The sequence below is a fragment of the Lysinibacillus sp. CD3-6 genome, from assembly GCF_006351725.2.
Taxonomy (GTDB): Bacteria; Bacillota; Bacilli; order Bacillales_A; family Planococcaceae; genus Lysinibacillus.
The window spans coordinates 1,787,812-2,018,497 of sequence record NZ_CP085880.1 but is presented as its reverse complement, the minus strand read 5'-3'; the positions used below and the strand labels follow the sequence as shown (position 1 = coordinate 2,018,497).

The 230,686-nt window shown below is 36.7% G+C and carries 236 protein-coding genes, 1 other RNA gene and 1 pseudogene (1 of these 238 cut by a window edge); 50 read left to right on the top strand and 188 right to left on the bottom strand.

What is annotated here, in order from left to right; translation table 11 throughout:
- Positions 1-153: 153 nt before the first annotated feature.
- The 4 genes from FH508_RS09720 to FH508_RS09705 all read left to right on the top strand — a co-directional run bounded on the left by FH508_RS09720 (position 154) and on the right by FH508_RS09705 (position 3,605).
- On the top strand, positions 154-462 hold the full coding sequence (locus FH508_RS09720) for a hypothetical protein (protein WP_172771135.1): 309 nt from the start codon (positions 154-156) through the stop codon (positions 460-462).
- Positions 456-1,130 (top strand): hypothetical protein, encoded by a 675-nt coding sequence (locus FH508_RS09715; protein ID WP_172771134.1) that lies wholly within the window; start codon positions 456-458, stop codon positions 1,128-1,130. The genes FH508_RS09720 and FH508_RS09715 overlap by 7 nt, the downstream gene beginning before the upstream one ends.
- 295 nt (positions 1,131-1,425) lie before the next feature.
- On the top strand, positions 1,426-1,956 hold the full coding sequence (locus tag FH508_RS09710) for a hypothetical protein (protein ID WP_172771133.1): 531 nt from the start codon (positions 1,426-1,428) through the stop codon (positions 1,954-1,956).
- A gap of 467 nt (positions 1,957-2,423) precedes the next feature.
- Positions 2,424-3,605, top strand: coding sequence for a M20 metallopeptidase family protein (locus FH508_RS09705; RefSeq protein ID WP_228134469.1), 1,182 nt, complete (start codon positions 2,424-2,426; stop codon positions 3,603-3,605).
- Positions 3,606-3,770: 165 nt separating this feature from the next.
- On the opposite strand, the gene opp4C is transcribed toward FH508_RS09705, so the two are convergent.
- The 14 genes from opp4C to FH508_RS09635 all read right to left on the bottom strand — a co-directional run bounded on the left by opp4C (position 3,771) and on the right by FH508_RS09635 (position 18,220).
- A complete protein-coding gene (gene opp4C / locus FH508_RS09700; RefSeq protein ID WP_172771132.1) occupies positions 3,771-4,694 on the bottom strand; it encodes an oligopeptide ABC transporter permease in 924 nt (307 codons plus the stop codon).
- Positions 4,691-5,665 carry an ABC transporter permease gene (locus FH508_RS09695; RefSeq protein WP_172771131.1) on the bottom strand — a complete coding sequence of 325 codons (975 nt, stop codon included), beginning with the start codon at positions 5,663-5,665 and terminating at the stop codon, positions 4,691-4,693. The genes opp4C and FH508_RS09695 overlap by 4 nt, the downstream gene beginning before the upstream one ends.
- Entirely contained in the window at positions 5,659-6,513 is an 855-nt protein-coding gene (locus FH508_RS09690; protein WP_172771130.1) for an ABC transporter ATP-binding protein, read from the bottom strand. Before FH508_RS09690 ends, FH508_RS09695 begins: the two co-directional genes overlap by 7 nt.
- A complete protein-coding gene (locus tag FH508_RS09685) occupies positions 6,510-7,499 on the bottom strand; it encodes an ABC transporter ATP-binding protein (RefSeq protein WP_172771129.1) in 990 nt (329 codons plus the stop codon). The genes FH508_RS09690 and FH508_RS09685 overlap by 4 nt, the downstream gene beginning before the upstream one ends.
- Before the next feature lie 23 nt (positions 7,500-7,522).
- Positions 7,523-9,133 carry an ABC transporter substrate-binding protein gene (locus FH508_RS09680; RefSeq protein ID WP_172771128.1) on the bottom strand — a complete coding sequence of 537 codons (1,611 nt, stop codon included), beginning with the start codon at positions 9,131-9,133 and terminating at the stop codon, positions 7,523-7,525.
- A gap of 36 nt (positions 9,134-9,169) precedes the next feature.
- Positions 9,170-9,946, bottom strand: a complete 777-nt coding sequence (locus tag FH508_RS09675; RefSeq protein ID WP_172771127.1) for a DUF1684 domain-containing protein — start codon at positions 9,944-9,946, stop codon at positions 9,170-9,172.
- 6 nt (positions 9,947-9,952) lie between these two features.
- A complete protein-coding gene (locus tag FH508_RS09670; protein ID WP_172771126.1) occupies positions 9,953-10,810 on the bottom strand; it encodes an alpha/beta fold hydrolase in 858 nt (285 codons plus the stop codon).
- Positions 10,811-11,170: 360 nt separating this feature from the next.
- Positions 11,171-12,160 (bottom strand): Rpn family recombination-promoting nuclease/putative transposase, encoded by a 990-nt coding sequence (locus FH508_RS09665; RefSeq protein ID WP_172771125.1) that lies wholly within the window; start codon positions 12,158-12,160, stop codon positions 11,171-11,173.
- 505 nt (positions 12,161-12,665) lie between these two features.
- Entirely contained in the window at positions 12,666-13,850 is a 1,185-nt protein-coding gene (locus FH508_RS09660; protein ID WP_172771124.1) for a thiolase family protein, read from the bottom strand.
- A gap of 13 nt (positions 13,851-13,863) precedes the next feature.
- Complete coding sequence (locus FH508_RS09655; protein WP_172771123.1) at positions 13,864-14,610, bottom strand: 3-hydroxybutyrate dehydrogenase; 747 nt, start codon at positions 14,608-14,610, stop codon at positions 13,864-13,866.
- The gene (locus FH508_RS09650) at positions 14,603-15,559 is read right to left on the bottom strand and encodes a 3-hydroxyacyl-CoA dehydrogenase family protein (RefSeq protein ID WP_172771122.1); all 957 of its coding nucleotides are present in this window, start codon (positions 15,557-15,559) and stop codon (positions 14,603-14,605) included. The genes FH508_RS09655 and FH508_RS09650 overlap by 8 nt, the downstream gene beginning before the upstream one ends.
- A 19-nt stretch (positions 15,560-15,578) precedes the next feature.
- Positions 15,579-16,889, bottom strand: a complete 1,311-nt coding sequence (locus tag FH508_RS09645) for a GntP family permease (RefSeq protein ID WP_172771121.1) — start codon at positions 16,887-16,889, stop codon at positions 15,579-15,581.
- 16 nt (positions 16,890-16,905) lie between these two features.
- The gene (locus FH508_RS09640; protein ID WP_172771120.1) at positions 16,906-17,550 is read right to left on the bottom strand and encodes a 3-oxoacid CoA-transferase subunit B; all 645 of its coding nucleotides are present in this window, start codon (positions 17,548-17,550) and stop codon (positions 16,906-16,908) included.
- Positions 17,534-18,220 carry a CoA transferase subunit A gene (locus FH508_RS09635; protein ID WP_255639716.1) on the bottom strand — a complete coding sequence of 229 codons (687 nt, stop codon included), beginning with the start codon at positions 18,218-18,220 and terminating at the stop codon, positions 17,534-17,536. The genes FH508_RS09640 and FH508_RS09635 overlap by 17 nt, the downstream gene beginning before the upstream one ends.
- Before the next feature lie 105 nt (positions 18,221-18,325).
- Here FH508_RS09635 and FH508_RS09630 point away from each other — a divergent pair, with 105 nt between their 5' ends.
- Entirely contained in the window at positions 18,326-18,925 is a 600-nt protein-coding gene (locus tag FH508_RS09630) for a TetR/AcrR family transcriptional regulator (protein ID WP_172771119.1), read from the top strand.
- A 194-nt stretch (positions 18,926-19,119) separates the two neighbouring features.
- Here FH508_RS09630 and FH508_RS09625 read toward each other — a convergent pair whose 3' ends face one another.
- The 8 genes from FH508_RS09625 to FH508_RS09590 form a co-directional block, all read right to left on the bottom strand.
- A complete protein-coding gene (locus FH508_RS09625) occupies positions 19,120-19,818 on the bottom strand; it encodes a YczE/YyaS/YitT family protein (protein WP_172771118.1) in 699 nt (232 codons plus the stop codon).
- Positions 19,819-20,007: 189 nt separating this feature from the next.
- Complete coding sequence (locus FH508_RS09620) at positions 20,008-21,735, bottom strand: amidohydrolase family protein (protein WP_172771117.1); 1,728 nt, start codon at positions 21,733-21,735, stop codon at positions 20,008-20,010.
- Positions 21,736-22,025: 290 nt separating this feature from the next.
- Complete coding sequence (locus FH508_RS09615) at positions 22,026-23,006, bottom strand: LacI family DNA-binding transcriptional regulator (RefSeq protein ID WP_172771116.1); 981 nt, start codon at positions 23,004-23,006, stop codon at positions 22,026-22,028.
- Between the two features lie 204 nt (positions 23,007-23,210).
- On the bottom strand, positions 23,211-24,380 hold the full coding sequence (locus tag FH508_RS09610) for a toxic anion resistance protein (protein WP_172771115.1): 1,170 nt from the start codon (positions 24,378-24,380) through the stop codon (positions 23,211-23,213).
- A 278-nt stretch (positions 24,381-24,658) separates the two neighbouring features.
- Positions 24,659-25,909 carry an ABC transporter permease gene (locus FH508_RS09605; protein ID WP_228134468.1) on the bottom strand — a complete coding sequence of 417 codons (1,251 nt, stop codon included), beginning with the start codon at positions 25,907-25,909 and terminating at the stop codon, positions 24,659-24,661.
- The gene (locus tag FH508_RS09600) at positions 25,887-26,792 is read right to left on the bottom strand and encodes an ABC transporter ATP-binding protein (protein ID WP_172771113.1); all 906 of its coding nucleotides are present in this window, start codon (positions 26,790-26,792) and stop codon (positions 25,887-25,889) included. Before FH508_RS09600 ends, FH508_RS09605 begins: the two co-directional genes overlap by 23 nt.
- A gap of 12 nt (positions 26,793-26,804) precedes the next feature.
- A complete protein-coding gene (locus tag FH508_RS09595; RefSeq protein ID WP_172771112.1) occupies positions 26,805-27,335 on the bottom strand; it encodes a DUF2812 domain-containing protein in 531 nt (176 codons plus the stop codon).
- 27 nt (positions 27,336-27,362) lie between these two features.
- A complete protein-coding gene (locus FH508_RS09590) occupies positions 27,363-27,683 on the bottom strand; it encodes a PadR family transcriptional regulator (protein WP_172771111.1) in 321 nt (106 codons plus the stop codon).
- Between the two features lie 179 nt (positions 27,684-27,862).
- On the opposite strand from FH508_RS09590, the gene FH508_RS09585 reads away from it, so the two are divergent.
- Entirely contained in the window at positions 27,863-28,444 is a 582-nt protein-coding gene (locus tag FH508_RS09585) for a TetR/AcrR family transcriptional regulator (protein ID WP_172771110.1), read from the top strand.
- A gap of 52 nt (positions 28,445-28,496) precedes the next feature.
- Complete coding sequence (locus FH508_RS09580; RefSeq protein ID WP_172771109.1) at positions 28,497-29,699, top strand: YhgE/Pip domain-containing protein; 1,203 nt, start codon at positions 28,497-28,499, stop codon at positions 29,697-29,699.
- Between the two features lie 136 nt (positions 29,700-29,835).
- Here the strand turns inward: FH508_RS09580 and FH508_RS09575 are convergent, their stop codons facing one another.
- Positions 29,836-30,402, bottom strand: coding sequence for a TetR/AcrR family transcriptional regulator (locus FH508_RS09575; RefSeq protein ID WP_172771108.1), 567 nt, complete (start codon positions 30,400-30,402; stop codon positions 29,836-29,838).
- Positions 30,403-30,631: 229 nt separating this feature from the next.
- Here FH508_RS09575 and FH508_RS09570 point away from each other — a divergent pair, with 229 nt between their 5' ends.
- Positions 30,632-31,390, top strand: coding sequence for an SDR family oxidoreductase (locus FH508_RS09570; protein WP_172771107.1), 759 nt, complete (start codon positions 30,632-30,634; stop codon positions 31,388-31,390).
- A gap of 59 nt (positions 31,391-31,449) precedes the next feature.
- Here the strand turns inward: FH508_RS09570 and FH508_RS09565 are convergent, their stop codons facing one another.
- The 3 genes from FH508_RS09565 to FH508_RS09555 all read right to left on the bottom strand — a co-directional run bounded on the left by FH508_RS09565 (position 31,450) and on the right by FH508_RS09555 (position 34,664).
- Positions 31,450-32,082: a LysE family translocator gene (locus FH508_RS09565; RefSeq protein ID WP_172771106.1), complete on the bottom strand. Its 633-nt coding sequence runs from the start codon at positions 32,080-32,082 to the stop codon at positions 31,450-31,452.
- A 126-nt stretch (positions 32,083-32,208) separates the two neighbouring features.
- The gene (gene brnQ, locus FH508_RS09560) at positions 32,209-33,558 is read right to left on the bottom strand and encodes a branched-chain amino acid transport system II carrier protein (RefSeq protein WP_139860524.1); all 1,350 of its coding nucleotides are present in this window, start codon (positions 33,556-33,558) and stop codon (positions 32,209-32,211) included.
- 353 nt (positions 33,559-33,911) lie between these two features.
- Positions 33,912-34,664, bottom strand: coding sequence for an alpha/beta hydrolase (locus FH508_RS09555; protein WP_172771105.1), 753 nt, complete (start codon positions 34,662-34,664; stop codon positions 33,912-33,914).
- A 300-nt stretch (positions 34,665-34,964) separates the two neighbouring features.
- On the opposite strand from FH508_RS09555, the gene FH508_RS09550 reads away from it, so the two are divergent.
- Positions 34,965-35,867, top strand: coding sequence for a LysR family transcriptional regulator (locus FH508_RS09550; protein WP_172771104.1), 903 nt, complete (start codon positions 34,965-34,967; stop codon positions 35,865-35,867).
- A 73-nt stretch (positions 35,868-35,940) separates the two neighbouring features.
- Here FH508_RS09550 and FH508_RS09545 read toward each other — a convergent pair whose 3' ends face one another.
- Together FH508_RS09545 and FH508_RS09540 are read right to left on the bottom strand one after the other, a co-directional pair.
- A complete protein-coding gene (locus tag FH508_RS09545; RefSeq protein ID WP_172771103.1) occupies positions 35,941-36,738 on the bottom strand; it encodes a DUF1835 domain-containing protein in 798 nt (265 codons plus the stop codon).
- A 14-nt stretch (positions 36,739-36,752) separates the two neighbouring features.
- Complete coding sequence (locus tag FH508_RS09540; RefSeq protein WP_172771102.1) at positions 36,753-37,376, bottom strand: LysE family translocator; 624 nt, start codon at positions 37,374-37,376, stop codon at positions 36,753-36,755.
- 242 nt (positions 37,377-37,618) lie between these two features.
- On the opposite strand from FH508_RS09540, the gene FH508_RS09535 reads away from it, so the two are divergent.
- The 5 genes from FH508_RS09535 to FH508_RS09515 all read left to right on the top strand — a co-directional run bounded on the left by FH508_RS09535 (position 37,619) and on the right by FH508_RS09515 (position 42,807).
- Positions 37,619-38,002, top strand: a complete 384-nt coding sequence (locus FH508_RS09535) for a sodium:proton antiporter (protein ID WP_172771101.1) — start codon at positions 37,619-37,621, stop codon at positions 38,000-38,002.
- A gap of 491 nt (positions 38,003-38,493) precedes the next feature.
- Positions 38,494-39,588, top strand: coding sequence for a glutamate 5-kinase (proB, locus tag FH508_RS09530; RefSeq protein ID WP_172771100.1), 1,095 nt, complete (start codon positions 38,494-38,496; stop codon positions 39,586-39,588).
- A 12-nt stretch (positions 39,589-39,600) separates the two neighbouring features.
- Positions 39,601-40,851, top strand: coding sequence for a glutamate-5-semialdehyde dehydrogenase (locus FH508_RS09525; protein WP_172771099.1), 1,251 nt, complete (start codon positions 39,601-39,603; stop codon positions 40,849-40,851).
- A gap of 113 nt (positions 40,852-40,964) precedes the next feature.
- Positions 40,965-41,840, top strand: a complete 876-nt coding sequence (locus tag FH508_RS09520; RefSeq protein ID WP_172771098.1) for a DMT family transporter — start codon at positions 40,965-40,967, stop codon at positions 41,838-41,840.
- 13 nt (positions 41,841-41,853) lie between these two features.
- On the top strand, positions 41,854-42,807 hold the full coding sequence (locus FH508_RS09515; RefSeq protein WP_172771097.1) for a carbohydrate kinase family protein: 954 nt from the start codon (positions 41,854-41,856) through the stop codon (positions 42,805-42,807).
- Between the two features lie 55 nt (positions 42,808-42,862).
- Here the strand turns inward: FH508_RS09515 and FH508_RS09510 are convergent, their stop codons facing one another.
- Positions 42,863-43,165: a Dabb family protein gene (locus FH508_RS09510; protein WP_172771096.1), complete on the bottom strand. Its 303-nt coding sequence runs from the start codon at positions 43,163-43,165 to the stop codon at positions 42,863-42,865.
- 152 nt (positions 43,166-43,317) lie between these two features.
- On the opposite strand from FH508_RS09510, the gene FH508_RS09505 reads away from it, so the two are divergent.
- Together FH508_RS09505 and FH508_RS09500 are read left to right on the top strand one after the other, a co-directional pair.
- The gene (locus FH508_RS09505) at positions 43,318-43,815 is read left to right on the top strand and encodes a sigma-70 family RNA polymerase sigma factor (protein WP_172771095.1); all 498 of its coding nucleotides are present in this window, start codon (positions 43,318-43,320) and stop codon (positions 43,813-43,815) included.
- Positions 43,808-44,977: a hypothetical protein gene (locus FH508_RS09500; protein ID WP_172771094.1), complete on the top strand. Its 1,170-nt coding sequence runs from the start codon at positions 43,808-43,810 to the stop codon at positions 44,975-44,977. Before FH508_RS09505 ends, FH508_RS09500 begins: the two co-directional genes overlap by 8 nt.
- 71 nt (positions 44,978-45,048) lie before the next feature.
- Here the strand turns inward: FH508_RS09500 and FH508_RS09495 are convergent, their stop codons facing one another.
- From FH508_RS09495 to FH508_RS09430, 14 genes are all read right to left on the bottom strand, one after another.
- Complete coding sequence (locus tag FH508_RS09495; protein ID WP_172771093.1) at positions 45,049-45,489, bottom strand: GNAT family N-acetyltransferase; 441 nt, start codon at positions 45,487-45,489, stop codon at positions 45,049-45,051.
- 79 nt (positions 45,490-45,568) lie between these two features.
- Entirely contained in the window at positions 45,569-46,396 is an 828-nt protein-coding gene (locus FH508_RS09490) for an ABC transporter permease (RefSeq protein WP_172771092.1), read from the bottom strand.
- Between the two features lie 12 nt (positions 46,397-46,408).
- Complete coding sequence (locus FH508_RS09485) at positions 46,409-47,350, bottom strand: ABC transporter permease (RefSeq protein ID WP_172771091.1); 942 nt, start codon at positions 47,348-47,350, stop codon at positions 46,409-46,411.
- A gap of 16 nt (positions 47,351-47,366) precedes the next feature.
- Entirely contained in the window at positions 47,367-48,896 is a 1,530-nt protein-coding gene (locus tag FH508_RS09480; protein ID WP_228134510.1) for an ABC transporter substrate-binding protein, read from the bottom strand.
- Positions 48,897-48,912: 16 nt separating this feature from the next.
- Positions 48,913-49,917 carry a P1 family peptidase gene (locus FH508_RS09475; protein ID WP_172771089.1) on the bottom strand — a complete coding sequence of 335 codons (1,005 nt, stop codon included), beginning with the start codon at positions 49,915-49,917 and terminating at the stop codon, positions 48,913-48,915.
- 43 nt (positions 49,918-49,960) lie between these two features.
- Positions 49,961-50,935 (bottom strand): ABC transporter ATP-binding protein, encoded by a 975-nt coding sequence (locus tag FH508_RS09470; protein WP_172771088.1) that lies wholly within the window; start codon positions 50,933-50,935, stop codon positions 49,961-49,963.
- The gene (locus FH508_RS09465) at positions 50,910-51,938 is read right to left on the bottom strand and encodes an ABC transporter ATP-binding protein (RefSeq protein ID WP_172771087.1); all 1,029 of its coding nucleotides are present in this window, start codon (positions 51,936-51,938) and stop codon (positions 50,910-50,912) included. The genes FH508_RS09470 and FH508_RS09465 overlap by 26 nt, the downstream gene beginning before the upstream one ends.
- 11 nt (positions 51,939-51,949) lie before the next feature.
- Positions 51,950-53,410 carry an aldehyde dehydrogenase family protein gene (locus FH508_RS09460; RefSeq protein WP_172771086.1) on the bottom strand — a complete coding sequence of 487 codons (1,461 nt, stop codon included), beginning with the start codon at positions 53,408-53,410 and terminating at the stop codon, positions 51,950-51,952.
- A 10-nt stretch (positions 53,411-53,420) separates the two neighbouring features.
- Complete coding sequence (locus FH508_RS09455) at positions 53,421-54,167, bottom strand: SDR family NAD(P)-dependent oxidoreductase (RefSeq protein WP_172771085.1); 747 nt, start codon at positions 54,165-54,167, stop codon at positions 53,421-53,423.
- 1 nt (position 54,168) lies between these two features.
- Positions 54,169-55,251 (bottom strand): tartrate dehydrogenase, encoded by a 1,083-nt coding sequence (locus FH508_RS09450; RefSeq protein WP_172771084.1) that lies wholly within the window; start codon positions 55,249-55,251, stop codon positions 54,169-54,171.
- Positions 55,251-56,480: a M20 family metallopeptidase gene (locus FH508_RS09445; protein ID WP_172771083.1), complete on the bottom strand. Its 1,230-nt coding sequence runs from the start codon at positions 56,478-56,480 to the stop codon at positions 55,251-55,253. Before FH508_RS09445 ends, FH508_RS09450 begins: the two co-directional genes overlap by 1 nt.
- Before the next feature lie 187 nt (positions 56,481-56,667).
- Entirely contained in the window at positions 56,668-57,441 is a 774-nt protein-coding gene (locus FH508_RS09440; RefSeq protein WP_172771082.1) for a DUF7683 domain-containing protein, read from the bottom strand.
- A gap of 49 nt (positions 57,442-57,490) precedes the next feature.
- A complete protein-coding gene (locus FH508_RS09435; protein WP_172771081.1) occupies positions 57,491-58,255 on the bottom strand; it encodes an SAR2788 family putative toxin in 765 nt (254 codons plus the stop codon).
- A 16-nt stretch (positions 58,256-58,271) separates the two neighbouring features.
- Entirely contained in the window at positions 58,272-58,970 is a 699-nt protein-coding gene (locus FH508_RS09430) for a S8 family serine peptidase (RefSeq protein ID WP_255639712.1), read from the bottom strand.
- A gap of 308 nt (positions 58,971-59,278) precedes the next feature.
- On the opposite strand from FH508_RS09430, the gene FH508_RS09425 reads away from it, so the two are divergent.
- A complete protein-coding gene (locus FH508_RS09425; protein ID WP_172771079.1) occupies positions 59,279-59,746 on the top strand; it encodes a helix-turn-helix transcriptional regulator in 468 nt (155 codons plus the stop codon).
- Position 59,747: 1 nt separating this feature from the next.
- Here the strand turns inward: FH508_RS09425 and FH508_RS09420 are convergent, their stop codons facing one another.
- Positions 59,748-60,209 carry a DUF5626 family protein gene (locus FH508_RS09420; RefSeq protein WP_172771078.1) on the bottom strand — a complete coding sequence of 154 codons (462 nt, stop codon included), beginning with the start codon at positions 60,207-60,209 and terminating at the stop codon, positions 59,748-59,750.
- Between the two features lie 299 nt (positions 60,210-60,508).
- On the bottom strand, positions 60,509-60,925 hold the full coding sequence (locus FH508_RS09415; RefSeq protein WP_172771077.1) for an RrF2 family transcriptional regulator: 417 nt from the start codon (positions 60,923-60,925) through the stop codon (positions 60,509-60,511).
- Between the two features lie 132 nt (positions 60,926-61,057).
- Here FH508_RS09415 and FH508_RS09410 point away from each other — a divergent pair, with 132 nt between their 5' ends.
- Entirely contained in the window at positions 61,058-62,017 is a 960-nt protein-coding gene (locus FH508_RS09410; RefSeq protein ID WP_172771076.1) for an alpha/beta hydrolase, read from the top strand.
- Here the strand turns inward: FH508_RS09410 and FH508_RS09405 are convergent, their stop codons facing one another.
- The 10 genes from FH508_RS09405 to FH508_RS09360 form a co-directional block, all read right to left on the bottom strand.
- Positions 62,018-62,170 carry a hypothetical protein gene (locus tag FH508_RS09405; RefSeq protein WP_172771075.1) on the bottom strand — a complete coding sequence of 51 codons (153 nt, stop codon included), beginning with the start codon at positions 62,168-62,170 and terminating at the stop codon, positions 62,018-62,020.
- A gap of 177 nt (positions 62,171-62,347) precedes the next feature.
- Positions 62,348-63,472 (bottom strand): conserved virulence factor C family protein, encoded by a 1,125-nt coding sequence (locus tag FH508_RS09400; RefSeq protein ID WP_172771074.1) that lies wholly within the window; start codon positions 63,470-63,472, stop codon positions 62,348-62,350.
- A gap of 12 nt (positions 63,473-63,484) precedes the next feature.
- A complete protein-coding gene (locus FH508_RS09395; protein ID WP_172771073.1) occupies positions 63,485-65,371 on the bottom strand; it encodes an ABC-F family ATP-binding cassette domain-containing protein in 1,887 nt (628 codons plus the stop codon).
- Positions 65,371-65,991: an HD domain-containing protein gene (locus tag FH508_RS09390; protein ID WP_172771072.1), complete on the bottom strand. Its 621-nt coding sequence runs from the start codon at positions 65,989-65,991 to the stop codon at positions 65,371-65,373. Before FH508_RS09390 ends, FH508_RS09395 begins: the two co-directional genes overlap by 1 nt.
- 732 nt (positions 65,992-66,723) lie before the next feature.
- Positions 66,724-67,767: an S-methyl thiohydantoin desulfurase domain-containing protein gene (locus FH508_RS09385; RefSeq protein WP_172771071.1), complete on the bottom strand. Its 1,044-nt coding sequence runs from the start codon at positions 67,765-67,767 to the stop codon at positions 66,724-66,726.
- Between the two features lie 16 nt (positions 67,768-67,783).
- Positions 67,784-69,358 carry an OPT/YSL family transporter gene (locus FH508_RS09380; RefSeq protein ID WP_172771070.1) on the bottom strand — a complete coding sequence of 525 codons (1,575 nt, stop codon included), beginning with the start codon at positions 69,356-69,358 and terminating at the stop codon, positions 67,784-67,786.
- Positions 69,359-69,380: 22 nt separating this feature from the next.
- Complete coding sequence (locus FH508_RS09375) at positions 69,381-70,133, bottom strand: IclR family transcriptional regulator (RefSeq protein ID WP_172771069.1); 753 nt, start codon at positions 70,131-70,133, stop codon at positions 69,381-69,383.
- Between the two features lie 16 nt (positions 70,134-70,149).
- On the bottom strand, positions 70,150-71,829 hold the full coding sequence (locus FH508_RS09370) for a hydantoinase B/oxoprolinase family protein (RefSeq protein WP_172771068.1): 1,680 nt from the start codon (positions 71,827-71,829) through the stop codon (positions 70,150-70,152).
- A 3-nt stretch (positions 71,830-71,832) separates the two neighbouring features.
- Positions 71,833-73,869: a hydantoinase/oxoprolinase family protein gene (locus FH508_RS09365; protein ID WP_172771067.1), complete on the bottom strand. Its 2,037-nt coding sequence runs from the start codon at positions 73,867-73,869 to the stop codon at positions 71,833-71,835.
- A gap of 358 nt (positions 73,870-74,227) precedes the next feature.
- Positions 74,228-75,907 (bottom strand): formate--tetrahydrofolate ligase, encoded by a 1,680-nt coding sequence (locus FH508_RS09360; RefSeq protein WP_172771066.1) that lies wholly within the window; start codon positions 75,905-75,907, stop codon positions 74,228-74,230.
- 213 nt (positions 75,908-76,120) lie between these two features.
- Between FH508_RS09360 and FH508_RS09355 the strand changes: the two genes are divergently transcribed.
- Complete coding sequence (locus tag FH508_RS09355; protein WP_004269397.1) at positions 76,121-76,321, top strand: cold-shock protein; 201 nt, start codon at positions 76,121-76,123, stop codon at positions 76,319-76,321.
- A 48-nt stretch (positions 76,322-76,369) separates the two neighbouring features.
- On the opposite strand, the gene FH508_RS09350 is transcribed toward FH508_RS09355, so the two are convergent.
- Both FH508_RS09350 and FH508_RS09345 read right to left on the bottom strand, forming a co-directional pair.
- Positions 76,370-77,155: a VOC family protein gene (locus tag FH508_RS09350; RefSeq protein WP_172771065.1), complete on the bottom strand. Its 786-nt coding sequence runs from the start codon at positions 77,153-77,155 to the stop codon at positions 76,370-76,372.
- A 143-nt stretch (positions 77,156-77,298) separates the two neighbouring features.
- Positions 77,299-77,745: a hypothetical protein gene (locus FH508_RS09345; protein WP_172771064.1), complete on the bottom strand. Its 447-nt coding sequence runs from the start codon at positions 77,743-77,745 to the stop codon at positions 77,299-77,301.
- Positions 77,746-78,219: 474 nt separating this feature from the next.
- On the opposite strand from FH508_RS09345, the gene FH508_RS09340 reads away from it, so the two are divergent.
- Entirely contained in the window at positions 78,220-80,196 is a 1,977-nt protein-coding gene (locus tag FH508_RS09340) for an alkaline phosphatase family protein (protein ID WP_228134466.1), read from the top strand.
- A gap of 166 nt (positions 80,197-80,362) precedes the next feature.
- On the opposite strand, the gene FH508_RS09335 is transcribed toward FH508_RS09340, so the two are convergent.
- The 9 genes from FH508_RS09335 to FH508_RS09295 form a co-directional block, all read right to left on the bottom strand.
- Positions 80,363-81,508: a cyclically-permuted mutarotase family protein gene (locus FH508_RS09335; protein WP_172771062.1), complete on the bottom strand. Its 1,146-nt coding sequence runs from the start codon at positions 81,506-81,508 to the stop codon at positions 80,363-80,365.
- A 428-nt stretch (positions 81,509-81,936) separates the two neighbouring features.
- The gene (gene nagA, locus FH508_RS09330; RefSeq protein ID WP_172771061.1) at positions 81,937-83,130 is read right to left on the bottom strand and encodes an N-acetylglucosamine-6-phosphate deacetylase; all 1,194 of its coding nucleotides are present in this window, start codon (positions 83,128-83,130) and stop codon (positions 81,937-81,939) included.
- Between the two features lie 74 nt (positions 83,131-83,204).
- The gene (locus tag FH508_RS09325) at positions 83,205-84,059 is read right to left on the bottom strand and encodes a MurR/RpiR family transcriptional regulator (RefSeq protein WP_172771060.1); all 855 of its coding nucleotides are present in this window, start codon (positions 84,057-84,059) and stop codon (positions 83,205-83,207) included.
- Positions 84,060-84,075: 16 nt separating this feature from the next.
- Positions 84,076-84,960: an ROK family protein gene (locus FH508_RS09320; RefSeq protein ID WP_172771914.1), complete on the bottom strand. Its 885-nt coding sequence runs from the start codon at positions 84,958-84,960 to the stop codon at positions 84,076-84,078.
- A gap of 42 nt (positions 84,961-85,002) precedes the next feature.
- Entirely contained in the window at positions 85,003-85,692 is a 690-nt protein-coding gene (locus FH508_RS09315) for an N-acetylmannosamine-6-phosphate 2-epimerase (protein WP_172771059.1), read from the bottom strand.
- Positions 85,693-85,719: 27 nt separating this feature from the next.
- Positions 85,720-86,559, bottom strand: a complete 840-nt coding sequence (locus FH508_RS09310) for a carbohydrate ABC transporter permease (protein ID WP_172771058.1) — start codon at positions 86,557-86,559, stop codon at positions 85,720-85,722.
- Positions 86,560-86,571: 12 nt separating this feature from the next.
- Positions 86,572-87,444, bottom strand: coding sequence for a carbohydrate ABC transporter permease (locus FH508_RS09305; RefSeq protein ID WP_172771057.1), 873 nt, complete (start codon positions 87,442-87,444; stop codon positions 86,572-86,574).
- 78 nt (positions 87,445-87,522) lie between these two features.
- The gene (locus FH508_RS09300) at positions 87,523-88,914 is read right to left on the bottom strand and encodes an ABC transporter substrate-binding protein (protein WP_172771056.1); all 1,392 of its coding nucleotides are present in this window, start codon (positions 88,912-88,914) and stop codon (positions 87,523-87,525) included.
- Between the two features lie 145 nt (positions 88,915-89,059).
- Positions 89,060-89,971, bottom strand: a complete 912-nt coding sequence (locus FH508_RS09295) for a dihydrodipicolinate synthase family protein (protein ID WP_172771055.1) — start codon at positions 89,969-89,971, stop codon at positions 89,060-89,062.
- Between the two features lie 351 nt (positions 89,972-90,322).
- Here FH508_RS09295 and FH508_RS09290 point away from each other — a divergent pair, with 351 nt between their 5' ends.
- Positions 90,323-91,225, top strand: coding sequence for a PucR family transcriptional regulator (locus FH508_RS09290; protein ID WP_172771054.1), 903 nt, complete (start codon positions 90,323-90,325; stop codon positions 91,223-91,225).
- 104 nt (positions 91,226-91,329) lie between these two features.
- Positions 91,330-92,487 carry an ABC transporter ATP-binding protein gene (locus FH508_RS09285; protein WP_172771053.1) on the top strand — a complete coding sequence of 386 codons (1,158 nt, stop codon included), beginning with the start codon at positions 91,330-91,332 and terminating at the stop codon, positions 92,485-92,487.
- 213 nt (positions 92,488-92,700) lie between these two features.
- Here FH508_RS09285 and FH508_RS09280 read toward each other — a convergent pair whose 3' ends face one another.
- Positions 92,701-93,225: a hypothetical protein gene (locus FH508_RS09280; protein WP_228134465.1), complete on the bottom strand. Its 525-nt coding sequence runs from the start codon at positions 93,223-93,225 to the stop codon at positions 92,701-92,703.
- A 638-nt stretch (positions 93,226-93,863) separates the two neighbouring features.
- On the opposite strand from FH508_RS09280, the gene FH508_RS09275 reads away from it, so the two are divergent.
- Positions 93,864-94,352, top strand: a complete 489-nt coding sequence (locus FH508_RS09275) for a flavin reductase family protein (RefSeq protein WP_172771051.1) — start codon at positions 93,864-93,866, stop codon at positions 94,350-94,352.
- Between the two features lie 182 nt (positions 94,353-94,534).
- On the opposite strand, the gene FH508_RS09270 is transcribed toward FH508_RS09275, so the two are convergent.
- The 3 genes from FH508_RS09270 to FH508_RS09260 all read right to left on the bottom strand — a co-directional run bounded on the left by FH508_RS09270 (position 94,535) and on the right by FH508_RS09260 (position 96,719).
- Positions 94,535-94,690 carry a YezD family protein gene (locus FH508_RS09270; RefSeq protein ID WP_080653350.1) on the bottom strand — a complete coding sequence of 52 codons (156 nt, stop codon included), beginning with the start codon at positions 94,688-94,690 and terminating at the stop codon, positions 94,535-94,537.
- Positions 94,691-95,084: 394 nt separating this feature from the next.
- Positions 95,085-95,759, bottom strand: coding sequence for a phosphopantothenoylcysteine decarboxylase domain-containing protein (locus tag FH508_RS09265; protein WP_172771050.1), 675 nt, complete (start codon positions 95,757-95,759; stop codon positions 95,085-95,087).
- Positions 95,760-95,843: 84 nt separating this feature from the next.
- Positions 95,844-96,719, bottom strand: coding sequence for a LysR family transcriptional regulator (locus FH508_RS09260; RefSeq protein ID WP_172771049.1), 876 nt, complete (start codon positions 96,717-96,719; stop codon positions 95,844-95,846).
- A 134-nt stretch (positions 96,720-96,853) separates the two neighbouring features.
- Here FH508_RS09260 and FH508_RS09255 point away from each other — a divergent pair, with 134 nt between their 5' ends.
- Positions 96,854-97,753 (top strand): DMT family transporter, encoded by a 900-nt coding sequence (locus FH508_RS09255; RefSeq protein WP_172771048.1) that lies wholly within the window; start codon positions 96,854-96,856, stop codon positions 97,751-97,753.
- Between the two features lie 148 nt (positions 97,754-97,901).
- Here the strand turns inward: FH508_RS09255 and FH508_RS09250 are convergent, their stop codons facing one another.
- The 9 genes from FH508_RS09250 to FH508_RS09210 all read right to left on the bottom strand — a co-directional run bounded on the left by FH508_RS09250 (position 97,902) and on the right by FH508_RS09210 (position 103,930).
- Entirely contained in the window at positions 97,902-98,408 is a 507-nt protein-coding gene (locus tag FH508_RS09250; RefSeq protein WP_172771047.1) for a general stress protein, read from the bottom strand.
- A 199-nt stretch (positions 98,409-98,607) separates the two neighbouring features.
- Positions 98,608-99,057: a Dps family protein gene (locus FH508_RS09245; protein WP_172771046.1), complete on the bottom strand. Its 450-nt coding sequence runs from the start codon at positions 99,055-99,057 to the stop codon at positions 98,608-98,610.
- Between the two features lie 409 nt (positions 99,058-99,466).
- Positions 99,467-99,961 carry a DUF7878 domain-containing protein gene (locus tag FH508_RS09240; RefSeq protein WP_172771045.1) on the bottom strand — a complete coding sequence of 165 codons (495 nt, stop codon included), beginning with the start codon at positions 99,959-99,961 and terminating at the stop codon, positions 99,467-99,469.
- Positions 99,937-100,812 carry an SAR2788 family putative toxin gene (locus tag FH508_RS09235; RefSeq protein ID WP_172771044.1) on the bottom strand — a complete coding sequence of 292 codons (876 nt, stop codon included), beginning with the start codon at positions 100,810-100,812 and terminating at the stop codon, positions 99,937-99,939. The genes FH508_RS09240 and FH508_RS09235 overlap by 25 nt, the downstream gene beginning before the upstream one ends.
- The gene (locus tag FH508_RS09230) at positions 100,809-101,717 is read right to left on the bottom strand and encodes a S8 family peptidase (RefSeq protein WP_172771043.1); all 909 of its coding nucleotides are present in this window, start codon (positions 101,715-101,717) and stop codon (positions 100,809-100,811) included. The genes FH508_RS09235 and FH508_RS09230 overlap by 4 nt, the downstream gene beginning before the upstream one ends.
- A 324-nt stretch (positions 101,718-102,041) precedes the next feature.
- On the bottom strand, positions 102,042-102,392 hold the full coding sequence (locus tag FH508_RS09225; RefSeq protein ID WP_172771042.1) for an IS3 family transposase: 351 nt from the start codon (positions 102,390-102,392) through the stop codon (positions 102,042-102,044).
- 11 nt (positions 102,393-102,403) lie between these two features.
- On the bottom strand, positions 102,404-102,727 hold the full coding sequence (locus FH508_RS09220) for a helix-turn-helix domain-containing protein (RefSeq protein WP_172771041.1): 324 nt from the start codon (positions 102,725-102,727) through the stop codon (positions 102,404-102,406).
- 128 nt (positions 102,728-102,855) lie between these two features.
- Positions 102,856-103,383, bottom strand: coding sequence for a general stress protein (locus FH508_RS09215; RefSeq protein WP_172771040.1), 528 nt, complete (start codon positions 103,381-103,383; stop codon positions 102,856-102,858).
- Between the two features lie 106 nt (positions 103,384-103,489).
- Positions 103,490-103,930 (bottom strand): Dps family protein, encoded by a 441-nt coding sequence (locus tag FH508_RS09210; RefSeq protein ID WP_172771039.1) that lies wholly within the window; start codon positions 103,928-103,930, stop codon positions 103,490-103,492.
- Positions 103,931-104,182: 252 nt separating this feature from the next.
- On the opposite strand from FH508_RS09210, the gene pepF reads away from it, so the two are divergent.
- Positions 104,183-105,988, top strand: a complete 1,806-nt coding sequence (pepF, locus tag FH508_RS09205) for an oligoendopeptidase F (RefSeq protein ID WP_172771038.1) — start codon at positions 104,183-104,185, stop codon at positions 105,986-105,988.
- A gap of 254 nt (positions 105,989-106,242) precedes the next feature.
- On the top strand, positions 106,243-107,226 hold the full coding sequence (locus tag FH508_RS09200) for an SEC-C domain-containing protein (protein ID WP_172771037.1): 984 nt from the start codon (positions 106,243-106,245) through the stop codon (positions 107,224-107,226).
- A 414-nt stretch (positions 107,227-107,640) separates the two neighbouring features.
- Here the strand turns inward: FH508_RS09200 and FH508_RS09195 are convergent, their stop codons facing one another.
- Entirely contained in the window at positions 107,641-107,832 is a 192-nt protein-coding gene (locus FH508_RS09195) for a zinc-finger domain-containing protein (protein ID WP_172771035.1), read from the bottom strand.
- Positions 107,833-108,014: 182 nt separating this feature from the next.
- On the opposite strand from FH508_RS09195, the gene FH508_RS09190 reads away from it, so the two are divergent.
- Positions 108,015-108,407 (top strand): ribonuclease HI family protein, encoded by a 393-nt coding sequence (locus FH508_RS09190; protein WP_172771034.1) that lies wholly within the window; start codon positions 108,015-108,017, stop codon positions 108,405-108,407.
- A gap of 199 nt (positions 108,408-108,606) precedes the next feature.
- On the opposite strand, the gene FH508_RS09185 is transcribed toward FH508_RS09190, so the two are convergent.
- The 15 genes from FH508_RS09185 to FH508_RS09115 all read right to left on the bottom strand — a co-directional run bounded on the left by FH508_RS09185 (position 108,607) and on the right by FH508_RS09115 (position 121,997).
- A complete protein-coding gene (locus FH508_RS09185; RefSeq protein WP_172771033.1) occupies positions 108,607-108,894 on the bottom strand; it encodes a hypothetical protein in 288 nt (95 codons plus the stop codon).
- A gap of 97 nt (positions 108,895-108,991) precedes the next feature.
- Positions 108,992-109,516: a hypothetical protein gene (locus FH508_RS09180; protein WP_172771032.1), complete on the bottom strand. Its 525-nt coding sequence runs from the start codon at positions 109,514-109,516 to the stop codon at positions 108,992-108,994.
- A 98-nt stretch (positions 109,517-109,614) separates the two neighbouring features.
- The gene (locus tag FH508_RS09175) at positions 109,615-110,139 is read right to left on the bottom strand and encodes a hypothetical protein (RefSeq protein WP_172771031.1); all 525 of its coding nucleotides are present in this window, start codon (positions 110,137-110,139) and stop codon (positions 109,615-109,617) included.
- Between the two features lie 108 nt (positions 110,140-110,247).
- The gene (locus FH508_RS09170) at positions 110,248-110,766 is read right to left on the bottom strand and encodes a hypothetical protein (RefSeq protein ID WP_172771030.1); all 519 of its coding nucleotides are present in this window, start codon (positions 110,764-110,766) and stop codon (positions 110,248-110,250) included.
- Positions 110,767-110,787: 21 nt separating this feature from the next.
- Positions 110,788-111,741 carry an SAR2788 family putative toxin gene (locus FH508_RS09165; protein WP_172771029.1) on the bottom strand — a complete coding sequence of 318 codons (954 nt, stop codon included), beginning with the start codon at positions 111,739-111,741 and terminating at the stop codon, positions 110,788-110,790.
- A gap of 18 nt (positions 111,742-111,759) precedes the next feature.
- Positions 111,760-112,554 carry a S8 family peptidase gene (locus tag FH508_RS09160; protein WP_172771028.1) on the bottom strand — a complete coding sequence of 265 codons (795 nt, stop codon included), beginning with the start codon at positions 112,552-112,554 and terminating at the stop codon, positions 111,760-111,762.
- A 677-nt stretch (positions 112,555-113,231) separates the two neighbouring features.
- Positions 113,232-113,978: an amino acid ABC transporter ATP-binding protein gene (locus FH508_RS09155; RefSeq protein ID WP_305068713.1), complete on the bottom strand. Its 747-nt coding sequence runs from the start codon at positions 113,976-113,978 to the stop codon at positions 113,232-113,234.
- Positions 113,979-113,989: 11 nt separating this feature from the next.
- Positions 113,990-114,646 (bottom strand): amino acid ABC transporter permease, encoded by a 657-nt coding sequence (locus tag FH508_RS09150; RefSeq protein ID WP_172771027.1) that lies wholly within the window; start codon positions 114,644-114,646, stop codon positions 113,990-113,992.
- 142 nt (positions 114,647-114,788) lie between these two features.
- On the bottom strand, positions 114,789-115,595 hold the full coding sequence (locus FH508_RS09145) for an amino acid ABC transporter substrate-binding protein (RefSeq protein WP_172771026.1): 807 nt from the start codon (positions 115,593-115,595) through the stop codon (positions 114,789-114,791).
- 199 nt (positions 115,596-115,794) lie between these two features.
- Positions 115,795-117,015, bottom strand: coding sequence for a M20 metallopeptidase family protein (locus FH508_RS09140; RefSeq protein WP_172771025.1), 1,221 nt, complete (start codon positions 117,013-117,015; stop codon positions 115,795-115,797).
- Positions 117,016-117,082: 67 nt separating this feature from the next.
- The gene (locus FH508_RS09135; protein WP_172771024.1) at positions 117,083-118,495 is read right to left on the bottom strand and encodes a YfcC family protein; all 1,413 of its coding nucleotides are present in this window, start codon (positions 118,493-118,495) and stop codon (positions 117,083-117,085) included.
- Between the two features lie 29 nt (positions 118,496-118,524).
- A complete protein-coding gene (locus FH508_RS09130) occupies positions 118,525-119,637 on the bottom strand; it encodes a M20 metallopeptidase family protein (RefSeq protein ID WP_172771023.1) in 1,113 nt (370 codons plus the stop codon).
- A gap of 203 nt (positions 119,638-119,840) precedes the next feature.
- Entirely contained in the window at positions 119,841-120,488 is a 648-nt protein-coding gene (locus tag FH508_RS09125; protein ID WP_172771022.1) for a GntR family transcriptional regulator, read from the bottom strand.
- Positions 120,489-120,859: 371 nt separating this feature from the next.
- A complete protein-coding gene (locus FH508_RS09120) occupies positions 120,860-121,579 on the bottom strand; it encodes a metallophosphoesterase family protein (protein ID WP_172771021.1) in 720 nt (239 codons plus the stop codon).
- A 214-nt stretch (positions 121,580-121,793) separates the two neighbouring features.
- Positions 121,794-121,997, bottom strand: coding sequence for a transcription initiation factor TFIIIB (locus FH508_RS09115; RefSeq protein ID WP_172771020.1), 204 nt, complete (start codon positions 121,995-121,997; stop codon positions 121,794-121,796).
- Between the two features lie 1,105 nt (positions 121,998-123,102).
- Between FH508_RS09115 and hmpA the strand changes: the two genes are divergently transcribed.
- Complete coding sequence (gene hmpA, locus FH508_RS09110) at positions 123,103-124,311, top strand: NO-inducible flavohemoprotein (RefSeq protein ID WP_172771019.1); 1,209 nt, start codon at positions 123,103-123,105, stop codon at positions 124,309-124,311.
- 193 nt (positions 124,312-124,504) lie between these two features.
- Positions 124,505-125,131, top strand: coding sequence for a C40 family peptidase (locus FH508_RS09105; RefSeq protein ID WP_172771018.1), 627 nt, complete (start codon positions 124,505-124,507; stop codon positions 125,129-125,131).
- A 211-nt stretch (positions 125,132-125,342) separates the two neighbouring features.
- Here FH508_RS09105 and FH508_RS09100 read toward each other — a convergent pair whose 3' ends face one another.
- Both FH508_RS09100 and FH508_RS09095 read right to left on the bottom strand, forming a co-directional pair.
- Positions 125,343-126,533, bottom strand: coding sequence for an MFS transporter (locus FH508_RS09100; protein ID WP_370635717.1), 1,191 nt, complete (start codon positions 126,531-126,533; stop codon positions 125,343-125,345).
- Between the two features lie 5 nt (positions 126,534-126,538).
- Complete coding sequence (locus FH508_RS09095; protein WP_172771017.1) at positions 126,539-126,937, bottom strand: MarR family winged helix-turn-helix transcriptional regulator; 399 nt, start codon at positions 126,935-126,937, stop codon at positions 126,539-126,541.
- A 261-nt stretch (positions 126,938-127,198) separates the two neighbouring features.
- On the opposite strand from FH508_RS09095, the gene FH508_RS09090 reads away from it, so the two are divergent.
- Positions 127,199-127,753: a DJ-1/PfpI family protein gene (locus tag FH508_RS09090; RefSeq protein WP_172771016.1), complete on the top strand. Its 555-nt coding sequence runs from the start codon at positions 127,199-127,201 to the stop codon at positions 127,751-127,753.
- 29 nt (positions 127,754-127,782) lie between these two features.
- On the opposite strand, the gene FH508_RS09085 is transcribed toward FH508_RS09090, so the two are convergent.
- From FH508_RS09085 to FH508_RS09065, 5 genes are all read right to left on the bottom strand, one after another.
- On the bottom strand, positions 127,783-128,106 hold the full coding sequence (locus tag FH508_RS09085) for a DUF3889 domain-containing protein (RefSeq protein WP_172771015.1): 324 nt from the start codon (positions 128,104-128,106) through the stop codon (positions 127,783-127,785).
- 169 nt (positions 128,107-128,275) lie between these two features.
- Positions 128,276-128,416 (bottom strand): hypothetical protein, encoded by a 141-nt coding sequence (locus tag FH508_RS09080; RefSeq protein ID WP_172771014.1) that lies wholly within the window; start codon positions 128,414-128,416, stop codon positions 128,276-128,278.
- A 17-nt stretch (positions 128,417-128,433) separates the two neighbouring features.
- Complete coding sequence (locus tag FH508_RS09075) at positions 128,434-128,658, bottom strand: hypothetical protein (protein WP_172771013.1); 225 nt, start codon at positions 128,656-128,658, stop codon at positions 128,434-128,436.
- Positions 128,659-128,862: 204 nt separating this feature from the next.
- A complete protein-coding gene (gene coaW, locus FH508_RS09070) occupies positions 128,863-129,699 on the bottom strand; it encodes a type II pantothenate kinase (protein ID WP_172771012.1) in 837 nt (278 codons plus the stop codon).
- Positions 129,700-130,135: 436 nt separating this feature from the next.
- A complete protein-coding gene (locus FH508_RS09065) occupies positions 130,136-130,870 on the bottom strand; it encodes an SDR family NAD(P)-dependent oxidoreductase (protein WP_172771011.1) in 735 nt (244 codons plus the stop codon).
- Positions 130,871-131,137: 267 nt separating this feature from the next.
- Between FH508_RS09065 and FH508_RS09060 the strand changes: the two genes are divergently transcribed.
- Positions 131,138-131,959, top strand: coding sequence for a squalene/phytoene synthase family protein (locus tag FH508_RS09060; protein WP_172771010.1), 822 nt, complete (start codon positions 131,138-131,140; stop codon positions 131,957-131,959).
- A 98-nt stretch (positions 131,960-132,057) separates the two neighbouring features.
- Here the strand turns inward: FH508_RS09060 and FH508_RS09055 are convergent, their stop codons facing one another.
- Complete coding sequence (locus FH508_RS09055; protein WP_172771009.1) at positions 132,058-132,546, bottom strand: metal-dependent hydrolase; 489 nt, start codon at positions 132,544-132,546, stop codon at positions 132,058-132,060.
- Positions 132,547-132,728: 182 nt separating this feature from the next.
- On the opposite strand from FH508_RS09055, the gene FH508_RS09050 reads away from it, so the two are divergent.
- Positions 132,729-133,973 (top strand): ferredoxin reductase family protein, encoded by a 1,245-nt coding sequence (locus FH508_RS09050; RefSeq protein ID WP_172771008.1) that lies wholly within the window; start codon positions 132,729-132,731, stop codon positions 133,971-133,973.
- A gap of 70 nt (positions 133,974-134,043) precedes the next feature.
- Here the strand turns inward: FH508_RS09050 and FH508_RS09045 are convergent, their stop codons facing one another.
- Together FH508_RS09045 and FH508_RS09040 are read right to left on the bottom strand one after the other, a co-directional pair.
- Complete coding sequence (locus FH508_RS09045) at positions 134,044-135,237, bottom strand: MFS transporter (RefSeq protein WP_172771007.1); 1,194 nt, start codon at positions 135,235-135,237, stop codon at positions 134,044-134,046.
- 260 nt (positions 135,238-135,497) lie between these two features.
- Positions 135,498-136,196 carry a nuclease-related domain-containing protein gene (locus tag FH508_RS09040; protein ID WP_172771006.1) on the bottom strand — a complete coding sequence of 233 codons (699 nt, stop codon included), beginning with the start codon at positions 136,194-136,196 and terminating at the stop codon, positions 135,498-135,500.
- Positions 136,197-136,488: 292 nt separating this feature from the next.
- On the opposite strand from FH508_RS09040, the gene FH508_RS09035 reads away from it, so the two are divergent.
- Together FH508_RS09035 and FH508_RS09030 are read left to right on the top strand one after the other, a co-directional pair.
- The gene (locus FH508_RS09035; RefSeq protein WP_172771005.1) at positions 136,489-136,977 is read left to right on the top strand and encodes a hypothetical protein; all 489 of its coding nucleotides are present in this window, start codon (positions 136,489-136,491) and stop codon (positions 136,975-136,977) included.
- Positions 136,978-137,208: 231 nt separating this feature from the next.
- Positions 137,209-138,366 carry a pyridoxal-phosphate-dependent aminotransferase family protein gene (locus FH508_RS09030; protein WP_172771004.1) on the top strand — a complete coding sequence of 386 codons (1,158 nt, stop codon included), beginning with the start codon at positions 137,209-137,211 and terminating at the stop codon, positions 138,364-138,366.
- Between the two features lie 70 nt (positions 138,367-138,436).
- Here the strand turns inward: FH508_RS09030 and FH508_RS09025 are convergent, their stop codons facing one another.
- Entirely contained in the window at positions 138,437-139,756 is a 1,320-nt protein-coding gene (locus tag FH508_RS09025; RefSeq protein WP_172771003.1) for a D-serine ammonia-lyase, read from the bottom strand.
- Positions 139,746-140,219 carry a YaiI/YqxD family protein gene (locus tag FH508_RS09020; RefSeq protein ID WP_172771002.1) on the bottom strand — a complete coding sequence of 158 codons (474 nt, stop codon included), beginning with the start codon at positions 140,217-140,219 and terminating at the stop codon, positions 139,746-139,748. Before FH508_RS09020 ends, FH508_RS09025 begins: the two co-directional genes overlap by 11 nt.
- A gap of 186 nt (positions 140,220-140,405) precedes the next feature.
- Here FH508_RS09020 and gdhA point away from each other — a divergent pair, with 186 nt between their 5' ends.
- The 3 genes from gdhA to FH508_RS09005 all read left to right on the top strand — a co-directional run bounded on the left by gdhA (position 140,406) and on the right by FH508_RS09005 (position 143,589).
- Positions 140,406-141,779, top strand: coding sequence for an NADP-specific glutamate dehydrogenase (gdhA, locus tag FH508_RS09015; protein ID WP_172771001.1), 1,374 nt, complete (start codon positions 140,406-140,408; stop codon positions 141,777-141,779).
- 231 nt (positions 141,780-142,010) lie between these two features.
- On the top strand, positions 142,011-142,697 hold the full coding sequence (locus FH508_RS09010; protein WP_172771000.1) for a phosphoribosylaminoimidazolesuccinocarboxamide synthase: 687 nt from the start codon (positions 142,011-142,013) through the stop codon (positions 142,695-142,697).
- A gap of 238 nt (positions 142,698-142,935) precedes the next feature.
- Complete coding sequence (locus FH508_RS09005) at positions 142,936-143,589, top strand: Yip1 family protein (RefSeq protein ID WP_172770999.1); 654 nt, start codon at positions 142,936-142,938, stop codon at positions 143,587-143,589.
- 63 nt (positions 143,590-143,652) lie between these two features.
- Here the strand turns inward: FH508_RS09005 and FH508_RS09000 are convergent, their stop codons facing one another.
- The 4 genes from FH508_RS09000 to FH508_RS08985 all read right to left on the bottom strand — a co-directional run bounded on the left by FH508_RS09000 (position 143,653) and on the right by FH508_RS08985 (position 151,272).
- Positions 143,653-144,855, bottom strand: a complete 1,203-nt coding sequence (locus FH508_RS09000) for an NAD(P)-dependent malic enzyme (protein ID WP_172770998.1) — start codon at positions 144,853-144,855, stop codon at positions 143,653-143,655.
- A gap of 446 nt (positions 144,856-145,301) precedes the next feature.
- A complete protein-coding gene (locus FH508_RS08995; protein WP_172770997.1) occupies positions 145,302-146,132 on the bottom strand; it encodes an MBL fold metallo-hydrolase in 831 nt (276 codons plus the stop codon).
- Between the two features lie 708 nt (positions 146,133-146,840).
- The gene (locus FH508_RS08990; RefSeq protein WP_172770996.1) at positions 146,841-147,650 is read right to left on the bottom strand and encodes a sulfurtransferase; all 810 of its coding nucleotides are present in this window, start codon (positions 147,648-147,650) and stop codon (positions 146,841-146,843) included.
- Positions 147,651-147,660: 10 nt separating this feature from the next.
- Positions 147,661-151,272 (bottom strand): dynamin family protein, encoded by a 3,612-nt coding sequence (locus tag FH508_RS08985; protein ID WP_172770995.1) that lies wholly within the window; start codon positions 151,270-151,272, stop codon positions 147,661-147,663.
- 383 nt (positions 151,273-151,655) lie between these two features.
- On the opposite strand from FH508_RS08985, the gene FH508_RS08980 reads away from it, so the two are divergent.
- Both FH508_RS08980 and FH508_RS08975 read left to right on the top strand, forming a co-directional pair.
- Positions 151,656-152,081 (top strand): DUF4183 domain-containing protein, encoded by a 426-nt coding sequence (locus tag FH508_RS08980; protein WP_172771911.1) that lies wholly within the window; start codon positions 151,656-151,658, stop codon positions 152,079-152,081.
- Positions 152,082-152,106: 25 nt separating this feature from the next.
- Positions 152,107-152,427, top strand: a complete 321-nt coding sequence (locus FH508_RS08975) for a DUF4183 domain-containing protein (protein WP_172770994.1) — start codon at positions 152,107-152,109, stop codon at positions 152,425-152,427.
- Positions 152,428-152,568: 141 nt separating this feature from the next.
- On the opposite strand, the gene FH508_RS08970 is transcribed toward FH508_RS08975, so the two are convergent.
- From FH508_RS08970 to FH508_RS08945, 6 genes are all read right to left on the bottom strand, one after another.
- A complete protein-coding gene (locus FH508_RS08970) occupies positions 152,569-153,303 on the bottom strand; it encodes a 5-oxoprolinase subunit PxpA (RefSeq protein ID WP_172770993.1) in 735 nt (244 codons plus the stop codon).
- A 4-nt stretch (positions 153,304-153,307) separates the two neighbouring features.
- The gene (locus FH508_RS08965) at positions 153,308-154,165 is read right to left on the bottom strand and encodes a 5-oxoprolinase subunit C family protein (protein ID WP_172770992.1); all 858 of its coding nucleotides are present in this window, start codon (positions 154,163-154,165) and stop codon (positions 153,308-153,310) included.
- Between the two features lie 3 nt (positions 154,166-154,168).
- Positions 154,169-154,855 carry a 5-oxoprolinase subunit PxpB gene (pxpB, locus tag FH508_RS08960; RefSeq protein WP_228134509.1) on the bottom strand — a complete coding sequence of 229 codons (687 nt, stop codon included), beginning with the start codon at positions 154,853-154,855 and terminating at the stop codon, positions 154,169-154,171.
- Positions 154,848-155,462, bottom strand: coding sequence for a pyroglutamyl-peptidase I (locus FH508_RS08955; RefSeq protein ID WP_172770990.1), 615 nt, complete (start codon positions 155,460-155,462; stop codon positions 154,848-154,850). The genes pxpB and FH508_RS08955 overlap by 8 nt, the downstream gene beginning before the upstream one ends.
- A gap of 355 nt (positions 155,463-155,817) precedes the next feature.
- A complete protein-coding gene (locus FH508_RS08950; RefSeq protein WP_172770989.1) occupies positions 155,818-156,306 on the bottom strand; it encodes a hypothetical protein in 489 nt (162 codons plus the stop codon).
- 11 nt (positions 156,307-156,317) lie between these two features.
- Positions 156,318-156,632, bottom strand: coding sequence for a hypothetical protein (locus FH508_RS08945; RefSeq protein ID WP_172770988.1), 315 nt, complete (start codon positions 156,630-156,632; stop codon positions 156,318-156,320).
- A gap of 400 nt (positions 156,633-157,032) precedes the next feature.
- Between FH508_RS08945 and FH508_RS08940 the strand changes: the two genes are divergently transcribed.
- The 4 genes from FH508_RS08940 to FH508_RS08930 all read left to right on the top strand — a co-directional run bounded on the left by FH508_RS08940 (position 157,033) and on the right by FH508_RS08930 (position 160,070).
- Entirely contained in the window at positions 157,033-157,500 is a 468-nt protein-coding gene (locus tag FH508_RS08940; protein ID WP_172770987.1) for a chemotaxis protein CheX, read from the top strand.
- A gap of 244 nt (positions 157,501-157,744) precedes the next feature.
- Entirely contained in the window at positions 157,745-157,867 is a 123-nt protein-coding gene (locus tag FH508_RS23930; protein ID WP_255639709.1) for a hypothetical protein, read from the top strand.
- A 69-nt stretch (positions 157,868-157,936) separates the two neighbouring features.
- Positions 157,937-158,428, top strand: coding sequence for a cupredoxin domain-containing protein (locus tag FH508_RS08935; protein WP_172770986.1), 492 nt, complete (start codon positions 157,937-157,939; stop codon positions 158,426-158,428).
- A complete protein-coding gene (locus tag FH508_RS08930; RefSeq protein WP_172770985.1) occupies positions 158,415-160,070 on the top strand; it encodes a b(o/a)3-type cytochrome-c oxidase subunit 1 in 1,656 nt (551 codons plus the stop codon). The genes FH508_RS08935 and FH508_RS08930 overlap by 14 nt, the downstream gene beginning before the upstream one ends.
- A gap of 133 nt (positions 160,071-160,203) precedes the next feature.
- Here the strand turns inward: FH508_RS08930 and FH508_RS08925 are convergent, their stop codons facing one another.
- A complete protein-coding gene (locus tag FH508_RS08925) occupies positions 160,204-160,917 on the bottom strand; it encodes an MraY family glycosyltransferase (RefSeq protein WP_172770984.1) in 714 nt (237 codons plus the stop codon).
- Positions 160,918-161,442: 525 nt separating this feature from the next.
- Here FH508_RS08925 and FH508_RS08920 point away from each other — a divergent pair.
- A complete protein-coding gene (locus FH508_RS08920; protein WP_172770983.1) occupies positions 161,443-161,931 on the top strand; it encodes a magnesium transporter in 489 nt (162 codons plus the stop codon).
- Positions 161,932-162,375: 444 nt separating this feature from the next.
- Here the strand turns inward: FH508_RS08920 and FH508_RS08915 are convergent, their stop codons facing one another.
- The gene (locus FH508_RS08915; RefSeq protein ID WP_167395904.1) at positions 162,376-162,534 is read right to left on the bottom strand and encodes a hypothetical protein; all 159 of its coding nucleotides are present in this window, start codon (positions 162,532-162,534) and stop codon (positions 162,376-162,378) included.
- Between the two features lie 224 nt (positions 162,535-162,758).
- Positions 162,759-163,139, bottom strand: a complete 381-nt coding sequence (locus tag FH508_RS08910; protein WP_172770982.1) for an iron chaperone — start codon at positions 163,137-163,139, stop codon at positions 162,759-162,761.
- Between the two features lie 346 nt (positions 163,140-163,485).
- Here FH508_RS08910 and FH508_RS08905 point away from each other — a divergent pair, with 346 nt between their 5' ends.
- The 3 genes from FH508_RS08905 to FH508_RS24100 all read left to right on the top strand — a co-directional run bounded on the left by FH508_RS08905 (position 163,486) and on the right by FH508_RS24100 (position 165,522).
- Positions 163,486-164,448 (top strand): S8 family peptidase, encoded by a 963-nt coding sequence (locus tag FH508_RS08905; RefSeq protein ID WP_172770981.1) that lies wholly within the window; start codon positions 163,486-163,488, stop codon positions 164,446-164,448.
- Entirely contained in the window at positions 164,448-165,257 is an 810-nt protein-coding gene (locus FH508_RS08900; RefSeq protein WP_139860725.1) for an endonuclease I family protein, read from the top strand. The genes FH508_RS08905 and FH508_RS08900 overlap by 1 nt, the downstream gene beginning before the upstream one ends.
- A gap of 160 nt (positions 165,258-165,417) precedes the next feature.
- Positions 165,418-165,522, top strand: coding sequence for a putative holin-like toxin (locus tag FH508_RS24100; RefSeq protein WP_370635715.1), 105 nt, complete (start codon positions 165,418-165,420; stop codon positions 165,520-165,522).
- A gap of 434 nt (positions 165,523-165,956) precedes the next feature.
- On the opposite strand, the gene FH508_RS08895 is transcribed toward FH508_RS24100, so the two are convergent.
- From FH508_RS08895 to FH508_RS08780, 24 genes and pseudogenes are all read right to left on the bottom strand, one after another.
- Positions 165,957-167,453 carry a carboxypeptidase M32 gene (locus FH508_RS08895; RefSeq protein WP_305068712.1) on the bottom strand — a complete coding sequence of 499 codons (1,497 nt, stop codon included), beginning with the start codon at positions 167,451-167,453 and terminating at the stop codon, positions 165,957-165,959.
- Positions 167,454-168,164: 711 nt separating this feature from the next.
- The gene (mdh, locus tag FH508_RS08890) at positions 168,165-169,109 is read right to left on the bottom strand and encodes a malate dehydrogenase (protein WP_139860179.1); all 945 of its coding nucleotides are present in this window, start codon (positions 169,107-169,109) and stop codon (positions 168,165-168,167) included.
- 11 nt (positions 169,110-169,120) lie between these two features.
- Complete coding sequence (locus tag FH508_RS08885) at positions 169,121-169,462, bottom strand: BMC domain-containing protein (RefSeq protein WP_139860181.1); 342 nt, start codon at positions 169,460-169,462, stop codon at positions 169,121-169,123.
- Entirely contained in the window at positions 169,455-169,739 is a 285-nt protein-coding gene (locus FH508_RS08880; RefSeq protein ID WP_139860183.1) for a EutN/CcmL family microcompartment protein, read from the bottom strand. Before FH508_RS08880 ends, FH508_RS08885 begins: the two co-directional genes overlap by 8 nt.
- Before the next feature lie 36 nt (positions 169,740-169,775).
- On the bottom strand, positions 169,776-170,645 hold the full coding sequence (locus FH508_RS08875; RefSeq protein WP_139860184.1) for a phosphate propanoyltransferase: 870 nt from the start codon (positions 170,643-170,645) through the stop codon (positions 169,776-169,778).
- Between the two features lie 12 nt (positions 170,646-170,657).
- Entirely contained in the window at positions 170,658-171,299 is a 642-nt protein-coding gene (locus FH508_RS08870) for a phosphate propanoyltransferase (RefSeq protein ID WP_172770979.1), read from the bottom strand.
- A 6-nt stretch (positions 171,300-171,305) separates the two neighbouring features.
- Complete coding sequence (locus FH508_RS08865) at positions 171,306-171,584, bottom strand: BMC domain-containing protein (RefSeq protein ID WP_024363388.1); 279 nt, start codon at positions 171,582-171,584, stop codon at positions 171,306-171,308.
- A gap of 16 nt (positions 171,585-171,600) precedes the next feature.
- Positions 171,601-173,091, bottom strand: coding sequence for an aldehyde dehydrogenase family protein (locus FH508_RS08860; protein ID WP_172770978.1), 1,491 nt, complete (start codon positions 173,089-173,091; stop codon positions 171,601-171,603).
- Between the two features lie 15 nt (positions 173,092-173,106).
- A complete protein-coding gene (gene eutL / locus FH508_RS08855) occupies positions 173,107-173,757 on the bottom strand; it encodes an ethanolamine utilization microcompartment protein EutL (RefSeq protein WP_172770977.1) in 651 nt (216 codons plus the stop codon).
- A 10-nt stretch (positions 173,758-173,767) separates the two neighbouring features.
- A complete protein-coding gene (eutC, locus tag FH508_RS08850; RefSeq protein ID WP_228134463.1) occupies positions 173,768-174,781 on the bottom strand; it encodes an ethanolamine ammonia-lyase subunit EutC in 1,014 nt (337 codons plus the stop codon).
- A 9-nt stretch (positions 174,782-174,790) separates the two neighbouring features.
- Complete coding sequence (locus FH508_RS08845) at positions 174,791-176,161, bottom strand: ethanolamine ammonia-lyase subunit EutB (protein ID WP_172770976.1); 1,371 nt, start codon at positions 176,159-176,161, stop codon at positions 174,791-174,793.
- 5 nt (positions 176,162-176,166) lie between these two features.
- Complete coding sequence (locus FH508_RS08840; protein WP_172770975.1) at positions 176,167-177,591, bottom strand: ethanolamine ammonia-lyase reactivating factor EutA; 1,425 nt, start codon at positions 177,589-177,591, stop codon at positions 176,167-176,169.
- A gap of 21 nt (positions 177,592-177,612) precedes the next feature.
- On the bottom strand, positions 177,613-178,110 hold the full coding sequence (locus FH508_RS08835; protein WP_172770974.1) for a EutP/PduV family microcompartment system protein: 498 nt from the start codon (positions 178,108-178,110) through the stop codon (positions 177,613-177,615).
- Positions 178,111-178,120: 10 nt separating this feature from the next.
- Positions 178,121-178,462 carry an ethanolamine utilization microcompartment protein EutS gene (eutS, locus tag FH508_RS08830; RefSeq protein WP_172770973.1) on the bottom strand — a complete coding sequence of 114 codons (342 nt, stop codon included), beginning with the start codon at positions 178,460-178,462 and terminating at the stop codon, positions 178,121-178,123.
- Between the two features lie 19 nt (positions 178,463-178,481).
- On the bottom strand, positions 178,482-179,726 hold the full coding sequence (gene eutH, locus FH508_RS08825) for an ethanolamine utilization protein EutH (protein ID WP_172770972.1): 1,245 nt from the start codon (positions 179,724-179,726) through the stop codon (positions 178,482-178,484).
- 78 nt (positions 179,727-179,804) lie between these two features.
- Positions 179,805-180,383: an ANTAR domain-containing response regulator gene (locus tag FH508_RS08820; RefSeq protein ID WP_228134462.1), complete on the bottom strand. Its 579-nt coding sequence runs from the start codon at positions 180,381-180,383 to the stop codon at positions 179,805-179,807.
- A complete protein-coding gene (locus tag FH508_RS08815; RefSeq protein WP_228134461.1) occupies positions 180,376-181,806 on the bottom strand; it encodes a sensor histidine kinase in 1,431 nt (476 codons plus the stop codon). Before FH508_RS08815 ends, FH508_RS08820 begins: the two co-directional genes overlap by 8 nt.
- Before the next feature lie 255 nt (positions 181,807-182,061).
- Positions 182,062-183,969 carry an ATP-dependent DNA helicase gene (locus FH508_RS08810; RefSeq protein ID WP_172770971.1) on the bottom strand — a complete coding sequence of 636 codons (1,908 nt, stop codon included), beginning with the start codon at positions 183,967-183,969 and terminating at the stop codon, positions 182,062-182,064.
- Positions 183,970-184,053: 84 nt separating this feature from the next.
- Positions 184,054-185,190, bottom strand: a complete 1,137-nt coding sequence (locus FH508_RS08805) for a THUMP domain-containing class I SAM-dependent RNA methyltransferase (protein ID WP_172770970.1) — start codon at positions 185,188-185,190, stop codon at positions 184,054-184,056.
- A gap of 3 nt (positions 185,191-185,193) precedes the next feature.
- Complete coding sequence (locus tag FH508_RS08800; protein WP_172770969.1) at positions 185,194-186,933, bottom strand: sensor domain-containing protein; 1,740 nt, start codon at positions 186,931-186,933, stop codon at positions 185,194-185,196.
- Positions 186,934-187,215: 282 nt separating this feature from the next.
- Positions 187,216-187,594: RNase P RNA component class B (gene rnpB, locus FH508_RS08795), an RNA gene on the bottom strand.
- Positions 187,595-187,653: 59 nt separating this feature from the next.
- On the bottom strand, positions 187,654-187,953 hold the full coding sequence (gene gpsB, locus FH508_RS08790) for a cell division regulator GpsB (RefSeq protein WP_172770968.1): 300 nt from the start codon (positions 187,951-187,953) through the stop codon (positions 187,654-187,656).
- A gap of 121 nt (positions 187,954-188,074) precedes the next feature.
- Positions 188,075-189,322, bottom strand: coding sequence for a ribonuclease H-like domain-containing protein (locus FH508_RS08785; protein ID WP_172770967.1), 1,248 nt, complete (start codon positions 189,320-189,322; stop codon positions 188,075-188,077).
- 748 nt (positions 189,323-190,070) lie between these two features.
- Positions 190,071-190,529, bottom strand: a pseudogene (locus FH508_RS08780) (Zn-binding domain-containing protein); the annotation flags it as partial.
- Positions 190,530-190,958: 429 nt separating this feature from the next.
- Between FH508_RS08780 and FH508_RS08775 the strand changes: the two are divergent.
- Entirely contained in the window at positions 190,959-191,906 is a 948-nt protein-coding gene (locus tag FH508_RS08775; RefSeq protein ID WP_139859517.1) for an SHOCT domain-containing protein, read from the top strand.
- A 24-nt stretch (positions 191,907-191,930) separates the two neighbouring features.
- Here the strand turns inward: FH508_RS08775 and FH508_RS08770 are convergent, their stop codons facing one another.
- The 7 genes from FH508_RS08770 to FH508_RS08740 all read right to left on the bottom strand — a co-directional run bounded on the left by FH508_RS08770 (position 191,931) and on the right by FH508_RS08740 (position 197,103).
- Positions 191,931-194,438: a type IV secretory system conjugative DNA transfer family protein gene (locus FH508_RS08770; RefSeq protein WP_139859528.1), complete on the bottom strand. Its 2,508-nt coding sequence runs from the start codon at positions 194,436-194,438 to the stop codon at positions 191,931-191,933.
- A gap of 7 nt (positions 194,439-194,445) precedes the next feature.
- A complete protein-coding gene (locus FH508_RS08765; protein WP_139859518.1) occupies positions 194,446-194,712 on the bottom strand; it encodes a hypothetical protein in 267 nt (88 codons plus the stop codon).
- 13 nt (positions 194,713-194,725) lie between these two features.
- Positions 194,726-195,106, bottom strand: a complete 381-nt coding sequence (locus FH508_RS08760) for a glycosyltransferase (protein ID WP_228134460.1) — start codon at positions 195,104-195,106, stop codon at positions 194,726-194,728.
- A gap of 92 nt (positions 195,107-195,198) precedes the next feature.
- Positions 195,199-195,489 carry a hypothetical protein gene (locus FH508_RS08755; protein ID WP_139859520.1) on the bottom strand — a complete coding sequence of 97 codons (291 nt, stop codon included), beginning with the start codon at positions 195,487-195,489 and terminating at the stop codon, positions 195,199-195,201.
- Between the two features lie 303 nt (positions 195,490-195,792).
- Positions 195,793-196,437, bottom strand: coding sequence for a HEPN domain-containing protein (locus FH508_RS08750; RefSeq protein WP_139859522.1), 645 nt, complete (start codon positions 196,435-196,437; stop codon positions 195,793-195,795).
- A 91-nt stretch (positions 196,438-196,528) separates the two neighbouring features.
- Positions 196,529-196,834 carry a YhjD family protein gene (locus FH508_RS08745; protein ID WP_139859532.1) on the bottom strand — a complete coding sequence of 102 codons (306 nt, stop codon included), beginning with the start codon at positions 196,832-196,834 and terminating at the stop codon, positions 196,529-196,531.
- Between the two features lie 47 nt (positions 196,835-196,881).
- Entirely contained in the window at positions 196,882-197,103 is a 222-nt protein-coding gene (locus FH508_RS08740; RefSeq protein WP_139859524.1) for a transcriptional regulator, read from the bottom strand.
- Positions 197,104-197,284: 181 nt separating this feature from the next.
- On the opposite strand from FH508_RS08740, the gene FH508_RS08735 reads away from it, so the two are divergent.
- Positions 197,285-198,775 carry an ATP-binding protein gene (locus tag FH508_RS08735; protein WP_228134458.1) on the top strand — a complete coding sequence of 497 codons (1,491 nt, stop codon included), beginning with the start codon at positions 197,285-197,287 and terminating at the stop codon, positions 198,773-198,775.
- A 47-nt stretch (positions 198,776-198,822) separates the two neighbouring features.
- Here FH508_RS08735 and FH508_RS08730 read toward each other — a convergent pair whose 3' ends face one another.
- The 31 genes from FH508_RS08730 to FH508_RS08580 all read right to left on the bottom strand — a co-directional run bounded on the left by FH508_RS08730 (position 198,823) and on the right by FH508_RS08580 (position 226,437).
- Positions 198,823-199,566: a peptidoglycan recognition protein family protein gene (locus tag FH508_RS08730; RefSeq protein WP_139859460.1), complete on the bottom strand. Its 744-nt coding sequence runs from the start codon at positions 199,564-199,566 to the stop codon at positions 198,823-198,825.
- Positions 199,563-199,979 carry a phage holin family protein gene (locus FH508_RS08725; protein ID WP_139859461.1) on the bottom strand — a complete coding sequence of 139 codons (417 nt, stop codon included), beginning with the start codon at positions 199,977-199,979 and terminating at the stop codon, positions 199,563-199,565. Before FH508_RS08725 ends, FH508_RS08730 begins: the two co-directional genes overlap by 4 nt.
- 50 nt (positions 199,980-200,029) lie before the next feature.
- Positions 200,030-200,275 carry a hypothetical protein gene (locus tag FH508_RS08720; RefSeq protein ID WP_139859463.1) on the bottom strand — a complete coding sequence of 82 codons (246 nt, stop codon included), beginning with the start codon at positions 200,273-200,275 and terminating at the stop codon, positions 200,030-200,032.
- Positions 200,276-200,338: 63 nt separating this feature from the next.
- A complete protein-coding gene (locus tag FH508_RS08715; protein WP_228134457.1) occupies positions 200,339-201,505 on the bottom strand; it encodes a siphovirus ReqiPepy6 Gp37-like family protein in 1,167 nt (388 codons plus the stop codon).
- 82 nt (positions 201,506-201,587) lie between these two features.
- Positions 201,588-202,034 (bottom strand): hypothetical protein, encoded by a 447-nt coding sequence (locus FH508_RS08710; RefSeq protein ID WP_139859465.1) that lies wholly within the window; start codon positions 202,032-202,034, stop codon positions 201,588-201,590.
- An 82-nt stretch (positions 202,035-202,116) separates the two neighbouring features.
- Entirely contained in the window at positions 202,117-202,284 is a 168-nt protein-coding gene (locus FH508_RS08705) for a hypothetical protein (protein ID WP_228134456.1), read from the bottom strand.
- Positions 202,285-202,333: 49 nt separating this feature from the next.
- Entirely contained in the window at positions 202,334-202,699 is a 366-nt protein-coding gene (locus tag FH508_RS08700) for a hypothetical protein (protein WP_139859467.1), read from the bottom strand.
- A gap of 2 nt (positions 202,700-202,701) precedes the next feature.
- Positions 202,702-204,918 carry a hypothetical protein gene (locus tag FH508_RS08695; protein WP_228134455.1) on the bottom strand — a complete coding sequence of 739 codons (2,217 nt, stop codon included), beginning with the start codon at positions 204,916-204,918 and terminating at the stop codon, positions 202,702-202,704.
- 15 nt (positions 204,919-204,933) lie between these two features.
- Complete coding sequence (locus FH508_RS08690; protein WP_139859471.1) at positions 204,934-205,794, bottom strand: phage tail family protein; 861 nt, start codon at positions 205,792-205,794, stop codon at positions 204,934-204,936.
- Positions 205,795-205,808: 14 nt separating this feature from the next.
- A complete protein-coding gene (locus FH508_RS08685) occupies positions 205,809-210,350 on the bottom strand; it encodes a hypothetical protein (protein ID WP_228134454.1) in 4,542 nt (1,513 codons plus the stop codon).
- A gap of 5 nt (positions 210,351-210,355) precedes the next feature.
- Complete coding sequence (locus tag FH508_RS08680) at positions 210,356-210,640, bottom strand: hypothetical protein (protein WP_228134453.1); 285 nt, start codon at positions 210,638-210,640, stop codon at positions 210,356-210,358.
- A 44-nt stretch (positions 210,641-210,684) separates the two neighbouring features.
- Positions 210,685-211,158, bottom strand: a complete 474-nt coding sequence (locus tag FH508_RS08675; protein ID WP_228134452.1) for a tail assembly chaperone — start codon at positions 211,156-211,158, stop codon at positions 210,685-210,687.
- A gap of 68 nt (positions 211,159-211,226) precedes the next feature.
- Positions 211,227-211,997 (bottom strand): phage major tail protein, TP901-1 family, encoded by a 771-nt coding sequence (locus FH508_RS08670; protein ID WP_228134451.1) that lies wholly within the window; start codon positions 211,995-211,997, stop codon positions 211,227-211,229.
- A gap of 43 nt (positions 211,998-212,040) precedes the next feature.
- On the bottom strand, positions 212,041-212,484 hold the full coding sequence (locus FH508_RS08665; RefSeq protein ID WP_139859934.1) for a DUF3168 domain-containing protein: 444 nt from the start codon (positions 212,482-212,484) through the stop codon (positions 212,041-212,043).
- Positions 212,481-212,897 carry an HK97-gp10 family putative phage morphogenesis protein gene (locus tag FH508_RS08660; RefSeq protein ID WP_370635713.1) on the bottom strand — a complete coding sequence of 139 codons (417 nt, stop codon included), beginning with the start codon at positions 212,895-212,897 and terminating at the stop codon, positions 212,481-212,483. The genes FH508_RS08665 and FH508_RS08660 overlap by 4 nt, the downstream gene beginning before the upstream one ends.
- Positions 212,897-213,220, bottom strand: a complete 324-nt coding sequence (locus FH508_RS08655) for a phage head closure protein (RefSeq protein WP_139859936.1) — start codon at positions 213,218-213,220, stop codon at positions 212,897-212,899. Before FH508_RS08655 ends, FH508_RS08660 begins: the two co-directional genes overlap by 1 nt.
- Positions 213,207-213,533, bottom strand: coding sequence for a head-tail connector protein (locus tag FH508_RS08650; protein ID WP_139859937.1), 327 nt, complete (start codon positions 213,531-213,533; stop codon positions 213,207-213,209). Before FH508_RS08650 ends, FH508_RS08655 begins: the two co-directional genes overlap by 14 nt.
- A gap of 9 nt (positions 213,534-213,542) precedes the next feature.
- Complete coding sequence (locus FH508_RS08645) at positions 213,543-213,695, bottom strand: DUF7302 family protein (RefSeq protein ID WP_228134450.1); 153 nt, start codon at positions 213,693-213,695, stop codon at positions 213,543-213,545.
- Between the two features lie 13 nt (positions 213,696-213,708).
- On the bottom strand, positions 213,709-214,572 hold the full coding sequence (locus tag FH508_RS08640; RefSeq protein WP_139859939.1) for a phage major capsid protein: 864 nt from the start codon (positions 214,570-214,572) through the stop codon (positions 213,709-213,711).
- Positions 214,573-214,600: 28 nt separating this feature from the next.
- Positions 214,601-215,266 carry a DUF4355 domain-containing protein gene (locus FH508_RS08635; RefSeq protein WP_139859940.1) on the bottom strand — a complete coding sequence of 222 codons (666 nt, stop codon included), beginning with the start codon at positions 215,264-215,266 and terminating at the stop codon, positions 214,601-214,603.
- Positions 215,267-215,370: 104 nt separating this feature from the next.
- Entirely contained in the window at positions 215,371-215,595 is a 225-nt protein-coding gene (locus FH508_RS08630) for a hypothetical protein (RefSeq protein WP_139859941.1), read from the bottom strand.
- Between the two features lie 495 nt (positions 215,596-216,090).
- Positions 216,091-216,321 carry a hypothetical protein gene (locus FH508_RS08625; RefSeq protein ID WP_139859822.1) on the bottom strand — a complete coding sequence of 77 codons (231 nt, stop codon included), beginning with the start codon at positions 216,319-216,321 and terminating at the stop codon, positions 216,091-216,093.
- Positions 216,322-216,357: 36 nt separating this feature from the next.
- Entirely contained in the window at positions 216,358-216,597 is a 240-nt protein-coding gene (locus FH508_RS08620) for a hypothetical protein (RefSeq protein WP_139859820.1), read from the bottom strand.
- A 3-nt stretch (positions 216,598-216,600) separates the two neighbouring features.
- Positions 216,601-217,620, bottom strand: a complete 1,020-nt coding sequence (locus FH508_RS08615; RefSeq protein ID WP_139859818.1) for a phage head morphogenesis protein — start codon at positions 217,618-217,620, stop codon at positions 216,601-216,603.
- The gene (locus FH508_RS08610) at positions 217,617-219,026 is read right to left on the bottom strand and encodes a phage portal protein (protein WP_139859816.1); all 1,410 of its coding nucleotides are present in this window, start codon (positions 219,024-219,026) and stop codon (positions 217,617-217,619) included. The genes FH508_RS08615 and FH508_RS08610 overlap by 4 nt, the downstream gene beginning before the upstream one ends.
- Positions 219,027-219,038: 12 nt before the next feature.
- Positions 219,039-220,334 (bottom strand): PBSX family phage terminase large subunit, encoded by a 1,296-nt coding sequence (locus tag FH508_RS08605; protein WP_228134449.1) that lies wholly within the window; start codon positions 220,332-220,334, stop codon positions 219,039-219,041.
- Between the two features lie 212 nt (positions 220,335-220,546).
- Positions 220,547-221,284, bottom strand: a complete 738-nt coding sequence (gene terS, locus FH508_RS08600; RefSeq protein ID WP_228134448.1) for a phage terminase small subunit — start codon at positions 221,282-221,284, stop codon at positions 220,547-220,549.
- A gap of 171 nt (positions 221,285-221,455) precedes the next feature.
- Positions 221,456-221,929: a sigma factor-like helix-turn-helix DNA-binding protein gene (locus tag FH508_RS08595; RefSeq protein WP_228134447.1), complete on the bottom strand. Its 474-nt coding sequence runs from the start codon at positions 221,927-221,929 to the stop codon at positions 221,456-221,458.
- A complete protein-coding gene (locus FH508_RS08590) occupies positions 221,922-223,289 on the bottom strand; it encodes a DEAD/DEAH box helicase (protein ID WP_228134446.1) in 1,368 nt (455 codons plus the stop codon). The genes FH508_RS08595 and FH508_RS08590 overlap by 8 nt, the downstream gene beginning before the upstream one ends.
- Positions 223,286-223,573: a PDDEXK family nuclease gene (locus tag FH508_RS08585; protein ID WP_139859413.1), complete on the bottom strand. Its 288-nt coding sequence runs from the start codon at positions 223,571-223,573 to the stop codon at positions 223,286-223,288. Before FH508_RS08585 ends, FH508_RS08590 begins: the two co-directional genes overlap by 4 nt.
- A 359-nt stretch (positions 223,574-223,932) precedes the next feature.
- Positions 223,933-226,437: a virulence-associated E family protein gene (locus FH508_RS08580; protein WP_139859416.1), complete on the bottom strand. Its 2,505-nt coding sequence runs from the start codon at positions 226,435-226,437 to the stop codon at positions 223,933-223,935.
- A 90-nt stretch (positions 226,438-226,527) separates the two neighbouring features.
- On the opposite strand from FH508_RS08580, the gene FH508_RS08575 reads away from it, so the two are divergent.
- A complete protein-coding gene (locus FH508_RS08575; protein ID WP_139859418.1) occupies positions 226,528-227,337 on the top strand; it encodes a short-chain dehydrogenase in 810 nt (269 codons plus the stop codon).
- A gap of 395 nt (positions 227,338-227,732) precedes the next feature.
- Here FH508_RS08575 and FH508_RS08570 read toward each other — a convergent pair whose 3' ends face one another.
- The 6 genes in view from FH508_RS08570 to FH508_RS08545 are tightly spaced (at most 51 nt apart) and all read right to left on the bottom strand, a layout consistent with a single transcriptional unit that may run on beyond the window.
- Positions 227,733-227,957, bottom strand: coding sequence for a hypothetical protein (locus tag FH508_RS08570; protein ID WP_139859420.1), 225 nt, complete (start codon positions 227,955-227,957; stop codon positions 227,733-227,735).
- Between the two features lie 5 nt (positions 227,958-227,962).
- A complete protein-coding gene (gene thyX, locus FH508_RS08565) occupies positions 227,963-228,694 on the bottom strand; it encodes an FAD-dependent thymidylate synthase (RefSeq protein WP_139859428.1) in 732 nt (243 codons plus the stop codon).
- Between the two features lie 14 nt (positions 228,695-228,708).
- Positions 228,709-229,077 (bottom strand): hypothetical protein, encoded by a 369-nt coding sequence (locus FH508_RS08560; RefSeq protein ID WP_139859422.1) that lies wholly within the window; start codon positions 229,075-229,077, stop codon positions 228,709-228,711.
- A gap of 1 nt (position 229,078) precedes the next feature.
- Positions 229,079-229,441: a hypothetical protein gene (locus FH508_RS08555; RefSeq protein ID WP_139859424.1), complete on the bottom strand. Its 363-nt coding sequence runs from the start codon at positions 229,439-229,441 to the stop codon at positions 229,079-229,081.
- A gap of 51 nt (positions 229,442-229,492) precedes the next feature.
- Positions 229,493-230,551 (bottom strand): dUTP diphosphatase, encoded by a 1,059-nt coding sequence (locus tag FH508_RS08550; protein ID WP_139859425.1) that lies wholly within the window; start codon positions 230,549-230,551, stop codon positions 229,493-229,495.
- A 14-nt stretch (positions 230,552-230,565) separates the two neighbouring features.
- On the bottom strand, positions 230,566-230,686 hold the 3' portion of the coding sequence (locus tag FH508_RS08545) for a hypothetical protein (protein WP_139859426.1). It continues 395 nt past the right edge of the window; 121 of the gene's 516 nt are visible here — the last part of the coding sequence; its start codon lies beyond the right edge, outside the window — the gene reads right to left on this strand; the stop codon is at positions 230,566-230,568.

The window sequence follows — 230,686 nt, the reverse complement described above, 5'->3', positions numbered from 1 at the left end:
TATACTTATTTGAATTTTCTGAGTGAAAAGATATTTGTGAAATTTTCTCCCTTCCGAAGAAATATCTTTTAATAAAAATCTACAGGTATCTATAAGAAATTTAATTTTCCCTCTTTATTATAAGTACATATATTTTTTATAGGAGTGATGTTTATGGCAAGTTGGTCAACTAGTATCAATAATGCTTTAAAACAAACGGTAAAAGATCAAATTTGGCCAGTTTTTACTGTAGGTGCTGCTATAACAGGTGCTAAAGATGGTTATAAAGTCGGTGTTGAAGCCTATAATAATAACAAAGCAAACGCACATAAAGCTGCCGTCGGAGTAGGTGCTTCACAAGCAAAACAATCCGTTGTTAAAGCTGCTATATCAACAGCTGCTAAAACAACTGGGGTAGGTGCTGTAATTTCTTTCGGTACAAATTTCGTATATCGCTTAGGACAAGAACGAGGCGTATGGTAAATAGAAAATTTCAAATTAATTTATCTCCTTTTGTCAAAAAGCTAGAAATGAAGTATTTAGAAGGAAATGAATTAATCAATGTACCTCTTTATTACAATAGAATTTCGTGTCAATGGGAAATCGATAATTTGGTATTAATTCAAAACTGTTTGTATTATTATTGTTTAAATGATTCTAACTTTTTTTTGGATCCTTTAAACCTAAATATTTATAAAGATAAAAACACTATGATATATTCGGTTTATGATCAGCATCTAATTAATACAGAAATATATGAGGATTTTATATTGTCTGTTCAATCTTTTAAAATTCAAAATTCCAATCCGGACACTTATTTGTTTACTAAAAATTTCTTTTTAACAGATGAGGTGATTGGTCTTTTAGTGAATATTAATAGAACAATTATTGACACAATTAAGTATAGTATTATCGTAACTTTTGAATGGATAGGACCAGAAGGAACATATTATATTACTGATAAATATTTACCTGTAGATTTTTTTCAAGGTTCATCTACTATAAAGCATGGGCTTAGAATTGATTCAAATACCATGCAAACAGGAAAATGGATTGTAAGAATACTTGTTAATAACATATTAAACTTTCAATTTAATTTTTATATTCAAAGTGTCACATATAAAAACCCATATAACTCGAAAGGGTATTAAAATTTTATTTTGTTCATCTAGTAAAGTAAAAAATTTTTAGAGTAAACAGTGAAGACGAAACAATAAATACTATTCGCGCCTAACCTACTGTGCTTAACAGGCCAAACAAGACTGTACTCTTTTGCAAAATCCAGTGATATGGGCGTAAGCGCGAATAGTACATCACTAATTACTTGTATAACTCTAATTGTTAAATACCTCCATATAATAGCATCGCATAATATAAAACCCTATTCAAAAAGTTTTTATCAACATAAGTTAATAAATTCAAAATACAATGTACGGGGGATATATCTTGAAAAACTATATAATAATTATTTCTATTCTTCTTATATTTACTGTATTTTTAATTATACAAAGAACTTATTCTATTGAATCGAACGAGAGTGCAATGACTACTAGTATTCAACAACAATTAGAGGCCGATATAGAGATTTCATCGATAGAAGAATATGACATTTCAAAATCTAATTCAAAGATTGTTTTATTTGAGTATGGTAATGAAAAGGGATATGCAGTTTTCAAAGTGAATTATGTTAACAAAAAATTAAAAATTATTTTTGTAAAATCTAATATTTTAGATAAGAATATCAATATCATACATACAAATCGAGGTAATTATATTCTTTTAAGTGGTAACTATAATGAGAAAATAAATTATATAGTTGTAAATGAAGGCAATACTAAGCACTTATTTGAAGTTGCACTTATTAACGAAAACTTTAGAAATTTATATATTACTCTCGAAACTATTCCACGTAGTTTAACTGACACGATGCTAAATGATGTATTAGTATACAATAAGGATAATAAGCTAGTATATTAGAATCACTGCCAATATCTTCAACTCCATCAAGGACTATGCCCTCCCCTTTTTATAAAATAGAATTTATCTACCTGCGTGTTTAAATGATTAAAACCGAGATGGTAACTCCTGTAGAAACACAAAGTATATAAATGCAACAAGGGGCACATTAGCGAGGGTTGCAGTTTTCGATGCACCTGAGGAAGCGTCTGCATGGAGCGAGAATCAAATGCTAGAATGCTTGTTTAACGTAAATAAGTATTCCTTTTCAACAAAATCAGTTAAAATCGTCCTTTTTTTATCCTTTATCTTCTTGTGCTTATCTAAGAATGTTTTTTCGCAAGATCCCACTTACATTAAAAAACAAGAGCGATTGGATTGGACCTAAGAAAACTTTTTCATAAAGCGTTTATATTTTTATATCATACTTGACAACTTGGTTTAATCAACGTATTATCATTTTCATACATTTAGATAGAGGTGATCTTGTGAGTTTTCAAAATCAAGTAGAACAATTACATACACTTTTCGATGAAATTGTAGCTAATCGTCGTTATATGCATATGCACCCTGAATTATCATTTGAAGAAGAAAAAACATCCATTTTTATTGCAAATACATTAAAAGAATATGGTATCCCATTCCGCGAACGCGTTGGCAAAAATGGAGTCGTTGCTAACATTGATGGCGCTTTACCAGGAAAAACACTCGCGTTCCGTGCCGATTTCGATGCCCTGCCAATCAATGATGAAAAAGACGTACCCTATAAATCGACAGTACCTGGCGTTATGCACGCTTGTGGTCATGATGGACATACTGCTGCACTACTTGCATTTGCAAAAATTGTACAGCAAAATAAAGATCAATTAAGAGGCTCTATCCGTTTAATTTTCCAACCTGCAGAAGAAAAACCACCAGGTGGAGCAAAATTTATGATTGAGGATGGCGCGCTTGATGGTGTTGATTTTGTATTTGGAGCTCATTTAGCTTCCGATTTACCTTTAGGAAAAATTTCAACTGCAGCTGGTCCAATAATGGCCTCTGTTGACGCATTTACGATTAAATTATTCGGTAAAGGTGGACATGGAGCTTACCCACATACGACGAAAGATTCGATCATTGCAGCGACTCAGCTTATTCAAAATTTCCAGCAAATCGTTAGCCGTAGAGTAAATCCAACTGAGGCAGCGGTTGTAACAGTTGGTAGTTTACATGCAGGAAATGCCTTTAATGTTATTGCAGACACTGCTACATTAGAAGGTACTGTTCGTACATTAAATCAAAATGTACGTAATCAAATTGAAAAAGAAATTTTCGCTATTTTAGATGGCTTAAAAGTTTCAAATTATGTAGACTATGAAATCGATTATTTAAAAGGCTATCCTGTTTTAATTAATACAGAAAAGGAATCTGTTATTGTTGAACAATTAATTAAAGAACAATTCACAGAAGAAGCTTTCGAAATTAAAACTGCAGTCTTGGGTGCCGAAGATTTTGCCTATTACTTACAACATGTACCAGGAAACTTTATTCACGTTGGCTCTGCCAATGAACATGCAAATACACAATTCCCTCACCACCATCCGAAATTCGATTTTGATGAGCGTGCATTGCTAAATATCGCAACAATATTCTTAAAAATTATTGATTATTACGGTAAAGTCGAATAAATAAAACGGATTTGGAAAACGTGTAATTTTCCAAATCCGTTTTTGTCTTTTCTAGGAAAATGTAAGCACAAAATTACATTCGTTTAATTTCAATCGCTAGAGTATGATCCAAAATCAAAAAAGCCAAATCCGAAAGTAATGTTTTTTTCGGATTTGCCCCTTTTGCTACTTTGAATTGTGTGGGTCAAGTGCGTCTCGCAATGCATCCCCAATATAGTTAATTGATAAAACTGTACATAATATTAAAATACCTGGTGGAATCCAAAGCCACGGTTGATCCGTTAAAATCGAAATCGATTGGGCATTTGAAAGCATATTCCCCCAACTTGCATCTGGCGGCTGTACACCTAAGCCTAAAAAGCTTAATGCTGCTTCATCTAATATTGCCCCTGCAACACCAGAAGTAGCGAAAATCAAAATAGGTGCAATGGTATTCGGTAAAATATGCTTAAACAAAATACGTGGCGTCCTATATCCTAAAGCAATACTTGCTTTCACATAGTCCGATTGCTTAATCGCTAAAACATTGCCGCGCACAAGTCGTGCTATACCTGGCCAGCCTAACACCCCTAAAATAAGAATGATATTCGTTAACCCTGGTCCTACAATACTAGCAACAACTAAAATAAACAAAATATATGGAAATGACATAAACATATCTGTAATACGCATAATCATCCCATCTATAATGCCACCAAAATAACCAGAAATTAATCCTAATACAGTACCAATAATCGCCGAAATTGCCACCGCACCAATACCTACAGCTAACGAAACACGTGCCGCATAAATGACGCGACTAAACACGTCTCGTCCTACTTGATCTGTACCTAGTAAGTGCTGCCATGAAGGTGGAGCACTAAATTCGCTTGTAATTTCAGCTGGATCAAAAGGTGCAATAAACGGTGCAAAAATGGACGCAATCGTTACAATCGCTAAAAACCATAGTCCAATTACAGCTAATTTATGCTTTTTGAATCTTTTCCAAAATAAGCTCTTCGTATTTGCTACAGCAAATTCTTCATTCCAAGTGACCGTGTGTTCTGTATCATACTGTTTTTTATTAAAATACCGTTTAAATAAACTCATCGTTTGCCACCCCCAACATAGCTTTGGCGAATACGTGGGTCGACAAATGCGTATACAATATCCGTTAAAATATTTGAAGCAATAACAATGAATGCAGCTACTAAGTTTAATCCCATAATGGTAGAGTAATCACGGCTCATAATGGAAGAAAGCGTAAGCTGACCAATACCTGGCCAGGAGAAAATTTGCTCAATTACAACTGCTCCACCAAATAAAATCGAAATCTCTAATCCGATAATTGTTACAATTGGAATTAAAGCATTTCGCATCGCATGTTTATTCACAACGAAAAATTCTTTTACTCCTTTTGCACGAGCTGTACGTAAAAAATCTTGTCCCATAATTTCAAGCATGCCCGAACGCACATAACGGATGTTTCTCCCAGCAACGCTTGCGACAAGCACTGTCACTGGTAAAATCATATGCCATAAAAGTGATCCGAAGCTTCCTTCAGCACCTAATTCTTTCATACCGCCTGAAGGTAACCAATTTAATTGAATTGAGAAAATATATACTAATAATAAAGCCAAGAAGAAGTTTGGAATGGAAACTCCTAAAAATGAACCCGTTACAAATGTATAATCAAGTTTCGAATATTGCTTCGTTGCACTATAAATGCCAATTGGAATCGCAATAATTAACCCTAATATTAACGCTGTTCCCATTAAAATAATTGTCGGACCCATTCGGCTCGCAATTAACTCGGTTACAGGCTCATACGTAATCATGGAATAGCCTAAATCGCCATGCAACACTAAGTTTTTTAACCAATTCCAATATTGAATGTAGGCTGGATCATTTAGTCCTAATTCTATCATTTTAGCCTGTCTTGCGGCCTCTGGTAACTTAGGGCTCACGAGCATATCGACAGGATTACCCGGTGCCATTCGCATAATAATGAAGTTAATAACCGATACACCAAATAAAACGGGGACGGCGATTAATAATCGTCTTAAAATATATCCTAGCATGCATCTGTCCCCTTTTCACGGCGAATAATACTTCGTTTTGTCGGATCTGGCTTCGGATAAGCATTTAATAATTTTTTTGTATAATCATGTTGAGGGTTTAAGAAAATTTGTTCTGTTTTACCCATCTCCACAATTTTGCCCTCATACATTACTGCAATACGATCACTAATATATTTCATTGCACCTAAACCGTGCGCAATGAATAAGTATGTTAACCCTAATTCATTTTGAAGCTGTTTAAACAAGTTTAAAATTTGCGCTTGAATCGAAACATCTAATGCCGATACAGGCTCATCACAAATTAATAATCTTGGTCGTAATGATAACGCACGAGCAATGCCGACACGTTGGCGTTGACCACCCGAAAACTCGTGTGGGTAACGGTCTTTTGCTGTCGTTGGTAGCCCCACTAACGCAAGTAATCGGTCTACTTCCTGCGCTATCTCATTCGTCGGGACTATTTTATGTACGCGTAGCGGTTCTGCAAGTAATGATCCGATTGTTTGTCTTGGATTTAAAGAAGAATATGGATCTTGGAAAACAATTTGGATTTGTTGACTTAAGCTAACGCGGTCTGTTCGATAATCCATTTGTTGACCATTAAATAGAATACGGCCCCCTGTTTTCGGTTCTAGACCGATAATCGTGCGCCCTAACGTTGATTTCCCACAGCCAGATTCTCCTACGAGCCCAACTGTTTCCCCTTCGTAAATTTCGAATGAAACACCATCTACTGCTTTCACATAATCGGTTTTTAAATTCATAAAGCCTGTTTTAAACGGATAGTACGTTTTAACATCTTCTAATACAAGTAACGGAGAGTTGTTTTGCTCTGTTTCCTTTTTCATTTCTGCTCTCCTCCTTGTGCGACCTTTTGCCATTCAAAACATCTCGTTTTATGCCCTTTTTCAACTTCAATTAATGGTGGTTGCTGTTTTTTACAATGCTCTGTTGCAAATGCGCAACGGTTTGCAAAACGACAGCCAACAATATTTTGATAACGTCCTGGTATCGTACCTGGTATTGCCTTTAATTGTTTTCCGTCAAAATCCATTGATGGAATTGAATCCATTAGGCCCATTGTATATGGATGTAATGGTCGTTCAAACAACGTAAAAACATCTGCTTCTTCGACAACTTGCCCTGCATACATAACGATGACACGATCTGCCATTTCTGCAACGACACCTAAATCATGTGTAATAAGTAAAACAGAAGTCTGCAGCTCATAACACAATTCATTCATTAAGCGCATGATTTGTGCTTGTACCGTTACATCAAGTGCCGTTGTCGGTTCGTCCGCAATTAATAGCTTTGGTTTACATACTAAAGCTATTGCAATCATGACACGTTGTCGCATTCCACCTGATAAAGAGAATGGAAATTGCTTCATCACACGTTTAGCATTAGGTATACCAACTTTATCTAACATATTTTGAGCAATTGCTTTTGCTTCCTTTTTATCGACATCTGTATGGAGTAAAATGGCCTCTACTAGCTGATGGCCAATTGTAAAAACAGGATTTAACGCGGTCATTGGCTCTTGAAAAATCATTGAAATTTCTTTCCCTCGTAACGATTGAAATTCCTTATTAGAAAGAGCTGTTAAGTTTTTATCTTCTAATGTAATCTCACCTTGCTCAATTGAACCGCGTTTCCCTAATAGACGCATAATAGAGAGTGCTGTTACGCTTTTCCCGCTTCCCGACTCACCAACAATCCCCAATGTTTCACCTTTTTTTACATCAAAGCTAACATCGTCGACACTGACTACTTTTCCATATTCAGTTTCGAATGCCGTTTTCAGCTGTTTTACGCTTAGCAAACTCTCCATTAAAACACGTCCTATCTCTCTCTTTATTTAACAGTCCACTCGTGTACGTTAATGAACATACCGAAGTCGCTTGGTGTAGCGCCTTGAACTCGTTTATTAACTGCGCCTAATGCTGTTGTAGCATAAATTGATGGCATTGGTACTTCTTGTTGTGTTATTTCTTGTAATTCACCGTATAACGATTTAATTTTCACTTCATCTACTTCAGTCGCTAATGCAGCTAAAATTTCATTGACACGCTTATTGCTATAAGCGTTTGGATTACCTTCTCCTAAGAAGTAAGCAATATCCGGAAGTGGGTTAATTGGTGTAATGGATACGGTTAAAATCGCTAAATCATACTTCTGGCTTACAATTTCATCGATAATTGTACCGAAATCCATCATTTGGATTTCAGCTGTAATACCTGCCTCCCGTAGGTTTTCTACGATGATGTTTGCAGCTTGCTCTAACGTTGCATCACCTGATAATACAGCTAATTTCAACTTTTTGCTTGAATCCCATCTAGACTCAGCTAATAATTGTTTTGCTTTTTCTAGGTCATACTTAACTGGTTTCATACCTTCTTTTAAGTACGGGCTATTGCTTGGGAAGAAGCCATCTGTTACTTCACCAGCACCTTTTAATAAATTATCAATAATTAACTGACGGTTTATAGCATATGAAATCGCTTGACGTTGCTTCACATCTGGCACAACGTTTTCATTAATATACATATATTGTGTAGCTAATGGCTCACCATAAGCCGTGTTTAATGTATCTAAACCTTGCACATTTGCATAATCTGAAACGGGAATAACACCTGCTGAAGGGATATTCATATCAATTTCACCGCTCTTTAATTGAGCAGCAATTTGATTCCCTTGTAATACTTTAAAGTTTAATTGATCTAATGTAGAAGCACCTTTGAAGTAATCTTTATTTGGTACCATTTCTACAAAATGTGCACGATCCATTTTTGAAATGATAAATGGACCAGAAGTTACTGTTGGATTTTGCATGAAATCACTTGCATTTAGCTCTTCAACTGCAATTGTTTCAAGTTGTGCCTTCGGTAATGTTAATAAATAACGACCTACTGTATCTTGGAAGATGGATAATGTCGTTGGTTTTTTAGTTTTAATTTGAATTGTATCTTCATCTACTTTTGTAACGCCTGAAATAGAAGTGGAACCTTGTGGTAAGTAACCACTATCATCTAAGCCTTCAACAATTGCAAACATATAAGCATAGTTTGACGCCACAACAGGGTTTGCCATTAATTTCAATGTAAAGATTACGTCATCCGTTGTAATATCTGTGCCATCTGTCCATTTAGCTTCTTTGTTTAAATTAATTGTAAATGTTTGATTATTTTCTGTTGTAATTGAATCAGCTAGCATTGGCTGATAGTTTAATTTTGAATCTAAATCAACTAATGGTAAAAATAATAAATTTGAAACATAAGTAGAAACTAATCCACTAGGTTGTAATGGATTAATGTTGCTAGCTGGATACGTAACACCGATATTAATAACATTTTTATCGCTGCTCTTCCCTTCAGAAGAAGATTTATCGTTACCACAAGCTGCTAAAACAACTAGTACTACCATTGTTAATAACGCTAACATAACCTTTTTTGAGTTTTTGAACATTGCTATTTCTCCTATTTCTCTAATTTAGATGCTTTATTATGAATCCAATGAAATGATTTGCTTTTCGCCTGCCTTCACTTTACTTTCAATGCGATTGCTCATAGGTGGCATCGGACAGTTAAAGTAAGGTGAAAATGCGCATGGCGGTAAAAAGGCTTTATTAAAATCAAGAAGCACTGTATCATCGTCTAATAGTTCGATGATTAACATACGACCCATACCGTATGTTTCGTTACCACTTGTTGCATCTTGGAAAATAATAATTGAGTGTAGTCCAGATTGAAAAGGTCGTAATCTATATAGCGCTCCGCCAATTTCCACTTCAATAACACCTATTGATTCATGACTACGCGCTGCACGATTGTCATCTCCCGTGTGAGAAAACTCAATCATCGCATCATCTTTTATAAGCTTTCCATTATAAATTGCTTGTTCGTTTAATTCGTACGAATCAATATGACTAAACGTTTGAAGTGCAGAGCTGTTTTCATCCCAAATGGCTAGTAAATGCATAGAGCCTGGCTGACTTGTGGCCATTGCAGAAATGCCGTTAGTAGTTTGAACGATAGTTTTATCCGCAATAATATTCACCATACCTTCCACTAGCACACCGTTTATAAATAATTGGTCTTCAGCTAATGCCGTTATGGTAAGACCTGGTACAGATAGGTTTGTCGGCTTCCAACTTCCAGCAATTTGTTTAACTGTTGTTTCACTCGTTAACTCATGCATTGCGATTAAACTTAAATCGCCTTGTGCTCCCGTTACTTCTAAATGACGTTGTTTATGCCAGGCTTGTAATGTGGTATGCATCTTGAATCAGTCCTTTAATAAAAATTCTCGTACTACGATTAAGAAGTCTTCATGCTCTTCGATGAATGGCATATGCCCACTCTCTTCAAATACAGTTAATTGCGAATTTTTAATTAATGAATGCATTACTTCTGACTGTGTTAACGGTGTAATCCAATCGTGACGGCCCGCTACAATTAATGTAGGCACTTCAAGGTTGGCAATTTGTGAGCGTACATCGTATTGTGGCATTAAATGTTTGAACGTATAGTTTGTAATTTCTAAGGAACCGATTGGACGACTTCCTGTATCGCCACCTAGTTCTTCCTGATAGTTGTACCAGTATAAATCCCAGCAAATATCCCACCATTGAATTAAATGATCGTCGTCATGGATGTTACCTTCAAATAACTCTGGAATAGTTTGAATTTGTTTTTCCGTTCCAATTCGTTGTGCAAACTCTTTAGCTTCCTTATAGAATTCATAGCTTGGTGCAGTATTAATTAATAAGAGCTTACTCACTGATTGCGGGTAGCGCGTAGCAAATACTTGGGCAATCATCCCACCGAAAGAATGGCCTAGCACAGCAACTTTTTCTAAGCCTAAATAATTGCGTAACGCTTCGATATCATCTGCTAACTGATCAAATGTTGCTGTCGTTACATCTACACGCTCTGATTGACCATTGCATCTTTGATCTAAATAAACAATCTGATAGAATTCTGATAGTGGCGTTAACCATGGCTTAAAATCAGAGTGATCACTACCTGGTCCACCATGTACGGCAATAAGTACTGGTTTTTTCACCATTTTTGGTCCTACTGGAATATACCCTGAACCTTCTACGTCAAAATAAATTTTCGTTCCATTTATCGCAGCAAACATTATTTTCCCCACTTTATCAAATAAATTTTATTTATATAATTATTAAAACTACTTTGTTATTATCTTAATTCCTATTTGTTTAGTCAAGTTTTTTGTTAAGAGAAATACTATTACAAATAATAGAGTAAAAGTGAATAAAATTATAGTTATTTTTTCATAAATTACTACTGATTATGCTCATATAACATATTTTCACTTAGGTGAAATTAGTTTTACACTCGTTGGTAACAATTCGAAGGGTAAAACATGAGATTAAAAGATATTATCTAAAGATAAAATAATTTAACTGCAAAATATGAAGATTTTCAAAAAAATATAAAAAAGCTCAAATAACTAGTAAGTTATTTGAGCTTAATCTATCTATCTTTCTACATCCTGTCTTAACACTTGAATTTCTTCAAACGTTAAACTTGTTAACTCCATAATCTCTTCATTGCTATTTCCTTTTACTATCATTTTTCTTGCAATGGCTTTTATACCTTCTTGAATGCCTTCTTGAATGCCTTTTTGCATACCTTCTTGAATGCCTTTTTCAATCCCTACTTGTTCTGCATGGTATTTTGCATCTTCTAATGTTGCCACTTCATCAATCATAAATTTGACTCGTGATTCGTACGCTATAATGGATTCTGGATCTTGACTTAGTTCTTCCCACGCTTCAAACGCTTCACGTAAGTTTCTGTCTTTCATCGCTAATTCCTCCAATACTTTATAAATATCTTCATATACTTTCTGCTTGCGACCATCTACCATAACAAGCAATAGCAACCATTTTACGATTATATCTTCAATAGGATTTAGTTCTTCCATTAGCCAAGCCTTTAAAAATTTATTCATTTCTATAAAATGAATTTCTAAAACATCATCTGATTTTTGTACACGCTGTAAAGTCTTATCTTCATATAAATGATACGTACTATGATAATGAGCAATATCTTTGAACAATGTAAAATCACAAATATTTATAGTAATGGTTGGATTCAGTGTATAATAACCTTTTCCTTTTTGTAACTGCAAATTATACAGCCTTGACCAATAAAATAAAGTTCGTTTGAACATGTCATTTTTATTCGCTAATTGTATTTCTATATTAATTATATCTTCTTTTTCTGTTTTTACGACAATATCTAAGCGGGATTGTTTATCCTCTTTATACTCCCCACCTACTTCATGGTTGATAAACGTTATTTCTTTTATTTTGTTGCTACCTGTCCAGTTTAATATAGCATTCAGAAAAACAATTGTTAGTTGTTTATTTCGTTCACTACCAAAAAGATGCTTAAAAGCAAAATCAATCTTTAAATCCATTAGGTTTTTTAGTGGTATTCGACTAAGAACTTGATACTTCATTACTCATCAACTCCTGTCCTAAATATTATATCCTGCTTCTAATACTATTTTTATTAGTCTATTTAGTTTTGTTTAACTGTGACATCCGTCAATTTTTTTATTGTACATCGTTCTTCTCATTCACAAACGAGTAAAAAATTGCTCACATCACTAATTGCTTTGTTTAAAATCTTCACCTTGTTATGTGATAATCATTCTCATTTATTATATCGTAATGAGAAAATCCATTCTTGTCAAAATAAAAAACACCCTGTTTATTTGCAAGGAGCACTAGCTTAAATACACCACTAAATTTCAATAGTACTATATTGGGAATATACTGTTATCGCGATTCTATTATCAAAAATATCTACAAAAAAATCATCTTATCTCTTAGAATGCTAAGAGATAAGATGATTTTTAAACAAACTTTCCTGTAAAATAAAATCTTTTTACTTCTATTAATACGCACTATAAGTTTTTAGATGTTAGAAACCCCCAAGCAGTGTGAATTCATATTGCCCTACTACACTGTTGGATTTTCTAGTAAAATAGCAATGCCTTGTCCGCCGCCAATGCATAGGCTTGCTACGCCGTATCTAACACCTCGTTTTTGCATTTCTAATGCAAGCGAGTAAGTAATACGTGCTCCACTTGCACCGACTGGATGCCCAAGTGCAACTGCTCCGCCATTGACATTCACTTTTTCTTGATTAATACCTAACTCCTTTAAAACTGCTAATGACTGTGCAGCGAATGCTTCATTTAGTTCAAACAATCCGATATCCTCTAATGTTAAATTTACTTTTTTCAATAATTTACGAATCGCTGGAGCTGGGCCAATTCCCATCATTGTTGGATCAACACCTGCTGTTGCGGAAGTGACGATTTTTGCTAATGGCTTTAACTGATGCTCCTGTAAGTAAGCTTCCGATACAAGAACGATTGCTGCGGCACCGTCATTAATACCACTTGCATTCCCTGCTGATACCGAGCCGTCTTTTTTGAATGCTGGTTTCAGTTTTGCTAAAGCTTCCATCGAAATTTCTTCGCGTATATGTTCATCCTCAGTTATCTCAATCATACCTTTACGTGTCTTTACTAATACTGGTGCAATTTCCTCCGCAAAACGACCTGAATGACGAGCTTCCGCTGCACGTTTATGTGAGTTGTAGGAGAATGCATCCTGTTCTTCACGTGATATTTCATATTTCTCCGCTAAGTTTTCAGCCGTCATCCCCATACCACATCCTGCAACCTCATCATATAAAGTCGCCCATAACATATCCTCTACGATTGGTGCTTTATTTGGCGATCCAAAACGTGTACCTCGTAAAACTTGGGGTGCTTGACTCATATTTTCTGTACCCCCTGCAATTGCAGCTTGAATATTCCCAAGTTCAATTTCCTGCGATGCAGTCACAATTGCTTGTAAACCCGACCCGCATAAACGGTTAACCGTAAGTGCAGTACTGTCCTCCGTTAAACCACTTTTTAATCCGATGTGTCGAGCTAGATATGCCGCTGAACTTGTTGTTTGAATGATATTGCCAAAGACGATTTCTTCTATCTGATTTGCCTTTAGCCCTGAACGATGTAATGCTTCTTTCACAACGACAACACCTAGATCAATATCAGTTGTATTAGCAAAGACACCGCCAAAAGAACCAAATGCTGTTCTACTACCATTTACAATATATACTGACATCATTACTCCCCCTTTTTTACATTCCACCTGAAACATTAAGCGCTTCGCCAGTTATAGCCGTTGCATCCTTTGAAGAAATGAAATATACACTATCTGCAATTTCTTCAGCTGTAATAAAACGTTGCATTGCTTGTTTCGGATACACAATTTCGTTTAATGCCTCGGCTTCAGTCATACCTCTACTTTCTTCAAGATCTTTTAATTGTTTCACCAGTAAAGGTGTTTTCACTGGTCCTGGTAAAATGGCATTTACTGTAATCCCATATGCAGCACCTTCAAGTGATGCTACTCGTGTTAAACCAATAACACCGTGCTTCGCAGCGACATATGCCACTTTTTCTGGTGTTGCCAGCTCACCATGTACGGAAGAAATATTAACTATACGGCCATGTTTTTGCTTTTTCATATACGGAAAAACATATTTCGTCATTAAAAACGGGCCTTTTAGCATGACATTTTGAAGTAAATCCCACTTTTCTTCTGGAAAATCTTCAATTCTAGCACGGTATTGTAGGCCTGCATTATTCACCAATACATGAAGTTCATGATTTTCACAAATACTATTTATTACATGTTGGATTGAACTGGCATTTGAAACATCTAGTTCAACCGCTTCAACCTTTCCAGGATATAAGTCTGCCACTGCTTGTGCAGCTTCTATCTTTAAATCTGCAGCAAAGACATAATCGCCTTCTGTTACAAACTTTTTCACCATTGCTGAGCCTAGACCTCCACCTGCACCAGTCACTAAAATATTACGCATGTTCCATCCCCCTTTGAATAGTAGTAAATGTTTTTAGCTGTTGAATTAACGAACGATCACGCTCGATTACATATTCATCTAGACCTTTTCCAGGATAATCAAAGAAACCTTTAGAAGACTTTACACCAAGGTAGCCTTGTTCAGTTTTATCATTAATCACACTATACGAACGAACTTTTGATTCAATTGCAGGCTGTAATTGATCTAATACTATTCCCCAGACGTCCAATCCACCAAAATCAATAATCTTCAATAATCCACTAGATGCAAATCGGAAACCTGGGCCTGCGAAGATTGCTTTTTCTAAATCCTGTTCAGAAACTACACCGTCTTCTAACAATGCTAATGCTTCACGTGCTAATGCTACTTGAATACGATTGGCTACTAGCCCTGGTACCTCAACTTGAACTTTAATGGTCACTTTGCCCACTTGTTGCATTAATGCGTCAACTTCATCATACGTCTCTTGTTTTGTATCAGGACCTTTTAGTAGCTCCACAAGCGGTACAATATGAGCAGGGTTAAAGAAATGTGTTAACATCACTTTATCTTTCCGCTTCTCTACATAACGAACAATTTCTGAAAGTTTTAGGCTGGAAGTATTTGAGGTTAATATTGTATGTTCAGCACAAACCTCATCAAGTCTTTTAAAAATTTCCTGCTTGAGCTCTAGATTTTCCGTGGCAGATTCTATGACCAAATCACAAGTAGCAAGCTCTTCGATTTTTGTAGTAAAGGTTAAACGATCCGTAATGGTATGATCCGAATCTGCGAACACTGTCCCCTCCTCCCTGAAAATCGTCAAATAGGTTTTCAGTTTTTCACTAGCTAATTGTAGAGATTCTTCGTTAATATCTTGTAAAATAACAGGCATTCCATTTGTGATAAATTGAAAAGCAATACCAAACCCCATTGTTCCTGAACCTATAATTCCTATTTTTTGAATCATCTTTCTTCCCCCTTAAGAATTAATATAATAAAATTGCTGCTATTAGCATTGGAATACTTGCAATTAATGGCGCAATAACCGAAACGACAAAGATATGTTTATAAGCATCTTTATGGGTTAACTTTGAAGCTACTAAAATTGTAATAACAGCTCCATTATGTGGTAGCGAGTCTAGACCGCCCGAGGCAATTGCGGCTACTCTATGCATAGCATCAGGATTTAACCCCATTTTCAAGTAAGTTGATGAAAGGGCTTCCATTGCAATTCCTAGTCCACCACTTGAAGACCCCGTGATGCCAGCAAGCGCCGTTGTTGCTAGGAAAAGTGATATAAGCGGACTACCTGGAATTTGTGCCATCGCTTCATTAAAAATACTAAAACCTGTCGTAATCGCTATTACTGAACCATAGCCAACATCCGCACTCGTATTAATAATAGGTAGCACTGCTGATACAGCACCTTCGTTAAGCGAATTTTTCTTCACTTCAATATATTTCCAAAATAAGACGGTTGTTAATAATACAACACCCATTAGTGTGTAAATGATTTCAACCTTGAAGATATTCAGCGCGACTAACAAGGCAATTGGCGGAACTAAACTAAGAATTGCATTTGGTAATGTACGCCCCTCATAAATATCTTTAATACCTTCCTTACCATTATGATCAGGGTTTGTCATCCCCGCATAAGTTTCCTTGCGCTGTTCTGAACGTTTTAATGCAAATTTCATATACCATAGGTTTATCGCAATAACGAAAACTGCTGCGATAATCCCTAATAATGGAGCTGCCGTAACCGTTGTACCAAGATAGTTTGTCGGGATAATATTTTGTACAGAAGGTGTTCCTGGTAACATCGTCATTGTAAAGGTTCCGATACCTGTAAAAAATGCTGCCATAAATAGATGCCACGGAATATCTAACTCTTTAAATAACGGCTTCGCAATTGGTAATACTGCAAAAATAACTACGAATAAACTTATGCCGCCATACGTTAAGAACGCACAGATAACCATAATTGCTACTAACACTTTATATTTACTATCTTTTCCGATAATTCGAAGTAGTAGATTAGCGATTTGACGAGCTGCACCACTATCATCCATTAGCTTACCGAACATCGCCGCAAATAAGAAAATTAGAAAATAATTTCGAACGTAATTGATAAAGCCAGTCATATACGTTTCTTGGAACGTTTCTAAAATCGGAAACCCATTCGTCACCATAACGAATAAACTTACAACTGGAGCAATAATGATAATACTAAATCCTCTTAGTGCTAATACGATTAATAGAATTAATGAAATTGTAATCGTAATCAAACTCCACATAGGCTTCCTCCTTCAATTAGATACTAATTTTCCGTTTTAATGGTAATCCAATGCGTGATTCTAATTCTTCAAATGTTAAATCCCCATAAATATCCTTTAGAATAATCTCACCATCTTGGAATAAAAAGTTCGCATATTCCGTTATAAGTTGATTAACACGCCGTTCGCCGCTAGAATCCAACGTCAATGTTTCTACTAGTTTAGAAGAACCATTTTTGGTAAAAAGGGTACTTGCTACAATTACTTTCTTCGCACCAGCAACTAGATCCATAGCGCCCCCTACACCTAAAATTGGTTGATTGGGTACAGACCAGTTTGCAATCTCACCATAACGATCAATCTCTAGTGCTCCTAGAACAGCTACATCTACATGTTTTCCACGAATCATCGCAAATGAGAAAGCGCTATCAAAAAATGCTGCTTCTGGCGTAATAGTGACAGGAGCTTTCCCTGCATCTATTAATTCTATATCTTGCTCGTTTTCTCTCGGTGGAGGACCCATGCCGATTAACCCATTTTCAGTTTGGAAATATATTTTTTTATCTTCAATATATTTAGAGACTAGCGTTGGAATTCCCACACCTAGATTGACTACATCGCCATCTTTTAGCTCATCTGCTATATGCTTTGCAATAATTTCCCGACTATTTAGCTTCAACATAGGCTCCCCCTTGTTTGATGTACTTACTTTCAATGATGTAGTCTACAAAAATATGTGGTGTAATAATTTCTTCAGGGCTTAACTCCCCTATTTCAACGATTTCATCGACTTCCACAATGACTATTTCTGCAGCAGTTGCCATTATTGGGTTAAAGTTTCTTGCAGTTGTGTGATAAACCAAATTGCCAGCTTTATCGGATTTTGCAGCTTTAATAAGGGCAATATCTCCTTTTATGGCCTTCTCAAATAAATAACGAACACCATCAATCTCTCGAACTTCCTTTCCTTCTGCTAGCCTTGTTCCAACACCAGTGGGTGTGTAAAAACCACCAATGCCAGCACCTCCGCTTCGAATTGCCTCTGCTAAAGTCCCCTGTGGCAATAAATCAATTTTCAAATTCCCCATTGACCAAGCCTTAATAGCTTCTTTGTTAATCGTGAAAAATGAACCTATCGCTTTATCAATTTTTCCTGCTTCGAACACTTTATAAAGACCTTTGCCTTCATCCCCAAGATTATTGCTGACAACTTCATAATTTCCTGCCTCAAACTTCGCAACAGCATCTAATAATGTTAACGGTGTACCTGAAATGCCAAAACCGCCGACTAATAGACGCATAGAATCCTTAAACAAAAATTCTAGCTCTTCAGCTTTTCTTAGTTTTTCCACTTTTACTATCACTCCTTATTAGACTAGACTATAGTCTGATGATATAATGGGAATAAATAATAGTCAAACATTTTAGAAAATTCTTTCTTTAAGGAGCGAGAAACAATGGATTTAGAGAATAAAACAACAAAAGGTATTCAAACACAACTTCACATTATGAGCGTAGCCCTCGAATTATTTAAAAAGCTTGGCTACGATAATGTATCGGTGGATCGAATAGTCAAAGAAAGTAAAACATCAAAGGGGTCCTTTTATCAACATTTCCCTTCTAAATCAAGTATTTTTATGATGCGTTTTATGGAAATGGACAAAAGTTATGTACATATTTATGAGGAAATAAAGCAACAATATACTTTAGCAATAGAACGATTGGAAGCCTTCTGTCTAGCCGTATTCCGTTGTATTGAGGAAGAAATGGGAAAGGATTTAATGCGCGTTATTTACTCGGCTGCAATCATAAGTAATGAGCATACTTTTTTCACAAATGAAAATCGTAAATTGTATGTGATATTGCACCAAATAATTGAAGAAGGAAAAAAAGATAACTCCATTCGACACATTGAATCGACAGAAAAATTTTTTCAGATGATTGTACAAAGTTTGATGGGAGCCATATATTATTGGGGCTTGCAGTTAGATCATGCAAAATTAGAGGACTTAGGAAAACCTTTAATAAAACATCTCATAACAAGTCTACGAAACTAGCTAATAATTTTAAAAATAGAGACTGTGAAAAAATAAATCTTATTTTAGAAATCTGCTAGCTTTTTGAATTGTTATGCCAATATTGACATGTGTTTGCTCATATTATCTGTAATGCTGTAGGACCATAATAAAAAACTCCTCAAAATGAAGCTGCTTTGGGGAGTTAGTTTTATATTGCCTATTTTACAATAAAATTATTTTGCCATCTGTTGAGTAATTTCAAATCTTTTCTTAGTCTTGTATCTTTTGTACATATAAGAAAATAGTTTAATATATTGGCCGACAAGTATAGCGTTTAAAACCGTACCTTCTCGAATAAACATAATTTTACCTGCTAAAATCAGTCCGAAGATTAATGCTAAAGCAAGTAACGTCAAGTCAAAACACGTTTTAACATTCCCCCATTTAAATCCTGTCCTTAGCTGAACAGCATTAACGAAATTATCAATCGGCATTAGGACAACCTCCGATTGAAGCATAAGGAATACACCAAAAGCTAAAAATGCATCTCCAACAACAAGTGTTAAAAATTTGGTCCAATACTCTGGAAGTTCTAGGTAAGTAAATGTTAGAGAGAGATTAAAATCTAAACAAACTGCAAATATCGCCGATGCGACTAGTCCCATAATATGATATAGCTTAAACCCTTTTCTGTAGACTAAAAATGCTAGCACTAACATGATGCACTCTAAAATAAAATTTGCCCTTCCCTGTGTTAACCAATCAAAATGAACTACAAAAACTCGTTGAAATGCACTTTGAGGTGAAATTCCAATCCCCGCTGTTATGGCTAAACTAACACCAATTGATAAAATATAAATACCAATGATATAAACAATCCATCGTTTTATTAAACTGTTTCTATCCGATTTTAAAACGCTTTCATTTTGCATAAAAATCCTCCCTTTCCCCCTTATGAATTTCAATAGCACTGGTTAATCATTTTATATTTCGGGTAGAACATATAGCAGAAAGTGCCTCTTCGTAAAAAGTTATTTTTCACCGCATAGGAATTTTTTCGGATGTTTCACTATCAATCTTAGTTGCGGGATTTATTTGCTCTGGCTAATTAGCTGTAAGTCTTATTTCATAAGGCGGAATCGGTGTAGAGAAATAAATAGACTTAAAAGTTTATTTACGACAGGTTCACCTTCGTTGTGATTACCCATTTCTTCTAAAGCCACATCAATGGCATCCGCACTTTTAGTTAATTCATCCACAGTCATGTTCGCCATGGCGCCATAAATTTCTAGTGGCATGACACTCTTTATTGCCTTATCAACGGTTACAATACAGGCTCCTGAATATTTATCTACTTCTTTTGCACAGAAGCACATCTCGTCACTTTCTTGTCCGACGACAACGAAATATGGTGATGGAGCTGACCAGAAAGTTGCAACTGCACCTTGTTCGACATAGACACCTTTAAATAGGCCATTCACGACATGACGTTTTCCATCTGCATAACGTTGAATAACAGACAGACGGCTGAATTTTTCACCTTGATATTCTGGAACAATCTTGCCATTTACCATTGGCACCCAAATTTCTTGATGAAACTTTTCATGGCCGCGACCATATACATCGAATAAATAAACTTTTGCTTTAGTCCCATCTTCGGAAACTTCAAAAGGGACAATATCTAACTCAGACGGTGTTAAATCATTTAAACCTGGTACGCCCTTTGTACACATGGAAGAGTAATCTATCTCTACCTTCTTTAATAATTTTTTGTCTTTCGCTATCAATTCGCCATCCTTAAATACATAAAGAGGATTTATTTTTGATAGGCTGTCCGTCAAGACAATGTCTGCAAATCGTCCAGGTGTTAAAGAACCAATTTGATTTTCCATATGGTAAGATTTAGCTGTATTTAATGTTGCCATCTTGATAGCTTTAATCGGGCTAATCCCCATCTCCGTACATAGGGAAATAATCCAATCCATATGCCCCATCTTAAGCAACCTTTCAATGGAAATATTATCGGTACATAACATAAAATTATCTGTTGGAAATTTGCGGTCTACAATGGCACGAAGTAATGTTTTAATTACTTCACTGCTTCCTACACCAAACTTAATTTGGGTTGGAAAACCGTAACGAATGCTTTTCTCAATATCGTCCGCATTCCAAACGTCATGATTATTGGATGTACCGATGGCAGGCAAATAGTTTAAGATCATATCTGGAAGAGCAGTCAAGCCCCAATGCCCATTCATGAATCCCCCTTTTTCTCTTACCCAGGAAGCCTTTTGGAAGTCATCTTCATCTCCCTTACTATAGGTAAAATGTTCGAATTCACCTAACCCAATTACAGGCTCCATTTCTAATACTTCCTTTGTTATCGATGCAGCTACTTTTTTCCCTGGGGCAAATGCATATAATCTGTAGGGCAGTTTTTCATAATCTCTAAACAAACCTTGTGCCGCTTTTACACCATCTTCACCTGCTGCACTTAACAGGTCTAGTGTCTCAGCAAATATTGTCGTTGTTCCATTAGGGACCATTGCCTCGCCAAGTGCTACTGGATGTGCTAGCTGAGATTCAAAATGCAAATGTGCATCAATCAATCCTGGAATCGCATAAAGCCCTTGTCCATCAAATACATTCTTCACTTTTGTAGCTACTTCATCAGGATTTAGCGCTATAATCCGCTTATCGTAGATTAATAAAGACCCTTGAAAGATAGTTTCGCCATGCACATCCAAAATGTTTACATTTTTAATTAGGCGATCTGCTTCTTTTGTGCCGTTTAAAATGTCGTAAATATCCCGTACTTTTTCAAGATGATTTATTTCTTTTTGTTTCATAGTAACCTCTCCCTTTCATTCTCTGTTTTCTTTTTTATAAGAAGAGCATAGCTCTTAACTTATCGACAAATACTCTTTAGTTAAACGTTTAACTAATATTGAGATAGCTTGGTTAAACGTTTAACTAAACGGTACACTTACATTCTTTGAAAAGGTTAAACGTTTAACTAAAATACTGTATTCACTTTTAAATCGGTTAAACGTTTAACTAATTTGGAATTTCACTTTCATTAAAGTAGTTAAACGTTTAACCAATAGGTTTAGACTATTTCTATTGAACTTTTATAAATTCAAGAAGATTTCCGTTCAACGATAAACGGTTCCAATACAGTTACGGATTCAAACTTTTCTTTTTGAATTTCACTTAAAATAATCTCAGCACTTCTTATGCCTAATTCCTGATTTTGCAAGTCTACACAAGTTAGCTCAGGTGTAGAGATTTGCGATAATAAAGAATTACCCAAACTTAATACAGCAATATCCTCACCTATCCGAACGTCAGCTTGAACTAGCGCTTTCGTCAAATAAACCGCACTCAACTCGTTAAGCACAAAGGCACTATTAATATTATTTTGAAGAAGGATTGGCACACAATCTTTCGATAAGTCCATATTATCGTCGATTTCTATAATCATAGGCTTTTGCTTAACCTTGCTAGCTTGACTAATCCCAGCCAAAAATAAATCTAGTACATCGTTAGGTAGCTTTTTGTGAACTAAAGCCATTTGATTTTTACCTTTTGAATATAAATACTCCGCCCCTATTTTACCAGCCTTGCTCAAATCGGGGTACACAATCGGAAAACCAGCATATGGGATACATCTATTTGCATAGACAACGGGAATACCACATTCGTTTAAAAAACTAGGAATATTATCTTTAAATGATAGATCAGAAAATAAGCCAATAATGATAATTCCTGCCACCATATTTTCACGCATTAGTTGTAATATTTCATTTTCACTTATATTTAGGTTGTCTACTTCATAAATAAAGAGATTATAATGATGTTTTCCTAAAGTTTGACTGATTCCAGAAGTGATTTCTGAATAATAAAGGCTATTAATCTTTGGCAGGATTACCGCAACATTTGTAGTTTCCTTACGTTTTAATGCTTTCGCAACTATATTTGGTACATATCCCAACTCTTTAATAGCGACTTGAATTCTTTCCTCTGTTTCTTTTTTCACAACAATATTTTGATTTAAATATCTAGAAACGGTACAAGCGCTTACATTAGCATGTTCTGCAATATCTTTCAAAGTTGTCATATCCATTCTCCTTGCCTTTAGTTAATCGTTTTAGTAAAACGTTTAACCTTTAATAAACATAAAATATCACGTTAAAAGTTTAATAGCAAGAAGATTCTGTTTATTTTGTAATTTAAATTTCTAAACACCGCATATATTTCCATTAATAAAAAGACAGGACGCAAACTCGATACAAGCGAGTTTGCTTCCTGTCTTTTGTTCATGTTACATTTTTTTTAATTTTTCATATTCAAGCTGTAATTTTTCGATACGTTTTCGGCCTTCCTCGCGGTTTCTTGCTGTTTCTGCTTGGATTTGCTTTGTTTCTTGAATGCCAGCCATAATTGTTTGCCATGTAGTTTCAATTGTTTCGATTTTAATGCTTGGGCTACCAGCAGCGCGTGCAATATTAACACTGTTTTTGCTAATGTTTTCTGCATTGCGCACAAGCATTTCATTTGTGCGGCGATCTAGCTCACTCATTGAATCTGAAATAAGCTTTTGACGCTTTAATGTTACAGCGTGAATTAAACCTTGTTTAAAAATTGGAATAGTCGTTACAAATGCAGAGTTTATTTTACCAATTAAATGGTTATTACCTTGCTGCATTAGGCGAATTTGTGGAGCAGATTGGAATGATACTTGCTGTGCCATTTCTAAATCATAGCGTCGTTGCTCAAGTAATTCTACGGCACGTTGCATCGTTTCGAATTCCATTGCAGCTAGTTGGTCACCTGTTTGGGCTTTTTGCTCTAACATTGGTAACGCTGTACGAACTTCATCGGCCTTTACTTCAATTGCCGCAATAAATTTACTTAATGTTTGGAAATAGTCTAAGTTTTGGTCGTATAAATTTTCGAGGTCTATCGTATTGCGTTTCATTTCAACTTCATACTTTTGAATTTCACGGTATATTACGTCAACTTCTTTATTCATGCTGTCATATTTTGATAAAAATCGTTCTAACTGTTCTTTGCCTTTGTTAAACAGCTTTGTAAGGAAGCCTGCTTTTTTCTCTTCTGCAAAATCTTGTGGATCAAATTTATCCATCACTTTATTTAAGTTATTTAATAGTACACTGGATTCTTCAAGCTTACTAGCTTTCATTGTCGCCAACATTTTATCTGAAAAAGTAGAAATGCCATTCGCCGTTTCTTTTCCTAGCTCTAACATAGCAATTTGATCTTTTACGTCTATTTTTTGAGCAAGCGCATGAACTTCTGGGTCCTTCTTTAAAATAAGCTGGTTTTGTGCAATTTGTGATAGCTCTTGCTCAGAAACCAATGTCGGTGTTTGCACTGATTCAACATGCGTTATTGGATTCGGTTGTAAAAGTGGATTTTCAGTTGCGAATGGATCTTTTGATTTAAATAGGTCATTGTTCATTTCAGACATAAGTAATACCCCCTGCGATTAATCTCTTCTATTACATACGAATAGTAGATGAAAAAGTTTCACCTCTTTCGCGTTAGTTAAAGTTTCAGTCTAATGGAAAGACTGTTTAGCTTCATTTGCCATAAAGTCCATCATTCCTTCTTCCCAAGTATAGCTTGTTTGAACTAAAAATTCGACTGCTGTTTCTTTCTAGTGACAGGCACTCAAACAATTCTCAAACAATTTTTAAACAATTTATTAAAAAAGCAGCTACATGTATAGCTGCTTTCCATCATTCATTATGTTGTTACTTTTAATACCGTTTTGAACTTTTGAATTACGCCGCCTGTACTATATGTTAAGACGCTACGTTTATAGAATGATAAGCTAAATAAATATGCTACTATAATTGTCACAATTAAAATGCCAAGTGATAGTAATGGCTCAATTACCCCTATATCTGTCGCACCAATACGCATTGGCATCACCATTCCTGATGTGAACGGAATATAAGAGAAAATTTTAATAATAATCGTATCGGGATTACCGATGCCCGACAGCATTACATAAAAACCAATTAGGGTAATCATCATTGCAGGCATTAGCACTTGACCTGCTTCTTCAACTTTAGACACTAATGAGCCGAATAATGCACCGACAATTAAGTACAATACAATTGTTAGCAGTAAAAATAGAATTGCATACAGCACATAGCCGAGCGATAATTCCTTCACAATACTTGCCGCCATTTCCCAAATAACGCCGTCTTTTGCGAACTTTGCGTAGATTAGGAAGACTACTGCAATTATCGCCATTTGTGTCATGGCCAGCAGCAGAACACCTGCGATTTTTGCTTTAAAATGCGTAGCAGGTTTCACACTTACTAATAGCATTTCCATAGCGCGTGAGCCTTTTTCAGAAGCAATTTCAGTTGTAATCATTGATAAGAATGTGGAAATAAAGAAGTATATCAATATACCAACAGCATAGGATACCCATAGCCCAGATTGTTTTTCTTCCTCACTTTTCCCACCAGTCGTTTCTTCATTTAAATTTTTATTTGATATAATCGTTTTGGCAGCCATGATTTGCGCTGCTTGTTCTGAAGATAAAGATAGTTTTTGTACAGCGTAATGCTGCCCAGCATATTGCAATAACGAAGAAATCGTTGATTGATCATTTAATTTCAAAGGCTTAAATGTTGAAATTTCTGCATGCAACTGACCGTTCTGATCACTTACTTCCACAATAGCAGCAAGTTCCCCATCTTTTACTTTTTGCTCTAACTTCTCTATATTTGTCTCATCTTGAATAAACGCCATATCACTATTTGATACAAATATTCCGTTTAAATCGGCTGATGTATCATTAACAATCGCGATTTGCTGCGCTTCATCGTTACCAGTAAAAAGTTCCTTTATATCTGACCAAAAAATAGCAACAGACATTGCAAGTACATATAAAAGCGTCATTAAAATAAACGATTTTGATTTCAATTTTGATTTATATAATTGCTTCATTAACAAACTAAATTTCGACAACGCTGCCACCTACCTTATCTTTAAAAATTTCATCCAGTGTTAAATAGTCTAAACTAAATTTTTCAATGTACTTACCTGCAGATAAATATTGGAAAATACTTTCAGCATAATGCTCATCCTCTAGCGTTAACACCGTTTGCTCTTTTTCTACACGTACGTCTTTAACCCCTTCCAGCTTAAGTAATTCGGTTGTAGAGTAATGCGTTCGTACAGACAGCTTCGTTTTACCATACTGTTTCTTTAAATCTAATAAACTGCCAGAAAAAAGTGAAACGCCCCGCTTTAAAAGACATAAATGATCGCAAAGTTCTTCGACATTATCCATTTGATGACTTGAAAATAATATCGTTGTTCCTTGTTCTTTTAGCAGTAAAATGGCATCTTTTAGTAAGTCTTTATTAACTGGGTCGAGACCACTAAAAGGCTCATCTAAAATTAAAAACTGTGGTTTATGAATAAAGCTTGCAATTAACTGTACCTTTTGTTGATTTCCTTTGGACAACGTTTCCGCTTTATCTTTACGTTTTTCTTCTAAATCAAAACGGCTAATCCAAAAATCAATATCCTTCTGAAGCTCTGCTTTTTTCATCCCTCGTAGCTCTCCAAAAAAGTAAAGTTGCTCCTCAACTTTCATTGTAGGGAAAATGCCTCGTTCTTCGGGCAAATAGCCAAGAACATCACGGTTGATTGAATTAACGGGCTTGCCATTCCATGATATTGTGCCAGCTGTTGTTTCCTGTAAATCTAAAATCATACGGAATGTCGTTGTCTTGCCCGCCCCGTTTTGACCAATAAGTCCAAAAATCTCCCCTTTTTCAATTGTAAAATTTAAATTATCAACCGCTGTGAAATCTTTGTATTTTTTTGTGACATGCTGTAATTGTAATGTCATCCTTTATCCTCCTTACCCTTCAAATATATGTAAATCAAGTTCTAGATGCTTTTTTCGTTTTTGAATTTTTCTAATCGGTACATACATTAAAAGCCCTAAAAAGACATTCAAAAAACCAAGATTAATAGACATAAACGCTACTGGTGACGCTGTTAGCCCCGTAAATATATTGAAAAAACCTATTAAAATACTAAGAATAGCCATTGGAATAAACAGCCTACTAATTGATTTTAAATATTTTATTTTAGAAGGTGCATCTGAGTATAATTCAAATGCTCCATCAGCTGCTTCTTTACGATAATATGCCCACACACCAAATTTAGAAATGCATTCAATATTCAACGATTCTAAAAATTCGCAATAATCTTTCTTTTCACCAACTACTAATTCATTTCGATAAATATACTTTCCAGGCTCGCCTTGTTCGAATACAAAGAAGCTAATTATATTTCTTCGTAAATGCCAGCCTTGCGCAGCCATTTCATTAACCCATTTCTCTTCTTTCTCATAGTCCAAAAAGAAGCGAAATTTAATTTTTTTCATATCAACACCTCTTATAAAAAATGCGTTTTAGGCTTTTCCATTTGTTATACGGATACCATTGTCAAAAAGTTCCCTTAATCGTAAAATTTCATATTCTATTACATTTTTCCCACTTTCCGTAATTATATATTCCTTCTTACGCCCATCACCATCTAATGCTTCGATCCATTGTCGTTCCAACAATGTTTTAATAGCGCCATATATCGTGCCTGCACCAAGACGAACACGACCTTTACTCATTTCTTCAACTAATTGCATAATGCCATAGCCATGTCGTGCTTCGAATAATGCTAATAAAATATAATAAACCCCCTCTGTTAAAGGCGGATATTCCTGTGCTTGTGTCATTAAAATACCTCCCTCTATATCGCCAAACAATATATCGACTGACGATATAAATAAAATATATCAGCGCCCGATATAGTTGTCAATGACAAAACTAACGATTGATTGATTTTAAGCTATTGCTATTAGAAATTACTCATGGTAACATGTAAGTAACCACTTGCATTGGAGGTTGTTTTTTATTGACAACAAAAGAAACAGCAGAACGAATCATCGAAGCAGCGATTCAGTTAATTAGTGAAAAGGGCTACACCGCAGCGACAACGAAGGCAATTGCCGACTTAGCACAAGTCAATGAAGTAACGATTTTCCGCCACTTTGGCAATAAACAAGGGATTCTAAAAACCATTGTGGATAGATTTTCCTATAATCCTATTTTGCAAAAAATGATGCATGAAGAGGTGACATGGGATTTAGAAAAAGATTTAAACCATTTTTCAATGAAATATTTTGAATATATGATGTCCATAAAGGACCTTGTGATGATTGGTTTTAAGGAATCAATGCAATTTCCAGAAATCAGTAATGAAATAGCAACAGTTCCCCTTATCTTCAAAAATGAGTTAATTCAGTATTTCGAGGAGATGCACCATAAAGGGAAAATCCGTGAGGTCAACTTTGAAGCCGCTGCACTATCTCTTATTGCCCTGAATTTTGGTCACTTTATTTCACGAGCTCGATTAGGTACTACCGTATCTACCCTACCAACTGAAGAACTCATTAACACAAGTGTTGCAATTTTTTCTAGGGGATTAATTTCCTAGAAAAAATTTTTCTTCAAAATGCAAGTAAGCACTTACTTATAGGAGGTTTATTATGAAAGCATTACAGGCGTTATTTAACATCCGTGAAACTTATATTGGCATTTTTGTTACTATTGCTTTTCAATTAATATTTTTTACCATTTGGATGACCGCATACGACGGTATAAATGATCGAGCAGAAAATTTAACGATTGGCATTATTAGTGACGATTCATCCGTTGGTCAAGAAGTGATAAACGGATTAAAGGAATCATTGCCATTTGCAACGAAAGATTTCACTTCAATTGAACAAGCAGAAAAGGATTTGAATCAACGTCATATAAATATGATCATTCACATTCCAGCTGATTTTTCAGCTCAAATACAGGCAGGAGCAGAAGCTAACATTATTTATTCCATAAATCAAGCGAACGCAAGTCTTGCTAAAACAATGATGGAGAGCGTAGCAAAACAAGCTACAGAGGAAGTCAATCATAGTCTGTATCCTCTACAACAAGGAGAGATAATAAAGACATTTTCACAGCAGTTTTCTCAGCTACCTTTGGAACAAAATACAGCATTAAAAATTCAAGATACTGTTGCCACTACCATTATGAGTGTAAAAGACCAAACAGTTAAATCTACTATAATTAAAACAAATGAGGTCAAAGGATTTGCAGCAAATTTTGTGCCATTAATGGTCATTATTTCATCATTTGTCGGAGCAATGGTAATGATTATGCAACATCAGCAGGCAGCAGAAATCGTACAACATACTGTTTCAAAATGGTCTTTATTTTTCGCTAGACAGCTTGTAAATATTGCTGTTGCTTTTATTCTTCCATTACTAACGATTGGATTGATGCATCTATTTTCTATTTCGAGTGCGGAAAACTTTTTCACTATTTACTTTTTCCAAGCTTTCATGTTTTGGGCTTTTCTATGTTTAGCACAAGTCTTTGTTATCGTCTTTGGTAATCTTGGCATGGTCTTTAATATTTGCGCACTTTCGCTACAGCTTGTTACTTCTGGCGTACTCGTACCAAATGCTATGCTTTCAGACTTTTACCATCGCCTCGCTTCCCTATTACCAGCAACTTACGGCGCAGACGGCTACTATACAATCATTTTTGGCGGTAGCTCAGAAAGTCTAAGAAATAATAGCAGTTCGTTAGCTATTATCATTGCTGTCACACTAGTCATTGCAAGTATTGCCGTTGCCCTTAAAAAATCTAAAATAGAACAAAATCCAAGCGTGCCTAGCCTTCAGCAATAGAACAAAAAAGCTTGGACAAAATGAAAAAGTGTTTGATTGGCTATTATCAATCGAACACTTTTTTGCTAAGATTCAATTAAATACTGGAAATTATCACTGTTTAATCGGCGTTTTCCTAGATTTATCGATAATTGTCTTAACTTTCATCAAAACGTAAAATTGCCGCAAGCTGCTGATTTAGTTCAATCGCACTTTCTTTAAAATCATGACGGTACCATTCAATAATTATGCCAATAATTGCATTTGCTTGATAGGCACTATAGAAATCCGTTTTTATTTTTCCAATTTTATTTTGTGCTAAGTCTCTTTTTAATAACGATTGGATTTCATCAAATAACATATAATAATAGGTTAACGGTACATTTTTCGAAAAGACGATTCGATAAAATAGTTTAAACCGTTCTATATGATGAAAAATACGAATTGTATTTGGATCTAGCTTATTTTTAATAATAGTCGTCGATGCTACACGATATGGTTCCTCATAGGAATTATATAAATCCTCGACAATTTCCTGAAAATATTCCTCGAACAGTTTCTCTTTTTGTTCATAGTGCAAATAAAATGTACCCCTATTTACATTGGCCACACGACATATTTCAGCAATCGAGATATTTTCTAGCGGTTTATGACTTAACAAAGTAAGCAAGGCATTATGTAACGCTTGTTTTGTTTTAACTACCCGCAAATCATGAATGGTCAAAATTTTTACCCCCTTATTGTACAAATATTTTAAATGTGTTGATTACTGAACAGTTCTACGAATTCTGCATATTGAAATCGCTTACATGAGTATTATAATATTTTAATGAACACATGTTCAATACATAACCAGTGGTAATAGATGCCCATGTATCATTACTTCTGGTTAAGCATTCGGACAAAGTAACTTTGTCCTCAGGAAAATTCGATCTAATAGGAGGTCTTTTGACATGAGATTAGAAGGTAAAGTAGCAATCGTTACGGGAGCAGCTTCAGGAATGGGAAAAGCAATTGCAGAAGGTTATGCAAAAGAAGGTGCTAAAGTTGTTGTTTCTGATTTAAATTTAGACGGAGCAAAGGCTGTTGCGGATAGTATTCAAGCAAATGGCGGCACAGCTATTGCTATACAAACAAATGTCGCTTCAACTGAAGACATGCAACACTTATTTGATGAAACAAAAAGTGCATATGGTAAATTAGATATTTTAGTTAACAATGCGGGCATTATGGATGGTATGGAACCTGTTGCTGAGATTTCGGACGAGCGTTGGGATAAAGTATTTGCGGTAAACACAACTGCTGTTATGCGTTCAATGCGCATGGCAACAAAGATTTTCCTAGAGCAAGGACATGGTGTTTTCGTTAATAATATTTCTGCTGGCGGATTATATGGTGCACGTGCTGGCGCTGCCTATACAGCATCTAAACATGCGGTAGTTGGTTTAACAAAAAATACAGCATTTATGTATGCAAACCAAAACATCCGTTGTAATGGTATTGCACCAGGAGCTGTTATGACAAATATCGCTGCATCAATGACGAATATGAGCGAAGTTGGTGCGGCTCGTCAGTCACTAGGATTAGCAATCAATCCACGTGCTGGACAACCAGAAGAAATAGCTCAACTTGCTATTTTCTTAGGCTCAGATGAAGCAAGCTTTGTGAATGGACAAGTCATTGCCGTTGATGGTGGATGGACTGCTTACTAAACCCTATATAAAAAGCACGCAAAGGGACATACATGACCTTTGCGTGCTTTTTTCGAGCTTTATGCTTTTTCTGTTGCAATGCGTATGCCAATTCCAACTAACATAACGCCTGTAATTTTATTAAATATTGCCTGCACTGTCTGTTTCATAAACCATTTTCGAATAACATTCATAACGAGTATCACAATGCCTAACCAGACAATCGATAACGCGATTAAAATGCCTGCCAACACGATTAATTGAGTGTTAATATTAAAATTTGGCTGAATAAATTGTGGCATTAATGTTACATATAAAAGCAATGTTTTTGGGTTTAATAGATCTGTCGTAATGCCTTGAGTCATACAGCTAAACGATACGTTTTTTTCTCCATCTATCTCTATAGGTAGCTCCTCTTGCAACATCATATTTTGTGCTCTAGCACGCCAAGATTGAATGCCTAAATAGATTAAATAAGCAGCACCTGCATATTTTATCGTTAAAAATACGACCATTGATTTAGAAATAATCGTAGCTAGTCCTAATACAGCAAGGGTTGTCCAAACGACAAGGGCAAGAATAATCCCCACCATTGTAAAAAAGCCTGCTTTCTTTCCATGTATGATTGTATTTTTTAACACTAGCAGTGAATCCACCCCTGGCACCATAACAATCATCAATGCCACTGCTGTAAACATCCAAATCTCATGCATATGCTCACTCCTTAAAACAATACTAAGTATCATTATAAATTAAATTAAATAAATTTTCTTCATATAATATTTTCTTATATAAAAGCACACACATTCATTTTTTGTATGTGTGTGCTTTTGCATGTTTTAGTTAATTGTTGCTACTTTTTTTGAAGGCATTGCTAATCCAATAATGACACCAACTACAGCTGGTAATATCCAACCTAAACCAATATCATATAAAGGTAATATATTTGAATACAGCTCTGCTACTGAATCCAATACACTTAATTTTGCAGCAGGCATACTATTTACTAGTGCATTGTAGCCGTCAATTAGGCTAACAAAAAATGTTAAGAACATTGCAGATGCATAAACGGCTTGCTTATTGTTAAATAATGAAGAGCTTAAGGCTAGTAAAATAAGAACAATCGCAAGTGGATATAAGAACATTAGCACTGGAATAGCAAATTGAATAATATTATTCAAACCAAAGTTGGCTATTGAAAATGATACTACGCACAAAATGAAAACAAACCATTTATAGCTAATTTTCGGGAAAACTTCATGGAAAAATTCACTACAAGAAGTAATTAAGCCAATACTAGTTTTTAAACAAGCTAGTACAATAATTACTGCCAATAAAATAGCACCAAATGAGCCGAAATAATGGTCTGCTACTGCTGCAAAAATTAAACCACCGTTATCAAATGTTCCGACAGCTTCAATACTAGATGCACCCATATACGTAATGAGCCCATAGATTAAAGTCATTAATGCCATCGCGAAAATACCCGATTTCCATGTTGCCTTAGCAATTTCTTTCCGATCAGTAATACCCGCATTTTTAATAGCATTAATTACGACAATACCAAATGCTAATGATGCTAATGCATCCATCGTATTGTAGCCTTCTTTAAAACCTGTCATAAAGGAAGACTGGATATAGTCACCTATTGGCTGTTGGAAATGCCCCATCGGCTTCACAATACTGATAATAATTAATATAAATAATACGACTAAAAAGGCTGGTGTTAAAACCTTACCGATATAATCCATAATTTTCGCTGGATTTAATGAGAAATAATAGACTATTGCAAAAAATATGAAGCTAAATACGGCTAATAAAATTGTTGTATGCTCCGCACTAATATATGGTTCAAAGCCAACGACAAATGGTACTGTCGCAGTTCGAGGAATTGCAAAAAAGGGACCAATTGTTAAGTATAGCGCTAGTGAAAAAATAACGCCAAATAAAGGATGAATACGGCTCGCTAAATCACGCAGACCATTACTGCCCGATAAACCAATCGCTAAAATGCCCAAAAATGGCAAACCGATTGCTGTAACTAAAAAGCCGATCAGTGCAAACCAGAAGTTTGTTCCTGCTAGTTGTCCAAGTTGGATTGGAAAAATAAGGTTCCCTGCTCCAAAATACAGTCCGAATAACATTGTGCCAATGACTGCATAAGTAGAAAAAGGTATTTTCTTTTGCATAATTGATGTGCTCCCTTGATGTGTTTGACTATAGCAAATTACCTTGGCGTAATTCAATTCAGATTATTATGTGCTTACTCGAAAAGCCTTCTAAAAAATCTGGGGCATTCGCCAGGGCTTTAACTGTTTAAGCGTTTCTCTTCGTGCAAGTGACAATTTTTAGCTTGTCTCACTTCTCAGTTTTGAGAATTATGCTAAAAAAGTTAAATCGAATGAATTTTCACTACAATTTCACTATGGTAACAGGCATTTATTATAAAAACAATAGTTTTTTCGAAGTTGATTACTAAATGCACAGTTGCTAGCTAATAAGTAAAAATTTTAAAATGAAAAGAGCTGTCAGAAGACAGCTCTTAGTTTGCAACAGACCACTCAATATGGTTTAAAAAATTATATACATCTTCATAAACTTTTTCACGTTCTTTATCTAATGTAATGATATGACCTGAATTTTCATACCATATAATTTCTTTATCATCAGTTTTAACTGTATCTAAAATAAACGGAGCGCTTTGTTGGTATAGCTCATCGTCTAATAATCCTTGCAATACTAAAGTTGGTGCTTTAATTGCTGGTAAATCTTCACGTGTTTCTTCTGTTAAACGAGTAACACCGTCTAAGGAATCTTTTGGTGTAATTCGTAATTCATGTAATTCAGAAATAATTTGGTCTTTTGATTTGTTTTCAAAATGTTTATATAGTCTTGCGTAATTATATAAACGTGTAAATAAACCTTTTGAGCTATCGCGTGTTATCGGCGCACACATGGCAACAACTCCTTTAACAGGAAATTGCTCTGCTACTTTTAACGAAAAGACACCGCCAAGTGAAATTCCTACTACTGCGATTTCTTCATGGCCTTTATTTTTTAGGAAGTTGTAGCCTTCTACTACATCATTCCACCAGTCTTCAGGCTTTGTTTCAAGTAGGGCTTCTGGTTCTACCCCATGACCACTATAAATAGGTGCATGAACTGTATAACCACGTGTTGATAAAAATTCCCCTAGCTTTTTCACATCTTTTGTGCTACCTGTAAATCCATGCAGTAATAGTACGGCTTTTTTGCCTCCCTCAATTGTTAGAGGTTGCGGCTTTGATAACTTCATTTTATAATATCCCCTTCACGGAAATTTGTATTTGTGTATTTTATGTGTCTATCTTAACACCGTTTATTCATAATGTACAATTTATAGTTTTTATCGTTTCGATACTTTTCATGCATGAATGGTGTGAGGTTGAAGCCTTGTATAATCACCCTTTGCGGATGCTTAGAAATAATAAAAATTACTTTATTAAAATTACTTTGTTTTCCCTTATAAAATTTTTCCACGTTGCCTATACTTCCTATACTTTTACCGTTATAATGCAGGTAACTAATAGAAATACTATTAATGGAGGTGGAAAAAATGGAATGGCAACAATTGGAATATTTTGCAACGGTAGCAAAACTTGAACATATGACACGTGCTGCGGATGTATTAGCTATTTCACAGCCTGCACTAAGTCGCTCAATCTCTAAGCTTGAGGAGGAATTAGGTGTACCTTTATTTGACCGCCAAGGACGCTCCATCATGCTAAATCGCTATGGAGAGCAGTTTTTATATCGTGTGCAGCGTATGCGCAAAGAATATGAAAAGGCAGTTTTAGAATTACAGGAGCTGAATAATCCTGAGCTTGGAGACGTGTCACTGGGCTTTTTACATACACTTGGAACAAGTATTGTACCTGATTTGATCCGCGCTTTCCGTCAGCAACATCCGCAAATCCGCTTTCATTTCACGCAAAACTATTCACACTCACAATTAAAACAACTACTTGCTGGTGAGCTCGATCTGTGCCTACTTGCAGCTATTAACACTGAACCACCTGTATGTTGGAAGGAACTATGGCGAGATGAGCTTTACATTATGGTGCCGATTGATCATCACCTTGCCAATCGGAAAAGCATTACAATGAAGGAACTAGAAAATGAAAATTTTGTATTAATGAAAAAAGGCTATGCATTACGACGGACTGCGGATCGATTATTAAATGCTGCAGGCATTAAGCCTAAAATTACTTATGAAGGAGATGAGGTCTCTACCGTTGCGGGATTTGTAGGGGCTGGCCTTGGCGTATCACTACTACCTGATGATGAAGATCTTAATCCAAATAAAGTCGTAAAAATTCATGTTGAAGATATGGTCTGTGAACGTATTATCGGAATGGCTTGGATTGAAAATCGTTACCTTTCACCTTCCGCTCGACAATTTCAGAAATTTGTCTTTGATTATTATGAAAAAATGGGACCTGCTAAAAACAACGACTAAAAGCGGAAGGATGCATTTATGCATTCTTCCGCTTTTAATTTATACTTGAAGAGTTATGATTGAAGGAAATTCATTACTCCCCTATATATTTAATTTGATAAGAAAACATATCCGTGGTATCTCCGCTAATTTCAAAAAGCCCTTGCCTTGCCATCGTAAAAATTCGATATTCTAAAAAGGCATCGCTCATGTAGTCCTCGTTTTTATTGATAGTTTGCCCAATGACAGTCGCTGGTGAAAGCCAGAACTCCTTGTTTTTATCTTGTAAATCTTTTGCACATTCAATAATTGTTGCATCGTAAATATTCTCTTCTGCGTAAACAACACCATTTTGCCAAACTCGCAATGTACTTGGGTTTTGCTTGAGTTCTTCCCATTCTTTAGCAAGTCGCTGACACTCTTCCAATGAAAAGCGCTTAGCGTCAGGTCGTAGTTTCATAAGCATATCTGCTGATAATTCTCCTGTATGGTGAATGGACATATCAGGATGAATTCGCTTTAAAGCAACAGTTGCATCTATACCAAATACCATGCTGCATTTATTTATAAACTCACTCATAACATAGCGTAACCCAATTTCTTCATGTGTATTTTGGCTATACCAAATCCATACATCCATATCACAAGGAATACCTGCGATTGATCTCGTCCACATCTTATGAATGTCTTCGTATAATGCTCGTTCTTCTTTATCTCTAAAAATATTAGTATTTAACCATTGCTTTCGATTTTCCAAACTTGTAAGTGGTCCAATCGAGAAAATATCATTGACACAAATGACCGACTCTTCTCGCTGTAAATGGTGTTGTCGTATCGCGTGTTTAATAGAACCTTGTGCAGATAAACTAAAGGTAATATGTAAAATTGCCATATAGCCTCCTCCTTTTATTGTTTACTTAGTGCGATCTGTATACCGATAAAAGTAAATAGTATGCCTTGTACCATATTCAAACGTTTTGCAATTGCTGGCTTCCCTATAATGACTTTTCTAACTTTCCCCGCAAAAATACTAAATAACGAGAATAGAATAAGTGCCTGTACTAAAAATACAATACCCAAAATAAGCATTTGTAATGCCACATGGCCATGTATTGGGTTTACAAACTGTGGCAATAGTGCTAAGAAAAATAAAGAAACCTTTGGATTTAAGACATTCATCAAAATTCCTTTACGATACAGCGAACCTAAAGCTTGAATATTTTGTTGATCCAATGTAAAAGGATCATCCTTTGCTCGAAATGATTGCCATGCTAAATATAGTAAATAGGCAGCGCCTGCAAATTTGACAATCGAAAAGATGACCGTCGATTGATAAATAATAGCTGAGATTCCTAAAACTGCAGCTCCGATATGCACAAGTAAACCTGTACATAAGCCTAATGAAGTAGCAATGCCTGCCTTTTTATCTTGTGTAATGCTTTGCGCAAGGACAAATAAATTGTCTGGTCCTGGCATTAACGTTAAAATGATGGCTGCTCCTAAAAACGTCACTAACGTTGAAATTTCCAACTCTTCCCCTTCTTCCCACTGCTTATAAAAAAAAACATAATTAGAATGGTTTTATTTTCATTATACTACACGACACTCGCTACTTTAGTTGTGAGTTTATGACTATATATAGAATTTTTTACAAGAAAATTATTGTTTCGATTAATGCTCGTTCAAACAACATTTTCTTTGTTTATGCATTATAATGATAATAAACACTAGATATTCAGTTTACATTGCATTGGAAAAGAGGGGAGCCGACGATGGCAGTAAGCGATATAGTTCAAGAATTTGAGGACGAGCAAGGGAATGTTTTTTATAAAATGAAAACACATGATGTCGACGTTCAAGCAATGCAATCTTCTGGCTTAGCACCAGTTCTTACGTATTGGCTTGGCGAAAAAGATATTACAGAGGATATCCGAAATTTACGTTTTAGCCCAAGACCCCCATCAAGTTATATACAAGATTATGATGCATTTCAGTCAATGCTCTATGCAAAAGAGCAACGTGCCATCAATCAACTCTATGAAAAAATGAGCATTAAGCCAAAAAATATGACAACAGGAAAACAATTATTATGGAGTTTCTTTGTTATGATTTTGGCGATGTTGCCTTTATTAGTTGCCATTTGGTGGTTTAAATAACCGTTTTTAAATTATTAGGACATTCATTTTAATATGCGAGTGTTCTGATCTTCACCTTTTTGTCCTCATTTATACAGATTTTTTCTATTCAGCTTGACAGACTCACAGAAGTAGTGCATTCTTTATTCAATTACTAGTGCGAACGAGTGCCGTTTTCATTATATATGGTACGGACCTCTGCACAAAAAACAATAAAAATAAAGCGAACGAAGACTAGTACGTAGAAACTAATTGCTAAGAGAGCGATGCCCACCGGCTGCAAGGCATTGTACAAAAAAGTCTACAGAACCTACTTCGTGAAACGTCCTAGCAAAAACTAGGCGCAGTCTCAAGCGTTATGAGGAAAGTGGAATATCTCAAGATATTCAATGTAGGTGGTACCACGGAAAGCAACCTTTTCGTCCTAATTTTTTAGGATGAAAAGGTTTTTTTATTGTTATTTCATGCTGTACAGCGGGTGAGACAACGAATGGTGAACTGGGGGAAATGGAATGGAAAGAAAAAGAATCGTCGTAAAAATTGGCAGTAGCTCCTTAACGAATGCAAAAGGCGAAATTGACAAAGTACGCTTAATGGATCATGTGCAAGCTATTGCAGAATTAAAAAAATGTGGTCATGAAGTTTTGCTTGTTTCTTCAGGGGCTGTTGCAGCGGGTTTTAAACATTTAGGCTACCCTTCTCGTCCAGTAACAGTAAAAGGGAAACAAGCTGCCGCTGCAGTTGGCCAAAGTTTACTTATCCAAACGTACCATGCGCTATTTAGTATTTATGATATTACGCCTGCACAGATTTTACTTACACGCACAGATTTTTCGAAAAAAGAACGCTACAAAAATGCCTATGCAACATTTGAGGAATTGTTAGAACGTTCGATGCTCCCAATTATAAATGAAAATGACACTGTATCTGTTAGTGAGTTAACATTTGGCGATAATGATATGTTATCGGCACTTGTAAGTGGACTTGTCCATGCAGACCAGCTCATTATACTTACAGATATTAATGGCTTATACGACGCAAATCCCAATAAAAATCCGCAAGCTAAACGCATTGATCGTTTAACCGAAGTGACTGATGAAATGCTTGGCTTTGCTGATGGTGCAGGCTCAAAAGTCGGAACAGGTGGAATGGAGTCTAAACTTTTGGCTGCGCGAGCAGCTTTAAATGCTGGTGTGAAGGTATTTATCGGCACTGGTGATGGTGCGCATAAACTTGTCGATATTATGAATGGTCATGGAGATGGGACATATGTTGAGCATGAGGCGCTCGCTATATTAACAAATAATAAACAGTGGATTGCACTTACGGAAATTTCTGGTAAAATTTTTGTAGATAACGGTGCTGAAATTGCCTTGCTAGAGAACGGTAAAAGCTTGCTACCAGCTGGTGTCTACCGTGTTGAAGGAGACTTTGAACATGGTGATGTTGTAGAGGTTTATTGTGAAAATAGACTTCTTGGTCGTGGCGAAGTTTTATACTCCTCACTTGAGTTAGCACATGCAATGGGAAAACGGACCGATGAATTAACGAACTATCCAATAGAAGTTATTCATCGAGATAAATGGTTAAAAATACAAACGAATTAAGGAGGAATAAAGATGACAAGTGAAGTATATCTAAAAGGACAACGCGCAAAGGCAGCAAGCTATGTATTAAATATTAAAACAACTTGCGAAAAAAATGATGCACTACTAAAAATTGCTGAGCAATTAATCAACGATCAGGATGTACTCATTGCAGAAAATTTAAAGGACTTAGCAAGTGGCAAAGAAAAAGGTATGCCCCCTTCTACCCTTGATCGCATTATGTTAAGCAAAGATCGTATTTCAGCAATGGCCGATGCTATTCGTTTACTTGTAACATTAAATGATCCCGTTGGCACAATCCTTGAGCGTATTGATAAAGAAAACGGACTACTTATTGAAAAGCGTATGGTACCAATTGGCGTAATCGGCATGATTTATGAGGCGAGACCAAATGTAACTGTTGATGCTGCAACATTATCGTTGAAAACTGGAAATGCCGTTATTTTACGAGGAAGTTCCTCTGCTAAATTTTCAAATATTGCGCTTGTGGCAAGTATTCACAAAGCGCTTGAAAAAACGTCTATCCCTGTTGATGCAGTGCAACTAATTGAAGATACGAATCGTGAAACGGCAAAGGAATTATTCCATTTGAAAGAATACCTAGATGTATTAATTCCTCGTGGAGGCAAAGCCCTTATCGATTTAGTCGTTCGTGAAGCTTCAGTACCAGTGCTTGAAACAGGAGCTGGTAATTGCCATATTTATATTGACCAAACTGCCGATTACATAAAAGCAGAGACAATTTGTCTGAATGCCAAAACACAACGTCCTTCTGTTTGTAACGCGGCTGAAAGCTTACTCATTCATCCTGAGTGGTTTTGTGAACACGGTTCAAAGCTGTTAAATGCGATGCACGATGCTGGAGTGACAATTGTCGGTGATGCAACGGTTTGCCAAACCGTAAATTTCGCGCAGCTCGCTACAGAGGAAGACTTTGCAACGGAGTACTTAGATTTAAAAATAAGCGTTAAAGTTGTCGAAAACGTCTTTGAGGCTATTGAGCACATTAATCAATACGGTACAAACCACTCGGAAGCTATTATTACTGAAGATCAACTTGTAGCAGACACATTTTTAAATAATGTAGATGCCGCAGCCGTTTATCATAATGCATCTACTCGCTTTACAGATGGCTTTGAATTCGGCTATGGTGCCGAAATCGGTATTAGTACACAAAAATTACACGCACGGGGACCAATGGGCTTACCAGCATTAACATCAACAAAGTATTTTATCCATGGAAATGGGCAAATTCGTCAGTAACAATTAGTTATCAATATAACAAGCCGACAGTAAACTACACTGTCGGTTTCTTTACTAGCATAATCACTTAACAACCAGTAGCTATTGTATGTCTACTAGAAAGAAGGTTTGATATGAATATTTCTGCAGTAATAAAACTTACTGTATCGATGGCCATTTTCGGCTCCATCGGCTTTTTCACCATTCATACTGGTTTACCAGCTATAGAGCTAGTCTTTATCCGTTGTATTTGTGCTACTCTCTTCCTCGGCTTTTTGTGGCTAATGACAGGTGGCCATAAAACCGAAGTATGGGACAAAAAAGAAGTAGCACGCACACTTCTATGCGGTGTCTTTATCGTATTAAATTGGGTATTTTTATTTAAAGCATTTGAAGAAATGTCAATCTCCATTGCTATTTCAATTTATAATCTAGCACCGATTTTTGTGCTTATATTAGGAGCTCTGTTGTTAAAGGAAAAAATGACAGTACAAGCACTTGTCGCAACATTGACTTGTTTTATAGGAAGTATTTTTATCATCGGTCTACATAATTTTATTTCATTATCTGAATTTATGCAGTCTGGCTTCGTTTGGGCGTTACTCTCTGCTCTCTTTTATGCATTTACAATGTTAACGAGCAGAACGATACAAAATTTAAGCTCCTATGCCCTTACGTTTATACAAACAACAGTTGGTATCGTCATGCTTTTACCTTTTGTGGATTTTTCACTATTTGAAGTGTTAACAACAACGAATTGGCTTTATATTTTAGGTACAGGTTTTATTCATACTGGATTCGTTTATTATTTATTTTTCGATAGTATCCGCAACCTTTCTACGATACTAGTGTCTGTTTTAGTATTCGTAGACCCTGTTGTAGCTATTTTATTAGATATGCTATTGCTGGATTTCATGCCGAGCATTATGCAAACTGTTGGCATTGTTTTAATATTTGGGGGAATTTTTTATACGATTTACCTCCCAAAGCAAAAAGCTAAGTTATCGTAAAAGGGGGTATTATATGCGTAAATTGTATACAATCGGTGAGCTGTTAATTGACTTTACCCCTACTGAACAAAGTGACTCGCTTTGTTCAGTAGAACAATTCACAAAAAATGCTGGAGGGGCCCCTGCTAATGTAGCTGCGGTCTGCGCAAAATTGGGGCACCCCGCTGCACTACTATCACAAGTAGGGAAAGATGCATTTGGTGACTTTTTAATCGATACCGTCAAACAAGCGGGCGTAAACATCCAATATATTGCGCAAACAACTGAAGGTGAAACAAGCCTCGCCTTTGTATCTTTGTCAGCAGATGGTGACCGAGATTTTTTATTTTACCGCAGAAATGCCGCTGATTTACTATATCAACCAGAACAATTACCAGCTAATTTACTTACAGCAAAAGACATCCTCCATTTTTGCTCGGTGAACTTAGTGGACAGTCCGATGAAGCAAGCACATGAGGCTATCATTGAGCAAGCACATCAAACAGGCTGTCTCGTTTCTTTTGATCCGAACGTACGACTCCCTCTTTGGCAAGACGCTGAATTATGTCAACAAACGATTTTAAATTTTATTCCGCGCGCGCATATCGTAAAACTTTCTGACGAGGAACTATCATTTTTAACGCATCTAGATGATGAACAACATGCCGTTCAATCATTATTCCAAGGGAAGGTCCAAGTTATTTTTGTTACCCATGGTGCACAAGGCGCTAGTCTTTATACGAGGCAACAACATGTGAAAGCTGCTGCTGAGGTTGTGCAAGCAATTGATACGACAGGTGCAGGCGATGCCTTTATCGGAGCCATCTTAAGTGTTTTATTGCAGAAAAACATAACAGCAGAGACAGTCGAAAACTTTTGCGAAACGTTTGCTACGCCTCTCCTTACCTATGCGAATCATTATGCTGGTGCATCCACAACAAAACATGGTGCCATCGCTTCTTTTCCAACGAAACATGATATTCCATAATCGTTTTAAATCAAAAAACTCCATTTTGAAATAATTCAAAATGGAGTTTGCTTTATCAAATTTCTTCAAAATCCATACATATTCGATCAGTCATTAATGAACCGACGAATTGGCTTACACGAACATGGTCAGGGTGAATTTGATATTGTTGCAAATGCTCTTCACTTTCAAATAGACTGTTTAATACTACTTGTCGATTACTAGATGCTAATGGATTTGTGATAACATGTAATGAGATAATTCCACTAATTTTATCTGTTAGGCTTTCTAACTCTGTTTTGACGATTTGTGCATTTTGCGCTTGTTGCTCTTCGTTAAATTCATCTTTATGATTCCACATCACAATATGTCTAATCATGTACATATCCCCTCCTATACATCTTTTTTAATAATCATATAGAGTCGTCTATTAAATTTCAATACTAGTAATTTTGACAATTTTTATTTTTTTGAACAATATTCGTAAATTTATACGTCTAATCATTAAAAGACAAGTAAGGTGGTAGTTTTATGGAGCAGCTAGTGGAAGAATACGGTGAATACCTATTCCATCTAAGCTATTTATATGTGAAAGATCGGCAACTCGCTGAGGAAATTACGCAGGATGTATTTTTTACATTTGCCATAAAGGGCGACGCTTTTCGCAAAGATGCATCATTGAAAACGTATTTAACAAGAATATTAATTAATCGCTGTCACGATGAATTACGCAAAATGAAGCGCAAAAACGTCCTGCAATTTTTAACACCCTTTTGGACGAACGAAAAATCTGCCGAACAGGAAGTCATGCGCCAACAGCAATTTCTTTCGTTAAAACAAGAAGTAATGAAGTTACCGATTCACTATCGGGAAGTCATTATATTGTTTTATTACGAGGAATTTGAGGCATCGGAAATAGCTGATTTGCTAAATCTTTCTCAAAACACAGTTCGCACGAGATTACGTAGAGGAAAAGAATTACTGAAATCAAAGTTATCGGCACGTACGGAGGTGTTTATCCATGAATGATTTTAAAGATCAATTAAAGCAAGAGCTTCGTGCAGATGTTCCATTTACTGAGGACATGAAACAGCGTATGCTTATGCCGAGCCACCCAAAAAAAATACAAACTAAAACACAGTATTGGAAAGTACCCTTCATTGCGCTGACATTTGTTTTGATTTTAGGCCTCGTACTGATATTGCAATTCACACCGTATGAACTGCACGAGGCAACTGCTGCAAAAACGGTAGCAACATTACCAGCAGATCCCCATGACCTTATAGAACTACTGCAAAAAAATGAAACAGTACTACCGATTATTGATTCCAAAGGGAAATTGGTGATTGATCCTACTATCTCCTTTGTAATGGGTAAACAGTACATATTATCCCATTTTCCAATGGTGGTTGATCCAGATGCAAAAATCGAAGTAGGTGATTATATTGCATATTCCGATAAATTGGATATTATAGTTTCCCCTGTATTTGGTATCGAAAGCGATAAAGTACAAACATCGAATGGACAAGTAACATTAAATGGTGAGTACCTTGCCTTGCCAGGCGCTGTAGCTCCAGTACAATTCACACAGCCCGAACAACAGGAAATATATAAATATTATTTTAATAGTCGCTTCCATATGGATGCTGCTAACATGAAAACGATAGATGTGGACCTTGAACCGTTACGTGAAGAGGAGTACGCTGTTTATATGAACAATAAAGGTGGGACCGTTGACGTAGTAAACGCTAAAGCATTAATCGGTAAAGTTGTCGGAGTAAAAAAACTAGAACCAACCTTTACATTAACCGCCAAGGAACAATCACTTTATAATGCATTTAAAGAAAATTATGATTTAAATGTCCTTAAAGGGGTTAAACCACTGTCCATTGCAAAAATGTATGTCATTTCAGAAGCACAAGGGGACTACTTAACACATTATTCACTAGTAGCGAGACAAACACGTTCGGAAATTGAAGAGTATATAGATAACCAAAAATTTAAAAAATATTATTATACAAAGGAAATTCAGATGCTTATTAGTGCTTATAATTATAATGGTATTGAGAAAGCAGAATTTGAACAACTAAGTGAAACGCAAGGCACTATAATTTTAAGATTCAAGGATTTTACATTAAATATTAATTTCGTTAAAAATGAACAAGGTGTATGGCATCCTAACACTAAGTAAATTTAATAAAAAGGTCTTCTCAAAAATCATTTGAGAAGACCTCTTTTGTTTCAATTCTTTGACTCACAAAGTTAAGCTTTGTTAAATTGCTTTTTCATTAAAATATGCGGAATACCTGCGTCCATATATTCTTCACCTGTACGCGTATAACCGAGCTTCTCATAAAAGCCTTCTGCATATACTTGCGCACTTAGCTTCGATTTCGTTAAGCCCTTTTCTTGTGCTAACTTTTCTAGCGTTTGAATAATCACTTTTCCTAGCCCATATTTGCGGTATTCCTCTAAAATACAAATTCGCTCAAGCTTCCCATAGCCATCTACAACACGTAAACGACCTGTACCAACTGGCTGCGCATTGTAATACACAAGAATGTGATCACATAGAGCATCGAGTGCATCAAATTCATCGTATTCTTCTGATGCAGGAATTTGTTGTTCTTCTATAAATACCGCTTTCCGAATAGCAAAAGCTGTTTGTAAGTCATTTTCTGTTGTAATTAGTGTTGTTGTCATGTAGAGTACCTCCTCGAATTTTACATGCGCAATCTATTTAGTATAGAACGTTTTTTAACTCCATGACAATAGCTGTTTTTTACGATTTTGAACGAGGATCCAGATAATCACGTAAGGCATTGCTCAGCATATACAATCCTAACACTAGCAGCGTAATTGCTCCTCCTGGGGCAAATGTATACCAAGATGCTTTCACTAAATACGCTTGAGAATCTTTTAACATGCGTCCCCAGCTAGGATTTGGTGGTTGTACACCAAGCCCTAAATAACTAAGTGCTGCTTCAGCGAGCATTGCTGTCGCAAAAGTAACCGTGGCAGCAACAATAATTTGTGAGGAAATATTGGGTAAAATATGACGAAACATTATTTTATAGGGCTTTACTCCAATTAATTTAGCAGCTAATACATATTCGGCATCACGATGTTGGACATAACCACTACGTGCTATTCTAGCGATGGCTGGAATGGCGATAACCCCGAGTGCTATCGCCGTATTGACTACGCCAGGTCCGAAAACAGCCACTAACATTAACGCTAAAATAATTCCTGGAAATGCCATTAAAGCATCCATCAAACGCATAAAAATTTCATCTACCCAGCCACCGATATATCCCGCTACACCTCCGATTAAAATACCAAATGATGAGCCGATGAATACTGTTAATAAACCGACCGCAAATGCTGTTTGGGTGCCTTTCATCATCCGACTAAAAATATCACGCCCGAATTCATCTGTCCCAAAGAGATACTTACTACTTGGACTGTGCAATTTTTCTGGTATATTCATCGTATTGACATCATGCGGTGTATAAAAGAAGCTAATGACCATTACAAGTAAAAATCCGACGATGACGAGTAGACCAATGATTAAATTTATATTTTTCATGTAGCGCTGTATAGTTTGCATTGCATCCACCTCTCATCGTAATCGGATTCTTGGATCTAAAACAGAATATAAAATATCGACGATAAAATTAATTACAACTACTGCAACTGTAATATACATAACAATCCCTTGTACTAAAGGGAAGTCTCGATTACTTATAGCAGTAATTAGTAGCTGGCCCACACCTGGCAATGAAAATACTTGCTCGACAATAATTGTTCCTGCGACCACTTCTGTCATAATTAATCCAAAGACCGTTAATATCGGTATCATCGCATTTTTTAAAACATGCTTATACATGACATTTTGCTCTGACATGCCTTTACTGCGTATTGTTCGAACATAATCAAGTTGCATTTGCTCTAAAATAGCCGTTCGCACGTAACGGAAGTTGACAGCAATTTGAGGTATAGCAATTGTTAACGCTGGAAGGACAAGCGTACTTAACGCACCAGATATACTTTGTGTCCATGGGATATAGCCACTAATTTTAAAAAAGCTAAATTTCATTCCGACATATAAAATAAGCATCATACCTAGCCAAAATGAAGGGACAGCCATGCCGATTTGTGTCAATGTCGATAATGACACATCACTCAGCTTATTTTGTCGTCTCGCTGCAAACATGCCAAGCGGCAAAGAAACGAGTAATACAATGGTTAGTGTGAGCAATGCTAATGACATCGTTACAGGAAGTCTATCAAACAATAAATCTTTTACAGGCATTGAGAAACGAATTGAATTGCCTAATTCCCCTGTCAATAACCCCTTCATCCAATCAGCGTATTGTTCATAAAGGGGTCGGTCCAAACCAAGCTCAGACCGCAAATTTTCAATTTGTGTAGGGTCTGCTTCCGTTCCTAACATTGTTCGAACAGGATCCCCAGGTAAAATTTGAAAAACACCAAATGTAATGATCGACACTAGAAGAATTGTTGTTATTAACAGGATGAATCGACGTATAATATACATCATTTGTAATCATCTCTTTCTAGTTTGAGAATTTTACCTCCGACATATCGTGGAACCAGAATGGATAGCTCTTCAGACCTGTCACTTGTTTATCAGACCCCCACACGATTTGGTAATCAGCCACATAAACGGACACTGCCTGCTCTGCTAAAATTTGTTGTGCACGTTGGTAGTAGTCGATTTGCTTTGCAGTATCTGTTTCTTTTAAGACGTCTGCCATAATTTTGTCGTATTCCTCATTTTTAAATAAGAAGAAGTTTTCACTGTCATTTGTAGAAATATAGTCATTTAGTATTTCAAAGGCAGATGCACGCCCTGTTAAATCGATCGTTGTCATATTATAGTCGCGGCCGAAGTACACACGATCAAGCCAAATCCCCCACTCCACTACTTCAATTTCTACATCCACACCTATTTCCTTTAAGTTTGCCGCAACAATTTGCGCTATATTTGAATAAATATCATTATGTGAAGATACAGTAATTTTTGTTTTAAAGCCGTCTGGGTAACCCGCTTCTGCTAATAATGCTTTCGCCTTTTCCACATCAAGCTTGTACATGTCTTCTAAACCTTTCTTTTGATAGTCCCCCATCGCTGGACTCATGTTTGAGCCAAGTGGTACGGCATAGCCTGCAAATACCGAATCAATAATATCCGATTTACTAATCGCATAGTTCATCGCCTGTCGTACTTTCACATTATCAAACGGCGCTTTCGTTTCATTAAACGTCACGATTAAGGAAGAGTTATTGTTTTGATGCGATAAATGATGACTACTCTCAACTTCATTAACACGTTGCCAAGGAACACTTGTTAAGTCCACCTCATTTGCCATTAGGCTCATAATGGCTGCTTGATCGTCCGATTGGAAGGTAAAAGTTACTTTATCTAAATAAGGCAAACCTTCCTTCCAATAGCTATCATTCTTTTTCAAAATTAAATTTGAACCAGGCGCGTATTTCACATAGGCAAATGGGCCAGTCCCTATTGGATTTTCATTGTGTTTGCCATCATTACTTTTCGGAATAACTGCTGATTGACGAGCAGTCAGCGAATATAAGAAATTAGAATTCGGTTCTTTTAACTTAATAACAAAGGTCGAAGCATCTGGTGCTTCAGTAGACGCCACATTATCAAAATTATTGGACATTTTTTCTCCACCACTTTTGCCCATTAAGCGATCAAAAGAATATTGAATATCTTCAATTGTTAACTCCTCACCGTTATGAAATTTTACACCTGGACGGATTTTAAATGTATAGGTTAATCCATCTTCTGAAATCTCATAGCTTTCCGCTAGTCCTTCTTTTAATGACCCATCTGTTTCAGGTGCCATCAGCCCTTCAAACATATTAAGAATCATTTGGTAGGATATAGACGCTGTCGCTTTATGAGGATCTAAAAAATCTGGGTCATCATTAATACGGACAACAATTTCTTGCGGTGTTTCTGTTGTTACAGGCGCGTTTGTACTGACTTGATTTGTATTTTTCTTGTCCTCATCATTTGAACACGCGCTAATAATCAGCCCAACTAGCAATAACAGCATTAGTACAAACCAATTTCTACTCTGCTTCAAATTGTTTCTCCCCCTTTGCCCCTTGAACATATTTTGAAATACTTATATAGCTTTCAACCTCTTCTAATTTTGTCGCACATTTTACCCCAGCAATAATGGCTTGCTCTACGACCTTGGTTGCCAAGTGTCCAAGATAGTCCACTGGATACGTTTGATGCCCTGTACCTAAAACAAAAATCGTATCACCATCTAACATTGTATGAACAGGATAAATTGTTCGGGCTAACGCATTTTGTGCAAGCTGTGCAATTTTTTTCGCCTCTGCCTTTGATAACTTAGCATTCACAGCAACAACGCCAATGGTCGTATTTGTGCCAGCCAGTGCCTGTGATTGTCCATGCTCTTCTAAATAAGTACAACTATCCAGCCATTGTCCCGTTTCTCGGTTACGAGCTCCCGCAATGGTTGCTCTTGTATTAGGATCTTTAATATCACCGACTGCATTTACCGCTACAAGGGCTCCTGCAACTAGCCCCTCCTTGCCTTCTAGTGAACTACTGCCTAATCCTCCTTTCATACAATATTGAGGACCTGCTAGCTTCCCAACTGTTGCACCATATCCCGCGCCAATATTGCCGTTTTTAAAAGAGCCAACTGTCGCATTTTTCGCCGCCTCATAGCCCATTTGTGCTGTTGGTCTTGTATGTGCATCACCGATAAATAAATCAAACAATACCGCACTTGGTACAATCGGTATTTTTGCAATACCTGCATCTACTCCAACACCATGCTCCTCTAAGTAAGACATCACACCTGTTGCGGCATCTAAGCCAAATGCACTCCCACCAGCTAAGCAAATACCATGCACTTGCTGAATTTCATTGATGGGATCAAGAGCATCCGTTTCACGAGTACCTGGTGCAGAGCCTCGAACATCGACGCCACAAACTGCGCCATCTTCTACTAGAATGACGGTGCATCCCGTTATACCGTCTTTATTTTCTGCATGACCTACCTTCACGCCAGGTACGTCTGTTATATTGCCAAACATTTAAACACCTCCTCTTTGAATAATAAATTGAATATTCAGATTTTTATTCATGTAAAAAACAGGCTACTTGCTGCTGCGCATTTATTTGTTGCAGTGTAGGTCGCTCCAGTCGACATTTCTCCATAACATACGGACAGCGAGTATGAAATACACAGCCAATCGGTGGATTCATAGGGCTTGGTAGCTCCCCTTGTAAAGGCACTAATTGCTTTGGCTCATCAAAATTCACAGTTGGAATCGCCGATAGTAACGCCTTTGTATATGGATGGAGTGGGTTGGCATACAACTCTCTTTTCGCACCTATTTCTACTACTCTCCCTAAATACAGCACTGCAACCCGATCACTAATATGTTTCACAACACTTAAATCATGTGAAATAAATAAATACGTTAAATGAAATTCATCTTGTAAATCCATCATTAAATTTAATACTTGCGATTGTATTGAAACATCTAATGCAGAAACAGGTTCATCTGCAATAATAAATTCTGGATTGATGGCAAGTGCGCGAGCAATACCGATTCGTTGACGTTGCCCACCTGAGAATTCATGGGGAAATTTATGCATAGCATCTTCAGGTAAACCGACCTTTTGTAAAAGCTCACTAACTCGTTTCTTGCGTTGCTCTTTAGACAACGTTAATTGTAATGCCATCGGTTCTTCTATAATGGCGCCGATACGCATCCGTGGATTTAATGATGCGAATGGATCTTGAAAAATCATTTGCATTTGGTTGCGATATTTTTGTAAATGACGTCCCTTCAAGTGGTGAATAGGTTGACCTTTATATAAAATTTCCCCATCTGTCGGTTCAACAAGCTTTAAAATTGTGCGTCCGAACGTGGACTTACCTGACCCTGACTCTCCTACAATCCCAAGTGTCTCACCACGGAAGATTTCAATTGAAATATCATCAACAGCCTTGACGACTTTTTTCTCTTCCTTCATAGACTTGCGTTTCACCGAAAAATAGGCTTTTAAATGATGAATTTCAAGTAAAACTTCTCTCTCCGTCATGTGCAAGTACTCCTTCCTCCGTGAATAAATGACACCTTACGCTATGATTATGTTGGATAAGTCTAGTTTCTGGCGTTACTTGACGACAATGCTCCATCACAAATGGACATCGTGGTGCGAAACGACAGCCATTCGGCAGTGCATAGGCTGGTGGCACAGTACCAGGGATAGAAGGTAATCTAGTCATCTCTGTTTCAAGACTAGGCATCGTTTTTAATAAGGCAGCTGTGTAAGGATGTTTGGGCTGAAGAAAAATTTCTCGGACAGGCGCTTCTTCCACAATTTGCCCTGCATACATAACCATCACACGATCTGCTGTTTCCGCAACTACACTCATATCGTGTGTAATAAACAAAATGGCTGAGTGCTGTTCTTTTTTCATTTTCATCATTAACTTTAAGATTTGCGCTTGCACAGTTACATCTAATGCCGTTGTAGGCTCATCAGCGATTAAGAGCTGTGGATTATTGGACATCGCGATGGCAATCATAACACGCTGGCGCATCCCACCTGATAACTGATGGGGATATTCTGTGATAATTTTTTCTGCATTGGCAATGCCCACTTCTTGTAATAGTTGAAGTGACATTTCTCTTGCTTGTTTTTTAGAGACTTTTTGATGTCTTTGAATCGCTTCTATCATTTGATTGCCAATTGTAAAAACGGGATCAAGGGATGTCATCGGCTCTTGAAAAATCATACTCACTTCATTGCCCCGTATCCTGCTCATCTCTTTATTTTTATAATGTAAAAGATTTTTTCCATTTAAAAGAATGTCACCTTTCGTAATTTCACCAGGTGGCATCGGAAGCAAACGCATTATCGACAACGAAGTTATACTCTTGCCACTGCCCGACTCTCCAACAAGTGCAACGGTTTCACCTTTATGAATCACAAAGCTTACATCATCAACTACTTTTGCCTTTTTGCCATTTTTCAAATGAAATTGAACATTTAAATGTTGAACCTCCAACAACACCTGCTTGTCTTTTGCTTGTTCCATATCCTACCCTCCTACTCACTATCGTGATTGGGTGTTGAATAACGTATCGCAATATTTTTCATTTGTGTATAATTTCTTAATGCAACAAAGCCCTTTTCACGTCCGATGCCACTCTTTTTATAACCTCCAAATGGCATTTGAATTCCGCCTGCTGCGCCATAATTATTGACAAACACTTGTCCAGCCTTCACCCGACTTGCCACATAATGTGCTGTGCCTAAATCTTTTGACCAAACACCTGCCACTAATCCGTAGTCTGTCCCGTTTGCTAATGCAATCGCTTCATCTATTGATGTAAACGTCAATATTGTTAACACTGGTCCGAAAATCTCCTCCTGCGCTAATGTAGCATTTGCATCTACACCGTCGAGAATCGTCGGTTGAATATAATAGCCTTTTTCATAGCCTTTAATCGTAATGGTTTCTCCACCAGAGATAACATAACCATTTTCTTTCGCCTGCTTCAGCAGTGTGGAGATCTTCAAATATTGCTGATGATTTAACAGTGGCCCCATATCAACATCCGCTTCCCCTGGACCAATCTTTAAAGTTTGAAATTTCTTCACTAGCTTTGCAACGAACATCTCTTTTACGTCTTTTTCAATAAGCAACCGTGCTCCTGCCGAACAGGTTTGCCCAGCATTTTGAATAATGGCACGCATTACCCCTTCTAAAGCCTGTTCCATCGGCGCATCTTTAAATACAATATTCGGCGATTTGCCACCCAATTCTAATGTAACAGGTACAATGTTTTGAGCCGCTGCTTTCATCACTTCAATGCCTGTAGGGACCGAGCCTGTAAATGTAATATGATTAATATCAGCATGTGTCGTTAAAAATGGTCCTACATCACGACCTAAACCTGTAATATGCTGAAAAATTCCTCTCGGCAATTTATCAGCAAACCATTTCGTCATAGCATGCGTCGTCAGTGGGGTATCCTCTGCACTTTTAACGATGACAGCATTCCCTGTTGCGATAGCAGCGGCAACGCTTCTTGCAGTAATTTGTAACGGATAGTTCCATGGCACAATATGGACAGTAACCCCAACTGGTTCTAAAACGACCGCATTTAAAATACCATCTTCGATAGGAATGGTGTCACCCATAATTTTGTCTGCCGCACCGCCGTAAAATTCAAAGTAGCGAGCAGCGGCTTCCACATCTGCCCGCGCCTGTGTCAAAGGCTTACCCACATCACGACACTCTAACAAACTCCATTCTTCAGCATGCATGCGAATATATTGTGCTAATTGGATAAGTAGCTGACCACGCTCATAAGCTTTGACTTTTCGCCACTCTTCACTTTCATATGCATGACGAGCCGCTCGAACCGCCTCGTCTACCTGTGCCTTACTAGCATTCTTTATTTGCGCGAGCACTTCACCAGTAGATGGATTGACAACATTTATTAACTCCTGACCATCGCCTTGTACCCACTTACCATTTATTAGCATCGGAATAATTTGCATCGTACCCCTCCTATAAGCCACGGCCACCGTCAACATGTAATGTTGTGCCTGTCACCATTGTTGATGTATCTGATAGTAAATAATTTACTGCACCTGCTATATCAGTTGGATTGACTAAACGGCCAAGTGGCACTGATTGGATAAAGACATCTTGCTTTGTTTGCTCTGCATCTGCACCTTCTGCTGTAAACTGTGCTAACATCTGTGTATTCGCTGGTCCTGGATGAATTGTATTAACACGAATTTGATGTGATGCAAGCTCAATCGCCAGCCCACGCGTAAAGCTTTCCGCCGCTCCTTTTGAAGCAATATAAACCTGCAAGCCAGGACGGGGACGCACTGCCGAAATGGATGCAATCGTCACAATCGAGCCTTTTTTTCGCTCCTTCATATAAGGAACAACGGCCTTCGTTGTTATAAATAAACTTTTCACATTTACGTCCATAAGTCGATTCCACTCATCCATTGTTACTTGCTCAATTGGCGTCGCAGCCTGAGCAATACCTAGTGCATTGACGAGCCCATCAATTCGTCCATATTTGGCGTAAACTTCGTGGAAAATCGTCTGAATGCTTTCTTCTTGCAAAACATTGACCTCGAATTTTTGTAAAGATTCATGCGCTAGATCAGCAAGTGAGGCAACTGATAGATCAATACCGATTACAATATTTCCTTGCTCAAGCTGATCTTGAATAATCGCTTTCCCCATACCTCCCCCAGCACCTGTCACAATAATAACTCGCTGCGCAACTGCCATCTTACACACCCCTAGCTGTTTGATTTATGTTAACAAGCGCCTGACAAATTGCATCCCCCATTTGTGAGGTAGATGCCCGTCCTCCAATATCCGCTGTTTTCACGATACCTTCTTTTAACACCGCTTCAATCGCTGAAACAACACGTTTCTCTGCGTCTGATCTCCCAATATGCCCAAGCAATAATGCAAGAGACCAAATTTGTGCAATCGGATTGGCAATCCCTTTCCCCGCAATATTAGGAGCGGAACCATGCACTGGCTCGAACATCGATGGAAACTCCTTTTCAGGATTCAAATTTGCCGAAGGAGATAATCCAAGCCCACCAACAATCGCGGAGCCCAAATCCGATAATATGTCCCCAAATAAATTGGATGCCACTACAACTTCAAAATCTTGAGGACGCTCTACAAAATAAGCCACTAATGCATCAATATAAATAGATTCTAGCTTTAGTGACGGCGAAGTTTGCGTAACAATATGTTTTGTATGCTCATCCCAAAATTTCATGGAATGAATAATGGCATTTGATTTCGTTGCACTCGTAATTTTCGACTTGCCATATTTACTGGCATAATCACATGCTGCTTGTACGATTTTTTCAACACCGAGCCGTGTCATAATCGTATTTTGAATCGCCATTTCTTGTGGCTGGTTATGATACATATGGCCCCCGCTATTGGAATATTCACCTTCTGTATTTTCACGAAAAATAACCATATCAATGTCCTTACCATTTGCAAGAGGTGACACAATTCCTTGCAGTGATTTGACTGGTCTGAAATTCACATATTGCTGGAATTGCTTACGTATTGGCATAATAAATTCCCACACTGTCACATCATCTGGTACACGTGCATCACCAATGGCACCGAATAATATCGCATCATAGTTCTTTAATGTTGTAAGTGCATCTTTTGGCATCATTGAACCGTGTTGGACGTAATAATCAGAGCTCCACGGAAAAATGGTTGTTTCAATTTGTAAAGTTGGGTCATCCACCTTTAGTTGTTCGAGCACTTTTAACGCTTCCACCATGACTTCCTTGCCTATACCATCTCCTGGAATAACTGCGATTTTGACCATTACGCTTCACCTGCTAAAAACTTTAATGCCGCTAAACGGTAAATGGCCGTCGTTTCTGCGAGTTCTTCAATATCGACATACTCATCAATTTGATGTGGAATTTCACGATCACCTGCTCCTACTGTTACGATTGGTACACCATGCACATGAAGGAAAGTACCATCAGTTGCACCTGGGACACCGTTATAAATCGGCTCTTTTTGCGTCACTTCTGCCACTGCCTCGTAAATAGCTTGTACAACTGGCTCTTCTTTCGCAGTAGCGGTTGCTGGGCGATTATCAAGTACAGTAAGCTCCACTTTAAAGTCTGGATCATCTGCTTGTAGTCGTTGAATAATGGCATCAATTTTACTTAGTAATTCATCATGCTTCTGTGCTGGTACGGTGCGAATATCAAGTGTCGTCATACAATGATCTGGAATAACATTAATTTGCGCATCCCCTTTCACAGGAGCGCGTAAAATCGTTGGCGTAATCGATGGCCAGTTGAGCATTGGGTCTTTCCCTAATCGTGCTTGCTCTTCTTTTTCTAACTTTTCAAGCTCCACAATCAAGCGTGCCATCCGCCAATTCGGATTAATGCCGCTCCATGAAATCGCACCATGCGCCATTTTGCCGAAAATATCGACCTGTAATCGAATAGCACCACGCTGTGCAATGCATACATTGTTTTCCTGCGGCTCACAAATAATCGCTCCATCTACGCCATCTGCCCAGCCATTGAGGATAAAATGTTTAATGCCAAGCATAAGCCCCTCTTCATCACACGGGATACATAAAATAATTTTGCCTGTAAATTCCTCATCGTCTAGTAACAATGACTGACAAGCAGTAATCATACATGCGAGATTCCCTTTTGTATCATTTGTCCCTCGACCATACATACGCCCATCAATGATTTCAGCTCCGAACGGATCATAAGTCCATGCCTCACGATTGCCTTCGGTTACGACATCTGTATGCCCTTCAAATAGTAAGGTTTTTCCTGGCTTCCCCGAATCAATAATGCCAATAACATTCGGTCTGCCAGGTACAACTTCCTCCACAAATGTTTCAATACCGATATCACTTAAATATTGTGCGACGTAATTGGCTACTTCCTGTTCATTGCCATGAGGATCATTTTCGCGATAGACACTTTCGATACGAACGAGCTTTTGTGTTAAGGCAATAACGGTTTCCCGATCCCGTTGATACGTTTCCGATGTCTTTATAGTTGGTTCAAGCATGTATGAAGCCTCCTTTATATTAGAAAATATTTACAATCCATATTTTCATATTGTATATTTACTAATATATTTGCCAAAATGATAATCATTCATAGAATTACAGGATCTTTTTTTGATATGATTTCCCCAATAGAAAACACTCGCTCAAAACGCTATAAAAGCTACGTTTTGAGCGAGTGCACGTATGTTAATCCCCTGCTAGTAATTGGTACTCATACTTAGTAAAATCCATAAGATGCTTAATTTTCTTTTGAAAATATGGAGCAATATCTTCGGTAATTAAGAAAGCACCCGTGACTGGATGAATAGAAGATAGTTGAAAAATAGTTCGCAACTCCTCTAAAGAAATACCTCTTAATGTTTCCCTACCTTGAATTAATTTACGCTCATCCCTTAAAAGATTCCACGTCACTTCCCGTATAACATTGTTTTCGGAAATATAATAAGGAGACCTCATTTGTTCTACAAAAAGACACTGCTCGTTCGCAAATTGAAGCGCTTCCTGTTGTATATCATTTGCCCCAATAAACATATAATAGTCATAACCGAACTGTACGAAAAAATCCTCAGCAATCAGTTGACAATAAATATACTCTCTCAGCGCCATTTTACAGACAATAGGAATTTGATCAATGGTTACTAGCATATCTTCTGCCAATGGAATTTTATCAAACGATGGGGCATACAATGGAGAAGTTTTATCCACGTTACACAAACCATATGTCTCAAGATGAATTAGTCGTACGCTCTCAATTCGATAAACCTCAAGAAATTTCATCACCGTATCCACATATGCTCTCTCGACCTGTAAATAGTCGTCTAACGTTAATATTTCACCATGAAAAGATTTCCCGATTTCTGAAGCACTTGTCCACTCATCTCTCAAGTAATGTCCTTCTGCATTTCGATAAGCAGGATTGTATTTTGTAATCCGCCATTGATAGTCAATTTCTTTATGCACGAATATATACACCTCCATTTTTAAAATATTAATTAAATATTATCAAAAACTACTCACGAATTCTTTTCAGAACTGCATCATAAGTACCTGATCTTCGAGTTGGACTAGGCAAGTCTTCAATCTTATTAGCACCTTTCCAAACGCCACCACCATGGCTAGTGCGATCACGCGCTATATACCTAGGTCCTTTCACAGCATCTCTAGCTGCTCTCTCAAACACTGCTACCCCATGAGATAAACGACCTGTATCCCTGTAACCTAGTTCAGTTGCAACTTGTCTTGCTAATCCATCTGTGGGTAATTTTGTTCTTGCTGCGTTACTTGCTAATGCTTGTGTAACTCTAGCTGCCCCATGCTTTGCAATAGCTCTAGCAATAGAATACCTAGCGACAGTAGCCAACACAACTACAAGTGGAGCGACAGAAGCTTGAACTTTTTCAGAGTTAATATAGATTTCTTCTCCTGTTTCTTTATCTATGAAAAAAGCTCTAAAGTCTTCCCCTTCAATTGTAAGAAAATAAACGTCATATTGATTTTCAACTATATTATTTGTTTTATCATCTAATAAATTTTGAAGCACAATCTCGTTAGTATCTAAATCGATAATTAACTCACTTTTTGCAAATAATTCTTCATTTTCTAAAGTTGCTGTTATCACAGCTTCATTCATATAAACTTTTTCATTAATCGTAATATCATCGTTAACTTTATGTGTAGACTGCTCTAAAGGTTCATTATTTGTTTGGGCATAAGAAGGCAAAGTATATGAAATAAACAACATAAACACTACACTATAAATAAGTGATTTTTTCATAAGTTATCTCTCCTAATTATTGAATTTGTAATAAACCCTCCCCAAAAATATCCTTATTGTGCAAGTCTTTAGTTGTAATTTCAATATTTGTGTCTGCTAAGCCAAGTGACATGATACCCGTTGCATAGGCAGTTGCAAATGAGGTTCCACTTTCTATAATTCTTTCACCCATATGATTAATAACAGGAACATTCACTCCTGGTGTAACATAGTCAATCTTTCCTTTTGCGGCTAGTTTATATCTATTTAAGTCTTTATCAATTGCAGATATTGAATATACACCATCATATTTTGCAGGAAAATCAGTAGATAAACCTAGTGTATTACCTGCTGATGCTACAATAATGATATTTTTAGATAAAGCTAAATTAATTACTTTTCTTAATCTCGGATCATCCTTTGAAAAACCAAAACTTAAGTTGATAATATCTACATTTTTTTCTATAGACCAATTTATTCCTTTTACAATATGCTCAATTTTCCCTGTTCCTTTGTTATTCAACACTTGAACATCATATAATTCCACATTGGGATTAACCCCTATAATTGTATGCGGATTAGGATTGGATGCAATGATACTTGCAATCATTGTTCCATGTCCAAATTCATCTTTGGTAAAAATAGCATCATCAATAGCGTTATATGACTTTGTTACTTTTCCTTTTAATATATCGAGCTGACTATTTATACCACTATCGAGTATTGCTATTTTCACATTTGGCCTTTTTGTATTCTCTACGTAAGAACCATTGTAAATCAAACAGATAGCCCAGTTTTGTTTACAGTCTTCCTTAGAAAACGCATTGTGTGGATTATCATAGCCACAAATCAGACACAGCAATAAAACGATCATAACAGCTGAACAAAAATACAACTTTTTATGTAAAACAACATAACCACTCCTTTCAACGTTTGTAATAATATATATAATTTAGAATTTTCGGATTTTCAAGAAACTATTGGTTGCAAAATAGTGTAAACTATTAGTTGCATATATATTTTCCAAGGAAATGAGGGAATTATATGAAAACAGAATTAAAGGATCGCTTAAGAGAATTGAGGAAAGCAAGAGGTTATTCTCAGCAGGATATAGCGCGTGAATTAAATATATCTAGACAAGCTATTTCAAAATGGGAGAATGGGAAGAGTTACCCTGATTTGGATAATTTAATATTGCTAAGTACGTTCTATGATGTGCCTCTAGATAACTTTTTTTGTAGCGAAATTAGAAAAAACCAAGAAAAAAGAAAAAAAAATTATATTTTATTTATTGGTATTTTAGCAGGTTATTTTATGTCACCTTTTGGTGTAATTATCTTACTCTTCATCTTTTTTTATACAAAAAAAGCAGACAATTATCTTTATCGTCTGCTAATTTATATATTTTTATTAATTGCATTAATTAGGAATTTAAATGATTTATATGATTTATGGATATTTAATTCACCACAAAATCGTATTTATGAAATTGAGAAAATCATTGAAAAATAATTTATTCAATAATTAACTGCTTCCCTGAAACTTTAACATTTACGGTCGTTTCAAAGCTTAATAAACCTATTTTTCTTTCAAATACACACGTCGCTTGAGTTTTTGTATGTGTAAATGAATTTCTTTTAATACTTCCTTTATAAAGTTCTATTGATAATCGATTTACATTAGTAATATTGAAACTATTATCAATTCTTACATAGTAGGTTACTTTCCATTGCCCCGGTAGAGAGGTTATTATTTTATATGTTCCTTCCCCATTTAAATTAATCAAAGAACCCAATGGTATTTCACTATTAGTGTCAAAATTTTTAACAATACTTATAGCAGATTCTCTTTCCTGATTTTCTAGTTGCCATGAAACATTACTATCTTTTGATTCATTAATAGAAATGAAATCACTTTTAAGTACTATAGGCATAACGATAAAGCAAAATAAAAATAAAATCACTTTTTTCATCATTACAACACACCCTTTTAATTAAAAATCAACTAAACTAGGATTATTATAATTTATGAAAATACGAAATTTATTTCAGTAATGTAAGAACAGAAAATACCCAAACTATTCAATGGCCATTATGGAAATATGAACTTTCGCAACATTATGCTACAGGTGGAGGATTTTTTCAAGGGTGTCAATTCACTTGTTTTTTCCACTCGAGTCGTCACCGTCAGCTCCACCTATATGTTCTGATGTCTCAATAGTTGCATTAAACTCTAACTTAGCAAAATAAGTGTTTGGCAACTGCCACCTACACCCTATTTACTTCTATTATCTAAAATATCCTGAATCGTATAGTCTGCTAGCACAGATTGAAACGTTTTTTCCGCTTTCGCAATAATCATGGAAATAAAACGTTCCGAACCAGTAGATGGCACTGACCAATAAGGTGTTTCATTGTCATTGCCGAGCACGCTATAAATATCTTGCATCGTAATTTGCGCTGGTGCTTTATTAAGGCAATAGCCACCATAGCGTCCACTATGCGCCTGTACATAATCTTGTTCTGCAAGCTTCGCAAGAATTTTTCTGACGAAGGTCGCATCCTCCCCTAGCGTTTCCGCAATAACATTACTTTTTAGTAGTTCATTCGATTCCGCCATTAGGACGATTGCTCGCAATGCCACATGGAACCATTTTGGCCCAAGGTCACCCGATTGGATAAGTAGTTGCATTGTCACTCCTCCAATTTTCAAAATACTCTATTTTTTCATTTGACATCTCTTACCCATTGTACTATATTTTAATTGTGATATTTTAATCACAATTAAAATGATAGCGTTTTCAAAAATAAGGAGGGCATGCAATTGGAAAATCGAGTACATCCTGAGTTAACAACATTCTTATCAGCTATGCAGGAACTAAATTTAACAAGAGAGAATATTGCTGAATCACGTAGTGTCATGAATGAAGCGCTTGGCAGCGAAGAAGTAAAAATGGAAAATGTTACAACGACAGAACGCTATATTAGTAGTCCTAACGGGGCACCAGATGTGCGTATTCGAATTTACGAACCGACTGAAAAATATGGCACGTTGCCTGCTATTTTGTATATCCACGGCGGCGGTTTTATCATTGGGTCTATCGAAATGTTTGATGCAAGTTGTCAGATGCTTGTTTCACAATTAGATTGTGTGGTCGTTTCAGTTGGCTATCGCTTAGCACCCGAACATCCTTATCCTGCTGGTGTAGAAGATTGCTATACTGCACTTGAATGGGTAGCGGCAAATGCTGATGAATTAGGTATTGATTTAACACGTCTTGCTGTCCATGGCGCAAGTGCTGGAGGCGGATTAACTGCTGCTGTTTCACTCTTGGCTCGGGATCGAAAAGGACCTAAAATTGCTTTCCAAATGCCACTCTATCCAATGATTGATAATCGTTGTATTTTACCTTCAAATGACGAAATTACAGATGCTAGAGTATGGAATGGTCCACAAAATCATCAAGCATGGGAAATGTATTTAGGGCCAAATTACGCTGTTGATGCGCCTATTTATGCGGCTCCTCTTCATGCAGAGGATTATAGCAATCTTCCTCCTACGTATACATTTATAGGAGATTTAGATCCATTCCGTGATGAAACAATCGAATATATTGCGAGACTAACAAAGGCGGGTGTACCGACAGAATTCCATCTATATCCAGGGTGCTTCCATGGCTTTGAGCACATGGTCCCTCAAGCAGAAATTAGTCAACGCGCAATTGAAAATTATATGTATGCCTTTAAAAGAGCTTTTGAAAAAGCGGTTTCACCTACTACTTAACTAATCAGCGATTCTGAGGAATTTATCGGCGATTTCCAAGGCTCTATCGGCGATTACTGATGTTTTATCGGCGATTCGAATGGCTCTATCGGCGTTTCCTGATGTTTTATCGGCGATTCGAATGGCTCTATCGGCGATTTCAAAATCAACCAATCCAACATTTCTGCCGTTGCTGTCCGTTGCGGGCGGGGCATTCCTCGGGCACACCGTTAGCCGCACGAGTAGCCGACTTTGCTACCATCAACTATAAAAGAATCACGTTCCTTTCTATATCAAGACAACTAAAAGAGCATCTAAGTTTAGATGCTCTTGCGAATATTTTTTATGCTATTATTGCTGACGTGATTCCGTCATTTGCTTCCATACAGAGCCTTTTGCCTCTTCACCTTGTTCGATTCGAGCAATGGCCATTTTCACTTGAAGCTTCACTTCAAACTCTTTATCTTCTTCAGCTGCCTTTAACGCTGGTAATGATTGCTCTGTTCCTACTTCATACAAATACATCGCTGCGCGCCAACGAACAAGCTTATTTTTATCTTGCAATGCTTGTTGCATTGCCTCTTCAAATTCTACCAAGCCTAGGTCACTCATACAGTCTCCCGCAGTACGGCGCACGGCTGCACTTTTATCGTGTAATGCTTTTTCCAAATACGGTACAACTGCTACATCTTCTATCATGCCTAAGTAAACTGTTGCTAGGCGACGAATAGACATTTGTTCATCTTGCAGCGCTAAATCTAATAGTGGTAAGTCATCTAGCTCTGGGTCTGCCATTTGGTCAAGTAATTGGAACCGCTTTTCCCATTCTGGCTGTTGGAACTGCTCGACCGTTATTTTTAATTTAGCAGGCTTTTGGTATACCTTCTCTGTATCATTAATCGTTGCAACAATGTCAGCTAGACGTTGTGCTGAAAAGGTTACATCAATTTCCTGTTTGACCGCTTCAGCAATTTCCTCAAGCTCGCCATAACGAACACCGTAGTCAATCCATTTACGTTGGAAAATATAGTTTTCATCGACATCTGATTCAATAATTTTATTGAAAGCATCGACAAAACGGTCACCACAGCTCACACGGTATTCTCGTTGGTTATCAAACACCTTTACTTGCAATGGCACCTGCTTGTAAAACTGTACATGGACATATACTTCGCCATAAAATTCATTGGCAATTTGTATATCGCTAGCTTCAGTAACATCCTCGCCTAATACTTGTCGAATGCTTGATAAAATACTTTCCCATGCGTATTTTGCATTTCGTTCAACTGCAAAGAAATCAGCTACATGATAAACACCTTTAACCCCCTCAATGGCTAAAATAGCTGCCGCTTCACCAGTAGCTTCGTCTTTATTATCCTTTGTAAAGTTAAAGCTTTTGCCAAACGGTAACTCCGTATCGACAATAATTTTCATAGAATTAGGACTTGGTGTCGGCTCAATTGTAAGTATTTTCATATTATACGCTCCTTATCCGTTTACGATTTCATCTAAGTACGACCATCTTTCTATTAGATGCTCATAATGTGCATTGAGCTCATCTAGTTTAGCCGTTAACTCCTGTAATTTAGTAAAGTCAGCGCCAGCGCTTGCAATACCTTCTTCGGTTTCCATAATTGCAGTCTCTGTTTTTTCTATATCATCTGCAATGGTTTCCCATTCTTTTTGTTCTTTAAATGATAGTTTTTTCTTATCTGATTTCGGCTTCTCGACCTTCTGCTTGTCTGCTTTCGGTGCCTCCACCTTCACTGACGTTTGCTGCTCTCGCTTCTGTAAATAATCACTATAAATATCAAGTGACTCATCTACATGTCCTTGACCGTCTAAAACCCAAAGTTTTTTGGCAATACGATCGAGGAAGAAGCGATCGTGGGAAATTGTTATAACGACACCTGGGAAATGTTCGATAAAGTCCTCTAATACCCCAAGTGTTTCAATATCTAAGTCATTTGTTGGCTCATCCAGTAATAGCACATTTGGTTGCTCCATTAATAGTTTTAATAAGTGCAGACGCTTACGTTCCCCACCAGATAACTTACCAATTGGTGTACCATGTGCATGTAATGGGAATAAAAAACGTTCCAGCATTTGCGCAGCGGAATAACGTACACCTTCTGCATCAGTAATATCATTTGACGCTTCGCGAATATATTCTATCATGCGCTCATTTTCATTCATCTTCGGTAACGTTTGTTTAAAATGTGCCAGTTTTACAGTGGAACCGACATGAATCTCTCCTTTGTCTGGCCACAGTTCACCAGCAAGCATGTTGAGTAAAGTCGATTTTCCAACACCGTTGGCACCAATTATACCGATGCGATCACCTTGTTGCAGTAAAAACGTAAATTGTTCCACTATTTTTTGCGAACCGAAAGCCTTCGATATATTTTCTGCCTCTAATACTTTGCGTCCAAGTCGCGTTGTTGCTAAGCCCAATTCAAGAGAAACATCATCTGACTTGCGTTCTAAGTTATCTTCAAGTTGCTCGAAGCGCTGAATGCGAGCCTTTTGCTTTGTAGAACGTGCCTTCGCACCACGACGAATCCATTTTAACTCTGAACGATAACGATTGCGGTCCTTTTGAGCTGAAGCTGCAGCCATCTCCTCACGAATTGCACGCGCCTCTAAAAAGTCTCCATAGTTCCCTGTATGGCGATATAACGTTTGGTCTGCTATTTCATAAATATGCGTCGACAATTCATCTAAGAAATAACGATCATGGGTAATGAAAATTACAGCACCTTTTAAGCGCATTACCATTTCCTGTAGCCATTCTGTTGACTGTACATCTAGATGGTTGGTCGGCTCATCCAATAAATAAAGGTCTGCTGGTTCAATTAACACTTTCGCTAGAGCGACACGTTTTTGTTGACCGCCTGAAAGGGTTAACACTTCCTTATCGAACATTTCAATGCCTAGCTTTGTTAGGGCCGTTTTTGCAAGTGCATTGACGTCCCAAGCTTGCTCCTCGTCCATACGCTGCTGTAAGCTAAACAATGTTTTTTGTAAGCTTTCGGATGTAGGATTTAATGCGAGTGCCGCAACCGTCTCTTCGTATTGGCGATTGAGTTGTAAAACAGGAGAATCACCCGCAAACACTGCCTGTAGTACCGTTTCGCCACTATTAAATGTAGGCTCTTGGGGTAAATAAGCAATACGATACTTATTAGGACGATCAATATCTATTGTATCCGCCTCGATTTGACCAGCTAAAATAGATAACAACGTCGACTTACCTGTCCCATTAATACCGATCAGACCTGCACGTTCCCCTTCATAGATAGTAAACTCGATATTTTGAAAGAGCGTTTTATCGCCCACTGTCTTCGTTAAATTTTGTACGATTAAATGACTCATTATGCTTTTCCATCTCTTTCATTTTGTAATTGCTCTAAAAAGCATACCATAAATTGATGGCGTTCCTTAGCCATTTGCTTACCTTTGTCGGTCGTCATTAATTCTTTTAATAATAAAAGCTTCTCGTAAAAATGAGTGACAGACGACGTATTTTTACTACGATAATCTTCCTCAGACATCGTTGTTCTTGCTTCCTCTGTGTCATCATATAATTTCCGACCTTTAGCACCACCATAAGCAAATGTCCTCGCTATTCCAATCGCTCCTATTGCGTCTAAACGATCCGCGTCACGTACAATTTTCGCTTCAATAGAAGTAGCCTCCAGCTCATTACCACCATTAAATGACACTTGTGCGATGCAATCACGAATATGTTGTTTTTTTGCTTCACTTATATTCAAATCGTTAATCAACTGGTCTTCTTGCTCTTTACTATCTGTATACTTTTTATCACTGACATCATGCAAAAGCACCGCCATTTTTACAACTTCTGCATCTGCATTAGGCTCTGTATGTAAAATCGCTAACGCATTTTGATAAACACGTTCTATATGTTGAAAGTCATGACTTGCATCAAATTGCTCATATATGCTACGTACTTTGTTCTTTAACTCATTCATATTAATACTCAGTCCTTTCTCTTTGCCTATTATACTGTATTGCTTTGTGAAGTGTAACGATGTCGCCTTCTATATTGGAAAACAAATAAAAAAATACATATCAATTGACTAATTATTCAGAATATTGTAGGATAAAAATACAGAACAAACTTTATTGTTCTGTAAGCTCACAATTTGCGTAGTGTACAAAAACTATGTGTTTTACAATTTTAAACAACTTCAGCGGGCATACAATTGAATACTGTTTTGCAATGAAATGCGTATAGTGTAACCGATCATCTTCAATTAAAAGTGAACACTTTCCCTAAATTTTCAAGTTTGTTAACCCGCATAGTAGCTGTACAATACAAAAATGTGAACAACCAGTTAGCTTTGTTTTCGCGACCACGAAGGCTTTTACCAAATGTAGCAAGTTATTATGGATTTTTCATTAAACGATGTTACCTTCTTTTACAATGTTGAACGTAACTTCTCCCTTAATGATTAATGTATAGCCAACAATGCAATCATTTTGCGAAAGGCCGCTTTATTGGAGTCGTGTTAACAATATTCGATAATTCATTGAAATAACGAAAGTTCATTTAAGCCATGAGTAAGAATACGTTATGAAGGAAGTAGGAAAGAAATTGATCGTATGTAATACCCTCCCGCTGAAGGAACAATAAAAGCTGCCCATCTTGAAGAGATGTAGGCAGCTTTTATTAATTAGATTGCTTTCTTGCTAATTTATTTTTATAAATCCTTACCAATCACCGCATCAATTTCCTGTAACAGCTCAGCATTTTTCATCGTTGAGCTTAAATTTAACTGGCTTTGATCAACTTGGATAACTGCTATATGCATGCCTTCTTTAATGCTTGCACTTGGTACAGGTACCATCCCTTCAATATCAAATGTCATGATTAAATCTGGAAATCTCGATTGGATGGTCCCTGCCTTTGATAATGTCATATATTCATTCCAAAAAGTTAACTCAACATCCTCAACAGTTAAGCTACCGACATCAAAGCCATTTTCCCTTATCAGAGTAAAATCCTTTACTGTTCCAGATACGATATGCTCGCCATTTAACAGATGAATAATATTATCTAATTTTTCATCCATTGTTCGCCCAATTAGGAAGCTATACCCGAGCTCAATCGCGACAGATATTGCATTTGGTGCACCATGTTCTGTTAAATAGCCTATTGTTATTGGATTACGTGTCACCGCTACCATTCCTCCAGCTAGAATAGAAGCATGACGAACTGTCTTTGCGGTGTTTTGTAAATTACCTTCAGCTAAGCCTTGAATAGCGAAATCATTTTTTCCACCTGCATAAAATTGAACAGATTGATAATCTTGTTGTTCATGTAGATTTAGGGAACCCATTATAGCAGTAGGGTGAGCCCGTCCATTACAAGGGGCATCAATGACTGGTACGTTCAGTAATGCCGATTGTAACCAACCATTGATTGTCGTTATGGCACCATTTTCATTCGTAATAATTCCTTTTAATCGATGACCCATATACGCATTCATCTGTTGATAGCTCCAGCAAAGCTGTTCATTAGATACATATTGTTCTTCTGCTGAAGGTGCACCAACCATTGCAACGCAGGCTACTAAATCTTCATGGTTTAATGCCGTTATATCGATAAGTTGAGGGTTTCCTGAAGCGAAAATCTCCTCCAATAACTTTAAACCTTCCGCAAGGAGGCCGCCACCACCGCCTCCAAGTATTGCACCTCCATAAACAGCAGCTAAACCATCCTTATACGTTAACACCCTTCCCATGCGCACTTACCCCTTTCTATTTTCCTATTTTCAGAATAGAAGAGAAGAAGCTATATAAAGCGTCTCCAGCAATAACACCTGCTGCAAATACAGTCATTTCAGATTCTTTCTTACCTTTTGTCATATAGGTGAAAATCACACGAAGGATAATACCTACTAATACTGCCCAACCAGCTATCGGATTGATTAGTAATAAACCAGTCGCAAACAGAATACCCATTTGTCTCTTTGAACCGCCAATTAATTGAATCAATGCCCCAGGAATCGACCAGATTAATAGCTGTTTTGCTACATCTCCAGTCACTCCAGATTGGATAGTGGCTGCATAGACATGGTTAACTGGTGCTACTAAACCTTGTGCAAAATACGATTGATATGAAAGTAAAACTACGACTGCAGAAATTGAAAATGCTAGCATCCCAGCAATCATTTGCTGTTTACGCCCTTCTTTTTCTAATACAGGATCACTGCCATTTCCACGTAAAATAAAACCTGTTTTCAAGTCATAGCCCATATCTGCAAATGCTACCCCTGTTGCCGCACTAAAGCCAGCTAACAAAGCAAGAGCAGGTGCTGGGAAACCAATTAATATTCCGACAATTAGTGTGATAAACGCTACTGCAAATGCAGGGAACCAGCCTGCATGCATTGCAGCAATCCCAACGATAAGTTCATGAACAAATGCTGCAATTGTTGCGAAAATGATAAAGCCGATTAGCATGCCAAAAGACATATGTGAAATCATACCGCCTATTAAAGCAATTAATAATGCAATCGCTAAATAGGCAACAAAACCTACACCAAAACCTTGTCGAATTTCTTTTTGGTCTTTTGAATAGATTAATTCTTCTGACTCTTTAGTCGATCTTTTACTTAGCAAAGTAAAAGCAACCTGGAAAAGGGCTACAATACCCGCTCCAATCATAATGCCATGTGGAATGTAATATTCATTCAAATCGACATTAAATAATTGAACCGAATAACCTCTTAGTAAAAGACCAATTCCAAACATCGTAAGCGCCCAAATATTTCCGATAAATGCTACCCCGAAAGCTGACATTGGAATTTTAAGAATAGACCCCACTATACCGATTAACACACCGCCAATTAAAACCTTTGCATTTTTACCGCCTTTATCACCAGCTTTAATAGCCTCTGCTGTTGCAATCCCTGGCGGCCAGGTACCTGTTGCGGGGAAAATCTTTGTATCAAAAAATTTATATAATAATAAAGCATCCACAAACATCGCTAATATAACACCAATAAACAATGGCAAAACTAAATTTTCATAACCTAAAACATACGGAATACCAATTGGCAACATTAGACTACTCGCTGCACTAAACGTAGCCGAAGATATTGCTGTCTGTATAATATTTTGTCTATGCACGGATTTAAATGCAATTAGCTTGCCAATCGGAATTCTTCCTAAAATCATCGCAAATATCGCACCAATGATTGATGTATTAGCTGAAATACCTAAAGTCGTAATTAGCTGTATCCCAATAATTGCCCCTACAACAGATGTTAAGACAATCATTAGTAAAGTTACAGGCTCCAAAGCCCGCGGATGTAATACTTTATTATTCATAGTGTCAGGTCCCCTATTGTTGTTATAGTTTAGATATGTGAGATTGAATTTGATGAGCAATTTTCACTAACTGTTCAAGCATGTATTTCTCCCTTTGATTGTCAATGTCATATACTAATCCAGAAATTGTTAGAGATGCCATGATTTCTTTCTTATAATTGAATAATGGTACACTTATACCAAAAGCATGTTCATTGTACTCCCCGACAGTAACACACCACTTATTTTGTCGAATGGTTTGTAACTCCTCTTGTAAACTATCAAGAAGTTTTTTAAGCTCCTCTTCCGACAGCTTTTCATGAAAATAGGCTAACAATTCAAGCTGCCTTTCTTTGTCTAAATAAGCAAACATAACTTTACAAGAAGCACCGACATACAGCGGTGTTTTTGTACCTAAGGACACTGCATATTTTATATTCTTACTACTTTCAGCAATTTTTGTTGTGACACCATACTCGTTATCCATATAAGTTAGAAATACTGATTCATTAATTTCACTTGCAAGACTTTGCATCAATTCATAAATTGTAAAGTGAGGGTCACTTGAGTTAGATAGCTTGTCATGAAATATAAACATTTTATAACCTAATTTATATTTTTTTGTAGCTTCATCCTGTAATAAATACCCTGCTTCAGTAAATGTATTGATGGTTCTTTGCACAACACTTGTATGCAGTTTTGTCATGCGTGAAATTTCACGTACACCTAATGCGCCATCTGTAGTTGCAAAGCATTCTAGTATATCCAATGAATTTTTTAATGTCTTGACAGTCATTTATATATTTCTCCTTTTATGCGTTTTCGTAGCCGTAACGGTTTTCAGCTACCTCTAAAGAAATATATCCATTTATTAGATCTTTTTCAATCGCTTTCGTACTTCGCTCTTGTGGATTGCCATAGCCACCCCCTGTTGCTGTGACAAGCTCAATACGATCACCTTTCTGTAATTCATAATTGGCGAGTACTCCTACGGGTCCCACCTGTGTACCATCTTTTTTATGAATAATTAAATAGTTATACGAGCCTTCCTCACCATCATTTAAGCCAAATGGTGCAAATTTATGTCTACCTAGGTTGACAGAAACCTTTTGCCCATCATGATTAACGGTATAAACTCGGCGTACACCTAGGCCACCTCGATATTGCCCTGCACCAGCACCATCGCAGTTTAAGCTATATTCATCAATCTGAATTCCGTATTTTGTCTCTGCAACTTCTACAGGAAGATTATAAGTTTCCCCATCTCCCATACAATATTGTCCACTTTGCCCATCCTCATCATTTGACGCTCCCCAGCCACCTACTGAAGGCTCAACGATTAGGAAGGATTCATTATTTTCAGGATTTTTGCCTGTTAAGATAAATGTACATACCGACTGTAAATGCCCTGCTGATAATCTTTCTGGTAAATGAGGTGCAAGCGCCTTCCAAATTAAGTCTGCTGCTCCAATACGTGCTTCAAAGTTCATTGAAACTGGATGCGGACGTTTGGCTGAGACAATTGAATTATCATCTGTAAGAATTGTTAAGCGTTTAAAGACACCTTCATTAATCACGTCAATATCTCCAAGTAATGCTAAGAACATTACACGAACACTCGCCATTAAACCAAATTGTGAACAGTTTACTGGCACATTCACAGCAGGATGTGAGCCTCTAAAGTCACAAATAAATTCTTCATCGCTAATCGTTACTTTCACTTGAATTGGATAAGGTCCTCCTTTTAATGGATCGCCTTCAATAAAGTCTTCTGCATAAAATTCACCTTTAGGTAGATGTTGTAGCTCATACTCTACAATCTTTTCACCCTTGTCCAATAATTTTTGAATGGACAACTTCACCGATTCAGCACCGAATTTATGACAAAGTTCTGCAATCCTTTTTTCACCTGTTTTTAATGCTGCTACTTGTGCAAACATATCTCCAATAGATAGCTCTGGCAGACGAACATTTGTAGAAATGATTTCATAAATGCCTTCATTGAGCTCGCCATTTTGATAAAGCTTTACACCAGGTAGCTGAAGGCCTTCCTGATAAATTTCATTCGAATTACTTGTAAATGAACCAGGGTCCATCCCCCCTACTTCGGTCCAGTGAGCTTTATTTGCAGAATAAGCAATAATTTCACCATTATTGAAGATTGGTAAAACCAATCCTACATCTGATAAGTGAGAGCCTCCTCCAACATAAGGGTCATTAATTATGATGACATCACCTTCGTTTAATTTTCTCCCATTATCATATTTTTCTATGACACGTTGAACCATTGGACTCAACATCCCAATAAAACTTGTCACACCATTACCTTGGCTAATCAAATTACCATTGGCATCAGTTAAACCACAGGCATAATCTAAAACCTCATAGATAACGGGGCTCATAGATGAGCGAGCTAAAGCAACAAACATCTCATCTCCAATGGCCAGCAATGAATCCTGAATAATTTCTATAGCAAAAACATCTTTTTTCATGTGTTATTTCCCCTCCATCTCTACAATTAGATTGCCGTATTTATCTATTTCAATAGATTGCTTTTCATTTATCACAACTGTAGATGTAGGGCTTTCCACAATAGCAGGACCAGCAATAACATAGCCAGGTACTAACTTTTGTTGATCGTAGACATTGACCTCTACCCAGCCTGTACCTTTGACGTATAACTTTCGTTTTGCTTTTATACTTGTTGAAGCATCAATATGTGAGAAATCTAACTCCTTAAACTGGACCGCTTCATCTTTCCCATAAATAGTGAGATGTAAATTTACTAGCTCTATCGCAGTCTCTGGTAAGTCAAAAGAGAACTCTTGTTTATGTTTGATATGGAAAGCTTTTGCTAATTGAGCTAGCTCTTCCACATGAAGCGAAATATTTGATGCATTCAATTTAACTGCATGCTCCTGACCTTTATAGCGCAAATCATAATTAATCTCGAAATAATAATGTTCCTTCGATAAAGGTGCATCCGCATAAGCATTTTCAATAGCCTCATCAATATTTGTTTGAATAGCAGTTAAATGATGCTTATCAAAATCCATTAAGCTTGTTTGAATATAATCTTGTCGATATTCCGTCATCAACATCCCTAATGCTGAAAAGACCGATGAGCCATAAGGAATAATTACTTTCTTCATGCCCAGTTCTTCAGCGAGATTAATCGCATGTAGTGGACCACCACCACCAAAGGCAACCATTGTAAAATCCTCAGGGTCATAGCCTTTACGAATAGAAATGAGCTTAAGTGCATTTAGCATATTAGAGTTGGCAATATCTAAAATTCCTTGCGCTGCTTCCTCTGCTGTCACATTAAACGGTTTCGCGATTGCTGCAATTAGTGCTTCCTGCACTTTGTCAATAGACACTGGATTATCGAAGTTTTCTAATGATAATCTCCCTAAATAGACATTTGCATCTGTAATTGTTGGCTGTGTATTGCCTAAGCCATAAGCAACAGGACCTGGATTTGCACCAGCAGAATCTGGACCAACTTTTAAGGAGCCGAATGGATCGATGCGTGCGATGGAACCACCACCATTACCGATTTCAACAATATCTACAACAGGTGTTTTAATTGGATAGCCTGCAAATTTTTCATTTCTTTCAATATAGTAATCTGTCGTAACATTTACTTTTCCTTCCGTAATAAGTGAACATTTTGCTGTCGTTCCACCAACATCAAATGCAATTATATTGGATTCATTTAAAAGCTCTCCTAGTTTTGCAGCGCCAAACATACCCGCTACAGGACCAGATTCGACTAAATTAATTGGCAATTCCATCGCTTTATCAAAGCTTGTCGTTCCTCCGTTTGATTGCATTATTTTCAAATGGTCTGTTATACCAATCGTGCTTAATTTTTCTTTTAGGCTTTTTAAATATGCGTGTGCAATTGGCTTTACATATGAATTTAAAACAGTAGTATTTGTTCTCTCATATTCCCGATATTCTTTAATCGTTTCACTTGAAAGTGTGATGTACACTTCTGGCCAAAGCTTTTCAATTTCTACTTTTAGCTGTAATTCATGAATTGGGTTTTTATAGCCATGAATCAAAGAAATAGCAATAGCCTCCACACCTAATTCCTTGAACTTTCTAACAATTACTTCAACTTCATCGGTATTAAGCGCTTTCATAATATTTCCTTTATAATCGATACGCTCATCAATTTCTTGTCGTAAGTAACGCTCTACAAAAGGTGCTGGTTTTTTATATTTAAAATTATATAGGTCTGGACGATTACCACGAGCAATCTCTAATACATCACGGAAGCCTTTCGTTGTAATTAACCCAACTACGCCCCCTTTTCTTTCCGTTAATGTATTAATAATGACTGTTGAACCATGAATAAATGATTCAATCAATGAATCTTCTGTAACGTGTCGCCCTAAAACATTTAAAATACCATCCTCAAAGTGACCTGGTGTCGTATGTCCTTTGTCAAAATGAAGATTTCCCTTCTCATCTGTGTAAACTAGGTCAGTAAAAGTACCGCCAATATCTGTTGCGATTTTCAAGTCTTCATCCCTCCATGTTCCTATTATCGGAACGCTGTTCCAATTAAGAATTAAATAAATTATATTTAAAAGAAAAAGAAAATTCAATATATTTTATAAATAAAAATTCATTTGACAATTAAATTTAATATAAAATCCTACTTTTTCTTAGCATTATTGGTTGGTTACTTATTAAAACAACCAACTATTACATTTCACAAATTCACTAATATTAGTCATAAAACACAAAAAAGACCCTGGTTATACACCAGAGTCCTAAATTACATAATATATTTATAAAATTTATAGGCCATACTTCTTCAATATTCCCTGTTTACCTTTCTGACTAAAAAGAGCAGCTTTACATATTTTATAACAATTAAAACAATCCTACCGCATGTCCTTCACGATCGACATCCATACGTAAGGCAGCTGGTTGCTTTGGTAAACCTGGCATTGTCATAATATCACCTGTTAGACAAACTAAGAATCCTGCGCCAAGCTTTGGAATGACTTCACGTATTGTGACTGTGAAGCCTTCTGGACGCCCTAGTAAACTAGGTTGGTCAGATAATGAGTATTGCGTTTTCGCCATACAAATCGGCAATTCGTCCCAGCCAAATTTTTCAATTTGTGCAATTTGCTTTTTCGCTTGCTCTGTAAATTGGACATCTTTCCCGCCATAGACCTTTTGTACGATTGTACGCACTTTTTCTTCAATCGATTCTGCTACATCGTATAAAGGAGAGAAATTATTTTCTTCTTCAAGGACAGATAGTACTTGCTCTGCTAGGGCTAATCCGCCTTTGCCGCCCTCTTCCCAGACATTTGTACGGGCAATGCGCACATCATTTTCTTGACACCAGTTTAGCACTGCTTCCAGTTCAGCTTCTGTGTCTGTAATAAAACGATTTAACGCGATGATTGGTTCAACACCAAATGTGCGAATCGTCTCCACGTGCTTCGCTAAGTTTTCAATGCCTTGTAACAGCGCAGGCACATTTTCTCCAACGAGTGCTGTTTTCGCAACACCACCATGCATTTTCAACGCACGAATCGTTGCCACAATCACTACGGCACTTGGTTTGAAGCCTGCTTTTCGGGCTTTAATGTTCATGAACTTTTCAGCACCTAAATCGGAACCGAAGCCCGCTTCTGTTACAACGATATCTGCTAGCTTGCGTGCTGTTTGTGTTGCCATAATCGAGTTACAGCCGTGTGCAATATTTGCAAATGGACCGCCATGAATAATGGCAGGTGTCCCTTCAAGAGTTTGCACTAAGTTTGGTTTAAACGCATCTTTTAATAGCAGAGTGAGCGCGCCTTCTACTTGTAAATCACGCACAAATACGGGCTCACGCTCAAATGTATAACCGATGACAATGCTTGCTAAACGCTCACGTAAATCATCTATGCTTGTTGCTAAACAGAATACCGCCATAATTTCAGAGGCAACTGTAATATCAAAGCCGTCCTCACGTGGCATTCCCTGTACTGGCCCACCAAGACCGATGACTACTTTGCGAAGCGCACGGTCATTTAAGTCCATTACGCGCTTCCAAATGATACGACGAGGATCAATGTTTAATGCATTGCCTTGATGGATATGATTATCAATAAAGGCTGAAAGCGCATTGTTGGCCGTTGTGATGGCATGCAAGTCTCCCGTGAAATGCAGATTTATATCTTCCATTGGGACAACTTGAGCATACCCACCGCCTGTCGCGCCTCCTTTTACACCCATTACTGGGCCAAGGGAAGGCTCACGCAATGCGACAACAACATTTTTCTTTAATTGATGAAGTGCATCTGCCAACCCAACCGTTACTGTTGATTTTCCTTCACCAGCTGGAGTTGGACTTATCGCTGTCACTAAAACGACCTTCGCATCCTCGCCCTGCGCTGTTATTTTTAGTGGATCTATTTTTGCTTTGTAGCGGCCGTATTGTTCTAGTGCATCTTCTGGAATACCTGCCGCTTCTGCAATGTCTATAATAGGCTTCATAACCGCTTGACTAGCGATTTCTAAATCTGATAAAGGTTGATTTTTCGTTGTCATTTGGCACCCAACTTTCTATTATTATTCATCTCCATTATAGACTTTATTGAGCAAGAAAACACAGTTAGTTACGCAATATTTCGACAATCAATTGACAACTGGAATCAATTCATGTATGTTCTAAGAGAAAATGCAATTTTTTCATTTTTTATCAATTATGCCACGAGTTAATTGGTAGTATTTTACATTCAGGCGCATTGGAGGCGAATGCTTATGCAACAAGGAATCGTAAAGTGGTTCAATAACGAAAAAGGTTATGGCTTTATTGAATGTGATGATGGAGAAGATGTATTTGTACATTTTACGGGCATACAAGAGGAAGGCTTCCGTACACTTGAAGAAGGTCAAAAGGTTTCATTTGATGTAGTGGAAGGCAATCGCGGACCTCAAGCGTCAAATGTTGTGAAATTATAAGCGGCAAGGAGCTGTTCAACAAATGAACAGCTCCTTCTTTTTTTATAACTATGGGTTAAGCCAATAAAAGGCTCCAGGAAAAATTAAAGTTTCCTTCGTCCGATCAGTGTCTCTCAACGTAACACCGAAAGGTCCTTCACATTTACGTCCAAGCATCATTTTAGTTGCTGCAGCTTCTTCATAAAAATCTAAACGAATATTTGGCAAATGTAATGACACAAACGCTGTGTGTGCTTCTGGCTCAGATAATTGTAGTACTTCTTGCCATTCTTTTACTGTAGTCAGCGCATCTTGGACATAAAACTGTACTGACTCCATTGATATATTTTGGGTTGCTTTTAGCGCGCCACTTGCCTTTAATTGTTCTTTGCGCTTCTCATCACTATCCGCCCACTCAATAAAAAATGGAAAATCGATTTCTTGCTCTTGCTTTCCAAAATGTAATAGTTTCCATTCCACAACCGATCCATCTGGTCGTGTTCGACTACATACATCTGGTCCATAAACTTCAAAACCAAGCGCACTTAAACGCTGTGCCTCTTCTTCTATATTAGTTGTACGTAAAGCAATTCTTGAAAAACCATAGCGCTCATTGTCCTGTTTAAAAGTATAATGTAAGGAATACGGTAATTTTGCCGCTTCCTCAAAAAGCGCATGATCATAAATCGCTATTTGTTCAATATAGCTTAACCCAAAATAGCTTAATGTATTATACGTTCCCCACATGGTGTGCTGTCCACCATTTACAGTATGAATATGACGTTTATTTAAAAAGACTTTCATATTTTCCGGTGATTGAACTTGATGGACAAGATGATCAAAAAACAAAGTCATTCTCCTTCCCCCTTTTTGTCCTTTCATTATATACTTTACCTGTTAGTTTTCTAGGTTTAAATTAAAATTAGCAATATTCAAATAATTAAAGGTGTTTTAAAGGTGTTTATTAGGTATTTGGAAGAGCCAAAATTAATCACAACTCACGAATTGTTATGTATTTTGTCATCAACTTTTTTATCATTATCACTTTTTAAATTATTAAAAAGGCTTAGCATGAATGTAAAACCTGCAACAATTTCAATGAAATAGGAACTTATAGCTTTATTAAACCATATGCCACCTATTGGTAATGATAATGGCAAAATTGTGGCTACTGGTACAAATATTGAAAAGAGAAAACAAGGAATGAAAACGCAAATAAGTAAAGGTAAATTTATATTAATGGTCCATTTTTTTATTAAAATAAGTGATAAATAGACACCCCATAAAAAAAGAGTAATAAAATTAGTCCAAAAAACAGGAACTATACTATAAGTTGAAGCTGACATAACTTTTATTTCATTTTTTATATCAAAACTGACGATTGTACATAAAAATAAGCCTATCACCCAAATTAATTTCCATAAATACGGTGACCATTTCTTCATAAAATCTCCCTCCTTAGCCTCTTAGATGTTTGATTTATTATTATTAATACGCCCCAAAATTTAAATAGTTCCTAATAAATTATCCTTCTAATTACATTCGAATAGCCAACTGCTTTTTATTGACGATCGTCACGTTTCGAATTGCTGATGATTATCTTTTGACTTTAGTAATTTTTTTATCACCCTCGACTTTTTTTCCCCTCTCTATTTTACTAATATTTTGTTTTCATATCAGCCATTTCCTTAGGGCTACAAAAAAGTTTCATGCATAGGAAAAAGGGTAATTTATTTATAAATGAAATGAACAGAAGCAGCTAGAGTATTCAAGGAGCTATTCACATGGTGGATTTTTAGATGCTCCTTTTTATAGTCAAAAATATTGTCATAACAGGTACTCTTCATTTTGCCTTTTATGAAGTTCTTTGTTTGGACAAGCAATTTTTAGAACAGCTAGCGGTCAGAAAGGATAAGAACATGAAAAAATTTTTGTATGTAGGCCTAATCCTCCTTAATTTTTGCTTTTTCACTATAACAAAGGAAGCAGAGGCGAAGGAAAATGACGAAACAACGGAGCGGAAGGTCATCCTTATCTCATTTGATGGAATGAAAAATGACTATACTAAAAAATATGTTCAAGAGAATAAATTACCGCATATCAAACAGATGCTTGAAAATGGTGTTACTGCGAAAAAACCTATTACTATTACCCCTTCTCTAACTGCACCTTCACATGCAGCGATTGCCACTGGGGCTACGCCAAAACAAACAGGCATTGTAAGTAATCATTTTCATGAACCAAACACCGCTTTAGATAATGAAGAAAGCGGTTTTCAAGCAGAAATTGAAGTCCCCCCATTATGGGAAGAAGCTCGAAAACAAGGAAAAACAACAGCCACTATAGCTTTTCCTGGCGCCAATCCTAAAGAAGAAAAACAAGGAGATTATTCTATATATCATGGTGAAACATGGGCACCAAGTAATTTAGAATCACTTACCTTTAAGAAAACTACTGAGTGGGTTCAGTCACCTAAAAGCTTCAGTCCTTTAAAGGAATCGGAATTCCGCATTAAGATGAAAAATGAAAAGGATCGTGTCATTCATATTTTGGCGATTGACTCAACTGATGATCAACATGAAAACTATGACACGTTTATATTATCTGAAGATAAAAAAGTAGATGCTGAGGATACTATTGTAAAAGGAAACAAATGGGAATCTATTCCCATCCATATGAAAGATAAACAAAGTGCGGGCTTTTGGTTCAAAATGAAAGTAGAGAACAATGAACTTAACCGTCCTATAAAGTTGTACCGCACAGCCGTAACCTCTAGTCAAATTAGTGGTCCTAAAGGATTTGCCGAAGAGATAGAGAAGGAATTTGGATTTTATCCAGCACAAGATGATGATGAAGCGCTAGAGAAAGGATGGATTACAAGACAGGAATATGAGGAGATTAGCAAACGATATATTATGTGGATCACAAAAGTTTCGCTTTATATAAAACAGCAATACAATCCTGATTTGCTCATGTTTTATGCCCCCCATATTGATCATGAACAACATAAGTATTTATTAATAGACCCTCGTCAGCCAGACTATTCAGATGAAAAGTCAAAACAGTACATGAGCTATATCGAATGGTCGTACCGTATAGCAGACGAAGTAGTAGGAGCAACAATGAATTCCCTGCAAGACAATGATTATTTGTTTGTTGTCTCCGATCATGGAATGGAACCCGCCCATTCTACCCTTTCACCTAACAAAGTACTACAAGATGCAGGGTTATTAACGGTCGATCCAAAAGATAAAACTAAAATAAATTATGAAGAATCAAAAGCATACGCCATTCCGAGCGGATCTGCAGCAAATGTATACATCAATCTAAAAAATCGTGAAAAGGGTGGCGTTGTTCCTCAAGATGAATATGAGAATGTCCGTGACCAAATTATCGAAGCTTTTAAAGCTGTCGAAGTATCATATAACAAAGGAGCAATCATTCAACATGAGATGAAAAAAGTGAAGTCTGCAATACAAACAGACAATTTTTCATTCGGGACTGTTCAACAGCATGTCAAAAATATGTGGAGCCATCTGTTGGAACCAAGAGTACATCCATATGAAAGTGTATTGAAAAATGAAAATATCACCCTTCTGGAGCATCAAAATGCAGGCGATGTCGTGTTGATTGGTGCACCTGGCTATGTGATGGGGAGTGACGTTGAAAAAAATGTTTCGCCACCAATTGAATTAGGGACACATGGGGGAGATGCAAACAGAAGCATGCTTAGACCTATTTTTATCGCTACTGGAGCAGAATTTTCCAAAGGCAAAGAAATTAATGCCACCTCTAATTTAGATATAGCACCGACGATTTACGATTTACTAGGGTTAGAAATACCTTCATTTGTAGAAGGCAAAATCATTGAAGGTGTTTTTGAGGGAAGTGAATAATACAATTCTCTAACTTCTACTATTTTTCACTACAAGTAAGTGCTTTCTGCTCAGCACACCTTAAGCCGCAACCCTATGCAAAATGCATAGTTTGTTGCGGCTTACTTGGTGCTTTCCCTCTAATTTGATAGTAAGCACTGTAGCGCTCGCTAAACTATCACTTTGTTTAATTTGTCAGCAATGTTCCAGCATAAATTGCGTTCGTTCTTACGCCTGGTTTAATTTCTCCATTAATAGAGTAAATATTTTTATCCATTAACACTAAGCCCTCTCCGCAAGGTGCATCAAATGGAATTTTCCCAATAGTGCGCCAAGTATCCTTTTGCGCATTATAAATTAGTACATCTTTATTCCAATTAAACTCATAAGGATCTGCTGTAAAGTATTTTGTTCTAAATGCCAATAGTTCTTCATCTTTTAATGTCCCTAAATTTTTAACAGCATTATCATATACTGCTTTATTAAAGCCACCAATTACCAACATTTCATTTTTGTTTAATTTGACTGAATTTGCACCAAGTAACGAAATTTCTTTCCCATTTACTTTTACGGAAGACACTTTTGACCATTGGTTTTTCTCGATATTGTATTTGTAGCCATCTGTATATGCAATTGATCCTCCACCACTAAATACATAGAGGTTTCCATCTAATATTTGCGCTACACTTTGATTTCTCACACTTTCTCCAGGAATGGAAGCTAGCTCCCTCGTTTTGGATGTTTTTAAATCATACTCGTATAATTTATTGCTCTCTTTTGCATTTTGCTTACCTAGCCCAATATACAATTTGCCATCTTTCTCAACAGCTATCCCATCACTAAATGTAAACGGAAGGTCTCCTACTTTTTCTACTTTCAATTTTTTATTTTTATCAATCGTTAGTAAAGTAATATCGTCTGCATATTCTTTGTCAGGGCTACCGCCAATATAATAAATGCCTTTTTCTGTCGTTATGGAAGATCCATAACCTATTTCGTGTGTAAGATTCGTATGTTCGACCATCGTTAATTTATTTTTCTCTTTTTTATAAACATATATATCTGAGTAATGTTGCTTGGCTCCTCCATTTAACACTGTATCATAAGGGAAATTCGCACCCCCTCCTACAATCAAATAATCTTTATAAGAGCCAGACAACACGCCAGCTGTCCCAATATTCTTTTCGAATCCTTTTTGTGCTGCTAGTTCTCCTGCATATTCCCATGTTATTCTTTCCACTGAATCTCCGCCTTTAGAAGCTTCTACTTTACTTCCAATACCTACGCCTAAAACCAACATTGATGTCATAGCTGCTACCAAAAATTTTTTCATAATTTCTCCTCCTTTTAATATGGAAATACCATCAAATTTCTAATTATAGATAATGACAAAATATCTCCAATCACCTCCTTTGGGGATTGCATTTATTTTTAAATCACCTGATTGAAATTCTTAATATTCCGAATATTTAACCGTTAACAAAACCTTTACTTTGTTTTTTAAAAGGAAAACTAGAAGAGAATTGAGGTAGAAACGACAACCTTCGTGGTATAAAGTCTGCATTGGTAGTCGTAAAAGAAATTTATCAATAATTTGTTTAAGAACGCGTAAAATTTCAAAACTATGTAAATGAATAGTTTCAAGAAAGTTTTCGCGTTCTTCGTTAACCCATTGCCTATAATCTAGTCCACTATTAATAGTCTGCTAAGGCAAATTCTTTAGATGTCTAATCGCTAAAAATTAGTTAAAGGTAGATAATGTTAGTCCATCATCGAGCTTTCTTTTTGATAAGATAAAATTCCTCTGCAAAATGTCATTAGCACATCATAATCATTGTTTAACACAACTAAATCTGCATCCATTCCAGCTTTAATGCTACCTTTACGATCACTAATCTGTAACTGTTTTGCTGGATTAGTTGCTGTCATTTTAATAACATCCTCAAGCGTACAGTCATCACAATATTTCAGCATATTTTTTAGCGCATCACTTAGTTTTAAAACACTGCCTGCTAATGTGCCATTTTCTAAAACAGCCATTCCATCTTTCACAATAACCTTTTGACCGCCTAAATCGTAGTTGCCATTTTTTAAACATTTTGCTCGCATGGAATCTGTAATTAAAATTAGTTTTTCGCTTTTTTTGTTTTGATAAGCTAACTGAATCATTTCTGGGCATATATGAATTCCATCTACAATTAACTCTGCATATAACTCTTCAAGAAGCAAAGCTGCCCCTACAACACCAGGCTCTCGATGATGCAATCCTTTCATCTGATTAAACAAATGCGTTACTTGCGAAGCACCTGCCCCTATTGCCATTTTTACTTCTGCAAATGTCGCATTTGAATGGCCAATAGAGACGACAATTTCATTTTCATTCAAGTATCGAGTTAATTCCATGCCGCCCTTTTGCTCAGGAGCCAATGTAACCAGTTTAATAGTTCCTCCAGCTAGTTTTTGCCACTTTTCAAAAAGTGGAATTTCGGGCTCGATAATAAAATCAACAGGTTGGGCTCCTGCCATACGAGGATTCACAAATGGCCCTTCAAGATGAACTCCAAGCACCTCAGACTGTCCTGGTTTTTGATGATTTTTTATAAAGCTCGCTGCATTTTTCAATGCATTGGAAATATTCTCATCAGATTGGGTCATTGTAGTTGCTAGAAAGCTTGTTGTCCCTTCCTGTGGCAAAGCTCGGACAATTGTTTCCAGAGATGCAATTTCTGCATCCATTACATCAGCGCCAGACGTCCCATGTGTATGAATATCAATCATGCCAGGAATGACTGTTTGTCCTTGTAAATCGATAACATAGAATTGATCATTTGCTTTATAGTGAGTCATCCAGCCGATTTCTTCAATTTTCATTCCATCAATTTTAATAAATCCATCTGAAATAATCTGATTTTCTGCATAAATTTTTGCATTGATTAAAACAATTGATTGATCCATTCTATCTTACCTCTCCATTCTTTTAGCTTAGCTATTCCACATTGTAAGAGCTTTTAGCATCCCCTTGCTTCCCTCTAAAGCATCTTTTCAATAACTGCTTGCGCCGTTAGTTCTTTGTTATGAACTGATTCTTTGTTCGTTTTCTTGAAGTATTCAAGATAAAGTAAATCTAGAAGATAGAGCTGCGATATTTTTGCAGATAAACTGCCCCCTTGCAGTGGCCCTTCATTTGCACCACAAAGCAATGTTATATCGGCGAAACTTGTCAAAGGAGATTTGGCAAATCTCGTTATTGAAATAACTTTTGCCCCTCTTTCTTTTGCTACTTTTGCCACTTCAATCGTATCTTTCGTTGAACCAGAATAAGATATTAGAACAGCTACATCTTGCTCTGTCATTAAAGCAGCAGACATAATTTGAAGGTGAGAATCCACTGAACACTCCGTTTTATTGGTAATTCTCATAAACTTATTTTTTGCTTCCATTGCTGTCATTAAGGAAGAACCAACGCCAAAAAAGTGTATTCTTTGAGCGTTTATCATGCACTCGACAGCTTCCGCAATATCACTTTCTGATAATAAATTATAGGTTTCAGTCAACGCATGAACATTTGACGATAAAACCTTCGATGATAGTTCTGCAATTGTATCTTGCATCGTAATCGCACTGGAAAGTTGCGGTGTTTCATTATCAAGCGTAATGCTATGTGCTAACATAATTTTAAATTCTTGATACCCTTTAAGATCCATCGTTTTACAAAATCGAAACACACTTGACTCGCCTACATTACACGCATCAGCTAAATCAGTAATGGACATGTAAATGACATCTTTTATATTTTCGAGAATATAATCCGCTACCTTTTTTTCCGTATTAGTAAAAGAGTTGTATCTCGAATGAATAAGTGAAAATATATCTTGATTTCCCATATTAGTACTCCTTCTATTAATCGCCTCTTAAATGAAGTGATACTGCGCCAAGAATGCCAGCTTTATTTCCAAGAGAGGCTTTCATGATTTTTACATCCGAGAAACTCTCCATCATAAACAATTTAACTTTATCCGCTATATTGTTAACGAGATGTTCTTGCTCCATCACACCACCACCTATAATAATTGCTTGTGGATTAAAAATGTGAATGAAGGAAGTTAAACCTAATGCTACTTCTAAAATCCAATCTTGAAGAACTTTTTCTAAACTTTTATCCCCTTGTTGCATTCTTTCAAAAATGACTCTACCATTTATAAAGTCAGCGTTTATTTCCTGTGCTCTTTTTATTAAAGCGGTTGTAGATGCATACGATTCATAGCACCCATTTTTACCACAGTTACAATTTTCACCGAATGGATGGGTAATAACATGCCCAAATTCTGCCGCCAATCCATTATGTCCTTTATAAATTTTAGAGTCTATTATGATGGCACCACCAATACCCGTACCATATGTTAAACAAAGAAAATCATTATAGTCCTTTGCTGCACCGAAATACTTTTCTCCTAATGCAGCAGCGTTTACATCATTTTCAACTTTAACAGGCACGCTAAAATAATCTTCAAGTATAGTCTTTAGTTGCGTACCAGTATAATTTGGAATATTATCATTAGCATAAATGATTGAGCCATCAGTACTATTCACTTGTCCTGCAGTGCTTATACCTATTGCATGAAAGCCCTGATACTCATTTATTATCTTAATTAGTTTTTCAACTAAATACTTTCCACCTTTTTTACTTTCTGTATCATATTCTTTAAATACTTCTATTTGCCCATTTTCATCAGAAATGCCCACTTTTATCGATGTGCCACCAATATCAGCTGCTAATATTTTCACTTTACTCATCCCTTTAGCCTGACAATCTAATTTACTCTAAATTTATTGAATCGCACTAACAAATCTTTTAGTAATTTCCATCGGTCTTGTAATAGCAGTACCTACGACTGCTGTATGAACACCAAGATCAAAAACACGCTTTAGTTCGTCTGGCGTCCAAATGCCGCCCTCAGCGATAACAGGAATAGGGAAATTTTGAATTAGTCTATTTATTAACTCTAAATCAGGTAATTTTTTATCATTTGTATACTCTGTATAACCACTCAATGTTGTACCTAAGCAATCAAAACCTAATTCATACGCCTCTTTAGCCTCTTCAAACGTTGAGCAATCCGCCATAAAAATTTGATCTTTATATTTCTTTCTAATTTCAGGGAATAATTCGCTTATTGTAGTGCCATCAGGTCTAATTCTTTTCGTTGCATCAAGCGCGATAATATCTACCCCCTCTTGGTAAAGCAACTCGACCTCTTGAATTGTCGGTGTGATACACACGTCAGATCCGTCCGTTGTTTTTTTAATAATACCAATAATGGGTAGGTCAACCATATTCTTTATTTCTCTAATATCTTCAATACTATTTGCTCTAATTCCCTTAGCCCCTCCAAGCATCGCCGCATACGCCATTTTCCCCATAATAAAAGAGCTATGAAGAGGTTCTTCTGGAAGTGCCTGACATGAAACAATCAGTTGTCTTTTAATTTCATCAAAAACTTTCTGTTTTTTATTCATTTGCATACATCTCCATGGATAATCATATTACTTATCTGCCCCAATCGTAATTCCTTTTGTAAAATACTTCTGGAAGAAAATAAATATTAGTAGCATCGGAATTGCTGCTACAGTAGCACCTGCCATCTTATAAGCAAAGTTTGGATTCAAGTCTTGCATTAAAGTTGCAATTCCTACCATTAGTGTTTTTGAGTTAACATCTTGACCTACAACGAGTTGCCATAAGTAATCATTCCAAACTTGAACAAAATTAAGAATAAATAATGCTCCAATACCAGGTTTCACTAATGGCAGCATAATTTTATAAAATATACGAAATTCGCTGGCACCATCAATTTTTGCAGCTTCACGTAATGAATCAGGAATGGTATCAAAAAATCCTTTCAGTAAAAACACACCAAATGCTGTAGCTACGTTAGGCCAAATCATGCCACTTAACGTATTTACCATATTAAAGTCTTGAATAATTCTAAACAGCGGAACAATCATAACTTCCTTTGGAATCATTAAACTTGAAATAAAAATAATGAAAATAACATTTTTCCCTTTAAATTTTAGCTGTGAAAATGCATACGCTGCAAGGGAGCTAACAACAATTAAAGCAAATGTAGACATCAACGCTACAAATAAACTATTATACGTCCATGTTAGCGCAGGCTGATTATTAAAGACATCTACATAGTTACTAAAGTTTAAGCTTTTAGGAAACCAATCTGGTGGCATTTTCACAACATCAGCACTGTTCTTTAATGAACTCGTCACAAGCCAATATAATGGAAAAAGACTTAAAACAGCGAAAAATATAACTATACAGTTTGTTACAATTTCTATTTTTTCTCTTTTTCTCTTGTTCTTTTTTCTTAACATACTCATTCACCTCTAATTCTTCTTAAACATAGCTCTTAGCTGTGGAGTAGATAACACTAATGTAATGAGGAACATAATTACACCTACTGCAGAAGCAATACCAAGCTGATTATACTTGAATGCATTATTATATAAGTAATACATAAGTGTCGTTGAGGCGTTGTTTGGACCCCCACCTGTTAATAGCTGTATAACGACAAATATTTTGAGTACAGCAATAATGTTCATAATAATAATGTAAATCGTTGTTGGTTTTACCATTGGAATAATAATCTTGAATATTATTTTCAATCGGCTTGCACCATCGACTTCTGCGGCTTCAAAAAGTTCCTTTTGCACACCAATCATAGAGGCAATATAAAGAATGATTGCCTGCCCTACATTTGTCGCAAAGGTTACAAAAATAATTACTGGAAGTACCCAATGTGTATCCCCTAAAAAGTTAACTGAGGTTTCCATTTTTCTCGCTATAAATGGTATAAGACCATTGGCAGGATTTAGTAAAAAACTCCAAATCATACTCATAACAACCATCGAAACCATGACTGGAATATAATATGCTCCTTGTATAAAGGACACGTATTTTGCATTTTTATCAAAAACTGTAGAGGCAACAAACAGAGCGAAAATGACTGTTAATGCCACAATGAATACAACAAAAATAATGGTGTTGATTGTAGATTGAACGAAGACAGGATCGCTAAACAATTTTCGATAGTTTTCAAACCCTACAAAAATTTCATTTTGATAGTTAATCTTAAATAAGCTTAAGCGAATCCCTTCAATGATAGGGTAAACTAAAAAAACTAAAAACAGTAAAATTTGGGGTCCGATAAACAAGTATCCTGTCATATTTTCTTTAAAAGATTTTTTATTGATTTTCATCGGTATCATTTACCTTTCTACAATTTAAGCCCCGAAATAAAGGGGCTTAAATTGTTGTAAAGTTATATACGCGCAGAGCTATTTATTATAAATTACAGAGTCTTCTTTCGATTCATCAATAACTTTATTACCTTTTGTTTGGTAATCTTTCACAGCTTCTTCTGCCGTTTTACCACCAGTATATAAAGCTTGTAATTCTGGATATAAAACTTGTCTTAATTGGCTGTATCCTGGTACATTTCCAGTGAAATTAAACATGTACGGATCATTTGCAGAATACGCCTCGAAGTAAGGCTTTTCTGATTTAAACTCATCGGCAACCGTTGTTCTAACTGGTACACCATTTTTAGATGCTTTCACAAGTTCAGGATCTGTTGAAATAAATTTCACGAAATCCTTACTAATTTTAATTCTAGTTTCATCTTTTGTATCAAATACAGCTGCGCCTGTTACATAAGTAAATGTTAATGGGTCCCCACCATCAGATGGAATATTAGCCAGTCTAATATCAAACTTAGGCGCTTTTCCACTTTCCATATCAGCCAATGCATTATTAAATAAAATTGCGTTTGTAAAACTAATTGCAAGTTGTTGATTTTGGAACATTGCATTCACATCGTTTGAAGAAACAGATTCTGCACCTGGGTTTGTTAAGCCCTCATCATATATTTTCTTTAACCAATTTGCAGCTTTTACACCATTTGCGTCATCAATGATTAAATTTCCATTGTTATCAAAGAACTGATTACCAAACATTCTTAAATAAGCAAGATTCCAAGTATCACCTTGATTATTTAGCGCGTATAATCCCATTGGATACGCATTTGAATATTTATCTTTTGGTAAATCTGTTTTTAACTTGTTTAGAATTTTTTCATAATCTGCTAGAGTCCAAGTTTTGATTTCATGCTCTCCACCAATGTACTCATCTAATCCAGCAGCTTTAAACATATCTGCGTTGTACGTTAAAGTACCTGGGTTATGAGAAAATGGGAAGAAATAAACATCATCACCGAATGTCACGCTGTCCCAATACCCTTGTGCAATATCGCTTTTCGATTCATCATCAACGATATCATTTAATGGTACTAGTGCACCTCGATGAGCATAGTCCCCCATAGCAAACACGCTTTCAAAAAATACATCTGGAGGTGTTCCCCCATTAAGACTTACGTTCAATAGCTCATCACGTTGATCTCCTGCAATAACTTCTACATTAACTTTTACTTTGTGGTCTTTATACTCAGCAGCGAATCGCTCCCCTGCATGTTTGAAAAAGCTATCATAATCTGCTCCATCTTCAGAAGAATCTAAAACACCTTTCCATTGTGGAGTTAACCAAACTTTTAGTTCGACCTCATCAGAAGAACTAGATTTAGAACTATCTGTAGAATTACTTGTACAACCTGCTAGCACTGAGAGTACAAACAAAATTGCTATTGCGGTTGCTAGATAACGCCTTTTAAACATAACTACTCCCCCTTAATAATTGTATTTACAAATTAACATTACCTTTATGAAAGACAAGCCCGTGTAATAAGCTTGTGACCTTCCCCCATTATGTGAAACAACTTCAATTACTCCATAGCTTTAAGAAATTCAAAAAGCTTTGAATCTACTCTTCATACTTTATTATTGTTTGATCGATGAACGCTTTAATGCCTGCTACTTTATTTAAATCCTCACCTGATACTGGCTCTAATGGGCCTCTTACACTGCCAATAGTAACCCCATTTAATTTTAAAATTTCTTTAATTGTTGAATACATGGAGCCATTTAAAGAACATAAAGCAACGATAATATCATTAATATCATGCTGAATTTTTCTCGCATTTGCGATATCCCCATTCGATACAAATTCCTCAGCCTTGATAAAAAGTTCCGGCATCGCACCATATGTTCCACCAATTCCACTATCTGCACCGATTACTCTGCCAGCTACATATTGTTCATCTGGTCCATTGAATACAATAAAATCTTCACCTGCAGTTGACTTAAATCTTTCAATATCCATAACTGGCATTGACGAATTTTTTACCCCTATCACTTTCTTATTCTCTAATAATTTCTTAAATAGATTAATCGAAAGATCAAAACCTGTTGTTTGAGGTATATTGTAAATAATAAATGGCATATTCGTTGCATCCATAATTTCAGTCCAATATTTATAAACTGAACTTTCAGAAAACTTAAAGTAAATAGGTGGAATGGCAGAGATCGCATCGTACCCTAATTCCTCAGCATATTTTGCTAAAATTACACTATCCCTTGTCGATGGTGCCCCAACATGAGCGATTAACGTAAGCTTCCCTTTGACATGTTCTGCTACATATTTTAGTGTTGCTTTTCTTTCTTCAAGGTTGTGATAAATACATTCCCCTGAACTTCCACCAACATAAAGCCCTTTAACGCCTTTGTTGAATAAATAATCGCAAAGTTCTTTTGTTCGGTTCTCCGATATTTCCCCTAGATCATCATAACAAGCATAAAAAGCAGGAATGATACCTTTATATTTTTCTAAATTCAACTTTGAACACCACCTATATAATTTTAATAAAGCCAATTTGTGATATTACATCACGAATAAATATGACAATACATAAACCTTAACTCTACACCACTAACTGTTAACGCTTACAACTAATATTATAACAATTCAAAATAAAATGTAAATAATTTTCTTTATTTTTTTATTTTTTGGAGAAAAATTTCACCTTTTGTATGCATAAAAAAAGATTTACCCTTTAAATGCTACTTTAAACAACTTAAACAAGCTGTTATGTAGTGCTTCTTGTCGTTAAAAGTAAAGAGTGATTAGCGATATTGTTTTACAGTTAGGCTGAAAATTGTTTACAATCAGTCTAAAAAGGAGAAACAAATGCTTGAAAAACTAGAAAATCTTTTTCAAACGGCTTTTACGACTACATATAATGCGCAAGATAATAATCGATATTGGTTCCAAACAGAAGATGGTAAGAAATTTGGCATCGTTAAAACTGCCCTATCCAATTCCGAACATAATTTGTTAAAAACTTTATTCCATCCTATTGAGACTCTTAATGTCGAACAAAATAATACGAAAAATCAACAGCGATGGTATGATTTTTTATTTAATGATGCAAAAGAGGTACCATTTTTACAGGATGTAAAAACATTACGTTTTTTTTATTTCTATCTGAAACAACCCATTGATGATTTTAACAGTTTTAAAGAAGCGATTATTGGCGGATTTCAGCAACCCATTATTTTAATGATTAATGAAACACAAGGTTTGATAATAGATGAAAAGCCACAAGTAGTTTTCGATCAAGAGTCATTCAATCAACTAAGTGACACGTTAACTAGTGATTTTTTTGTTAAAATTGATAGTTATATTGGCCAACTACACCAAGTTAATCATCTACTAAAAGAAAAATTTAATTATGAATTTCAATGCTTTAATACAATTCATCGATATGCAAATCGTGAAAAAACGATTACGTTTTACGAAGCTTTACCACTATTAATGATTCAGTCGCCGTCATGCGTAAAAAAGGATATACTATCTGATCTTTTTATAGAAAGTATCCAAGCGCAAGAGATGCTTCATACGATTCAAGTTTTTTTACAATGTAATTTAAATGCTTCTTTAACAGCCAAAAAGCTGTACATCCATCGTAATAGCCTGCAGTATCGATTGGATAAATTTATTGAAAACACTGGAATAGATATTCGTTCCTTCGCAAACGCTGCTTTTGTTTCTCTTGCTATGATACTGTTGAAATCTGAAAATTATCAATAGTTGTACAATGTGCCCAAACTTGTTTTGTGTAATGTATACGTATACATTTTACATATTTTTCTCTTATACTCTAAAAAAACAGTTACATAAGGGAGATGAAGATATTGGCAGAATTAAAATTACAACATATTTTTAAAATTTACGACAAAAATGTCACGGCGGTAAAGGATTTCAATCTTGATATTGAAGATAAGGAATTTATTGTATTCGTAGGTCCTTCAGGTTGTGGTAAATCTACTACATTGCGTATGGTTGCTGGTTTAGAAGAAATCTCAGAGGGAGATTTAATCATTGATGGAAAGCGAATGAATGATGTAGCGCCTAAAGATCGTGATATCGCCATGGTATTCCAAAACTATGCCCTATACCCGCATATGAGCGTATTTGAAAATATGGCATTTGGCTTAAAGCTGCGCAAATTACCGAAAGATGAAATTAATCGCCGCGTGAACGAGGCAGCGCGTATCTTAGGGCTGGAAGAATACTTAAATCGTAAACCGAAAGCACTTTCAGGTGGTCAACGTCAACGTGTCGCTTTAGGACGTGCCATCGTGCGTGATGCAAAAGTCTTTTTAATGGATGAGCCTTTATCAAACTTGGATGCGAAACTTCGCGTACAAATGCGTGCTGAAATCACAAAACTTCATCAACGCTTACAAACAACGACAATTTACGTGACACATGACCAAACAGAAGCCATGACAATGGCTACTCGCCTCGTTGTTATGAAAGATGGCATTATTCAACAAGTAGGTGCACCAAAAGAAGTGTATGAGCAACCGAATAATGTATTTGTCGGCGGCTTTATCGGCTCCCCTGCTATGAACTTCTTTACGGGTACACTTACAGATGGCAAATTCCACATTGGGAATACGTGCATTACTGTGCCACAAGAAAGAATGAAAGACTTACTTGCGCAAGGCTATAACAATAAAGAAGTTATTATGGGTATTCGTCCTGAAGATTTCCACGATGAACAAGCATTTATCGAATCAACTCCAGGTTCAAGAGTCGATGTAACAATTGAAGTAGCTGAATTAATGGGCGCAGAGATTATGCTCTATTCACAAATCGAAGGTCATCAATTTATTGCACGTGTAGATTCCAATGCCACTGCTAAACCAGGCCAAGTATTGCCACTGGCATTGGATATGAACAAAGTCCACTTCTTCGATAAAGATACGGAGAATCGTATTATTCCAGGTAATAGTGGACAAAACAAAGGCAACGAAGGCACTGAAAAGCCTGTTATTGTTGGCTAAGATGGTAGCGAAGTTGGTGACTCCTGTTCATAACAGCACACAATGAAAGGCGGAGGCACTCTGCACAATAGCGAGGGTTACGGCTTACTGTGCTGAGCGGAAAACACCGCCGCAGCGGACATCAACGGTATAGAAAAAGTGTTAGATTGATTCAATCAATCTAACACTTTTTGATTAGTTGCACTCAATATAAATTGATTCATATCCGAGTTTTTAATTTTTGAATTTTTTCAATTTGTAGCTATATTTAGTCAAATCAAGTTCTTTTACAAGAACAGTAAAAAAGACTTCAGCACGATTTAAAAAGATACCTAATAGCATTTTTTGTTCAAATTCTAATACATGATCGTCGTTATCAAATAAAAATTGTACTTTTTTATTTTTTAATTGCTTTAATTGTATTTTAACTGGTTGATCAGGAAAATAACTTTTCCCAATGCCATCCTCTAAGTAATCTTCAATCACATTGACAATATATCCCCATAGCTCAGGGAGATAGTCCCAATATCGAACACCTAAAATTTCTTTATTATAGCATTTAATCGATAACCCACCATCAAGTCTAAGAAGACCGTCTTCTTCTATATATTTATTTTGGGTGTTATTGATAAAAGAAACAAATTCATCCCAATTATCGTTTATGCTTATCGTATATTTATCAGGATTGTTGACTGCATCTTCCAAATCGTCGATAATTCTTTTTACAACAAATTCATTAATTGTTACTACTTCCATCATATATTCACCTCACATTAGTTTTTTGGATATAGTTGTCTAATATGCCCATCTTTAATCCCTAATACGTATTTAACACCATCTACTTGTCCCTCTACTCTGAACATACCATTTGTTCCTTTTTTGGCTAATATCGTAATAGGGGTTAATAAGAAATCCTTAAATACATATACTATTAAATTTCCTTCTATAAAGGACCCATTATCCGCAAATACTTTAATTGCTTCAAGAATATTAGTATATACTGATAGAAGTTGATGGTTTGAAACAATGATCGCTTGGCTATATATGATTTGAAAATACTTAACTCATTCGATAGGCGAAGAATCAATAAATCAAGCATTTTTTATGAAGTAATTACAATACAAATTTTCAGAAAATTACAATTATAAATTCTTGCGGGAATATTATCATATGTCATTAATATAGTCAATAAATAAAATATGTATCTCTTTAAAAACCTATATCAAATACCCATATTTAAGGTCTCTTTCTCTTTTTAGAAATTTTTATATTATAACAACTGAATAATATACGCTTTACAGTTGCTGGATTATTTTGTAGGCTTTCCTTTATAGCAACAGAAAAATGAGTAAGAACAAACAACCCGTTTTCTCCATAAAATAATAAGAGGTGATTGTATGACGGACAAAGTAACTGCTTTTAAACAGGCTTTAGGTAATTATCCAACAGGTGTCACAGTTGTCACAGCTTACAATGATGTGAATGAACCGATTGGCTTAACGGTCAATTCCTTTGCATCTGTTTCCATAGATCCGCTCCTTATCCTATGGTCATTGGACAAAAAATCCCAACTGCATCCGCTTTTTTGTAATGCGGACAAATTCGCGGTTAATATTTTAGCGAACGATCAAACACAATTATGTACAGTATTTTCAAGTAAAATCCCTGACCGATTTGCGCAAGTCAAATGGTCTTCTTCTTTACATGGTTTGCCAATATTACATGATACTTTAGCTACGCTGCAATGCGAAACATTTAAAAAAATCGATGCAGGAGACCATACAATTTTCATTGGTCATGTGCTAGCAATTGATAATGCCCAAAAGGAACCTTTGCTCTATCATCGAAGACACATTGGTCAAATCCCAACGAGTTTTTACGAATAATATGTAAAAGTAGGTATTTCAAAATTTTCTTTGAGATACCTACTTTTTGTTTACCGTTACATACAATGCTATCCTTCAAGCATCCTACTGGATCATGACCGAATTTAAAATGTGTTGCTCATTCATTCGGGATATTATGCTTAAAATGGCCCCGAGTTAATTCATTTAGTTGTTGTAGAGCTTCACTTTTTCTGTGGAAATCTTTGCTTTTCAAGTCGATTAATTTGGACAATCACACCATCTTGAATAGTAATTTGCACTTCCCCAAATTCTAAATTTTGAATGGCCTTCGCAATTACTTCTAACTTCTTATCATCAATCTTTGACAGTTGAGACATACGATACACCCCTTCTTTTTTCATACTTTTGTGTATAAAAGAGATCTACGCATCAAGATGATTTGATGCCTCCCCTTATCTCTTCGATAACCCAGTTGGATTTAGCAACGATTAATCGAGTTACCAAGACTTCATTGGGCTTAGTCCCTCACACCTCACACGATAAGAGGATTACGTTTCTTGGAAATAATTCTATAATTCAGAAAACCCATTGTCAATATAAATATTACAAAACCTAGTCGAATACTATGAAATTAAGAAAAAAGGTACATTTTATTGCTATAAAATTTCTCAACATTCCATCTTAAAATCCTATTTTTCCTTAAAAGCAATAAAATAAATGTTAATACATGAAAAAAGCTGTGCAGAATTATATATTCTACACAGCTGCACATTATTCGTTTAACAAGTATTCCATTAACACTTTTGCAGTTTCTTGTTTACCAATGACTTTAATCGGTTGTCCTTGTGCAGGCACTATCCAATGTGGCTCTTGTCCGCCATACAGTGATTGCGAGCTATTAGCAACCATGAATTGCGCATTCGCTGTCTCCATACGAAGACGTGCACGGGACAGTAAAAACTCCTCATCATCCGTAGCCTCTAGCTTAAATCCTACTAACGTGACATTAGGTTGCCAACTCTTTATTTGCCCTAGCACTTTTGGCGCCTTTTTAAAATGAATCACAGGGGGCTCGTCCGATGGCATCTTCCCTGCACCTTCCATTAGATTCCCTGATTGATCGTACACTTTATCAATGACCCAATCTGAACCTGCCGCTGCCATAATCACGATGTCTACTTGTTCTTCCTGTACAGCATGGCGAACCTTGTCACCTAAATCTTCAATACCTTCAAAGCGTACTGTACGCATCTTATCTTGATTAATTGGAAGTTGCGCAAAATAGCCATGCATATAGATAACATCCGCTCCAGCTTCTAGTGCTGCTTCAGCCAAATAGCAGCCCATAGACCCCTTCGATAAATTCGTATGCCCTCGCACACGATCCCATTTTTCAAGTGTTCCCCCACTTGTAATGAGTACGGTTTTTCCTTGTAATGTCCCCACTCACACTCACCTTTTCTATTCAAACTAATAACTAATTGATATCCAATCTACATGTTCTATTTTAACGTAAAAAGCTTAAATAACCTATTTCTTATTTTGTTCTTTTAGCCACACGCTTAAAATTTCCGCAAACTTTTTCGTTACTGGTGAGGCTTGATGTTTCATTGCCAGTCCTATCGTACGATAACCACCTTGCTTTAGTGGGATAGCCCTTAATGAGGACGGTAGTCGGTTAATCACTAATCGAGGTAAAATGGTAATGCCTAAATCGTGTGAAATCATTGAAATAATTCCAACCTCCTCCGATAGCTCGAACCGAATATTCGGTTTTACATGGTACTGCTCTAAAATTACTTTTACATCATTAGTACCTCGATACGACGTCATTATAAAAGGCATGTCTTCTAGTTCAGTAATATCAATTTCTGATCGATTGTAAAGAGAGCTTTGATCGGAAACTATACATAAAAGTGGGTCTTGGACTAATTCGATAAATTGAAATTGCTCCGATTTTTGTCCATTTAAAAAACCAGCATCAACTTCTCCACTTTGTAGCCACTGTTCGATTTCATAATAATCGCCTTCACGTAACTCAACTTGAATACCTGGAAACTGATTGTCCATAATACGAATAATTTCTGGCATCCAGTTGGAAGAAATACTAGAAATAACACCGATTCGTAATTTCCCTCGGGTTACCCCTAAAATATGTGCCGCTTCTTGTTGTAATAATTCGTCCGCATCGAGTACATTTCGCATTGCCCGAAGCATTGTTTGACCCTCACTCGTTAATGTCACACCTGTACGACTTCGATGAATAAGGGCAAAGCCACATTCTTTTTCTAAGCTAGAAACAGCATGACTAACTGCCGATTGGGTTAATCCAAGTGCATCTGCAGCTTTCGTAAAGCTGGAAACTTCTGCAACTTTGTTTAAAATCTCATATTTGACTAAACTCATTCAAATTCCCTCATATATACATGAATTTTTTTAATATTACTCATTATAAACATTCGTTTTACTAATCACAATACAAGATATATAGTAAATTTTAGTATGAAACTGTTTTAGTACACAGAGATAGAAGGTGCATAATGAGTAATCAAGGGAAAGCAAATTTATTAATGGTCATAGTTACAATGTTTTGGGGATTGTCTTATACGTTTATGGTAATGGGACTTGAAACATTAGCTGTATTTAATGTAGTAGCATTACGCTGTATCATCGCATTTTTGGCAGCAGGCATTATTTTTTATAAACGTATGATAAAGGTTAACTTCAAAACTTTAAAATATGCAGCTATTCAAGGTTTGCTATTATTCATTGTGTTTGCACTTAGCTTATTTGGATTAGAGACAACTTCGGTTTCAAATGCAGGATTTATTTTAAGCCTTACAGTCGTCTTAGTACCCATTTTCAGTAGCTTTATTGAGAAAAAATTGCCATCAAAAGCAGTAAGTTTCGCAATTGTGAGCACGATGATTGGTATTACTGTTTTAACGGTTCAACATTCTTTTACATTTCAATTGGGCGATATATTAGTTGCAATCGCGGCATTATGTTATTCGATTTATTTACTGTTAAACGGTCATTTTACACGTAGTGTAGAATCGATTTCCTATGGCATTTACCAGCTCGGCTTTGCGGGAATGTATGCGCTTGTTTTAACACTACTATTTGAAACACCAACACTTCCGAATTCATCTACTTCCTGGATTGCGATTTTAGGACTTGGAATAATCTGTAGCGCGTTTTGCTTCGTTGGTCAAACTGTTGCACAACAGTACACCTCTGCTACACATACAGGGCTCATTTTCTCATTAGAACCTATTTTTGCAGCGATGTTTGCGATGATGTTCATCGGCGAAGGACTAACGGTAAAATTACTTATCGGTGGAAGCTTTATTTTAATTGGTAATCTTGTCGCACAATTTGAACAACTTCACATTCTACGATTTATGCGAAAACATGAACAAGAAAAAGTTATGCATTGAATTTTAAATATACGAAGGCTCTAGAAATATTCTAAATTTCTCAGAGTCTTTTCTTTTTTGTTAATAAAAAAGTAAAAAGTGAAATGGAGTGCATACCATTTCACTTTTTACTTTTTTTGCAAGCTAGTTAAACTCTAGCCACTTACATCTATAAATATCTTCTCATTTGTTCAGCTTCATTCATTTGCTCTTCAGCTTTTAATCGCTCTTCGCGTTGTTCAGGTGTCTCATCCACGATCGATTCAGGTGGCGTTACATGTGTATCAAATGGATCAAGTTGAGCGCGTTTTGAATCTGCGATTAGTGTAGACGTTGAAGGATTTACATCATCATGCTCCGCGTATAAAACGATCGCACCTTCCTCTACAAGTTGAGCGTAATACGCTGTTTGCCCCTCTGTCAAATCAAATCGTTTTAAACCTTCCGTAACAGCTGTTTCACCTGTAAACCATGATTTAATCTGGTCAAACCAGTTACCTGCCTCATGTGTTTTCACATCAACATTTGATTTTACATCATCAATTTCGTGTGCTTCTCTAGAAATAATATGAATTTCATCTGTGTTATAACCTTCCATGCGCATACATTTTAAAATATGAAACATCTCTTCTCTCGTATGTGCAACTTCAATTTTTGGGTTTTGTTCATTCATCATGTTCAATTCCTCCTAATTTTGTAAGGCTTACTATGTATGTACCCCCCACCTTTCACAAAAAACCCTTTTTATATATCCTTTATATAACTGTAATATTTGTCATAGCGTTTTGCCTTCTGTAGTGTTTTTGTCATATTTTTATTTATTGATATAAAAAAGCACTTGGAGCGATTCACTAGTCTCCAAGTGCAAATGTTAATTATGCATATTTTTTATCAAGAAAGGCTTTTAACATCCAAGTATGTTTTTCAAGGGAAAGATACATCGAATTTAGTAAATCTTCAGTACGATCGTCCCCTTCCAGTGCCGCTAGCTGCATAGCATTATTAATAGCCTGCATTTGTTTTTCGAAGTCTGAAACAATCGTTGCTACCATTTCATCAGCTGTTTCATTACCTGTTGCTTCTTGAACATGTGATAGCTCGAGATATTCTTTTAACGTGGCAACTGGCTCTCCACCTTTTGATAGAATACGTTCTGCCGTATCATCAAAGTTTATTGTAATTTCATTATATAATTCTTCAAATTTTGCATGGAGTGTAAAAAAGGCATTACCTGTTACATACCAATGATAGTTATGTAGTTTCGTATACAGTACTGACCAAGTTGCGACGAGTTTATTCAATTCCTTGTTTAAATCTTGTGGCATAATTACCCCTCCAAATTATAGTATTTTTAGATTTTTAGTATGCAACATTTCATCGAACCCTGTCAAGTATACAGATTAAATAGAATAAAAAATAAAAAAATTTTCTAGTTAAACTCCTAATACTCAATACACTATTAGTTTGGTGAATTTAATAAACAGAACGCCAAATAGTATTATTTTAAAATAGCGTCCTATTTTAGTGATGAAGAATTTGAAATGATTGGACATAATTTAAAATTGGTTTATTATAAATGGAGTGATTCGGAAGCAACTTTTATCGATTAACTTTCTGAAAATGATTTAGTTTAGTTTTAATATTCAATAAATAAAAGATATTTTTAAACTAGTAAACCACCTATCAATTTTATTTGATCGGTGGCTACTGTTTTTAAGTTATCGAATTGACAAATCACTCAATATCAAATTTGTATAACTGCTTACTATATGGAATATGTTTAATAAACTTGCCTAATTCAATATTAAAATAGCTTTCAATATCTTCTTTAAGTTTTTTCTCTAAAACTAAAAATTCATTAACAATATAATCTAAGTCAAAAACATTATAAACATTAGATTTTGCCCAAATGGATTTTAACCTAGCTTTATTAGAAAAAGGTATCAAAGAAATAATCGCTCCATCTTTATAATCATCATACTCTACTGAATAATAATGGAAATCCAACCTTTCAATTTCTTTGATACGTTCTTTCCACACATACAGAGACTTATAAAATTCTAAAAAAGCTAGTTCTTCTTCAAAATATAACGCTTCATTAATTTTAATTTTAAAGATAGCCTCTACTCCCAAGATTAACGAAACATTTCTCTTATCTTTATTAGAAATGGCATCTGATTCACTTAAAAATTCATATTCAAATTTTATTTTACTGGAAATGCCGTCCATATATTACCATCATATCCTATCACTATTCTTATTTTTGTTTCACCTTTTGTACCTATTTTTTTATTAAGATTTACGTCAAACTTAAATGATAATTTATCATTATAATTTATTTCAAAATCTGAAACCGAGGCTTTCTGTAATGCTTCTTTTATCCAACCTTTGGCAGTTGTCTGACTGTTAGTATTAAATTTTGCCCAATTGCTAGTACTACTACTCAAATGTTTATTTTTAACAATGAAATTGGGCAATTTTTTTATTGCATTACTTAGAGCATATTTTCCAAAAGCACTTATAAGTGCTTTTTCTCCATACTTTTTAATGGCCCATCTTGCACCTTGTTGAATAACAATAGCTAAAACTGGAATTGCTGATGCATTTGCATCAATTGTATTCATTAAGAATACCTCTTCAGTATCTTTATCTACAAGAAGTGCTTTGAAATTTTCTCCTTCGATTTCCACAAAGATTAAATCATACTCTCTGTCTTTTCCATTTTCTTTTAAATTAACAAACATCTCACCAGAATCAATGTTTATATGCATATATGAATAAAAATCAAAATATTCTGAAATCAAATGCGAACTTATTCCAATTTCATTCATTGAAAACTCTTCTACTTGCATTTCAAAATTTTTATTGCTAATGCCCAAGTCGTCTTCGACATTGATACGATAAACAGACTTACTATCTTCTGAAGATATTTCATTAACACTATAGTCTACATCCAAATCAATTTTTCTCGCATTTGCTTCAATAGAATCATCACTAAAATTGCTCGCAAGACCCATCGCTGAATATGTTATATTAAATACTAAAGCTACAACTAATAATTGGATTAAACATTTTTTCATTTCCTTTCCTCCAAAATATTTTTATTAAGCGTCAATAGCCCTTTTCCATATCCTTTGTCATTTCCTATATTCACAATATAATTGCCTATAACATCTAATAAATCTTTTTTCTCTTCAATATTTTCTTGTTTTAATATCGAAGCAATTATTCCAGTTGCATAGGCAGTCGCAAAAGAAGTTCCTGAAAACAACTCATAATCCCCATCTTTATTTGTTGATAAAATATCAACACCAGGAGCTGAATAATCCACTTTATCAATAGCAGAATATGAATCAATCTTTAAGTTTTCATCTAATGATGCTATAGAAAGTACCCCATCATATTTAGCCGGATAGTCAACTGAAATCCCCATAGTATTCCCTGCTGCAGCAATAATTATAATCCCACTTTTTATAGCCTCTTCAATAGCAATTTTTAAATCTTTACGATCATTGATAAAGCCAAAACTGATATTAATTATATCAACTTCATTTTTAATACTCCAATTAATCCCTTCTATCACTGTGTCTAATTTAGCTTCTCCGTTTTCATTAATTACTTTAACATCATAAATTATAGGATTAGCTAAAATCCCCTTTACTTTCCCTCCTTTAGCTGCAATAATTCCAGCTATAGCTGTACCATGTCCATAATCATCATGAACTTTTTCTTTCTTTTTAGAAATCGCATTATATTCTATAAAATCTACATCTTGTAAATCAGAATGCTCTTTATTTATGCCACTATCTAAAATAGCTATTTTTACTGGTATATCATATTCATTTTTATCAAAACCAACAATTTTTTCTGACCAGCTTAAATCAGAACTATTATTATCCAATTTGGCAAATAAAAAAATACAAAATAAAATAGGTAAAGAACCTAAAAAAACAAATTTTATTCTTTTAGATTTGAAAACATTCACCTCTTTCTACACATGAACTCTGCAAAAAAATATAATCAAAAAACACCAATAGTCTTTATGAATTTCTTAAAAGAACCTTCTATTTTCAAACTAGGAAATATTTTAACCGCATTATAATTATTTCACCTTTAAAAGTCAATACATTTTTAAGAATTATTTTTATTTTTATAAAATATGAGCTACATCTAAACTTTGAGAGATAATTTTTAAACAATAATCCTCTGGAAAATAAAAATACTCAAAACGCTAGAATACTAGCATTTTGAGCTTTAAATGATGAAAGTTTTATTGGCATTAACCTTAATCATAAATTTCCCACTGTGTCTACTCATCATCTAATATATTTTCCTTAGACCTTTTCATGGCAGCCTTCATTTGATTTTCACTACTTATTAATTGAAAGCTTACTTGCTTCATTAATCGCAAAATCCGTTTATGATTAAATTGTTTATTAAATTTCTGGTTCATATGCTGCTGAATTTTGCGATAGCCATAGTTCGCTTGTCCCTTTTCATGTAGCTCGCGTATTTCTTTTAAAATCTCGTCATTTTCCTGTTGTCTTGTCGTTGGTGTACGCTGTGTCCATTTATAGTAAGCAGAGCGTGCAATCCCTGCGAATTCACATAGTAGTGAGATGGACAAGTTGTCGTTGTGATGCAATGCTTGAACGGCCATATATTTATTAATTACATTACTTTCCTCCCCTCGAGCTCCTCTAGCTTTTTTAACAATGCATTTTCTGTACGTAGTCGTTCATTTTCATGTTCAAGTTGTTTTATTTCTACCTTGAATTGCTCTTCTACAGTTCGTTCATGTTCTTCTTTATTTCGCCCACGCTTATCTTTCAGCGATTGTTCGTCACCCGCCTCATATTTTTTTACCCACTGGTAAACTTGTTGGTACGATACTTGATACGTATTTGCTGTTAGTTGATAATTGTTGTCGTTCTTTAAACAAAATAAAACAATTTGAATTCGTTCATCTAAGGTCGTTTTTCTTCCCTTTGGCATAAGTGCTTTCCTTTCAGTTTATCCGTCATTTTTTCTATTATAATTGTTAATGGAATGAACGAGAACAACATATTCATTAATGCTTAAAATATAAAAAATACCCCCTTCGTCAGTTGAAGGGGGTATTTTCACTCTGTTTTGTTTCTATTCAAATGTTCCATTTCTTCCATGCTTTCTTCAGCCCTTAATCGATTTTCCCGCTGCTGAGGTGTCTCGACGTTATCAATCGTATCAATAAATGGTTCTGGTGCTGTCATGCGAGGCTCAAGCGGATTATGGCGATATGGGTTTCCCTCTTGGTCGACCGCTATTTCTAATGGGCCATCCGTATCTGCCTTCTCAGCAAATATAACAATGGAACCATGCTCTACAAGATCTGCATAATAGGCCGTCTGCCCCTCAGTTAAATGAAAACGCTTAATACCTTCCTTTACCGCTGATTCACCTGTAAACCATGATTTAAATTGATCAAACCAATTACCTGCCTCATGTGTTTTTACATCTGTTTCCCATTTAATGTCTTCAAATGGAGTAGAGTCTTTGGCAATAATATGGATATCATTTGTATGATAGCCTTGACTATACATATTTGTTAATATTGCTAGCATTTCCTCTTTCGAGTGTGCCACTTCAATATGTGGATTTTGTTCATTCATGCTGTTTATGTCCTCCTATTTTATGGCCCACTCAAGACACGTGCGTATCAGAGGAATTGCCTTTACCTTTTTTGTTCATAATTACTTAGTGATCTCATTTCATTTTTTATTCGTTAAGATATGCCTTTAACATCCAAGCATGTTTCTCAAGTGACTGATACATCGCATTTAGTAAATCTTCTGTACGATCGTCGCCCTCTTCAGCTGCTAGTTCCATTGCAGAATTTAAAGCCTTCATTAGCTTTTGAAAATCTGAAATAGTTGTTGCAACCATTTCTTCTGTTGTTTCTTTACCTGTTGCTTCATCAATATAAGAAAGTTCAAGGTGCTCTTTTAAAGTAGCAACTGGTTTTCCATCTTTTGAAAGAATACGTTCTGCGATCTCATCTAAATTTAATGTTGTTTCATTATATAACTCTTCAAATTTTGCGTGGAGTGTAAAAAATGAACTGCCCGTTACATACCAATGATAGTTATGCAATTTTGTATATAGTACAGACCATGTAGCTACCAGCTTATTTAATTGTTTGTTTAAATTTTGTGACATAATATCTCCTCCAATAATTCATATACTAGCCTTTAGTATGCGTTACATTGTGTATTGGCTATACCTCATATTTCCCCAATGACACATTTTCAAACATTTGATTTCACACATTGCATATTATTTTTCAAAGTTGACTGACTTTATGCATGAAAAGATAGCTTTTAATTTTTAAAACTTCTGTCTATAATTATTTCACTTTTCGAAATAGTTTCGTTATAATGGTATCACTTACGTTAAAAGGGGTGTTCTTACATGGAAGTATTACCATTACGCAAAGATGTTGCAATAGAGGAAACATGGAATTTACAAGATTTACTTGAAAATGATGCTGATTTTGAACCTGCATTAGCTCAGTTTGTTGAGGATGCAGTAAAATTTGAAAACACATATAAAGGTACAATTACAGATGCTCAAAAAGTAATTGATGTACTTACAGCTTATGAAGCATTACAAGTAGGGATTGTCCCAATCGGAACATATGCAAGTTTAAATATCCAGGCTGATCGTACGGATGAGGTCGCACAAATGCGTGCAGCGAAGTTTGGGACAGCAGTTGGTAAAATTAGCAGCTCCATTGCATTTGTACAAAGTGAATTGCTTGCATTGGATGAAGCCATCTTAGAGGAGGCTGCAGCATCAAGTACGCTTTATAATCGCTATATTACAGAGCTATTAAAGCAAAAGCCTCATCAATTGCATCCAGAAGTAGAAAAAACGCTCGCTGCATTAAGCTCTACGTTTGAAGCACCATATGAAATCTATAACACGACAAAGCTTGTGGATATGCATTTTGGAGAGTTCGAGGCAAATGGTAAGAAGCATCCGCTAAGCTATGTTTTATTCGAAAATGATTGGGAACTTGAAACCGATACAACTATACGTCATGCAGCTTTCAATGCATTTTCTAATAAACTCCGTGACTATCAGCATACGACGGCAAAAGTGTATAACACACATATCCAGCAAGAAAAAACGATTTCTGATTTACGTGGCTTCGACTCTGTTATTGACTACTTATTGTTTGACCAAGAGGTAGATCGTTCACTTTATAATCGTCAAATTGATCTTATTACAAAGGAACTTGCCCCACATATGCGTCGTTATGCTAAGCTTGTGCAAAATGCGCACGGTTTAGAAGAAATGACATTTGCTGATTTAAAAATAGCGCTTGATCCAAGCTATGATCCAAAATTAACAATGGCAGAAGCAAAAGATTATGTTGAAAAATCATTGGCTGTTATGGGTAAAGATTATGCGCAAATGATTGAAAGAGCGTTCAACGAGCGTTGGATTGATTACGCACCAAATAAGGGTAAATCTACAGGTGCATTTTGCTCAAGCCCGTACGGCAGTCATCCTTATATTTTAATGTCATGGAATGAACGTATGAATGAAGTATTTACGCTGACTCATGAGCTTGGTCACGCAGGCCATTTTGTCAATGCGCATGGACATCAATCTTATTTAAATAGTCGCCCTTCTCTATACTTTATTGAAGCACCATCTACAATGAATGAAATGTTGCTAGCAAACTATTTACTGACACATAATGACGATAAACGCTTCAAACGTTGGGTCATTTCAAACATCGTATCGAAAACGTATTATCACAACTTCGTTACGCATTTATTAGAAGCAGCATACCAGCGTAAAGTCTATGAATTAGTAGACGCAGGTGATTCTGTGAATGCAACTGTCTTAAACCAATTAAAACGTTCAGTTTTAGAAGAATTCTGGGGAGATACTGTTAATATTTCAGAAGGTGCAGAGCTTACGTGGATGCGCCAGCCTCATTACTATATGGGCTTATATCCATACACATATAGTGCTGGGCTAACAATCTCTACACAAGTATCACAACGTATTTTAAAAGAAGGCAGTACTGCAGTAGACGAATGGCTAACTGTTCTTCAAGCAGGTGGCACAAAATCCCCTGTTGAGCTTGCCCAAATGGCAGGCGTGGACGTAACAACAGACCAGCCGCTACGTGATACGATTGCTTACATTGGTCATTTAATAGATGAACTTGAAAGACTAACAGAAGAGATTGATGCTTAATAGATTCCATCTCTTTTCTTCACTTTTTAACGTTACCATCTACGCTCTCTTCTAAGGCGTAGATGGTTTTCATTTTTTAGTTCTAAGCGAGAAAACTCATACATATACTAGAATGAGGGCCCGCCCCATTAACTTTTTTGATATTTCAAAATAGATAATCATTTTTCTTCGTACAAAAGTACCGTTATTATTAAGAGTACGCAATTTATTTAGCAAAAATCGACTAACAATTTTCAAAGGAAGTGTTTCTAATTATGGTAAAACGTAATGATCCATGCCCATGCGGTAGCGGCAAAAAATACAAAAAATGTTGTGAAGGTAAACAGCAAGTTACAGTGGAAGCTGTAGCAATCGAAGAACTAGAGCGTGTATTACAAACATTTTATCTAGAATATCCAGAACGCAAAGATGTTCGAGCTTATATCGAGCATGTTGGTACATGGCAGCCTAAATTAGAGAGCGTACTTCAACGTGAGCTTATTGAAGCGATTGCGTTAGACGACTTCTTCTTCCATCAAGAGCCATCTATTTGGAAAGGTTACTTAAAGAAAACGAAGAAAAAAACGGTTAGACCTTCTACTTTAAAAGTGCTAGAAGGCTGGTCACAACCAACATTATTTATCGGTACAGTGACTGTTGTAGAGGAGAAATATTTCAAAGCTAGTCATGTCCTATCCAATGAAGAAATTTATATTCGTCGCGAAAATGATAAGCCAATTCCTGAGGGAATGCATGTCTTTGCGTTCATCCTGCCAGATGGCACAAAGCAAGAAGCACATTATTTAGCGGTGTCTACTCTTATATTCTTCCCACAAGACCATGAAAAGGTATTTGTGAAGTTAAAAGAAAACTTTGAGGCTTCTAACAAAAAAGTTCAAACCTTCTTAAAAGAAGATCATCTTTCATTCTGGGAGCTACTTGTATCAAATGGCTACAAGGGTGAAGAATTTACAAGCTTTGAGAACGGTGTGATTGCGCAAGTAAAGGAATTTCTTGAGCAAAATGAGCGTGAAACAGCACCAATGCTTGAACTATTAGAGGATTACTTAATCGAAGGACAACCATCTGCACGTAAAGAATCGGCAATCGCAGCAGGTGCCATTCGCTACGGTCAAGAAAAAGAGCTATTTGAATCGCTTTCTTTAACCGTTAAAGAAATTGCAGCGACTTTTGATATCTCGCCATCCTCTTTAACAAAATACTATCAAGATTTAAGCCAATACGCTGCAACTAAATAAAAAAAGAAAAAGTGTTAGATTGATCGCAGTCAATCTAACACTTTTTGCTTTTTTAATGCTAACGCTTGCTGCGTTTCCGAGCTTTATCGGCGATTTACTTAGTTCTATCGGCGATTTCTGCTTGTTTACCGTCGATTCATGGGCATCTATCGGCGATTCATAGACTTCTATCAGCGATTTGACATTCGCCACCTTTGCTCTTGTTTCTAAAACACCATATGCTTATAAATAGAAAAAAGCTACGTATGTTATCTGCATAGCAGAACACAAGGTAGCTTTTTCTATGGTAACCAACCAATACTATTATTTCCGAACATATTGTTATTTATGCAAGCAAGAAAGGAAATATGATTAATTACGTGCATAAATATTTCTTTTTAAGTATTTTTGTGAGATACTCCATATCTTTGGCTCCTATTTGCTATAAACTTTCATTAGCTCTTCACCAAGAAATTGTAGTCGCTCCCCTACTGTACATTCCTCAATACAAAAACGATGGGCTTCTGGTTTGCCCCGTTCTTTGCGTAGTTGCTTAATGACTAAGCAATCAGCACAGTACATATCATGTAGTTCATCAATATCTTTCATAACCGTCACTTTATCCATTAAGAACATTCGCCCCTTTCACGTCCAAATTTCATGTCTTTCTATTATGAAGCGAACGTTGTGTTCAAGCAACTATTTTGTTCATCCTTATTTAACAAAAATTGTTTGATAATTTGAAGGTTGTCAAACAGCACGATTGCGGTAAAATAAAATGGAAGTCTAATCACAAAGTAGGGATTTTCATGTTAGAGGTCTATATAGATGCGGCAAGTGCAGGTAATCCAGGTCCTAGCGGTATTGGCATTTTTATTAAAGGAGAAGGTCATCACGTTCAAATTAGTGAGTATATCGGTCAGACAAATAATCATATTGCAGAATTCACCGCGTTAGTACGCGGTCTAGAGGAAGCACAAAAGCTTGGTACAAGTATTGTCTCCGTCCGCTCCGATTCAAAGGTTGTCGTGGCATCTATAGAAAAAGAATATGTCAAAAACGAAGAGTTTAAACCTTTTCTTGAGCAAGCATTAAAACTGGCAAGCAACTTTGATTTATTTTTTATCAAATGGATACCAGACGGGCAAAATAAAGCAGCAGATGCATTGGCACGTAAGGCAATTATTAAGGAAAAAAATTAAAATAATAGTGGGACTGCTTAAGCAGTCCCCTGTTCGCTTAATTTTAACTCATTGTACGTTTCTAAAAGCCCTCTATACTCCTTCTTCACCTCTCTTTTAAATAACTCTATAGGAACTAGAAAACTCTGGTATTTATCCAATTGAATTTCATAAAAATGACCATTTTCTTGAATGGTAGTATCGAAATAAGGATAATTGTCTAAAAAACAATCCTATGGAGTCTTCCATCATAATGACTATCAAAAATATAGATTAAATCACACCACGTATCTAATAAATCTTCAGTTAATTGCTCTTCCCCAAAAATCACCACATCATTATAAATTAAGCTGACAAAGCCACATAAATAATCACCTTCGTTTTCTTCTAAAATCGTCTGTGCTTTTTCTACCGCTAAAGGATTGGTAATCGGGAAACTTTCAATTTTATAAACAGGAGCATATATATCTTCTTCCCCTATAAACGTTTCGATCTTTAGTTTATTCATACAAAGCACCACACTTCTTTGAAAATGAATCTTTTGTTAAAAACCTTAAATTACGGGAACTGCTCATTGGAAATAAGCAGTCCCACATCCACTAGTTTCATTTATCTTTATCATAGAGTAATTCGTTATATGTTTTTAAATGACTTTTATATAAACTTTCCTCCGAGAATATAAAGTTGCCATTTTTACAAAAGTCCATAAATTCAATAAAACCTTTTTTCACCTCATTTTTTAATGGCTCTATAGGCAATTGGAAGCTATGGGAACTATCAAGGTGAATTTGATAATGTTGATCAATTATTTCAATTTCAGCATCATAAGTTGCATTGTCCAAAAAGATGATATTATGAATACTACCATCATATCTGTGGTCCAAAATATAAACTAAATCACTCCACGTATCCAATAAATTTTCCGTTAATTGCTCTTCTCCAAAAATAACTACATCATTATATATTAAGCTTACAAACCCACATAAGTAATTCCCTTCATTTTCTTCCAAAATCCTTTGAGCCTTTTCAAAAGCTAAAAGATTCGTAATAGAAACTGCCTCAGTTATTCCTTCTGGAAAAGAGCTATCATATTGTCGACCAATAAATGTTTCAATCTTAAGATTGTTCATACGACACCTCACATTTATGAGTATTCCAAGAGAAATACAATGTGGGGACTGCTTGAATTTATCAAGCAGTCTCCTCTATATAATTTTGCCGTCTAAATTTACCTATCTTCAAGTCGAAGTAATTTTTCATAAGTGTCTAAAAGACCACGATAAGAACTATCTTCGGAAAACTCTAGTTTTTCATTTTTACAAAACTCCACAAATTTTAAAAATTCTTTCTTCACTTCTTTTTTGAATGGCTCTTTAGGCAACAGATAGCGCTGAGAACTATCAAGTTGAATTTCATAAAATTGATCAATTTCTTGAATTGTAGTATAATAATAGGGATAATTATCCAAAAAATTTATCTCCTCTTTGCTCCCATCATATCTACTATCTAAAATATTACTTAAACTACTCCACGTATCTAATAAACTTTCCGTTATTTGCTCTTCGCCAAAAATAACCACATGATTATAAATCAGACTCACAAAGCCACATAAGTAATCACCTTCATTTTCTTCTAAAATCTTCTGTGCCTTTTCCAAAGCTAATGGATTGGTAATAGAAAAACTTTCGATTTTATAAACAGGAGCAGTTATATCTTCTTCCCTTATAAATGTTTCAATCTTTAGTTTACTCATACAAAGCACCACACTTTTTTGAAAATGAGTCTTAGATTAAAGGTTAAATTTGGGGACTGCTCGATAAATTCAAGCAGTCTCCAGTCTATAATTTTACCTTCTAAATAATTATCTTTCCTCTTGTTCAAGTAATTCATCATACGTTTCTAAAATTCCCCGATATAAACTTTCTTCCGCAAACTGTAGTTTTTCATTTTTACAAAACTCCGCAAATTTTAGAAATTCTTTCTTCACTTCATTTCGAAATGGTTCTATAGGGACGAGAAAACACTGGTGGTTTAGTTTAATTTCATAAAACTTGTCAACTTCTTTAACAAATGCATTTCCTCTATAATTATCTAAAAAAGTAATATCACTACTTCTTCCGTCATATCTGTTGTTTAAAATATAGATTAAATCACACCACGTATCTAATAAATCCTCCGTTAATTGCTTTTCTCCAAAAATAACCACATCATTATATATCAAGCTAACAAAGCCACATAAGTAATCGCCCTCGTTTTCTTCTAATATCTTCTGTGCCTTTTCCACTGCTAATGGATTGGTAATAGAAAAACTTTCGATTTTATAAACAGGAGCATTTAAATCTTCTTCCCCTATAAATGTTTCGATTTTTAGTTTATTCATACAAAGCACCACACTTTATCTTTATTTTCCAACTGGAAAAGCTGAATTTACATGACCATATTTATTAAGCCTAACTTCATATTCAATTCCATTAACTTTTGCTCGCACATTTATACCTTGAATATCATTTAATCTTCTAGATATCGCAGATTTATTATTATTAATTACTCTTGTGACAATATTTTTAATATCATTAACCGATAAATCTGGATCAAAAAACGTCTTTCCTTCATTTCCAGTCCAATAATTTGGATGATGATTTTCTAAAATATGTCTCATTTTAGCTTTCGTAAAGTAAACCTTTTTACCACCGCCTACATCCAAAGTGATATCTGTAAAGTTGGCTACAGCTTTTTTCGCTGCATCTTTTGACTTGCTGTAAAATGAGCGTTTGCCAATTTGCAGGATTTTCTTAGTCCCGATTTTTGTTACTGTATAATGAATAATCGCACTACCGATTCTGTATACAATGGCATGTATTATCGATGCCTCTAACCTTGCAGGATTGGCTTCATACGTTTCATACGTTTCTAAATCCGTAAAGATTGTACTGTAATGGTCATCTTCTAGTTGTTGCATCGTCACACGATAATGGTTTTGCTCTACAATGCCGTTTTCTTCGATAACACTATCGATGAATATTTCTTCGCTTTCACTATTAAACTTGATGTCTAAATCCGCTTTCAAAGTCTCAGACTCAAAAGTTATTTGGACAAGTAATTCACTATTATATATTTCAATATTCCGAATATTTATCGTGCTATCGTCTGAATAAACAAGATTTTTATTTAATTCATCGTATAGTTCTTGTTGGTATTCTTCTGGATTAACGTCATGTAAATTATCTATAGAAACCATCACAATAGGCTCATCAGACACTACATCATATTCCTGTGCAGCAATCAAATTGGGCCCAATATTTGCAAATAGCAACCCTGCAATAATAATAGATATGAAGTGTTTTTTCCATTTCATCGTTTCATTTCCCCTTTATTATTGTATAAATATTGTACCTTTGCCATATTCAGCTTCATTCCAAAAATCTTTTGTCATAGTATATTGTTGTATATATGAGTTAAAATCTCTTGTCTCAACTTCTTTATATATTTCTTTCAATTGAATAAATAGATGTGTTGCATAGGCAGCTGCAAAAGAGGTTCCTGTAAAGACAGATGCTTGTCCATGATGATTAATACTTTGTACATCCTCCCCCTTAAAAACATAATCAATTTTTCCAATAGCTGAAAAAGAGGATCGTTTATTTTTTTCATTCATTGAACCAATGGAAAGTACACCATCCAATTTTGCTGGGTAGTCGGTTGCTAAGCCATATGTATTGCCAGCGGCGGCGACAATGGTAATCCCTTGCTCTATTGCTTGTTCAATAATAGATTCTAGTTGAGCATTTTGCGTTTGAAAGCCAAAACTAATATTCATAAAATCTACCTTTTTATCCATACACCATTTAATAGCTTCTATTAAATGCTCAATTGAACCATTGCCTTTTTCATCTAACAATTTAATATCATATATTTTTAACTTTCTACCAATTGGAGCATCACCTTCCCCTATAATAATTCCCGCGACTGGCGTACCATGATTAAAATCATCAACAATCTTTTCCCCAGGATCAATTAGATTGACTTCTTCAAATGCAACGCCTTGAAAGAAATCCAACTCTTTATTAATACCACTATCCAGTACAGCTACTTTTATATATTGGTTATCACTTTTAATTACCAATTGTCCGAAGGCAACATTACAAAGGAAGAAAATAATCAGTGACAAAAAGACTCCCATTTTTTTATTGATAGCGTTCACCACCTTACTATGTAGTTGTTAAAATTAATTCCAACATGGATGGGCTCTCTCACTGTAAAGAGAGTTATTCTAAAGGCTTTTTCGAAGTTAAGGGATGGTCATGTTGGAAAATTAAAATAGATTTATGTATATAAATCCTTTTAGTTCTCTACAAGACAATTGAAGTTTATCAAGAGAAGATTTTTTTAACATTATTCTAAATTCTCACTATAAAAAGTGTCAATAATTTTATGTAGATTTTCTTGCAAATTTTATGTAATGGCGATTGCTATTAGTTTAGTGGCGTTTCTTAAGGTTTTCGTGGCGATTCTAGAAGGGTCATCCTAGTGTTAATATGTGCCCGCGGAAAGCGTCAACCTGTAGCGGAAATCAACGGCAGTATGTATCGCTATAAAAAAAGACATCGTGAAGTAACTCGATGCCTTCTATTTTTGTATTTTTTTGAAGCTTAACGTTTATCATAGTTGATTGGAGCGAAAGGTGGCGACTCCTGCGGGAACGCACAATACGTAAGACGCAACAATCCGCGCGTAGCGAGGGTTGTGGCTTACGGTGTGCCCGCGGAAAGCGTCCACCTGTAGCGGAAATCAACGGCAGTATTGATCTCTATAAGAAAAGCCATCTCAAATGAGATAGCTTCTAAATTATTTCAAATTCCTTTGTAAAAATGCTTTTGTCCGCTCATGCTGTGGATTAGTGAAGAAAGCTTCTGGATGGTTTGCCTCGATAATGTCGCCGCCATCCATAAAGACAACCTTGTTTGCGACTTCGCGTGCAAAGCCCATTTCGTGCGTTACAACGATCATTGTCATATGATCTTCTGCTAAATCCTTCATTACCTTTAATACTTCACCTGTCAGTTCTGGATCGAGTGCGGAAGTTGGCTCATCAAATAATAGTATTTGTGGATTCATCATGAGTGCTCGCGCTATGGCAACTCGTTGTTTTTGCCCACCAGATAAATTCGCTGGGTACGCATTCGCTTTGTCCGCAAGCCCGATTTTTTGCAGTAAATCTTGACAGCGACGTGCAATAGCATCTGATGACTCTGTTTTTAGTAAGCCTGGTGCTATTTCAAGATTTTGCTGTACTGTTAAATGTGGGAATAGGTTAAAATGCTGAAATACCATACCCATTTTTGCCGTAATTTTTTTAATATCCTGTTGCTTGGCATATGCACCGTCTTTGACTAAATAGTCACCATCGACAGAAATGCTTCCCCCATTGATTTCTTCTAAATGAATTAAGCTTCGAAGCATGGTACTTTTACCAGATCCCGAAGGACCAATAACAGCTACGACATCGTTTTTTTCTATATTAAATGTGATCGTCTTTAGCACCTCTAACTCGCCAAAGGATTTCTTCAAATTCGATACTTCAAGCAGTGCCATTCGTGTCACCTCTATTCAAATTTAAAACGTTTTTCTAACCACTTAAAGAATACCGTTAAGACAAGCGTCATCACTAAATAAATAGCGCCAGCAATAAAGAATGGCACAATCGTAAAGTCACGATTTACAGCTGTTTGTGCAAAATGCAACAATTCTGGTACAGCTACCGCGTAAAGAAGTGCCGTGTCTTTAATTAATGTAACCGATTCATTCGATAATGCAGGTAACGCTACACGAAACATTTGTGGCAAAATAATGCGTGTCGTTGTTTGCCATTTTGACAAGCCTAGTACTTGTGCCGCTTCGTATTGCCCTTTGTCGATTGCCAATAAGCCACCTCGGAATATTTCTGCAAAATAGGCAGCGTAATTTAAAATAAAGCCAAGACATGCGGCAACAAAGCGATCCAGGACCATATATTCTCCAATCACAGGTACCATTGGTAAACCGAAACAAATTAATAGCAATTGTAGTAACAGCGGTGTACCACGCATGATGTATATATACGTTTGAGCAAACCAAGACAATGGTTTGATACGACTTTTTACCGCTAATGTAAGTAAGAATCCAAGTGGAATCGATACAAGTATGGCTATAATGAACAGCAGCACCGTCATTTTTGCGCCATCAAGCATCGGCAAAATCATTGTTTGCCAGTAATCCGCCATAACTATTTCCCTCCAAAAAGTATAAGAGTTTCACGAGGAAACTCTTACCGACTAATGACATTCAATTATCTTGTACGAATAGCTTAATTACGACCAGTAGGCATAAGTCGGAATTTAGCTCGTAAGTACATGCGATATTTACCTATTTCAACACCTTATCTTCACCAAACCATTTTGTAGAAATTTCTGCTGCTGTACCATCTTCATTCATTTTATCTAAAGCGGCTTGTAGCTTTGCTAATAAAGCTTCGTTTCCTGGTTTGACACCAATTCCATATTGCTCAGGTGCTAATGATTCATCTAATAGTTTGAATGTGTCAGGTTCTTGCGTCATGTAGTATTCTGCTACCACTGCATCAATAATGACTGCATCTAAACGGCCTGTTTTTAAATCTGTTAAGGCTAACACATTATCCGCAAACTCTGTGACGTTTTTCACTTCTTTGTGAATTGGGTTTGCATTCAGCGCCTCTGCAGCAGAAGACTGTGCTTGAAGTCCAACTTTTTTTCCTGCTAAATCGCTTAGAGCGTTAATAGAAGATTTTTTAATTGTCATTACTGCTTGTGCATTTTCTAAATAAGGCTTTGTGAATAATACCTTTTCTTTACGCTCGTCTGTAATTGTATAACCATTCCAAATTAAATCAATGCGGCCACTAATTAACTCAGCCTCTTTCGTTTTCCAATCGATTGGTTGGAATTCAGCTTCCACTCCCATATGTTCAGCAGCAGCACGTGCTAAGTCAATATCAAAGCCAACGATTTCATTTTTATCATCACGGAATCCTAATGGTGCAAACTTATCATCAATTCCGATTATTACTTTTTCTGTTGATTTACCTGAATCCTTCGAGCCAGCTGTTGAACTCGATTTTTCTCCAGAAGTACCGCAAGCTGCTAAAGCTAGTACCGCTGTAAGCATGCATAGTATTGTGAAAATGCGCTTCATTATCTAATATCCCCTAACATTTTATATTAATTATTAGAAATAATAGTTTCGCTTTCTCTTGCTAAACTACTAATGTGTTAAAGAATATCAAAACGGCGCATTGTTGTCAATATCTTAATTGAATTATTAGAATATTATACTAGAATTCAAAAACAGCCCACCCAGAAAACTCTGGCTGAACTGTTTTTAGAGTAAATTTTTATTTATGCTGTTGTTTTAACCATTCCATTGCCACATTTGCATGTAATGCAGCACCATATTTAAAAACATCCTCATTTTGACGCATACGAGGGTTGTGCACAGGTGCTTCGCCTTCTTTTCCTGTTCCTAGCACAACAAATGCAGAAGGTACTTCTTGCGAAATGTAAGAAAAGTCTTCTGAACCTCCAAGGTATCCATTATCTACTATATTTTCGGCCCCTACTATATTTTCTAAAAATGGCGTTATCGCATCAATAAATGCTGGATTGTTATATGTTGTTGGCGTATGGAATTCAATTGTCTGATATTCTCCACGCCATGCTTTTACAGTATGGTCTATCATCTCTGGGATGCGTTTACATAAATGGTCACGTGTTTGTTGATCATAGCTTCTCATATTTCCTTGTAATACCGCTTTGTCTGGTATAATATTTGTCGCAGTACCACCAGCCATCGCACCTACTGAAAATGTTACACTATGATTTGGATCTGCTTCCCGTGTCATTAATAGGTTTAAACTTGTATACAGTTGATTCATAATCATATTGGAATCTATCGTTTTATGGGGCTGTGAGCTATGTCCACCATTCCCTTGAATATTGACGATATACGTATCCATTGCTTGTGTTAATGTTCCTTTATGGACAGATAATGTGCCTGCTTGTTGATCTGGCATAATGTGAATTCCAAATGCCGCATCCACTTTTGGATTTTGTAGCAAACCATCATCAATCATTAGCTTAGAGCCATACCCCCACTCTTCCCCAGGTTGGAACAATAGTTTAACCGTTCCTTGTAACTCCGCTTCATGGTCCTTCAAAATTTGCGCAGCGCCTACCAGCATTGCTACATGTGAATCGTGACCACAAGCATGCATCACACCAGGATTTTTGGATATAAATTCACAATCAACTTCTTCTTGAATTGGCAATGCATCCATATCAGCACGTAGAAGAATACAAGGTGTCCCCTGTCCAATTGTTGCAACTACACCTGTACATTGATCTTGTGAACCAAACCCTGCTATTTCATATTTTTCTTTAATTTCAGGTGGCACCACTCCACATTGCTTATGGGCAATGCCCATTTCATCAAGGCGTTGTTGGATATACTTTTGTGTATTTGGCAGTTCAAAGCCAATTTCCGGATATTGATGTAAATAGCGACGATCTTTTATAATTTGTTCTTCATATTTCTTAGAATGTTCCAAAATATTCATCGTGTCGTAATCCCCTTTATGTTTAATAGTAAGTGTAGAACTTCAAAGTGTTGAATGAACTAATAGATTAAAATGGTCCTAACCCCATATAATGTGCAATTAATATTAAAACAAATGCCGCGAAATGTAGGATAAGGAATAGTTTCATAGAAAATTTAACCCAAGCAGAATAGCTGACATTTGACATACCAAGCGCTGCCATAAGCCCACCAGAAGTTGGCCATAAATAATTCGTAAAGCCATCACCGAATTGATACACTACAACCATTACTTGTTGGTTAATGCCTAATATTTTTCCTAATGGCCCCATAATCGGCATTAAAATTATTGCCTTTCCACTTCCCGAAACAACGAAAAAGTTAAAGAAAATAACAACGATAAATAATACTAATAATGTAATAATCGTTCCCGTATTGTTTAATATATTTGATAATGAATGTACCACTGTATCAATGATTTGTGCTTGCGTCATCAAAATCATTACCGAACGAGCAAACCCGATTGCAAGTCCTGTAGGTAAAAGTCTCGCTGCCCCAACGCCAAATGTTTCAGCAGCATCACTTGGTTTAAGTTTTAAAATAATGACTAGTAAAACAGCATAAATTGCATAGACAGCAGAAAGTTCAGGCATCCCCCATCCTAGCTTGATAGCCCCAAATGCGCTACCAACTAACACGACAACTAAACCTAGTAATGCCAACTTTCTTGACATAGTAAATTCTTCTTCTTCATACTCAGCTGTTTTTGTATTTTCAATTTCCTCTAAATATTCAACAGCAACAATACTTTTACTTGGATCTGCCTTCGTTTTATTTGCATAGCGCAAAATGTAAATCATTGAAATAATAATAAAAACAATTAATGCAACGATACGGAATGCTAGTCCAGAATAGATAGGTAAACCAACAATCGTTTGACTTACACCAGTCGTATAGAAATTAACAACCCCTGCTGTAAAACCAATAGCTAAACCTACTGTTGGGATAGCGAAAGCTGTGATGCGGTCATATCCCAATCCCATTACGACTGCCATTGCAAGCGGAATGAACGGAATACCCCCTTCTCCGAATCCAATTGTACCTAATACGGAGAACAATACGAGCAATGAGATAATAATTAATTTTTCTTTACCTGCTGCGACGCTTAATAATTTATGGATACCTGCTGCTATTGCACCAGACTTTTCAAGTATAAATAGCGCTCCACTTGCAAACAGCAACATCACAATAATATCTGCTGATTGTACAACTCCGTTATGTAAAGCAGTGAAAAAATCCATAAATCCTATCGGTTTTGCTTGCTCCACATACGAAAAATTGTCGGTATTTAGTTCGGTAATACCCGTTTCTGGATTTACTATCCGTTCATACTCCCCACTCGGAACAATCCACGATAGTAATACAACTAGTAGCATAACGAGCATAAACATTATGTAAACATGTGGGAAATTAATGCCCTTTTGTTTTTCCTTTGTTGACATGAAAAATCCTCCAAACCCCTTTTACTCGTTTATTTAATTAATGCTTTAAATAGATTCACACCTGATTCAATCAATTCATCACGGAAATCATACTCATGTGTATGAACATGTGGATAATCTTCTCCATTTCCGATGAAGCAATAAGCACCCTTTGTTAGCTTTGTAAAATGGCCAAAATCTTCGGAACCGCGGAAAGCTTCCTCTAGTTCAAGTAATGCCATCCCCTCAGATTTCGCAACGGCACGTATTTTATCTGCACTATCTTTGTGGTTGAACGTTTCTGGGAATTCATCATTATAATCAAAACTTACCTGTAGCCCGTATTGTTGTGCTTGTTGTTTTGCAAAATTTTCAAGGTTTTCTTGTAGTTTATTTAGTTCTTCTTCATAAAGGGCACGTATTGTTAAACGAAGATCACCTGTCGATGCTGCAATTCCAAAAGCGTGTTCACCTACATCGATTTGTACTACAGTACAAAGAACAAGTCCTCTATTTAGTTCAGGGGAAATAAATTTAGGAATTTCATTCACAATATTTGCAATGGCAAACGCTGGATTGATGCCCTTTTCTGGCTGGCTAGCATGTGTAGGTGAACCTTTCATATGAATGGTCATTCCTTTTGATGCACATAAAGCAGTACCATCAATAATTCCAACTGTTTTATAAGGAAGTCCACTCATGTTATGGTAGGCGAAAATTTCATCGATATTATGCTCCTTAATGAAATCAACACATTGAATTGCCCCATCTCCTGTTTCTTCAGCTGGCTGGAAAAGGAAAAAGATATTTTTGTCAGCACCTAGTTGATCGACTTCAAGTGCAAATCCCGCTAGTGTCGCTGCATGTCCATCATGACCGCATTTGTGTGCTTTTCCTGGAAATTGAGAAGCCCATGGCAGATCAATCACTTCATCCATCGGTAGTGCATCATAATCAGCACGGAAAGCAATATTTTGCTTAGCCGATTCTGCATGATAAATGGCATAAAACCAATTTCCTTTATCTACAATCACTAGCTTTGTATACGTTTTCAAAAACTCGATTAAATGCTGTTTTGTCCATACTTCTTCATTTGAAAGTTCTGGATGCTGATGTAATTCGTGACGCAATTGTTTGGCTAAATCAAAATTTTTACTGTTCACTATGTGTATCCTCCTCAAAAGCTAATTTTTGATATTTCCACCCTCATCTCTTCATCTATCAAATATTTCAAGGGTAAAATAAATCGTTTTAACCTTCTGTATATTGTATATTGTATATTATATTTAAATTTTTTCAACAAAAAAATAATTCTGTTTATTTAAAAACAGAATTACTTTTCGTGTATAAGCGAGCAATTTAGTACCTAAAGCGGTATAAGCTCTGCTTTATCAATATTCCAATGTACTTCTTTCATGTATCTCTCTAATTCAGCTATTTCACCTTTTTTAAATAGCTCGACCATTTTTCGATGTTCGTTGTTTGTTTGAGAAAGTCGTTTTTTTGTAATTTCTGGCTCATCTGCATGATGGAAATTTTTTAAAAATTTCTTTTCTAATTGTAATAGCAAGTTTACAAGACTTTTATTAGGACAAACCGATAAATATACGCCATGAAAAGCTTCCTGCATTTTATGATACATCGAAAAATTGCCAGTATTAATGGCTAAATCGATACTTTGAATATAAAACTCCATCTCATTCATATGTTTCTCGGTTAAAAAAGGTGCAGCTAAAGCAGCAGCCAAGCCATCCAATGCCCCGATAATAAAATACGTTTCTTTGGCTTCTTCCGTCGTAAGGTTTTTAATAACAAAACCTTTTCTTGGCACATTTTCTAGTAACCCTTCGGAAGAAAGTTGTATTAATGCCTCTCTGACTGGTGTCCTGCTGACATTTAGGCTTTCGCTAATAGCACTTTCATTTACCTTTTTTCCAGCAATCAGATTACCGTTATTAATTTGATCTACGATATAATTATAAACATGGTCTTTTAGCGATAAATAATTATTCATAAAGTAACCTCAATTTTAAATTTTTTAACAATCCTTTTATCTACTATACACTTTTTTCTAGTATGTTAGCCATAGCCTTTGCATGATTCCTATTCGTTAAAAATAATATTCCATTATTCCCCCCCATCTAAGCATCTGTATTTCCATATTTACAATCTAATTTTCTTTTTATCATTTTCATTTATACGAATGCCTGAACTAGAAAAGGTTGATCTTTAACAAATAAGACCAACCTTCCTTTAGCTTTTAAATGAAGTAGAAGCGATTATTCAACAAATTCGAAATTAATTTCACCTTTGTAAAATAGAGCGATAGCAAAAATGATTACCATCATTTTTAGAATAGTACTGATAAGTTTGAATGAACCGACGTTATGCACCCCGATATTTCCCTAACATAATTTCATCATAATATTTATCTAATTGTGGTAAGCCCAACTCTTCTGCCATCTTAAGTTCAGCCTCTCTATCATAATCTACCCTAATAAACTGAATGGCGTTATTTGATTGTGTTCCATCTAGAATGGCGTATGATGCTGACGTTAAGTCAAGTGAATTTCCGACGCTGCCAACGTTACACAAAATCCCCTTTCTATATGTATGTAAAAAAGTTGTATGAATATCGCCGTAGAATACGATATCTGGCAGTTTATCGTAATGGATTGAATTGGTTATTTCACTATTCTCAAACATAGATAGACGCTTTTCAATTGGATGACTATCCAAAATACGTTCAAATTCACTTCTTGGCGATGCATGGAAAAACCTGATTAATTGTCCGTTTAATTCAAGATCAATATGAAAGGGTAACGAATTTAAATACGCATAATCTTTTTCTGTTAATCGATCTTTGTACCATTGGATAAACTTATTATCCGTAGGTGTTTGGATGAACACATCCCAGTTGCCTCGAACAACTTGCTCGCAGTTCTTTTGGATAAGTTCAATACATTCAGATCCTTGTGGTCCTTTCCCAATTAAATCTCCTAAACAAAAAATTCTTTCAATCTCTCTTAATCGAATGTCTTCTAATACTGCTTCCAATGCCGTTTTATTCCCATGAATATCTGAAATAATTGCAATCTTCGTCACAAAGCTTCCCCCTTAAAATTTCATATATTCTCTATTTATAATTCGACAAAATCGTTATTTAATCCTTTAAAAGCTAACTACACCGAAAAAAGACGTACATATCTCTGGAGCGCTGTTAATCGCTGCCTTTTTTGTACGTCAAACACCTTCTATTATAGAATTAATCAAAAGTGCAGGTGCAGTATTCCAAATCTTTTTTAACGTTTAAAAGAACCTAAAGCGTCCCCTTAAATTTTTCTGGCTTTTTTACATAGCTTTCAATTATGTACCCACAGTCAGTACAAAGAATATATTCAACTTCAGAACCAAAGCTCATCTTATTTGTTGGATGCATCACGGCATATCCATGATGTTTGCCCTTCCCTAATTCTACTCCTCCACATTTCGGGCATTCTGTTATTGCTTTAAATTGTTTCATTGGAAAACCTCCTCATTAGAAATATATGTATCACTTTCAAAGGACTGCATAATTTATTTACGGCCAAGCAGACATTTGGTTTCATGTTCCACATAATAGACTTTTGGTTTACTTAAAGCGTTATACAAAAAAGAATCCTTTTAAAGTAGTCGCAGCTTGTCGACAAAAGAGATTAAGAATAGAAATCTTAATCCCTTTTGTTGTTTTTATTGTGATAAATGGGTTCTTACTTTCGTCTTGCCATACTCGAGCATCTCCTCCCTATAAAGCTGTTGACCATGTCCAAGTAGCAATTATAGTAGACTGCTAGCAATACATATAAAGTTGATTGGAGTGGAGGGCGATTCCTGTGGGAACGTACAGTACGTAAGACGCAACAAACCGCGTTAGCGAGGATTGCGGCTTACGATGTGCCCGCGGAAAGCGCCCGCCCGCAACGGAAATCAACCATAACAATACTTCTTATTTAGAATACGCTTAGTGCCAGGCACTCAAACAATTTTTAGTTGATTGGAGCGGAGGGCGGCAACTCCTGCGGGAACTGCACAGCACGTAAGACGCGGGCATTCCGCACGCTAGCGAGGGTTGCGGCTTACGATGTGCCCGCGGAAAGCGCCCGCCCGTAGCGGAAATCAACGGCAGTAATCATCCCCTATATTAGTTTTAAATTAAAAAAGGACTATAGACAAATTCGAAAAACTTCGAGTTTGTCTACAGTCTGGCACTACTTTTAAAGTTGTGGTCTTTAAAGTGTTTATTAAAGCTCCCAGCTTTACTTACATTGCCATATTTACGACTGCGTTAGCTTCCCTATCTAATGTTTTCTTAAAATATCATAACTGTAGACAAGCGCTACAATCTTACGGTTCATATTATGTATTCAATATTAACTTCCCACTAAAATTACATAAAAAGTGCAATAAACTCCAATATTCTATCGCTCATTTTATTTATATCAAAATAATATAACAATAGCTTCTCAGCAATTTCAAACAAAAGAAGTATTATAGATACATGTTTGTGTCCATTTTGTTAAAGATGTATTTTATATATTGCTTTAAAGATATTTTAGGAATATAGTAAATCACGAAAGGACGTGTTCAACATGTTAGATCAACACACAATTAACGTTATTAAATCAACAGTACCAGTATTAGAGGTGCACGGCTTAGCCATTACAAAAACATTCTATAGCAACTTATTTAAAGATAATCCTTCATTATTAAATATTTTTAATCACACAAACCAAACTCAAGGTCGCCAACAAGGCGCTTTAGCAAATACAGTTTATGCAGCTGCTCAGCATATCGATAACTTAGAACCAATCGTACCAGTAGTCGTGCAAATTGCACATAAACATGTAAGTCTTGGGGTTTTACCTGAGCATTACCCAATTGTAGGTCAATATTTACTTGCAGCAATTAAAGAAGTATTAGGTGATGCAGCAACTGACGAAATTATCGAAGCATGGGGTAAAGCTTATGGCGTAATTGCAGATATATTTATTTCAGTAGAAGAAGATTTATATAAAGCTGCAGAGCAAAATAATGGATGGCGTGCATTTAAACAGTTCAAAATTGCTCGCACTGTAAAAGAAAGTGATGACGTTACATCATTCTACTTACAGCCAACAGACGGTTCAAAAGTACCCGCTTATAAACCAGGACAATATGTTTCAATTCGCGTAACTGCCCCAGGTGAAGAGTATTTATTAAATCGTCAATATACTTTATCTCAACCAAGTAATGAACAAGAATTCCGTATTTCTGTGAAACGTGAAAGCCAGCACAATCCTAAAGGTAAAGTATCTAACTTTTTACATGATGCTGCACTAGGCACAACGATTGACGTTAGTGCGCCAGCAGGTGTTTTCACATATGAAGCAACAAATGCACCAGTACTATTCATTAGTGGTGGCATTGGCGTAACACCTTTAAATGCTATGTTACAAACGATTCAAAATAAAGAGAACGTTACATTCATTCAATGTGCTCGTAATGAACATGTCCTTGCTTTCCATGAAGACATTCAAAATAAAATGAACGCATTAAACGGCCCGACAGGTTTAAGCAAGTTATTCAGTGTATTCAAAAAAGACAGTAATGCACATCATAAAGTGTTATACTCTGAAAAAAATGAGTACATTAACGCGAACGTACTTCGCCCTCTTTTAACAAAAGATACGCAAGTGTACATTTGTGGACCAACACCATTTATGGAAACAACGATTAACGCTTTACATGAATGCAATATCGATGATAGTCAAATTCATTATGAATTTTTCGGTCCTGCTCTACAATTAAATACAAAATAAAAAAAGAACTAGCCCTGCAATGCGCAAGGCTAGTTTTTTGATACTTAAGTCTTACTCTCTGTATAAATTACTTCAATATTATTTTAATTGTATCCTTAATGTTATTTTGTTGACATAGAACTGTAATATAAGCATGTTAATATCATTAATGTACCAAGTAATACGTTTTAATGTTTTTAGGAGGATACATATAATGCAAAAGAAAAAACGAAATAAGTGGGGGATGAAATTAGCAGTATTAGCTTTAGGCTCTTCTGTACTTTTTTCAACAATCGACACAGCATCAGCTGCAACATATACAGTTAAATCTGGGGATTCCCTATGGAAGATTGCCACTCAAAATGGCATCTCTTATCAAACTTTGATGAGTTGGAATAACCTAACTTCTTCAAATATTCGAGTTGGTCAAAAATTAACGCTAAATAGCACGGCTAATAAGGCGCCTAGCACGCCTTCTAAAACACCAGCAAACCTTATCCAAATTGCTAAACAGCAATTAGGTGTAAAATATACATTTGGAGGCAGTAAACCGAGCACAGGTTTTGACTGCTCAGGTTATATCACATATGTATATAATAATGCTGGTATTTCAACGAGCCGTAAATCAGCAGCTGGTTTTTATGTTGCAGCGAAGAAAGTAAGTTCACCGCAAGTAGGTGATTTAGTATTTTTCGCTAACACTTATAAAGCCGGAATATCTCATGCGGGTATTTATATCGGAAATAACCAAATGATTAATGCAAGTGACGGTGGCGTTAGCATTGCTAACATTAACAGCACCTACTGGAAGAAATATTTTGTAGGTTACGGCCGTTTATAATTTATAAGGAAGCAGTTAGGCATGTCCTAACTGTTTTTTTTTATAGATTTACGTAAAAAATCCAAAATAAAAACGCCCTTTACAATAGTAATGGGCGCTTTTTATTGGTTTATCGGCGATATGCCTAGGGCTATCGGCGATTTTCTAGTCTCTATCGGCGATTTACCCGAGGCTATCGGCGATTCCAAGGATTATCCATGATTTTTTCCTACTAAATATGTGCTACCTTTTTCGATTTTATTTTTGCTAAGCGTAGTAAATATATGATAAAGACAACGGCTAGTACGCCTGCACCTGTTAAATAGACAGATCCATACCCTACTTGCACTGCAACCATTCCTAATATATATGAGCCAAGGGCAATACCAAGGTCAAACATTGTAAAGTATGTTGCCGTTGCGTAGCCACTACGTGTATGTGCTGTTGATTGGACAGCTAATGCTTGTAAGCTTGTTGTTACAGCGCCGTAGCCAAATCCAACAAAAACTGCCGAAAATAAGAATAACGCGGGTCCTGAAACATTTGCAAGGAGAATTAATCCAATGGCAAACGAAATAATGCCAGGAATAATTACAAATTGCGGCCCTTTTGTATCATAAAGCTTACCAGTATAAGGTCGTGTAATCAGCATAGCTGCCGCAAACACGGCATAGAAGAAACTTGCAACTGCCATGAGATCCTTTTGCTGCGCGTACACTGACAAAAATGATAATACACTAGCGTAGGCAAATGCTACTAAGCTGGCAATAGCCGCTACTGGTAACGCTTTTCGTTCAAATAAATCATTGAATTTAAAAGTTAGTTTTCCTTGATGTTCAGGTTTCGGTAAATCTTCTGTATTAATCGTTACAGCTAAAATACCACCTGCTAAAACACAAATACTCATTACGATAAATAATACATTGAAACTACTATATTGTATAAGGAGTAGTCCGATAAATGGACCGATGACAACAGCTAAGTTCGTGGACATTGTAAAATAGCCTAGCCCTGCTCCTTTGCGACTTACAGGTACTATATCTGCCGCTAAAGAACCTGCAGCTGTCGTAATAATACTAAAGAAAATCCCTTGTACAAATCGTAAAGCTAGTAATAGCCCAAATGGATGAATAAATAAATATAATATCGTACATAAAAAATAACCTATAATCGCAATGACTAAAAGCTTTTTCTTGCCGAATACATCTAGTAATTTACCTGAAAACGGACGTACTATAATTGCTGATAATAAGAAACCTGATAATAGTAACCCAGCTTCTTTATCTGTTTGGTGTAGCTCCCCGATCGCATACAATGGCAAAGTTGTTACCAAACCATAAAAAACAAAAAATACCGATATATTTGTTACAAATAAACTAATGAACCGCTTCGTCCATATTTGTGTGTTGCCTTCTTGCTGCACTTCAATCAACCTTTCATTTTTTGCAATAGATTTATAAATTGTGTCTGCTCTTCTACTGTGAGTGACCCTACCATTTCTTCCTCAAACGTTAATATCGTTTCCGTAATAGTCGGTAGACGCTCCTCAGCCATTACTGATAAAGTTACAATTTTTTCGCGCTTATCTTCTCCATCGATTCGTTCCACCCAGCCTAACGTTTCAAGCCTGGATATAGCTCTCGTTACACTTGGCGCTTCGACATTTAAATATTTCCAAATTTGAGTCAAAGTCATCGGACCATGTGTATGTAAGCAATATAAAATTGTCCATTGTGAGCTATACAACTGATGCTGTTTCAATACTTCATTCAAACTATTTGTTAAATAGCGACTTTTTTGAAATAAAGCATGGAAAACGGGATTCATATAATCACTCTCCTTATTTGTTTACCTAGCTAAATAAATACTATACGCCTCATTTTTTCTGTTGTAAAGTAAGTTGTTTTCGCTTTTATTAGCGATTGGTTGATTATTTTTGGCGTTTTCAACTGTTTTCGTGGTGGTTTTCGTGCGTTTCGTGGCGATTTCCAAAGGTTAATAGTGCTTCAATGCTTTTCTCAGTGTTAGCAGGTAATTTACAATAAATGTCGAATACAGCTACTAGACTTAAAAAAGGGAGATGGGAACATGGGGAAAAACATACTAATTATCGCGGGCGACGCAGTAGAGGCATTGGAGATTTACTATCCATATTACCGCTGTTTAGAGGCTGGCTATGACGTATCCATTGCCGCACCGTCAGTAAAAAAATTACAAACGGTTTGTCATGATTTTGTTGAGGGTGTCGACACCTATATTGAGCGTCCAGCGTATGGCTTAGAAGCGACGGTAGCCTTTGCAGATATTGATCCGACAAAGTTTGATGGCTTAATTATCCCTGGTGGTCGCGCGCCTGAATACATTCGATTAAACGAGCATGTGCCAGCGCTTGTTAGCCATTTCTTTGAAGCAAATAAACCTATTGCTGCTGTATGCCATGCGGCACAAATTTTTGCAACCATTCCAGATGTACTTAAAGGACGTGAACTCACAGCTTATATTGCCTGCAAACCAGAAGTGCAAGTTGCGGGTGGTAAGTATATCGAAGCAAATCTGCACACAGATGGCAACCTTGTTAGTGGTCATGCTTGGCCTGATTTACCTGGATTAATGCGTGAATTTATTCAAAAATTAGAAGCTTAAAGAGGAAGAGGATGCCAATTTGGCATCCTCTATTTAGCTGTTTCTTGAAGCTCAATATCCAACACTTTTTGTGTTTCAGTTATATACTTAATCCTTACATAGACACCGAATTCTTTGTCTCCCTCTTTTAACCAAAGCTTAAATTTCTCAATGGTTGCATCGGCATTTGATTCACTACCTTCATGCAAGTAGTCAATAATTTTCGAATTGGGGTATGATGATTGTGTTTTTTCGATAGCAAGCTTTCCCCACTTCGCATAGGCAGGCGTTACCTCAGCATGTGTTTCCAAAATGTGTAGCGGCACAGCTTGAGACATTAACAAAATTCCAAATGCTACAAGTAATTTTCGCATATTTTGAGCTCCTTTCTTTTTATAGTTTGTACAACATAGAAAAAATCATTATGTTTCGCAGCATAATTGAAGAAAATGGCATTACTTTTATTATGTATTTATCGGTATAGCTTGACTGTAACTACAAAAAATAAATGCTCCAGATGTTATCTTTGGAGCATCTCATATTTCAATGTCTTTTTGTTGTTGGTTGTTGCGGGTTATTATGAATTACTTTATTAAATTCTGCCGAATATTCTTCCCGATCATTTCTTTTATGCGTATCTTCCTTCTTTTTCTTTTTAAAGCTTGTTTTACTTTTCTTTGCCATTGCTAACTCCCTCCAATTTAGCTCTTTTTATTCGATTGTTGATTTTTATCATGATTCGTTTTATTGTTTTTATTTTTCGCTTTGGCATCAAATTCCGCACTGAATTCTTCGTTTAGATTATCATTAGGATTGTTATTATTACTATTACTGTCATCTAAATCTTTACTTTTGTATGTTCCAAAAGGATTGTGGGTTCTTGCATTCATTGTTTTTTTACTGTTTTTGTTATTTCTATTGCCCATAGCATCTTCACCTCCTACTTGTAATTTGCTCAGGAGAGAAGGAATTATGCTTTGGGGAAAACTTCAATGGGAGAAGAAACAATGGTAAAATTCACAGGCAGAAACACTAAAATTCATCAACAAAAAGGTTGCGCCTACTACGTTTTATATAGAAAAAATGTACATCACCAATCATCATTAGTAATGTACATTTTTATTTGTCCTTTAGACAATTGTATATTCAGTTATATTTAGTAAAGCACCGACTGCACCTGAAAAACCGTGGTCATTAATAAATACAGGCGTATGCTTTTTCGTGCGTGTATAATTGGCAATGACATGTGCTAAGTGGTCATTATGACTAAGCGTTGAGCCGATATAAACGATATGCTGTGCATTCTTTTCTTCGGCATATTGAATACTTAGTGTCGTGATCACCTCACCAACAAGACCTTGAACAGTCGCAATGATATCCTCTGGAGGATGTTTCACTTCCTCCGTAATACCGACCTTACCAAAATTGCTTGCAGTCAAATGCCCATCAATTGGTGTATCCATGCCTTGATAAATATCTTTCACAAGCAAATCTACACCTTCACGATTACCTCTAGTAGCCATCTCACGGATTTCATTGTAATCCGTAATTCCAGTTGTAAGCGCTGACAATCCAATCAATGTTCCACCGCCTACGCCTGTACCACCAACACGAATATGTGTATTATCTTCCATGTAATGAATGGAAGTTCCCGTTCCAATATTGGTAATCATACTACGCTCGAAGAAATATCCTTCTTTATTTAGTAAAAAACGAACACCCTTCAATGTAGCTTCAAATTCTACTATATAATGAATCGATTTCATTGTTTTTATGACATCAAGTAATTGTTCTGTACGTCCCCCCGTAACTCCAATATCCTCAATATCTGGATTATTTTTAATCCACTCCATTACAGTCTGCAAATCATTTGACGGAAAAGTTGTTAAAACAAGTTCGTTGTGCTCGTCTAAGTAGGCAACCTTCGTCAATGTGCCGCCTGCATCAATACCTATAGCCTTTGGCATACCATTCTCCTTTAACTTTATTCAGTAGAAAAATTTCCTACCTAAATAGATGGTTAGATGAATACTAGTTTACTCTTTTATTCAGTGAGTGTCTAAAACGCTAACTGATTAAAGTTCATGCCTCTGGCGATCGTCAAGGATTTCGAAAGGAGTTTATTGTGTATGCACAATTCAAAATCCTGACACACTGGTTCTGCGCGAAAGCGAAACGTCAGCGATAATTAAGCCGAGGCGCAATTGAATATTCGCCCTTCCTAAACTTTACCGCTGTTGAAATGATTGTGCAATAACTTGGCAAACTTTCATGAAAAAAAACATGAAAAATAGCATAATTAATAGATAAATCCAACATATATTTACTTTTTATGTAAAAAAAGAGCCGCTGTCAAAACAGTCGACTCTTTTTTCTATATAACAAATTTTAAAAAAGCTTAAATTATTGTGCAGAGTATCCGCCATCAATTACAAGCTCGCCACCTGTGATGTAAGAAGCTTCATCAGATGCTAAGAATAAAATAGCATTTGCAACTTCTTCTGGTTGTCCAAGACGACCCATTGGAGTAGCACGAACTAACATGTCCATTGCTTCTTTAAATTGACCGATGTTAGCAGTCATTGGTGTTTCAATTACTCCAGGGAATACAGTATTTACACGAATGTTAGATCTACCTAATTCAGCTGCAGCAGCACGTGCGATTGCGCGTAAAGAACCTTTTGAAGCTGTATATGAGTTTAAGCCAGAACCGATAATAGCAGTGTATGATGATGTATTAACGATTGAGCCTTTTCCAGCTTCTTTCATGTATTTAGAAACGTGTTTAATACCTAAGAAAGGACCAAATGAGTTAATTTTGTGCATAATAGCCCAATCTTGGTCTGTAATATCTTGTGGAGATTTTTGTGAAGAAATACCTGCATTGTTGATTAAAATATCGATACGACCATATTTTTCAACAACTGCTTTTGTAAATTCAGCCCAGTTTTCATCAGAAGAAACATCTAATTTCATACCTTCTACATTTTCTAATTCAGAAATTTTAGCTAAATTTTCTTCGTTAATATCAGCAGCAATTACAATAGCGCCTTCTTTAGTGAATAGTTCTGCCATTGAAGCGCCCATTCCTGATGCGCCACCTGTAATAATTGCGATTTTATTGTCTAAACGTCCCATTTTTAAAAACTTCCTCTCTCTTCTATTTCGCCTAAGCGTATTGAGCGTTGTTATGTAAGTTAAATACTAACAGTCGCCTAGCTCTTTAAAACGGATACAGTTATATATCAAACTGTATAGGTTTAAATAGTTTACTAATAAACTTTATCATATTTATGAAGCGTTTTCAAAGAATATGTACGAAATTTGAACAATCTGTTTTCACTTTCTTCACTTTTGCGATACGATATACATAGAGGCTTGACTATTTGAACGGAGGAAAAAGAAGTGAAAGATCAAAAAACACTTTATAAAGAAGCGATGCAAGTTTTAAAAGAAACGAGTCGCACATTTTATATACCGATTACTTTTTTAAAAAATGATTTAAAAATGTCAGTTGCTGCGGCATATTTAGCGATGCGTGCTATTGACGAAATCGAAGACCATGAAGAACTTTCGAATGATGTAAAATTCGATTTACTTTCCGCCACAAGTGAATTATTAAAAAATGACTTCGATGCAGCAGCCTATAATGCTTTATTAGCTCCATATGCTGAACAATTACCCGAAGTTTCCCTTCGTTTAGCGGATTGGTTAACATTTTGTCCAGATGGCTCTCGAGAAATTGTCAAAGCATCCACAAGTGAAATGGCATTTGGTATGGCCAAATGGGCAAAAGCAAACTGGCAAGTGCATACACGTGAAGATTTGGATGATTATACATACTATGTTGCAGGGCTCGTTGGGACAATGTTGTCAGAGTTATGGGCATGGGGTGCGGACGTTCAAACAGATCGCGACTTAGCAATTGGTTACGGTCGTGGACTACAAGCCGTCAATATTTTACGTAATCAGCATGAAGATTTAGACGAGCGTGGTGTAAGCTTTGTGCCAGACGGTTGGACACGTGAAGATTTGTTTGCCTACGCTGAGGAAAATCTAGCGAAAGCAGATTTATATATGAAGGCAATCAATAAGCGTACGATTTTATTGTTCTGTCGTCTTCCCCTTGCTTTAGCACATAAAACATTAAAAGCAATGCAAGATGGCCGTGAAAAAATGACGCGCGCTGAAGTAGAGCAAACAGTAGAAGAAGTTCAAGCGGATTAACGCGGTGCCTGACACCGAAACAATTCGCACAATTCACTACAATTTATAAAAATTCAAAAGCCCTTGTGTTGAGAAAACTCACACAAGGGCTTTGTTGTTCAAATAACGCTAATGAACCGATTAATTAGCTCATAACTGAAATAAAGTGCAAGGACCGATAACAATGTAAAGACGACCTTTTCTACTTTTCCGCCAGTTTTTGTTGTTAATGGCAAGCGCACTGACAAGTTTATCGGGAAAAATAGCTTCACCCCTTGTTTCGTCCCCATATCGAGAACAATATGACTTATCATGCCGAGTAAAATCCCTACAATAATCGATTCATACGGGATTATTGTGTGTAACAGTGTTGCTACAAGAAACAAAAACAGTAAACTATGTGTAAAGGAGCGATGTCCAAATAGCTTATTAACAATTTTTGAGATAATGGGAAATGTCCGCCCAATTTTACTTCCGCCATGGCAAATATCGGGAAGTAAAGCACCGATAACACCCGCTCCAACTAATACGAATGGATTATCATTTGAAATTTGAGCAAAAGCAAGGCTAGCCGTGATGCCTCCAACGATGTGTGTATTCCCTTGCATAATGACTTCCTCTCTATGTATTGAAATTTCACTTTCCTAATGTAACATATTATTCTCCAAAAGAGAACATACATTCCAAACATACGTTTTATTTTTTTGTGATGTTAATGCTAATTAAAAAAATATGAAACAAGTGTATATCTAGTAGGTCGAACGGAGAAAAATGACTACTGGAGGTAACTATGAAAACATATAAAGGTTTGCTATTTATTTTCATTACTATGATTGGGAGTGCATTACTTTGGTATTGTGCCACGCCGATTGAAACGATCAGTGAGTTAAATAGGATTAGCCATATTGTTGGTGGCTTGGCGATTACAGGGTTTTTCCTTGTATTTTTATTATCAACACGAAGTAAGATTCTCGAACAATGGTTTTGTGGCTTAGAACATGTCTACAAATATCACAAATATTTGGCGATTCTATCGTTAGGGTTAGTAATTTTACACAGCCAGTTACAGGGTATGTTACCGCAAAGGGAAAATGGGTTAGAAACTTCGTTCAGAGAATTAGCAAAGCAACTTGGTACGCTTGCACAATATGGCTTTATCGTGTTAATTGCCATTGCACTACTTGCAAAATTTCTGAAATATGAGCAATGGCGGTTTATTCACCGTCTATTGCTTATTCCATATGCTTTAGGTCTGTACCATGCTTATTTTTCTAGCAAATATAATTTATTTCAAGCAACACCACTAGCCATTTTTACAGCGATAACGGCCACTATAGGGACAATGTCCGCTTTATATATGCTTTCAATGTATCAGGATATGCAATTTAAACACACAGGGAAAGTAACAGGTATTCAAAAAAAGGGTGGGAATGCTGTTGAAATACAATTTACTTTAGATCAAAAACTTTCTTATCGAGCTGGTCAGTATATTTTTATAAAAATATTCCAAACAGGCTTCGAAAAAGCACCACACCCCTTCTCAATTTCAGGTGGAGATGGTCAAAAAATTTTTGTAACAATTAAGTCACTTGGCGATTTTACGAAAGAGGTTAATACAAAATTACAAGTGGGTACACAAGTAGCCATCGAAGGCCCCTACGGTCATCTAAACTTTGACAAAGGACATCAAAAGCAAATATGGATAGCTGGTGGTATAGGTATTACACCTTTTTTATCATATTTACAAGCGCATCCTACCGATCGAGAAATTGAATTATTTTATACATTCCACGGGCCACATAATGCTATCTATAAAGATTTTTTACAAAATTACGCAGAAAACAATACACATTTTAAGGTTAATTTTATTGATACGACCACTATGGATAGACTTACTTTCAAGCAATATACAGTGCCCGTAAATACGAGCATCTTTTTGTGTGGACCTGAGAAAATGGTGAAGCACTTCATCAAGCATTTTAAATCCAACTATAGCGCTATCGACATCAACTATGAAGCCTTTAAATTTAAATAAAAATCAAAAAAAGAGGCTACATCCATTAGTAGGGATGGTAGCCTCTTTCGTTTGTTTTCATTCGCCTCATTTAGCGATTAAACAAATGCTTATTTTTCACTATGATGACACATACGACAGCAAGTAATAGACCTGATATCGTAAACACTGCTCTTACCCCTATAACATCAGCAATAATCCCCATCATGAGAGAAGAAATGCCAAACGCACCAGTTGAAATAGCACTTAAAGAGGTAAATACAGAGGACAGTTCTGCTTTTGGAACACTTTTTTGAATAACTGTATGTTGTGGGATGCTTTTTATTTGTCCAAAAACGCCAACACAAAAAGTTAGGAATAAGGCGATAGTTGGAATAGTGTTTACGCTAAACAAAATCGTTGCAATAAACATACACAAAGAACCAACAAACATTACTTGCGCTAATTGCCGTTCAATAAAGGCGTTATATTTAACACAATAAACGCTTCCTGTTATTAACCCTACAAAAAATGTGCCATTCAAAAAGCCCCACCATTGCTCGTCAACTTGTAAAGCATCTGTGACAAATACCAATATAATCGCAGCAATCCAAACTGTACCAGCGATTGACTCAAGAAAATCGATCCAAACAACCCTTCTTAACACTGGAGTATGCCAAAGTAATTTCCAGCCTTTTATAATTTGTGTTAGTTTCCCTTGTTGGGTAAATGATTGATGATCAACATTTTCTAACAAACATAAGACCATACTGGCTATTATAAACAAACAGCCTACTACCCAAACTACTTGTTGGGAACTTAGAAAAAGTAAAAAAAGGCTGCCTACGAACCACATAACTGTTTGAATAAATTGCGTTACCGCTTCATCAATGCCATTTGCCTTCAACAATTGTTCTTCTTGTACATAATGCGGAACCAATGTCTGTCTTATTGGATTCGCACAGCCATCGAGAAATGCAATCATACTTATGACAATAAACATCAAGTAAAAATTAGTTGCTGTTGTTACATACAACAGTAGCCCTAATAAAAATAATAAACATGTCTTTCCTATTTGAGAACCTGCCATTAACCATTTTAAATTCACCTTTTCAAACAAAAGCGGCGTCAAAATACTTGATACAAACATTGACGAAGCAATTGTAAATGGTACAAAGGAGGCTGCAATAGCCGATTCCGTTATAATGTAAATTAAATGGATAATGCTCACTATATATAAAACATCACCTATATTTGCCAGTGATTGACCGATTAATAATAATGAAAAGTTTCTACCCAATTTCATAAACAATCCCCCATTTTCAAAAAGTTAGCTTAATTGAAATGGGTGATTTTTAAATTGGACTGTTCATGTATACTTGCCTCCCCCATTTTTCACGAAATAAAAATCATTAAAATGGGGGATTTTAAATTGGACTACACATGCAAACTTGCCTCCTTTTCACTAACAAATAAATCTTGGGGGAATTAGATTTATCTTAATTTTTGTATGTATTTGTAATTCTGTTGAAAAGCTTATGCCTTTTTATTATCAAAAAATCAGTACTAATTTTTATATTTCTGTTGAATAGTTTGAAGGTGTTTCGCTTTTACCACCTCTGTTACGTGCATTTGTGGTAGTAGTTTCGTATAAATGGCTTCAATATCACTTTGTGTGAAAATTGGCTTACCTGATTGATTGCGGGTTTCTATAAAATGCCTTACATTGTCTCGCTTTAACACATGTACATTTTCAGACTGTACCTCAATTTTCTTTAACTGACAACGCTCACTAAAAACAATAACGGAATGTAAAGCATCATCTGGTAGTCCTAAAAAATTTTGAATTGCTCTCATGTGGGTAGCATTTTGACGTATTGGATTGTAAAATTTAAATTTTTTATTATTAGGCATTGTTTGTGTCCACTGGCTTTGATTTTCATTGCCAAAAATCCAACCGCTATAGTTTTTAGACTCTATTACGTATAAACCAGTCCGATCTATATAAAGTAAGTCCACTTCCGTCCAATCATTTGAATTCTTTTTTTGAATATACACATTAAATAATTGCTTATGGCTTTTTAAAGCATACTTTTCTATTATACGTGATGTTAAATACTCTCCATACTTTCCTTTATCAAATATTACGTTAAACAGGCTGTATTTCGTTAGTGCATAGTAAATGCTTACTCGATAGTTTTTTTGCTTAAAATAAATAATTGATATGACCATTAAAATGACTATTAGTAAGAAAATAATGTACACAAATTCTTCCCTCCTCATAATAAGTTTTTTAGTCTTTATTTTTTAAGTCCCTCAATTAGTTCACGAAGTCAAAGCACAAATCATTCATTACACAATTATACCAATATTTTCTAAAAAACGCGTATTTATTATTTACATAGCATGAAAAACTCGACGATTTCATAAAGTGATTTAATGTTCTCTGAAATATTTAGTGTATTCATCTTGGAATATTACTAAAAATTTTTTGAGAAATGACTTGGATTTTGCATCCTAAGTTAATTATTAAATCTGTTGAAGGGGAGGTTTTTTGTTGAATTATTATGATCCGTATTATAGTGATTATGATGCAGTCTTTGGTGGCTTTATGGTTGTGTTCTTTTTAATATTTTTTGTATTTTTAATTATTGGCTATATTGTGAATGCACTAATTTATTTTATGGCATCTAAAACAAATGGCTTTAGCGACATTGCTTATATCGCGTGGATTCCAATTATAAATATTTACAGTTTATTTCTTCTAACTGCTAATGGTGATGACGATGCAACAATTCGTGCAGCTGCTAAAAAAACAACCTTAATTTATGCAGGTCTATTTATCGTTTCCTTTGTCCCTGTAGTTGGTATAATCGCATCTCTTGCTATGTTTTGCTATTGGATTTATTATACCTATCGTCTCTTATACCGTTGGACGGGAGAGACAGGAAAAGCTGTTCTCTATATGATTTTATCACTTATTACTTGTGGCTTATTCTTTGCCATTTACGGCTTAATGCGTATGAAACGTCCATTCATCGTATAGGCGACCCTATTAATAAACCTATAATTCCTCTTTCGTTTAAAAACTGAAAGAGGATTTTTTTGTGCTTCAGTACGTTCTTCTGTTCCTATTTAATGCAATTCAGTGTTAGATGATTTCCCCTCATCTTTCCAATATTTTTAAAAAAAGAAGTCAGAAATTATGATGGATATGCTATATTATAGTTAGAAAATTTAGACATTCTAACTTTTAAAGAAAAGGGGATTTTTGATTATGTATGAAAATATTTTAAGACATCCAGGGCCGACACCTATTCCAAAAAAAGTGCAGCATGCGATGAACCGAGATATCTTCAGCCATCGAAGCAATGAATTTGTCGAGCTATATCGGGAAACAACTGAGCTCGTGAAACCTATTTTCGGTACTAAGCAGGACATTTTATTGCTTCCATCTGGTGGTACAGCAGCATTAGAAGCAGCAGCTGTCAATACCGTTTGTGCAGGTGAGGATGTCGTTGTCATTACGGTAGGCGCTTTTGGGGATTATTTCGTTTCGATTTGTGAAAAATATGGCTTTAACGTACATAAGCTTGCGAAACAATGGGGACAAGCATGCACTGCTGAAGAGTTACGTAATTTTTTACAGCCTTTGCAAAATATTAAAGCTGTTTTTGTTACGTACAATGAAACTTCCACAGGTATTTTAAATCCAATTGCAGAATTAGCACAGGTTGTTCGTGAAGAAAGTGATGCGTTAGTCATTGTGGATGGGGTAAGCTGTATTGGTGGAGCTCCTGCTGAAATGGATGCATGGGGCATTGATATTCTCGTAACTGGCTCACAAAAGGCTATGATGCTTCCTCCTGGACTTTCACTTATGAGTGTAAGCGAGCGAGCGTGGAAGGTCATTGAAGAAAATAAAGCGCCCTCTTATTACTTGAATTTATTAAGCTACCGCGATTGGGCAGAGAAAGGGATGACACCAAATACCCCTACCATTACATTAATTTATGGGCTACATGAAGTGTGTAAACTTATTGAGCAAGAAGGTGGTTTTGCCCAAACCGTTGCCCGTCATGAACTGATGAAAAATATGGTGCGCAGCGCGATGAAAGCACTTCATATTGAGCTTTTGACAGATGATGACTACGCTTCTCCTACAATAACAGCCATTATGGCACCAAAAGGTATTGCAGTAGGTGAATTTCTGACACATCTTAAACAACGATATCATCTAGACTTTGCGGGCGGATTAGGTCATTTACAAGGTGAAATTTTCAGATTTGGCCATATGGGCTACTGCTTCCCAAGCGATGTTTTGCAAGCCGTTTCATTAATGGAGGCGGCACTACAAGACTTTTCTTATGACTTTGAGCCTGGTGCGGGTGTTAGCGCAGCGCATAAAGTGTTTTTAGCGGCACAACGAAGCTAACCTACTTTAACAGCAATAGACTGCTTGACGATAAAACATATCTAGCAGTCTATTTTTTTGTATACGCAATTTAACGAATTTTTTTCATATATTCCTCGCGCATTTCCTGAGGAACCATGCTGCCTCCTGTTGCCCATACAAGATGTGTTGCTTGTTCCATTTCGTCCACTAAACCTTGATTTTCCAAATAACTTCGCCCATTCTTCACTAGTTGAATTGGTCCAAACATCCCCGCATGTGCAGACGGTTCTAAAAATAATCCTTCACAGTCCATGGCTAAACTGAGTGACGTAAACAATTCTTCGTCTTTTACTGTATAACAGCCGCTAATATATGTTTCCATCACTTTGCCAACAAATTTGGATGCACGTCCAACGGCTAGTCCATCCGCTTCCGTTCTATTGTCTAAACCGATATCCTCTACACTGATTTCATCGTGTAAACCTGTCATAAGTCCGATTGTCATACACGGTGAAGCAGTTGGTTCAGCAAAGAAAATATGAACATGCTCCCCAAACATTTCGCGCAAACCATATGCAACTCCACCAGGTCCACCGCCAACACCACATGGTAAATAAACAAACAATGGATGTGCCTCATCCACTTGAATATTTGCCTTTTTTAATTGATTTTTTAAGCGCATTGCTGCTACTGCATAGCCAGCAAATAAATCTTTAGAATTCTCATCATCAATAAAATGACACATTGGATTTTGTGAAGCTTCCTGTCTTCCCTGCTCTACAGCAACACTATAATCCGCCTCGTATTCAATGACTGTTGCCCCTTTTTCTCTTAATAATGCTTTCTTCCACTCTTTTGCGTCACTCGACATATGTACAACGACATTGAATCCTAGTTTTTTGCCCATTATGCCGATACTAAGCCCTAAATTGCCTGTTGAGCCTACCGCAATTGTGTATTGCTGAAAGAATGTTCGTAGTTCTTCTGTAGCAAACATTGCGTAATCATCGTCTACTTTCACCTTACCATGAGCAATTGCCAATCGCTCGGCATGCTTTAATACTTCATAAATACCCCCTCGCGCCTTGATTGAACCCGAAATAGGTAACGCATGATCACATTTTAAAAATAATTGACCTGGAATTAATAGTTGAAACTCTTTTTCAAGTGCTACCTTCATTCCATCTATCTCTTGAATAGAGGACTCAATCAGTCCTTTGCTTTCTACTAGTTCTGGAAAAGCAATATTTAAATAGGAAGAAAAGCGTGTTAGCGTTTCTTCCGCATCCTCAACCTCTTCTATGGAAAAGAGAGTTGTACTTGCATTTTTCGACCATTTTGTATTTTCCCAAAATACAGTGTCTCGATTTTTAATCTTTTCAAGTTTTGGAAATAGGTGAAATAATTCGTTTTTTAGTTTATTTTCCATCTGTAGAGCCCTCCATTTTTTGTGCCAAAATTGCTCGTTCACAAATTTGTCGAAATTTCATTTCAAACAGTATATTGTTTTCTTTCGTTCTTTTTTTAGGTCCCTTGGTTCGTCCTCCTGCCCGTCTAATCTTCTGTCCAACATGACGCATATCGAGCAGACGTTCGATGTTTTCACTAGACATTTCCCTACCGTTTTGATCAATCGGATACCCACCTCTTGCCAAAACCATAGCTGCTAAACCGTAATCCTGTGTAATCACAATATCGTGTTTTGAAAGCGCATTCACTAGCGTGAAATCAACCGAATCTGGTCCCTTCGGCACAATAATTGTTATTACATTTTCACGTTCAATACGGTGTGATGTATCGCAAAACAAGATAGTTTCAATCTCAAACTCAGATGATATAGATAGCGCTAAATCCACGACTGGACAGGCATCAGCATCAATTAATACCTTCACAATAAAGCATCATTCCTTTCTCATAATTAGATGAATCAAGCACCTCTATATTATTTTAATATAACATTCTCAAGACCTCGATTGCTCATTTTTTCACAAACTTATTTGACTTGGAAAAAGTATTTTATTGAATAGTGTGAAAAATAGATATACGATACACCTATCAATTAATTGGAGGTTTTCAATATGACAACAACAACTGTAAGCAACGATCAATTAGCAAAAGAATACGTTGACGGCGTGTTCGAGCAACTGAAAAACCAAAACAGTCATCAAGCGGAGTTTTTACAAGCAGCTGAAGAGATTTTCATTTCATTAGTGCCTGTATTTGCACAACACCCTGAATATATTAAGGCAAATATTCTTTCTCGTATCGTAGAGCCAGATCGCATCATTTCATTCCGTGTAGCATGGCAAGATGATAACAACCAAGTGCAAGTAAACCGTGGTTATCGTGTACAGTACAGCAATGTCATGGGACCTTATAAAGGCGGGCTTCGCTTCCACCCTTCAGTAAATGAATCCATTATTAAGTTTTTAGGCTTTGAGCAGATTTTTAAAAACGCATTAACTGGTCAACCAATCGGTGGTGGTAAAGGTGGATCAAACTTTAATCCAAAAGGTAAATCTGATTCTGAAATCATGCGTTTCTGCCAAGCATTCATGACTGAATTATACCGTCATATTGGTCCAGATGTCGATGTTCCTGCTGGCGATATCGGTGTTGGTGCTCGTGAAGTAGGTTATTTATGGGGTCAATACAAGCGTATTACAAAAGCAAATGAATCTGGCGTATTAACAGGTAAAACACCTGGTTACGGTGGTTCATTAGCTCGTAAAGAAGCAACTGGTTATGGTACAGTGTACTTCGTAGAAGAAATGTTAAAAGAAGTAAATGATTCATTTGAAGATAAAACTGTTGTTGTTTCTGGTTCAGGGAATGTATCAACTTATGCAATTGAAAAAGCACAAGCATACGGGGCAAAAGTTGTAGCTTGCTCTGATTCTTCAGGCTACATTTATGATGCTGAAGGATTGGATCTGGATGTCATTAAAGAAATTAAAGAAGTAAAAGGTGACCGTATATCAACTTACGTTGACTACCGTCCAAATGCTACATTTACAGAAGGTTGTACAGGAATTTGGTCTATTCCATGTGATATTGCTCTACCATGCGCAACGCAAAACGAAATTAACGGCGACGCTGCTCGTACATTAATTTCAAATGGTGTAAAAGCAATTGGTGAAGGTGCCAACATGCCATCTGATCTTGAAGCCATTAACGAATTTTTAAACGCTGGTGTATTATTTGGACCTGCAAAAGCAGCAAATGCTGGTGGTGTTGCAGTATCTGCACTAGAAATGGCACAAGATTCAAGTCGCGTATTCTGGACATTTGAAGAAGTAGATGCGAAGCTACACCAAATTATGAAAAATATTTATGCAGATAGTAAAGCTGCTGCTGACAAATACGGCTATCCAGGAAACCTAGTAGTTGGTGCAAACATCGCTGGCTTTATAAAAGTAGCTGATGGAATGCTTGCTGAAGGTATCTATTAATACAATTTATTCGATTATTCAACCATCTAGTAACTAGAATCCTTTATTAATATTTTAAATTTTCTTAATTCCACATAAGGTGATAACGATTATTCGTTATCACCTTGTTTTTTAGTATAAAATGGGTAAAAAACAAGCATAAATAAGTTTATAACGAACGTTTTTTATATTAAACATTATAATTATTCGTGTTATAATGTTAGAGTACTATGAAATATTGGAGGGTTTTTTGTGGAATTATTGTATACAGGTAAAACGAAAAATGTATTCAAGTTAGAAGATGGTCATTACTTATTAAAATTTAAAGATGATGTAACTGGAGAAAATGGCGTATTTGATCCTGGCGCAAATACTGTAGGTTTAACAATTGATGGTGCTGGCCTAGCGGGTCTTCGCTTAACTTCTTATTTCTACTCAAAACTAAATGAACAAGGTGTCCCTACTCACTACGTAGATGCAAACTTCGAAGATGCAACGATGACAGTCAAGCCCGCAACCGTTTTCGGTAAAGGGTTAGAAGTTATTTGCCGCTTCAAAGCTGTTGGCTCTTTCCTACGTCGTTATGGCGCTTATGTACAAGAAGGACAACCTTTAGATTCTTTCGTTGAAGTAACAATTAAAGATGATGATCGTCTTGATCCTCCAATTTCTGAAGATGCTTTAGCTATGTTAAACCTGTTAACACATGAAGAATATGCAATATTAAAACAACGCACAATTGAAATTTCTAAATTCGTTGGTGCAGAGCTAGCCAAAAAAGGCTTAACGCTTTACGATATTAAGTTAGAGTTTGGTCGTGATGCAAAAACAAATGAAATATTATTAATTGATGAAATTTCTGGCGGTAATATGCGTGCATACAAAGGCGAACAATATATTGAGCCATTAGAGCTTGAAAAAATTATGTTAGCTGACTAATAACTGCTACCCTTCTAAGTAATACGTTTACTTAGAAGGGTTTTGTTTTCAATATTCTTTTTTGTAAAATCCTCTCTATTATAAATTACCGATAATTCCCTGTAGCTATAAGGTTTCCTTTCATTTATGCTCGAATACGTTGGGCAAAAAATTTAATCCCAGGATATTTTTTGAAACCTTTCATCTTTTCACTCGTATATTGAGTAGAAACAAACTTATCATCTTAGGAGGTAGTTTAATGGAAAACTATAATGAAACAACGCAACAAGAAAGGCCTAAAGTTAATCCGTTTCTGTCTACTTGGATGCATCCAAAGCAAACAGCTCGCTATATGATTGATGCAAAATCTATCGGTTATGCTATCCTTGTTATGTCCATCGGTTATATTGGTTCTTTGCTTTCAGGCCTTATAGATAGTAATTTTTTACTAGATGTGTCCCCATGGATTATCGTGCTATTTTGTATCATTTTAGCACCAATTTCAGGAATTGCCGGTACAGCATTCTCTAGCCTTATTTTTTGGCTATTTGGTAAATTGTTTAAAGGTACTGCAACGTATTCTGACTTATTTAAAGCACTGAGCTTAACTGCTGTACCATTTATTTTAGCTATTCCTTTTTATTTAATTTGGCTATTTACCTCACAAGAATCATTAATGGATACTAACTTTATTGGGGCTACTCCTTGGATTTTTTGGCCAGCAATGTTAGTGACTGCTGTTGTTATCATTTGGTCCTTTGTGACTACAGTAGCTGTTGTTGCCGAGGCGCATCAAATTTCAAATTGGAAAGCATTCTTTACAATCTTTATTCCTTCTATCATCGGAGGAGTCCTTGTCTTTGTATTGGTTGCTGTTCTCTTTATTGGCCTTATCGGTATTAGCATGATGTAATAAAAATCTCCCGCTCTCAAATGAGAGGGGAGATTTTTTAGTTTAAAACCGACTTTCTACAGATTAAACGGAAAGTACCGTCTGTTGCTGGAATAACTCGGATACACCAGATGCAACAGCTGCCCCACTAACAGCACGTGAAACAATTTCAACAACACGCTCATCTAAAGATTTAGGCACAATATATTCTTCTGTTAATTCTTCATCGCTAACAAGAGAAGCAATAGCTTCAACTGCCGCTAATTTCATATCCTCATTAATATCTGTAGCACGTACATCTAATGCTCCGCGGAAAATTCCTGGGAAAGCTAAAACATTATTAATTTGATTTGGGTAATCTGAACGTCCAGTACCCATAATACGAACGCCCCACTTTTTAGCGTTTTCATACGTAATTTCAGGATTCGGGTTGGCTAATGCAAAAACAACTGGATTTTCATTCATAGATGCAATATGTGCTTCTGTTAATAAATTCGCAACGGACACGCCGATAAAGACATCTGCACCTACAAGAGCATCTTCCAACGTACCATGAATTTTTTCTGGATTTGTTAAATGTGCAACGGCCTCTTTAATCGGGTTCATACCTTCCACGCGACCTTCATAAATAATTCCTTTTGTATCGCACATATAAATATTTTTATAGCCCATTTGCACAAGGATACGTAAAATAGCAATACCTGCTGCACCCGCACCATTAATGACCACTTTCATTGTTGCTACATCTTTTTTTACGATACGATTTGCATTTATCATGCCCGCTCCTACAACGATGGCAGTGCCATGTTGATCATCATGAAACACAGGAATATCACATTCTTGACGTAGACGATCTTCAATTTCGAAGCAACGCGGTGCTGAAATATCTTCTAAATTAACAGCACCAAATGTTGGCGCAAGCGCCTTCACAATGCTGACGATTTCATCCGTGCTTTTTGTATCTAAACAAATTGGAAAAGCATCAACATTGGCAAAACGCTTTAATAAAATCGCCTTTCCTTCCATAACTGGTAGTGCCGCCTTCGGTCCAATATCCCCTAATCCTAATACTGCAGTACCGTCCGAAACAATCGCAACCATATTGCCCTTCATTGTATAGTCGTAGACAAGAGAAGGATTTTTTTCAATTTCAATACATGGTGCAGCTACCCCTGGTGAATATGCAAGGCTCAGATCATAAGAATCTTGTACAGGAACTTTTGAAATCACCTCTAGTTTTCCACTATAATGTGCATGCATCTCTAATGCCTTTTTCATAATATCCATTTTATCCGCCCCTTTTTCGTTTTTATTGTATGTCAGAATCATAATACTTTGTGAAATGACAGTCAACAAAAATAACTCAAAAAGCAATATTTTCTTTGATAAATCAATATTTTACGTCGTTAAATACATTTTTTCTTTTTGTTATTAATTTCACAATCTATTATTTCAATATAATAAACAACCCTTTTTCTCTTTATCAAAATGCACTTATATCAGCGCTAAGCCTGTTCAACTTTTCACATAGTATTTTTCTACAGTAAATGAGAAGAATTTCACAAACTAATGTAAGCGCATCCATTGTCATATCTATCTTTGCCACATTTTCTCCACATTTTTTCACAAACATTTTTATTATTATTTTAACAACATTTTACGTACAAGCGTTTCCTTCCAAGTGTAAAGCAGAACTTTACCTATCTTCATCCTAAAAAATAAAAAAAGAGTCCTTAGCGTAAGGACTCTTGTACAAATTGATTCGTAAATGCCGTAATAATATGTTTGGATGACCATTGTTCTCCCGATACCTTTGTAATCGGGTAATCTCTACGAAAGATTGCCTTCGTTATATCATCTACAGAATAGCCACGATCATAAAGCTTCCGAACCTCGCCCTCCAGCTCCTCTAAATAAGAAATTTTTTCAATAATTTTAGCACGTCCATCTGCTAGATAACCTGCATGGCAGCAATAAACCTTTTCAAAATCATAATGTAGTAGTTTTTTTAACGATGCCAAAGTATGTACAACGTTTTCCTCATCAAGTACAACCTTTGTTTTCGTTTGAATGTATAAATCCCCTGTGAACATCGCACCCGTTGCACGGTTGTAAAAAGACAAATGATCTGTTGTATGTCCTGGCGTAGCAATAATATCCCATGTAGCCGATGTTGTTTCAAGTGTCTCGTTAAACGGCTGGGCCATAAAAGCTGGGCGTTGTCCCCATAGCGCCTGACGATACAACTGATAATTTCCATCTTCTGCACAATCCCCAATTGACGCATGATGAACATAAATAGGAACACCCATATGCTGCTGTATCCATGCAGCATTGCCCGAATGGTCCTCATGGGAATGTGTTAAGGCAACTTGTTCAATCGGTAGCTCTCGAAAAAAAGATTGAAACTCCTCGGCAAGTGAGTTAGAACCTGTATCGATTAATAAACCATCCACATAAAAGCTATACACACTCATACCAATACCTTGAACTGCTACCTTTCCATGCGCACATCGCACGTCATTATTTTGTTCAATTTCAATACTTTTCTCTAGTTTAAACATGCTTTCTCCCCCTTACCCTTTGTAAAAAAAGTGTAGCACAAAATGAATAGCGAGTCATTTTCTGGCGTACGTTTCCATTTATTTAATGGAAATAGCAATTCTTTTTGAATAAATAATAAACAATAAATAAAAAAACGCCCACCAAAGTGAGCGTTTCAGACTGTAGACAAACTCGAAGTTTTTCGAACTGCCGTTGATTTCCGCTACGGGCGGGCGCTTTCCGCGGGCACATCGTAAGCCGCAACCCTCGCTAACGCGCGGTTTGCTGCGTCTTACGTTATGTGCTGTTCCCGCAGGAGTCGTCCGCCCTCCGCTCCAATCAACTGGTTAGGTAATGATAACAGCTCCTCTCAATAACTACTGGTTTTGGGGTTGATTTCTGCTAAGGTCGGATGCTTTCCGTGAGCACACACGTAAGCCGTAACCCTCGCTAACGCGCGGAATGCCCGTGTCTTACGTTTTGTGCTGTTCCCGCAGGAGTGGTCCGCACTTCTCTCCAATCAACTTTATATATGTTGCTAGCAGTCTACTATAATTGCTACTTGGACATGGCAAACAGCTTCATAGAGAGGGGATGCAGGAAGAGTCTGGCAAGGCGAAAGTAAGAACCCCTTTTTACAATAAAAATAACAAAAGGAATTAAGATTTCTATTCTTAATTCCTTTTGTCGACAAGCTGAAACGCCCACCAAAGTGAGCGTTTTTTTATTTATTCGTTTGTTCCTGTTTCTACATCATACGCTGTAATCCAGTCACTGAAGCTACCTGTATAGAGCTGAATATTTTCATAGCCTTCATCTGCAAGCACTGCATAAAGCGGTGAAGCTGTGACACCACTGCCGCAATACACAACAATATGTTCATCATGTGCAACCTTTGCCCGTAGCGCATCATTAGCTTGAAGAGTATTTTCTACCTTTAATTGCTCCCAGTCAAAGTTTTTAGCTGTTGGAATATGTCCCGCTACTTGGTCTAGTGGCTCAACCTCACCACGGTAGCGAGCAGCTGCGCGTGCATCTAATAGCGTTGCTGACTGTTCTCCATCTACAATAGCTTTCACTGCTTCACGCGGAGCATAAAGATGATCTTGCCAATCAAAGTCGATTGTCGTTGGTGCATATTTGACAACATCTTTTGTAAATGTCACTTTGTTTTCAAGCGCAGGTGCTCCCCCATTGACAATGACAACATTCGGGAAACCTGCATATGTTAACATCCACCAAGCACGCGGCGCAAACGGTGATGCCCCTTGATCATAAACAACAATATGCTCTTCATAGCGGAGACCTAATTCTTGAAACACTGACCTTAGCTTTTCCTTACTCGGCATCGGATGACGACCATTTTCACTTGTCATATCTGATAAATCCTGCTCTAAATCTAGATATACAGCGCCAGGAGCATGACCTGCTTCAAATGCTAGTTTACCAAATTCTTTGTTCTGTAAATCAAAGCGAGCATCTACAAAACGGACATTGTCAACTTGAATTTCCTCAACTGTTTTGAATACTTTTCCCATATGAATCACCTCATGCGTATTGTAGTTGTGCGTAAATTGATTTCCACGAAGCTAATCGACTTTCTTCTTGTAATGCAAGTCGTTCAGTAGCAATTTGCTCTAATGCCTGATGGTAAATATGCAGACGTAATCTTTCTGCTTCCTCACCGATAAAGGCAATTGCCCATGTCATTAGAGATACTTTTTGTCCATCTAAATAGTTTTGTGCATCTGGTTTTGTTAATGTTTCTAATGCTTCACTTAGCTTCATTTTTTCATTTTTCTCAAAGAATGCTTTTTGATTGCGGAAATGAGATTTCACACTTACATATTTAGAAATATCAGCAAAAGGACCTTCAAAAGCTAATAAATCCGGTTCTGTTGATTCAAATGATAAAAACGAGAAGCTACGGTTCATTTCTTTTAACTCACGTACTTCATCTTTAAAGCGTAACTGCATTTTTTTACTTATAAATTGCGATAAGCGGAAATTAGTAACGCGCATTTCCTGTGTAAAGTCAAAACGTAAGCTTTGTAACACTTCTTTCAACGCATGTTCTAACGCTTGCTGTGCAGGCATCGCGGCAAATGTTGAAGGGTTATAGCCTTCCTTAAAGAATTCAGGATAACGATAATAGACACGCTGTAAGACATAATACAATAACTCATCTAATTCCTGCTTTGTCTCGCTTTCCATCATGCTTGTATTTAACGCATTAAACTTAGATTTAATATGCTGTTCAAGCGTTGTCAGCTCTGCCAATCGTTCATCTTTACGTTTTAAGTTTTCCTCTGTTTGTGCAATTAAATCCCCTAAACGTTGCTCTGTTTTATCAACTTCCTCTGCAAGTGCTTGCACCGCTAATGCACTTAATTCATCATTTAAAAATGTATGGAAAGCATCTTCAAATGGAGGCATACCCGATGCAAATGAACCGCCCTCTACTTTTTCTTTTAAAGCCATCAAGCTTGATACTCCATATAGACGAGGGAAGCGAATGCCAAAGCGTTGCAATTCTGAACGAACATAGCCTTTAACATCTTCTTGCTCTTCTTCTGTCGTCGCTAAATCGATCGCATTGACGATAAAGAACATTTTATCAAGTTCAAACGCATCTTTGACACGACCTAATTGAATTAAGAACTCACGGTCTGCTTTCGCGAACGCATGATTATAGTACGTAATAAATAAAATGGCATCTGCATTCCGAATATATTCAAAAGCAACCCCAGTGTGACGTGCATTGATTGAATCGGCTCCTGGCGTATCCACGAGCGTTACACCCATCCGTGTTAACGGGCTATCGTAATAGAAGTCAATATTATCTACGAAACAAGATTTATTTTCTTGAGCTACAAATTTTTCAAATTCTGCCCGCTCTACACGCAGCACTTGACCAAGTTCTGATTTAAATGTTGGATAGCCTTCTTTAAATGCACGGATAAACGATTTATGGACATTTAATCGCTCATCTGTAAGTTGCACCGCAAGCCCTTCATCTGCTCGGTTAAATGCTTCTTCTAATGAACTAACAGTTAAACCAATTGCCGCATAAGAACCTTGAATATCTTCAAGCATTTGTTCAGCATTTTTCAACTGAACATCTGCTGTTTCATGCGGATGCTCAGGAGTCACTGGTCGAATTTTATTGATTGCTGCTGTTGTTGGATTCGGTGATACAGGGAGCACGTTTGCACCCATTAGTGCATTAGAGAATGAAGATTTCCCAGCACTAAACGCACCGAATAACGCAATTGTAAAATCTTTTTTCTGTAATCGCTCGACTTTGTTTTCTAAATAACTCGCTACTTCAGCAAAGCCTTGTACCTCTTTTACTGCATTTGCTGTATGCAATGCACGCTTAATTACACCATCGATTGGCAAGCTCGCTGCACTTACCGACTGCTGTGCTTCCTCTTGCTGTACAATCTCTTCCTTCGGCTTTAACATCGATGCATCAAATATTCGAATTTCAGCTAAGTCTTGCTCAAACGATTTATCCCAAACTTCCAGCTGATAATTCGCTTCTTTGCGAATTTCATTACTTGCTTGGTGCATTACACTTGCACTATATTGCTGGTAGCCCTCGATTTCTAAGACAGCTTGAATGGCATCTACCTTCGCTTGCATACCCGCCATTTTCAACTTAGATGGTGCAGCGGTTTCAGTTGCAACAGTTTGTAACGTTGTTGCTTGTGCATCCTTCCACACATCTGTTTCTTGAATAAAATATCGCTTTGTTGCCTCGGCAATACGGTTAGCAAAATTGAGTACTGCATCTCCTGTTAATATTGCACCGACTTGCACTTGCTGTTCAATCAATGTAAATGGTAGTTCAAACACATAGGCATCCACTGCTTGTGCACGCTCTTCACTTAAAGCACCGACTTCTTTTAATGCCTTTTTCATTAGCCCTTTTAAGTGACCCGTAATTTGTGCATGGACAACTGTTTGATAGGCACTGTAAGCATCCTCTTTACGGCGATTGCGCTCTTCCTCGGTTTTTTTCTTTGCTGAAAATAAACCACCTACTTTGAAACCTTCTTGTTTACTTTCTAAATAAAGACGTAATTTATCACGCACATCTGCTGGCATAATTGCCGCATTTGCAAGTAGTTCTTTGCGCTCTTCCTCGAAAGTTTCATTCCAAGCTTCTACTGAGAATAATTCCACTTGACGATTTAATTTATTATATTGCTCTAAAATATCTTGATGGTGTGCCCAATCATCTGCACTTAATATATCCTCATCGATATCTAAACGATCTTGCTTTTCTTCCATTAAATAATTGTCATGCTCACTTTGTAGTAAACGTAACGTATTTGTCGCTGTATGAATAAGCTGGTCTTGCCAGTCGTTCATACTATCCATCACAATTTTTTTCACAGCTTCAAAATCATTATTTGGATGTTCTGGCTCGCGTAGTGATGTGAAAAATACTCCTTTAGGCACAACACCCCAAGCAGCAAATGAATTGTGAACAGTTGCTTTAAATTCTTCAAAGCTTAATTCATTTTCCTTATGCTTATCAATCATATTTACGATTAAATAAACATTCGGATTGTATTTCATTAGTTGTTTTGTAAATTGAAAGTTTAACTCTGATTGAACATGATTATAGTCCATTGTATAGAATACAATATCTGCAATATGGAGCGCTGATTCTGTAGACATACGGTGTGCATCATCTGTTGAGTCTACTCCTGGTGTATCCATTACTGTTACGCCCATTGGCAATGTAGACGCACTATGACCAATTTCAATTTGCGATACAAGATCCCCATTTTTACTAAGCTCTTTTACGGTTTTAAAATCATACCCTGCTTCAAACTTAACTGGCTTTTCATCGTGCATATAGACAATGGCAAAATCCTCTTCAGATTTATGAACCTTTACGATATTCGCACTTGTCGGAATAGGACTGGAAGCAAGTAAATTCTCCCCAGATAGCGCATTAATCATACTTGATTTTCCAGCAGAGAAATGGCCAGCAAAGCCAATGACATATTCTTTTTGCTGTAATTTACGTGCAAAGAGTGATGTCTTATCCATGCGCTCTGTATCACCGTTATGCTGATATATTATGTATTGTAACGAAGCTTGCTTTAAAAGCCCTTCCAGTTGTTGTTCAAATTCTTTCATAAAACGTAAACCCCTTTACCCTTTTAATTATTCACAATTAGTATTCTACCTTATTAGATATGCAAAGTATAACACTAATTTACTTTGAAAAGCATATATATCAAGGTTTCAGACGTAATATTCGTCAACAAAGTCATGTTTATCCAAAATGATATTGCAACGATCTTCTAAAAAAACGACTGTATTTCCCCTTACCGTGGATGCATAACTAAGTTTCTCGTAATTTTTTTCATATTTTAGAAGGATAGTGAACTATGAAAAGCTGAAATAATAATTCCAACATAATTGTTAACTCCCTTTAATATTTCAAAGCACAAAATAAGAAAAGTTTTAAAGTAGATAGGAGTAAGGGGCACAAATAAATTAAAGGAGTGATTATATATATGGTAAAGGAAAAAGATTGTCGTCACATTATTCATTTATGTGACTGTGAAGATAGATTTATATGGCCACGTATAACAGCTCTTAATGTCCCTGTTATTGCACCTCCTCCCATCATTGTTTCCGATGAAAGAATTATACCTAAAGTGAATAGATATTTTTATATAGTGACATCAGATATTCATTTGACGAACGGGGTCACACTTGCCGCTAATCTTTTTTCAGATGACAATGGAGCAACAGTAACGGAATTTTCCATAGTACAACCAAATGGCTATGTAAACCTCTTTATTAATGCCGTCATGCAAGAAGGTGGGATTTATTCTGTAACTTCGACTTCCCTAAGCTTAAATGCTGATAACGCAACCATTTATAGAGGGACGCCAATTATTATCGAATCTATTGGTTTTTTTACTGAAGTGAACTAAAACTTTTGAAAGGAGGTGAACGTACATGGCGCTTTCCATTATTAATATCAATGTCAATGTTTCTAGCACATCCACAAGGTTTTTCAATATTTTAGCTACCCCGCTCGCAATTACAGATGGCACAACACTTGCTGCAACAACTTTTTTAACTGACAGCGGCACTGCAGCAACTGCTTTCCCAATCATCATTAATGGGTACTATAATTTATATATCAATGGTGTGCTGCAGGAAGGTGACGCCTATTCAATTTCCTCAACAGAACTAACATTTAACATAGTAACAGCTTCTATTGCTGCTGGAACTCCAATAATTATTGAAGCTGTTGAATTATCGACTATTATTTAATCAATCGTAGAATTTCAGTCTGCTTATTTTGCTATTAACTACAACAATTAAGTATGCGATATAACTATTAGCTATGTTATCTGTATGGATGCTCTAAATTAATTTAATGCCTATTTTAGAGCATCCATACTAGCTATTCACTTAACCTATTTGTTTTCTTAATTCATAAATTTTTTTGGCATAGGCTAGTGCATGTGGTCCATCTCCATGTATACATATTGTTTGCGCCGAAATCTTAATTTTCTTTTGTTGCACTGACATCACTTCATTCGAAGTCAAAATATTTTTGACATGAACAAGCATCTCTTCCTCTGTTTGAATTAATGCATTGGCTTCTTCTCGACTTACTAACGTACCGTCTTCATTGTAATTGCGATCTGAAAAAACTTCCTCGTATACGGTTAAACCCTTTTCCTTTGCAATAGTCACCATTTCACTACCCGCTAAACAATATAAAATATATGCTGGATTTAAATCATATACGGCATTGACAACTGCTGTTGCTTTTTCTCTATTATTAGCACTTTGATTATACAGTGCGCCATGTGGCTTTACATGATGAAGTGTTCCTTTTTCCACTGAAACAAATGCTTGTAATGCTCCTACTTGATAAACAATCATATTATATATTTCCTCTGCACTAAAATCCATATTCCGTCGGCCAAATCCTTGAAGATCAGGATATCCTGGATGAGCTCCAATAAGCACGTTTTTTCGGATGGCATTTCGTACAGTGTTATGCATAATTGTATGATTCCCTGCATGATAGCCACAGGCAATATTGATTGACGTCACATAGTCTAAAATTTTTTCATCATTGTCTAGTGTGAAAGCATCAACACTTTCCCCCATATCACAATTAATATCAATTGGCATATCTCTATTCCTCCATTAATGCAAATCTTATTGTGTTAAACATGCGCATTTGGGCAACTTTATGTAAATCATCTTCATGAATTGTTGCAATGATTGGATAGCCGCCAACCGTTTGGGCATCTGCCATTAAAACAATAGGCTCACCACTTTGAGGCACTTGTATTGTCCCATATTGGGTCGCTTCAGATAGGATATCTTTCCTGCTTTTCATCTGTAAGGCACTGCCTTTTAAATAATAGCCCATCCGATTTCCGCCAGTAAATTGATACGGACTATTTAAAAAATGTTGCTTGCTCTCTTCGGTAAATAAGTCAAAATGCGGGCCTTTAAATATCCTTACTGTTAGCGCCGTTTGAAATATCGGGCGATAAGGACCATAGAGCCCTCTTGTATAAGGTAGTGGCTCTATAGGCTGTCCATATAATACAGAGCCAACATTTAGCGCATTTTCTACAATTGGCAAGCACGATTTACTCCCAAGAATGGGCTCTGTTTGAAATCCACCTTTAGGCGTTAAATATACAATTGAGCCATGGTTGACACTTTTTATTGATAAGATATCTCCCTTTGTTAATTGAAAGGTTTTCCACATTTCAATAGGGCTACCATTTAATAAACAATGACAACTTGCGCCAGTCAATACATAAGTTCCCTCATTTAAAGCTTGAAATTCAAAACCACCTATAAACATTTCAAATGACGTCTGGTCTTTCTCATTATTTAATATATTATGAGCAACTCGAAATGATATTTTGTCCATAGGCCCAGATAAAGGAATACCATACGCACGGTAGCCGTATCTCCCTTGATCTTGCAGACTCCCATAAACACCTTGTTTTTTAACCATAAGAAGTGGCTTCATTTGCTACACTCCTTTACTTTTTATTTCTAAAAACTCCAGTTTGGTAATTTCATAAAATTGTACTTGATCACCAAGAGAAAAGATAAAAATGTCTTTCCTATGAATATCAAATAAATTAAATGGCGTCTTACCGATAATATTCCATCCACCAGGTGAATCGAGAGGATAAATCCCTGTTTGTAACCCTCCGATTCCTACAGAACTTGCAGACACGAAATTCCGTGGCTTTTTTAATCGAGGTACAAATAATTTGCTATCTAACTCACCTAAGTAAGGAAACCCAGGTAAAAAGCCGATTAAATACACACTATATGATTTAGACATGTGCATTTTTTTTATGTCCTCAAATGATAAACCTGTATAATCCATCACACGGTACATATCTAAAGCGAATTCCTCATCATAACAAACTGGAATTTGTAGCTGACGATTTGTTCCTTCATCAACTTGAGAGGTGATTTGCATGAAAAGCCATTGTTCTTGTAAAAAAATTAAATCTATTTTGTCCTTAACATACGCTGTAATAGTATGATAGCTTGCAACACTTTCAATAAGGTTTGAACGCAGCATTTTTTTCAAAAAACTATTAAACTTTTGCACAATACGAAAATTTTCTTGTGATATTACTTCATTAAAAGCAAAACGGATTGTGTGTCGACTAATCCACATCGTATGAGGAAACTCAATCATTTGTTTCACAAATGGTTTCCTCGATACAAAGCTTAATGCTCGCTAGTAGATCTTGCATATTCCACCCAGGTATTTTGCCATGCTGAATCGCCAATTCAAAAGACGCAGGAATATGAATAAAGCCAGCACGAATTCCGTTATGTTGCTTAGCATAAACGAGCCCTTCGTACATGATATTATTGCATAGATACGTACCTGCAGTATTTGAAATTTCTGCTGGATAGCCTTCTTTATTTAATCGGTCTACTATACTGCGAATAGGCAAATTTGTTAGATAGGCATCTTGGCCACCAGCCACAATACTTTCATCAACAGGTGCATAGCCATTATTATCTGGCTCGCCATCTTTTACATTAATCGCAATGCGCTCTGGTGTTATTTTAAAACGCCCTCCAGCTAATCCCAAAGAAATAATGATTTCAGGCTTTATATCCGCAATATATTGTTTCAACTGCTGAGCGGATTGCTGAAAATCTACGGATAGTGTACGTCCTACAATTTCATAGCCATCCATTATAGTGCCATGTAAAGTTTCTACAATTTGCATCGTTGGATTTATTTTAAAGTCTAAAAATGGAACAAATCCTGTTAATAATATTTTTGTCATGTTCTTCACCTAAATTTCTATAGGACGGTGCTTAATTGCCCATCCATTTATATTTTGTTTTATTAACTCAGCGGATACTGCTGAATGAATTACTTTTGTTGAAGAGGTATTTTTCTTTTCAATTTTAACAAATAACGGCAACAAAAACTTTGATTGCTAAGAATAAAGTTATTTTTCTTAATTTTCTCTTATCCATAAAACTATCAATTGCTCATATTATTCATATCCAAATTGAAGCCGCAAATTGTAAAATTCCATAAATAAAAGAGTATGACACAAGTCATACTCTCAGATTTTAGACAAAAGAATTCTATAGATTAAAGTAATTAATGATAGTTCACCAATTTTTGTTTATTCAAGCTTCTTTAGGAACTTGTTGCTTATAAGAAGTCACTACTACATCTCCAGCTTTATCAAGTACTAAAGTAGTTTGAGTTGGTGAATGATAAAGAATTATCGCTCCCGTATTTTTATCTACATATTTTGTTCCATACGTCATTGCGGATGCAAAATGCCTCTCAGTAATACCTCTTTGAGCAGTTCTTTCTGCTGCATGCTTAGATACTTTCTTTACAGCCTGTTTTCCTACCCATTTGGCAACTAATCTTATTACGACCCCAATAACAATAGGTACAAAAGGAAGAGCCCTTGCTTGAATTTGAGATTCTACCGAATCATTGTCAGAACCTTCATTATCATCCGAATCATCCAGAAATATCGCCCAATCAAAACCTTCAACACCCTCATGGTAATCAACTATGTAATCATCTTCATCAAAAACTTCTTCATCATTAGCATAACTTATAGTTGTCCCAATAGTAGCAAATAAAAGAGTAAAAACCATAAAATGAACAATTACATAGTAGAAGGTTGAAATACAATATTAATATATTGCAACTCATTTATCACTTTTTCTGTTAATTTAAGCCCTACTTCATTATGTTGTTTTTCTAAATTTTCACCTCCAACAATTAAGCTATCAGAATCCCATTTTACCCAAACACCATAATCATTTATCCATGATCTTAGCTGTATCTTTAAAGAAGGAGAAATTTCTATTTTATCCATATCCAAGTTAAAGCCACAAACCTTACACCATAACGGATCAGAACCAAAATCTGCTTCCACTTTTATTTGCACAAGTTCTTTACAATTACATAATGAATCCATAAATAACTCCACTCCTGAAATTTTTACGTAAATTAAAGAGTATGACGCAGGTCATACTCTTTAGGTATATATTCATTTATAGTAAAAAATGTTGAAAACAAGAGCACTAACGAAAGCGCGCTATTATTTTAAATGTGCAGTCGCCTGTTTCATGACGTATTTCCCCACTCCAATATAAATAGCAACTGTTGCTCCGATCAATACGAATGTCATTGCTGACCGCTCCTTTTCTTATTAAAATTAGGCTAAAGCAACGAATGCCGTAGCGTGAATTAACTGATTTTGAAAATCATTCTCATTAATATAATATAAATTTCGCCCTATTTCGTCAAGACATACTTTCATCTTACCCTTTTAACATGGTAAGATGTAGAAAAGTCGGAAAAAGGATGCGGTAATGATGAGTAATTCGAAGTACTTTCAAACTATTTTAAACGGGACAATCCATGCATTGAAAACGATTCTCCCTATGGATATTCAAGTGAAAACACCAAGTATTATTTCAGAGCCCTTTCAACAACAGCAAATGGGTGTATTAATAGGCCTTATTGGAGATGTAAAGGGACGTGTAATCATAGATTCTTCCCCTGACATATTTAGTGGTATCGGCAGCTCTATGTTCGGCATGCCACTTGAAGGCGAAATGCTAGAGTCTTTTACTGGCGAGTTCGGAAACATGATAGCAGGTAATCTATGTACGGCAGTAGGACAAGAAAGCCTAGATATAGATATTACACCGCCAACTGTAATGGTAGGAAACACAAAATTATATGGTTTTGAAAAAGCATTTGTACTACCCGTTACGATTCCAGACGTTGGTGCACTAACAGTATTACTAACGATTGAGGAAGAAGTAATAAGAGCGTAATCTTAATTCTTTCAAACTATACATTCTATGCAATTATAGCTAGTATTTATGAATACGAAATCGTTATCTGCATAAAAAGGAGTTGGCTCTTATTTGAGTCAGCTCCTTTTGTATTTCAACTAATATTTCACATTTTTTTCACACAATCCACTCGGTTGTGTGATTTTTTTCACATCAAAATGAATGGAATTTTAATATCATGACTTTAAGAAAGCCACTATGAAAGCATAGGAGGGAGTAAAAAATGGCTAACAAAAAAAAGTCAGAAGATAATCTAAAAGGTTCACTTTATGGAGTATTTGGTATTGGCTTTATCATTATTTTAATTTGGATTTATTGCTTCAATTTATTCATTGAACGCTTTTAATTTTGCAGTAAAAAGAATCATTCCGTCAACAAGATGTAAGTAATACGACAGAGGAAGGACGACAGAGAGATGCATATACATAAATACGAGAAATATTGGCTTGTATTTGGAGTTGCTACTTTAGTTGCATTTCTTATTATTCTTGGGATTGGGGCGTTTCATCAAGGCTCTCATCCAAACAGTAATAAGAAAACCATAGATTATGAAAAAGTGAAGGAAATCGCGCCATTTACGAATCCAGGAGTACACAAGGTAGAAGGTAAGGATTGGGATTACGAAGTAGTCATTTTAGCATCTGCTTTCTTTTACAATCCACCCGAAATTGAAGTACCTCTTGGTTCAAAGGTAAAATTTATTGCGACAAGTGAAGATGTTATTCACGGATTTGAAATCGCAGGTACAAATATTAACATGATGCTTGAACCTGGCTATATATCTGAATACGTAGCAGAAATCAATCAAGCTGGAGAATTTTTAATTGTATGTAATGAATACTGCGGTACAGGACATACGCTTATGCATTCTATGCTAAAGGTGGTGGATCCAAATGAGTCTAAATAATAATTTGACAAAGGTGGATCGTCGTGATGCGAAACTAGCACTTGCCCATATTTATGTGGCTTTTATCGCATTATTATTAGGTGGTCTAGCTGGTTTATTACAAGTTTTTGTACGGTCAGGACAATTCACATTGCCTGCTGGTATTGGCTATTATCAAGTGTTAACTGTTCACGGCGTATTACTCGGTCTTATTTTAACAACATTCTTTATTTTCGGTTTCCAAATCGCTGGGGTTAGTCGTACATCTGGCACACTTTCAGATAAACAGCGATTACTTGGCTGGATTGGTTTTTGGTTAATGACAATCGGTACAGCTGCCGCTGCAGTGATGGTGCTATTAAATAAGGCAACTGTCCTTTATACATTCTATGCCCCATTGCAAGCACATTGGATTTTCTATCTTGGCTTAACGCTCGTAGTAGTCGGCTCTTGGATTGGTGCGGCAGGACAAATTTTACGTTACGTTCAGTGGCGTAAAGAACATAAAGGCCAAACGTCTCCCCTATTATCTTTTATGGTAGTAGTCAATAATTTACTTTGGTTTGTGGCCTCTTTAGGTGTAGCAGTTTCTGTTTTATTCCAACTGTTACCTTGGTCTCTTGGTCTCATTGAACGTGTTGATGTGTTACTTTCTCGAACATTATTCTGGTATTTTGGTCACGCACTCGTTTATTTCTGGTTATTACCTGCCTATATGGTATGGTATGTTGTTATTCCAAAAGTCATTGGCGGGAAAGTTTTCTCTGACTCATTAGCTCGCTTATCTTTCATGCTATTTTTAATCTTCTCTGTACCAGTTGGTTTACATCACCAATTAACAGAACCAGGTATTGATACAACATGGAAATTCATTCAAGTTGTGTTAACAATGGCAGTGGTTGTCCCTTCTTTGATGACTGCATTCTCCCTATTTGCCACGTTTGAACTACGTGGTCGTGAACTTGGTGGGAAAGGTATTTTTGGCTGGTTTAAAAAATTACCATGGAAAGATGCACGCTTCTTAGTTCCGTTTATCGGTATGCTAGCATTTATCCCTGGTGGTGCAGGTGGTATTGTCAATGCATCTTATCAAATGAACCAACTTATTCATAATACGATTTGGGTACCTGGACACTTCCATTTAACATTTGCTAGTGCAGTTGTCTTAACATACTTCGGTGCAGCGTTCTGGTTAATTCCTCATTTAACAGGTCGTACACTGACGAAGTCGTTAAACTCGCTTGGTATTGCTTCTGGTGTTTTATGGGGCGTCGGTATGACTATTATGTCGGGAGCAATGCATATTGCAGGATTACTTGGTGCTCCCCGTCGCTCTGACTATTCAGAATATGGCGGTGCACAACAAGCGTATGATTGGATTCCATATCAAATTGCTCAAGCTGTTGGCGGTACTATTTTATTCATTGCGATTTTAGTTATTACGTATGTTGTCATTAAACTAGCTTGGTTTGCTCCGAAAGGCGAAGAGGAATTCCCTATTGGGCCAATCCATGAAAGCAGTGGCCCAACACCACCAATTCTTGAAAACTTTAAAGTATGGCTCGTTATTTTAGTCGCATTAATCATTTTTGCATACACAATTCCAATCTTTGATATTATCTCGAACTCACCAGCTGGCTCAAAAGGCTTTAAGCTGTGGTAAATGATTATTTGCAAAGCAACAAGCGATTTCTCAATGTAGAGAAATCGCTTGTTTTTTGGAACGTTTTTTTAGATTTATCTTTATAAATATTTGTTTCACTAAAGCTATGTTAGCGGAATAAGAAGTTTCGTTTCTAAATAAAGCGATATTTACGTGAAAATTGCGTGATTACCAAAATACTCGTTAAACCAACAATGAAATACCATATTGTATTAAAAGGAACTATATACATTAATAAACCAAATAAAATAGCTGTTAAAAAACTAACTGTAATTGATTGTACTTTCGTAATGTTATCTTGAATTAAATAATATAAAGTGAATGGTAGTGCTAAAGTAAATAACGGAATATAAATCGTTACAATAGATGTTTCAATGAGAGATATTGAAAGCACAGCTATTATGAAGCCTATGGACGTAGTAAGTGTTCTCCCCACAAATACTTTACCAGTAAAATAGCCGTATAGCAGAATAAACATAAGCGTTAAACTGGAACAAATCCCCGTGATTAAAACAAATGAATGACCTATGAAGAAAGCTGCTATCGAGAAAAAAACGAAAGAAACGAATGGCAACAGCAATATGGAAGGACACTGAACTTCTTCTATATTTATGACATTTGTAAAACCTATAAGAAGTATTAAAGTAAATGGAACCGCCAAATATCCTAATTCAAAATGTTTACCTAGAATAATATGACTAACCTCGAGGTGTCCAAATATTAAGATTACAAGTGACGCACTGATTTGACCAAGTAACCCTAAAGTGCTTGATAATTTAAAAGCATGAGTAAGCTTATTCGTAATTACAATTAAAACAACACCTATAAATAAAGCGAAATATAACAAATTTCCCCCTCCTAAAATAATTTTTTCAGATTTAAATCCTCTAATTCCAAATTATACATTATTTTTAAAAAACAGGAGCTAATACTATAGTAATTTGCATTTCATTAATAAACATTAAAAGGATGTATCACCTATTCAAAGAATTCCCCCATTTCCAAAATTGGAAAAAAGCTCTCATTTAAATTAAGAACGAATTTTATGGGATAATGTTACATATTAAAGTCCACAAACCGTCGTTTGGTAACATACCTTAAAAAATATTATGCAATAAAATGGCACGATTGTGGAATAAGAATGAAACAAATGTGTACTGCTTTGGTATAAATAGTGAAACAGAAAATAACCATTTCAGCACATTTATTTCGTGAATATGCCCATTAGCGTTGTAAGCAGGATTGTTACACAAAGGTGGTATCAGTTTACAATGGTAAGTAAAAAGATGTTACCAAACGACGAGTTGGAAATGTTATACTTAATCAAAAAGTAAATTAATGTTATAAAATATAAAGTTTTGGAGGTATTTAAATGAGCTCTTGTTCATTTATAGCAACAAATTTTGAAATGCCTGAAATAGAATCCAAAGCAAAGTATATTACGGTCAAAGAAGCTATTGAATTAGAAATAAAACCGCATGAATTGGTACCTTGGGAGAAGATGGATCCGAATACCCAAGTATTATTTGTTGAAAATAAAGAGGATTTAAATGAGTTAGTCATTAATAAAGACTGTTACTATAATGTAAGTGAATATACTGGATATCCATTTATATATGAAGTAAATTTTAGCTATTCAGAATTAAGAGTAAAGCAATTATTGGATTACTTAAAAGCCAATATTAGAGAAGGACAGATAATAGAACTATGGCGAGTATGGATCGGTCATGATAATAATGAACTAAATATACCGTATAGTAGGTTTAATCATAACGAATTATCTCTCAATCATCTGTTACAAATGTACAATTGGAACAATGCAAACTATAAACAACAATATTGTATAGTATTAGAAAGATAATATTGTTGTTGTGGAAGTAACGTTTCCCAATTGTAGCTTTTCTACTTGTTAGGCAATCTTAGAAAGAGCTACGCTATCCTTTAGTTTAAGGGCAAGCGAAGCTCTTTTAAAAATTTCTTAATACTTTAGTTAATTTACCTTTTAAGCAGGTTAACAGATCAAGCATCTAAGCGTCAGTTGCTTTGCCAGTTACCTTAAAGAGTGTTATTTCTTAGAAATCAAATGACTTCACGCCGCTTCTAAAAAACAAAAGTATATAATAAACTGCTCATTGACACTCGGCTACATGTCATTATGCTCACCCTCTTAAACACATATGAGCACTGATTCTTTCCACAACGCCCAATTGTTGAAAATCAGATTACCTTGTATTTGGGACGTTATGAAGTTTATTTATGTATTTGTTATAAATCCTATAAATCCTTGCTGTACTAATATGACGTGTTACTGTCTCTTTTCAACAAATAACAAAATTAATGTTGCCAATGGACCTAATACAAGTGAAAGTAGGAACCAATTTAACCCTGTTCTATTTTTCCCTTGTGCAAGTGCAGCATTTATCAATGCCAATGTACCCCAACCTACGAAATATTGGTTATCCATCCTCTGTCCCCCCCTTTTACATTTAACTATACTACAATGTTAGATGAAAAAAGCTCCCAAAGAATCGTCTAGTTACATTTACAAAAGCATGTTATTCAATAATCTAACCCTCTAATGAAAACGAGCGCTAATCCTTATTATAGAATCGCGCCGATTGTTGAAAAATCCTGTTATTATGATTTTTGTTACAGTTCATAAACAAAGGGAAATTTGCCATCTACAAATTATTTCTTTTTTATTTTCCCTTCCACTTTACTTTGGTTTTCAGCAACCCTAAATTTTACTATTTGACTAATTAATCCATAAGGGATGGGTTTTCCAATTGGGAATTGAACTGCACCTTTAGAGGTTTTATATCCCGATAATTCATGCTGAAAATTATTAATCCCGCTTGAAGTTGGGTAGAAGCCTATATGGTTTTTGTAAGCAGCAAAATGTACCAGATTTCCGTTTAATACAAAAGTAGGCATTCGGTAACTTATTTTTTCCTCGGCATTTGGTGCTGATTCTTTTATAACCTTTCTTATTGTTTTTAATATTTCTTGAATCTCTTGAGGATATTGTAAAATATATTCATCAATTGATTTAGGAATGTTTTGTTCCATAATATTCCTCCTTGTAAATTTAAGTATTTAAAGGATTTTAAACCACTTTAATATTAAAGTAAATATTCTTTATCTATTTCTCACTCTCCCCTATTTTAAGTATCTTCTGTTGCATGAACCTCAACTTCTCCAATGCAGTTTATTTTAAGTACAAACATCCACCATCTTTTAGATGTTATCATGCGATATTGACTAATAGATACCAATACTATTTACACTATTAAAATTCTGATATTTTAGATAAAAATACATCTATTGTAACTGTTAATCAAAATTCAGAATTGTTAGAATATTATTAATTACCAAGAATACACTTAAAACCTAATTTCTTTCAGGAGGGATACAAATGAAGCAAAAGTTACATTTAATTCCGTTTCAAGTGAATGAAGTGTTCGAAGTGGTCGAAGTGGTGCCAGAAGGTATTGAACTTATTGCAGCACCAAAAGTTTGGGAGAATTCTAAAGGAAAGGGGATTACTGTTGCGATATTGGACACAGGCTGCGACGTCACCCATCCTGATTTGAGTGGGCGTATTATCGGTGGGTGGAATTTCACTCATGATGATGATGGACAACCTGATCGATACATCGATTATAATGGCCATGGAACCCATGTAGCTGGCACAATTGCTGCAATTAATAACTACACAGGAGTAGTTGGTGTTGCACCTGAGGCAAGTTTATTGATTTTAAAAGTGCTTGATAAAAATGGATCAGGTCAATACGACTGGATCATAAATGGTATTAACTATGCAGTTGAACAAAGGGTGGATATCATCTCCATGAGCCTCGGAGGTTCTGTCGATGTACCTGAGTTACACCAAGCTATTCAAAACGCAATCACTAATCAAATACTAGTCGTTTGTGCTGCTGGTAATGAGGGGGATGGACAGAGTTCTTCAAATGAATTGGCCTATCCTGCCTGCTACAATGAAGTCATCAGCGTCGGTTCCATTAACCTGCAACGCAGATCTTCTTATTTTTCAAATTCGAATAATGAAGTCGACTTAGTTGCCCCTGGTGAAGAAATCCTTTCAACGTATTTAAACGGAAATTATGCAAAACTAAGCGGAACTTCGATGGCAACACCGCATATATCTGGTGCACTTGCACTCATAAAAGAGAATGCCAACAGAAACTTTGAGCGAAATCTGACAGAGGCTGAACTGTATGCACAATTAATAAAAAGAACGATTCCTTTAGGAAACTCGCCAAAACTCGAAGGCAACGGAATGCTGTACTTAACAACAGAGGAGTACTTATCGGATGTATTCAACCAAAAATTATCTGGACAGGCGTTGAAAATATAATGGAAAAACTAGATTTGCTATACTGTGAATGGGAAACGGCCAAGTCAGACTTTTTAAACTATCAGGAAAATCGACCCTATTATGACGAAAAGAAAGATAAGGAAGTCAGAAATCAATACTATCATAGCATTTCATTCACGAATACTTCTCTTTTAGACAGCCTTCACACATTGCTCAAAAAAACACATACAGATCAGTTAAACTATAGCCCGCACCGTTATGTGTACCCCTGGGTTGATTTACAGGAAAACGGTTCATTAAAAAGTCTTTATTCTGGAAAAAGGATGGACCCCCTTTCTGTCATAGAGGAGGACGTTCGGCTCCACGAAATGCAGGCAAAAGGGTTAATGAGCATCTTATCGGATAATCTATTTAACTGTGAACATGTAGTCCCTCAATCATGGTTCGATAAAAAAGAACCGATGAGAGGAGACTTGCATCATTTATTCGCCTGCAATCCTACCTGCAATAGCAGTCGCAGCAACTACCCTTATTACGATTTCCATGATTATATCCCTGAAGGATTCATTTTTGGAATCAAAGATGGCTGCGGCAAAGCTGAAGAAAGTAAATTCGAACCAGAATACGGCAAAGGAATCGTTGCTAGAGCAACACTCTATTTCCTAATTCGCTATCCAAACATAATAAAAAAAGAACTAGAGAATATCTCCTTGTTGTTAAAATGGCATCAATCTTTTCCAGTATCTATCTATGAAAAGCATCGCAACCTAGCTATCCATGAACTTCAAGGCAATCGGAATCCTTTTATTGATTTTCCAGGGATAGCAGAATGTATTGTAACAAATTAAACAACACTAATTCCCTTATAATCGTACAAAAGAATTAGTGTTCGCTTTTTTAATATTAAACGCCAATAAAGGTATAATTTCTACATGTAGTAGGTTGAGATATTAAGGGTGATTGGACATCTTTTATTCCAAAAATTCGTTTCAAACGAAAATAAAGGAGATGGTTCCAATGACAGTTTATGAGTCTATAACGCTCATGTTTAGTTTCGCTACACTTATTGTAACGATTCTTGCGTTGTCATTTACTTTTTCAAAAAAAAAGTAAATCACCCTCTATATCTTAAAGGATAGGGTGATTTACTAGCGCCAATCGCCTTTAATGTAATCATCTAAACCCGCACTATCTCATTACCTTTAATAGAAACTATCGCTGGTCACTTTTGGTGTATTTTTTACATATTCAATAAATCTTCAAGGATATGTTGCAAACCTTATTATTCTTCCCCTTTGATACTTCTGGTTCTTTAAAAAAATTAGTAACATGAATAAACGTCTCTTCTGTTTCCTTATTTAAATTAAGGAAAATTAGTTGATGGTTTGCATTTACCTTTAATGCAATATCCAAAAACCTAGTAGCGTTATATTTGCTTACACAATTCCAACCTTCGAAATTATTTCGAATTCACAAGCTAGCTCAAAAGGCTTTACGCTGTGGTAAAGCAACAAGCGATTTCTCTATAATGAGAAATCGCTTGTTTTTTATAGCTGATAAAGCTTCGTATATTTTTCTTGTAAGTAGTTTGCCAGATATTTGGCATTTAAGCCTTCTCCTGTCGCCTCTTGAAGTAGCTCAAACGGCTTTTTCAATGCACCGTATTGATGTACTTTGTCTGTTAGCCATTCTCGAATTGGTAGGAGCTCGCCATTTGCCAGTAAGTCATCGAAGTTTGGAAGATCTTTGTCCATCGCATGTTTCCATTGCGCTGCATAAATCATCCCTAATGCATAGGATGGGAAGTAACCAAACATGCCTCCTGCCCAGTGCACGTCTTGTAAAACACCTTTGGCATCGTTGTCAGGTCGGATGCCTAAATATTCTTCGTACTTAGCATTCCATACTTCTGGAAGGTCTTTTGCTTGCAAGTCCCCATTGAACAAATCACGTTCAATTTCGTAACGAATCATAATATGCAGTGGGTATGTTAGCTCATCCGCTTCAATTCGAATTAACGATGGCTCCACCATATTAATGGCACGTAAAAAATCAGCTAATGGGACATCTCCAAATTGTGCTGGCGAATGCTTTTGCAAGCGCTCATAGTTTTGCTCCCAAAACTTTTCATTGCGACCAACCAGATTTTCATAGAATAGTGATTGCGATTCATGAATGCCTGTCGATGTCCCCATTGCTAATGGCGTACCTGCTAGTTTGGCATCAATATTTTGCTCATACATTGCATGCCCACATTCATGAATTGTGCCGAAGATCGCAGAACGGAAATCATGCTCATCATATTTCGTTGTAATACGTGCATCTCCGTGATTGATGCCAATCATGAAAGGGTGAACACTTTCATCTAAGCGACCCGCTTCAAAATCATAGCCAAGCTGTGTTAGCATTTCTAATGATAATGCTCGTTGCGACTCTCTTGGAAATTGTTTAAATAACATCGTTGTATCTGGTTTATTTGGAGAAGCTGCGATTTTTTGAACAAGTGTTACTATTGTTTCGCGTAATTCACCAAATACTTGATCTAATACATCCGTCGTCATATCTGGTTCATAAACATCGAGTAACGTATTGTATGTAGAGCCATTTTTAACGCCCCAATATTGAATAAATTTCTTTTGCCACTCAATGATTTGCTCTAAATAAGGTAAAAATTGTGCAAAATTATTTGTTGCTTTTGCTTCTTCCCAAACGGTTTCTGCTTTTGCTTGTAAAATAACATATTCTTTATACTCATCAGCTGGAATTTTTTTATTTTGATCGTAATTTTTGCGTACTTCCTCTACTAAACGTCGTGTTACATAGTCCAACTCTGTTTTTTGTGCTTCTAAAGTCGATAGTAGTTCTCCTAATTGCTCGCTCGTTTGCATTTCAAATAAGGAGGCCGATAATGTGCCTACTACTTCTGAACGCTGCGCTAATCCCTTCTTTGGAGCACCCGTGCGCATATCCCAATACATCACACCTAGCGCTTCCTGATAGTGCTGCATTTTTTTCACATAGTCTGTAAATTGCTGTACCGTCATATCCATTCATCCCCCTTTTTTCACCTTATTAGTTTAGCATATTTTCGAATATTTTGTTTATTTTGGACTTTTGAATTTTGAAGAAAAGCCCTCCTGAAAATTTAATGAAATCTTTGTATAATAAAAATCACCTAGAGACTACTAAAAAAGAAAGAAGGGTTTTAAATGAAGTATTTTTGGTATTTTATTATCGGAGGCTTAATTGGATTACTACTTTCATACATTGCAACTGAAATATCACGGACAGTGGCTTTTTTAACCTTGTGCATTGTAGCGGTCATAGCCTTCTATATTAAAAAGAGTGCCAGTCACTCAAACAATTCTGGCGATTAAACAATCTAAATAAAATGCCAGTTTAGTGTTTATTGACTAGCTAAGTAATAATCCACGGAGACTCCTGCGGGAACGCGCCTCCCCTAGGCAATTTCTGATTCTATCGGCGGTTCACTTAGTCCTAGCAGCGATTTCGGTAGGTTAATCGGCGGTTTTCATAGGTTTACCAGCGATTTCTATGATTCTATCGGCGGTTCGCGCAGTTCTTCCGTCGATTCCCCCACATGGGTAATAGTCTCTTATTTAAATCAAACGAAAAGTAGCTCCCTTCTATATGAAGGGAGCCTCTATTTTAAATTGGGGATTTCACGTTCATGTTCGGTTTCCAATCAAACATATTAATCATATGACGTTGGGGAGCGTCTATATGAATACTCGTTAAATATTTTGGCAAATTTGCAATACTTGCTTAACGGCTTCTGCTGATTGATTGAGTGCCGTTTTTTCTTCATGTGTCAGATGCAATTCAATGACCGATTCAATGCCATTGCCACCTAAAATTGTCGGTACACCTAAAAATAAATCACTGTAGCCGTACTCCCCTTCTAAAAGGGCGATTGAAGGAATAATTTTTCGCTGATCCTTCATTATTATTTCGACCATTTGAGCACAGGCTGCTGCTGGTGCATAATAAGCACTGCCATTTCCTAATAAACCAACAATTTCGCCACCGCCTTTACGTGTACGTTCGACGATTTGCTGTAGTCTATCTTGCGGGATAAGCTTTTCTAATGGGATGCCTCCTGCATAGGAATAGCGGATTAATGGCACCATTTCATCACCATGTCCTCCTAATACAAATCCAGATACATCTTCGGGGGCAATTTGTAGCTCTTGTGCTACAAATGCATTAAATCGCGCGGTATCTAACACACCCGATTGGCCGATGATACGATTTTTGGGGAAGCCTGTTTCCTTATAGCAAACATACGTCATCGCATCTACAGGATTGCTTAAAACGACCACAATACTATTTGGCGCATATTGTTTTATTTGTTGCGAAACATGCTGAATAATTTTCGCATTTGTTGTAACTAAATCATCTCGACTCATCCCGGGTTTACGAGGAATACCTGCCGTAATAATAACGATAGTTGCACCTGCAATATCCTCATAATGACTTGTTCCATGTATGGATACATTAAATTTTTCAATCGGTCCTGTTTGTAATAAATCCAATGCCTTTCCTTTTGTTGGATTTTCGGCTTCTGGAATATCTACCAATACAATGTCGCCTAATTCCTTCTGTGCCAAGAATAAGCTTAATGTTGCACCCGTGTGACCAGCTCCAATAATAGCAATTTTATTTTTTCGAAATGCCATTATACATCACCTCAATTGTCCGTAGCTTCTGTCGTTTTTTTAGCACGCGCAGGTGTTGGTGCTGGCTTTTTCTTTGGTGTTTCTGAACCTTTAATCATATTGAATACTTCCTCATCAGGTCGAGGAATGACATGGGCACTTAATAATTCTCCGACACGCTTAGCTGCCGCCTTGCCAGCATCGACTGCTGCTTGAACTGATCCAACGTCCCCTTTGACGACGACAGTCACGATACCACCATCCACAAATTCTTGTTTGACAATCGTCACATCAGATGCCTTAATCATTGCATCTGCCGCCTCGTAAGAGCCTACTAATCCCTTTGTTTCTATCATGCCAATTGCACTACTCAATGTCTTCACCTCGCATAACATCTGTTGAATCTATAATTCCTATTACAACTGCATCAATAGGAAGTGGATTGTCTTTCATAATATAACGGGATGATCCCCCACTCGTTATGAGCACATCATCGCCAATGCCTGCCCCTATACGATCAGCTGCTACCATTTCCGTGCGAATTGGCTGCTGATTAGAATCAATTGGTTGAATAATTAATAGCTTTAAGCCATTCAATCCTTCTTCCTTGCGTGTTGCCCATACGCTTCCTATTACTCTTCCCATCTGCATGAACTCACCCTCTTTATGTTGCATAGATAATACTTATTATTCAGAGCGAATCGTTAATTTTTTATTCAGCTCTCGTAATTTGTCATAAGCTAGTGCCGTAACGATAGTTTTTTTCGGCACAACTATTTCTTGCGCTTCTATTTCAAGCACTTCCAACTGTGAAAGAAGCTTCTTGTCAAAATGATAAACCGATTGTTTTACAGGTGGTTGCTTTACAACGAGCGGACGTTCTTTCACAGTTATCGCTTCAATCGCTTGACCATTGATGATTTCAGCCAATGCGCCTTGTTGGATTAAGCCTGCATTTGCTTCATCAGTATCGATATGCATTTCCAAACGATAGCGCTCAGACACCCGAATCAACACATTGGATAAAGTAATAGGTCGTATTCCTTGAACCTTGATTTGCACTGATTGCCCATCCACTACTTGGAACCTCAACCCATCTGACGGTGACATATGAATATGCGCTTGCGCAATAATCAACCCTTCTGTTAGTACTGCACTGCCTTTTGGCCCAATTAACGTAACAGGGCTGGAGCCTTTAATGTCTCCAGATACTCTTAATGGTGGCTTGACGCCGAGCTTCATCGCATCTGTCCAGCTAACTTCAACTTGTGTTAAAGTGCGTGCTGGACCTAATATGCGAACCCTTTCAATAGAGCCTTTCGGTCCCGCAATAACGACCGTTTCTTCAGCTGCAAATTGGCCTGGCTGTGACAGCTCAAACTTAGGTGTTAATTGATAGTTCTCGCCAAAAAGTTGCTCTACTTCTGCCTGTGCAAGGTGGACATGTCGCGCTGATACACCGATTGGAATTTTACCGTCGTCGTGTGGGGAAGGCTGATTTTTTAATACTTGCTGTAATACTTCTTCTACAATTTTTTGCACTAATTGTTCCTGCATCAAACCTCCTCCTTATGAAAATGTTTTAACAATTCTCCCCTGAGCTTGCTGTTGAATAAAGCCTGCATTCGCTTCATCTGTATCGATATGCATTTCTAAGCAAAAATCATTCGATACACGCACGACTACACCACGGAATGTTACAGGTCTTTCGCTTTCAACTACTACAGACACTAATTCATTATTGTGGACATCCAATGCTTGCGCATCTCCTTCTGTCATATGAATATGCGCCTGTGCAATAATAACTCCCTGCTCAATCATAATTGCTTGTTGTTGGTTAATTAATTTGATGCTTGCTGAATTTGCAATATCCCCCGATTGTCTCAAAGGAGGGGTTACTCCTAATTTCATCGCATCTGTTCGACTTATTTCCACTTGGGTTGCCGCTCTTACTGGTCCTAATATACGTACATTGTGAATAATACCTTTTGGTCCTTCTATGGAGACACGCTCATTCGCTGCAAACTGTCCTGGCTGCGAAAGGTCAAAATCTTTCGTTAACGTTGCGTTTGGACCAAACAATGCCTGCAAATCCTCTTCACTAACATGTACATGGCGAGCTGAAATGGCAACTGGAAATGCTTTAGATTTTATGTTCAAGCTAGCCACCTCTAAATCTAGTAACTTATTTTTCTTATGATAGACATCCATTGGTACTTACGCTTCTGCTTTTGGCAAGATTAATTCCAATTCGTTATGTGGGCGTGGAATTACATGAACAGAAAGCAGTTCTCCAACACGTTGCGCTGCTGCTGCACCTGCATCTGTAGCTGCTTTTACTGCGCCTACATCGCCTCGCACTAAAACCGTAACAATTCCGCCACCAACATGTACTTTCCCTACTAAATTAACACTCGCAGCCTTTACCATTGCATCCGCCGCTTCAATTGCTCCTACAAGACCTTTTGTTTCTACCATTCCTAATGCTGTACTCATTTGTCATTCCTCCAAATTATTTAGTTTGTAATGTGATTTGCTTTAATACTTGATCGACAATTTGTTGCACCACTTCTGTATCCAGTGATGGTGCTTGCGCCTTAATATTTTCTACTACTGGTTCAATTTCCAATTCCGGTTTTGGCACCTCTATATCTTTAATGCCATATGCCATGCGTTTTATATTCAATAAATGTCTAGCTGTAATATTATCGGACGTAATATTGCCCCCAAATGTACCACAGCCTAATGTAAAGGATGGGGCTAATCCAGTTGTTCCACCAACTGCGCCAATCGACGATAACGTGTTAACGACAATACGCGACACTGGTAAGTCGAGCGAAAACTGCTCTGCTAACGCTGCATTTTCCGTATGGATAGAACATGAATGACCACGTCCTCCAATATTCAATAAATCAATCATCACTTGTTTTGCCTCTGTGCTGTCCTCTACTGTGTAGAACGCAAATATCGGTGAAAGCTTTTCTAGTGAAAATGGAATATTTTTACCGATCATCGTCTCCAACCCAACAAGTACTTTCGTCTCTTCTGGCACGACAATACCGACTAAATTGGCCAAGCTCACTGCTGATTTCCCAACAATTTGAGGGTTTACTTTTCCTGGCACAGGAGAAATCAGCTTCTCCATCTTCAACTTCTCTTCAGCGTTTAAAATATACGCATGCTGTTTCTTTAACTCGGCTAAAACTTGCTCTGCAATCGCTTTATCCACGATAATGGCCTGCTCTGTTGCACAAATGGTGCCATTATCAAACGATTTACTTTGTACTAACTGACGACTAGCTTTTTGAATATTGGCTGATTTTTCGATGTAAGCTGGCACATTTCCTGGTCCTACTCCATACGCAGGTTTTCCAGAGCTGTATGCCGCTTTTACTAACGCACCGCCACCCGTCGCTAAAATTAAATGTATATTAGGATGCTTCATTAATTGCTGTGTCGCTTCCATTGAAGACATTGTTAAACATTGCAACAATCCTTCTGGTGCACCAGCTTTTTCCGCTGCTACTCTACAAATCTCTAAAGCTTCCTTTGTACATTTAACAGCATAGGGATGTGGGCTAAGGACAAGACCATTTCTTGTTTTTAATGAAATAAGTGTTTTAAAGATTGCGGTTGAAGTAGGATTCGTTGTTGGCACAATCCCTGCAATAACACCAAATGGGCTTGCAATCTCTGTCACTTTTTTTATACGGTCAGTGCCTATAACGCCAACAGTCTTTAAATCCTTTATATCTTCATAAACATCTCTCGAAGCAACTTCATTTTTCATTTTTTTATGATTGGGGATACCCATCCCAGTTTCTTGTACTGCCATTTTGCCTAATCGTTCTGCCTCTTTAAATGCGGCATCCGCCACAGCCTTTACGATGGTATCCACTTGTTGCTGTGAATATTGCATATAGGCTGCTTGTGCTGTATTTGCCTGTCTTACGGCATCTCTCATTTCCTGAATGGCTAATAAATCTTTATCTAAAGAAGCCATAAAGCCGCCTCCTTTCTAAATAACTGGATTTCTCGCAACATTTTCGATTGCTTCTCTAAAAGCATCTGCCGCAGCTTGACATGAAGACTGACTGCCACTCACTATGCCACCACCAAAGTTCGTTTCTGAAGGTGGACCAAAAAATAGTTTTAGCTCTACATCCGCTGCCTTTAATGCGGCATCTAAACCAACGACCGCCTCAAGTGGTGGGGCGATTAAGTAGGCGAGCGCCGTGCCAATCTTCACATCTGCTAGCTCGGCCAAATAGGTGCCACAGCTTGCAACAGTATGCGCAAAAAGAGCATGGCTGTCATTGCCATTAATGGCTTCAAAATACGTATCGAATTGAATTTTTTGTTCAATTGCATCTAGCCCACTGCGTATTTCGTCTGGTGAGCTGCCCGCGATAATGCCAATCATTTCACCTGATAAGGGACCTGAGGCATGTGCTGCTCCTGCATAGAAGCTTTTTGCATAAACGACATCCACAGCAGCTTTTTTTGTCGCCTCGTCTAATGCTACATAACCGACATCATCGATTGTTAGTGTGACAAGCCCAATGCTATGTTGATTTGGCTTTAACTCAAGCTGTGCTGCTAATTCACGATTCACTCTAGGAATCATTTGCATTGCTAAAATTTCAGCCATAATTTTTTGAGGATTCATGGCTTTCCCCCTAACTTTCTTTAGCGACAAGATTTACGCCGCTTGCCTTGTATTGCAATATTTTTTGAACGACTGTACCTAAATAGGCACCTGCCTCAAGAGGCGGAATACCACCTTTATGAATGTTTGAAATAACCATTCGATCCGCTTCTACTGTACCTATTCTCGGCTGATAACATAAATACGCACTCATCGACTCTGCTGATACAAGGCCAGGGCGTTCCCCAATAAGGTAAACAATGACCTCTGCCTGCAGTAGTTCTCCGATTTCATCCATGAGGGCAACACGCCCTTTATCAATATAAAAAGTGGTGCCTATTTCAATATTTAAATTGCTAAGACTTTGCTGTAATGCTAAATAAACATCTTGCACATTTTCTTCTATCGCACTTGCACTTAAGCCGTTAGAAATAATGATCTGTACTGTTGGCCGTGCTTTGCAAGATGATTGAATAAGTGCTTTCGATTCATCCGATAAGCGACGACCTAAATCTGGTCGCGTAATATATTCTTCTTTATCCGTTACTCGTGTTGTAACTTGAAAGATATTCAATTTTTGTAATAGCTCTTCTGTCACTTCACCATATACGGCATCAACTGCTGCTGCATGATCAAGGCGGAACTTTAACCAAGTTTTTGTTTTTGGTCTTGTTCCCGCTCTACCTACACCAATTCTGGCAGGTGTATGTTTTTTTGCCGCTTGTACACTTTCCGATTGATTTTCCTCTTCAAATTGAAATGCTTTAGTAGGTTCCCCTGTTGAAGAATGCTCTACAATCGTTGCACTGTGCGACTTTTGTGTAGAGGATGCTTGTTGATAAAGCTTAATCAACGGTTGATCTGATGTTGTCATTGGATTCGATTGTTCTTCAAAACGATTAGCAGCTGTTTCATAAAACTTAATAAGTGGTTCTTTCTGTCCTACCGTAGGCGTCGCTTGTTGTTCAGATGAATCGTTTGATGAATCATTATTCATTTTCTCCATAACAAGCTTTGTAATCATGGATACTAGCTGCTCATTCAATGGTTTCACCTACCTTTCAAATATCGATAAATCGCCAGCTCTAGCTGAAAGTCGTCCATCTTCGTAAATGCCCATTTTTTCTAACCAAACTAAATACTCAGGCGCTGGTTTTTTACCAAATGTTTGAAGCAATGTTGCAACATCATGGAAACTCATTGACTGGTAGTTCAGCATAATATCGTCTCCCATCGGCGCTGCAATAATAAAGTTCACACCTGCTGCGGTTAGTAACACGCTTAAATCTTCCACATCATTTTGGTCTGCCTTTATATGATTTGTGTAACAAATATCAACACCCATTGGAATGCCGTGCATTTTACCCATAAAGTGATCTTCGAGCCCTGCCCGAATAACTTGTTTATTGTTATATAAATACTCTGGGCCGATAAAACCAACAACGGTGTTGACAATATACGGATTAAAATGTCTAGCAAATCCATAATTGCGTGATTCCAGTGTTACTTGGTCAATGCCCATATGTGCTTCGGCCGAAAGCTCCGAGCCTTGCCCTGTTTCAAAGTAAAATAAATTCGGTCCCGTTCCCGTTCCTTGTTTTTTCACAAGCTCCTCTGCTTCTTGAATTAAGTCTGCAGAAATACCAAACGAGCGGTTGGCAATTTCAGTACCAGCAATACTTTGGAAAATCATATCTGCCGGGGCCCCTTGCTTGATGGCCTTCATTTGAGTTGTAATATGTGCCAATACACAGTTCTGTGTAGGGATCGACCACTCATTGATAAATTCTTTTGTAGCATGTAAAACTTTTTTAACACTTTCGACCGAATCGTCTACAGGGTTAATACCAATAACGGCATCGCCGATTCCATAGGATAATCCCTCTTTTAAAGAGGCAATAATGCCGTCAATATTATCTGTTGGATGGTTGGGCTGTAGCCTTGAGGAAAGCGTCCCCTTTTGCCCAATCGTAATATTGCACGTTGAAAGGATTTCTACTTTATTAGCCGCATGAACCAAATCCAAGTTAGACATGAGCTTCGTGACAGCTGCAATAATTTCTGAATTCATGCCTTTACTTAAGCGCTTTAACTCTCGATCGCCTGTATTATTTGATAAAATGTATTCTCTAAGCTGCTCAATGCTCCAATTTTTTATTTCTCCGTAAATTTGCTCATTGATATCCCCTTCAATAATGCGTGTGACCTCATCATTTTCTGGAGGAACTAAAGGATTCTCTCGTATATCCTTCACGAGTAATTCGCTAAGCACAGCTTTTGCTGCAATGCGTTGTTGTACTGATTCGGCAGCTATACCCGCTAGCCGATCGCCTGATTTTTCTTCATTGGCCTTGGCCATTACGTCTTTTAATGAATGAAAATTATATTTTTCTCCACCAAATATCACCGATAGATTCACATTCATCCTCCTTACTTTGAGTGGAAAGCTAGTGTTTTGACAACAACAGGGACAACACCAGAAGGTAGCACTTCCCCAATGTCAATATAATCACCTGTTTCTACTTTAATTTGATCAATGCATAGTATAGGAACCGTCGAATTAAGCGCTTGTATCGTTTGCCCTATAACCTTTGCATAATCTGATTGAATGACTATGATAATTGGTATGTCCTTGGAGCTTCTTGTTCCTAAGTGCTGTAAAATGGCCTCGCATAATGTATGGACATCCTGAAAGCTTAAGTAAGGTAACTCACTAAAATAAAGGGCAAATGGGGAGTGATTGTCCTCTATCGAAAAGAGTGCATCTGCTCTTTCCACTGCCGTCTTTACCATATGGTCGAACGCTTTTGATGCAGAATTCATATGACAATTAAATACTGGAACATTTTTTAACGGCAATACATCGGCATCTACTTGAATGGTCGCACCACTAATTTCAGTTGTTTGCATCCCCGCACCCGTCACAGTTGCTCTTGCAGTTTCTTGTGGCTGTAACCATAAAAATGTTTGTAATTGCTCATGCTGTAAAAGCATACTTGCTAGTTTTTCACCGATATCATTATACTGACGCTGTGAACAATCATCATGATAAATACAGGAAGCTACTCCACCTGAAAAGACGATAGCCTCGACTGGCTTTTGCCAATTTGGCAAATGACCTAATAACAATGGATGCTCGGCATCAATTTCTTGCCCACTCAATGTTTTAGCTAAGAAGCACACCATTTCTTGAATAAGCAACACAACGCGAGCATCGTCTGCCGAATCCCCTAGCTGTAATGGATTTGGCCAGTTCTCCATGAGCTTCTTAATGGGTGGTGAAATGGAAAGGATCTTGCCATGATGAAATTCAATTAATCTACCACCAACATGCAATGTACATGTACCAATGACTTCACCGAACTGCATAACTGCGATATTAGCTGTACCCCCACCAATATCGATATTGGCGATGACTTTGCCTGTGTTTTTTGACAGTTGGACAGTACCTGCACCTTTAGCGGCAATAATCCCTTCTAAATCTGGCCCTGCAGTCGCAACTAAAAAATGACCTGCTGTGTCAGCAATTGCATGGACAACCTCACTAGCATTTTCCTTCGTAGCGGATTCACCCGTAATTATGATGGCCCCTGTGGATATAGCCGTAGGTGAAATTTGAGCAAGCTCATATTGCTGAAATATAAATTGTTCTATCTGTTCCATATCGATCATGTCATGATTGACAAACGGCGTTTTAATAATAGGACTTTGATGTAACACTGTTTTTTCAATTATTTCTATCCGCGGCACATGTGTCACACCAGCAACGTTTTTTAACAGAAAACTACTAACAACCATCTTTGTTGTACTTGTCCCAATATCAATGCCAGCACTAAAAATTTTTTCTGTTTTCAACTTATGCCTCCCTCTATGTGACTACGGATAATAAATGAGATAGGGACTATCGCTTTCGTTAACAAATTCCCTAATTTCCTCGTCTGAATTGAGCTGAATTAGCGGTGCAATATACTCAATGCCAAGCATTTGCCATGCAGATGTTTGGACGATTGGACCGTGTGTCATCACGTTTTTTAATAATGTTGTTGCTCGCTCTATATCAGCAAGTGGTGCATCAATTTTAGTAATAACACCAATTTGCATTTTAGGAATGCCTAAGCTAAATTGTGGTGGAAAAACACTTCTTGAAGATGTTGCATCTTGTAAATAAATTACATGTGTCACTTCAAGCGATGTTGCCATAATATTTCTGTAATACATTGGATTTTCTATATATTCTCCAGGTGTATCAACAATCCAGTCATCAAAAACGAGTGCTTGCGTTTTATTAGCTTTGCTATCTTTGCCGAGTAGCACATTCATTAGCGTTGACTTACCAGCTTGCACACCGCCTATTATCATTACTCGATTTTTCATATGGCACATCCTATGACTTCGTTATTTTAGATGGCGTATAGCCTAGCATTTCTGAAAGAAAACGATTAATTTCTAACATCGCCATTTCAACCTCAGAGACACTGCCCACGATAACGAGACTGCCAGTAAAACGATCTAAAAACCCCAGTTTTACATTTGCTGCCTTTGTAGCTATGTCCCCAGCAATAATGACTGTTTCACTCGGTGTACAAGTCATAATGCCAAGTGCACCCGCTTCTTGAATACCAAGCTTTTGAAACATATCAGGATCAGGATTTGCAATGAGATGACTCAATGTAAGTTGCTTACCTGGGACAAATTCCTGAATAAATCGTTTCTTTTCTTCACTCATACGTCATCACCTCTTTCTATCAAGACTTTTGATCTGTTAAATACTCTCCCTCTTTAATAATGCCTGCCTTGCGATCATCTTGTTCCAATTTCAAAGCTGTCGGTACTGATAGCTTATAGGCAAAGAATATGGCAATAATACCAGCTAAAAGCTTCCCTGCCATTACAGGTAAAATAATTGTCGGCTGAAAATTGGCTGTAAATGATAAATGATCTCCTAACAGGAATGCCGAACAAACCCCAAAGGCAATGTTGATTACTTTATCTTTTGGTGGCATCTGACGCACGAGTGTAAACATAGCTAAAATATTTGCGCTTGTCGCTAAAATCCCCGCACTTCCTACTGATGAAAGACCTAATTTTTTCCCTGCTGTTTCTAGCGGCTTAGAGGCATATTTTCGGATTAAATACACCATTGGGAAGGCACCTGCTAACATAATGCCGATATAACCAGCCGTTTCTAATGCACGGAATTGATCTACACTATCTGCCATGATCGGATCAAAGCCCCATGCCCCAAAAATCTTTGTGAAAAGTCCAGTAAAAATTTCAACAATCGAGAACACAAGTACAAGCTTAATCGCCGCATCCATTACACGCCCGAAAATCATAAAGCCTTTGATCATGCCATTTGGAATAAGCTTTAGCCCTAACGCAATTAAGATAACGAAAATAAATAAAGGCAATAAATTAAGTAATATTTGTAAAACAGAAATGGCAAAAACATACGTCGGTGCAGATGTAGTACTAATGACTTCCCGAACCTCTGTATTAAACATGACAATCATGATTGATGAAATAAATGCACCAATCGGAATTGTTAAAACGCCCGCCATAATTCCTAATGCCATATACTTATGATCACGCTTGTCTAACATCGCAAGCCCCATAGGAATGGAGAATACAATTGTTGCACCTGACATAAACCCAACCACAAGTGCCATCACCCATCCTTCATAGGATTCCTTCAAGGCATTTGCTAATTGATATCCCCCCATGTCCGACGCTAAAATTGTTGTCGCGGCTATGGCTGGATCAGCTCCAATCCATTCAAAAACTGGACTAATAAAATGACTAATAAACCACGTTAAGTAAGGTATAGCTGCCATGATTCCTGCTGCGGGTACAAAAATATGACCTACAGTATGGAGTCCATTCATAAATTCTTTTCCAATCCCATACTCCGCATCTCGAATTGCTCCGATTGCTCCTAAAACGGCACAAATCATAATAATATAAACGATTATCGTTCCTATCATCGCCATCTTACTCATCCCCCCTTTTGTTTTTTTATATAGAAAAAAAGACGCATTAAAGAAAAAATCTCTTTAAGCGTCTTTGCTTCAACTATTCACTTGTAACGTATTGATAATTCGTTTTGCGATTGTTACCATTTCCTGCTGACTTTGCATACTCTCATTGCGAATTTTTTTATAAGCCTCGTCTTCGCTAAGTTTTTCTGATTGCATCAGTAAGCCTTTCGCTCGTTCGATTAATTTCCGCTTATCTAATTCACTTTGCTTATGCAAAATTTCACCGTTTAGCCGATTGAATTTATCAATTTGATGAAATGCCACTTCCAATGCTGGCAGGACATTTTTCTCGGAAAACGGTTTCATAACATAACCTAAAATATTATCCTGTTTCATGTACAATAACAATTCTTTTTCGCTGTAAGCTGATATAAAAAGGACTGGTATACCTAACTGCTGTTCTATAATTTTACTTGCTTTTAAACCATCTAGCTTTGGCATTTTAATGTCCATCAATATCAACTGTGGCTTATGTGTAAAAGCTAGCTCAATCGCTGATTCTCCATTATTTGCTTGTGCAACGACTTCATAGCCATTATCCTCTAGCATAAATTTCAAATCAATGGCAATAAGTGATTCGTCTTCAACAATCATTACTTTCCTAGTCATTTAGGATAAATACCTCCTCACTTACAGGAAACTGAATTTGAGTATGTGTACCTTGTTCACTAGGGATAATTGTAAATGTGCCAGCTAAATCATATTCGACAAGTCTTGTAATAATCTCCATTCCAAAAGATGCCTTCACCTCTTGCATACCAACGCCGTTGTCGGAAATATGAAGTGAAATAAAGGATGCATCTTGAAGAAATTGAATATCGATTATACCTTCCTCGCGATCGATAAAAGCATACTTTAATGCATTTTGTAGCAATTCACAAATGATTAAAGCGAGAGAAACAGCTTTTTTCGCATGACAATATAGCTGAATTTCATCATTATGGAACACTAATTGAATAAATGGTGTATTCGTAGTTCCAACCATTTTATGCCCTATCTTTTTAGACAAAGCGATAACATCAACTTTTTCTTCTGCATTATCCTCATTTTCTAAAATAAGCTCATAGACAGAGGAAATACTATATATTCGATTTAATGCTTCTTGAAAAGCGCTTGCATTTGAAGCTGCTAAGTCATTTCGCATTTGCAATCGCAATAGACTTGTAACCGTTTGTAAATTATTTTTCACACGATGGTGAATTTCTCTAATAGCAAATGTCTTCATCATCAGTTCATTTTCTTTCAGCTTTAACTCTGTTAGATCATGAATGATAAGAAGTGTGACTTTATCATGTTGACTGCGTATTGGTATTTTTTTCACTATAAACGATTTACGATCAATCGTAACTTCTAAGAAAAAGACATCATCGCCTTTATCATAGACTTCTTGTAAAAAAGGTAAAATTTTGTCCAATGCTATATTGTCAAAATGCTCTAGCCCTGAAAGCTCCGTAATAAAACGATAGCCCGCTGGATTGCTATAAATTACTTTATTTTCATGATTCGTAAGTATAATTGACTCTACTAATAAATCAGACACAACAGGAATTGGTTGCGTATTAGGTTCGACGATATGCTCAATTAAAGCAAAAGGCATATTTGCAAAATCATCCTTTGGTGCAGTTTGCATTTTAACCTTTTTTTCTTGAATCAACACGGCAATAACCTGTCCTTCGTCATTAAAGACTGGGACTACATTTTGTTCAACGGTGATACCTTCTTGTGTGATACCTCTAGAAATTGACGATTTTTCTTTATATTTAAAAGCTGCAAATACTGCAGGTTCAAAGCTTTCAAATACGAATTTGCCAATTACTGATTTCTCGTATAAACCAATTTCTTTTGTAGGGAATGCCTCTGCTATGACGATTGCATGTGGTAAATTTTCTACCAAGCAATCTATAAACATATAGCAATCTGTCAATTCAGCATAATAGGATAGTGTCGTTTCAAGCTCTACTAACTTCTCAATATCTCTATTTGATAAGTTTGTATAGCTACTACATAATGTTTGAATGCTCGACAGGCCCACCCCCTACCATAGAATACTCACCAGTGAGCGTAACTATTCCTTAAATTTCTTGTCATCATTATAAACCTTTTGTAAAATTATTTTCAAGAAGAAAAATTTAATGTTTTAATCAATTACACCACATTACAAAGAACTATATAGTTTAAAAGAGAAATATTCAACACTTTTTTCGACACTATATTAATATCGTGTCAAAATTACTATTTCTATATATTTAAAAAAGCGAGTTTGCTTCGATGGCAAACTCGCTTATTTTTATTTTATTTCTGGTGTCACCGCTAAAATATTTTCAAATGTTTCACGTTGCTTAGCTTCTTCTTCATTTAACAAAATATGAATATCCCCATGATCGTTCGATGTTCTTATTAATCGTCCCATTCCTTGTTGAAGACGCAGTTGCATAAATGGTAATTCTACTTCTTCATACGGATTTTCAGCAAACGTCCGTTTAGCATCAAACAATGGATCATGTGGAGGGAAAGGCAAGTCATAAATAATGACACGAGTCAGTGCTTCTTCAGGCAAATCTAAACCTTCCCATAAATGATAGGAACATAATGTTTTCACAGTACCTTCTTGGAAATCACGCACTATTGCAGATAGTTCTCGATCCCCTTCAAATGCAACATGCATACGTTCCATAATAGGTAATTCTGCCTTAAAGTTTAACATTGCTTGTTTAGATTTGAATAATATTAATGTCTTTTCTCCATCTCGTAGCAGTTGTTGAACACGAGCTGTTTTATTATTTTGAGATAGTTCATGTAAATAGATTTTCATTACCGCTTCATAATCAAAAGGAGACGGTACTGAGAAGGATTGGTAATTATTAATACCAAGACTATAAGCAATATATGAGAAATCTTTATTAACAGATAGTGTTGCAGAAGAAAATACGATTGGAAGTTTTTTCGAGAATAATTTTTCTTCTAAAACTTCTGTAATAAGTCTTGGCATAATAACAAGTGTTTCCTCGCCATCTGTTTCCTCTAGCCAGTCAACAGCATCCCCTTGCGCAGTAAAAATGCGAAGTGAAGCTTGATATTGCTCCAAATATTCTTCTGCCATATTTAACTCATACTCTGGAATCATATACATTTCTGATTCAAAGACAAATTCCTCAAGCAGTATTTCCACGTCTTGGATAAGTTGTTTTCCATATTTTAAAAGTGCTGCGGATTTGTTTATACGCTTACGTTCTTCCTCAGAAGCTACAATATCATCACGAAGTTGGTCAAAAAATAGTTCGTGATCGTCTTGTAATTTTTCCATTGCATACAAAGTTCGTTCACGCACACCATCTACCATTAAACGTTCTAAGAGTGGAACAATTGTCTTCGCCTGAACTTTGTATGTCATCGCTTTCTGTGCAGCATATTCTAATAAATGCCCTTCGTCCAGAACCATCATCGATACTTCTGGAAGTAACGCTAACTGTCCTTCACGTTCACGTGACTCTTTTGTTGCTAAATGCTCCATTAAAAAGTCTTGCGAGCAAATAATTAAATCCGTCGACTTACGGTAATGTGCACGGTGAAGAGTTTGACCGCAACGATTACGTAGATCACATACAGAGCATTGCATAATGGCGTTATAATTGACCTTGTGCCAATCTTCATCACTAACCGTTGGATAATCACTGCGGTCGCCGTATGGTTGCACAGCAATCATCGAACCTTGTGCATATACACCGTCAGGAATTGAAAAGGCTATATCATCAATCCATTCATCTGTTTCAACTTTTTCGGCTTCCTCGAAACGCTTTAAGCATAAATATTGATCACGTGATTTTGCTAAACGTACATCAATTTCTAAACCAAGTGTTTTTTGTAATTTATAAATATCGCCGCCCTCTTTTACGAGCTGATCAATTAATGTTTCATCTGCACAGGCTATCAATGCTGGTTTACCTGTATAACGTGCATAGGAAACAGCAGGTAGTAAATAAGCAATTGTTTTCCCTGTCCCTACTCCCGCTTCAGCAAATAATACATTTTTCTCTTTTAAAGCCTGTTCAATTTGATACGCCATAAAAATTTGCTCATCACGGCATTCAAATCCTTTTTCTGGTAATTCATCATAAAGGACGTCTCCCATCCAGTCACCTAATGACTCGAAAAACGAGCGATCCTTTGTTAATGCAAATGGTAAAGATTTACGCAATTGACGTTCCCCCTCATACAATCTGTTCCTATTATACGCGACGAAACGGAAGATAAGAAAAAATCTCACCTTCCGTTACTCTAGTTAGTCTCTTTTAGACTTTTGTCCCCAGTATTGATAATAATTCGTTTCAATAAAACCATTGAATAACTTACGTTTTTTCGTCGCTTGACGACCGTACAATTCTTCAAAGTTTTTCATGGAGGACAGCATGTACACTGACCAAGTTGGATAGTTTTTCATGACTTGTCCTAAATCACGAATGACCTGCTCCACAACTTCTACATCACCAATACGTTCACCGTATGGCGGATTCCCAATCATAACGCCATCTGTAAGCAGTGTTGTAAAGTCACGAGCTTGCATTTGTTTGAACGTAATCATGTCCCCAAAACCTGCTTCAAGAGCATTTTCTTGCGCAATGCTTACCATGCGATGATCAATATCTGAACCAATTATCTCCAGTGGTTGATCGTAATTGGCTATGCTATCTGCTTCATCTCGAACCGCTTCCCAAATTTTCGCTTTCATCCAAGGCCAGCTCTCCGAAATAAATTCACGGTTGTAGCCTGGTGCGATATTTTGTCCGTACATTGCTGCTTCTAGGGCAATCGTACCTGACCCACAAAATGGATCTACAAACGGTCGATTCGGATTCCATTTTGAAATCTGAACAAGTGCTGCAGCTAAAGTTTCTTTTAACGGTGCTTCCCCTTGAGCTTGTCGGTAGCCACGCTTATGTAGGCCAGCGCCAGAAGTATCAATGGTAAGTGTAGCCACATCTTTTAAAATTGAAACTTCAATTTTATAAGTTGCACCAGATTCATCTAAAAATCCAAGACGTTTATAATGCTGCTTCATGCGTTCTACAATTGCTTTTTTCGTAATGGCTTGGCAATCTGGCACACTAAATAATTTAGACTTTACCGATTTTCCTGACACAGGAAATGATGCGTCTACTGGTAAATATTTTTCCCATGGTAACGCCTTTACACTTTCAAACAGTTGCTCAAAAGACTTTGCAGGAAATTGTCCTACGACAATTTTCACACGATCTGCTACACGTAGCCATAAGTTCGTGCGTGCAATAGCTGTTTCGTCACCTTCAAAATAAACCTTGCCGTTTTCGACTGTCGTTTCATAACCGAGAGCCTGTACTTCTTGTGCTACAATCGCTTCTAAGCCCATTGCAGCCGTTGCTACTAATTTATAATTTGCCATACATTATTTCCTTCCTTGATGTTCAATTTCCCAAAACTCGATATACTCCAGCAATTCGGGAAGTGGTAATGGTTTGCTGTAATAATAGCCTTGGATAATATCACAGTTCATTTTTCGTAGTATATCCACTTGTTGCGCTTGTTCTACACCTTCTGCGACAACTTTCATTTTTAGACGATGTGACATTTGAATAATAGCATCTACAACTGCCTGTTTTTCATCGAGCGAACTAATATGTTGAATGAAGCTACGATCAATTTTTAAACAATCGAGTGGGAATCGAACTAAATAGCTTAGTGATGAATAGCCTGTACCAAAATCGTCAATCGAAATTTTAAAGCCTAGTTGTTTTAGTCGAACGAGCTTGCTGACCGTTTCACTAGCACTATTCATAACAGTGCGCTCTGTAACTTCTATTTCAAAATTGTTAGCGGACGTGTTGTATCGTTCCAGTATTGTCTGAATCGACTCTAAAAAGTTTTGCTGCTTAAAATGAATGCTTGAAATATTAATTGCAATCGGTATTTTACGACCAAATTGTTGTAATTTGATCGCTGCTTCACAAGCCATTTCAATGATGACTTCGCTTAATGGAATAATAAGTCCTGTTTCCTCAGCATATGGAATAAATTCTGCTGGAGATACGAATCCAAGTCTTTCATTATTCCAGCGAACAAGTGCCTCAAGTCCTTGAATATTTTCATTTTCCACAGTAATTTTCGGTTGAAAATGCAGCTCAAATTCGCGATTTTCAATCGCTCTACGTAACTCTGAATCTAGCAAAAGAACACGCTGACTGTCAGTTTGCAATTCATCAAAATAAAATGAATAGCTATTAAGACCATTCTTTTTAGAATAGGTCATCGCTTTATCTGAACAAGTAATAAGCTGCTCAGATGTAACCCCATCAGCGGGATACATACTAATTCCAATACTCGTAGAGATAAAGACATCTTGTCCATTTATATTCATCGGTTGTTCTATAATGCCAATAATTTGCTCAGCAAATTTCGCAGCTTCTCGCACATTTTTTACATTCGTTAATGTAACGATAAATTCATCTCCGCCGTACCTTGCAATGATATCTTTATTTTTTAGCAAAGTTTGAATACGTTTTGCTGCTTCTACAAGAATTGTATCTCCTACTGCATGACCTAACGTATCATTTATTTGTTTAAATCTATCCAAATCAAGGAAATAGATAGCATGCTGTACTGAATGAGAAATAGTAGAAGACGATTCTAGTAGGTTATCCATTCTCTCAATATAAGCAAATCGATTTGATACATCTGTTAAGGAATCTGTTAACAAACGCTTTTCTAGTTCATTTTCTACTATTTTTCTTTCAGAAAGATCTGTGAAAATACCACAATAGTTTGTAATTTCTCCCACATCATTTGTTATGCTAACAATTGTTAACCATTCAGGATACACATCTCCTGTTTTACGACGATTCCAAATTTCACCTTGCCATATTCCTTCTTGTCGAATCTTTTCCCACATTGTCAAATAGAAGGATAACTCATGTACACCTGACTGCAACACCGCGGGCGTTTTTCCTATCACTTCATCGCGTTTATAGCCTGTAACGAATTCAAATGCTGGATTAACCATCTCTATTTTCTTATGTTTATCCGTAATCATAATGCCTTCAGATACATTTTCAAAAATTTTCTTCAGTAAGGAAGTGGGGTATTTAGAAATCGAATTAATCTTCTCCAGATTATTAATTACTCCGCCCATGTTTCCGCTCCATCCTATCTATCGATACTACCCTTATTTTTAGAAAAGCGCGTTCCTACTTTTTTGCGTAGGTATGTATGTCGCGTCCATACGATAACGGTGATGTTATGACTTTGAAGCGTATCGACAGAGGCGCGGCCAACATGGTGTTAGCCTAACCTCAGGCGTATATCGCGCATGACTAGACATCATAAGTAATAGATACAACTTTAATTAGTTCAAAAGAAAAGCTCTCCACCGAATTGGAGAGCGCTTGTTATTTCGTAGTTAAGCATCAAAAAATTCAATAAGCCATGTTTTGTTCCCGAGTACTCAAACAGCTTGCGCCTCGTACGACCGGGCAGTAATCATCTATCTACAGAGCGAACTCTGTCCCTCTATCCGTTCAATTCCTTCAAGAGAGTGCCCCTACCATAATTTGGGTTTCTCACTCGTGGGGTTTACCTCGTTCCACCTTGTATGTTTCCAAACAAGCTTCGTCACTGTGGCACTTTCAGGAAGTGTCAACCATATCAAAAAGACTTAGGTCTTCCTTCCGCCGTCAGCTTTAAGCTGCCTTACCTTATTTTTTCAGTAAGCACGAACACTACGGCCATCGCAGAACCGTGTGAGCATGGACTTTCCTCTACGACGTCTAGCGTCGCAGCGATTACTCGAATTTCATGATGATACGAAGATTATACTAGAGTTTTATGATAAATACAATGTATATGATAAAAATTATTCGTAAAGCTTGCTACCAAATACATGTTTTTCTAAATTTGAAAGTCGTTTGAGAATATCAAAGTTGGTTGTACCTGCTGCTGATACGGCTGGCTGCGGTTGTCTCTTTGGCGTATTTTCTATTTCTTCTTTTAGCTGTCTATTCTCTTCTTTCAGTTGAGCAACAACTTTTTCAAACGATTCATAATCTTGAATGATTTCATCAAGAAAAGAATCGACCTCTTCTACATTATAGCCTTTAAAGTTTTTCTTAAATTCCTTTTCAAGAATCATTTTTGAAGTTAATTTAATGTCCATTCACATCGCCCTTCCTCGCACTACATACACGAATTCATTATAGCATATTTCATAACATTATATCGTCTGTAACCATCAATTGTAAGGCTAAACTTGTCGTTTCTTGCGCTTACCCGGGAAATTATTGCTTATTTCCTAATCTGTGCATTCTCTTTTCCCAAGAAATTGCCCATTTTTGCTTTTGTTCCATTCGCCATTCCTCAGTCGAAGTAATCAATTGTATACCTTCTAATGTATAATTAAGGGCCTGCTTGTAATCTTTCATTTGATGCTCATAGATCATAGCTAATTGTTCTAACGCCTGCAACTTTTTACGTGGCTCTATAAAGTGGAGTGAAGCCACAAAAGCATCGATTGCTTCGTTGAATTGCTTATTTTTTTTAAGTTGGATTGCCAAATAAAATTGGGCATTGCCTGCTTCTCGTGCATCAAATTGGGCCGTGACCTTTTCTAAAACGTTAACACTTTGAGGGCTTTTCTTTAAATCAGCATACCATTTCCCAATATTCGTATAAGTATTGGCTGATTCATCACTCGCCTCTTCAAACAATAAGTTGGTAGAATGAACATATAAGGTAATAAGGGACAGCAAATCCCATTCATTATGAATAAGAACCTTCATCAGCGCATCAGGCACACCGCTTTTCACAGCATCAAGGTAAATTATTGGTGCTAAGTAGCCAGGAATATCGCCCAAACGTGAAAAGCCAAGCTTCTCCTCTTCTACTGATTTTAATTTCATGCGCTCCATATCATTTTTCCATAATCGCTTAGAGCTATGCAGTAAATCAATTTGTCGTTGTGTCCGTAATTTCGGTAATACTTTCTGGTTGAGCGTCCATCTTGTTTCAAGTTGTGGCCAATCGAAGCTTTTACCGTTATACGTAATTATCGTTGCTGTTTTTTGCCAAAGTCTTGATTCAAATAACATGGCTGCTTCATGAGCAGGATCTGCTAAAACATATTGCGTTAAGACAAAATCATGATCTGTCAGTTCTAAAAAGCCTAGAAGAAAGATTTGTGTCCCAACACCTTTTAAACCAGTCGTCTCCGTATCAAAAAACAGCACTTTTTCATCCAAATCTAGTGCATAGGGATGTTCAAAATCAGCACTTTGCCATTTTGTGAGGGCATCAAAAAATGACTGCAATTGATAGTGACCGTGCTGATAATGAAATGGATAATGCACCTGTCGTTTAAAAACGATACCAAAGTCATTATCAATGCGCGTAAGTCCAGCCTTTTGCCACTGCTCGGTATAGTTAGGAGCATTCGGCTTTTGAAAAGCTGGTTCTTCAGTAGCTACCTGTTTTTCTACTTTTTTTCCGAGCATTTTTTTCATTTGTAATATTTTATTTTCGTAAGACATTAACTTCACTCATTTTCTGCCTGTAAGTTTTTTTAATACTCGTAGTTCCTCACTTTTATCTACTGTATACTAAATTTTAAAATTAAAAATATTGGTCGGCCTTTATACCGCGTCTTTTACCACAACATTATGACATTCTATTGATGAATGTGGGATTTATCCCTACCTCTCCCATCATACACTACAATTATAACGCATCCATTTATATGTGTTAAAACTAAGAGGTACTTATTTTACACATAAGATATTTAAAAATTGAATTATTTAAAAGTGAACTTTCAAGAAAGTAATGACAACTCTTTAGCTATTACTATATAAAGAATCTAGAAATATAGTATCTTTCTAAATAGTAAAGCACATCCTCTTCCTTTTGTAAAAAGAGAGGATGTGCTTTTTATGTTATTGCTTCATTTCACAATACGTGAATACAAAAAAATATGCCTGTGTCACTCGAAAACTACCTTCCTCTAATCCAATCCTTTTATGTTCAGAGACAGCGATATAATGACAGCTCCAATACGCAGTTGCTACATCTTTGAAAAAACACGTCCCACCTAATGTTCAGTTGAACGCTAAAACGAGTACTTTTGCCATTTGTGCCCGTGGCAGTTGAATTCCCCGTTTGAACCATCTACAATACTATTTCTTTTCCTATGAGCAACAAAAAACATTCTACAAAGTTTTAGCATTCGCCTTTGTAGAATGTTCAGTACTTAATTATAAAGTCGTTTTTTTAAAATTCTTCAAACTAATAATTGTCGTTCAGCAAATGAAGAAGTTTGACGACTTTACTTTTTGAATCAATGATTGATTCTTGTGGACCGATACAAGATGGACAACCAGATTTACAAGGACATGCTGTAATATGTTGCTGTGCCTTCATCACTAAGTCCTCCCACAAATCATAAACCTTATCACTTAAACCAATACCACCTGGATACTTATCATAGACAAAAAATGTCGGTTGTTCGTTGTGTGTTGCCTTCACTTGCGGCACTACTGCGACATCACTACTATCACATTGAATAAATAATGGGATAAAGGCATTCATTGCATAGGCTGCTCCCGTCATAGCTTCGGTCAAATCTTCTTCGGTCCATTTATCAGGCGCTAAAAATGATAGCCACGATGAACTTGTATGCATCTCATCTGGTGGGAGATGAATGGGACCAGAACCAATGTTATCATGCGTTCCAAAGCGGATTTTATTTAACTTAAGTAAAAAACCATGAAAATACAAAGATGTCCCCATTCCCCCTATTTCACTTCTCAGTAACTCCGGGCAACAAAGTTTTACATATGCTTATAGTATATATGTATTAGGCGTATTAGGTATATATTATATATGCTATATACACCTATATTATATAAATACACTCAATAGATAATATTTGTTTACTTTGTTTACTTATATAAGCAAAACCTTTGACCGCAAGGGTTTTGCTATCACAGAAACGGCAACAGCATCCGTTTACCCTTGTTGCCTTTGTTTACCTACTTTAACGCTTTAAATCGTTGCTATTTGTTGCCTTTTTAGAGTTTGTTGCCCCTTAATTCAACCATTTGTTTACCCTAACATCTGTAAAAAGTGGTATAGTTTATTCATATTTAAACAATCCTGAAAGGCGGCTTATAAATGAATACTACAGATCACATAAGGTCTTTCCTTCAACCAGCTGGTAAGACTGTTATCTCTTTTGTAGAAGATGATATTGCTTTTTTAAAATCACACATCCGAAGCGATGAAAGCGTTGAATCAGCTACAACAGGTTCTAAAAAGCTAACAACTTTTCTTTACCTATTAACATCTGAAAGGCTCCTCACTTTAGATAAGTTTAAAAATGACATGACGTTAGTCTCCTACGATTTAGAGGATATCACTAATTTAATTATTAATAGAAAATTATTGTCCGTAGAAATAAATTTTGTTTACTTAAAGTCTGAGGTAAAGATAAAACTAAACAATGACAATGCCACTAAGCACTTTGCAGACGAACTAGAAGATTTATTCGGTATTCCGGAAAAGGGAACTCCACAAAATAAAGAAAAAGGCCCTAAACCAATTAAAACTTACATTGATATCCTTAACGGTAAGGATCAGTTAAAAGACAAAGGAAGCCTTTATAAGTTATTGCAGACTAAAAATGGTGAAGTTGAAATCACAGTTGATTACCATAACACGCCTGAAGTATTCAAATTAATAAAATGGGAACGAGTAGAAAATATCCAAAAGAGTGCTTTTGACATTGCAGGATGGTCTTTAATTGGTAGTACATTCGGAAATGCCGGTGCAATCGCTGGTGCTATGGGTGCGAATGTTGGTAAAGATAAGTCAGTAGCTACGCTTTACCTTAAAAGGTTAAATGGTGAAAAAGTTGCCTTAGTTATTAAGTGTGACAAGAAAGTTTTAGAGAAGCTCTCCATGTTGATAGTTGCAGAAGAGGAAGAATCTAATTCTCAATCAGGAGCGCCAGTGCAACTTAGCACAGCTGATGAGATAATAAAATTCAAACAGCTTTTAGATGAAGGCATTTTGACACAAGATGAATTCGATGCGAAAAAGAAACAGCTTTTAGGTATTTAAGCCACTCTATTTGAGTGGCTATTTTTATAGGGTTTCCTGAAGTTCTTGCCACGGTCTGCCATACTCTTTTGTGTGCATTTTGGTTAAGTGGCCGTTGTTGTATTGTTTCTCTCTAGGTGGAGCCATCTTACATATAAATGCTGGTTGAAGCTCTCCAGCTGTTCGTACGCTTACTATTGCATGATGTGCAGGTAGCTTATAAGCCTCTTCAATTGGTATCGTATCTTCAAAACGATGCTTCGACATATCGAATGTTTTCGTATGGTCGTTCATGAATAGGAATTGTTGCACCCCACCACCTTGTAAATTCTCTTGTAGACTAGGTGAAAGCTTATTCCAATGATGGAATGCGTATAAACTGCCTAGACGCTCTTTTCTGCCTTCGGTGCCTATACGCCCCATTAGTTTACTTAAGCCGTCCGTTTGGTATTGCTCAGGCTCATTAAAGACTACAAAACAGCCGTTTTTCTTTTCTTCTTGGGACATCAGCATTCGTGTCATAAATGTTTTCAACGTCACCCAATGCAACAGAGTTTTTGTTGCCATTTCTCCTAATTTCCTATTAGGTATCCGTAAAATAATTACTTTCCCTTCTTGCATCCATTTTTCAAAATTAACGCTATCTAATGAATCTTGTGCAAAAATATCGTATAGTACATCGTTTCCAAAGAATTGGTCTAATCGGTTAAGTATCGGATCTGCTTTACTCCCTAATTCGACATTTGTGCCCCAGGACATTAATTCTCTAGCTAGGCGTTGATTGCCTGAATCAATAAGCTGTGCAATGACGTCAATTCTAAAATCTTCATCCTCAATTATTTGTTTGATTTTATATAAGGAGCCCTTGGATGCTTTAGCAGCTGCTTTTAAATATCTTTGTGACCTAGTGAGCCCATCAATCTGCATGAAATCAATCATTTCATCTGCAAAACGAGAGGCACCATTACGGCCAAGTTTAGCGATCACCTCTGTTAAATCCATTGGCACTTTGTATTCATCGTCAGATAAATCAATATCTACGATTTTGTCAGCTGGTAATGAATCACGCACGCTATCAGCCATTCCCCTACCATCCTCGTTTATGGCATCTGGAATGACGAAGCTAATGCCATGCTTCATATTGCTCTCAACAATCCAGTTAATGATTGCTGTATCTTTACCAGCACCTTGACCACCAATAAAAGTATAGCCGCGATATAATTCATCAGGATTAGAAACAGGCATGAACACATTGATTTTAGAATCCTTTAATTCAGCAGTGCCTAAATGTATACCGCTAGTATCTTGTAAAGCTTTCGGTATCTCTACCTCAACGTGTTTTTTAGTACTTAACGCGTCAGCGAATTTACGCTGTAAATCTTTGTTTGGCATCATGAGTGCCAGTTTACTCATTTCATCAGTGCTCACTAGATTTACATTTGGATCATTAAGAGTAGTTAAATTTAGTTGAAGTTTATTCATTTCGTCAATAATTTTCTTACATTTCTTTTTATTACTAACTTTAACACCTTGTAATTCATTCGTATCTGTTAGGTCTTGCAAAGCAAGTGAGATAGATTCGGCCACGCTGTCTCGTGTCAATCTATCAACAGAGTGAGAAGCTACACGGATATGCGATCTAAACACAGGTAAGTTTCCTTTTTCCCTGCTTAGTCGTGTTGTACCAATCTCATCTTCTATACTATGTGCTTTGCTTATGACATCTTTCTTTTCGATTGTCTTATCTGATTTAAAGAAAGCATTACTAAACGCTTGAAAAATGTCAGTTATTAAATCATTGATTTCATTTACGATGGCTCCTACGCCTACTTTTGTGGCATTTACTATTCGTTTACCACTCAATGTCTGTCTTTGTGGAACTTTGCCTTTAGATGCCTTCTCATACGTCCATTGCGCATTTTTCACCCATTTGTTGCGGTTCTCAACTTGGTTGCAGATACTTAAACGAGCTGTATCCCCGTCAAATTGCAATTCTTCAATTACATTTAACAGATTACCAATAGGTGTTTTCGTGTCATTGGCATTATGGTTCAAACTAAAAATGTCATGTTTTAAGTACCGTAGTTCTTGGACTATCGTATTTTCATCAGGTATATGTATATCTTCAATAGAAGCTTCTGTAAAAGTAACACTCATTTTATTCTCAATTTTTCTTTTTAATTTTTGAGCTTGGTATTCACTTGTCGCTACATAAAACTCTACTGACTTGTTACCATCTCTTTGTTTGAAAAGTACATCGAACCAAAATAAATCCTTTTCACGAAAAGTAAATTTGAACCCTTCCCTTTCAAGTCTTGTACCTGGCTTTTCGTACATTTCGTACATCTTATGCAACGCACGCCACAAGCGTTTATTGTTAACTGTTACATCAGCATGCGGAATAATGCGATATACAATCATATTATTCCGCACATACTCAAAATAATTGGATGTCTTAAATGCTTTTTTAATCTTATCAAATGAAAATACAGTTTTTGATTTTTCTTCACGTAACGCAGGCAGATACTCATTAACCACAGCAGGGTAATACATCGTCACATTAAACACCTACCAAAATGCACAAAGACGTGATAAGTACACATGAATAAATACCTAAAGGCTTAATCATACCTTGCCCAGCAGCAGTGCTTAAAATAACCGCCGCACCTGCAGCTAATGTAGCATATCCAGTTAAATCAGGTAGCACACCAACAAACCAATCCCAAGATGTACTTAAGGCACTATTAACCGTTTCTGAAACTGACTCTTTAATATTTGTCATCAACTTACGATCTGCTTCTTCTACCCATTTATCGATAAATGTCATTCACTCAACCCTTCTATATCGATTTTAAGAAATCACGAATATCAATGGCATGACGAGCAAGTAAATAACCACAGCACACACCAATTAATAACTCGATAGCCTTTGAGCGATGCCCAAGTGTCCAAGCAGCACCAGCAAAAATTATTACTATTACAACACCAGCATCGAAGATGTTCATTACTGCATCGTACACGTTTTTAAATGTACTATCCGTTGTAGCTGCAAAAGCTGATAAAGGTGCAGTTAAAAGTAAGCCTGGAACTGACAAAGTAATAATTTTAGCCTTATTAAATTTTGGCTTTTCTACACTATCTAGCTCCTCCAACTTTACTTTCGTCAAATTAGGATTTTTGTAGTCTGCATTTAAAAAATCGTAAGCAGGGTTTAATATCATCCAATCGCCTCCATGTATTTATTAAATATCACATGGCCAAACTAACAACAAAACATCGAGAGGAAGGTTGAAACATGACTTTTGTGATTGGATTAGGAATCGGTGCTGCCATCGGTATCGTTACGCACGTAATTGGGTCTTTTCTTTAATTGATCTTGCATACGAGCCAGTTTTTCAGCAGCCGTTTCTTTTGCCTGATTAACTGGCTCGTTTTTAGTTTCCTCTACTTTTGATTTACTTGCTTCCTTTAAAGCAATATCAGCAAGTATTAGTTTTTTTACATAACCTGAAAAATTTCTTCGTTTAACGTGGTCTAAAATTTTCTTGTCTGATTCGTTTTTACTATTAAATGCTACGGGTTTTGAAAATCTGTTCTTTTCCACAAATACCACACCTCACTAACGATATGAGCGCTATTAGCGTTTTATGCGTAAAAAATGTCGGATTTAGTACCCGACCGGATTCGAAAGCTAATAGCGCTTGCTGCTATTTAGCTTATGCACGAGTATGTGAAATGATGTCTGTCCAATTAAAAGTTTTTTCCATGACTAAGAATTGCTTAAAAACAAAAGGATAATAAAAAAAAAACAGGACTCAATTTGAGACCTGTTTAGCTTATAAATATTTTCTTCGGGAACTTTATCAAACTTAAAACCTTTAAAGGATACAATTCTCAAGGTTTAAAATTATTCATAATAAGATTCCATTTCATTTCTCATTTCAATTAAATCTTGATAGTGTATAGATAAATTATCAAGATTCTTAAATATTTCATTGAATACTAAAATAAAGTTTGATAAATCAACGACAACATTGTCGAACTCATTTATATAAAACTGTGGTTCTTTATCTCTAGTTAGTGAATATCTAGCAAAAGTAATATCTGAAAAAGTATTGCCTTTATTATTTTGAATTTCAATTTTTTTATATAACTCATTTATATAATTTTCTAACTTTCCAAAAAAGTCTTCATAATCCAATTTATTTTCAAATTCTTTTTCTAATTTTTTTACCTCATTTAATAAAACTTTAAGATTATGAGTATTGTCGTAATTTTTTCCATTCCTTAAAAGGGTATTTAAAGTCCATATTAATGATTTTAAATAAACTTCAATTGCATGATTTGCATTAAATAAGATTGGAAATATTAATGAATCTGCTGCTTTACCTTCGTTATTATTTTTTAAGATTTGTTCAACTAATACTAATGAAGAATCAGCAAACCCTTTTGCAATTACGTGCATGTTATGTAAATGATCATGATGACTCGTACGCCAATTCATATATGCTGTTTTATTAATGTCTCCGTTATACGAAAAAATATCTTTCATAATATTTCCCCCATTTTCTATAAAATTCAGGTTAAGTATATCATACCTCGAAAAAAAATTTCCTTTTATACCAACATTATCTAATGCGTAACTAAGTATTAACTTCATCTTTATATAGATGTTGATTCAACAGCTTTTCAACCTGTGTTTTCAATGCCATATTCGCATACGTTAACACTAAATCCTCTCCAGCTGTGGCTACGGTCAAATCACTAAAGTATTCACTATTCTTTTCCCACTTCACAACTCTAATTTTATCTTTAGCCAATAGCCGCTTGGAGTTGTAGCATTCTTGTGCAATGTCATCTAAAAGCTTATCAAGTATTGGCAAATAAACTTTGCTCATTTTTAGTTTTTCAATCACTTTGTAGTCACGCTGTAATGAATGTATTGCCAAATCATAAACTACATATTTATGAAGTAGCCTTCTTTGCTCCGCGTTTATCATATAACTGATTGCTCTCTTTGAAGGACTGGAACAACTGCCAAAACGTTATCGATAGTAAAAGTACGCTTCGCTTGTCGAGTAAAGCAGTATGCTTGGAATGAATCACCGATAACCTTAATAAGTTTTACTCGCCTCTTTGTAATCTCACCACTTTTTGATACATACATCATGTTTACTATTTGATTGCGTTGCATAGCTTTTACCAGTTGTTCTTTCATCACTGTACACTCCTCTAATAAGAACGTTTGTTTGTATATATTATACGCACATTTGTTCTGTATTTAAAGTGTGAAATTTATTTTTATTTTGGATTAATTATTAGAACGCTAATGACATTAGTAGGTCTAATTGATATAGTTAATATGAACTAAAAATAGTGACAGCAGGGAGATAAATTAATTGAAACCTATTAATCTACATTCTATTCTAGAAGCTTCACGAAGCCTGTCAGTTGATCAATATAAACAATATTTATCATTCAACGGGGTTAACCCAAAACCTTCGGAACTTGAGGCACTATCAATATTGATTCCCCAACTTGAGCAGGAAAAGGTATATGACTTTAACCATTTTTACTTTGGTTTTCAGATTGAACAAATTAGTAGTGAATTTGATTTAATCAGAATCGGAAAGAATAAAACCATCAATATAGAATTTAAAAAAGAAGCCACTGAAGAAGTCATTATTAATCAGATGAAGAGATGTAGATACTATTTAAGTGTTCTAAATAGTGAACTCTTAACATTTACTTTTCTTTCAGATCAAAATTTACTATTTAAATTCACTGATGAAAACGGGCTTGAGATAATTAATATCCAAGAATTAGCCTTAGAATTAAATTCACAAGAAGTAGAAACTTCCGTTGATATTAATAATTTGTTTGAACCAAGTATTTATTTGGTTTCCCCTTTTAACTCAACAAAGAAATTCTTAGACGGCCAATATTTTCTGACTAACCCTCAAGAACAACAGAAACGGGAGTTTTTCAATGTGGTGGAAAAGCCTAACACTAAATTTATAGGGGTTAAAGGTGAACCTGGGACTGGTAAGACGCTTCTGACTTACGATATCGCTAAAGAATTAAGAGCTAAAGGTTTGAAAGTTTTATTAATCTTTTGTGCAGAACTTAATTCTGGACACCAGAAACTCATACACAATGGGTGGCATGTAAAATCCATTAAAGAATTCGACTCTTTCTTTCCTGAATTGAATAATTATGATTTTATCTTCATAGATGAAGCCCAAAGAATCTACACCCATCAATTTGATGCAATTGTTGAACATGTACTCGCTTCAAGCATTAAGTGCGTTTTTTCCTATGACCCTAGACAATGCTTTTCCGACTACGAATTTAAGAGAGAAATACCTAAGAGAATTGAACAGGAATGTAAAGCTCACATACTTACCCTAAGCAGTAAAATCAGAGCAAATAAAGAAATAACTGCATATGTAAGTAATTTGTTTAATTTACGCAATGGGAATCCCAACATACATTACTCAAACGTAAATGTTCTTTACTTTAATGATATTAATAGTGTAAAAAAGGCAGTTAGAGAATACATAAACAATGATTGGGAGGTTATAAATTACACTCCTTCAAAGTATAATCACCTTAGCTATGACGCTTATCAATTTGCCTATATCGAAAACATCCACGGTAAGATTGGGCAAGAATTTGATTATGTATTAGGGATAATTGATCAATATTTCTATTATGACCAAGACGGTTTGTTAAAATCAAGAAGTGTAAAAGGTTCACCCGGCTACGATTTAGAAAAAATGCTCTACCAAATATTAACTAGAGCTCGCAAGAAAATAACAATAATAATAGTTAATAATAGTGATGTATTTTCTAAATCTATGAAGATTTTAGGGCATCCTGTCTCATAAATATCGAAGCCTGATATTATTAAAAGTAGTATCAGGCTTCGATTTAATTAAAATGTGCGATTAAAAACAGCAGATTGATAACTCAATAACTGTTCATCTGTGTAAGAGTCAATTTTAATATCAGTATGGATATTAGGATCAATAACAGGTTTGTCATTACCATTAACCTTGTAAGTTCTATTGCGTGCTTTTTTCAGCAATTCACGAATTTCTTTACGGCCTGTATCGTTTAAAACATTCATTTTAACTTCCTCCTTTTTGTCATCTACCTTAAATCCATTTTTAATATCCAGCTTAAATTGCGCTTCTGAGACTCCCATGCTTTGTAAATATGAATATGGATCTACGTGAGTGGTGCCACCTAAATTATTTGTAATCCACCGATGTGACTTGATACCATTACCAATACCGTCTAAGACGATTGGAATGCCTGCATCTTTTGCAAGTTTTCTTAAAAGCCATATATAAGCTGCGTAATCTTTTTTAAATTGTTCTTTGTCAGAAGTACGTGCTAATTCTACTTGTGCGTAGCTAAGAGGATTTCCTTTGGGCCCACAACCGTACTGTACTTTATTGACTGGTGCAACTTGTACAATTCGGCCCCCATCTCCTACCCAATGCGATGTATAAGCATTTGCTTTATTACGATCCATAAATGCTATTTCATTTTCTAACGCTTTTGGACCATTATTTTTAGCATTACCAGATTCGTGGGCAATTACGTATCTTGCAGCTGTTAATGCCTTGTTAGGCAGACCTGCCATCAATCGTTGTTCAATTACATAACTCATTTTGCATCATCCTTTTTATCATCATTGTCGATTTGTAGCTGTGTAAATGCGTTTGTTAAAAACTTTGGTACTTTAATTCCTAGCTTTCCTAAATTCTCAATCATGCTGATACCTTCCATACCGATTAGGAAAAGAATCATTGCATTACGCATGAAGTTTCCACTCTCGGTTGCTAAGTCTAATTGCACTGCTGCAATAACCATTAATATCATGGCAGTTTTTTTGAATAAGCCTTTAAATGCTTTTTTGCTCTCAATATTCTTAAAGATATATCCCACCATCAACCCAAGTACAAAATCAATAGACATAAAAATGATGAAAGCTTTGATTAAGTGGTCGATGCCACCAACAAAATAAGCGACCCCTGCCACGGAGCCGCCTACTAGAGATGTATATAGTGTGTCTGTTTTCATTTAGCACCTTCCTTTTTCGCATAATAAAAAGCACCCTCAGATGAGAGTGCTTAAACATTATTTTCTTTACTAATGTAGGCCCTGATACTCTGCAGTATATAATCTGCAAATTCTTTTTCATTTTCGTTTGGTTCTGCTGACATTCTTACGCTTTTAGTCCAAGTGGGTTCAACACCGTCAATGAAACTCAGTCCTTTAATACATTCATCTACCGACAAACCCTCATCTAGACTCCTTTTAAAATATGCTAAATCTCTAAAATCTAAGATCAATTCATTATTGTTTGTTACTTCCACAACTATCCCACCTTTCATCTACTATATTTCGACAAAAGGAAGGGTTTTCCTTTAATGAAATAATTACTTTTTCAATTCTGGATTTATCGCAGAAATTTCTTTTTTTATTTTACTCATGAACGTAGGTCGATCTTTGTCAAACGTCAATTCAATTTTTTGCTTCCCGTACTCGTATATTTCTTTTATAGCTGTAATACGAGTATCCATCATTACGCCCCAGCCTCTATCTTGTAATGTGACGGTATCCCCTAAATCATAATCACGTTCATACATAAGCCTTGATGATGTGAGTGCCTGACCTTCCATAAATACTTCTTGAATGTGCTCGGATAACTTTTCATTCCCTCGTTTAGTCAGGTCGGCCACAATATCAACAACAGGGCGTGGTTGAGGTGTCTCACCTTCTGTTTCCTCTGATATATCCCTTGCATCAACAAACATTTCAAACCGATCACGCCCTTGTGCGTCTCCAATCGTCACGATTCGCCTGTCTAGTCCCTCTCCTTGACCAGCAACAACAGCAAAGTTCTTGTACTCTAAATCACTTTCTAAGTACGACAGTGATTCAAGTGTTTCAAATTCTGTACTGAAAATAGCAGATGGACTGTTCTGTTGAGAGGCTGTTAAATCGCGTCCTTGGCTAATCGTAAACACAAATTGTTTAGAATTAATGTTAAGAACAATGTTCCATCCTAAGTTGTGGAGTTGCGAAAGTTCAGTAAGCTTTTCAGCTAAATTGTCATATCGTGATTGCTCCGAAACTGTCGCACCTCTGTTTTGGTTAGCAGCTAACACAAGGTTTGGAAATTTTCTTTTTGAATCAGATGGATTAATCATTTGCGTATTCACAAAATGTCTCATAACAGTTTCAACGTTACCTGTTACTGATTCATGAGTTTTTCCTGTTGCAGGGTATATGAGCCGTTGTGTAGCAAAGCTTTTAAGAGACTGCGCCTTAATGAGCCAATTTTCTGTAGCTTTCCCATCCTCGTCTAACTCAATTTCTCGATGCCTAATAATAAAAGCTTTATGCAAATGATTACTAGGGAAAATGATATGACCTTTTTGTAATTTGTCCGCATGTAACAAGTATCGATTTATTTGTAATTCTAACAAGCCCACATCTGCATCTGACCGTGTGAGTTGTAAACTGCTATACTGGTCAATTTCGCATATCAGATTAAAATTGAAATCAATAACACGTAAAGGTAGATTTTTAATGACGATCACCTTCTTTCATATGAAAAAGCCCTCCACAGATGATTGTGAAAGGCAGTTTGAATTTTAAAAGTAATACCGTATTAAAAACAAGTTAATTAGAGGTAGGATCATGTTCTAGTAGTTTCTGATTTTCAACTGCCTTTAATTTACCTTCCTTTCTATCCAAAACAAATAGATCCTCAGCCTTAATCTTTGAAGTTTTTTGTTGAACTGAATCCATTATTTCCTTCGACGTGCTTTCTACCACATCTAACATGTCACTTAAAAATTTCCCTTGATATTCTGCAATTTTTCTATAATTATTTGCTATATCATAATACTTTAATTTTTCTTTAGGATCCTCTGTAGATTCAGCTGCCTTTTCAGCGTTTTCAGCGTTTCTAAGAGCCTCTTCCATTTTTTCCTTACTTCTATTTCTCGCTTTTTGTTTTAACGATTCAAAAGCAAAACTTAAAATTTCTTGGCCAAATTCCATTATTACATATTTAACTACTGGCCATCCCAGTTTTATAAACCATTCTATTACTTTCTTTTTCAAATTCATCTCTCCTTTCCACCTTCATTAATTCGACAAAAGGAAAGGATTTCCTCTCAATTTAGACAATAAAAATAACGCTAAGCTATGCTTGCGTCTCACCTGTAATCTGTTCGATTGGATTTCCATATCCGTCTAGCCCCAGTGCATTTAACTTTGCTAGCACCTGCTCTTTTAATTTTGCTGGCACACGATCAATTGTTGAGCCTGTTTTGTCTGTGTTTGCAATTAATAATACATATCCATCTACCATTTTGTAGTCCTCCAATTTTAGTTTTAATTTTATTTTTAACAACAGTACTCTAAGCACCGCTTGATGCTCCTTTTAATGCTGCTACTTCTTCACGTAATGCAAGAATTTCTTCATAAACACCTAATACTGCATCGACTGTAATTAAATTGTTTTGTTCAGTCATGGTAAACAACTTAGTTATTTTTTCATCGAGCGTTTCAGCTGGTTCGGGTTCTATAGGTGGTTCGGGTTCTGGCTCTGACGATGCAGGGATAATCCATTTTAAAACCCCATCCACTTTAACAAGAACACTGCCGGCCACTTCTCCAGAAGGTAGTTCAACTAGTTCGACTTTATCACTAATACTATCAGGTACTGCTTCTATTGTATTGAAGATTGAACAGATACCATTAACACCTTCATAAATATATACCATAGCTACACCTCCTTTAGACCTTCATTAATATACTCCTCTATGAGCTCACAACTGTTTTTATAACCGTATCGGAATAGTAGTTTCCCTCCGTATGCAATAGCGTAATCTCCAAGTATTGCAGTTCTTGTATATGACGATGCGTTATAAGATGTCATCCCACTACGAATATAACACACTTTATTTTTCCAATATCCAGTCTTCTGATCTAGTGTTGAAATATAAAAAGGTTCAAATCTAATACCGTTATATACCATACCGCTAGCCCCTACAGAACTTTCCTGCCAATATACAATTTTATTCTTAGAATCGTAAGCTACTACAGTGTCTGCGGCAGCATTTGCAATAAATTGAGGATTTTGCATTAGGGTTAAATTTAAAACTTGAATTGATTGAGATGATCCAAATGACACAATAGCCCAGTCAGTACCATCTGGAAGTGTGTATAATGCCTTCCATTTAGATTCTTGACCAACGCTAGAAGAACTTACCGAAACCTTTGCGACTTCAGTCATAGTTAACGCTCCTGGTGTTGATATTGAGAATTTCTGAAGCGTAAATGAAGTCGTGTTTGCTGCTGAAATAGCATACACAAACTCTTTGTATTTAAATATAGTCCGTACTGAAGCATTTGCTAGTTGAGTAGGAGTTCCTACGCCCATAATGCTCGTGGGAACTCCACCAGAATCTTTAATAATTCTGTACGAATAAATAATTCCAGGAGAGCCACTAATACCGACCCTCATGATATCCTCATTTAGAACAAGGTCTCCAGGATATACGGAATTATAAGTCAATGAAAGTCCACCACCGCCAGTATAAAGTATACCTTTAATGAATTGGAACGTAAGTCTATCAAATACCCCAAGAGCGAATGTGTTAAGTGCTCCATTTTGTCCACGTATATAGATATATTTATCATCTTCGAACCATTGATTCCCAAAAGTTGCCCAGAAATTGTTATCTTTAAGTTCCATAGCATTAAGAATTTTATTGGTTTCCATATCAAAGAAAGTTAAATGTTTCGAGCTTATGGCTAAGAATATACCATCCCGAATATGCAATTTTGGATTCCCAGCACTTAAATCTAGTTTACTAGCGACTTCAGGAAATCTCGCCTTATAATCTTCATTTATAAGAGCCAAGGCATCAACATTAGTATCGCCAGTAACAAAATCGTAAGGTCGCGACACTATGCTCTTATATCGTTTGTCATGTATATCGACCACAACACCACCAGTTGTTTCTACTACATTTTTAATATCCTCAACTTGTTGATAATTAGGTAGGTTGATTGTCGTTAATGGTCCAGATTCAGTAGCACCGTATACGAATGCAGGAGTGTCTAATGTAGCATTTCGTTGTAGACCGTATATCATTGGTTGCGCAAGACCCTCATCGTAATATTTATGAGGAACTGGGGAATCTTTATGATCGTTTATAACGTTCATAATATTTCCTGCTGCTTCTTCGCCCAATATGCCTCTGATTGTAGCGAACCATTCGTCAAAGTTATCCTTACGCCCTTGAAGCCATGACTGGTATAACGCTTCTTCGCCATCTCTCCATGCTACAAAATCACTTTTCTGACCTTCTTGCCACAATGTAAATGACGCCTTTTCATCGTCCATCCACTTATTTAACTCTTCTGCAAATGAATATTTCCCGATGTTAAACCAGTTATCCCATTGCTGTTGGAACACACTAGTTGGTACGCTTATCAGTGAATAAACAATACCACATAAAGATTCTTGCATACGCTCATCGACTAAGAAGAGTGGATTAAGTGTTGCTGTATTCTTTGTTAGGCGAATCTGTGCCAGGGAAATTTCATGAATATAATTATCCCTTTGCAATGCTGGTGCAACAGGGTTAACCGCTGAAACACCTTCTTTCACAAACAATTTAATGTATCGTGAGCTATTTCGTTTATCTAGTCGTAATACTATTCGGTCGATTCGGTCTAAATCAGGTTCAGGGATACTATGTGTTAAATATAGGTCTTGTGTATTTTGGTACTGATAGCCTTGCATCAGCGCTTCCCCAGGCTCAACATAAGTCTGTAAAGTGCCAGACTTGACCTTCACCTGCAGATTAGGTGTACCGTCTTTATGAAGCAGTCCCGTACTTAATACTTTGCCAAAATAATCGGCAAAATCACTTGCGTAATGCCAACGCTCATCACCTGGCGCACTGTTAAAAAACTTATATATTTCTGTCACGATTAACCCTCCTCCTTATACAGCGTTGTAACGCTTATGATAACTAATGTTAACGATAGCCCCTTGCACTTCGTTATCAGCAGTGTAAGCTATGTCGTTTTCACCTATCTGTAAATTAAAAAATCGACTGTTTAAATCAATCCAGTTGTAGACATTTCTTCGTACACCTGATGAATTGACAAACTCTACTGATTTAACACCTGGCGTTGTATCGAGAATCATCTTTTCACCCTCAAGCAATGTCTGTTTAATTCGAATAAACTCACCTGTAGTAACATTTTCAATTTTAGGATTTACTGCAGGGCCATAAAACTCAACATAGATTGGAGCTGGTGCATCTCCGTCATTGTTGATGATACGTCTGTCCCGTTGTTCACCCATTTGAAACGGATCTGCAAATGGAAACTGAAATAAAGGTTTAAACGCTGGTTCTTCCTCGACTTTCAAGCTTCGCCAGTATGGATCAGGCGCAATGAAATTCACAATGCCTTTTTGCATTGTTTTAGTTCGGGCATCTTCTGGATAAACAGGTACACTGTCTGCAACTACAAAAATTTCACGCACCAAATGTTCATTTTCATATCTCAATGTACCGGGGCCAAGTTTAGGATTTAATACTTTTGCGATTCTTTCCCTTCGTTCTGACACGGTGCCATAACCACCTTCATCAAACGCATTGACGATTAAAAATTCAATATCTATCTCTCTTTCTTCGAGCAAGGCATCTATAAAAACAGAACCATCCTGATAGGGAATTTTCTGCGTTTGTAAATTAACAGAAACGTCACCTAGCCCATTAATTTTTTGTAAATAAAAAGGAGGGCCGCCAAATGATACGACCTCTCCAAAACGATTAGTAAATGTAATAGTCTCCAAATAAGCGACCTCCCTTAATAAATTATCTGCTGTGCTACGCGTTTTAACTGTCTAGCATTCTCTGACGGACTTAAATGTTTAGGGGAGTGTAGATTAACCTCTTGATGGACAATGTTTCCTTTAGCTTCACCACCATTACCCTTCACTTCAACGTCAACTTTCAATTTGTGTTCAATTTCTGATTGAATGGCGTCGATAGCACCGCTAATATCGTTGATAATATCGCTCACATCGATTGCTGGCTTAACCCACTCTGCCACTTCGGTAGCTGCTTTTATCGCATCTTGCTTCATGTCAGCTAGTCCGATGATAATTCCTTTTACAAGGTTGTGCCCTATCATTTTTTTACCCCAACGACTTGGACTATGAATACCTAGTGCACTTTCTATTGTGGCTTTGATGCTGCTAGCGATTCCCTGCGCTTGTGCTAAAAGAGCAGGTGTCATATCAGATAATCCTTTTTGCATTCCGCGTATAACATTTGCACCGACTTGTGGCATTTTTGCCACTAACGCATTGAACTGCTTCTCTGTACCGGTACGAACTTGTTTAATTTGTTCAGCCCATTCTTTTTCGTACTTCGTGAGTTGTTCTTGTGTTTTTACATGCAGTTCGTTTATTTGCTGAGCAGTTTTTGCTTTCATACCAGTGAGTTCAGTCTCAGCTTGTGTTCTAGCTAGGCTAGATTTTTCTTTCCATAGTGATACATACTCAGACAACTGACTTGTACTAAGCGAGTTTAAAGCAGAGATTTCAGCAGCAGCACTTGGTCCCATCGCTTGTAATTCAGCAAGTAGACCCTCATCTATCCCTTTAGATGCTAAACTTTGAACATTAGCAGCCCAATCTTTAAATGCTGCGTTCTGTCCTTTTAAATTATCGATAAGTTTTTGACCGGACACTTCTGCCTTTTCTTCCATCTCATCAAAAATGCCCATAAAACTGTACAAGGAACTTGATCGGGAGTTAACAGCATCATCGTAAGCTTTAGTGAGTTCTTCAGTACCATCGATTAATTTTTGATTGGCTTCCTGCATTTTTGCTGTGTACTCTTCATTTAAAGCCATAAGCTTGTCATGAATAGCTTGCTTTGTTTCTGCAACTTTATCTTCGTAGTAAATACGCTCTTCACTGCCTGCTTTGTATTGCTTCATGTATTTTTCGTAAACAGCTAATTCAGCAGTCAAAGATATTTGATTATATTTCTTCTTGCGATCAACATAATTCTTTTCAGATTCGAACTGCTCTTTTGTTAATTCAGACATTGCTTTATTGTAATTAATCTGAGCTTGAATACGCTCATCAGTGCCATCTTTGAACTGAGTAGTTGCAGCTTTCCAATACTCAGCTTGTTGCAGAGTAGACCACTTCTCTAGCCCGATTTGCTTGTCTGCGAAATCTTTAAGAGCATCAAAGGTTTCTTTCTGCTTTTTAGACTTAATTTTCTCAAGTGCTTTACTTTCGGCCACAGCTAGTTTTTCACGACTAACTTTAGCGTCTTCCATAATTTTAGTGATTTGACGCTCTTGTGCTGCAGTAAGACTTTTACCTTTATCAGCAGCTTTAGCTTTAATTTCTCGGATTTTATCATCTGTCTTTTTAGAAAGTTCAGTACGTTTGGCATCATAATCTTTTTGAATTGCTAATGCCTCACTGCTGGATTCTTTAAGTGCATTGGTTACGACTTGTTGTGTCTGCTGCACCATCGCTTTTGTTGCTGTTACATTTTCTCTAAAATCAGGAATAGCTTGTTTAACCATTAAGTTAGATGCTTTTTTCACTGAATTAGTTGTACTTTCAATCCCTTTAGCTACACCTATTGGAATCCATTTAGCAATAGCAATCATGACACGAGATGGTGAGTGAATCCCTAATTTATTTCGTAGCCATTCTGGTAATAGTTCGGCTAACTCCATAACTTTGGCTTTCACTTTACCAAACCAGTTGTTAATCCCTGTAACTAAACCAGCTACAATAAATTCACCGATTTTCACTAGACTAATACTTTCTAAGAACGACTTTGCAGCATTCCAACCATTAACGACAGCCGTTTTCACGTTCTCCATCGCTGTTGAAACAATTGTTTTAAACCCATTCCAGATTGTTTCAATAGTTGTTTTAATGCCGTTAAGAATTGTAGTTATTGTCGCTTTAATTCCGTTCCAAATACTTTTTATAATATTAGCAATGGCAGTTAATACAGTTGAGAAGAAACTCTTAATGCTATTCCACACAGAGCGAATTGTATTTGATAAACCAGTAAAGAAATTATCCAAGAATGAAGCAATACTTTTCCAAACGGTAGTGAAAATAGATTTAATACCGTTTAGAACAGTATTTAAGAATGATTTTATACCATTCCACACAGTTTCGATGGTAGACTTTATACCATTAAAAATTGTCGTAACAGTGCTCTTTATCGTATTTAAAGTATTTGTAAAGATACCTTTAATAGTAGTCCAAACACCCTGTAAAAGTGTTTTTGCAGTTGAACCAAAGGCTTTTAAAGGGCCAAGTAATTTCCCTACAAAATAAAGATTAATTGCGCCCCAAACAGCCTGTAATGCTCCTCCAAGAATTTGCTTTATGCCATCCCAGACACCTTGCCAGTCACCTCTAAACAGGGAACTGAACGTTTTTACGATTCCTAAAATGACATTAATAGCACCTTGAATAACATTTTTAATCGCTTCCCATGTGGATACAATTAAGGCTTTTACCACAGGCCAAATAAACTGCATTATTGCCCCAATTGCTGACATTACAGTAGTAACAATAGTTCCTATTATGTTCCATACTGACGATGCAGTCGCCATAATATTCGCTTGGTTCTCAGCCCAGAATGAAGTGATTTGATTCCAGACAGACATTATCAAATCTTTAACGGCTGTTACTGCCACAGAAATTCCGGTTTTTATCGCTCCCCAAACAGTTTGAACTTGACTCCGAAACTTGTCATTCGTACGATACAAACCAACAAATATTGCTGTTAAAGCTGCTATAGCTGCTATAACTAAAGCAACAGGATTAGTGACAAGACCTATTGCAGTACCTAATTTAGGTAATACAGATGCGCTAATTCGTGCTACAGTTGCACCAAAGTTTGTAAATAAAGGCTTGATAAATTTAAAAGCTTTTCCGAGTCCACTTGTCATAGCGGTGCCCAAACCTTTAAATAGCGTACCGAACGCAATAACATTTGGTACTATCGCGAGTAATATACCTCCGAATGAAATAAGACCAGCAATGATGACACCAATTGATCGATTATTTTCCATCAAACTATTAGTGAACTCTAAAAACTTGTTGGCCAGTGTTATAATAGCCGCGCCTAGAGGAGCCATCCCGATACCTAAGTTCACAAGGAAAGTAGTTAAATTACCAATTAGATTTAATACACTAGGAGCTGTTTGATGTACATAATCAACGAACTGTTGAAATCCTTGGTTCTGGCTTAGTGTTGCTGACCACTCTTTGAATCGGGCCATCATCGATACTAACCCATCCATCATGTCAGATGAAGATCCAGAAAAGGCACCGAAGAAATACATAAGACCCGCGGTTGCATCGCGGAAGATAGCACGAATCTTCGGCATGTTTGTATTCACGTAGTCCATGAATGCTTGGAATTTTACACTACTACTCAATCCATTTGACCACTCTGCAAAACGGGCTGTCATCTCTTCAAAGCCCTTTGCTGTACTTACACTTAATGGAGCAAATGCTGTCAGCATAGACAATAAACCTTTAAATACATTTCCAAACGAGCGACCAAACGTCTCCAACATTGGAGCTCCACTAGTATTCAGATAGTCTAAAAACTGTTGAATAGGTGGCGTTGCAATAGCTGTATTTAATTGAGCCATTAAGTTAGCTACTGCTTGTGCGCTTGTTAAAAATAACGGTCTTAATTTATTAAGTATAGAATCTGTTGCTTGCATTGCACTTGTAAAAGCTTGCAAGACGGGTGTTTCTGTCTCTTTCACAAGAGAGCGATATGTTTTCTTTACACTTTCAAACGTGTTCCATGCCCTTTTTTGTAGCGCTGTGAATGGTGGACCTGTTTCATTGAATAAATCTTTGATTGTTGGTATGGCTACAGCACCAAAAGCAACTGCTGCTGCACCTGCCGCTGCTAATGCACCAGCTAATGCAAATGTAGAGCCAGCGACAGTACCAATCATTGGCCCTAAATTCGCAATAGCCACCGCGACATTCGCTAATATGGGTGAAATTGCAGGAAAGACAGCCATCATTGTGCCCATTAAGGTGTGTTGCATTAACTCACCAAAAGCTCGAATATTCGTTGCAATCCGGTTAATTTTATTCTGAAATTCTTCTATTCGAGCTTCTATCTTGATGACAACCCGTTCACGAACTAAAGATGCAATTCGTGCTCGGATTTCAGCCATTCGACGGTTGAATTGACTAACGCCTGCACCAATATCTACACGTACATCATTAGCAGTAGCGCGAATAGTGTTTTGTACTTGTCGCATACGAGCCATAAACTCTGTTATACGAGCACCAACTCGTGCTGAAAAGTTACCATTCATCTTCATCACCCTTTCTGGTTATGTTTCTCAGCCCATTTCTTCATGGCTTCTTGAGCTTTAGCATGTCGTGTAGTATCAATCTTTTTGGATTCTTTCCACGACTTATCTCCACTCGTAATACGGTCTCGTGCAGACTTAGCATCAAATAAATCCTTTGCGACATTAAGCTTCTTTTTATTAGCTGCGATACGGTGAAACACAGCCATACGAGCCATGTTGTCATATTCATCAATAACTTGTAGCAAAGCACCTTTCTTAAAAGCTTTGTACTCGTTAGGTGTCCATGACATGATTAAATCCACATCGTAAACATTCATGTGTTGAGCTACATCTGTTAAGACCTCAAGCCACTCAAGCCCATCAACTCTGTTTTCGCGTCCGATAGCATCTTCACGCCCTGAGCGTTCTCTGCTTTCTCCGCCTCTGTTTTGCCCATGTCTTTGAACATCTCTAAGTTCTTCCAAAACGTCTTCGCATCTCTTTTGAAAAAACCCGATGTATCAATTTCCTTGAATGCTTCTTTGAATAACTGATCAGATTCCCCGTCCTGGTTAATTCGCTCCTCTAAGGCTTCTTCGATTTCAGCAATAGAAGGTCGGCCTTTCGTACCTAAGTGAGCTAAACCGCAGTCCCAAAATGCTTTTAGCGCATCAATATCAAATTGCAAAAGACCTGTATAGATACCATTGAACCCACCTACATCATTTCCTTGTGCATCTTTTTGGTTGTAGTTTTTATCTGCTAAGTTTTTAAATGCAAATCCGAATTTTGCTTCTTGTTGAACACCTTTAATTGATAATGTAGCCATGTGTAATAGCCTCCTACGTTTTGTTTTTTAGCATAAGAAAAAGCACTCACGAATGAGTGCTAAGTTATTTATGAAGCTGTAACTGTCACCGCCACTGTTGCTGTTTTTCCTCCACTTGCAGAAGTAACAGAAATTGTTGCTGAACCAGCAGCGACACCTGATACTAATCCTGCAGGTGTTACTGTTGCGATTAACTCGTCACTTGAAGTAAAAGTTACATTTTTATTCGAAGCTTCAGCAGGAAGGACTGTAACTGTTAATTGACGTGTACTTCCAACTACCACCGAAGTTGATTGTGGTGTAACAGAAATACTAGAAACAACAACGCCTTCTTCTTGTTCTCCGCCAAATTCACCAGATTTCTGACCAGGCGCCTCAAAGCCGTATCGAGCAAATTCAATTACTTCAGATGGCAAAGGTTCAAGCTCTCCTGGTTGAGATTTACCGATTACTTGGAGCGTAGCTGAAATTTCTTGGAACCCATCGCCCGGGCTTGATTTTTCTACAGATTCAACAAGTGTATATGCAAAAATAGCATCATGTTTTCCTGCTGCATTTAAAGATAAATCAACTTCCCATACCTTCAACTGTTTTTCATTTCGAATTGCATCAAGAATAGCTTTTTGTCCAGGATCAGTTTTATCCCCGTAAGCTGTTATTTCAAATGATTCACTGGATTGGCCATATGCTAAAATACGACCAAATTTAGTTTGTTCATCAACTAATTCATTCTCCATTGAATAAGAGTTTTCAGTAAGGTTCCCGATTAAAAAGCCGTCAGCACCTAATGCGTTTGTCGCAACCTGCACTAGTAATACTGTATCTTTACCGTTTTGCATGTTTGTTTTCCCTCCTAAAATAAAAACAGCCCCCTAAGGACTGTTAAATGATTTGTACTTTATATTGAATTGTTAAAATTCCATGCTTTACGCCAGGGCTATTGTCATCAAAAACGTGTGAATCACGCCTTGTGACACTTAATACATTTGCCCCTGGTATCGAGTAGTTCCGTCCCATAAGAGCTTGCTGTGAAGCTGACAGCATTTCGTAAACCTTACGTTTACCACTATACTCATCGTTATCCTTCCACCAAGCATGAATTGTAAAAGTGATTGTTTCGATATTACTTGTCTTGGTATCAAACGGGCTTGTATAGGGTTCAGAAATTGTTACGTAAGGATAAGGCGTGTTTTCATCTACTGCATCGTAAACACCTAAATCATCTTCACTTTTCCCTGTGATATTCGTTAATGCTTCACAAGCAGTTAACTTCTGAAAAATAGCTTTCTGAAGGTCGAAGAAAGGCAAGGCATAGTAATTACTCATAAGCCCAATCGCCTCATTTCTGTTTTAAAATACTCTTGTCCTGCATCGACAGCTGGCCCCCAGAATGGTTGAGCTTTCATACCTTCTGTTGTTACGTAACGGCCAAGCTTTAGACTGTAATAAGTCCAAGGTGTTCTTCGACCATTTCCGTTTTCAGCATAAATTCCCGTTCCATGCTCCACATAGATAGCATAATGGGCTCCTACAGTAACAACAGCGTTATATTTACCTAACATCTTCATTTCGATAGAGTCTTTCAAACTTCCATCATCTACTGGCGCGAGGGCCTTTGCTTCTGATTGAATAAGCCTTGCTGTTTCATAAACGATGTCTGAAATCTTATCTAGTAAACCTTCTTCAAAACGTTTTGCAGCTCTTAATAATTGACGTCCACTGAATGAGATTTTAGCCACTAAGTAGTCACCAACTTTAAAGCCACACGCATAGTTTCGTGTTGACCACCTTGATCTTCAGGACGTCCTGCAAAAGCATATAACTCACCTTCATAACGCAACCGCATAGCTGATGTTAAATCAGTACGATACGGATAGTACATGTACCTATCCAAAGGATTGCTTAGCTGTTGCGCGTAATACTGCTCTTTGCTTGTTGGTGTATCAACAAAAGCATCAAGCGTATCTACTGGCACCCATATGGTTGTTGAACCTCCAGCACCATCTGATACTTTTTTCTTTTCAACTACCTCGACTGTGTGAGGAAATTCATCGTAAGGCATGGTACTTCACCTTCTTGTAAGGTCGTAAATATGTCCAGATAGCTTTAGGAAACTCTGTGTCATAAGAATACGAAACTGTCCCCATTACACGCCCTTTTAATCCTGTTGTTTGCATATTGAATTGAATAGCCTTTGCAATGAACAGCCGCACACCTTGAGGCATAGTTTCAGGACACCACTTTCCATTGCAGTGGTCTTTTGCAAGATCGAATAAAATAGGAGCCATTGCACGATAAAACTCATCACGCTTGGCTCCTTTGATTCCATTAAACTGTTTAAGTTGATCTATTTCTTCTTGTGTTGGTTGCCACATGTTGACCACCTACTCTTCAGTTTCTAATTCCGTCTTTTTAGAAGGGGCACGTTTAGGCTTTTCTGCTTGTGTTTCCTCAAACTCTCCTGAACGTAAAAGACGGGCACCGTGTTCATCAGTGACCGCCCATGTGATTCCTGTCTTTAAGTTTTTTACTAACAATTAAAGCACCTCCTTACTCTGGACGTTTAGCTGATAATACAGCTAACGCTTCAGGTCGAGTTACCTTAGCACCGTACAAGTGAAGACCTTTAACAGCATCAGCAAAGCGTTTTTCCATACGGTAGCCTTCAACCTGTGCTGCTTGTTCAGCATATGTCCATGCCATATTATGACCTGCAATGATTTTAGAGTTTGCTACCACTCCTGAACCTGTTGCAACAGAAGGTGCATTGTTAGATTTCATTAGTAGGAAACCTGCAGCACGGCCTACCACACCGTTTAATAGACGCTCATCAGCAGGTAAAGCACCTGTAGCTACAAAGCGGTCATCTTTTAATAGTAAACCTTCAAACCATGGCGGTAGAACAGCAAAGCGCCCTTGTGTAGGAATGTTTGATTCATCCAGTTTAGTTGAAAGATCAACAAGATACTCGTAAGCATTAGCTTTCGTTACTTCAATCGGTGCCGCATCAGTACCAATTGTGTTAGCTGCATGCACATAATGAGAAGCAATAAACTGATCAGCAACATTTGAAAGTGCATAGGCTGCTTCTTTCATTGCCGCATCCATAAGTTTAGGATTTTGTTGAATTTTATCTAAATCATCAATTTGGAAGTTGAAGAACTTCGACTGGTCAATTACTAGGTTACGCGTGTTATCAGATAATTCGTGTGGATCTGTCATATCTGCGTTACGAGTGTAGTCACCTACTGTTACAGCGCCAATACCATTAATTTTAACAGTATCACCATAAGCCTTGATTTCACCCTCGTAGTCACGATTGATGATACCAGCTTGACCAAATACTAAAGATTTTTGCAAGTTGTGTAATAGTCGAGCAGACCAAATTGTTGGAATAAAGTTTGTTGTTGCCATAGTGTGTTTCCTCCTTACCGTTAAACGGTTATAATAAATTGTTTTTTACGATTTCATCCCAGTTAGCATTGATTTCATCTGGTGTCATTTTCATAACAGCCTCTTTTGTCAATGTCGTTGGGTTGCCGCCTTTTGGTGGTGGTGGCGTTCCACCGTCTTTGAAGCGTTTGTCCACTTCTGCTTGAACAGCAGCATTAAATTCAGCTTCTAGTACACCTAAATTAGCAGTTGTCTTTTCTGCATCTTCACCTACAAAGAATTCTACTAATTTACTTGGTAGACTCTTTTCTGTGGCAGTTGATAACGCATGGTTCACTAACTTTTCACGCGCAGCATCTTTTTGCGACTGCTCAAATTGCGCTTTTAAATCGCGTAACTGTTTTGCTTCCTCGGTTTCTGGTGGGTAACGCTTTGAAATCTCCTCTTCTATTTTCTTTGGGAGAGTTTTAGTTTCATACGTTTTAATAGCATCCGTTACACGAGTATCAGCAAATGACTGTAAATAGCTTTTACCTTCTGCATTTTCAGCTAGAAAAGCTTGAACAGACTCAAGTGTCAACGTAGCCCCTTGACCGTTTCCTGGTGGTGCTGGCTCCGGTGTAGGTTCAGGCGTTGGCTCTGAATTTGGTTCTCCTGCAAGCATTTGAATATCTAAAGGTAAAAATGTTTTTAAATTAAATGGATTGTTCTTCATAATTTCCTCCTTGCCCAATTCAGTTGCCTCGTAAAGCCCCTAAACTGTTCAAAAGTGTATTTGTTCTCGTTCTTTATAGCGTCTGCGAGAGGAAAGACAAAAAATCATTCTTCACTGAGAGTACTGACTAGCAAATCTTGTTTAGCAGCTTCTATCAATCCTAGTTTTTCAAGGTAAGATAACTCTCCTGAATGTGTAGTAGCAAATTCACCGTCTGTCAAAGCAATTTGCATAGTGACTCCTTTAATTTTCCCCTGCATATATAAATCGTGGATTTGTTGCAAAGACCATGCAACATCGTTCGTAATCGCAATTAACGGCTTGTCCACTCTGCCACCTACTCATTGCACGCAATTGATTTATTTGCCCACATAACTGTTTGCTCCAGGTTTGTTTGAGCGAGTGATTTTTCACGACTATTTGGGCAAAGTGCATCGATCTCATAAGCTAACTCTTTAGCTTTGTTTCTAATTGCAGCGTATCATGCCGTTTGGTCGGTCTTTGTAGTGTGATATGAATAGCTGTTCTCGAGCTGAGGATTGTCAACTCTCTTTTTAAAGCCACCGTTCGCTAAACATTCTGGGCAAAACTCAACCTCAGAAGTGTTGTTACAGCCTAGTGAAAAGCATTTATTCTTGTAATCCATCTTTGTTTCCTTCTCTCAAAGTTATTTACTAGATAAGCTCTAGCAGCTAGATACGATGTTTCTCATTTGAATCACCTTTACCTTTCTGCTATTACAGCAACAGCCCATGCAATGATTAACAGCCACAAAGTAGTCCATCCTGGATGGTTATAGATGATTTCTAACACTTCGCTCACGCTCACACCTTCTTTCGTCTTGGTCGCATAAATGCTTTAACGAACCAGTGAGAATCTGCTACAGCCCGTTTAGGCACATCTGCAAGAACTGGTTCAGGTACTGTAAACAATTCTTGGTTAAAGGCTACTGATGAAATTGAACGGCCTTGCCCAGCCGTAATAATTCCGTTAATCATGAGCGCTAGAACACCGCCAACACTGACTAATATTAATAGTCCAACGAATACTAGCATGTTATTCACCACCTTTTTGACAAAATAAAAAGCCACTTATTCAGTGACTACAGTTTTCATATGAACAGTTCGTACTTCGCCTAGATTAACAAAAAGGCATTCACTCGTATTTTTATTTGTTAATACCATAAATGTAGGCTCACCATTAAAGCTCCCTATCTGCACTCCAATATCCACTAAATCTTGTGCATGCTCTTCATCTTCAGGAATACTGAAATTATCCCAGTTATCATTTTTGTACAAAATAGAAATCTCTACTGTGCAATTTGCCATCATGTATCAACTCTCTCCGCTAAATTTCTTTTTCCACTCCTTATAACTTACATAAGGTATCGTCACACTAGGCGGCTTAACTTCTTTATAAGCTTTGCTAAATGCCTGTTTGTACGTTAACCCCATATCTTCCATATAGGCTTCAATACGGGCTGCTAATTTCTTCTGGTACGTGTCATCCATGTAGTCTTTACCTCGGCGGTATTCAGGAAGCTTACCGTTTACCATGTAGATCGTATGACATCGACATTGAATATCCATTGAAGCAACGCCCCATAACCTTGGCGCTTTTGATTTCCATGCACCATAGTGATAATAGCCGTCTTTATCAGCCTTTTGACCATCTAGCTTTCTATGCGACTTCCTAACTCTTGTATCGAGTGAGGACATCCACACTTTTGTTAGTCGAGCTGTTTTACTAGCTTGATCTTCTACAGCTAAATCTGCTTGCGACCGTACTCGGCCACCTTCTGTACGAGCAACAAGAATAGCTTTCTTTTTAGTCCAACCCATAGCCTGTTCTAATCGAAAAGCCATTTCAGTGTAGCTTTCACCAGCTTGTAGACTTTGTGCTATCTCAATGTTTAAACGTCTGATTATGTCGTTCCTATGCGTTTCAAATACCTTAGGCAATGTTAAAAACTCAATAGGATTGACTATAGCACTTTCAATCATTTCAACCGAAGGTATTTTAAAGCCCATTTCTTCACTTGTGGACTGCTCTAGAAGGTAGGCCATCATTAAGTATTTCTCAACGTAAAGGCGCTGTTCAGACTCCCGTATCAGTTTGATAACTGCTTTGTAATCAGCATTGAGCTGTTCAGCCATTAGCTTCATTTCCTGATTGAATCGATTGTATTTGTTAACATCAGTCCATGATGCTTCACCATTTCTGCCAAACTTACGATGCATCTGGAGCATTTGGTCGAGAAGGGCTTTCAAACGCTTGTTAAAGACTACTTCAATGTCTTTTTCAGCCTTTTTCTCCAACTCATCTAGAATTTTATTGATTTCTTGTTGGTTCATTGTTTATCAACTTCTTCTAGATCATCATCCAAGTCGTCTAGGTCTTTGCCGTACAGCTTAGCATCTTTCTCCATCTCTTCTAGCTCATAGTCCACATCATCAACAATAGACATCTTAGAAAGACGTGTACGCTCTGAAACTAAGCCTTTTAGAGCTTGTGAAGCTTGTGCCTCTGATAATAAATCGATAGGAATGTTTCGCTTGTACTCAAACCAAAGTTTTAAGTAATCGTCCTTTGAACAGATGCCTTTCTTAGCCCAAGCGCTGCATAACACTTTGAATTGATAACGTAGAGCAGTGGTAAACTTACGTTCCATCGTTTTGCATTTGTTCTCAAGCGCCATAAGCTTGAATTTCATAGCTACTCCACTTGCATTGCCTGCAAATGATTCATCGCTAAAGTTCACACTTTTAGCCAATCGCATGATGTTTTCTTCTAAGCGGTCAAGGTGATTCTCAATCATCTGGTCATTAACTTCTTTGGTTAGATATTTAATGTCGTCATTTTCGCCCATTAACTCGAAAATACCTGAACGAGCTACCTTTTGCGCGTCCTCTTCATCCATCCCCATTCCTTTAAGAACAAGGTAGGCTAAACGCCACTGTTCAATCTCGTTAGACGCATCGGATAATGTGCGGTCGTAAGCATCAATCAGGTTGTACACTTTGTCAGCGTCACCTTGTAGTTCCTCATTGTTAGGCACACCAAATAAAGGACAATAGTCAAACAAATGTTTACGCTCATCTTTTAATACAAATGGCGAATCCTTATCTGTACGATAATAGCGCTTTTCAGATGTTGCATCGTAAAACACCAGCTGCTCAATTTCTATTTTTTCACCTTCAGCATTCAGTTCTGCGCTTTTAAAATAACGGAGTCCATATTTGGGCTCACTTACATCTGCAGTTTCTGAAAGAAGGATTGTTTCCCACGGATCAATTACCATTGCACGTTCATTTCCGCCAGTATCAATGTAAAGCAGTCGTGCTGAATAGCCACAGATAGCTGTTTTCTTACCTGATTCACTGTCCAGGTCATCTACAGAATTACGCAAATTAAAAAGCTCAATCGCCTCTGTTAATCTGGAAAGGCTTTGAGCTTGTTTGTCTACCACATATGAAATTGGATTACCGAACATGTAACCAACTTTAGTGTCTACAATATCAGCATCCAGAGGGTTGTTTAAGGTATTGTTCACCTTATCATCAACACGTTGCACATGCGCATTACCTTGGGCATAGTCTGCTGGTTTACGTGTTAAGATTGGCACAGCTGATACCTCAGCCTTATAGCGATTGTAGTTAAGTAATCGTTTACTACGTTCTGTTTGAGTTTCTTTTACTAACTTGTCGAGTAATAGAGGCGTAATGCCCTTTTCATCGATGTATTGAATATATTCGTTCATGCTTACGCCTCCTTATTTTGAATTGGCACCTTTCACACTTGCCACCTCGTAGTCATCTAAGCCGTACCACATTGCTGAGAATGTGTGAGGATCAATATTAAATTCATCTTCAATGATTTCATCCGTTTTAGGGTCTTTCTTGAATGTTAGCTCCTTCAATTCACGAATCGTATTAATGCATGCATCTGAACAGATGATACGCTTAAAGCGTTTCATTTTCTTTGTATTCTCAACTCGTGTGAGCTTTTTACAAGAATACATACGGAAGCCGCGTTGTTTGAAGTAAGCAATTGTTTTCGGTTCAGCGTTATCAGCTTTAATAATTGATTTCTTTAGCCCTAACTCCTCAAGCTCATCTGCTGTTTTATCATCTGTCATGCCTCGCTTGTAATACTCCTCGTAGATATACAACCACTTCTTTTCGTGATCCACTACCATTCGTAATACAGCATTGTAAGAATCAACAAAACCGAAGTCCATTCCGTTTTTACGTATCGGCTTTCTAATCGATGCTATTTCAGCCATTACCTGGTCATGATGCTTTATTTCGAATTGTGGTAGTACTAGCTTTCCGTTCACACCAAATCTCCCCTTGCGTGCAATTCTGTGTAAATCTGGATCGTATGATTTCATTTCGTCTAGCTGGTCAATATAACTTTCAGGTAGAAAAAGATTATCGTCAGCAGTTGAATGATGATAGTAGATGTCTGTTGGTGTATCTGAACCTTGCTCTTTAGGTATCACAATGGTCTTTTGCTTATAAAGCTCCTCATCATCCAGAACATGATAGTCTTCAATTTCATTTTTGAAGAAATGCTTGTACACCCAATTCCCTTTTGACACTGGATTGGTTGAAAGGATCATGTACAAGGGCAAACTTGGGTGTCGTAAACGGCCTAGCAACTCTTTAAAACCTGTGTACTTGATTTCACTGCACTCTTCTAGCCATACAAGTGAAATGTTGTTTATCGATTTCAACTTCTCCGGCTTATCCATTCCTCGAAAGATAATCTTTGAGCCATTAGGAAATTTGATTTGCATTGGAGAACTACCGATTTTTACTTTGCTTGCTAGCTGTAGATCCTCAATAATTTCACTAAACAAAGAAAACGTACTATCACGGTGCGTGTCGTAAACTTCACGAACAACCAGGATAGTACGTTTCTCTTCTAAAGCTTTTAGCGTAATCTTTAAAGCTGCATGATATGACTTTGAAGAACCATAACCTCCAACTAAGAGCTGAAACTTTTGGTTCCAGTCAAAAAGAAAATCTTCAAAATGCGGGTTTACCTCTTTTACTGTAGTCAATCGTCTCAACTCCTTATACATTTCTTGAATGTAGTATTCGTTTTAGGTTTACATAATTTTGGTTTTCGGAAGTTAATAATTTCTCAAACGCTGTTGTATCAACGTTTCTATAACATCAATTTTTATTGATTATGCAAGTTTTTATACATTGTTGATTTACCGGGCTTTATTCGGCCTAGACTATTTTATTTCCCATGATTTCTTGCATAAATTTAGTCGCGTTTTTTGCCAACAATTTTAATTTCAATCGGGCCTGTCTGTTCGTCATTACCAAGCTTCTCAATCTCAACTTTTGTCTTATCGATGGACAGCTGCATCTGCTCTAACTTCAATCGGCGTTCATCGGCTTCATCAGCCAGCTTAATAAAATGATTTATAGAAGTACGCAATTCACTAATGGCTCTTGATTGCGCTGTAAGGAGTTGCGCTTGTCTCTCCCAAGCAAACTGGAACTCATATTCAGTTTCTTGAGATGGATTTTTACCTCCTTGTAACTTCTCACGTTTGAGCTCTTTAATCATTTCGTCTTTCGATTCAACGTGCATGATTTTCTGCGCTCGTAAGATTGCAGCATATTGAATTGTGATTTGATCCCACATTAAGTCAGCAGCAGACTTTGCATTCATTGCTTCGATGATCTCCTGCGTTTCGTCAGGAAGATACTTTGCGAACAGTCCATGATCTAGTTTAGGGTTGTTCCGACTGGAAAACTGATTCTGCGGATTCGGGTTACCTGAACGTTTTCGAGATGGATTAGATGTAGCATCTTTTTTAGATGGTTGCATCTTTTTATTTTTGGATGCATCTTTTTGAGTTGCAACCTTTTTCCACCCTTCTCGGCTTTTCCTGCTTTTCAACGTTCCCTCTTTTACACCATGTTTTTCTGCTAGCTCAATTAATGTGATCTTTGATGTTTCCCATTCGTTTCGAATATCGTTCCAATTTGTCATGTCATAAACAACTCACTTCCGTTCCTGATTAGGATTTTTTATGTACTCGTAATAACTAAAAAACCACCCACGCTTTATGCGTGAATGGCTTATTTGTAGGGCTTTCATCATTTTTATCGATATTTTACCCCTTCACTATATATGTTGGCTCGTATGGGTTTCGTACGGGTGTTATGCTTCAAGCTGGATATTTACTGCAATATTTTTGATTTTCTTTTCTGCATTGTCCAGATGTTCTTGAACTGTACTTTTAGCAATCCCTAACTCATCAGCTATCTCTTGCATGCTTCTCATGTGAGCTGTATGCAGTAAAAAACATGTTAGCTGTCGTTCGGTTAGGTGTTGAATTACTTGCATTACAGCTCGTTTACGATTATCACTGATGATTCTATCAGCAGTTGGCGTTATATCAAGACAAGGGAATATTTCTAAATCTAGTAAAGCTCTTCGGGAATAAGCTGACTTTGATTCTACGGCTCTGCTGTATGCATCTGGTTGTTCACCTGTTTTCATCCACCGTATCGCATAATCCATATCAGCTATGATTTGGTTGGCTATTTCAATCTTCAAAGGGTCATCCATCTTCGCCTTATCTCGTTCCATAGATTTCTTAGCCTTTTTGTATTGTAAAATTAAATCAATCAATACCCAACACCTCGCTCATGCGGGCTTTGACGGCATCCATCAGGGCTTCCTGCTGTTGCTCTTTACCTTGCAACACACTCATTACGCGCTCGTCTATGCTGTCTTTTAACACTAGGTGATGGATTACAACAGTTTCCTTTTGCCCTTGTCGGTGAAGTCTTGCATTAGCTTGCATATAAAGCTCTAACGACCAATTCAGGCCATACCATACAATCGTGTGACCGCCATCCTGCATGTTCAGTCCATGACCTGCTGATGCTGGGTGGGCAAGAAGTAATTCGATCTCCCCGTTGTTCCACTTCTCGATTGTGTTAGAGTCTTCTAACTCTCTGGCTTGCTTGAATTTCTTCTTGATACGTTCTACATCATGTTTGTAGTTATAAAAAACTAATACAGGCTTGCCTTGTGCGCCCTCAACAATCTCTTCTAAGGCATCCAACTTCACGCTATGAATGATTTGCACACCATCGTTATCGTTATATGCTGCCCCACTAGAAAGCTGTAAAAGCTTATTACTCAAAACAGCTGCTGTTGTTGCCACAATATCACCATCTGCAAATTGTAACAACGAATCCTTTTCCAGCTGATTGTACAGCTCTCTTTCTTTTGGTGCTAAATCTAATTCAACGATATTCATTACTGCTGCCGGTAAATCTTTCAGGTAATCTTTAGCTTTCATCGACAAACATACGTCATCAATCTTTTCGTAAATTTGCTGTTCTGCACCTTCTCGTAGTTCTGTGTGATAGATGCGGTACGGATCCTGAATAAAGTATTTACGCTTATACGCTGTGAATGATTTTTCTAATCGCTCACCAGTGTCAATCAAGTAAATCTGCGACCATAAATCAATCAAACTGTTTGGTGCTGGTGTTCCTGTTAGCCCCACTACTCGTTTCGTCCGAGTTCTTACTTTACGAAGTGCTTTAAATCGTTTAGAACTTGGATTTTTAAAACTTGATAATTCATCAATGACCATCATGTCAAACGGCCAAGTCTTGCCGTTCTCGTAGTAAGTTACAAGCCATTCAACATTTTCACGGTTAATCACGTAGATGTCAGCCTGTTTTTGAAGGGCTTTACGTCTTTGCTGTTCTGGGCCTAAAACCTTGCTTATTTTTAAATGTCTCAGGTGTTCCCATTTGGCAACCTCACGTGACCATGTATCTTCTGCAACACGTTTAGGTGCAATCACTAACACCTTTTCGACTTCAAAGTAATCATTTTTCAATTCATCAACAGCTGTTAGTGTCGACACGGTTTTACCTAGTCCCATGTCTAGTAATAAGGCGTAGGCTTCGTTTTCAATAATTCGCTCAATCGCAACCTTTTGGTATGCGTGGGGGGTGAAGTTTGTCATAGTTCAACCCTCAATTCTGCTATTAGTTTATCAACCTCTGTTTTCGTTGTCAAAACGTACGTTCGGCATTTTAGTCTTTTTAAAACGGCTTGCATTCGCACCTGAAGTGCTGACAGCCGTCCTTGCTTTCCGTTTTTCAATTCTGCGAATACTACATTCCCATTTGGTAAGATGATAATCCGATCCGGTACACCTTTATTTCCCGGGCTCACAAATTTAAGACAAAGCCCATTAAGCTTTTCAATTTCTTGTTTCAAATAGTTTTCAATTTGCGATTCTGTCATGTCTGATTTCAACCTCCGATGTGAAAGGTAAACAAGGCAACAATCTTACACACACGTATAGAGTATTATTGATTTAGGCGTATTAGGTATATGCATATTCCATATATTACCTATAATATATACCTAATTAATATAAATACACTCTATAGATATTATTTGTTTACTTTGTTTACTTATATAAAGAAATGCAATAACCACAAGGGTTCAAGACGGCAACAGACCCGTAAAATATTCGTTTACCATTGTTGCCTTTGTTTACCCACTTTATTACGCTAGTGCATTAACATTTGTTGCCGTTTTACTATTTTGTTGCCGTTAATTCTAAGGTTTGTTTACCCTACATTTTGTAAGAATTGTTATTATTCAACACGGATAAATGCTCTCTGTGTGCCGTATTCTCCACCAAATTTTAGTGTAGATTTGTGAGGTTTCCATCCTGGTAAAGTAGCTAAAATCGAATTTATTTCCCGACTTTCATGCATTGGAAACGAACCTCTATCCTTCCCTAAACACTCGCACCAAATTTCTAATGCACATACTTTTTCTCGTAATCTTGCATCAGGTTTTTGCTTTTCAAGTGCTTCATTATTTTCAAGAAGTTCCTCTTCTTCTTCTGTAAATTCATCAGAAAAATCGTTTTCTCGCATAGCTAATTTGCGGTCGTTAATCGACTTTTTGTACCAATCTGATGTAATAGGTTTTTCTAAGAAGCTAAGAATTTGTCCTGCATATGTCGACTCTACTGTATGGGCTAACTGCATATTAAGTGCCTCGGCCGCCATCGCCTCATCCAAGTATAAAGGTGAACCACTTCTATACAGATGCACTGCTTCGGCCCATAACTGATCAATTTCTAAGCTCCCTTTTTCAGAGTCAAGCTCTTTCCATTTACGCTTACTATTTGCTTGCACTTCCACTGGTAGAAACCGGCGGTTTCCTGTTCGGTCGCGAAGAAACTCGTGTTCATTTGTTGTACCAATAAAGATGCATTGGCGTGGAAATTCTTCAGGACGTTTACCATAAGCTACACGATAACGGTCAACCTGTTTCGATAAGAATTGTTTAATCGTTTCAACTTCGCTTTTCTTTGTTGCAGCAAGCTCGCCCATTTCCATAATCCACACACCATGCAAGCTTTCATAGGCTTCTTTACCATGAATGGATGTTAAGCTGTCACTAAACCATTTACGACCTAACATGTTAAACAGCATGGATTTACCAAGCCCCTGTGGTCCGACAAGCGTTAACATAAAATCGTATTTGCAACCAGGTTCGTAGATACGTGCAACCGCGGCAACCAATGTCATGCGTGTCACTGTACGAACATACTCCGTATCACTAGCCCCTAAGAAATCAATCAACAACGTATCAACGCGGTTAACACCGTCCCACTCTAGGCTATTTAAGTAATCACGTACTGGATGGAACATATTTGCACGTTGCACACCACCTAATGCATCTGTGATTTTAGATGCACCTGTAATCGACCAAACCATGTCTAAATAGTTGCGTAAGTCCTCATCATCACCGTTGGACCAACCCACGCCCTTTTCCTTCTTGCGCCAAGGTAAGTCTCTTAGTACTTCAGGTTGTCTACTAAACTCGTTGAAGGCGAAGCAACCTTTAAGATGCGGATCATTTTCTAAAATTAACTTTAGATTCTTTGCCGTAACTTCAAGCTCTCCAGCTTTATTTATATCGAATTTAGCCTTCCACAGCCCATCATCCTGCGGCTTTTCTTCGCTATCTGATTCTGTATCATCTTCAATATCGAAGTCCTCAGCCGCGGATTTAATTCGCTCATCTGCAAGCATCATTTTTACTTTATCGAGAGAACGTACTTTATCATTCATGGCCTTTGCAGAAGGTAATCGGTTAACTGGTGTGCCTTCTTTTGCATCCTCATCTAAATCATTAAATAGGTGCAACCGGACTAAATCATAAGCGTTTACCAGCTGTTCGCTTACAGGGTCAGTTCCGTGATGGCTGTATGCGAATACGTCATCATAGAGTACTAGACCGCCTGTTGTGGAACCGCCATTAAATGTATAGCGACCATCACCGGCATCTGAGTAAACATCTGATAAAAAGGTTTCAATTGCTTCAGTGATTGTATATGTGCGACAGAAGGCGCCAACCATTCCAGGTTTCGATAATGGGTCGCCTTGCTTGTCAGCCATTTTCTTTCGGCTCTCGCGTTGCCGACTTGATTCAGGCCATTCAGCTGGATCACGCCAATCGTTATACATCTTTAATATCTCAGCTGGGTCTAACCACTTTGCATCCTGATAATCGAATACATACTCAGCGTCATTCGCTGTAGACGGCCAGTACATTAAACGATGCGGTTGATAGGTTGTATCATCGAAATAATCGATGCCAAATATATCAGCAAGCTTCTTTGCAACAGCTACATACTCCTCTGCTGACACAGGTCGAGACAATGGAATAATTAAGCGAATACGTGGCTTACTAGGTGTATGCTTATGCGTGCTGTAAATAGCACAGGCATTGTCAAAGAACGCTGTTACTCCGTCCCAAAAATCGCCTTGGATGAAGTCAGCATCTAACGTAATCAGTTGTCGCCATGCTACGCTATCTGCCTTTCTTCGACCACCTTTCAAGCTACCGCCTACAAAGCCCCCTACGTCTTTAATGGATCCTTGCTCGTCCTTTGAGAGCTTCATATACTCTCCGAGTGATTCTTTTGTTCTTACAGTTGTAGACAGCTTTTTCAGGAAGTCACTGTACGACATATCTGTGTTCTTCCATGCTGTTGATCTACGGGATGTTGCTGTTGCAATCGTCAGCATGCCATCATGCTGTATTGCAATCTTTTTTGGTTTATCTGCTGACTGCTGCATGTGTTTCAATCCTTTCTATTAATTCGTAAGATTACTTAATGTTACATATTTTGATACAATATACTAAAACAACATAAGAGGTGTACGTTTATGTCTAATCAATATACTTTTGAAGATTTATTTTTAAAAGTTCCTTTATATGAAACATTCTCCATTGAAGCAAACGGGGAATTAGTAAAGAGTTTTCTTCGTACTGAAAGTAGCTTTTGTTTCGACAGTTACTGTGTAAGTTGTAATAAAGAGTCTACTTTCAGAATCTACTCAAATGAATTTTTAAGTAAAATTAAATATGAAACAATTGGAAATAATCTAGGTTTGTTAAATAGATTTGAACCTAATGGGATACATTTTAATTGTCAAAGAAATCCACAACATGTCTATTCCTATTATTTCAGAATTCAAGATAGCAAAGTTACTAAAGTAGGACAATACCCATCTGTTGCAGATATAGAAATACCCGGAATACAAAAGTATGAAAAATTTTTAAAAAAGGACTACAGAGATTTTTCTAAAGCAATAGGCCTCTATTCACACGGAGTTGGCGCAGGATCTTTTGTTTACCTAAGACGTATATTTGAAAACCTTATAGAAGAAATTCATCAAGTGCACTTACAATCCGATCATTGGGACGATGATTTATATCAACGCTCAAGAATGGATGATAAAATAAAACTTCTTCAAGATAAACTCCCTGAAGTTCTAGTAGAAAATAGAGCTGTCTATGGAATAATGAGCAAAGGGATTCATGAATTAAATGAAGATGAATGCTTGGCTCTTTTCCCAGACGTTAAACTTGGAATCGAATTGATTCTTGATGAAAAACTTTATGAACAAGAAAAACAATCCAAACGAAAATCATTCAGTAAGTTCGTAGCTACCGCAACTGCTAATTTAAAATAATAAACACATTGCGGAATAGGTAAATTTGAACTAGAATAGAAATGTCACACAGTTGTTCATTTATATCATCCTCCATTCGTATTTGTTTTACCTTATATAATTTCAAATATATGGAGGTATAAAATGAGTATCTTTAATTCAGTTAAATCATTAATGCTTAACAGATTGGCACCCTATAAAGGTTCACGTAGTGTAAAGGATTTTGAGGATTTAATAGTCCATCAAATGAGGTATCATGCCAAAGTTTACAAAGGTCATAAACATAATACAATTTATGAATTTAACGCAACCGATATAGATATGATTTACAATCGAATTTTATCTGATCTTATGTTCAGATAAGAAGTAAAACTGTGTGACAAGAGTTACTAACTTTAGTTTAGTAACTCTTTTTATTACCCATTCGACTCACCTACCTTCCAATCTTGCAAACTTGTACGGCTATACATTTGTGCATATTTCAAAGCAGTACGAGCTGACAGGGCTTCAGTTTTCCAGTGTGTAACCTGTTTAGTCATGTGGTCTTTTACCACTTCCAAAGCGTCAATGTACTCTTGCTCGTACACCATATCTCCGTTTTCTCTTCGTTCAATTACATCTTCAGCTTGTTTTAAATCCATTTGCTTCACTCCATTTCAAAGAATTCTGCTGTCCAGGGCTCTACTTCGACTACTACTTTTTTCAACTTTTCTGCCAACACAGTGATTTCATGCTGAGCACCTTTACCCGGTTTACGTTTACGGTAGAAATCTAGTAAAGCTCGTAGGTTTACAGTTAATACAAGATTTGTAGCTGCAGCATTTGGTAATAAAGCTCTACAATCTTCTTGAGGTACTCCTAATCTTAAGAAGTTATCATATTCACACTGAACATCTTCCATACATTCAGTAAAATACTGGTGTAGCTTCTCGTCCTTTTTAAAGTTTTCAGGCACTACATAATCAAATCCGCCAGATCGTGACTCACTACCAAATTGCACATATCGTTGAGATTGAACAGAATAACTGAAGCCAACTCGATGCCTTGTTAGCTGCGCGAGTAATGAACGAGATACGCCTTCTACTGCAAAAGTGAAACTGATATGTTCAAGTGTTGACGTATGCCCTGACTTTACAATTTGATTGAACAGGCGCTTTCCTTCTTTTCCTTTATCACCGAAGTACTTCACGAACTCAGTATCAAGCACCTCAAGAGCTGTTTTGTAAGAGTAGCATTGTCTAATAGCAGCTAAAGCTACAATCTGGCCGTATGTTATCGTTCCGAAACCTACGACACTATCCAACTTTTCAGCATTCTCTATTAAACGATCTTCTATAGATTTACTGATTTGCGTATGAGCTAGTAGCTCAACATTCATCTCTACCTGTCCCATCAAAGCTCACCTCGTTCTAATTTCTTTTTAAGAGAAGATAGGTACACCATGTTGTCTGCGCATTCCTCTAGCGCATGTTGACACCATTCAACTGCTGACAAGTTGTCTACTTTCACTGTGTCTCCATATTTTCGGATACCTTTCTCTGTCTGTTTCACAAATAATTGTTGAATATCAGCCAGTACGCCATTACCTTGTTGTGCTTCATAAGCTTCGACCTTTGCTTCTAGCTCTGCGATTTTGTGTTCCTGTTGTTGAAACAGTCGGATATACTTTACAGTAATCTCTGTTCGGGTTTTATCTACTTCAACATTCAATGTTCTTTTGCCTAGCTTTTCAGCTAGCCAAGTCTTTATATGCTTGAACAATTCATTCACTCTCCAATACCATTTTTAAAATCAGTTGATAATCAGCGTCACTCAAAATTGATTTAGCTGCATCATGAAACTTAAAGTGAAATGCATCTTCACGTTTCTCGCGTTCTTTCTTACGTTCAAAGCTCATAAGCCTTTGCAATTCAGTGACACGCACATTTTTATACTTAAGTTCATTTCGAACCTTTGCACGATCCGTTTGCAAAGCTTTGTACTCTTTGAATATTTCAGCTTTGAAAAGAGCATCGCTTTTAGATAGGAGCTGACGGTATTCTAAAAGTTGTTCATCCATCCGTACAAGCTTTCCACGAAGCTCTTTTACTTCTAATATCAGGTTGTCATATTCTTTTTGGTGCATGTTTTCAACCCCTATTATAAACCAACGGTTTATATTTTTCTCATAATAAAACTAGTAATTATTGTTTTGTCTATCAATGTTCTCCTGATGCTTTTTAGCGTAAGCTGCTTCGACTTCTAACCACGTAAAGCCTAACATTTCAACTAAACCAGCAAACAGGTTAAATGCTATTGCATAAGTAACTGAGCTTTCTTCATTGGTTACAATCGTTTGCATAAGTGCTTTATACTGACCAGTAATTGATTTGTTCTTCATCGCTTTAATAGTTGCAACGTACCAACCAAGTGCGATGCCTCGCGCTAAGATTAAATGAAGGACATCCACTGTTTCTTCTAATAGTTTTTCACGATTGACCTGCTTGTTCTGTTTCCAATACTTGAAGCCTTGCCACTCGTTAGCTGATTCTGCTAATTCCACTAAAATTGAGAGCTGTTGTTCCTCTAAATAATCCTGGACATTTAACCCATGCTTTTCAGCAATAAAGTTTTCAAGCTCTGCCTGTTTTGCATATAACACTTGCAGACGATTACCCCATAGCTGTTCATTTAATGAGGCATTCTCCGATTTTAGGGACTCAATAAAAGCCATTGCTTCTTTAAATTGCGATTTAAGATCGCTTAATTCTTTTTCAAGGATACCAACACGGCTTGTATCAAGGTCAGGAGTCTTAATGCTTTTTTCCCTTAATGTTGGCGTATCTTCTACCTGAACTTTTGCTTGAGCTTTTCTGTCATACGTACCGATAAGCCCGTTATCCTGCTTAAATTTATAAAACTTATTGTTATCCAACCCTACTTTTTCACGAATAGCTTTATCAGTTAATCCCTGGGCTTTAAAATCATGATACATTTCCACTGTAATTGCTTGTGTCATTTTCACACCTTCACTTTCAATTTTTTTCACTATTACTGGTTTTTGCGTGATAATAGATTTAATAACTGGTTTTACAGTTTGTTGGTTAGCGCGTAGTGCTCTTATGGCTAGAATGTTAGCATCTAGTTGTTTTCCGATTTCAAGAAAAGGTATATTGCTTTGGCATTTAGAATCTATGAGCCTATCAAACTCTGCCAGTGCTGACAAACGTTGCTTCATTAAATCTTCATGGTTCATGGGTTCAATCCTTTCTACCGTGTTCTTTTTACGGCTGGTACAGTGATAGCATCTTCAACGGACCACCCACGTTTTACCCTATTGATTATGGTAACGTAACTAAGGCCATTACTTAGTGCAGTGTAGATTTGTTCA

Excerpts from the sequence above, each read along its gene's own strand:
- FH508_RS09720 (WP_172771135.1), top strand. The coding sequence starts at position 154 with ATGGCAAGTTGGTCAACTAGTATCAATAATGCTTTAAAACAAACGGTA.
- FH508_RS09715 (WP_172771134.1), top strand. The coding sequence starts at position 456 with ATGGTAAATAGAAAATTTCAAATTAATTTATCTCCTTTTGTCAAAAAG.
- opp4C (WP_172771132.1), bottom strand. The coding sequence starts at position 4,694 with ATGAGTTTATTTAAACGGTATTTTAATAAAAAACAGTATGATACAGAA.
- FH508_RS09695 (WP_172771131.1), bottom strand. The coding sequence starts at position 5,665 with ATGCTAGGATATATTTTAAGACGATTATTAATCGCCGTCCCCGTTTTA.
- FH508_RS09690 (WP_172771130.1), bottom strand. The coding sequence starts at position 6,513 with ATGAAAAAGGAAACAGAGCAAAACAACTCTCCGTTACTTGTATTAGAA.
- FH508_RS09685 (WP_172771129.1), bottom strand. The coding sequence starts at position 7,499 with ATGGAGAGTTTGCTAAGCGTAAAACAGCTGAAAACGGCATTCGAAACT.
- FH508_RS09680 (WP_172771128.1), bottom strand. The coding sequence starts at position 9,133 with ATGTTCAAAAACTCAAAAAAGGTTATGTTAGCGTTATTAACAATGGTA.
- FH508_RS09675 (WP_172771127.1), bottom strand. The coding sequence starts at position 9,946 with ATGCATACCACATTACAAGCCTGGCATAAACAACGTCATTTAGAAGTA.
- FH508_RS09670 (WP_172771126.1), bottom strand. The coding sequence starts at position 10,810 with ATGTTTGCTGCGATAAATGGAACGAAAATTTATTTTGACGTAGAAGGT.
- FH508_RS09665 (WP_172771125.1), bottom strand. The coding sequence starts at position 12,160 with ATGAAGTATCAAGTTCTTAGTCGAATACCACTAAAAAACCTAATGGAT.
- FH508_RS09660 (WP_172771124.1), bottom strand. The coding sequence starts at position 13,850 with ATGATGTCAGTATATATTGTAAATGGTAGTAGAACAGCATTTGGTTCT.
- FH508_RS09655 (WP_172771123.1), bottom strand. The coding sequence starts at position 14,610 with ATGCGTAATATTTTAGTGACTGGTGCAGGTGGAGGTCTAGGCTCAGCA.
- FH508_RS09650 (WP_172771122.1), bottom strand. The coding sequence starts at position 15,559 with ATGATTCAAAAAATAGGAATTATAGGTTCAGGAACAATGGGGTTTGGT.
- FH508_RS09645 (WP_172771121.1), bottom strand. The coding sequence starts at position 16,889 with ATGTGGAGTTTGATTACGATTACAATTTCATTAATTCTATTAATCGTA.
- FH508_RS09640 (WP_172771120.1), bottom strand. The coding sequence starts at position 17,550 with ATGTTGAAGCTAAATAGTCGGGAAATTATTGCAAAGCATATAGCAGAT.
- FH508_RS09630 (WP_172771119.1), top strand. The coding sequence starts at position 18,326 with ATGGATTTAGAGAATAAAACAACAAAAGGTATTCAAACACAACTTCAC.
- FH508_RS09625 (WP_172771118.1), bottom strand. The coding sequence starts at position 19,818 with ATGCAAAATGAAAGCGTTTTAAAATCGGATAGAAACAGTTTAATAAAA.
- FH508_RS09620 (WP_172771117.1), bottom strand. The coding sequence starts at position 21,735 with ATGAAACAAAAAGAAATAAATCATCTTGAAAAAGTACGGGATATTTAC.
- FH508_RS09615 (WP_172771116.1), bottom strand. The coding sequence starts at position 23,006 with ATGACAACTTTGAAAGATATTGCAGAACATGCTAATGTAAGCGCTTGT.
- FH508_RS09610 (WP_172771115.1), bottom strand. The coding sequence starts at position 24,380 with ATGTCTGAAATGAACAATGACCTATTTAAATCAAAAGATCCATTCGCA.
- FH508_RS09600 (WP_172771113.1), bottom strand. The coding sequence starts at position 26,792 with ATGACATTACAATTACAGCATGTCACAAAAAAATACAAAGATTTCACA.
- FH508_RS09595 (WP_172771112.1), bottom strand. The coding sequence starts at position 27,335 with ATGAAAAAAATTAAATTTCGCTTCTTTTTGGACTATGAGAAAGAAGAG.
- FH508_RS09590 (WP_172771111.1), bottom strand. The coding sequence starts at position 27,683 with ATGACACAAGCACAGGAATATCCGCCTTTAACAGAGGGGGTTTATTAT.
- FH508_RS09580 (WP_172771109.1), top strand. The coding sequence starts at position 28,497 with ATGAAAGCATTACAGGCGTTATTTAACATCCGTGAAACTTATATTGGC.
- FH508_RS09570 (WP_172771107.1), top strand. The coding sequence starts at position 30,632 with ATGAGATTAGAAGGTAAAGTAGCAATCGTTACGGGAGCAGCTTCAGGA.
- FH508_RS09565 (WP_172771106.1), bottom strand. The coding sequence starts at position 32,082 with ATGCATGAGATTTGGATGTTTACAGCAGTGGCATTGATGATTGTTATG.
- brnQ (WP_139860524.1), bottom strand. The coding sequence starts at position 33,558 with ATGCAAAAGAAAATACCTTTTTCTACTTATGCAGTCATTGGCACAATG.
- FH508_RS09555 (WP_172771105.1), bottom strand. The coding sequence starts at position 34,664 with ATGAAGTTATCAAAGCCGCAACCTCTAACAATTGAGGGAGGCAAAAAA.
- FH508_RS09550 (WP_172771104.1), top strand. The coding sequence starts at position 34,965 with ATGGAATGGCAACAATTGGAATATTTTGCAACGGTAGCAAAACTTGAA.
- FH508_RS09545 (WP_172771103.1), bottom strand. The coding sequence starts at position 36,738 with ATGGCAATTTTACATATTACCTTTAGTTTATCTGCACAAGGTTCTATT.
- FH508_RS09535 (WP_172771101.1), top strand. The coding sequence starts at position 37,619 with ATGGCAGTAAGCGATATAGTTCAAGAATTTGAGGACGAGCAAGGGAAT.
- proB (WP_172771100.1), top strand. The coding sequence starts at position 38,494 with ATGGAAAGAAAAAGAATCGTCGTAAAAATTGGCAGTAGCTCCTTAACG.
- FH508_RS09525 (WP_172771099.1), top strand. The coding sequence starts at position 39,601 with ATGACAAGTGAAGTATATCTAAAAGGACAACGCGCAAAGGCAGCAAGC.
- FH508_RS09520 (WP_172771098.1), top strand. The coding sequence starts at position 40,965 with ATGAATATTTCTGCAGTAATAAAACTTACTGTATCGATGGCCATTTTC.
- FH508_RS09515 (WP_172771097.1), top strand. The coding sequence starts at position 41,854 with ATGCGTAAATTGTATACAATCGGTGAGCTGTTAATTGACTTTACCCCT.
- FH508_RS09510 (WP_172771096.1), bottom strand. The coding sequence starts at position 43,165 with ATGATTAGACATATTGTGATGTGGAATCATAAAGATGAATTTAACGAA.
- FH508_RS09505 (WP_172771095.1), top strand. The coding sequence starts at position 43,318 with ATGGAGCAGCTAGTGGAAGAATACGGTGAATACCTATTCCATCTAAGC.
- FH508_RS09500 (WP_172771094.1), top strand. The coding sequence starts at position 43,808 with ATGAATGATTTTAAAGATCAATTAAAGCAAGAGCTTCGTGCAGATGTT.
- FH508_RS09495 (WP_172771093.1), bottom strand. The coding sequence starts at position 45,489 with ATGACAACAACACTAATTACAACAGAAAATGACTTACAAACAGCTTTT.
- FH508_RS09490 (WP_172771092.1), bottom strand. The coding sequence starts at position 46,396 with ATGCAAACTATACAGCGCTACATGAAAAATATAAATTTAATCATTGGT.
- FH508_RS09485 (WP_172771091.1), bottom strand. The coding sequence starts at position 47,350 with ATGATGTATATTATACGTCGATTCATCCTGTTAATAACAACAATTCTT.
- FH508_RS09480 (WP_228134510.1), bottom strand. The coding sequence starts at position 48,896 with ATGCTGTTATTGCTAGTTGGGCTGATTATTAGCGCGTGTTCAAATGAT.
- FH508_RS09475 (WP_172771089.1), bottom strand. The coding sequence starts at position 49,917 with ATGTTTGGCAATATAACAGACGTACCTGGCGTGAAGGTAGGTCATGCA.
- FH508_RS09470 (WP_172771088.1), bottom strand. The coding sequence starts at position 50,935 with ATGACGGAGAGAGAAGTTTTACTTGAAATTCATCATTTAAAAGCCTAT.
- FH508_RS09465 (WP_172771087.1), bottom strand. The coding sequence starts at position 51,938 with ATGGAACAAGCAAAAGACAAGCAGGTGTTGTTGGAGGTTCAACATTTA.
- FH508_RS09460 (WP_172771086.1), bottom strand. The coding sequence starts at position 53,410 with ATGCAAATTATTCCGATGCTAATAAATGGTAAGTGGGTACAAGGCGAT.
- FH508_RS09455 (WP_172771085.1), bottom strand. The coding sequence starts at position 54,167 with ATGGCAGTTGCGCAGCGAGTTATTATTGTGACAGGTGCTGGGGGAGGT.
- FH508_RS09450 (WP_172771084.1), bottom strand. The coding sequence starts at position 55,251 with ATGGTCAAAATCGCAGTTATTCCAGGAGATGGTATAGGCAAGGAAGTC.
- FH508_RS09445 (WP_172771083.1), bottom strand. The coding sequence starts at position 56,480 with ATGCTTGAACCAACTATAAAGACATCGGAAACGTATCAACGGGATCGG.
- FH508_RS09435 (WP_172771081.1), bottom strand. The coding sequence starts at position 58,255 with ATGAAAAAATCACTTATTTATAGTGTAGTGTTTATGTTGTTTATTTCA.
- FH508_RS09425 (WP_172771079.1), top strand. The coding sequence starts at position 59,279 with ATGAAAACAGAATTAAAGGATCGCTTAAGAGAATTGAGGAAAGCAAGA.
- FH508_RS09420 (WP_172771078.1), bottom strand. The coding sequence starts at position 60,209 with ATGATGAAAAAAGTGATTTTATTTTTATTTTGCTTTATCGTTATGCCT.
- FH508_RS09415 (WP_172771077.1), bottom strand. The coding sequence starts at position 60,925 with ATGCAACTACTTATCCAATCGGGTGACCTTGGGCCAAAATGGTTCCAT.
- FH508_RS09400 (WP_172771074.1), bottom strand. The coding sequence starts at position 63,472 with ATGAAAATACTTACAATTGAGCCGACACCAAGTCCTAATTCTATGAAA.
- FH508_RS09395 (WP_172771073.1), bottom strand. The coding sequence starts at position 65,371 with ATGAGTCATTTAATCGTACAAAATTTAACGAAGACAGTGGGCGATAAA.
- FH508_RS09390 (WP_172771072.1), bottom strand. The coding sequence starts at position 65,991 with ATGAATGAGTTAAAGAACAAAGTACGTAGCATATATGAGCAATTTGAT.
- FH508_RS09385 (WP_172771071.1), bottom strand. The coding sequence starts at position 67,767 with ATGGGAAGGGTGTTAACGTATAAGGATGGTTTAGCTGCTGTTTATGGA.
- FH508_RS09380 (WP_172771070.1), bottom strand. The coding sequence starts at position 69,358 with ATGAATAATAAAGTATTACATCCGCGGGCTTTGGAGCCTGTAACTTTA.
- FH508_RS09375 (WP_172771069.1), bottom strand. The coding sequence starts at position 70,133 with ATGACTGTCAAGACATTAAAAAATTCATTGGATATACTAGAATGCTTT.
- FH508_RS09370 (WP_172771068.1), bottom strand. The coding sequence starts at position 71,829 with ATGAAAAAAGATGTTTTTGCTATAGAAATTATTCAGGATTCATTGCTG.
- FH508_RS09360 (WP_172771066.1), bottom strand. The coding sequence starts at position 75,907 with ATGACAACGAAAAATCAACCTTTATCAGATTTAGAAATCGCTAGTCAA.
- FH508_RS09355 (WP_004269397.1), top strand. The coding sequence starts at position 76,121 with ATGCAACAAGGAATCGTAAAGTGGTTCAATAACGAAAAAGGTTATGGC.
- FH508_RS09350 (WP_172771065.1), bottom strand. The coding sequence starts at position 77,155 with ATGACTTTGTTTTTTGATCATCTTGTCCATCAAGTTCAATCACCGGAA.
- FH508_RS09345 (WP_172771064.1), bottom strand. The coding sequence starts at position 77,745 with ATGAAGAAATGGTCACCGTATTTATGGAAATTAATTTGGGTGATAGGC.
- FH508_RS09340 (WP_228134466.1), top strand. The coding sequence starts at position 78,220 with ATGAAAAAATTTTTGTATGTAGGCCTAATCCTCCTTAATTTTTGCTTT.
- FH508_RS09335 (WP_172771062.1), bottom strand. The coding sequence starts at position 81,508 with ATGAAAAAATTTTTGGTAGCAGCTATGACATCAATGTTGGTTTTAGGC.
- nagA (WP_172771061.1), bottom strand. The coding sequence starts at position 83,130 with ATGGATCAATCAATTGTTTTAATCAATGCAAAAATTTATGCAGAAAAT.
- FH508_RS09325 (WP_172771060.1), bottom strand. The coding sequence starts at position 84,059 with ATGGGAAATCAAGATATATTTTCACTTATTCATTCGAGATACAACTCT.
- FH508_RS09315 (WP_172771059.1), bottom strand. The coding sequence starts at position 85,692 with ATGAATAAAAAACAGAAAGTTTTTGATGAAATTAAAAGACAACTGATT.
- FH508_RS09310 (WP_172771058.1), bottom strand. The coding sequence starts at position 86,559 with ATGTTAAGAAAAAAGAACAAGAGAAAAAGAGAAAAAATAGAAATTGTA.
- FH508_RS09305 (WP_172771057.1), bottom strand. The coding sequence starts at position 87,444 with ATGAAAATCAATAAAAAATCTTTTAAAGAAAATATGACAGGATACTTG.
- FH508_RS09300 (WP_172771056.1), bottom strand. The coding sequence starts at position 88,914 with ATGTTTAAAAGGCGTTATCTAGCAACCGCAATAGCAATTTTGTTTGTA.
- FH508_RS09290 (WP_172771054.1), top strand. The coding sequence starts at position 90,323 with ATGCTTGAAAAACTAGAAAATCTTTTTCAAACGGCTTTTACGACTACA.
- FH508_RS09280 (WP_228134465.1), bottom strand. The coding sequence starts at position 93,225 with ATGATGGAAGTAGTAACAATTAATGAATTTGTTGTAAAAAGAATTATC.
- FH508_RS09275 (WP_172771051.1), top strand. The coding sequence starts at position 93,864 with ATGACGGACAAAGTAACTGCTTTTAAACAGGCTTTAGGTAATTATCCA.
- FH508_RS09270 (WP_080653350.1), bottom strand. The coding sequence starts at position 94,690 with ATGTCTCAACTGTCAAAGATTGATGATAAGAAGTTAGAAGTAATTGCG.
- FH508_RS09260 (WP_172771049.1), bottom strand. The coding sequence starts at position 96,719 with ATGAGTTTAGTCAAATATGAGATTTTAAACAAAGTTGCAGAAGTTTCC.
- FH508_RS09255 (WP_172771048.1), top strand. The coding sequence starts at position 96,854 with ATGAGTAATCAAGGGAAAGCAAATTTATTAATGGTCATAGTTACAATG.
- FH508_RS09250 (WP_172771047.1), bottom strand. The coding sequence starts at position 98,408 with ATGATGAATGAACAAAACCCAAAAATTGAAGTTGCACATACGAGAGAA.
- FH508_RS09245 (WP_172771046.1), bottom strand. The coding sequence starts at position 99,057 with ATGCCACAAGATTTAAACAAGGAATTGAATAAACTCGTCGCAACTTGG.
- FH508_RS09240 (WP_172771045.1), bottom strand. The coding sequence starts at position 99,961 with ATGGACGGCATTTCCAGTAAAATAAAATTTGAATATGAATTTTTAAGT.
- FH508_RS09235 (WP_172771044.1), bottom strand. The coding sequence starts at position 100,812 with ATGAAAAAATGTTTAATCCAATTATTAGTTGTAGCTTTAGTATTTAAT.
- FH508_RS09225 (WP_172771042.1), bottom strand. The coding sequence starts at position 102,392 with ATGGCCGTTCAAGCATTGCATCACAACGACAACTTGTCCATCTCACTA.
- FH508_RS09220 (WP_172771041.1), bottom strand. The coding sequence starts at position 102,727 with ATGCCAAAGGGAAGAAAAACGACCTTAGATGAACGAATTCAAATTGTT.
- FH508_RS09215 (WP_172771040.1), bottom strand. The coding sequence starts at position 103,383 with ATGAATGAACAAAATCCACATATTGAAGTGGCACACTCGAAAGAGGAA.
- FH508_RS09210 (WP_172771039.1), bottom strand. The coding sequence starts at position 103,930 with ATGTCACAAAATTTAAACAAACAATTAAATAAGCTGGTAGCTACATGG.
- pepF (WP_172771038.1), top strand. The coding sequence starts at position 104,183 with ATGGAAGTATTACCATTACGCAAAGATGTTGCAATAGAGGAAACATGG.
- FH508_RS09200 (WP_172771037.1), top strand. The coding sequence starts at position 106,243 with ATGGTAAAACGTAATGATCCATGCCCATGCGGTAGCGGCAAAAAATAC.
- FH508_RS09195 (WP_172771035.1), bottom strand. The coding sequence starts at position 107,832 with ATGGATAAAGTGACGGTTATGAAAGATATTGATGAACTACATGATATG.
- FH508_RS09190 (WP_172771034.1), top strand. The coding sequence starts at position 108,015 with ATGTTAGAGGTCTATATAGATGCGGCAAGTGCAGGTAATCCAGGTCCT.
- FH508_RS09185 (WP_172771033.1), bottom strand. The coding sequence starts at position 108,894 with ATGAATAAACTAAAGATCGAAACGTTTATAGGGGAAGAAGATATATAT.
- FH508_RS09180 (WP_172771032.1), bottom strand. The coding sequence starts at position 109,516 with ATGAACAATCTTAAGATTGAAACATTTATTGGTCGACAATATGATAGC.
- FH508_RS09175 (WP_172771031.1), bottom strand. The coding sequence starts at position 110,139 with ATGAGTAAACTAAAGATTGAAACATTTATAAGGGAAGAAGATATAACT.
- FH508_RS09170 (WP_172771030.1), bottom strand. The coding sequence starts at position 110,766 with ATGAATAAACTAAAAATCGAAACATTTATAGGGGAAGAAGATTTAAAT.
- FH508_RS09165 (WP_172771029.1), bottom strand. The coding sequence starts at position 111,741 with ATGAAATGGAAAAAACACTTCATATCTATTATTATTGCAGGGTTGCTA.
- FH508_RS09155 (WP_305068713.1), bottom strand. The coding sequence starts at position 113,978 with ATGGCACTGCTTGAAGTATCGAATTTGAAGAAATCCTTTGGCGAGTTA.
- FH508_RS09150 (WP_172771027.1), bottom strand. The coding sequence starts at position 114,646 with ATGGCGGATTACTGGCAAACAATGATTTTGCCGATGCTTGATGGCGCA.
- FH508_RS09145 (WP_172771026.1), bottom strand. The coding sequence starts at position 115,595 with ATGAAGCGCATTTTCACAATACTATGCATGCTTACAGCGGTACTAGCT.
- FH508_RS09140 (WP_172771025.1), bottom strand. The coding sequence starts at position 117,015 with ATGAATATTTTGGAACATTCTAAGAAATATGAAGAACAAATTATAAAA.
- FH508_RS09135 (WP_172771024.1), bottom strand. The coding sequence starts at position 118,495 with ATGTCAACAAAGGAAAAACAAAAGGGCATTAATTTCCCACATGTTTAC.
- FH508_RS09125 (WP_172771022.1), bottom strand. The coding sequence starts at position 120,488 with ATGAATAATTATTTATCGCTAAAAGACCATGTTTATAATTATATCGTA.
- FH508_RS09115 (WP_172771020.1), bottom strand. The coding sequence starts at position 121,997 with ATGAAACAATTTAAAGCAATAACAGAATGCCCGAAATGTGGAGGAGTA.
- hmpA (WP_172771019.1), top strand. The coding sequence starts at position 123,103 with ATGTTAGATCAACACACAATTAACGTTATTAAATCAACAGTACCAGTA.
- FH508_RS09105 (WP_172771018.1), top strand. The coding sequence starts at position 124,505 with ATGCAAAAGAAAAAACGAAATAAGTGGGGGATGAAATTAGCAGTATTA.
- FH508_RS09095 (WP_172771017.1), bottom strand. The coding sequence starts at position 126,937 with ATGAATCCCGTTTTCCATGCTTTATTTCAAAAAAGTCGCTATTTAACA.
- FH508_RS09090 (WP_172771016.1), top strand. The coding sequence starts at position 127,199 with ATGGGGAAAAACATACTAATTATCGCGGGCGACGCAGTAGAGGCATTG.
- FH508_RS09085 (WP_172771015.1), bottom strand. The coding sequence starts at position 128,106 with ATGCGAAAATTACTTGTAGCATTTGGAATTTTGTTAATGTCTCAAGCT.
- FH508_RS09080 (WP_172771014.1), bottom strand. The coding sequence starts at position 128,416 with ATGGCAAAGAAAAGTAAAACAAGCTTTAAAAAGAAAAAGAAGGAAGAT.
- FH508_RS09075 (WP_172771013.1), bottom strand. The coding sequence starts at position 128,658 with ATGGGCAATAGAAATAACAAAAACAGTAAAAAAACAATGAATGCAAGA.
- coaW (WP_172771012.1), bottom strand. The coding sequence starts at position 129,699 with ATGCCAAAGGCTATAGGTATTGATGCAGGCGGCACATTGACGAAGGTT.
- FH508_RS09065 (WP_172771011.1), bottom strand. The coding sequence starts at position 130,870 with ATGGGACGTTTAGACAATAAAATCGCAATTATTACAGGTGGCGCATCA.
- FH508_RS09055 (WP_172771009.1), bottom strand. The coding sequence starts at position 132,546 with ATGCAAGGGAATACACACATCGTTGGAGGCATCACGGCTAGCCTTGCT.
- FH508_RS09050 (WP_172771008.1), top strand. The coding sequence starts at position 132,729 with ATGAAAACATATAAAGGTTTGCTATTTATTTTCATTACTATGATTGGG.
- FH508_RS09045 (WP_172771007.1), bottom strand. The coding sequence starts at position 135,237 with ATGAAATTGGGTAGAAACTTTTCATTATTATTAATCGGTCAATCACTG.
- FH508_RS09030 (WP_172771004.1), top strand. The coding sequence starts at position 137,209 with ATGTATGAAAATATTTTAAGACATCCAGGGCCGACACCTATTCCAAAA.
- FH508_RS09025 (WP_172771003.1), bottom strand. The coding sequence starts at position 139,756 with ATGGAAAATAAACTAAAAAACGAATTATTTCACCTATTTCCAAAACTT.
- gdhA (WP_172771001.1), top strand. The coding sequence starts at position 140,406 with ATGACAACAACAACTGTAAGCAACGATCAATTAGCAAAAGAATACGTT.
- FH508_RS09005 (WP_172770999.1), top strand. The coding sequence starts at position 142,936 with ATGGAAAACTATAATGAAACAACGCAACAAGAAAGGCCTAAAGTTAAT.
- FH508_RS09000 (WP_172770998.1), bottom strand. The coding sequence starts at position 144,855 with ATGGATATTATGAAAAAGGCATTAGAGATGCATGCACATTATAGTGGA.
- FH508_RS08995 (WP_172770997.1), bottom strand. The coding sequence starts at position 146,132 with ATGTTTAAACTAGAGAAAAGTATTGAAATTGAACAAAATAATGACGTG.
- FH508_RS08990 (WP_172770996.1), bottom strand. The coding sequence starts at position 147,650 with ATGGGAAAAGTATTCAAAACAGTTGAGGAAATTCAAGTTGACAATGTC.
- FH508_RS08985 (WP_172770995.1), bottom strand. The coding sequence starts at position 151,272 with ATGAAAGAATTTGAACAACAACTGGAAGGGCTTTTAAAGCAAGCTTCG.
- FH508_RS08980 (WP_172771911.1), top strand. The coding sequence starts at position 151,656 with ATGGTAAAGGAAAAAGATTGTCGTCACATTATTCATTTATGTGACTGT.
- FH508_RS08975 (WP_172770994.1), top strand. The coding sequence starts at position 152,107 with ATGGCGCTTTCCATTATTAATATCAATGTCAATGTTTCTAGCACATCC.
- FH508_RS08970 (WP_172770993.1), bottom strand. The coding sequence starts at position 153,303 with ATGCCAATTGATATTAATTGTGATATGGGGGAAAGTGTTGATGCTTTC.
- FH508_RS08965 (WP_172770992.1), bottom strand. The coding sequence starts at position 154,165 with ATGAAGCCACTTCTTATGGTTAAAAAACAAGGTGTTTATGGGAGTCTG.
- pxpB (WP_228134509.1), bottom strand. The coding sequence starts at position 154,855 with ATGATTGAGTTTCCTCATACGATGTGGATTAGTCGACACACAATCCGT.
- FH508_RS08955 (WP_172770990.1), bottom strand. The coding sequence starts at position 155,462 with ATGACAAAAATATTATTAACAGGATTTGTTCCATTTTTAGACTTTAAA.
- FH508_RS08950 (WP_172770989.1), bottom strand. The coding sequence starts at position 156,306 with ATGGTTTTTACTCTTTTATTTGCTACTATTGGGACAACTATAAGTTAT.
- FH508_RS08945 (WP_172770988.1), bottom strand. The coding sequence starts at position 156,632 with ATGGATTCATTATGTAATTGTAAAGAACTTGTGCAAATAAAAGTGGAA.
- FH508_RS08940 (WP_172770987.1), top strand. The coding sequence starts at position 157,033 with ATGAGTAATTCGAAGTACTTTCAAACTATTTTAAACGGGACAATCCAT.
- FH508_RS23930 (WP_255639709.1), top strand. The coding sequence starts at position 157,745 with ATGGCTAACAAAAAAAAGTCAGAAGATAATCTAAAAGGTTCACTTTAT.
- FH508_RS08935 (WP_172770986.1), top strand. The coding sequence starts at position 157,937 with ATGCATATACATAAATACGAGAAATATTGGCTTGTATTTGGAGTTGCT.
- FH508_RS08930 (WP_172770985.1), top strand. The coding sequence starts at position 158,415 with ATGAGTCTAAATAATAATTTGACAAAGGTGGATCGTCGTGATGCGAAA.
- FH508_RS08920 (WP_172770983.1), top strand. The coding sequence starts at position 161,443 with ATGAGCTCTTGTTCATTTATAGCAACAAATTTTGAAATGCCTGAAATA.
- FH508_RS08915 (WP_167395904.1), bottom strand. The coding sequence starts at position 162,534 with ATGGATAACCAATATTTCGTAGGTTGGGGTACATTGGCATTGATAAAT.
- FH508_RS08910 (WP_172770982.1), bottom strand. The coding sequence starts at position 163,139 with ATGGAACAAAACATTCCTAAATCAATTGATGAATATATTTTACAATAT.
- FH508_RS08905 (WP_172770981.1), top strand. The coding sequence starts at position 163,486 with ATGAAGCAAAAGTTACATTTAATTCCGTTTCAAGTGAATGAAGTGTTC.
- FH508_RS08900 (WP_139860725.1), top strand. The coding sequence starts at position 164,448 with ATGGAAAAACTAGATTTGCTATACTGTGAATGGGAAACGGCCAAGTCA.
- FH508_RS24100 (WP_370635715.1), top strand. The coding sequence starts at position 165,418 with ATGGTTCCAATGACAGTTTATGAGTCTATAACGCTCATGTTTAGTTTC.
- FH508_RS08895 (WP_305068712.1), bottom strand. The coding sequence starts at position 167,453 with ATGACGGTACAGCAATTTACAGACTATGTGAAAAAAATGCAGCACTAT.
- mdh (WP_139860179.1), bottom strand. The coding sequence starts at position 169,109 with ATGGCATTTCGAAAAAATAAAATTGCTATTATTGGAGCTGGTCACACG.
- FH508_RS08880 (WP_139860183.1), bottom strand. The coding sequence starts at position 169,739 with ATGCAGATGGGAAGAGTAATAGGAAGCGTATGGGCAACACGCAAGGAA.
- FH508_RS08875 (WP_139860184.1), bottom strand. The coding sequence starts at position 170,645 with ATGCAGGAACAATTAGTGCAAAAAATTGTAGAAGAAGTATTACAGCAA.
- FH508_RS08870 (WP_172770979.1), bottom strand. The coding sequence starts at position 171,299 with ATGGATGTCTATCATAAGAAAAATAAGTTACTAGATTTAGAGGTGGCT.
- FH508_RS08865 (WP_024363388.1), bottom strand. The coding sequence starts at position 171,584 with ATGAGTACAGCATTAGGAATGGTAGAAACAAAAGGTCTTGTAGGAGCA.
- FH508_RS08860 (WP_172770978.1), bottom strand. The coding sequence starts at position 173,091 with ATGGCTTCTTTAGATAAAGATTTATTAGCCATTCAGGAAATGAGAGAT.
- eutL (WP_172770977.1), bottom strand. The coding sequence starts at position 173,757 with ATGAATCCTCAAAAAATTATGGCTGAAATTTTAGCAATGCAAATGATT.
- FH508_RS08845 (WP_172770976.1), bottom strand. The coding sequence starts at position 176,161 with ATGAATGTGAATCTATCGGTGATATTTGGTGGAGAAAAATATAATTTT.
- FH508_RS08835 (WP_172770974.1), bottom strand. The coding sequence starts at position 178,110 with ATGAAAAATCGAGTAATGATAATAGGCGGTGTGCAAGCTGGTAAGTCA.
- eutS (WP_172770973.1), bottom strand. The coding sequence starts at position 178,462 with ATGAGTGAAGAAAAGAAACGATTTATTCAGGAATTTGTCCCAGGTAAG.
- eutH (WP_172770972.1), bottom strand. The coding sequence starts at position 179,726 with ATGGCGATGATAGGAACGATAATCGTTTATATTATTATGATTTGTGCC.
- FH508_RS08820 (WP_228134462.1), bottom strand. The coding sequence starts at position 180,383 with ATGACTAGGAAAGTAATGATTGTTGAAGACGAATCACTTATTGCCATT.
- FH508_RS08805 (WP_172770970.1), bottom strand. The coding sequence starts at position 185,190 with ATGGCAAATTATAAATTAGTAGCAACGGCTGCAATGGGCTTAGAAGCG.
- FH508_RS08800 (WP_172770969.1), bottom strand. The coding sequence starts at position 186,933 with ATGGGCGGAGTAATTAATAATCTGGAGAAGATTAATTCGATTTCTAAA.
- gpsB (WP_172770968.1), bottom strand. The coding sequence starts at position 187,953 with ATGGACATTAAATTAACTTCAAAAATGATTCTTGAAAAGGAATTTAAG.
- FH508_RS08785 (WP_172770967.1), bottom strand. The coding sequence starts at position 189,322 with ATGTCTTACGAAAATAAAATATTACAAATGAAAAAAATGCTCGGAAAA.
- FH508_RS08775 (WP_139859517.1), top strand. The coding sequence starts at position 190,959 with ATGAATACTACAGATCACATAAGGTCTTTCCTTCAACCAGCTGGTAAG.
- FH508_RS08770 (WP_139859528.1), bottom strand. The coding sequence starts at position 194,438 with ATGTATTACCCTGCTGTGGTTAATGAGTATCTGCCTGCGTTACGTGAA.
- FH508_RS08765 (WP_139859518.1), bottom strand. The coding sequence starts at position 194,712 with ATGACATTTATCGATAAATGGGTAGAAGAAGCAGATCGTAAGTTGATG.
- FH508_RS08760 (WP_228134460.1), bottom strand. The coding sequence starts at position 195,106 with ATGATATTAAACCCTGCTTACGATTTTTTAAATGCAGACTACAAAAAT.
- FH508_RS08750 (WP_139859522.1), bottom strand. The coding sequence starts at position 196,437 with ATGAAAGATATTTTTTCGTATAACGGAGACATTAATAAAACAGCATAT.
- FH508_RS08740 (WP_139859524.1), bottom strand. The coding sequence starts at position 197,103 with ATGAAAGAACAACTGGTAAAAGCTATGCAACGCAATCAAATAGTAAAC.
- FH508_RS08730 (WP_139859460.1), bottom strand. The coding sequence starts at position 199,566 with ATGAGTTATGTAATTGAACAACGATTGATGGCAGGTCTGCCTAACAAG.
- FH508_RS08725 (WP_139859461.1), bottom strand. The coding sequence starts at position 199,979 with ATGAAAACAGACACACTATATACATCTCTAGTAGGCGGCTCCGTGGCA.
- FH508_RS08705 (WP_228134456.1), bottom strand. The coding sequence starts at position 202,284 with ATGGTAGATGGATATGTATTATTAATTGCAAACACAGACAAAACAGGC.
- FH508_RS08700 (WP_139859467.1), bottom strand. The coding sequence starts at position 202,699 with ATGGTATATATTTATGAAGGTGTTAATGGTATCTGTTCAATCTTCAAT.
- FH508_RS08685 (WP_228134454.1), bottom strand. The coding sequence starts at position 210,350 with ATGAATGGTAACTTTTCAGCACGAGTTGGTGCTCGTATAACAGAGTTT.
- FH508_RS08680 (WP_228134453.1), bottom strand. The coding sequence starts at position 210,640 with ATGTCATGGACACCTAACGAGTACAAAGCTTTTAAGAAAGGTGCTTTG.
- FH508_RS08675 (WP_228134452.1), bottom strand. The coding sequence starts at position 211,158 with ATGGCTACATTATCAATTAAAGGTGTTCAACAAGAAGCAAAATTCGGA.
- FH508_RS08670 (WP_228134451.1), bottom strand. The coding sequence starts at position 211,997 with ATGCAAAACGGTAAAGATACAGTATTACTAGTGCAGGTTGCGACAAAC.
- FH508_RS08665 (WP_139859934.1), bottom strand. The coding sequence starts at position 212,484 with ATGAGTAATTACTATGCCTTGCCTTTCTTCGACCTTCAGAAAGCTATT.
- FH508_RS08655 (WP_139859936.1), bottom strand. The coding sequence starts at position 213,220 with ATGCCTTACGATGAATTTCCTCACACAGTCGAGGTAGTTGAAAAGAAA.
- FH508_RS08650 (WP_139859937.1), bottom strand. The coding sequence starts at position 213,533 with ATGTGGCAACCAACACAAGAAGAAATAGATCAACTTAAACAGTTTAAT.
- FH508_RS08640 (WP_139859939.1), bottom strand. The coding sequence starts at position 214,572 with ATGGCAACAACAAACTTTATTCCAACAATTTGGTCTGCTCGACTATTA.
- FH508_RS08635 (WP_139859940.1), bottom strand. The coding sequence starts at position 215,266 with ATGAAGAACAATCCATTTAATTTAAAAACATTTTTACCTTTAGATATT.
- FH508_RS08625 (WP_139859822.1), bottom strand. The coding sequence starts at position 216,321 with ATGCTAGTATTCGTTGGACTATTAATATTAGTCAGTGTTGGCGGTGTT.
- FH508_RS08620 (WP_139859820.1), bottom strand. The coding sequence starts at position 216,597 with ATGATGGCAAATTGCACAGTAGAGATTTCTATTTTGTACAAAAATGAT.
- FH508_RS08615 (WP_139859818.1), bottom strand. The coding sequence starts at position 217,620 with ATGAACCAACAAGAAATCAATAAAATTCTAGATGAGTTGGAGAAAAAG.
- FH508_RS08610 (WP_139859816.1), bottom strand. The coding sequence starts at position 219,026 with ATGAACGAATATATTCAATACATCGATGAAAAGGGCATTACGCCTCTA.
- terS (WP_228134448.1), bottom strand. The coding sequence starts at position 221,284 with ATGACAAATTGGAACGATATTCGAAACGAATGGGAAACATCAAAGATC.
- FH508_RS08590 (WP_228134446.1), bottom strand. The coding sequence starts at position 223,289 with ATGACAAACTTCACCCCCCACGCATACCAAAAGGTTGCGATTGAGCGA.
- FH508_RS08585 (WP_139859413.1), bottom strand. The coding sequence starts at position 223,573 with ATGACAGAATCGCAAATTGAAAACTATTTGAAACAAGAAATTGAAAAG.
- FH508_RS08580 (WP_139859416.1), bottom strand. The coding sequence starts at position 226,437 with ATGCAGCAGTCAGCAGATAAACCAAAAAAGATTGCAATACAGCATGAT.
- FH508_RS08575 (WP_139859418.1), top strand. The coding sequence starts at position 226,528 with ATGTCTAATCAATATACTTTTGAAGATTTATTTTTAAAAGTTCCTTTA.
- FH508_RS08570 (WP_139859420.1), bottom strand. The coding sequence starts at position 227,957 with ATGGATTTAAAACAAGCTGAAGATGTAATTGAACGAAGAGAAAACGGA.
- thyX (WP_139859428.1), bottom strand. The coding sequence starts at position 228,694 with ATGAATGTTGAGCTACTAGCTCATACGCAAATCAGTAAATCTATAGAA.
- FH508_RS08555 (WP_139859424.1), bottom strand. The coding sequence starts at position 229,441 with ATGCACCAAAAAGAATATGACAACCTGATATTAGAAGTAAAAGAGCTT.
- FH508_RS08550 (WP_139859425.1), bottom strand. The coding sequence starts at position 230,551 with ATGAACCATGAAGATTTAATGAAGCAACGTTTGTCAGCACTGGCAGAG.